The sequence below is a fragment of the Pseudovibrio sp. Ad26 genome (genome assembly GCF_001623285.1).
Taxonomy (GTDB): Bacteria; Pseudomonadota; Alphaproteobacteria; order Rhizobiales; family Stappiaceae; genus Pseudovibrio; species Pseudovibrio ascidiaceicola.
This window is the reverse complement of the sequence record NZ_LMCE01000061.1, coordinates 1-230,686: the sequence shown is the minus strand read 5'-3', so window position 1 is coordinate 230,686 and position 230,686 is coordinate 1. Positions and strand designations below refer to the sequence as shown.

Below are 230,686 nucleotides of genomic sequence, written 5' to 3'. Positions count from 1 at the left end.
TCAGCATGACATCTTTTAGAGTGGTTTCAGAAATGGCCATGGTGCCGGACAGAGAATGAAGAATACCAACCTTGATCGTGTCTTCAGCCTGAGCTGCACTACTTAAAACAGTAGATGCCAAAAATACTGCACTTGTTGCTGAAATAATTTTTTCTGAAACGAACTATTCCCAACTCCAGTTGCTTGAGTGAAAGCGTCACTGATTGTTTCAGCGTGCTCTACGACTTCGAAACGTTTAAGTCAGCATTGTATTTTTGGGTTATTATTTATGCGCCCCTGGATTTTGATCGAAGTTTAATCACAACAACGTATCGAAGGATTTAACAGGCAGGATGGAGGCACTTTTGTTGATTTCTTGTTTACAGAGAAACGTGGAGCTGACAAAACTTGGAGCTAGGTTCAAACTGCATATTTCATTGAGGCCATGATTTACATCTTCATCATTTTTGGGGCTGCATTCGGACTGATTGCTGTTCCTCTAGGGTTTTTCATCGGCCTTCAAGTTTCGCCAGTACTTGCGAATATTCTTCTGTTCCCTTTTATTACGGCCAGTAGGCTGTTGGATGTACCTCTTGGAGAAATGTCCAGCCTACTGCGCATTAGCCTCACAGTGCTGTCGGCAGTGGTCTGGGCTGGGTTGTTTGGCTTTGTTGGTTCGTTGCTCCCGAAGAAGCCTTCTTAAGCGATTAAAGAATTACGATATGCGCTTGCGGTCAGACCAGTGTGTTTCTGGAACACCTTATTAAAGTGAGATGCGTCAAAGAAGCCGGACCTGATGGCGACATCTGTGATGGTTGCCTCTGTTTCTCCCAGTAAGCGTTTGGCTTCTTCTACCCGAATATGACTGAGCGCTTCTGCCGGAGATTTGCCAAGGTCAGCCTTAAACTTCATTTCAAGGCTGCGGCGTCCAACACCCAACATCTTGCAGAGTTGCTCAATACTGCGCAGGTTCTCAGTTTCTTGCTGCATCATCAGCACTGCTCTTTGAACCAAATTATCTTTTGCTTTGAGCGATGTAGGCAGAAACGGCTGGGCTTTGCTATCGTCCTGAGCTTCATCAACCATCAGAATATGAAGGCTCTTGCGGGCTTGCCGCAGTCCGACATGACGCTCAACCAGATGAGCTGCGACATGCACTGCACTTGTGCCTCCTGAGCAGGAAATACGATCCCGGTCGACGACAAAAATGCGATCAGAGACTGGCTCCAGTCCGTCAAATTGCTCCAGGAAATCCGTCCGGTGAAACCAGCTCACACAACATTTGTATCCGTTCATTAATCCGGCACGATGCAAGATAAAGCTGCCAGTACACAGGCCTATCAATGGGACATCATTCGCTACAGCGGATTTCAAATACTCAACATAGCGTCGATCAAGGCGTTCAATGTGATCGATCAAACCTCCAACAACCACCAGGTAATCAAAATGAGCTGGGTCGATCAAGTTGGTATCAGGATGGATGCGGACACCACAACTGGCTCGGATGGGTTCCATATCAGGCGCGATGACACTCCAACTGCATAGGATTGGTCTGCTGCTGTCTCCTTCATCGGCAGAAAGGCGCAACACATCAATGAAGCTGGCGAAGGCAGACAATGTGAACCGGTTGGCCAGAATGAAGCCAACATTGAGCGCAGGACGAGATTGCCGATTGCTCCGTGTTACGTTCTCCACCTATATCTCCTGCGCAAAAATACCTCATAATATTCGCAAGGGTACCATACACAATTTTACATAGTGGGCAAACTCTCTTGAATTCCAAGGAGGTAGCCTTGTCAAAATTTTCCGCAATGACGCTCCTGAAAGGAGCGCTCACAGGCTATAAAAACGTTGAGCCGCAATGGCCTGACGCTGAGTTGAAAAGCGAATACGACGTCATCATCGTGGGTGCCGGTGGGCATGGCCTTGGGGCCGCCTACTATCTGGCAAAAGAACATGGCATCACCAATGTTGCGGTGATTGACAAGGGATGGCTTGGCGGCGGCAACACTGGCCGAAACACGACCATTATTCGCTCGAACTACCTTTATGATGAAAGTGCGCGCCTTTATGACCATGCCGTAGACCTATGGGATGGACTTAGTCAGGACCTGAATTACAACGTCATGTTCTCGCAGCGCGGTGTGATGATGTTGGCGCACAATGTTCATGATGTGCAGAGCTTCAAACGCCATATTCACTCCAATCGTTTGAACGGCGTTGATAATGTCTGGCTCACTCCTGAACAGGTCAAAGAAAAGTGTCCGCCCCTCAATATCGCAGCCAATGCTCGTTATCCTGTGATGGGAGCCGCATTTCAGCAACGTGGCGGCACCGCACGACACGACGCCGTAGCGTGGGGTTATGCACGCGCTGCTGCTGCACGAGGCGTTGATATTATTCAGAACTGTCCGGTTCTATCGATTGAACGAGGACCAGACGGATCTGTTACAGGCCTTCAAACTGAACGCGGTTTTGTGAAGGCTAAAAAGATCGCAGTCTCTGCAGCTGGCGGAACATCTGTGGTGATGGATACTGCCGGTGTGCGCTTGCCCTTGGAAAGTTACCCTCTTCAGGCACTTGTCTCTGAACCTGTCAAACCGATCTTTCCTCAAGTGGTGATGTCCAACAGTGTGCACGCCTACATCAGTCAGTCTGATAAAGGGGAACTGGTGATTGGTTCTGGAACAGATCAGTACGTTTCTTATTCTCAACGCGGTGGGTTGCCGCTGATTGAGCATACACTGGCAGCCATTTGCGAAGTGTTCCCCATTTTCCGCCGCATGCGCATGCTGCGCAAGTGGGGTGGAGTGGTTGATGTTACGCCTGACCGCTCACCAATTCTGGGCAAGACTCCTGTACAAGGCCTCTACCTCAATTGTGGTTGGGGTACAGGCGGCTTCAAAGCGACGCCGGGCTCTGCGCATGTTTTTGCGCACACAATTGCACAAGATGAACCTCATCCTATCAATGCCCCGTTCACGCTCTCGCGTTTTGAAACAGGTCGCTTGATTGACGAAGCAGCAGCTGCTGCCGTGGCGCACTAAGGAGGCGGCCTGATGCTTTTAATCCACTGTCCTTATTGCAAGGAAAAATTGCCTGAGTTGGAATTTGAATATGCCGGTCAAGCACATATTGCACGCCCGGATAACCCAGCTGAGCAAACAGATGCTGAATGGCGTGACTATCTGTTCATTCGCTCCAATGTACGCGGTGATCATGCTGAGCAATGGCGACACTCACACGGGTGCGGGCGTTATTTCAACGCTCTGCGGAACACTGTAAGCGATAAATTCATCGCCACCTATGAGATTGGACAGGCCTGCCCGACTAACCACGCAGAAAGTGAAGAGAACAATGAACAACTGGAGAGTTGACGGCAAAGGCCGCATCAATCGAGACAAGCGTGTTCGCTTCACTTTTGATGGTGTTTCTTATCAAGGATATGAAGGCGATACGGTCACTTCAGCCCTGCTTGCCAATGGCGTTCATCTGATGGGGCGCTCATTTAAATACCATCGTCCCCGCGGTCCTGTGACAGCTGGGTCAGAAGAACCCAACGCGTTGATTGGAACGTCTCGCTCCGGTGCAGGCCGTTTTGAACCAAACACGCGTGCTACCGTTCAGGAGCTTTACGAAGGGCTGACCACTGTCAGTCAGAACAAATGGCCGAGCTTGAATTTCGACATAGGTGCGGTCAACGATAAGCTGCATAAGCTGTTTGCTGCTGGTTTTTATTATAAGACCTTCATGTGGCCTAAGAGCTTCTGGGACAAGGTTTATGAACCAGTTATCCGCGCTTCAGCAGGACTGGGTGTTTCCCCAACAGAACCGGATGCTGACACCTATGCATCGCGCTATCTGCATACAGAGCTGCTCATTGTTGGTGCTGGGCCAGCTGGGCTTGCAGCTGCTTTAACTGCGGCTCGCAATGGAACTGAAGTGGTCCTCGTAGATGAGAACCGGGAGCTCGGCGGCTCTTTGCTCTCTGAGGCTCCATCCGCCATTGATGGGAATAATACCGAGAGCTGGCTTGCGGAAGTTATTACTGAGCTTGAAACTCGCGACAATGTCCGCGTCATGACCCGCGCAACTGCAATTGGCTACTACCATGAGAACATGGTGGGCGTTGCGGAGAAGCTCACAGATCATATGGCGCATCCGCCTGCGAATGCTCCACGAGAACGGATGTGGCGTATTCGTGCGCAAGAGGTCATTCTTGCTCAAGGTGCGTTGGAACGCCCACTGGTGTTTGATGGCAATGATCGCCCCGGCGTGATGATGGCCGGTGCAGCGCAGACCTATCTCAATCGCTATGGCGTAAAGGTTGGCAATGCTGCTGTTGTGGTTACCTCTCACGATTCAGCATGGTATGTCGCCTTTGATCTCGCTGATGCAGGTGTCAATATCCCAGCGATTGTTGATGTTCGCGCCAGTGTGAATGACTATCTACAGTCAGAAGCTCAAAAACGCGGGATCACCGCCAAAGTGGGTCACAGCGTAACGTCAGTCAGTGGCACAAAACGGGTTTCTGGTGTGAAAATCGGCAGGATCTCTGGCGATCAGCAGGTTACAGACATCTCTTCCATCCCTTGCGATGCCGTTTTGATGAGTGGTGGATGGACGCCATCGCTTCACCTTTTCTCTCATACCAAGGGTAGTTTGCATTGGGACGAAGAGAACGAAGTCTTCTTGCCCGGAGAGAAAACTGAACGCTGTCACATCGCTGGTGGCGGGCGTGGGTTATGGAGCCAACAGGCCGCCTTTGACGATGGTGTGCATGCAGCTCAGCAAGCTTTGATTTCATTGGGGCAGAATGCACCGGGTCTTTCCGTTGATGTTGATGGGGATCGCGCTGGCTCTGGTGTTGTTATGGAAGAGCTGCCAAGCAACAATGACAAGCTGGCACGTCGGGCTTTTGTGGACTTTCAAAATGATGTCACGGCAAAAGATATTCGGCTTGCAGTGCGTGAAGGTATGCTCTCCATTGAGCATGTAAAGCGTTTTACAACCAATGGCATGGCGACCGATCAGGGCAAGATGTCAAACATGAATGGCTTGAAGATCGCTGCTAACGAGCTTGGGCGCCCTACTCCCAAGGTTGGCCTGACCACATTCCGTCCACCTTATACACCGACCACGTTCGGAACGTTTGCGGGCTATCATAAAGACGAGCTGTTTGAGGTAACGCGCAAGACCAACATTGATAGTTGGGCGGAAGAGAACGGTGCTGTATTTGAGCCTGTCTCCTTGTGGCGACGTGCCTGGTATTACCCAAAGGCTGGCGAAGATATGCACGCGGCTGTGGCTCGGGAATGCAGAGAAACCCGCGCTTCTGTTGGTATGTTTGATGCCTCTACTCTCGGTAAGATCGAAGTGGTTGGACCGGATGCTGCTGAGTTTATGAACCGGATGTACACCAATCCATGGACCAAACTGGCTGCGGGTCGGTGTCGCTATGGTTTGCTGCTTGGTGAAGATGGTTTCATTCGTGATGATGGCGTTATCGGGCGTATCAGTGAAGATCGTTTCCATGTGACGACCACGACTGGCGGTGCTGCTCGGGTTTTGACCATGATGGAGCACTTTCTGCAGACTGAATGGCCGGATCTGGATGTGTGGCTCACGTCTACGACGGAGCAATGGTCCACTATTGCGCTGAATGGACCAAATGCTCGTAAGGTATTGGAACCCTTCGTGAAAGGTGCTGTCCTATCTGCTGAAGCCTTCCCGCATATGGCGTTGCGTGAGTGCTCTGTGGGTGGTTTTGAGGCGCGTTTGTTCCGTGTGAGCTTTACTGGTGAGCTGGGTTTTGAAGTGAACGTTCCATCTGAGCATGGGCGAGCGCTTTGGGAGATGCTTTATCAGGAAGGCAAAAAGTATGACATGTGTGTCTATGGCACTGAAACCATGCATGTTTTACGGGCAGAAAAAGGCTTTATCATTGTTGGGCAGGACACTGATGGTACTGTTACGCCAGCAGATGCCGGACTGAGCTGGGCTATTGGCAAGAAGAAGCCTGACTTTGTTGGCAAGCGGTCTTTGACGCGTCCTGACATGCTGTTGCCGAACCGAAAGCAACTGGCTGGTCTTTTGACGGAAGATCCGAGTGTTGTGCTGGAGGAAGGCGCGCAGATTGTTGAGACAGGCGATACTGCAATTCCCGCTAAGATGTTGGGACATGTGACGTCTTCCTACTGGAGTGAAGCATTGGGGCGTTCCATTGCTATGGCCTTGATTGAAGGCGGTTTTGAGCGGAATGGCACCTCAATAGATATTCCAATGCCAGGTCAAACCCATCGTGCAACCATCAGCGGGACCGTGTTTTACGATCCTGATGGTGACCGGATTAAGATGTAAGGGAGTGGCACAAATGGCTTTCAATAGTACAGTCGAAACTCTGCCAGAAATGGGCCGTTTTAGTTTGCGTTGTAAGCGTGAAAACACCGTTGCTATGTCAAAAGCACTCGGATTTGAGCTGCCCTCATCCATCAGTGAGATCGCTCAATCCGGAAACCGGTCCGTGCTCAAGTTGGGGCCGGATGAGTGGATGTTGACCTGCCCGATGGAAGAGCGGTCAGCTATCGAAAGATCTTTTGCAGCGATCTATCCAGATGCAGTTCATAGTCTGACGGATATTTCCAGTCGTGAAGTCAGCATCAGGATTTCAGGACCTGAAGCTGAGGAGTTGCTCACGACGTCCTGTCCACGAGACCTTTCGGAGTTGAAGAGCGGTCGTGGAGTGCGTACCATTTTTGATAGTGTGCAAGTGATCCTGACACGGGAAGACAGGGATCAGTTTCGACTGGATGTCTGGCGATCGTTTGTGCCCCATGTGATGGGGCTGCTGACAGTCGCTGTTGCGGAGTTTGAATGCGGCCTTTAGGGCCGCATTTTTTTCATTCAAAACACCAATCTTAGTCAATGACGCAATGCTTCGATCATTGTCATTTTTCATCCCGCATTTGTGCGTTGTCACCTTACGCGGAGGTTAGGCGACGAAGATGTTTTCAGGCGAAAACCCCTCTGAAACGTTGACTTGGACTGGTGTATTTCACCGTGTGGTTGAGGTCATCTTCAAGTCACAGCGTGTGCATCGCAATGGCGTCGCATTTTTACTGTCAATGTGCCTCAAACTTCCTGCCACCATGAGATTAATTCGAACTAGATTTCCTGATTACTCTGGATTTTCGCGGGCTTGACGCGACGAGACCGTCTGTAAAAAATTTAGAGCACTGTCACACTATAAGAGGGAGGCTTAAAGTGTATCAGTCAGTATTTTCCAATGCTTGTGCAAAATACAAGCCTTGCCACAAATCGACGAACTCTTGGCTCGACTGTGCTGAGCCGTCTTCAGTTCATTCCAACCGTTTTGATAGTGTGTGGCTGAATTCCAATCATGCCTCTTTGGCATTTTCTGAATTCACTTTAACAAATCATTCTAAGCCACTTAATAGTAGTGACAATTCCACTTCAACTCATACAGAGATGATTGACGTTCTATCACCTTGTTCTTCACGATCAGGTCTGACACCTGATCATCTCAGCAACCTGCACCCGTCATCTTCCCAGGCATCATTTTAAGCCGAGGTATCTGAACATGAGCGTTCCGTCTTACATTCAAGATCTTATAGCTCACCGCGAAAAGGGCAAAAGCCTCAACGCCCCCTTCTATAGTGCTCCCGACATTCTTGATCTGGACATGGAAGTTTTCTTTCGCAAACACTGGATTTTCGTCGCTGTTGAACCTCAGCTTCCGGAACCGGGCGATTGCATTACTGTTGAAATCGGAAAGACATCCGTCCTGCTGTTGCGCGGTGATGACATGTATATCCGCGGCTTTCACAATATCTGCCGACATCGTGGTGCTAAGCTCATTGATGAGCCTGAGGCCACAATCGGCAACATTGTTTGCCGGTATCATGGGTGGACCTACAATGAGGATGGTGAACTCATTCTAGCCGAGCATATGGGCAAGGACTTCGATAAGACCTGCCATGGTCTGAAGACCGTTCATGTACGCTCAATTGCAGGTCTCATCTTCATTTGTCTTGCGGAGAACCCTCCGGAAGACATTGAAGAGATGGCGCAGATCATGGAGACCTATATTGCGCCTCATGATATTGCCAACTGTAAGGTGGCCTACACGACTGATCTGATTGAAGAAGGCAACTGGAAGCTGACGCTTGAGAACAACCGTGAGTGTTATCACTGCGAAGGTACTCATCCGCAGCTCACCGTTCCACTCTCCGAGTTCGGTTTTGGCTTTTCGCCTGATGAAATGGATGAGCGGCGGACTGCGGACGTTAACAAATATCTGTCTTTGCTTGAGAGCGAGCACAAGCGCTGGGAGGCTGCCGGGTTGCCATCAGCTGAAGTGGACAAGCTGGCCAATGCCACCAGTTTCCGCTGTATTCGCCTGCCTTTGATGGGCGAAGGCGAGTCCCACACTCTGGACACCAAGATCGCCTGTAAGAAGCTGCTTGGGAACTTCAAGGACGCCAAGCTTGGTGGTTTGAGCTTCTGGCATAATCCTAACTCCTGGCACCATTTCATGAGTGATCACATCGTGACCTTTGCAGCTTTCCCGTTGTCGCCGGATCGTACGCTGGTGCGGACCACCTGGTTGGTGCACAAGGATGCAATTGAGGGCGAGGATTATAACCTCGACAATCTGAAGCAGGTTTGGATGATGACCAACCAGCAGGATGCGGATCTGGTGCGTCTGGCACAGCTTGGCAGTGAAGACCCTGCTTATGAGCAAGGCCCATACTCGGAATACACTGAGCCTCATGTGGAAGCCCTTTGTGAGTGGTATATTGAACGCCACAAAGCGCATATGCCTGCCGGTGATGTTGAAATGGCGGACGCATGACTCAGAACGTAACTTTTGATGACCTGAAGACTGTCACGGACTACGAGGAAGAACACTTCACCGAAGCGACCCGGATCCCCATGTGGGATCCGGAAGTGGATGATGTTCTGGTCTGCCGACAAGTGCGACAGGAAACGCATGATGTAAAGACGTTCCTGTTTTCTGCACGTGAGCCTCGGGTTTTCAGGTTTTATCCCGGCCAGCACATGACCTTTGAACTTCCAGTCGAAGGCATGATTATGCGGAGCTACACAATTTCTGCTTCTGCTGCGCGGCCCTATCGTGTTGAGATCACGGTCAAACGGGTGCCGGGCGGTCCTGGCTCTAACTGGCTTTTGGACAACATGCTGCCAGGCAAGGAAGTGAATGTAACCGGCCCGGCTGGTGAGTTCACCACTGACGCCACGCAGGAAGAAAAACTGCTCTTCATTTCAGCAGGCAGTGGCATTACGCCCATGATGTCGATGACCCGCACGGCCTGTGATCTTGCAGAGCCAACAGATCTGCATTTCATTCATGCCGCACGCACACCTGCGGATATCATCTTTAGACATGAACTGGAGTTGCTGGCTGCACAAAATCCAGCCTTCAAGCTCTCTTTTACGTGCAGCACCACGTCTGGATATAACAGCTGGAGCGGGTTTGAAGGGCGCTTGAGCCTTCAGATGCTGTCTCTCATGTCGCCGGACTTTAAGGACAGAAAGATCCTATGTTGCGGCCCTGCCCGTTTCATGGAAGGCGTGCAAAACATGCTGCAGGAATCTGGCTTTGACATGGCAAATTACCATGAAGAAAGCTTCGACTTTGGCGCTGAGACAGCTGGTACCTTTGAGGACCAGATTGCTGCACCGGAAATCAGTGACCAAACCTATCGGGTCACCTTCACCAAGACCGGACACGTGGTTGAGTGTGGACCGGGCATGACAATCCTTTCTGCGGCCCGTGAAGCTGGCATTCTGCCCATGGCATCGTGTCAACGCGGTATTTGCGGAACATGTAAATCTCAACTCGTTTCGGGTGAAACCGACATGCAACATGGCGGCGGCATTCGAAAACGAGAGATAGATCAGGGTAAAATCTTGATTTGCTGCACAACACCTATGTCAGACATTGAAGTGGACCTTTAGTGTTTGGCACTCCCCCATCCATTGCTTAATGACAAGAAAAAAGTGTATCTAAATCAATAAGAACGATAAGAAGGGTCCAGCCCAAGGATCTCTCCTGACCACAAAATAAACGGTCCAACACAGGAGAAGCTTCATGACTGATTTACGTAGTTCCGACCGGCCTCCGGCGGATACTTTAGATAGTCCATCGGACGAATTGGCAGACTCAGATTACAGTCTTGGCCAAGATAATATTGAAGGAAAATTCGGACCAATTGGTTTTGACATTCACAACCCGGTTTTTGCTATCTCAGCTTTAGCGGTCGTTGGATTTGTCGCCTACACCCTGTTTTTGCCGGATCAGGCAAACTCTGTTTTCAGCCTACTCTTTTCAACTGTCACGAAAAGCTTTGACTGGTTCTTCATTGGCGCTGCCGACATCTTCGTGATCCTCTGCCTCGTTATCGTGGTCAGCCCATATGGCAAGGTGCGCTTGGGCGGGAAGGAAGCCACGCCAGATTTCAGCTACGTAAGCTGGTTCTCCATGCTTTTTGCTGCCGGAATGGGCATCGGGTTGATGTTCTACGGCGTTTCTGAGCCGATCAGCCACTTCGCATCCTCTCTGGGTGGTACGACTGTAGGTGCTGATGGCGTGCGTACAGACTGGTCGCCGCTTGGTGCTGCCGCGACACAGGAAGAAGCGATCCGTCTGGGTATGGCTGCGTCGATCTTCCACTGGGGTCTGCACCCATGGGCGATCTATGCTGTTGTTGGATTGAGCCTTGCGTTCTTCAGCTACAACAGAGGTTTGCCACTCACCATTCGTTCTGCCTTTTATCCGATTTTTGGTGAGCGCGTCTGGGGTTGGCCGGGTCATATCATTGATATTCTCGCCGTTTTTGCAACCTTGTTTGGTCTTGCAACCTCTCTTGGTCTTGGTGCTGTTCAGGCGAACTCTGGGTTCAACAAACTGTTCGGCATGCCAATTGACAGCACGTGGCAGGTCATTCTGATTGCTGCGATTACCGCAATTGCGCTTGTATCTGTTGTGCGTGGTCTGGAAGCCGGTGTGAAGCTGCTTTCTGAGATCAACATGGGACTGGCCGCTTTGCTGGTGCTGTTCGTTGTTATTGCTGGTCCGGGCCTTGTGTTATTGCCAGATGCTCTCAACTATCTTGGCGCTTATTTGCAGTATCTGCCAGCTCTTTCCAGCCCAGTTGGCCGTGAAGACGTCAACTTCATGCAGGGTTGGACCTCGTTCTATTGGGCTTGGTGGATTTCCTGGTCACCATTCGTGGGCATGTTCATCGCGCGTGTGAGCCGTGGACGTACTGTTCGTGAGTTCCTGGTCAGCGTTCTGCTCATCCCTTCTCTGGTTTGCGTGCTTTGGATGTCCATCTTTGGCGGCGCTGCGATCAGCCAGATCGTTAATGACGGTTACACCGCTGTTCAGCAAGCTGCTCTGCCGGTGCAGCTGTTCACAATGCTTGATGCTATGCCGTGGGCAACAATCACAAGCTTTGTCGGTATCATGCTTGTGATCGTTTTCTTCGTCACCTCTTCCGATTCCGGTTCTCTGGTGATTGATACGATCGCGGCTGGCGGCAAAGTGGATGCTCCAGTTCCTCAGCGTGTGTTCTGGTGTCTGTTTGAAGGACTGATTGCGATTGTGCTGCTACTTTCTGCAGGCGGGTTGAAGTCTCTGCAATCCATGGTGATCTCCACGGGATTGCCGTTCACAATCGTCTTGCTCATCATGTGCGTTGCGATTTGGAGAGGACTTGCGAGCGAACCTCGCTAAGTTAGCTGACTAAGCTACCTCAAAATCATAGATGCCGTCGCAGCGCTCACGTTGCGGCGGCATTTTTCTTAGGCAACTTGCTCTTCTGTCACTGGAAGACGGCGCAGGACCTGAGGTGTGCAGCCATAGCGGCGGCGGAACATTCTGCTGAGATGGGACGAGTCGCAGAACCCACAATCAACCGCTATTTGCGCGACAGACTTTTGGCTTTTCTCGATCAGATGACGTGCCAGATCCAGGCGAATGTTGAGAAACGCGACTTGTGGTGACGTTTCCAAAGACAGCCGGAAGTACCGCTCTATCTGGCGTTTGCTCTTACCCATGCGTTGCGCGATTTCCTGAATGGAGATCGGTGTATCGATGTTTTGCTGCATGATGTGCAGGGCGCGCTGGACGATCGGGTTTTGGGTTTTCAGATCAAGCGGGATTCCGGGTTGTGGTTTTTCAGCCTGATGTGCATCATCAATGATCATGATGTGCAGGCTTTTGTTGGCATGGGCGCGGCCAACATGCTTATCAACCAGATAAGCTGCCAGATGGGCGGAACTCACACCACCTGCGCAGGTTAAGCGATCCCTATCCACCACGAAGATCTGATCGGTGACCGGATCAAGTCCGTCAAACTGTTCTTTAAAGTCAGAATGACTGAACCAACTGACACAGCTTTTGTAACCATCCAGCAAGCCAGAGCGATGAAGTAAGAAAGCACCGGTACAGACACCGATAAGCGAGATTCCGGCAGCAGCGGCTTCTTTCAGGAAATTTTGATAGGCCGGGCTGAATTCCGTACTCTCATCAATGAGACCGCCCACCACAACGATGTAGTTGAAGCGTCGCGGATCTCCTAGTCGCTCTTTGGGGTGAACGGAGACGGCGCTGCTGGATGGGATCGGGTCCATGGTGTCTGACAGGACGGTCCAATTGCACAGGATCGGGCGACTTCGGTCCCCCTCATCTGCCGCGAGGCGCAGGACATCAACGAAGTTGGCAAATGCGCAAAGGGTGAAGCGTTTGGCGAGAATGAACCCAACAGAAAGACGGGTCTTCTCCTGCTTGGAAACTGGTTTACGCAAAGCGTTGGTCGGATGCGATAGTGCCTGTGTCATACGAGATGCTTCTCTTTACATTCAGACCGACAAACTGCAATGATTACATTGCCTGTCTGCAGCCTGAGCCCATCCAATCCAGGTCAGTTTTAGCGTGTCTTCAGCGGCGTATTTTTCCAGTTGGTCTGACCATGCTGGCCTGCGTCTTTCTCGAATTTCGTCATCATGCCCAGTCTCCTAACCTGCGTCAGGAGGCCGGATTTATGGGCTTTGGCGACCACGCTTAAGCCCATGCAGTATTTATACTTAATTTGAGTCAGCTTGGCTACGCATTCCATCTGCACTCGCATAAAAATTGATCAGACGTGATGTGTTGATGGATGCTCAATTAAATGTCGTAGGGGTAATCCCTATCTGACGCAAATCTCCTATTTCTGAGCGGAAAACCTCTCCAAATTGATAGTTTGAAGACGCAAAGAGTTCAGCGAAACGCTTTGTTTCATTTGGGATTTTGATTGGGAGAGACCTGTTTCAGTGAGTGATACATCCTTCATCCTTCGCTTCACCTGTGTGGATCAGCCGGGCATTGTCTCGACAGTGACGTCAGCTCTGGCTGCTCGCGGTGCAAATATTGTTGAGGCGAACCAGTTTTGTGATCGCAAGACAAACCAGTTCTTCCTGCGGGTTGCCGTGCGTGTGCCTGAGCACATCGACAAAGCAGCTCTTGAGCTGGCCCTGTCACCCGCCGTTGACCGGTTCAAAATGCGGCTGAAGGTGGAAGATTTCTCACGTCGTCCCAAGGTCATCATCATGGTCTCCAGATTTGACCATGCGCTGCTGCATCTACTTTACCAGATCAAAGTGGGCTGGCTTGACGCCGATGTCGTCGCCATTGTGTCCAACCACGCGGACAGCCAAGGCGTTGCCGACCACGAGGGGATCCCGTTTTATCACTGGCCTATCACCAAGGCGAACAAGCTTGAGCAGGAAGCCAAGCTGAGTGATCTCATTGAAAAAACAAATGCGGAACTGGTTATCCTTGCGCGCTACATGCAGGTGCTGAGCGATGAAATGTCCAGCAAGTTCTTTGGCATGATCATCAACATCCACCATTCATTCCTGCCAAGCTTTAAAGGGGCAAAGCCCTATCATCAGGCTCATGATCGCGGAGTGAAGCTGATTGGTGCGACCGCTCATTATGTGACGCCGGATCTGGATGAAGGTCCGATCATCGAGCAGGAAACTGAACGGGTGACGCATGGCATGACGGCTGAAGATTTTGTGGCCGCAGGCCGGGATATTGAATCCCGCGTTCTTGCACGAGCCGTCAAATTTCATCTGGAGGGCCGCGTCATGCTGAACAACAACAGCACGGTGGTCTTTACCTCCTAGCGGCCACTTCCCCACACCCAACACTGCTCTGCGAACGCACCGAGAATTCATAGAAGTAAAGGATCGAAAACATGTCCGCATTTCCTAACAAAGCGAAAGTTGTGATTGTTGGCGCTGGCGGCATTGTTGGAGCTTCCGTCATCCATCATCTCATTGAAAATGGCTGGGACGACATTGTCGGCATCGATAAATCCGGCATTCCGACAGACATCGGATCGACAGCTCACGCCTCTGATTTCTGTTATGCCACCAGCCACGATCTTTTGACCTGCTGGACCACCATGTACTCCATGGATTTTTACGAGAAGATCGGCCATTACGCCCGTATCGGTGGGTTGGAAGTTGCTCGCCTGGGTGATGATGAGCGCATGGGCGAGCTCAAGCGCCGGGTGGATTCAAGCAAAGCCTTTGGCACCAATGTGAGCATCATCAGCGCCGCTGAAGCCAAAGAGAAATTTCCGCTTTTGGAAGAAGATCAAATCCAGGGAGCCTTGTGGGATCCTGATGCCGGTCTTGTTGTTCCGCGCTCTCAAACTGTTGCTGGCAAGCTTATTGATCAGGGTGAAGCGACCGGGAAGCTCAAGATCTTTGCCAACACATCGGCGCTGGAGCTCATCACAGATAATGGCCGTATCACGGGGGTGAAGACAGAGCGCGGGACCATCCATGCTGAGCATGTTGTGGTGTGTGCTGGCCTTTGGGGGCGCCTTATTGCGGAGATGGCTGGCGAGGATTTGCCTGTTATGCCAGTGGACCATCCCCTCACCTTCTTCGGTCCTTACAATGAGTTTGAAGGCACTGGCGCTGAGATCGGCATGCCTTTGCTGCGCGATCAGGGCAACTCTGCCTATATGCGCGATACGGGTGATCCGAAGAGTACTGAAGGCGGTCAGATTGAATGGGGCTACTATTACGAGGAAAATCCTCGCCTTGTGCATCCGCGTGACATTTTGGAAAAAGAGCAGGCTCGCCTTTCCCCCTCCCAGCGAGATCTGGTGCTTGAGGATGTGATTGAGCCGCTGGAAAAGGCGATGGAATTGACGCCGGTACTGGCTGAGCTCGGGTTCAATGAAAGCCATTCCTTCAACGGACTTTTACAAGCCTCCGTTGACGGTGGTCCCTCCATGGGAGAAAGCCGGAAGCTGCGCGGGCTTTGGTATGCGGTCGGCATCTGGATTAAAGACGGTCCTGGCATGGGCAAGTTGATTGCTGACTGGATGACCTATGGCAAAACCCATGTGGATCATAACTCCGTAGATTTTTCCCGCTTCAACGAGTTCCAGCTCAAGGAACAGTACATCCATGACCGGTGCTGGGAGACTGCGAAGAAGATCTACAATCCGCCTGTTCATCCCCGCGAACCTTTCGCCAATGCCCGTGGCATCCGTCGCTCACCGTTTTATGAGCGGGAAGTTGAGCTTGGGGGCTACTTCATGGAGCTTGGAGGCTGGGAACGTGCCCACGGCTATGCCGCGAATGAGCACTTGCTGAACAAGCATGGCAACCGTGTGCCTGAGCGTGAGAACGAATGGGACAAGCGCCATTTCTGGCGTGTTTCCAATGCTGAACATCTGGAGATGAGTGAGGATTGCGGCATCATCAATCTCTCCCATTTTCACATGACTGACATTTCGGGTCCAGATCACGTTAACCTGATGGAATGGCTGTGTGCAGCCAAAATTGGCGGTGACAAGAATATTGGCAAAGGCATTTACACGCATATGCTGGATGATGATGGCCATGTGCGGGCCGACTTCACCGTGTTCCGTATGGAAGACCGTTGCCGACTTGTGAACGGGGCGGATGCAGGGCCACGAGATCTGGTCTACATGCAGCGTGTGGCCGATGATAATGGCTGGGACGTTTCCATCACAGATGTGAGTGAGGATTACACGACCATTGGTATCTGGGGGCCGAACGCTCGTGAAAACCTGCAGAAGGTCGTTGAGGACCCTGACGCCCTTACACCAGAAAACTTCCCGTTTGCAGCTATTCGCGAGATCACCATTGCTGGCAAAACCGTCTCTGCTTTCCGCATCTCTTATGTGGGTGAGCAAGGGTGGGAACTGCATATGCGCTATGAGGATGGTTTGGCTGTCTGGGATGCTTTGCGCGAGATTGGCGTGATTGCCGTGGGTGTCGAGACCTATGCAAACTCGCGGCGACTGGAGAAGTCATTACGCTTGCAAAATGCGGACCTGCACACGCAGTACAATCTTTTTGAAGCCGATCTCTCCCGGCCAAAGGTGAAGGCCGCAGACTTTCGCGGTAAAGACAAGCATGTGGAGTACCGCGCCCGTGAGGCTCAGCCTGCCATGTTGTGTACGCTGGTAATGACCGACAATACCGATAAAGACGGCGTTGCGCGGTACCCCGTTGGCAACCTGCCTATTATGCATCCGGACACAGGTGAGACGCTCATGGATGAACTGGGACGGCGGTCTTACACAACATCCATCGCCTACGGCCCGAGCATCGGGAAAAACATCGCCCTCGCCTATCTGCCGCAGGAATACTGTGAGGAAGGGAAAAAGCTGGAGGTTTCCTACTTCGATGAAATCTATCCGGTTGAAGTCGCCGGAGTGGGATATGCGCCGCTTTACGATCCTGAGAACCTGAAGCCACGCAGTTAGAGCCTGTTAAGTAGACAAGCAATGGCCCCGGACCTGATTAAGGTCCGGGGCCATTTTTTATTCGTGCACAGTGTACTCAGCGTCTGGATCGACGTCGTTTAATTAAGCGTGTTCAGCTTCTGCTGCGCTTACTGCGGCTTTCTTGTTGTGAAAGATGAAGCCGATGAAGTTCAAGAGGAGCTGAGCTGCAAGAATTTGCGTGGATTCAGATGGGTCATAAGCTGGGGCTACTTCTACGAGGTCCATGCCAACCACGTCACCGCGCTTGCTGAGGCCCTGCAGAATTTCAAGCACGTCGTAATACTGGAAGCCACCGTGACTTGGGGTACCCGTACCGGATGCGATGGACGGGCAGAATGCATCGATATCGACTGTCACGTAGTAGCGCGCACCTGCCGGAATGCGCTCCAGCACAGCTTCTGCTCCCAGCTCCCGCACCTGACGGACTGACAGGATGTCTGAGCCTCTTGCGCGTGCATCGTCATACCCTTCCTTAGCGGTGGAGGATACATTGCGAATACCCAGCTGGGTCATTCCTGAGACGTAGTCTTTTTCAATCGCACGGCGCATAGGATTGCCATGCCCCTCTGTCACGCCATGACGTTCATCAACGAAATCAAGGTGTGCGTCGATCTGGATTACATGGATCGGACCTTTTTCAGCACAGTCTTCCTCAAAGGCGCGGATGCATGGGATGTTGATTGAATGGTCACCGCCGATCACCACAGGCAATGCACCTGCATCGAGGATTTTCTTGACCCCAAACTCGATGTTTGCATGGCTCTCAATGGTCTTGGTATGGATGATGTCCGCGTCCCCAATATCGACGATACGAACATCACTGCTCAGATAAGTTGCGTCATCTTCATGATCGTATGCACCAGCATGGCCGAATGAAAACAGTGTGGATGCTTCCCGCACAGAACGCGGTCCAAAACGAGCACCTGAGCGCCATTGTGCGCCGAAGTCAAACGGTGCGCCCAGAACCGCTACATCCGCATCGATTTGATCCCAATCGGACACATACTCTTTTTTTCCAAAGGTTGAGATACCAACGAACGGTAGGTTGAGGCGCCCGGATTTATAGCCGTGATCAGACATATTTCTTCTCCATTATTTCATTATCTGTAGGCGAGTTCTGGCAAGAACAACGCAATTTGTGGGAATGCCATTACAAGCCCTGTTGTCAGCAGCAAGATCAGCAAAAATGGGGGAACTCCGCGGACGACATCCACAAATGGTCGGCGGAAAACAGCAATTGCCGTGAATAGATTGCACCCGAATGGCGGCGTGGCGGCACCAATGGCAACCTGCAGTGTGATGAGCACTCCAACCAGCACCGGATCAAGACCGGTCGATTTGATCAGTGGCGCAAAGATTGGCACCAAAATCAAAATCACCACGATAGAGTCGACAAACATACAGCCGATGAAGAAGGCCAGAATGATCGCTGTCAGCGTCATGATCGGTCCAGCTTCATTGAGCCCGAGCGAACTGATGATTGTCTGAGGCACCTGCGCGAACGAGAGTGTCCATGAAAAGGCTGCACCTGCTGCGATCAGGATGAACACCACGGACGTGATAGCCCCCGTCGACAGAGCGATATCCGGCAGATCGCGAAGGCGGATGGATCTGAAGATCAAAGCTTCCAGAACAACGGCGTAAAGCACACAGATGGCAGCGGCTTCTGTTGGAGAAAAGACACCGCCATAAATCCCACCAACGATGATCAGCGGAAAGCCCATTGGCCAGAGCGCGCGCCTTACCGCATCAAACCGCTCTCCCCAGCCAGATCTTTCCAGCACTGGGATATCGTGTCTATACGCATGCCACATGCAATACGCAGAGAAGAACGCCACGATAATGAGACCTGGGACGATGCCAGCGATGAATAGCTGTGAGATCGACGTGCCGGACACAACGCCATAGATGATCATACCGATTGATGGCGGGATGAGATAAGCCAGATCAGCTGCGTTGACGATCAAGCCAATGGTGAAACTGTCTGAGTAGCCAGATTTCAGCATACGTGGCCGCATCGCGCCGCCAACCGCAACGACGGTTGCCTGCGTGGAGCCGCAAACAGCTCCGAAAAGCGCGCAGGCACTGGTCACCGAGATGGCCAATCCACCCTTGATGTGCCCCATAAAGCGCATCACCACATCAATCAGACGATCAGCAGAATGTCCGCGCGTAATGATATCGGCAGCAAGAATGAACATTGGAACTGCGACCAAGGCGGATGGTTTGACCCCACCAATCATCTGCTGAACCAATATCTGCGGACTAAAGTTTGGGAAGTAGATCAAGAAGCCGATAAACGCTGCCGAGATCAGCGGCATTTTCATCGGAAAGCCGAACAGCAGCAGGACGACCATGACCGTTAGCATGAGCTCTGTCATTTTGCGGTCTCCTCTTCCTTCTCAACAAAGCGTGCAACTGCTGCGGCCGTTTCCGGGTCCTCATAACTGTCGACCTCCAGATAGGAGACGTAGATTTCCTCTTCCGACAGATCGAGGTTTCGCAAAGCTGTTAAGAGATATTGGAGGGTTGCTAGGCCCAACCCGATAACCACCCAGATGTACGTCAGATAAAGCGGCACTTGCAGCGCAGGCGTAACTCGTCCCCGGCTGGCAACTTTCGCCACATACTCAACGGCATACCAGGTCAGCGTCGCCATCATGGTTGCGGTTGTTATGGTGATCAAAATCATCAGTATCTTACGAAGCTTCTGAGGCAGAGCATCATAGATGGCCGACATGCGGATATGGATGCCTTTTCGTGTGGCGTAACCAAGCCCCATGAAGGTGATGATGACGATCAGAAACTCATTGAGCTCTTCGGAGAAATAAATCGACTGGTGAAAGACATAGCGCCCGAACACATTTGCGATGGTGTTGACGGCCATGGCGATGATGCCCCAACTGAGGATGAAAACCTCAATCTTGCAGATCACACCGTCAACTTTCCCGAGGAGCTTAAAGGGGACAGAACGGGGTTCCATCTTTACCCTCCTCCAGTGTACCCACACCCCACCTTCAGAGATGAGATGTGGGGCTTCCTATTATTGATGAGTTGATGCAATCTCAGTTTTCAGGGTCTTCAACAGCTCTTCGCCGCGAGATCCGGCAGAGTCTACATAGGCACTGGCCGTTGCTTCACTGCGAGCGCGGAAGACATTGCGTTCTTCCTCTGAAAGGACCACCAGATTGATCTCAGGCTTGTTTGACTTAATGGTGTCGAGACGTTTCTGGTTGAAGTCGGAGACCACGCCATCGATGAAACCCGACATTCCAGCCATAGTTTCTCTCACAAGCTTCTGACGGTCTGGAGAGAGTGTGTCGAACCAATCCGTTCCGGCAACAACGGTGGTGACGAGTTCCTGTTCACCAGCCCAGATCAGGTAGTCTGTAACCTCATAGAACTTCATCTCTTCAATGGTTGGAACCGGGTTAACCTGACCGTCTACGGCTCCAAGCTGCAGAGCGCCGAAGACCTCACCAAATGGCAGCGGCGTTGGGCTTGCACCCATATTCTTGTAGGTCTCCAGCAGGATCGGAGAGACCATGACGCGCATTTTGAAGTTCGAGAAGTCGTCTGGATTGCGAATTTCTTTGTTGGTGGTCCAGACCTGAGGCCCTTCTGAATACATGGTGAGGACTTCGAGACCGCGCTTGCGGAAGTCCTCGTTCAAATCACTATAAATGGTCTCGGAATTGCTCAGAATGTTCGAGACTGCTTTGGCATCAGATGGAAAGAGATATGGCAGCAGGAAAATCTGACTTTCCGGGACGATGGTGCCCAGATTGCCTATGGATACGTTGGTGAACTGAATGAGGCCATCCGTGGCCTGCTCCACCGTATCAGTTGGTGTGCCGAGCGTTCCCATCGGGTAGATCGTGATGGTCACGTCTCCATCGGTCTTGGTTTCGATGCGCTTCTTAAACTCCTGCGCGTAGGCATCCATGATGGAGCCTGGAATTTCCTCGATGGCGAATTTCCAGTCTTCTGCATAAGCGCTTAGCGGGACTGTGCCCAGAACCATTGCAGCTGTTAGTGTCTTTAGCGATTTAAGAATTGAGTTCATTTCATCCTCCCACAGAACTGGTTCCCAATCTTCCTCGCCGCTAGCACACTAGATGTTGAACCTAGAAAAAATATCAAATAAGTTATGTTTACATGAAATATATCAATGTAATTAAATTAGCCTAGAACAGGAAGATCATTAGATGAAACTTCTCCGAAACAATCTGCTCGAAGCATTTTGTGCTGTCGTGGAATGTGGTGGTTTTTCGGAGGCGCAGTTCAGGCTGGGCATATCTCAATCCGCGATCAGCTGCCGCATTCGGGATCTGGAAATTGCCCTTGGATATCGTGTCTGTGAGCGTGGTCGTAGTGGCTTCCAACTCACTGAGCGGGGCAAGATCGCCTATGAGAAAGCCTGCGAAATCATCCGTCTTGTTGAGGATTTCGACGCCGAACTGCTTGAGTTGCGAGGTACGATCACTGGACAGCTGCGCATAGGTATTGTCGACACGGTGATCAGCCTTCCGGGGTTTCCGCTTGTCCCTGCGTTGCAGCGGTTCTTCTCAAAGGAGAACGACGTCAATCTGGAGCTGGTTGTTGCCTCTCCAAACGACTTGAAGGAAGGCTTGATTACGGGAAGTCTGCATATCGCAATTGCACCGTTTAAACGAAAACGCGATGAGCTTGAGTACATAAAAGTCTGCAGCGAAAATCACTATATGTACTGCGGTCAGGCACATGACTTGTTTGCATGTGGAACCGATGAAATCTCACCAGATATCCTGAATAATCACGCTGTGTGTCAACGCTCCTACGACATGATCGTTGCGCGTGATGCCAAAGCCCCAGAGCCCAAGGCGATTGTTACGAACATGGAAGCAGCTGCGGCTCTCATTTTGAGTGGGAAGTTCCTCGGCGTTTTACCTGATCACTACGCCACTCAATGGGTCAAGACAGGAGAGATGCGTCTTCTGGAACATCCTGACCTGACATGGACATCAGAGTTTTACATCGCGTCCCGCAAGTCCCAAGCACACAGACAGGCTGTCGAGTGGTTCATCAAAGCGTTGCTGCACGGGTTGTAAGTGTTCGCGATCAAACGCTGGACAGCAGGATGCTTGTTTCGCTGTTCATGACGCCTTCGATGAGGCGGACTTCTCGCAGAACGCGGTCGAATTCTGAGAGGTTCTCGACGCGGATGTCCGTGACCAGATCCCATTTGCCGCTTGTGGTGTGGAGGACTTGCAGTTCAGGTAGACCACGCAGTTTGCGGATGACCTGGGTGGTGTTTCGTCCCATCACTTCGATCATCATGACAGCTCTGATTTCACCGCTGTCATAATCTTCACGCACTCGTGCCGTAAAACCAAGCAGCGCCCCTGTTTCCAGCAGGCGGTCCATGCGTGTTTGTACAGTTGCGCGTGAGACGCCCATAATCTGTGAGAGTTTGGAGACTGGAGCACGGCCATCCAAACGCAGAAGGCTGATTAATTGCCTGTCGAGTTCATCATAAATATGTTTCGCTGTATGGTTTTGCTTCATAAGTGCTCTCAACCAATAAGTTTAGCAATAATATAAAATTTGCCTAGCAATCTGTCAAAAACTATCTCTCATACTTAGCAAGATTGATATGTTTTTTGCAATTTGTACAGTTAATACTAGGGAAACTGTAATTACTTGAGGAAAGCTCATGTCAGCCCCTGCCCCGTCAGAACTCGCGTTCGTTCCATTTGTCAGTGTCGACAATATGATGAAGCTGGTCCATCGCATTGGCATTGAGACCATGCTCTCTGGCATCGCCGACTATGTGGAAGAAGATTTTCGCCGGTGGGAGCTGTTTGATAAGACACCCCGGGTGGCTTCTCACTCCAAAGAAGGTGTGATTGAGCTGATGCCGACCTCCGATGGTGAGACATACGGCTTCAAGTACGTCAACGGACACCCAAAGAATACAAAGGAAGGCCTGCAGACTGTTACAGCGTTTGGTCTTCTGGCAGATGTTTATACCGGTTATCCGGTCCTTGTGACTGAAATGACCGTGCTGACCGCCCTGCGTACAGCGGCGACCTCTGCAGTGGTGGCAAAGTATCTTGCTCCTAAAGGCGCCCATACCATGGCGATGATCGGCAATGGGGCTCAGTCAGAATTCCAAGCTCTGGCGATTAAGGAAATCTGTGGGATCAACACGCTGCGGCTTTATGATGTTGATCCTAAAGCGACCGAAAAACTCATGCGCAATCTGGAAGGTCGCGGTTTGACCTTGCAGTCCTGCAAAAGCGCAGAAGAAGCGGCTCTTGGCGCACAGATCATCACCACCTGTACCGCCGACAAGCAGAATGCCACCGTGCTTTCCGACAATATGGTTGGAACTGGCGTACATATCAACGCGATTGGTGGCGACTGCCCGGGCAAGACTGAGCTTGCCAGTGGCATCCTGACCCGCTCTGATGTCTTCGTTGAGTATCCGCCTCAGACACGCATTGAAGGCGAAATTCAGCAGATGCCTGAAGATTTCCCTGTTACTGAGATCTGGAAAGTTATTACGGGTCAGGCTGAGGGCCGTAAGGACGAGCGTCAGATCACCTTGTTTGACGGTGTCGGTTTTGCAACTGAGGACTTCTCCGCACTTCGCTACGTGCGTGACCAGCTTAAGGGCACTGGTTTGTACCATGACCTTGACATGCTGGCTGATCCTGATGACCCACGTGACCTGTTTGGCATGGTGATGCGTGCTGAACCGGAAAGCGGAGACGCTGCATGAACCGCACATCCGTTCAGGCGCCCGGCGCCGTTGTCATGGTTCGCCCGCACCACTTTTCAGTGAATGCAGAGACTGCAGCTGACAACGCGTTTCAGGCTGAGCTCACAACAGATTCAAAGCATGCCAAACAAGCCTATGATGAGCATACCGCAATGGTGGAGCAGCTTGAATCTCATGGTGTGCGCGTTCATGTTTTTGAAGGTGACACTCCGGGTCTTCCCGATTGTGTGTTCCCAAACAACTGGTTCTCTACGCATGCTGGTGGGCACGTTGCGATTTTCCCGATGAAAGCGGAAAATCGGCGTTTGGAGCGTCGTCACGACATCCTTGAAATGCTGAAGTCCGACTATCGTGTTCAGGATGTCATCGACTATTCCGGCCTTGAGCAGGATGGGCTTTATCTTGAAGGAACTGGCGCAATGGTGCTCGATCACATTGATCGTGTTGCCTATGCGGTGGAAAGCGACAGAACCAATCCAATTGCTCTGGAGCGTTTTTGCACACACTTCAACTTTGAGCCAATGGTGTTCGCTGCTGAAGATGACAAAGGCACGTCGATCTACCACACCAACGTGCTGATGTGCGTTGGGACCAACTTTGCACTGATCGGTACGGATATGATCACGGATACGGCGCGACGGTTAGAAGTTGTGGCACGCCTTGAAGCCACAGGTCGGGATGTGATTGAGCTGAGTAATGCTCAAATCTCAGGCTTTGCCGGGAATGCAATTGAGCTGATGGGCAAGGATGGCCCCCTGCTCGCACTTTCGCAAACTGCTTATGATATTCTGACCGAAGAGCAACGTGACAGGATCTCTGCTTCTGCGACACTGGTGCCGCTTGCTATCCCAACGCTTGAGCTGGCTGGCGGTTCTGTACGCTGCACAATTGCAGGTCTTCACCTGTCACCGCGCAGCTAATTCCAGCGAAACGAGATACGCCCGCCAGAGAAGCTCCGGCGGGCGTATTTATATCATTTGTAGAGATTATCTGAAGTCAGATGAGCAACGTTTCTTTCTTCGGGACGTCCTGAGTGTGTTTTACGACGCGCGGATTGCGTTGCCCCCAATCTGTATAGAGATCAGCCATAATGGTTCCTGAGGACGCCTCCGCCATTTGGGTTGTGATTTCAGCGGATTGCTGGCGGCCAAACAAGACCACTTCCTCTCCCAATGCAACGCCAGTCAGATCTGTGACATCCACGACGATGGTGTTCATGGAAATCTTCCCCAGAACTGGCTGTTTTCTGCCCTGAATGAGAACGCTGCTTAGCCCAGCAAAGCGCCGCAGATATCCATTGGCGTATCCCAATGATACTGTCGCAAGCCGCTTGTCTTCATTCAGCACCGTCGCACGGTCATAACCAATCGTGCTGCCAGCGGGGAATTCTCCAAGACTTATGACTCTTGCCTTTAATGTCATGGTGGTTTTGAAGCCAAGCTCTGGCTTTACAATTCCGTATAACACCGCTCCACAGCGCATCATGTCTGAGTAAGGGTTGCATGGTGAGACAAGTGTCAGTGTGCTACCAGCGTGCACCAGCAAGTTTTTACGCTGCAAAGAGGTGTTGGCGACCACCCAATCCACGTCCTTATGAAACCGTGCGATGCTCGTCTCAAGATCCTCAGGCAGATTTGAGGGAAAATGGGTACTCATGCCAATGATGTGCGGCCCCAGCAAATCTACAATACGCTTGCAAACCTCTTTACCCTTCGGGGAGGAAAGCTCCAAGCCATCCCGCGACATTCCCCCTGCATTTAATGAGAGATGGTGGTTTGCAGGTGCACTGTCCTTTCTTCGGACACTTGCGAGTTCCAATGCCCCCTCAAGACTGCCCACTTGCTCCTGGACCTGAAGAGGCAAAGCAGCTTCTGCTTCATCACGAGTTGTTGCCCGCAACCGGAGCAAGTTCTCTTTGTAACCGGTGTCGCGAACAGATTGTGCCTCTGCGTTTGATGTGATGCCGACGTAACGAACATTGTTGCGCTGGATGATTGGCATGACGTTCGCGATACCGTGTCCATAGGCGTCTGCTTTGACAACTGCACAAAACTTGGTTTTGTCGGGTAAGAGCCCGAGCGCAATCTTTAAATTCGCTTCGATTTGGGTGCACGAAATCTCGCACCAAGAGGAATACATTGGTGTTGCCATCTTCATATATGCCGATGTGAAAGTAATATTGGTGAGTTGAGCCTCAGCTCATTAGAGTGAGCTGAGGCTCAACTCTGATCAGCCAAACACCATTTCTGGCAACCATAGAGCAACCTGCGGAATAAAGGTTGTGATTACCAGTGTTGGTAGCCAAGCGAACGCGATCATTATCAGTGTCGGCTTCATCATCTTGTTGACCGGGGCGTCCGTCACGCGAGCACCAAGGTAAAGCAGTGGTGCTGTTGGCGGCGTGATGTTTGCCATGCCCAGATTGACGCCAAGCACCGCTGCAAAATGAACTGGCTCCATACCGACACTTTGTACGATTGGCAGCAAAAGCGGCGCGGACAACAGCAAGCCGGAAATATCATCCATCAACATGCCAATGAGGATCATGACCAGATTGACCATAAGCAAGATGATGATCGGATTGTCAGAAACTGAATAAATCAGATCCTTTGCCATTGCCGGAATGTTCTCAAACACCAGAAACTGACTGACAATGAGCACCATAAGCACCATCATCATGACAACGCCGATGGTTGTGCCGGCATAGCGCAGCGTTGGGAAAAAGTTCTCTCTATCAAGACCGCGATAGATAAAAAAGCCGATTGGAATTGCGTAGATTACAGCAACACCAGCAGCTTCTGTTGGCGTCATAACACCACCATAGATGCCACCTAGGATGATGACTGGCATCAACAGGGCTGGCATGGCTTTGAAGCTTCGGGTGCGCAGCTCAAACGTGAACTTTCCGCCAACGCGCTCGGTCTTCAGATCTTTCACGTTCCGCAACATCACGAAGTTCACGATGCAAAGGAAACCAATGAGGATGACCCCGGGAATAACAGTTGCCAGAAAGCACTTGAGCACGGATTGCTGTGTAGTCCAGGCATAAAGAATTTGTGAGGAGCTTGGCGGAATAAGCAGGCCTAATGGACTTGCGCTCACGATCAGCGCTGCAGCCATGCCTTCCGGATAGTTGGCTTTGCGCAGATGCGGCATCATGATGGAGCCGATGCAGGTCAGTGTAGCAGCAGCGGAACCAGAGATGGCTCCAAAGATACCACTTGCAACAACCGCAGCTGCACTCAGCCCACCCCGGACATTGCCCACCATTAACTCAGCTAGAGACACCAAAGGTGCCGCTATCCGGCCACGCTCCATGATTGCACCAGCCAAGATGAACAAAGGGATTGCGAGCAGGACCAGTGAACTCACCTTCCAGTGCCCGGTTGGCATAAAGCCGCTGACGTCGTGACCGCCAAAGAGCGCGATGAATAGCAGAACAGCGCCAAAGGACATTGGGACACTGACACCAATCACCAGCATGAGGCAGATAAGAATAAGGCTTCCCAGAATGATCATAGTGCTGGCTCTTTTGTTTTTGTTGTCTCTGGCATGACCGGCGAAAGCGACACATCATCTTGCTGTTGCACATTTGGTTGTGCCGCAGATTTGGCTGGGCCGGTTTTGACGAGCACGATCAGATGCAGCAGGCTGTAGAAGGCCATGGTTGCGAAGCCGACCAGCATGGCAAGACGTGGGACAAAGAACGGAATTCGAAGGGCAATTGTTGCCCGCCACCGGGGATAGCTGTCGATCTCATCAATGATCATGAGTGCGGACCAATAGACCAGTGCCATCGCTATGATGAACTCAATCGAACCAATAACGACGGCCCGTACATGTGCTTTGCGTGGATCTTTGATCACATAGGTCAGCAAGTCTGCATTCACATGAGAGCCATCGTAGGTTCCCATTGCAGCGCCTGCGAAATACATCCAGAAACAGATGATCAGCAGCCATTCTTCGTAGGCAAACAGGTCTGAGCCAAATCCATAGCGAAAGATCACCACGAGAAAGAACGTGCCAGCCATGATGATGCAGCCGATGGCAAGCAACCAGGATTTGATCGTTACCAAGCGGTCGACAAATCGAGACCAGCCTGGTGAGAGGTGTTGTGAGAGTTCAGACATGAATGCTCATAGTTCTGGCTTAACTTCGGGAAAAGGAACGGGCAGCAACAGGCCACCCGTTCACATAAGTGTCTTCGTGCTTATTTATCTGCCATCAGAGCATCGATGGTGTCTTTGCCAACGATTTCAGAGATTTGTGGCCATACGTCTGCCCGCACCTTTTCAGCGATTGCAGCACGGTCTTCATCAGAGACAGTCACAACCTGATAACCGCTTTCCTGAAGCTTTGTGACATATTGTGCCTCGTTGTTTCGGCCCCAGGCGGCATAATCACGTGCGGCTTTGTCAAAAGCTGACTGGACAGCTGACTGCTGCTCTTGGGAGAGTTTGTCCCATGTACGGCTGGAGGCGTAATAGGTCGTGTTCTCAACCACAGCGTTGTACGGGATGAAGGCTTTGCCAACATCAGAGGTTGCAAATGCGCTGTAAGCCAACTGCGCTGTACAGCAGATCGCTCCATCAACCGTACCCGCCTGAATGGCAGGAAAGACTTCGCCCCAGTTCATTGTGGTGGCTTTAAACCCGATTGATTCAACTGTCGCTTTGATGACCTGAGAGCTCCAGACACGAATGTTCATGCCTTTGTCGCCTGTGTTGCCTGCATTGTCAGGCACATCATTTGCTACAACACCGATGAACCCTTCTGGTGCGTTGGCCAGAAGCTTGAGACCCAGACCTTCAAGACGCTCCGCAAAGATCTTGTTGAAGGCAGAACCTTTGTTCAGATAAACTTTTTCAGCTTCATCCCAACTGCTCACAAGGTATGGCAGGGAGTTGATTTCCAAGACCGGGTCGCTGTGCGCATATACGACAGAATGCACCAGATCCACGTTTCCACGTGCAGCCGCTTCAAACAGCTCCTCACCCGCGCCAAGCTGGCCTGCCGGGAAGACATTTACCTTCAAATCAACATTGGCTGCTTCAATATCCGTCTTGATTTGCTCCAGCAGTGTGTTGCCGTAATGCTCGACTGGCACAACACCAGCGAGTTTGAGAGTGGTTGCAGCAGAAACGCCGCTTGTCAGGCTGAGTGTCAGCGCAGTCGCTACTGCGAATTTTGTGAAATTGGTCAAGTGTCTCTCCTCCGGAAAATCGTTTTTTGCGCATGCCGAGTGCTGGTTGTGTGCGCTACCCCTTTTTGCTGCAACTAACAACCTACGCATAAATTCATAGGACCAAGAGTGGACGCATTAAGCAAGTTCATATATTTAATGTAGATATAAATTTGAGTAATGCCCCATGAATAGAACCTCTCTTGAACGCTTCTGTCGAAACCTCGATTGGAACCTGCTTTATACCTTTCTCATTATCGTTGAGGAGAAAGGGGTTACTAAAGCTGCTAAACGATTGCTGCTAACCCAGCCAGCAATCACCAACGCATTGAAACGACTGGAAAATCAGTTTGATTGCGTGCTGATAGATCGGAATGCAGGTGAGTTCTCACTGACCAAAGCCGGACAACTTCTCTATGAAGAATGTTTGGAGATTTACAGCGGGGTTTCACGCATCGCAGCGGTGCTGAAAGACGTGCGAGAGGATGTGACCGGACACGTTTCTATCGCAACGGCAACCCACGCCGAGTCACCTGTGATTGACGCTGCCTTTGTGCGGTTTCACAAGACACATCCTAAGGCAACGCTCTCAATTAAGGTTGCGACAAGCGGTGATGTGGTCACGCAAGTTAAGCGCAAAACGGCTTCATGTGGGATCGGCCTCACCACAGCCCGTCAACCTGGCCTGACCTATGAGATTATCTACCGCGAGAGGTTTGCGCTTTATTGTGGCCGTCTTAGCCCATTATTTGGGCGTGATGATATTCGCAAGGAAGAGCTCGCGCACGAACCTTATGTAACCTTTCCCACCGATGAACCCGGCGGAGAAATGAGTGAATTTGCCATGGCGCGCAACAAGCTGGGCATTGAGCATTCACCCGTTGGCCGGTCCTATCATTTGGAAGAGTTGCGCCGATTGATCGAAATTGGTGTGGGTGTCGGACCTTTCCCAGTCCATGTGGCGCGGCCTTATGTTGAGGCGAAGCGATTATGGCGCATTACCGATTTTGCAGACCTGCCGATCTACGACATTGCACTCATTACCAACTCAAAGACCCGGCACAATGCAGCGGAGGCTGCGTTTATTGAGATCCTGCGGGACGAAATTAAAAAGGTGTCTCTGGAAGACAGAAGCTATCTAAACTAGGCTTTATCGCTGGACCAAAACTAACACCCCACCTCAGAGAGAGATGGGGCTACAGGCAATTCAGCGAGCCTTAGTCAGTAAGTCCCAAAAGCTGTTCAATGATCGTTATGAATAGCTCTGCTCCGATTGGTATCAGTGCATCCGGGAAGTCATAGTCTGGATTGTGCAGTTGTGGCTGGGTTTCTCCAGAGCCCAAAAAGAACATCGCAGACTTTGCCCCATCCAATCCAAAACGACCAAAATCCTCGGACCACCGCATCGGATAATCCAGTTCTTTCAATGGAGTGCCGATCCACTTCGCTGCCTGAATAATCTGGTCACGACTTTCTGGGTGATTGACACAGGCGAGGAAAATATCATGCCATGTGATTGCAACATCCAGATCAGGTGTTGCTTGCGCTACGGCCTCTTGCGCTCGGGCAATCATATCTTCCATCAATGCATCACTGATGGACCGCAGTGTGACGCGCAGCTCCCCAAACCCGGGCGCAATCCCAAACGTTGGTTCCCCTAAACGGGCATGAGTTAATGTGCTGAGTGTGAACTGATCATTCATCTCCCCACCAACACCGAGCTTTGCGAGCTGATCCATCAACGCGGAGATCGCCGAGGCCGGAGAAAGGCCATCTTCCGGTGCGGCGGCATGCGAGCTCTTACCACGCAGGTTGATCTGCATTCCACGGGATGCGCAGTTGGCATATTCCTGACAGATGCTGACTTCACCCAAAGGTCGCGCTGGCAAATTGTGCAGCGAAAACGCAAAATCTGGTCGAAACTCTGCGAAGTTCGGATCTTCAATCACAGCCGCAGCCCCTGCTCCAGTTTCTTCGGCTGGCTGGAACATCAACACAACACGCCCTTGCTTCGGGCGTTGTGCGGCAAGTAATTGAGCTACGCCAAGAACCATGGTCATGTGCCCGTCGTGCCCGCACAGATGGCCACGGCCCGGAGTTTGTGAGCGGTACGGAACCTCGGAGATCTCTTCAATCGGCAACCCATCCAGTTCACACCGGATCATCACAGTTGGCCCATCTGCAATACCTCGGAATTCAACGATTACTCCATAACCGCCAAGCCCGGAAACAATACGATCTGCCCCAATTCGCTCGAGTTGCTCAACAATAAAGCGACCAGTTTGCTCTTCTTCACCAGAAGCTTCCGGCGCTTTATGCAGTGTTTGCCGAATATCTGTCAGATGACCAACTTGTTCATCATTCAATTGGAACTGGATCGTATCCAAAATATAAATCTCCACACTTGTAAGCAGATGCACGCACGGAACCAGACTAAGCATCCCAATTCGCTCAGTTCAATCAGCAGGCGCTCTTATCCAACACAATTAGAAATTTGTAAGCACCGCTGATCGGATCTGACTGCATTCGTAACGGTTTACGACTTGAACGCAACTTCAGTTCAAAGTCTTATAAACCGCATCCCCTCTTCACTCGCTAAAGTCGCAGGCAAACAAGAACGTGGCAAATACATATGCTGTATATTGGTATTCGGCGCTGTTATGGCCGTGTTTATTGAAGACCTACATTTTATCTGGATGATCATCTTGGATGAAACATCATCGTTTGTCCCGATGTGAAAATCTGCTTCAGTACGGCATTATGACAAAACCGGACTGCTCCAAGATAGGCCGTTCCCTCACAATTGAGTCATTTTATAGGGCACCCAAAAATCAGCCAGTTCACTCGTGTATAGCCAATAGAACTGTGTCAGAAACAGATAGGCGCAAATAAGAGCTGCTGCAGAAAACCTCAATGCGTATCCGCGTATTTGAGAGATGATTATTGGGTAGAATAGAATTTGAACTGGGAGGAAGTACTTTCCGATTCTATCAACGATTACAGCAGAGGGAAGCATCGGCAATAGTAGAAGTGAAAATACGGCAATCCATGCCATCAAGTTCATAACCTTGTCGAACTTTTGGGGAAGTTTCACGTTTTTTCTGATAAGTAGGAAACCAGCCGCAGGCAAAGCGTTAAATAGTAATCTTATCAGTGCGCCTCGAGATCCGGCAGACGTTTCAACATAACGCAAAACGTAGACACCGATACGATCTGCCAACAAGAACTCCACTAGGAGCGCACAGATGGCCAATATCGCTGGATATAGCAAGATTCGATTTTTTTGCGCGAGTACGAGCCAAAATATCAGGCACATAATCGCGGTTCGATGAAATAATGCTCCCATCAAAATGCAGACTACGAATGTCCACACGCGATCTCGCGCCAGAAATGCAAGTCCAATCAAGATGAATCCGAGCGCAGTGGTTTGACGCACGTGGTCCATTGCCATGATCGTCACGATGTGCGGCATTGCAACTGCAACAGCAAGCCAAGGATAAGGCGTTAGAGCAGCGAACATCACTAGTCCAACAACCAGAACCACAGCGCAAAAGAAAAAGACACCAGTGATGCCCAACCCCATCTGATCGGAGAGCCAGTTCAAAAAACCATAACCGGCATCTGTAAAGGCCATTGCTTGTATAAAAGGTAATTCAGTTATCAATTTGAAGATGTAGTTGTACTGTATCCAGTCTTTTCCAACCTCAAAACGAAAACCTATAAAAACGCTCAAGGCAATCGCAAAGGACGCCAGCAAAGCCCAGCTTACGACAGATGTGCGTCTGTCAAAAACGGACAGCATACTACCTGAATACACAACCCCACTCATGATGACGTATGGCCACATAGGTCTTATGCCTTTCGCTTTTGCATTCCAGCTGTGTGGTCGGCAGAAAAGCCGACTTTCCTGATTTGCCTCCCCAACTGAGCATCTCCTTCTGCTGGAGAAAACCGCTCAGCACCATTTCCAGGGAAGAACGTCATCTCGCCTAGTTTGAGGCCCTTTGGCATGAAATAGAAATCGACGCGAACAAACCCGAAGCCTTTTGACAGCTGACGTGCTGCCTCAAGGGCTTGACCAAGCAAGGCTGGCTTGCGCATTGGGACCGGATTGCGCTCATAGCACATTGAATAAGGGAGAAGTTGCCAACTCGTATCATACAGTTGGCGCGTGTGATGGGTGTACCGGCCATGATCGACCTGAACAGCAAAAGGCTCACCATTTGCACAAAAGAACTTGAAGTCCTTAGGTGGATTGCCTGTTTCATCACGTAGTAAAGGCTCTACGATAATCCGTTTGCTAAGTCCTTTGTAGTTAGGTTCACGGCTTCGCTTGTAATAATCCTCTGAGAACCAACTACGGAAAATCTCCAAGTCTTCCATGGAGAAGGCTCGACCGTTCTGGGCAGTCCTGATTAAAGCTTCACCACTGCCATGGGTGGACTTGGCAATAAGCTCACCTTCGAAATGAAACGCTTCAATATCCCAAGTATTTTTAAATACGCCGAGCGTTGGTACAATCAGATGCTCCATGCCAATCTCAGCGAGCCATTTTTTGACTTCGGCCTTGTCGGTCACCCGACTTGCGAGTGCAAGGTCCCCCCGAAAATCCCATTTTTGCGCAAGGATATGCTCGTTAAAACTGCTTGGTTTCCGCGGGTTCGGAAAATATCCCAAGCGTTTCCGTGCGTTTAAGACAGAAAGTGCGTTATCCCAGAAATGTCCGGTTGGAAGGAAGTTTTGTAGCTTCATGAGCTGTCACTCCTGGTCACGAGGTGAGAGTGTTAGATAAGAAAGTCGCCACACTCCGCAAGCTAACCAGCGAAGGCCCAGTGACCATGAAAGAATGGCTGCAGAGGATGCAATCGCTGCACCGTTGATGCCTAGATACGGGATCAACGTCGCGTTTGCAGCAACGGAGAAAACACCCGATGCAAAGAAGATCCAAGCTGTGCGCTTCTGGTGTCCTTGCATATAAAGCGCTTGCATAGTTGCTCCGTTTGCGGCCACAGCCAGATTAGCAGCGCAAAGGATGAGCATCACCGGATAGGCCGCGAGATACTCAGGACCCGCCAGTAATCTGATGATTACATCTCCCCAGACTGCGAGTGTCACAAGAGCCAGCAATCCAAAAGCAACTGAGAAGATTACGCTTTTGCGTAGGTATCCTGAGATCTTAGATGGTGCAGCTGCTTTATCTGCCGTTGCCAGATATGGTGAATAAAGATGGCCAATCGCTTGCATGCCGAATGTGACAAGTACTGATGCCTGAGCGGCGATGCGGTAGATTCCAGCCTCTTTTTCTCCGGCAAGCACACCCAGAAGTATCGTGTCGATCTGCCGATTGAAGATCAGAAGTCCAGTCACAATCGCAAAGGGAGCGACGAGGTGTAGCCATTCACGGCCACCCATACGGTCTTCTTTTGGGACCGATAGCAGGTTGTGAAGATATGGGCGGGAAAGCAGCAGACTCATAACAGTGATAGCGATCGCGGCTGCGATATAGGCTGCAACAGCCAACATCCAGCCTTGCGCCTGCATTTGCTCCGTCAAAAGAAACGCTGTCGCCAAGACTAACAATGGCACAAGAACGGTTCCAACAAGGATCGCAGCGTTTGGCCGGAAGCTGCCACGCAGGACCCCTTCCATCAAGCCCGTGAGGCACAGGAACGGAAGAGCCAGTGAGAAGAGTGCTACACTTACAACAAAGGCATTCGCGTTTTCACTCAATGCCACAACTGTCCAAAGACAGACGATCGGCACGCCTGCATAAAGGAGAGACAAGCGAAGTCCGGTTGCCAGCAGAGGTCCTGCCTGTTCAGCTCCACTTCGTTCACGAGCAATAGCCACATGCTTCGTGATCAATGTCGATGCGCCGTTTTTGATCGGGATTGCCAGTAACATTATTGTTGCGAGCCCGAACGCAAAGACACCAAAAGCCGAAGGTCCAAGTATTCGTGCCAGATAGATGGTCATGGCAGCACCGGCCAACGCCTCAGTGCCTTTGAGGGCCAGAACCTTGATGCCAGCCTGATGTCTGAGCAGGCGAGCGATCATAGCTGTAGCCCCTTTTCGGAACACCTGCGCCGTACTGACATCGGAGTGAAGTGCTGTATTTTCATTTTGATTAGCACGGGACTAGAAATATCTCTCTGGAATACGAATGCTATCACCAGGGCGCAGATAGAGCCGTGCACCTGTCAGGTTCACTGGCACTTCATAGTTGCTGCCAACTGGCCGAATGAAGATGTTGGATGTATTCGCACGATAAGAGTATCCGCCCGCAACAGCGATGGCGTCCTGAAGGGTTAGTCCGTTCTTATAGGAGTACTCTCCTGGCCGTGCGACTTCCCCCTGAATGAAGAATGGACGTGAACTGATAACCTCCAGGCTCACACGCGGCTCCTTCAGATAGCCATCTTTCAAGGCGGTGACGATGCGGGTTTCCAGCTCTTTTACGCTGCTGTTGCCAGCGGGAATATCACCAATGAGAGGCAGATCGAGTTTCCCTTGATCATCGACAACAAACTCCCCTGAAAGATCAGGCTCTCCAAACACCATGACACGCAGTTTGTCGCTTGGCCCAAGGCGATACACCTCCGGCTGCGAAAAGACGCGACCAGATGCCATCTGGCTTTGCGTGTTATGTTCTGCGAACTCGCCCGAAGCGCAGCCCTGCAGAAGGCCGAGGATAACAAGACCTGTTAAGCCATTGAGCAGTTTTTGCTTCACACCAATTCCCTTTTCTTCTGCCTTACCTCTCTTTCGTCGTGCGCCAGGCGCGGTTGCGAACCAATGCGCGTCAAGAAAGAGTAAGCCGATGATTTTACGTACCAAAGTTGATCTGGACTGGACTTTAAAGGCCCTCTGAAACTCATATGTAACTGAGATTTTGACCTAAGCCGTTGCCTGCAAAATTGAGGTATAGTGATCAACCACTATTCTCTCATCAAAGGTCTGTTCAGCCTTTTTGCGCGAGGCATGCCCCATCTCATTTATCGCGGTCTCACTCATCAAAAGAAATTGCCGCATTGCAGTTTCAATTGATTGCGTGCTTCTTGGCTCACAGAGGAAACCATTTTGGCCTTCATCAACCACATCCTTACATCCTGGAATGGTTGTTGTGATGATCGGGCGGCCCATCGCAGCTGCTTCAAGCAGCGACCTTGGTGTGCCTTCCCGATAGTACGAAGGAAGAACAACACAGTCGGCATCAGCTACAACTGGACGAACATCCTTTACTGATCCTAGGTATTCAACAACGCCGTCGGCCGTAAGCGTCTCCATATCGTCTTCACTTAATGCACCGGCCTTTCCGGAGCCTGACGGCCCTAGTAAGACGAAGCGGGCATCGGGGAAGTTGGGAGATAGCGCACGAGCCGCTTCAACAAACTCCAGAACCCCCTTCTCGCGCAGCATGCGTGCGACGAGTGTAAAAGTGCGGCGATGACTGTTGCCGGGAAGAGCGGTTGAGTGGAAACTCGTAAGATCGACACCTGACCCAGGCAAAAGACAGGCCTGCTCTTTGGAAATCAGGCCTGTTTTGACAAAAAAGGCAAGGTCTTCCGGATTTTGAAGGAAGACCCGTGGGCACCTGCGAAATGCAGATCGATAGAGCCCTTTGATCAAACGGGCAAACAGATCATCACGATCAAAGACGCTGCCCATCCCGGTGATATTCGGGACAAACGGAATACCGAGCAAGCGCGCAGACAAGGCCCCGTAGATGTTGGGCTTGATTGTAAAGCCCAGTGCGGCATCAGGTCGATATCGTCGTGTAATCCCGAAAATTCGCAGGAGCAGCTTTAGTTCAGCAACAACGGAGGTGCCGGTGGCATCCATGGGGAGCTCGATGTATGTCACACCCATTTTCTTGAAATCTGGCGTGTAGTCATCGCGAGGGGCTGCTGCAATGAGGTCATGCCCTTCTCGCAACAACTGCTCAATCAAAGTACGCCGGAAGTTGATTAGTTTAAAGCTGCTGTTGGCAACAAGAAGTATTCGCATTTGTCTTGTTCAATCAAGTAAACTAGGTATAACAACAAACCAACCTGCCCCTGCGCCTCAACCATTCAGAGCGACTGAGTAACTCAAGTAACAAATTGGATTCTGATCCATGCTGGCCTGCGCTGCAGTGCCTATGCACGATTGCTGTAAGATTAAATTTTTACTGAACATTCCCAGTGAACACTTGACACCCAAAGCAACCTAGGACGTAAATATTTTACAAAAAGCAATTAAGTCAATTCAATAAAATGATTTTGTAAAGTATTGTGAGGATTACGCAAATTGAAATCTAACTTAATAAATTGCCATTACTATTTCATTCTAATTGTAGTAAATTAACTACTATATCACAGCGAATTTACTCTTAACATGTCTCACAAAAATTCTGTGAAATTGAGACGGTAGCTTGAGTTTTTAAGGCCTGTAAACGTGCATATGCATTTTAATTCCTATATTATTGAAGCGCAAAAACGTATGTTTCCCGCCAAAAAATACGCAAAATACAACTGTGCGACATTTTACGGAAATTTTATGAAACATACCTCAACCTTATTAAAGTATATATTAGCTAAAACTCTTGTACAATCGTAGATTAAAATAGTTAAACTATTATAAGTATATTTATAAATTAAGTTATGTGACAATCTATATTAATCATATTGACTTTATTACTTGGAATCAAATACCTATCCCAATTGAAATCAGAATAGCATTGGTAAGGATTCTACGAAAATTCTAATCAATGCGATGCGTAGATCTGGTTTTCTGTTGCGTCATTCAGCTAGTGGTTGAGCTTTGCAGGGGATATAGGCAAAGCAAGACTGGTCTGCAGTATCGCTAACAGTTCGTGAGATAGCTCTTCTGAGGGTGTTGGGGGCTTGCTCAAATTGAGACCATGGCGGGATGAAGTATTTATTTCCGTGAGCGATAGTAGTTAGAAGTGCACCATGATTAGAATATTCGATGTAGTCTTTAGTTTTGCTATCTTGCTGATTGTATCACCCATCATGATCTTGGTAGCTATCTTGGTACGCACCAGGCTGGGCAGCCCAATCATTTTCAAACAAGATCGTGCAGGACTGAACGGTGAGGTCTTCCAGATTTACAAGTTCCGGAGCATGACTGAGGAACGTGATGCATCTGGCAAACTTCTTCCGGACGATCGACGATTAACTTTGTTCGGTCGTATCTTACGCGCAACGAGCATTGATGAACTTCCAGGTTTCCTGAATGTTTTGAAGGGTGAAATGTCTGTTGTTGGACCACGTCCTCAACATGCTGGCTTTTTGAAGCACTATTCGAAGCGCCAGATGATGCGTCACTTTGTGAAACCGGGAATTACTGGTTGGGCACAGGTAAACGGACGCAATAGCATCGATTGGGATTCCAGGTTTGAACTGGATGTTTGGTACGTCGAGAACAAGAGTTTTTGGCTCGACATGAAAATCATCTTCATGACCATGATCATCGTTCTGCGTAGAGAAGGTATTAGCGCTGCAGGGCACGCAACCATGCCTGAATTTCGCGGCAGCCAACTTTCAGTTTCGCAGAAAGACTGAGCTTTACGAGGAAAAGAGTGGCTAGAAACCGTTCTTTTCCTCGGTGATGAGGTCAAATTCGTTCAAGCAGCGCCCTAAGCATGCAGGCGCTCAGAACATCACTTTCATCTCATTAAGCACGACATAAACACATCGAACCAATACGAGCCCTTCTCGTCGATCCGGGCCCGTCACAGAACAAAAAACAGCAGCGGAAAATGAGTTCCAATCAAATGTGTAGCGTAAAGATTTATCTGTTGTCCTTGGTGCTTGCATGAATGGCGCGAAATTCACTTTTGCAGCCTGCATGGCCGTCTCAGCTTTTGATGCTGCGGCGGCTTCAGACCTTTCCAACGCTCTATTGCAAAACGGAGGTGGGTATAGCCTCCGCTCGCACCCGGAATACAACGCTCATGGTATTCGGCATGCGAACTGGATTTTCATGCCATCACTGACCTCCGGCCTCTCTTTCGACAGCAATCTCTATAAAACAAAAGATCATCAAGAGAGCAGCATGGTGGGTCTCTTTGCGCCTGCACTTTCGATCAATTCTGAGATGTCGCGTCACCGCATCCACTTCGGCTTCTCCGGGCAACGTAAGCAGGCATTTTCTAATTCGGATGCCTCCACGTTGTCAGGTCGTGCTTCAGCTGGAGCGCAGCTTGAAATCCTAAAAGACTTTGCTTTGGATTTCGGCACCAACATTGAATCAAGACAGTATGGGTTGGGTGATGCGGATGGTTCTTCAGAAGCGAAACACGGCGTAAGACGTGATGCTTATTCCGCTTCCGCCCGGATTTCAAAGGTCTTCAATCGTCTCAGATTCATTGGCGGCGGCTCTGTAAATCATTACAACTACCATGACGTTGAAGCCAAGGATGGCGGGACCATCGATCAAGATGCACGCGATGGCACACGGTATAATCTGCTTGGCAAAGTCAATTATGCCTTTTCTCCCGGGTTCAGTGCTTTTGTCAGCACGGAGTATGATATTCGCGATTGGAAGGCGACTGGCACAGAAAATCGAGACTCACATGGATTTGAATTTCTGACAGGTCTGGAACTGGATAAGCGCGGCAATCTGCACGGTGCTGCAGGTATTGGTTACCTCAGGCAAGATTATGATCTGGGCAGCCGTGGAGACATCTCAACATATTCCTTCAATGTTGATGTGCAATGGATGCCCTCTCCGCTGCTGGTTGTAAACTTCGACGGACGTCAAGCGGTAGAGGAAAGTTCACTTGACGGATATCTTAGCAAGCTCACTTCAACCGCCAAAGTTTCGCTGGATTACGAGCTCCGGCGGAACTTTGTCATTTCACCAATTTTCTCTTTCAAACGTGAAGACTTCGCAGGCACCAGCCGCCGCGATGATACACTGCGTGCGAGACTGGAAACAAAACATCTCATCAACCGCAACCTGAAGTTCGGTGCCTACTATGACTTTGAGCGGCTCAAGTCTACTGAAGCTGCAAGCAGCTACAGCCGGCATCTGATAGGGATCAACGCAAGAGTAGAGTATTGAGATCCATGCAAAATTCCCTAGCATCGAATGCCACACCAGAAGACACGATCAATCTTCGACTGGTTTTTCAGTATTTGCGCAACTATTGGGCGCTGGTCCTAGGTGTCACTGGTGTTGTCACCATCCTTGGCGTCACTCTTGCGTTTTTTGCTGCGCCTAAATACACGGCAGTGACTTCTGTTTATATCGAGACACGCGCGGAAAATGTCGTTGATGTGAAAGCAATTCTCAGTGGGTTTGGCTCTGATAACAAACTTTTGCAAAGTCAGATTGAAATCATCGGGTCAAATGGGGTTGCAAAGCGCGTCATCAATGATCATGACTTGGAAAATTCAGCAGAGTTTCGGCAGGTTCCTTCTTATCTGGCGGAAATTTTAGAAAAAATTACGGGGGAACCTCCTGCAACAACCAGCCTTGAACAAAGGGTTCTCGATGGACTTCATGTTACTTTGAACCGTAATACAACGGTTGTTGACCTCTCCTATCAGGCAGGCACTCCAGAGATGGCAGCTGAGTTGGCAGATGGGTTTGCTGAGGCATATCTGGCTGACAAACTGGCAACCAAATTTGATTCAATTCGCCAGGCAAGTGAGTGGCTGAGCATCCGGTTGGCCGAGCTTGGTGTAAAGGTCCGCAGCTCTGAGCAAGCAGTTGAACAATTCAGGAATGAGTTCAACTTGCAACTCGCAGGTAGCGGAACGATCAACGAAAAGCAGATCGCGACGCTGAACCAGCAACTCGTGTTTGCACGCACTAAAACAGCTGAATCTCAGGCAAGAGTAGATCAGATTGAAAAAGTGCTTGTTCGTGGTGGCTCTACGTCTTCTTTTGCCGATGCAGCTCAATCGGCTGTGATTACCCAGCTGCGCGCTAAAGCTTCTGAAGTGGAACGTAAGGAAGCAGCTCTTACTGTAAAATACAGCCATAAACACCCGGCTGTGGTGAGTGTTCGCTCGCAGTTGACTGATCTTCGGGCGCAAATCGAGAAAGAACTGCAGCGTATTGTGGACACCGCGCAGAATGAGCTGGCCGTCGCGCAACGACGTGAGGCTTCCATCGCAGGTAGTCTTGAAGAACTGCGTGATGTCACCAACACAGAAAATCATGCCCAAGTGTATCTGCGTGAGTTGGTCCGAGAGGCTGCTGCAAACAGAACTCTCTATGAATCTTTCCTTGCACGTCTCAAGGAAACTCAAGAATTTGAGAAGATGAACTCTGTCAGTAGCCGTATTTTGAGTCCTGCAGAGATCCCAAGCAATGCAAGCTTTCCCAACAAGAAACTCTTCCTTCTTGTCTCTGCAGTTTTGGGTTTAATCATTGGCACAGCACTTGCCCTTCTCATTGAGCAGTTCGACAACACGCTGAAGTCAAAAGAAGACGTTGAAAAGCGCATTGGTCTCCCCCTCTTCTCTCAGGTGCCATTGATTGATGGACATGCATCGGCTTCAAGGCTCAAAACTTTCTTCAGTTTTTTTGGAAGCAAACATGCAAGCACTGCACGAGGGGCTAAAAACAACGATGCATTGAGTAATGAGATCACTCATTTTGCATCAGAAAACCCACTGAGCCATTATGCAGAATCCATTCGCGAACTGCGGTCACGGGTCAAATTCTCTCGCTTGGACAACCCAATCAAGACATTGCTGATTACCTCAGCTATTCCGGGAGAAGGCAAATCCACCATCTCACGCAATCTGGCTCACTACACTGCCAAGGCTGGTGAGCGGGTGCTGTTTATTGATGCAGATATGCGACGTCAGATTTCTGCAGATGCACCGGGAGATCAAAAGGAAAAAAGCCTTGCGGATGTCCTGACAGGAAAAGTGACCTTTGCTGAAGCTACCAAACATGAAGAAGGTTCAAACCTTTACTACCTGCCTGCTCCAAGCCACAGGGAACTTTGGGAAACAGCTGAGCTGCTCTCTTCCAAAGCAATGAAAACGCTGCTGGATGGTGCAAGTAAGTCTTTTGATCTGGTCATTATTGATAGCCCGCCGACACTGCCACTGATTGACAGCCGCGTGCTTTCTCATGTTGTTGACGCGACCGTGCTGGTTGCATCATGGAACCACACTGACGGCGGTTTAGTTGAGCAGGCAAAAGAACTCCTAGACCAAACACCAGGAAAAACACTCGGAGTTATTTTGAACAACTTCGATGTGAGTAAAGCCAAACTCAATAAGCATCAGGCTTCTTACGGGTATGGCTACTACAAGTGACTTGAGCTACTGAAGTAGTGAAGCAACGTTGTTCTCCATGGTCTTGCACAACAGATCATGGAGAACGCTCTCGACTCTCTCAAACCGCGATTTATCAGTGCGTTATTAAGCAATCTTCTGCCACGCCAACCTACTACACATTGCGTCATAGCTTATTTGTGATGTAGGAAGCGGCATGCTCGGCTCTTATGATCAGGGGATGCACCTTGTCTGAACAAATCGAAAATGCGGCCAGAAAACTGGCTGATCTCTTTGACACTTCCAGTCCTCTTTTTCCAACAGCCAGCGGTTCGCCAAAAGCGTTTGCAAATGGCTTAGAGGATGCGCAAAAGCGCATTGAAGAGCGTTTTAATGCGTTATGCGAGCTGGTTGCATTGCTTGATCGCGAGACTGAAAAGAGTGACTTGGCACAGGGTGCCGCGATTGATCTGTTCCAGTGCTCCGGCTTTTTCTATCTGGCATTGATGCAATACTCTGAAAACCTGCCAAACTCTCTGCTAATGGCAGGCTATGACATTTCCGTTGGCCGTATGCCTCCGGTTGTCTCAAAGGCTCTCAAGCACGTTTCCTTTACGATGAAGAGTGCTGTTGCAGAAGATATCACCTTTATGTGCCCTCACCTTTCTAACCTCACAGAAACAAGTGAGTTTGAAGGACGTGCGCAGGTGATTTTGGATAAAGTTCTGGCGCAAGCTATTGCTCGCACCGCTCATGCGATTTCTTCGCTGGAAGAAAACGAAAAGCTCGACGGTTATGAAGTCACTGAGGAGGATAATGCTCTGCAGTCACGTTGTCAGGTTTGTGTCGAGTTGCTTGCAAAACTCGTCAAGCATTCTGCCAAACCACGTGAGCATGCGGAACGCCTCAACGAGTTCCAGGCCTTCCTCGGCAACGCGTAAACGAGCTTTCTTAATCAAACCATGGGATTCTTCTACATCCCATGGTCACTATAGTGTTTCTTCTCAGTTTGCAGCTTAATGCACGCTTATTAAAAACGTCGGCTAGTTTTCGGCAGCCACAGTGGCATCGCATATAGCGTTTTCTAGGGCCCAGAGGCGGTCCTGCCCCCATATACCGGTGGTCCCGATGCGAAAGCTGGGCACACCCCAAAGTCCGAGCTTTGTGAGCTCCTTTCGGTTCTTCTCTGTTTTTGCGCGCCAGTCTTCATTATCGACCACCAGACGCGCCTGCTGCCAATCCAGACCGGCCTCTGAGAGGATGCGTGACAAGCCTCTGTCAGTGCTTGCATCAACACCCTTCGCCCATACGTTGGTCATGAAGGAACTGCAAAACTCTCTAAGCTTGCCATTTTTCTCAGCAAAGTTGAGAAGTGAATAGCCTCGCTCGATTGCTGTTCCCAATGGGTCGCAAATTCGGCCAAATGGAATAGCATGCAAGCGGGCTTCGCGCGCGGCATCAGCCAATATGTATTTTCGTTTCATCGGTGGCACTGGTAGGCCACGCATGACCATGGGCAGGACGGGGCGAATGTTCAGCTTTACCCCATGCCGATCAACTAGCGCGCATGTACGATCAAACGCCAGATAGGAGTATGGGCTCCGGAACGAGAGAAAGAAATCAATCGTCATATGCGTTGGAGGTGTATCAGCATACTCTTTTTGCGTAACTGCTGGTGCTAAGTTGGAGGCAGAAGGCCCAAGTCCAAGTTCATGTAAACGATCCTGGAGATAGTGGAGCCGGTCGATGCCCCAGTACCATTCACCGCCATAATAGAAAGTTGCGCCAAGATAGTGCCCGTATTCTGCCAAAAGTGCATCACCACAGGTTTTGGCATGATCAGCCTTTTCACCGCTTCCTGAGGGTTGGATTTTCTCTCCAGACCACAATTTATTGCTTATTTCCAGAAGCTTGCTCACGCTAGTATCGTCGGCGAGCACCGCTGCCATCAATATTTCTGCCTGGGTTATTTGATCCTTATCCGGGGCATCAAAATGCCCGCCTGCAAGTCCGTAGTGTTTAGCAAGGAAGGTTGCGTCTGTTCGTGCGTACGCTTCCAGCGCAGACCTTTCGGGTACTGCCCAATCTGGCGGACCTGAGATCAGATGGATCTTCAGCATGACTGCATAGAGCCTTTGAAAGTCCCCAAGTGCTTGTAGCGTCAGGTGAGCGTATGGATCTGCAACATGATGAAAATAGTGGACTTCATGCCCCTCACCGCGTCGGCTGCGTTGTTTTTCAAAGGAGCTGCGTTTGCGCTGCACTCTGTTTTCACTCGTAATGTATTCTGCAATTCTCGACTTTATTGCTGAGCGAAAAGACATTGAGACAGCTCCTTCATCCAAAAATGAGGTGCAACGTTAACCTGCAATTTCTTTTGCCGCAACGAGACGCTTGATAGATCTCTGCGGTATCAGAGACGTATATTCGCATGTCGTAAGCCGCTGAGATCCGCTCTCACCCTGTCAAATCTTACGGATTGTCGGATAATCTTTTCTCAGAATACGCTTCAAACGTCCATTATGTGAGAATCTCATGCAGGAACGTTTGATACAGCTGCTGGAATCTGTTGCTGGAGCCGCTAAGCCGGTCAGCGCGAACGACCTTGCGCAGATGACTAAGCTGCCTAGAGCCACGATCTATCGAAATCTGTCGTCTTTGCTCCAATGCGGTTTTCTGGATGAGGTGGAGGATGGCAAACGGTATGTTCTGGGTATCCGGTTCATCAAAATTGCCCTCACCGGAAAATCAGAGTCTCATGTCATCAAGGCTGTCTCTGCCATGATCCACCGGCTTGTCATTGAACTTGGGGAGACGGCTTTTCTGGCACGATATCGTGGTGGCCGGGTTGACCTCATCCATGTTGAACCGCCCAGTGATCCATCGATATCTTATATTTATCCGGGCCTTGGGATCAGACCTGCTCATGCATGTTCCTCCGCCAAAGCAATCGCTGCTTTTATATTGCCAGAGCTGCGTGATGAACTGCTGGAAACCGAGCGTGTTCAATTTACGCCTGACACTCTTATGGCCACCTCTGACATTGCAACAGAGCTGCAAAACGTACGGCGTGACGGGTATGCGCTTTGTGATGGCGAGATTGATGATGGTGTCACCAGCGTTGCCGTCCCCATCATGGTTGACCGGCTTGGAGCACTCTTCAGCATGGGTGTTGTCGGTCCCTCAAACCGAATAAAGCCCCGGCTTCACACAGATATTTTACCTCTGCTCAAAAAAGAAAATATACGCGCAGCAGCTGCCATTCAGCACTGCTCAATTGTTGATGCCGAAAGAGCAAATTTAGTGGCTCTTACCGGCGAGTTGGAGGCAATTCGAAATACTCATTAATTGATTTCTATGGGAGGATCTTATGAATAGAAGAGAATTTGGAGCACTGGTTGTTGCTGCTGCGGCTGCTGCCGGACCGTTTAGAGCTTTTGCAGATGAAACCTGTCAATCACCGTATATGCCCAAGATCACCGGACAGGAAGAATTCGTATATGTCTGGACATTAGGCGTTGAGGGCATGGGAGATGAGCAAGACAAGCTTGTTACCATTGATCTACGGCCAGACTCACCCATGCGCGGTCAGGTGATCAACAGTCTCTCCGTCGGCGGTCGAAATGAGGCGCATCATGGCGGCTTCTCAGCAGATCGTCGTTACTTCTGGACGGGTGGTCTGGATACCAATCGCATCTTCATTTTCGACGTGCACACCGATCCCTCAAAGCCATCTCTGCACAAAACTATTGAGAGTTTCGTCAAGGATTCTGGCGGTGTTGTTGGACCTCACACTTTCTTTGCCCTTCCCGGCAGCATGATGATCACCGGGCTTTCCAATGATGACGATCATGGCGGACGCACCGCACTGGTTGAATACAATGATGCCGGCGACTATGTGGCCACTTATTGGATGCCAACCGCCAGTGATATGCAGGGTGCCGTCGCTGTGGGAGATGCTGTTGCGGACGGCTACGGTTATGACATTCGCGCGCTCATTCGCAAGAACATCATGTTGACCTCCTCCTTTACGGGCTGGTCAAACTACATGATGGATTTTGGCCAGATGCTGCAAGATACCGATGCGATGAAACGGTTTGGTAACACGATTGTTCAATGGGATCTGCATACTCGTCAGCCACGCAAGGTCTTCAATGTACCGGGAGCACCGCTAGAGATCCGCTTCCCGTGGGGGCCAAACGCTAACTATGCCTTTTCTACCACTGCACTCACTTCCAAACTCTGGTTGATTTATGAGGATGACAGCGGAGAATGGCAGGCCAAGGATGTGGCCGATATCGGCAATCCTGCGGACATTCCACTTCCGGTCGATATCTCCATTGCGGCGGATGACCAGACGCTTTGGGTCAACAGCTTCATGGATGGCAAAACGCGGCTTTTCGATATTTCTGATCCGCATAACCCCTTTCAAATTTATGAGAAAACCATTGACCGTCAGGTCAACATGGTCAGTCAGAGCTGGGATGGAAAACGGGTCTATTTCAGCTCCTCCTTGCTTGCGAACTGGGACAAGAAGGGTGACGACGATGTGCAATATCTGCGTGCATACACCTGGGATGGGAAAGAGCTGATCGAAGACTTTGATATCGATTTTTACAAGCTTGGCCTTGGCCGAGCGCACATCATGCGTTTTGGCAGTTCTGAGCTCTATACGAGCTAGACCAAACTCGTTTTGGGGCAGCACGCGTGTTGCCCCATGCCTTTCTAATTCATTAGGTCTGATGCATGCGTGTTTTGAAAAAACTCCTCATTTTCAGTGGTGTTGCCGCAACACTTCCAGCACTCTGGTACACCTTGATAGCTGGGCAAGCTGCACCCACTCGCCCATTTGCGGATGTATTTACCCCTCATGAAGAGTTTCAATTTGATCCTCCTAAACCGGGTTCTTACACACTGAACCGGTTCAAGACAGCTCCAGATGGGAACGTTCTGGATGTAAATGGACAGAGGCATTCACTTGCAGCGCTGACCAAAGGCAAGATCAATCTGGTGAGTTTTGTCTATCTGATGTGCGGAGATGAGAATGGGTGTCCGATCGCCATGTCGACGCTCTTTGAAATTCATGATGCCAGCCAAAAGCTCCCTGGATTGAGGGAGGACGTACAGCTCATAACGATCAGTTTTGATCCTGCCCGCGATACTGTGGAGGCCATCAACTCCTTTGCATACCCCTTGCAAATCGACGCAAATGCCGATCAGAAGCTTAAATGGCACGTGCTCACGAGTTCAGACCTGACTGATCTGCAACCTATTCTGGATGGGTTTGGTCAAGTCATTGATCGCTCAAACGATCAGGAGGTCATCAATCACCTTTTACGAATGTATCTGGTTGATCGCGAAGGTATTGTACGTAACGTCTATGGCCTTGGAACCATCGACCCGAGGCTCCTGATCACTGACGTGGAAACGCTTTTACTGGAAGAAAGCAGGTCTTGATGCGCCAGTTGTTTCTACCATATCTAATTGCCAGTTTCCTGAGTTGGGCAGTTAGCGCACACGCGCAATCACAGTGTATCACAGACCCAAAAGATTGGTCTGAGGCCGCTTTGAAACGAAGCCTCTCTGCTCCGCTCGGACTTCCACTTGTCCCTCACCCACACAACAATCCGCCTAGTGTTGCAAAGATTGAACTGGGCCGGAAGTTGTTTTTCGATCGGCGTTTGTCGATCAATCGCACAATGTCTTGCGCCATGTGCCACGTTCCAGAACAAGGGTTCACCAACTGGGAACTGAGCACAGCCATTGGAGTTGAAGGGCGCAGTCTTAAGCGAAACTCATCAAGCATTTTGAATGTTGGCCACCTGAATGTCCTGTTCCACGATGGCCGGGATCATGCGCTGGAGACGCAATTCATCGGTCCATTGACCGCGCGAAACGAGATGGCAAATCCATCTGCGGGGTATGTTGTTACCCTTTTGAGCAAACTTCCAGAATACGCATTGATGTTTGAAGATGCCTTCCGGGCTCAGGCTTCCCTCGACAGAATTGGGATGGCCCTTGGCGCGTACCAAAGGTCAGTGCTCGCGGGGAACAGCCCTTTTGATCAATGGTACTTTGGTGGTGACGAAACTGCAGTCAGTGCCGATGTGAAGCGCGGTTTTCAGATCTTTACAGGCAAAGGCAACTGCAGTGCTTGCCACTTGATTGGAGATGATCACGCCCTTTTTACGGATGAGCGTTTCCATGACACTGGATATGGTCAAATGCGTGAAGCTGAGCGTCAAAATCCCCCGACGAGCATTCCTGTGCAAGTTGCCCCGGGAGTGGTGCATGAAATGGATTTTTCAAAAATCCACTCTGTCAGTGCAAAGCGTGAGGCGGATCTTGGACGTTATGAGGTGACAGAAGACCCAGCAGACCGCTGGAGGTTTCGTACCCCCTCACTGCGCAATCTCACAGTAACGCCCCCTTATATGCACGACGGCTATTTCAGCACGCTTTCCGAGGTCATCGAGTTCTATGACCAAGGAGGCTCTCAGATAAGCAGCCAAGACCCGCGTATCCGTCCGCTTGGTCTTACAGGAGTTGAAAAGCGAGACCTCGAAGCCTTTCTACAGAGCCTTACATCTCCTGATTTGGGCTGTCTGATCAGCGAAGCCAGAGTGTTGCCGCCGGATAATCACTAGGGCGGCAACCTAGGTCGTTTCACTCAAACTTGCGGTGCGCATTGTTAGTCACTCACAAACATTACTTCTTGCGCTTCAGTAGATCCTTCAGTTTCTGGCGCCGGGAGACGTGGCGGCCCAGGATTTTATCCAGATTACCGATGTGTTCGCGCAGGGTTTTCATTTCGTATTTGACTTTGCGGATATTTTTGTCCTTCAGCAAGTTCAACACTTGATATACACATGCACTTGCTGCATTGCGGATTTTATCAAACTCAGCCTGATCCTTCGCATCACCAATCGTGTTGCGCTTCAGATTGAGTAGGATGAGCTGCTGACCAATTTCATCGATCTCTTTTTGATAGCCCGGCACGAGTTGTGAGGTTGCGAGGCCCACGCCATGCGCATCATGTAGGGTATCCAGCACGACCTTCAGGTTGTCGATGCTCTCCTCGCCATTATCGAACTTGCCACTCGAGAGATGTTCTTTTGCTGCTATAGCGTACTCTTCAGCTTTCTTGAGTATCATGCCGTAATACTCAATCTCTGATGTGTCCAACAGGTCCTTCGTATTTGCTTTGGCTGTTTCCAGAAGTTGATCAGTGGCTGCTATTGCGTTCTCAAGACTAGCTTTTTTCTCCTCATCTTCCGGATCAAAGCTACCCTCACGCTCCAGCCCCAATCCAAACTCCTGTTCCAGTTTTTCTGATGGCTTGCGTGTTTCCTCGCCAGTATTGGCTTGGTTTTCATTTTCTGATTTTTTCTTGCCAGACTTGCGTTTAGGGCCTTTAGCACCTTGCTTGTCGAGGATTTCCTCCATCTTATCTAGATAATATTGCAGAGTATTGAGGGCTGCTTGGGCACGCCTTATTTCTCCTTTGAGAAGGAAGTCTTTTGCCTCGAGCGCTGATTTAGTTCCGACATAATGAAACTTGCCGAAGAGTGCAGCATCATCTTCATCCTTGATCGTGCTGCTCAACTTATTGAGATCAGCAAGGTCAGTTGTCACATCATCAATTTCTTGTTCAAGCTCAGGAATTTTGTCTGCAATGGCCACACCGGAATCGTGTCTTGACTGTAGAGCTTCATTGATAACGCGGAGGGCAAACAATTCAAACTCGGCTGTTTCGTAGTCTTCCTCATCCATCAACCTTTGAGCTGCTGCTGCGTGTTCAGCACCACGCACCTGCATTGCTCCGAAAACTTCCCGGTCCATGCCATCCTTGATGTCTTCTTTCATGGCCTCAAATTCTGCCAGACGCTCCTGGCTTTCCTTGATGACAGTGCCAAGTTTTCCCGGATCTTTTGCGAGCGGTACAGCCTCTTTGAGAAGCTGAAGCATCAGATTTTCCTGACTGATTATGTAATCGCCTTCCTTATCAGGACCGAAGCGATCATTCTTTTTGATGAGAGCAATGCCCCGATCAATGGCCTGAAGGGCCGAGCGTTCAGCATCATCAAAGGCGGCAGCAAGGTGTTTGATCTTCTCGAGTTCAGGGCGACGCTCTACGATCTTTGCAATGCGCCCTCGATAGACCTCAAAGCCTTCTGCAAAGCTTGCTTTGGTTTGAGCGTACAAATCAGCATAACGTTGTTGCTCATCTTGAACCACATCAACGGCTGCATCAGCCTGATGAAGAATGTCCAGTCCGTTGACGTAATCGTTTCGCTGCACAGCAGCTCTCAACTGCTCGATTAAACCCTTGGCTTCATTATATTTTACATCGAAATCAGAAAAATCGAGTCCCCATTCATCATAGGGGTTCAAGGATTCACTGACCGTATCAATCTTGTTCTGAAAATACTCAACGCGTTGAGCCATACCTTTTAGTTTAGACGTCGCAATCTGTTTGCTTACATTATGGAGGCCATCCATCGCATTGAAGCAGTCTAGTGCTGATTTGAGCAAGCGCCGCATTTCTTCAATGACTTTTACATGGTCTGGGCGTTCTACAGAACGGGAAATATTGCGTGCCTCTTCCACTCTCTGCTTTAAGTCTTCAAATTGCTGATTGAACACCCCTTCAAAATCACCACGGCAGAACGAAATCCAGTCATTGTAAGAGGTTTGAGCGGTTTCTGAGAGCTTGTCAGCATCTGCCAAAATTTCATCTCTCTTTATTCTGAATACAGTGTTCTCGGCTTCGCTTTGAAGGAGTTCTTCCAGTTCTGCATTAGCGTTCGCGATACCTGCATCGGCGACGATGTCCCGCATCCCAGCTATGGCTTCTTCAACTTTTGAAAGCTCTTTTCCAGCTGCTTTTCCTGCTTCCGAACTCAAGAGATCCTTAGCGCTGTTAAGTCCCTCAAAGATCAAGGTTTCCACGTTGTCATATGCTGCCTTTAACTCAGGAAATTTAGCAACCAGACTCATCTGATTGGAAGCATCCATGTATTCAGACTGAGCACGTGCGTATTGAAGGACGAGGTCAGTATGTTCCTGTTCTCTGATGCTCAAAGCGAGTTCTGCACTCTTGAGCAGTTCCTGGCGATGGACTTCAGCATTGTCAAGTGCGACCCGAGCTGTGGTAGTATCTTGATTTTCAATGGAAATTTTCATCTCTGCAATGTTGTCCATTGCTGTGAGGTAGGCATCATCGAAGGTGGAAAGATCGATATCCCATCCGCGCAGTTTTTCGTGAACCTTGTAGATCCCTTCGATAACTGAGAGGTAATATCTTGCACCTTCTGAGAGACCAGACAGTTCTGACGTCAGGATTTGCTTGCTGACATCAAAGGCGTTTTCCATTTCACGGTATGCTTTTTTGGCTTCTGAGATTGGTGCTCTTGCGCTTGCGAGGAACAGCTCCTGGTTTTCTCTCATTTTTGGACCGGGTGTTGTCATCTTGCCTGCGTTGAGTGTCCAGTCGGTAGCTTCACTGAGGCTGGAGTTTGCTTGTTCGAAGGCCGTTTGGAACCGTTGCAAGTAGTCCCCCTCACAGAAGCGTTCCCAAACTTTATGCCCCTCGTTAACCGCGGTTTTCATCTGTTTGATTTCGTCGAGCAGCAGCTTTAACTCACTGGCAAACAACACCAGATCTTCGTGATCCTGTTTTTCTGCCAGTTGCTCTTCAGTCAAGTTTTCCTCTACGATTTCCCATTCAGAAGCATCAAACTGCATGCCTTCTGGCTGCATTGGTTTTGGTGGATTGGTGAGGAAGCCGTTGAGGTTGGTCATGGCTTGCTTCAAGTCAGCAAGCGCACTCATGGCGTCGGTGATGCGGCTTTGATTGATATAATCGAGCGCTTCGTTTACGTAGTCTGCGGCCACCATCTTGTAGCTCAAGAATTCCCCGCGGAGTTCTTCATTTACGATAGCTTTAGCAACGTTTTCAAAGGACTGAACCCTTTCAGCTGCCTCTTTTACCTCCAACTTGAGCTCTTCAACCTTTGCTGCGGTTTGGGTACCTCGTTCGTAGGCTATTTCCAGACCGCTGAGTGCGATATTGGAATTATCGATTGCGTCGTCGGCTTCATCGTATTTCTTGCGTCTGAAGAGGATTTCGGCCTGATTGGCGTAGGTCGCGGCTCTTTCGTATAAATTATCGAAAATTGCAGCTTCTTCTTTGTCTTTAAAGACATCATCGCGATCATTGAAGTAGGCGATGTCCTCGCGCAACTTATCCAGCGTTTGCGCGAACAGCTCGGCATTTTCTTCCTTGGTGGCTGCGGTTTTGATTGTATTAAGGTATTGAAGTTTCTTCACTTCTCTCTGCAGGCCTGGTACGGCTGCCTGCCCATAAGCGATTTCCTGATTGGCCTCGCTCAGATTTTCTTTAGTTATGGCAGTTTCAACCTGACTGATGTGATTCTCCACTTCGCCAACAACTTCATCAAATCTCTCCAGATGCCGAATGTGTTTATCATCCGTTTTGGAGAGCATCACATACTCCTGACGGCGGGCTATCATTGGTGCCACTTGCCTTTGCAGGAGAGAAAGCTGTTCTGCTGCGATATCAATGGCAGACTGGGCTTCTATGGTAAGGCCGCGCATCGCAGACAGATCATGTTTGGCCCGTATAAGCTTGGTTTCTGCCGCAGTTACATCTCCTGACAGCAGATCATTTTGCGCTTCTGTAATGGCTGCGCGCGCAGACTTATCCGCATCTTTGAACTGCGGCAGAAGACCGCCGTTTCCTTTGATGAGATCTTCCTGAGTGAGCAGTTCATCCGCTTCCTTCGTCAGCTCAATTGCATCGCTTGCAAGCACCTTCAGTTCGCTTTGATTGCCGCCCTCAATCTGAGACGTTTCTGATGAGGATGCCAGATTTTGCAGCATAACTTGCTGGAGCCCGCTGAGGTGGGCCTCTGCGCTTTCAATGGCTTTCACAGCCTCAACACCCTTGCCAGCGGATGCAGAGGCAGAAGCTTGCTTGCAGTCCGCCAATACAGCAGCGTGCTCTTTCTCAAAGTCGCCCAACACTTTGGGATCATTTTCAATTTCAGATTTGCGCGCACTGAGCTCGGTTGTTGCTGCTTCCGTAGCCTGAACCCTGTTTTCGACGTCTTTTTTCGCTGTTTCCGCCTGCGTTTGTGCTTTGGTCTGCACTTCTCTGAGGATTGCGAGATTGTTGGAAGCAGCGAGCATATTTTGCTTAGCCGTCGCGACGCTGCCGCCGTTCAGCGCCTTGTTCAGCTCTGTTAAGCTGTCACCGGTTTGGCCGTAAACATCATCCAGCCGTGACAGGTCGATACCCCAAGATTCTGCTGCTGAACGCTGCTTGTATATGTCATCTGTTTTCTTCTGAAGTTCGGCAGATAATCCCTTCATGCCTTCAAGGCTGATCTCCTGACCTTCCTTGAAGTTGGTTTGCATGATCCGGAGGTATTCTTCTCCGCGATCCATGAAGGGCTGCATTTTATCGAGATCGACGAAGCCTTTCTTGTTCGGCTTGTTCATGATCTCATTGGCTTGCCTGATGTTGGCTTCTGCCAGCTGTTTGGCATCATCAAGCACCTTTTTCGTGACGTCTTCAATGAACACGTCGCGTCGCTTGCCTGCTATATGTACTGCTTTAGCAAGTGACTTTATGTTCCTGCTTGCTTTAGATAATTCTTTTTGATGAAGTGCTTTTTGTGCAGCAATATCTTTTAGATCGGACTGTTCTGGAGCGGCCTCTGGCGGTGTTTCCTGAGCTTCGGAGACAGCTACTTTTTCGTGCTCGTTTTCAACATCTGATACCTGTTCGTCCTCCGCTACATCAAACTCGACACTGTATCCGACTTTGATTGCTTTCAGGACTTCATGTGCCCAGTTCTCGTGCTCTTGAGGGAGGTTATTCTCAGGCATTTGGAAACTCCGAAGTTCGGTGAAACTGCTGTTTCGCACTCTATTCGCGTTACGCATAATTATGCGTTGTCGCACTTCGGATATGGGAAAATTCAAGTCTTTCGCTGAACAATGCGTTGCGGATACTTGATTAAGTTAATGTAAGTTTAGATACAGCGTGAATCTGTATTTAAGGCAAGATTTAAATACGCGATTTGGAGTGCCTTATACGCAGTAAGCAAAGCGATAAGTGGCTTTGCGTTGGTTTGCGTTGAAATGTGGGCACACAGACGCCTGTATGAACTAGCATTCCTGATAAAATGAATCAGGAATGCTAAATAACATATTGTTATAAAACACTATTTAGCTAGTTCATATTCAAGAATTTTTGCCCGACATCTGCAAACAAGGCTAAGTCGTTTGCTGCGTCGGTTAGCGTTGTTTCGTAAAACTCCCCGTCCTTTATCGCTTTATAGAAAGCATCCAGTTCAATCTGGAACGGATCTTCATAGGACGGACCAATCACCTCTTTGGTGATCTGCTCATCGGTTGATCGTGTGATACTAAGTTGTGTCGGTAGATTACGAATGTACGGTGTATCATAAGTCACCTGGTACCGCTCGTGCTGGGTCAACACTTCGATGCCTGCGTCAAACTCAGCAATGTCCGAGATGACAGCTTCGTACAAAGCGGTGAAGTGATCATAATCAAACAGGACCATCACCGTCTCACCGCCATGCTGCTTGGCGTAGCTCACAGCCTTTGGCATGCCGAGCAGATCACGCATGGCAGAGAAGCTGTGCGAGGACAAACCGGTCAGCACCTGGTAGGCGCGCAGCTGATCTTCGCTGGCGTCTTCCCCCATAATCTCTCGGAGCATGGCTGAGGTGCGCTGTTGCCCCTCTCTGATGATCTCCTGCGGTACATCGGCACCGCGAACGACGGGGCGTGTCTGGCGTGTGAAGTATGGTGCTTCGCGGATGATATCGCGGATACGAACGTGGCGGATGTTTGCCAAATCGGGCATACGGTCCTTCAGAGCGAGGAAGCTGCGTGAATATCTGCGCATATACCCGACGAACACGACACTGCTGCAGTGCTTTTGTTCTTCCAACAATGCTGGGATCTGGTGCTTGTTGAGGCAGACCGGCTTTTCGATAAAGACGTGCTTGCCGGCTTTCATCGCCTCTGACAAGAGATCTGCATGCAAATGATCTGGTGTCAGAATAAAGATAGCATCCAGTGAGCGATCTGCAATCAGGTCTGAGGCCGCAGCATACCCCTTTGCAACACCGTAGCGGTCTCCGATGTACTCCATAAGCTCGTTGGAGACATCGCTGATGGCCGAGATGGTGAACCGGGTATCATCTGCAAGGAGTGGCAGGTGCATCAACTGAGCGACTTCGCCCAGCCCAATAATTCCAACGGACAGTGACATTGTTCTTCCTCAAGCTTACGCGAGTTTTGCAATATAGGTGAAGTTGCGGCGGGCGAGTTCCAGAGGTGTTTCACTTGCGTTTTCAGCGATATCTTGCTCAACAACAACTGGTCCCCGGAAGTCCCTTGCCCGCAGGACATCCATAACCGCCGCAATATCAACGGCTCCATCTGCAAGTGGGCACATGACACCTGCAGCCAGAGACGCAGGAACGCTGAGTTCGCCAGACAGAACGCGCGTGCGCACGGCTGGATCAACGTTTTTCAGATGCATGTAGTCAATGCGGTCCCATTTGCGCTGCATATACGCGAGTGGATCCTGCCCCCAAAACGCATGATGGCCTGTATCAAGGCACAGGTTGAGCGGTGTGTTCTGCAGGAGGTCATCAATCTGCGCTTCCAGTTCAACGCATGTGCCGATGTGAGGGTGAAAACTCAGCGCAACACCGTAGGTCTCCGCAAGCATTGCATGTGCCTTTGTGAGGTCCTCATACATGTGATTGCGTGCAGCCGGTGTTATCACACCGAGCTGGTTTGATGGGTAGACGTTGCTTTCATCCATCACCACCAGATGCTTAGCGCCAAGCGATGACAGGAGCTTACCTTGTGCTTGCATGTCTTCATGAAACCGGGCGCTGGTTTCCGGCTGAGAGAACGTGTGCACATGAGTTGCACCGATCAGAGTGAGATCATGCTGGGCCAGCATGGGCTTGATGACCTCTATATCCTTTGGCAGGTAGCCTAGCGGTCCAAGTTCGGTCCCTCGGTAGCCTGCGTCTGCGACCTCTGCCAGATATTCCTCTGGCGCGTATGCGTTGCCTGTTGGATAACAGACGCCCCATGAACACGGTGCATTCCCAATCAACATGCCGTGCTGTCCTATTCCGTTGTTATGTATATTGGATTGGAAAGAGCCCGGATGATGGGCTGTTCCAGTATGTCTTCTTCAGTGAGCCCCAAAGGAAGCTTTTTGCCTTTAAATGCCCCCAGGAATTCTGCAAGCAGCTCTGTGTGGTTTTCGCGCGCAACGATCTCGGTTCGCAGGAATCCTGTGACTGGCTGATTGAAGGAAATCTGCTGTTCGTCTTCGGTGAGGACGTCTTCTTTCCGCAAGCCTGTTGCATCCACCCAGCGCAACACATCCCCTTTGGCGCCTTTGACGTGGACGGAGAAACTGTGGGTACTGGCCGGTAGTTTATCCCCCATTCGCGCCAAGCCGGAGGTGAGCGACAGGTGCGGACCGTCTGGCCCTTCGGTCACATATCCAAGCCCAGCTTTCATAGCGCTCAGCACCGCTTGCTCGCTGAGTTCATCCAGCCAGAGCACTGTTGTCGGGCGGGCGAGCACGAGCGGCCCTTCTGGTAAGAGCCGGTCAGGCTGATGGTAGTCGCTGCCGCCAATCAGGGAAATCTGATGTCCATCGCTCAGGCGCTTCTGATAGCGTGCCAGTGACACCCAATTATACATGAGCCATGCAGATTGCCAGACTTCCATGCAGTCGGTCTCTGGCAGCTCGTAGGTCCAGTCAATCGGCGGTTTGTCGTGATTTATAGAGAACAGACCACCGCGGTCGTGAGCCGCTTTGGCGACGATGTGGGCGTGGTCTGGCTTGGTCATGCGGAAGTCGAGCCAGTCATCGATGCCGAATACATTGGCGTGGCCGACTGCCGTGGTGACTTCCATGCCCCTTACGAAGACCAGATTCTGCGAGGAGTGCGGATGGAAGTATCTGCGCTGGGTGGTGGTGTTGTGATCTGCGATGGCCAGAAAGTCCAATCCTGCCTGTTTCGCAGCTGCGTGGAGCAGTTCAGGCGCGCCGCGTGCATCGGAATGAAAGGTGTGGCAGTGCAGATCTCCCTTGTACCACCCTGCCCCTTGGCGCACCGGATTGGGTGTGACGGGCTGTGGCGCAAGCTTTCTGGGTGCCCGATCGAAGCAGATGGTGAGGTCAACATCTGCGCCGTTTTCCGGCACTTTATAAAGGCCCAGGATGATCTGCCATGTGCCCGGTTCAATCTGGCCGTGCACGTAGCCTGGAGTGGCGTCATCCAGTGCGATGAAGAAGCTGTCGCGGGCGCCCCCGCTCCAGCCACGAAACCCCGAGATTGCCGGAAACGGCGTAATCTCGGGATCAAGGCATCCAAGATCGATGATACAATCCTTAGCCTTGGGGTAATTCAGCGACACGTCGAAACGTGTCGTTCCTTCCGGCACCTCAAATTCCAGATAGAAGTACGGATCTTTGAGCTGATCTGCCTTCGTGATGTGGTGCTGCAATTTGAGGTGATCCAGAGTGTCACTCATTGTCCAGTGCCAATCTGTTTCCGTCTGCATCAAACAGGGAGATGTGCTGGCTGGAGAAGCCGAGAGCCACATCCTCTGACAGGATGATGTCATCATCCGTGAAGATGCGGGCTGTAAAGCGGGCAGCATCCGGGCTCTCAATAGTGACAAGCTTTTCCGCGCCCATGTTTTCATTGGCGAACAGCTTACCACGCACCACGTTTTCAGCTTCTGCTGTTGCACGCAGGTGCTCTGGACGGACACCCAGTGTGATGTTGGGATTGTTGGCAACAGCTTCTGCAAAGGAACGTTGAATCGGGATGTCTGCGACTTCCAGACCGTGAGCTTTGACCTTCAGCCTGTTGTCTTCCACCATTGCTTCCACTGGCAAAAGGTTCATAGGCGGGTTGCCGACGAAATTTGCCACAAAGGTAGTTGCTGGCTTGCGGTAGATTTCCATTGGGGTTGCGAACTGAACGATCCGGCCCTGATCCATAACCGCAACGCGGGTGGCGAGTGCCATGGCTTCGGCCTGATCGTGTGTGACGTAAACCGAGGTCATGCCCATGCTGTGTTGCAGATGATGCAGAAAGCCGCGTGCTTCCAGACGCAGCTTGGCATCAAGGTTGGAGAGCGGTTCATCAAAAAGGTAGACCTGACTGGGGTTTACCAGTGCACGGGCAAGTGACGTGCGCTGTTGCTGGCCGCCAGAGATCTGCGCTGGCAAACGGTCCAGCAAATGGCCAATCTTCAGAACATCAGCGACTTCCTGCGCCCGCTCGCCGCGGGTGGCCTCATTCTCACCGCGTACTTTTAACGGATAAGAGATGTTCTGGCTGATGTTCATGTGCGGATAGAGTGCATAATCCTGAAACACCATGGAGATTTTGCGATCACGCGGATGCAGGCCGGTTACATCTTTATCGCCGATGTAAATGCGGCCACTGGTTGGCGTTTCCAGCCCGGCGATCATGCGCAAACTGGTGGTTTTTCCGCAGCCAGACGGGCCCAACAGGCAGATAAACTCGCCGTCGTTGATCTCAAAACTGGCATTGGAGACTGCATTAAAATCGCCGAAAGACTTGGTGACGTTTTGAAAGGAGATAGAAGCCATTTTTGTTCTTCCGATTATGCTTTAATGCCGCCGAAGAACCGGAAACCAAACTTCCAGTTTACGAACAGATAGAGAGAGATGACAGGGAACGAGTAGATCAGCGCATAGGCTGCAAGCAGCGTGACGATTGGCGTTCCAGCTTCTGAATAGAAGGAGTAGATGGCCACAGAAGCAGGCATCAATTCGTCAGAGCGCAGCAGAATGAACGGGATCAGGAAGCTGCCCCAGATGTTGACGAAGGCCCAGACCACGACGACCACGATCCCTGGACGGATGACTGGCAGTGCCACATCACGGAAGGCCTGCATGGAGGACGCTCCAGCGACCATGGCGCTTTCCTCGTAGGACTTGGGAATGCCGTCGATAAAGTCGCGCAGGATAAACATGGCTGTTGGCAGCAGACCGCCAGCGAAGACGAGGATCACGGCGACATGGGTGTCGATGAGGCCGAGCTTGGAGACGATCAGGAAGATTGGAACCATTGCCGCACTGCCAGACACCACGGAGGAGAAAAGCAGCAGCAGGTATGTGATGCTTTTTTTGCCCGGGATGTCCGAGCGTGACAGAGCATAGGCTGCCAAGGTTGCTGCGAAACCGACAAGAACCACGCCGCCAATGCTTTGGATGAACGAGTTCAGCAATCCGCGCATTGCGAAGGTGTTTTCAAAGACGGTGAAGAAGTTTTTCAGCGTAAACGGACTTGGAATTTCCAGTCCGAGTTCTGCCCGCGCGTTGAAGGGAGCGAACAGGAACCAGATCAAAGGCAAGGCAAAGCAGATGCCGATCAGGGCTGCAAGAACAGAGAAGCTGATACGAGACAGAATTTGCTGGAATGAGAGGGTCATTATTCCGCTCCCTTATGTTTCTGTTTTGCGATGCGCAGATAGAACAGAGCAAAGGCAAGGTTGATCAGCATGATGACCACGCCAACGGCTGCACCCTTGCCGAACTCAAAGTCCTTGAAGGCAACGCGGTATGTGTAGATGGACAGCAATTCGGTGCGGTATGACGGGCCGCCTTGTGTCAGCAGGAACGGTGTAAATACGTTGAACGTCCACATGGTGATGAGGATCAGATCTGTCACCACGTGCCCTTTGATGAGCGGCAAGGCGATGTCTTTGAATTTTTGGAAAGACGTCGCGCCGGCAACATCAGCAGCCTGAAAATAGCTTGGTGGCAGCGAGGAAAATGCGGAGTTGAACAGCATCATGGAGAACGCTGCGCCGCGCCATGTGTTGAAGAACACGATCACCCAGAAGGGGTTGTCCAGCAACCAGTCCCCCGGCTCCAGTCCGAGCGCTGTTGTCAGCATGTTCAAGGTGCCATTGTCGTAATCAAGGAAAGCGAACCAAGCGAAGCCGATTACGACTTCTGGCAGAATCCATGCCACGATGACGGCAGATTCAGAGAAGACCTTCACGTATTTGGGTGTTGATTGCAGCAACCACGCGAGGATCATACCCAGCAGTGCCTGCCCGATAAGAGCGGAGAGCAGCACAAACTGAATTGTAAGAATGAGCGAGAACCCAAACTGGCCTCGTGTGAAGAACGTTTCCATGTTGAACAGGGCGACGTAATTATCAAACCCGACAAACTCGGGGTTGAGAGCTGTTTTACCAAGCAGAGTTCTGTTGGTGAAGGAGACAAAGATCACCCAGAAGAAAGGGACAATCACAAATGCGCCGACAAGAGCCGCAGCGGGCGAGAAAAACAGCGTTCCCGCGCGCACAGACAACAAAGAGAAGTTCTTCAAAATACACCTTCCCAAGAAGGGAGATTACTGGATCGGAAGATCAGGGAGAGGATAAGGGCGCGCAAGATGAGCGCGCCCCGCTCCGGAGTTGGCGTGAGCCCTATTTGCTTACGGTATTTTCTTCACCAACAATGGCGGTGACGTCAGATTTGTACTGCGCCATGGCCTGTTCTGGTGTCTGTTCACCGGAGACAACTGCTTCTGTCATACGCTGAACCGCAACAGAGACTTTGTTGTAGTAGGCGTTGTTTGGACGAGCTGTAGTCAATGGCAGAAGTGTCTGAGAGGTTTCTGTCAGGAAGTCAGAGTTCGGGATCCAGACATCATCACGAATACGAACACGCGGGTTGATCGCCTGGAATGCATCGAGCTGCTCTTTGGAGTTCATGTAGGACAACAGAGCCCAAGACTCTTTTGGAGCTTTGGAGTTTGGATTGATCACAAAACCCGTACCACCGGACATGGTCACGAAGTCCTGACCACGGAAACCTTTGCCTGGCTCCTGAGCTGGCATCTTCTTCCAGGTCATGTTGACGTCGCGGTCTTTTACTTCAAATTCCGCACCCGGCTTGGTGACTGAGCGGTAGAACCAGTCGCCTTCAACCAACATTGCTGTTTTGCCATCACGGAAGTTTGCGAAAGTCCGGTTGCGGCCATCACCAAGCAGCTGAGCGCGTTTGTCGCCAAGCTTTTCATCAACATAGATGGTCTTATAAAGATTCAGCGTATCGAGAATGCCTTGAGAGGAAACGATCCACTTGCCGTTCTCGTCCAGCATGCCTTCACCAGTGCCGAGAATGGCCATCCAGTAGCCCTGCATGGTGGTTGCTTCACCCATGGAAACACCCGCATTCAACTGAAGCGGAACGGATTTAGGCATTGCCTTTTTGATGGTGCGCGCTGCATCCAGAACGTCTTTCCAGGATGTTGGCTGCCATGTGTCAGCGTCAATACCCGCCTGTGCGAAGATATCTTTGCGCACAAAGATCATGCGGCTGTCAGTGCCAAGCGCGATACCGTAGGCTTTGCCGCCGTAGGACATCAGCTCTTTAGAGCCATCAGAAATGTGAGACCAGCCTTCCCACTGGTTCACCTCTGCGCCAGCAACCTCTTCCAATGGCTTCAGCAGGCCTGCGTCAACAAAGTTTGGAATAAGGAAGCCGTCGAACGATGATACGTCCGCGCCTGCACCGGTTGAAAAGTCCAATGCAAGCTGCTGTGCCAGCTGCTCGTCTCTTCCGGCAAACTCTTTAAAAATTACATTTACGTCTTTGCCCGTGGCTTTCATCATGGTTTCAAAGCCAGGAATGACGCTTGTCTTCAGTCAGACGGCAGCTGCACTGTTCACGCCGCCTTCCACACAACGGCAAGTGATTGTGACGTCGGTTGCCATCGCTGGCCCGGCAAGTGCAGTGGCAGCTGCAAGACCTAATGCATAACTACGCAATTTACTCATCTAAATTATCCCCCCAGGGCATCCTGTGTTGGTGTGCCTTGTCACTAATCTTGAGAAATCGATCAGTGAATTTAAAATGAACACGTTTTCACTATCCGTCAATACTGAAGAGAAAATCAAGAGGATTCTAAAATATTACGCCAGCAAATATTTTACATAAACGGCACAAATCTGTCATATTTTCGTCGTGCATAAAGAATGTTCGATTGACATCCTAGGGTTATATACGGCATTATTAGTGAACACGTTTTCATAAATCGAGTGGTTTTGAGTGTCAGAGCATCCAAACATCCAAGAGGCGAAACGCCCCGAGCGCGCGACGGCAGATACAGTTGCCAAACTTGCAGGCGTATCGCGAGTCGCTGTTTCTCGCGCTTTCAACCCACATGCCTCTTTGAAGAAGGAAAAGCGTGATCTGATTCTCAAGATCGCGAAGGAATTGGGTTACACGCCAGACATGGCGGGCCGCGCGCTGGTGACACGCCGATCTCACCTGGTGGGTGTGATTGTGCCGGATGTATGCAGCCCCTGGGAATCGCAGGAGATTGATGCGCTGACCACCGCCCTGCAAGGGGAAGGGTTTGCCACGCTGCTCTTCAAGACCCACACAGACCAGAGCATGGATGAGCGGTTACTGACCTATATGAAGGGCTTCAATCTGGACAGCATCATCGCTTTTGCCGAGAATGTTTCGCCGGATACACTGACCCATTCGCTGGGCCGGGCTGTGCCGATTTACGTGAGCTATTCGGAGGATGGCAGTTTGCCAAACCAGCCGGGCTCTACATCCGTCTTTGATCGCTTGATTGTTGACCAGAAGACCGGGATCGATCAGGCAGTTGCCCTGATGCAGGCTTATGGTTGCAGGAGTTTTGCCTATCTTGGCGGTACGACCACATCCCTTGCAAATACGGAGCGTGAGCGTGCTTTCAAATGCATCATGAAAGAGCGTGGCTTACCAGATCCGCTGGTGCTGCAGGGCGATTATACCTATGAGACCGCCCTCGCCTCCACGCTGGATCTGTTCAAGGTTGGCGAAGGGGTTGATGGCATCTTCTCTGCAAATGATGTGGGTGCCTTTGGTGTGATTGATGCCTTGCGCTTTCAGCTGGGCCTGCGGGTTCCTGAGGATGTGAAAGTGGTTGGCTTTGATGACATCGCTCAGTCCGGATGGCTGAGCTACAACCTCACGACTGTGAAAATCGATCTGGAAGATCGTGTCCGGGCTCTCGTTCGGCTTATCTTGCGGCGCCTTAAAGACCCCAATGCCCCAGCCATGACCGAGACACTGCAGACCCGCCTGATTGTGCGCGGTACTGTCGGCTCATAAGAAGCAAAGAAATATGTCCCCAAATACTATTCACCTGATTTTCAAAACCCATCTGGATATCGGCTTCACTGATCATGCGGAGAAGGTCCGGCAGCGCTATCACGGCCATTTTTTACCGCAAGCGCTTGATACGGCTGAGCATTTCTATTTCGAAAACCCGCAGGACCCTAAGTTTCGCTGGACGACGGGCGCATGGTTGATCTGGGATTATCTGAACGAGGCGCCTGCATCTGACGTAAAGCGTCTGGAAGCTGCCATTGAGATAGGTTTGATCCGCTGGCACGGTTTGCCCTTCACGACGCATTCCGAACTGATGTCACCTGCTCTGTTTGAGGCTGGTCTTTCCTATTCCAAAGAGCTGGATGAGCGGTTTGGAGTGAACACCATTGCTGCAAAGATGACGGATGTTCCTGGGCATACGCTCGGCATTGTGCCGTTGATGGCGAAAGCTGGCATCAAGTTTTTGCATCTGGGGGTCAACACCGCCTCTCCGACACCGAAGCTGCCGGACGTGTTCCGCTGGCAGGCCCCTTCTGGTGAGGAGGTTCTAGTGCTTTACCAAAACTCCTATGGTGCGACGCAGTTTATTCCGGGTGTGGCAGACGGCCTGAGTTTTGCGCATACGGAAGATAATATTGGCCCGCAGAACACCGGGCAAACAGTGAATGTATACCGCGCGATGGAGCGGCAATATCCGGACTATCAGATTAAGGCGGCGACGCTGGATGAGTTCGCTGAAGTGTTGTGGCCGCATCGGGAAAGCTTCCCCGTTGTGAGGCAGGAGATCGGTGACAGCTGGATCCATGGCAGTGCGACAGATCCTGTGAAATCAGCGCAGTATCGCGCGTTACAGCGAGTTTATGATCAGTTTGCAGAAGACAGCCTCACGGCTCAAAGACTTTCCTTTGGTCGCAAGCTTTCCATGGTGGCAGAGCATACGTGCGGGGTAGATATCAAAACTTATCTACGCGACGAACAGGCGTGGGATCGTGGGGACTTTGACGTTGCACGCCAAAACGATCCGCGCTTTCAGTATGCTGAAGCGTCCTGGGCTGAACAGCGGGCTTATTGTAAGGATGCCGTTGCTGCGCTTGATAAGGATGACCAGAAGATTGCCAAGGCTGCGCTTAAAGAGCTGTGCTGCCCGCTTCCTCATGCTGGTCCTTTTGAGATTATCAACGAGGCTGAGTTTGGTGGTTGGTCCATGGAGATCGACAGTGATAACGGCGCGATCAAACGACTTACCACTCCCGAGGGCACTGATCTGTTTGGGCTGGATGACAATCTGCTGTCGTTTACCCATGAAACCTATGATGCCAGCGATGTCAAAGCGCATATGGATGCCTATCTGACCCATGAAGAAGAATGGGCCATTCTGGATCACATCAAGCCGGGTTTGGATAAGGCTGGGACTGCGACATCCAAAAGCCATTGCCCGAAGTTTGAAGGGCTTGCGGTTGCCGATGATCACGTCGTTCTTTCCTATGTCATGGCTTCGGATATTCCCGGCGCGACCTCCAACATTCAGCTGGCACTGAATGGGAGTGGCGACAAGCTGGAGATCACGCTGCGGCTTTACGGTAAGATCGCCAATCGCATGCCAGAGGCCGGGTTCCTGCGGTTTGCGCCAGATGGTGCGGCACGCTGGCAGTTCGATAAGACCGGCTATTGGGTGGATGCCCATGACCTGCCGGATATGAGCGGCGGTCAGTTGCAGGCGATTTTTGGCGCCAAGACGCAAGCTGATCAGGAGATCCGCATTTCCCCGTTGGATACACCGCTTGTAGCGCCTGCTGATTTGCCGTTTATGCCGTTCCAGCATCAGGCACCTGCTTATGATCAGGGGCTGCAGTTCAATATCTACAACAACAAGTGGGGCACCAACTTCCCGATGTGGTGGGAGGGTGACTTCAGCGCTCGGTTTGTTTTGGAGATCGGCGCTTAATTCGTCAAACGACCAACAAAAAAGCCAGCTCACGGCATTGGACGTGAGCTGGCTCTTTGGGAGCGTAGGAATTTCAGCTTATTCGGCTGCAACAGACTCGCTGTCGGAGCCACGGGCATCCCACAGGCCCTGATAGATTTCCATCATCTCAGCAATGGTTGGCGTGACCGGGTTGTTGCCCGGAGAGCCAGAGGCAAGCGCCTGCTCTGCCATGGTTTCACAGCGATCCATGAACTCCTTGCGATCAATACCGAATCCTTCTGGTGTTGGCACGGAGAGTTCATCGTTGAGCGCACGCAGCTCAATCAGGAGCTTGCGGTTGGCCATGGCATCATCATCCTGCTGGGATGCAAAACCCAGTGCACGCGCGGCTTGAGCGTAACGCTCTGGAGCAGCTGGAATTGAGAAGGCTGTCACATCTGGCAGAAGCATTGCGTTGGAAAGGCCATGCGGCACGTGGAAGAATGCACCAATCGGGCGGCTCATGCCGTGAACCAGAGCAACGGATGCGCTTGAGAACGCAACGCCTGCAAGGGTTGAGCCCAGCATCATCTCTTCGCGCGCTTTTTCATTGTTGCCGGTATGATAGACTTCACGCAAGTTCGGGCCGATCAGCTTCAAAGCAGCAAGTGCCTGACTGTCGCTGTATGGATTTGCCTTTTTGCTGACATAGGCTTCTAGCGCATGGGTCATGGCATCAATGCCAGTGTCTGCGGTGATGCGTGGTGGCAGGCTCATAGTGAGTTTGTAGTCCACCAGTGCGGCAACAGGCATGAAGCCGATGCCGACACACAGCATCTTTTCGCCGCGCTCTTCATCCGTGATAATGGTGAAACGGGTTACTTCCGTGCCAGTGCCAGCAGTTGTTGGAACCGCAATAACCGGCAGGCCCTGCTCTGTGACGTCTCTCGGGAAGCGGTAGTCGCGCATTTCCCCGCCGAACTTTGCCAGAATCGCAATGGCCTTTGCGCTGTCAATCGGGCTGCCGCCGCCAAGCGCTACGATGCAGTCATAGCTGTCTTCCCGCGCCTTTTCCACACCCGGAAGGATGGAGGCGACGGTTGGTTCAGGCAAGGTGTCTGCAAAAACTTCGCTTTCAATGCCCTCAGCCTTCAGGCTTTCCTGCATAGATTCGGAATATCCCAGCTGAACCATCATGGGATCTGTGACGATGAGAGGCTTTTTGCAGCCGATTTTTGCCAGAACTGCAGGCAATTGAAGGGCGGCTCCCGCACCAACTTGCATGATGCGCGGCAGAATGATCTGAGATGTCATGAGAATGAACCTTTAGTTATTGTCACCATCTGGGATGCCGGGAACATCCCAGATGGTTCGGGGTGAGAGCGCCTTACTCGGCTGGAGCTGCAGCAGGGGCTGCATTGTCAGCTGAATAGGAATGCTCTTCGTCATCTATGGTGGAGATGATTTCTGAGACCTCGAGGTGGAGTGATTTAAGCAATCCCCACGTGGTCAGGATCAGCACGAAGGAGTACGGCAAAGCCGCCACGATCGAAGCTGTTTGCAAGGCTCGCAAGCCACCGGCGAACAACAGCACTGCAGACACGGCGCCGATGGAAAGGCCCCAGAAGATGCGGTAGCGGTTGGCCGGATTCTCGTCACCCATGGACAAGATGGTGCAGATCACGAGCGTTGCGGAATCTGCAGAGGTTACAAAATACGTCACCAGCAGGACCGTACACATCGCCGCGCCGAGGATGGTGAGCGTGGAGCCCAGATCCATCAGTTCGATTGTGGTGTATAGAGCTGAGGTGATGTCTGCGTTCACCGCTTCTGTCACACCGCCAGCGCCGAACAGTTCCAGGAACATTGCGGTGTTGCCGAAGGTGGTGATCCAGAATGTGGAGAGCAGTGTTGGTGCCAGCAGGACGCCGAGCAGGAATTCCTTGACAGTACGGCCTCTGGAAATACGCGCGATGAAGATGCCAACGAATGGCGCCCATGCAATCCACCAGCCCCAGTAGAAGATGGTCCAGCCACCCTGCCAACTGTTGCCCGGATCCGTTTCAACCCAGAAGCCAAGCGGAATTGCGTTGGTCAGGTAATCGCCCAGATTGGTTGCGAATGACCCGAGAATGTAAACGGTCGGGCCAAAAATGAGGATGAACACAAGCATCACCATGGTGAGGTGCATGTTGAATTCACTCAGGATTTTGATGCCCTTGTTCACGCCGCTCAGCACGGACATGGTTGCCAGTACGGAGATAACCGCGATGATGATGATCTTGTTGGTGATGCTGACTTCGAAGCCGAACAGATAGTTCAGGCCGGTGTTCATCTGCTGGGCTCCCAAACCAAGAGATGTGGCAATACCGAAGACTGTACCAAAAACTGCAAGCAGGTCAGCAGCGTGACCGATTGGACCGTAAATCTTATCACCAAAAATCGGATAGAGCCCTGAACGAACGGACAGCGGCAGGCCCTTACGATAGTGGAAATAAGCTAGTCCAAGACCGGAGAGTGCAAACAGTGCCCAACCATGCAAACCCCAGTGGAAAATACTGATCCGCATTGCAATCTGAGCGGCCTCTGCGGAGTTTTCCTGCCCTTCTGCGATAAACGGATTACTTTGGAAGTGGTAGATTGGCTCTGCAATACTCCAAAACAGAATACCGATGCCGATGCCCGCCCCAAAAAGCATCGAGAACCAGGAAAAGAAGCTGTATTCCGGCTTTTCGTCATCCTTGCCCAAGCGGATGTTGCCGTAACGGCTCATGGTCATCGCGAAGGCTAGAAATAAGAAAAAACTAACCAGACCGATGTAATACCAAGATAGATTATTTGCGATGAAACCTTTGGCAGAATTGTAAAGTGAGCCAGCAGTTTCAGGAACCATTACAGTAAATAAAACAAACGCAATGACGAGTACTGTAGACCCGACAGCCATAACAGGATTAACACCTGTAAACAGGCCCTCCCCCGTCCTTCTTCCAGTATTGCTGTTATTATACATTTGTCCCCCTCAAGCTTTATTTTTGCTGTCCTGATTGAAGGTTGAATTTTTGCCGGAGGGTTAAATTGTTATCAATCAACAAAAAAAGACCCATTGGTATAAAAATATTTATGAATAGTTTTACGTAGAGTATGAAATTCTACCCATACGAATGGGAGAAGTTAATGAAGAAGAATCTACCCCCGCTCAATTGGCTAAGGGCATTTGAAGCGTCGGCGCGTCATCTCAGCTTTACGCATGCATCAACAGAGCTCAACCTTACGCAGGCGGCGATCAGTCACCAGATCAAAGGTCTTGAATGTCAGTTGGGATCTGTCCTGTTTAAGCGATTGCCGCGTGGCCTGGAGCTGACAGATGCGGGGGCGGCATATCTGCCGGCAGTCCATGAATCCGTAGAGCGCCTGAAGGCGGCAACGGAAGAAATCTTCGGTCAGGGGCAGAACAATCTGCTGACTGTGAAGATCAACATGGTGTTCTTCATGCGCTGGCTTGCGCCGCGTATGAAGGAGTTTCGCAAGCTGCATCCAAAGATCAACCTGCGGGTCACCTCCAACATCTGGCTGGACAACAAAGAAACCTCTGGAGACTGCGATCTGGAAGTGCGGTATGGGCGAGGTAAATGGCCGGCCGTTCAATGTGACCGACTGACACGAGACGAGCTATTTCCGGTCTGCAGTCCTTGCTATCTGGAAGAAAACGGACCGTTAGACTCGCCTAAAGACCTTGCAAATCATAGTGTTTTGCATGTGATCGGCTATCAGGAAGGCTGGGGATACTGGCTGAAGCAGACCAAGCACAGTGACGTGGAACTGAGGCAGAGTTATCAGTTTGATACGCTTGTCACGGCTCTGGAAATGGCAGCTTTAGGAGAAGGCGTTGCTTTGGGCAGAACAAGTCTTGTGGAAAATGCACTGAAGTCCGGCCAGCTGGTTGCTCCACTGGAAAATCGCGTTCCGACGGAAGAAGCGTTTTATCTGGTTTACTCCAATACGAGCCTTGAGCACCCCCATGCTGTGACCTTCAGAAACTGGCTGCTGAACGCGATACATGAAGGGTAATCTCCCTTTTTGACAGGACACTGTCCCCGCGGCTCACGCGGCATTAAACAGGTTTGGTGGAAGAAATTTCAGCTTCCACCAGTCCGGCAAAGGCAAAACCAAACAGTTCAGAATTAGACGAGCTACAAATAATTTTATGCCTGCACCGAAATTTAAATTGCTGGTTTCTACGTATGGGCCTGCCTATTGTTTTTCCAATGAAGTGAACCGTTGCTGCGAAGCATTTCACCCATAACAATCTGAAATCAAAGACATAATTATGTCTGGAATAAACTGAGAACTGCCGATGGGCGGTTTCTGAGGATGATGTTGCATGGAAAAAAGACTTCCCCTTGAAGGTGTCAGAGTTGTTGACTTCGGTCAGCAGATTGCAGGTCCAGCTGTTGCTATGATCCTTGCGGATATGGGCGCAACTGTTATTCACGTCGATCCGCCTCAAGGGCCTCAGTGGGATCACCCGGCAAATGCGATTTTAAATCGTAACAAGAAATGCATCCGGCTTGATCTGAAGTCAGAAGCTGGCCTGCAAAAGGCATTTGAGCTGATTGCAGCAGCCGATGTGGTGCTTGAGAGCTTCCGCCCTGGCAAGATGAAAGACCTTGGCGTCGATTTTGCTGCACTTCGTGCTGAACGCCCTGAGCTGGTTACGCTTTCAGTCCCAGGATTTGCCAGCAATGATGAGCTGCGCCGTGAATGGAAAGCAACGGAAGCCATCGTCGCCGCTACATCCGGTGCGTTCACTGACATGGGCTTTAACCGCGTGCTCATGGGTCTGAACCCGAGCTTCTCTCCGCTTCCACTCGGTTCCTCTTATGCCACGACAATGGCGGCCAGCTCTGTTGTGATGGCTCTGCTCGCCTGCGAAAAGACGGGCCGTGGTGATACGATTGAAGTGCCGATTGCAGCTGCTCTCATGGAAGGTCTCTCCTACAATTCCGTAGTGATTGAGGGCATGCCAGAGCGCTACATGACCATGCGCGAGCACGAAATTACCCATCGCCGCGAGAATGACATCGAGATGGATCTTTCCTATGAAGATCTGCAGGAGTACCTCGACCCGTTCTACCGGACCTATGAGTGCGCGGATGGCCGTTATTTCTACGCAGTCTGCCCGTCTCACCGCAACCACGCCCGCCGCTGCTTGCAAGCTCTCGGTATTTACGAGGAGTTGCTTGCTGAAGGTTTGCCGGAAGTGAACAACCTGCATCTGCCTATCGCTGAGTGGGACGGGGAAACCTCCATTGGTGTTTATCCGCTTCCGAAAAAATGGGCCGATATCATTTCAGTGAAAATGAAGAAAGTATTCCTCACCAAAACCTCTGATGAGTGGGGCGTTATCTTTGGTGAAGGCCAGATCCCAGGTGCACCACACCGCACCACACAAGAGTGGGTGAACAGCGAGCACTGCAACACGTCCGGTCTGATTGTTGAAGTGAACGACCCTGAATACGGCCTGATGAAACAGCCCGGTCCTGTTGTGTGGTTTGAGGAGATTGTGGACTACCTGCTCACCCCCAAAGCGCGTGAGAACGTGACCTTTGAGGAGGCTCTGGCAACTCTGAAGGCCGTTGATAACGCCGACACCTTGCCAACTCCAACGGCTCCATCAGCCGACAAAGACGGCTGGCTTAACGACCTGCGTATTCTGGATCTGACCAATGTGATTGCGGGTCCGCATTCCACTGCATTCCTTGGGCGTTTTGGTGCTGAGGTGATCAAACTGGATCCGGTGAAGCCGCTTTACGATCCGCTGATTGGCACGTTGTTTACGTTCCAGACCAACATTGGCAAAAAGAGCGCGCTGGTGGACATTACAACAGGCGAAGGCCGTGAGGCTTTTGAACGTCTGGTGAAGTCCGTTGATCTTGTGGTGATCAATGCTCCTGACCGTCAGATGAAGCCACTTGGCCTTGATCATGACAGCTTACAGGCGATCAATCCGGGCGTTCTGTTCTGCCGTCTGGACTGTCTTGGTGGACCAAAGCCGGGACCGAAGACCAACTACATCGGTTATGATGACATCATTCAGGCGAACAGCGGCATCATGAGCCGGTTTGGCGGCGTTGATACACCGGAAGAGCATGCGCATCTGGGCACTCTGGACGTGAACTGCGGTTTTGCTGCTGGCCTTGGTATGGCGCTGTCGCTTTATCACAAGCACAAAACCGGTCAGACCTCCCGTGCACGGACCTCATTGTCTGCGGTGACCAATCTGGCGCAGATCAAGTTTGCGTTTGATTATGAAGGCCGTGCCCCGTTTGATGAAGCATCCGGACGTGATGCCCTTGGCAACCACGCACTCTCGCACTTCTATAAAGCCTCTGATGGGTGGATCTTTATGGATGCAGAGGACCACGAGCTAATCGACCTTGCACAGGTTGAAGGTTTGAGCGGTGTGGAAGAAGCAAATGATACCGCTGAGTTCCTGCGGGTTGCGTTTGAACAAGACACGGCGGAAAGCTGGTGTGAGAAGCTGAGAGCAGCCGATATTGCAGCGGCTCAGCCACTGGGCATTGAGCATCTGCGCGACACATATACCCGTACGGCTGATGGTGCGGTTGGTATTGATCGTGGCAGTTACGCGTTTTCCACCTATGAGGATCATCCAAGTGGGCACCGCGTGACGTTGATTGACCACTACTCAATCCGCCCAGAGGAAGCCGCTATCCGCGCGTTGCCAAGCACTGAGGCTTACGGAAACTCAACTCGCGAGGTGCTTGCTGGCGTTGGATACAGCGATGAGCAGGTGGACGACATGATTGAACGGCGGATTGCAGGCACTGGTTGGGGCCGAGAGTTCCTGCCGAGCTGATTTGTCTTAAAAACGTATATCCCATTCCCATAAAGGGACCCACACAACAGGGATATGCTTTAATGGAAACCCCTCACAGAGCTTCAGGCTTTGTGAGGGGTTTTTGCTGTTTGGCAATCGTGTTCAGGCTTTTTATTGCGTGCCCCCTGCGGAGACGAATGTGAGCAAAACTGCACAGATCATCGTCAGAGCAAAAATCATTGAGCTGAGCATAGAGAGCCATGCAGGGCATCTGGTCAGGCCAAGGTATCGGGTCAGGATGATCCGTGCCTTAAACAGGATCAGTGCGGCAATGATCAGTGGGCCCACATAGACGAGTAGTTCGCTGCTGAACAGGCTGAGGCCGTAGCCGAGCAATGTAAGCGCGACCAGAACCACCCAGGCTTTAAGCAGATCATTCATCTGGATGCTTTTAGGGGGGGGGTTGTTGGTATTCATGATCACAGCCCCTGCCCCATAAGATAGAAAATGGGGAAAATAATCACCCAGATCAGATCAACCATGTGCCAGAAGGCTGTGCCCGATTCCATGTTGTCCTCGGTGGGCCACAGGGCGATAATGCCAAGTATGATCAGGCCAAAGATCACGTGAGCCAAGTGAAACCCAGTGACCAGATAATAAAGCGTATAGAATGTGTTGGTCTCAACATTAAGGCCAAGGGCTAGCTTTTCCTTGTACTCGTAAATCTTGAGCGCGATGAACACGACGCCGAGGCTTCCAGCTCCCAGCAATGACAGTCTCGTCTTCACTATCTCTTTGATTTTGGCAAAGCGCACTGCGATGGCTGCGAACAGGCCCGAGGTGAGCAGGATGATCGTGTTGAGCGTGGCAAGAGGCACATTGAGGTGGGTGCGTGCCTCGCGGTAAATCTCAGGATTGAGCAGTTCGTTGCCGGCGAAGGCCCACAACGCTCCGCCAAACACGAGGATTTCGCTGACGATCAGGATCCACATCATGGGATCACCGGGCAGGTTCTCTAACGCCCATGGGGAGACAGGCTGGTGATAGACCCGTTCTGAAGTCTCGTTTTCTTTCTGGCAAACCTCGTCCATTACGCCCTTCCAGCCGATATGAGTGTTTGACGCCAGAGTAGATTGGTTTGCCTGCACGATCCTTGTTGGAGCGCTAACTGTGTGTGTTCTTTACTATCTCATTGGCTTGGCAATGGTTTGCTCCACCCAGTTTTGCCAGGAAGATACGAACGAGCTTGCTAACCGGGACAGTGGACGCTGGTGCGGCACGAGAATGGAGTAGCCGAACGGTACTGTCGGCTCGAAAGGTAGGAACGCGATCTTCGAGGCATCCCCCCGGCTGCGCTGATAGCTGACCGCACTCAAAGCATCGACAACTGCGCAGATCTGCCCGGCTTCGACAAAATGGAACAGCGGCAGGAAGTATTGAGTATCGATGCGGATATCAAAATGCGCGCCACTGGATTGAAATGCGGTTTTGGTGGCCTCAAAGGTGGAGTGACTGGGCTGGAGCACGCCCATGGGCACACCATCCAGATCCTTCGCGTGGATCACCTTCTTGTTTGCCAGTGCTGATGTTTTCGGGACAGCGCACAGGCAGGTACATGGGATTGTGGTGTTGTGAGACAGGACATCCTGCTCCGTGCCTACAGCTGCATCACAAAAGCCGATGTCAAAGCTTTGCGCGGCGATCAGGTTGAGGATTTGCGGTGAGCTGCGGGTTGCCAGAGTGACCTTCACCTGTGGTTTGTCCTTGATGAAGTTGCTGATGAACTCTGGCAACAGATAGGAAGATGGACCGGGCATGGCAACAATACTCAACGAGCCTTGCACCTGATCACGCATGTTGCTGAGGTTCTGCTCAACCGTCTTTAAACGGTCTAGAATGCCTGAGGCCTCCGAGAGCAAATAATGGGATTCCGGGACAGGAATCAGTCGGCGGCCTTCACGCAGAAAAAGCGGCATTCCCAAATCATCTTCCAGCGCTTTGAGCGATGCGCTGACGGCGGGCTGGGTGCGGTGCAGGTTTCGCGCAGCATGGCTGACCGAGCCGGTTTTCATAATTTCGCGGAAAACCGCCAGTTGCTGCAGGTTCATGGGCACCTCAATATATAAACAAAATCTATCATAACCATAATATTTCGAATTTGCTTTTATGAATAAGGCTAACCACCATGAGACCAATAATTATAAATACCTATCACCTTGAATTGGGCTTATCTGAATTTATTAGAGGGGGGATACTCATGGGATTATTCAGTAAATGCGCCGGGATTGCGCTTGCTTGCACGATGATCAGTGGTGCAGCGGTTGCGCAGGACATCAAGTTTTTCCGCATTGGTACGGGAGGTGCTGGCGGAACCTACTTCCCGATTGGCGGGATCATTGCCAACGCCATCTCCAACCCACCGGGCTCTCGTCCGTGTGATCAGGGCGGCAACTGTGGTGTTCCAAATCTGGTGGCAATTGCGCAGTCAACCAACGCGTCAGCGCATAATGTGAACGCTATTCAGGCGGGCCAGATGGAAGCGGGCCTGACGGGTGCTGCTACACTTCACTTTGCTTATCACGGCTCTGGCAAGTATGAGGGCAACGCCAAACCAGACCTTCGTGTGATTGCAAACCTTTACCCTGAAGACTTGCATCTTGTTTTACCGAAGGGGGGTGAGCTGGACAGCCTTGCGGACCTGAAAGGCAAGCGTGTTGGTATTGCGCAGGCAGGTTCTGGAACACAGATTGCAGTTGAGCTTATTCTCGGTGACCACGGCGTCAATCGTGACAATATTGATGAAGCTGAACTCAACAACTCTCAAAGTGCTGAGCGGACAGCTGATGGTCAGCTGGATGCCTACTTCTATGCTGCGGGAACCCCGGTTGCTGCCATGATCCAGCTGGATAACACCAAGGGCATGGATCTCTATTCCTTCACTGAAGCAGAAGTTGCTCAGGCGAACAAGACTGTTCCCTACTACATTCCTTCCACCATCCCTGCTGGCACTTATCCGGGCGTGACGCATGACACCAACACGGTGGCAGTGAGCGGCATGTTTGTGACCAATGCTAATATTGATGAGGAACTGGTCTACGAGATCACCAAAGCGCTTTGGTCCAAGACCGCTCGTAAACTGCTGGATAACGGACATCCAAAGGGCAAGGTCATCACCATGAAAAGCGCACTTGATGGCATTGATGGAATTGGCGTGCCGCTGCACCCGGGTGCTGAGCGTTACTACAAAGAAGTTGGTCTGCTCGATTAATCACAGTCTGACTTAAAACGGCAGCGGGAGTGTTCTTCCGCTGCCTTCTGTCGCCACCGGTGGTTCAGCCTTGCCGCATGCTTTTGTTTGCGCAGCTGTTGGTGTTGGGATGAGATAGCCCAACACGCTCTTACCACCGCATGACGCACCCCAGACCCGGGAGGGTTCCATGCCCCTACAATCGCACCTTGATAACAAGGCTCTGGAAGAGCTGGAGAAAAAGTATGACTCCGCTCTCCATACCCGTGACAACGGGCCAATCCTGACAAAAGTGGTTTATTGGGCAACCATAGCCTATGCGCTCTATCACTTCTGGACCGCCGGATTTGGCACACCGGTTGATTATGTTCACATGGGCATCCATCTGGCCGGGTTGTATTTCTTCATTTTTCTGGCGTTTCCCTTTCTCAAATCTGATCGTGCCTTGACCAATACGCCCGGTAAGTTCCTGAGCTTTGGCAATGTCCCGCTCCTTGACTGGGTGATCATGATACTGGCGATGATGGGATCGCTGTATCTGTGGTTCAGCTGGCGCGGGTTTGAATTTTTGGGCTTTCAGGTTTCTGAGCAGGCCTTGCGGCAAGGCAATCCAGCCGGACCGGATATCTTCTTCGGCACCATCATCATTTTGACAGTGCTGGAAATCGCGCGCCGGACCATTGGTATCGTGCTGCCGCTGATCATTCTGGTCTTCATCGGTTATGCGCTTTTGGGGCCATATATTCCAATCCAGATCCTGAAGCATCCGGGCGTTGACTGGCGGCAATTCGTCAACAACATGTACTTCCCGTTTGAAGGCATTTTTGGCGTTACGCTCTGGGTCGTTTCAACTGTTGTGTTTCATTTCGTGCTGTTTGGTGTTGTGGCGCAGCGCATGGGGCTTGGGCAGTTCTTCGTTGATAATGCGATGATCCTAGCCGGACGCTATACAGGCGGACCTGCGAAGGTTTCCGTTGTCTCCTCCGCCTTCTTTGGCACTATTTCCGGCTCTTCCATCGCCAACACGGTTTCCACCGGTTCGCTGACCATTCCCAACATGAAGAAGCTTGGGTATCCGGGGCACTTTGCAGGCGGTGTTGAAGCAGCGGCCAGTGCGGGCGGACAGATAACTCCGCCGATCATGGGGGCTGCGAGCTTCCTGATGGCCGAGTATCTGGAAGTGCCTTACACCACCATCGTGATTGCAGCGATTGTGCCTGCCCTGATGCACTATATCGGCGTCATGTCCATCGTGCACTTCACTGCAAAACGCCTTGGGCTGGAAGCCTACCCTAAGGACCAGATCCCGCAGTTTGTGCAGGTCTGGCGTGAGGGCTGGTTTACGGTGCTGCCGCTGATCGGGCTGCTCGTGGTGCTGTTCTCCGGCTACTCGCCCAACATGGCTGCATTTATCGGCATTTCGCTTTGTGTTGTTGTTGGGTTTTGCGCCATCGATAAGCCGCTGTCTCTGGCTGTGCCACTTGCATTGCTTGGCTTCATTTTCTGGAAGGCCTCGCCTTATTCCGGTGAAGGTTTCTCGCCAACAATGGCCGGGGTGCTTGGCGCACTGACCTTGCTGGGCTGTTTGCATCGCAATGAACGGCAGAGCTTTAAAGACCTGTTCGACAGCTGTCATGTGGGTGTTCAATATGCGCTGGCCGTGGGTGCAGCCTCTGCGGCTGTTGGCATTGTGGTGGGTGTGATCAACACGACCGGTGTTGGCTTCCGTCTTGGCTTTATGGTCACCAACGGCGCTGCGGATATGGCGGCCTCGTTGGCTCCGCTGCTTGACTGGACATCTCTTGAGGTGTTTGGACAAGCGTCCATTCAGCAGTTCCTGTCTCTGGTTCTGATCGCTATTGCCTGTATTTTGATGGGAGCTGGTCTTCCAACAACAGCGCTTTACATCATGCTTGTCGCGGTGGCTCAACCGGCTTTGGCACAACTGGGTGTGCCTGCTTTGGCAACGCATATGTTCGTGCTTTATTACGGTGTTATCTCCGAGATCACTCCGCCGGTTTGCGCCTCGGCCTATGCTGCGGCGGGCATTGCAGGGGCAAACCCGTTCAGGACTGGTGTGAGTGCCTTTACCTTGGGGCTTGGCAAACTCATGGTGCCTATGGTGTTCGTCTATGCGCCAACCATGCTGATTGTTTTGCCGGAGTATTTCACCCTTGTCTCCTTCCTACAGGTCACGCTGACCTGTGCGCTGGGTGTGTTTGCTATTGCAACGGCGGTTTCCGGTTACTTCATGGCTCCGCTCAACGGCCTGTGGCGTGTGCTGATGGCCATTGGTGGGTTGATGCTGGTTGCTCCAAGTCTTGGGTCTGATCTGGCTGCAATCCTTGTCATCGCGCCTGTCTTGTTCCAGCAGGTTTCCAGCCAGCGCAACTTGCAGGCGGCGACACAATGACAGAAGCTGTAACACCTGATGTCACTGTGCTTGGTGCGGGGTTGGTTGGCCTTTGCTGTGCTCTGTCGCTGGCAGAGAAAGGCTTACGCGTGCATATGGTTGACCGGGATGCTCCCGGTCAGGCCACCTCTGCTGGCAATGCGGGTATCATCTCACCGTGGTCTGTGGTGCCGCAATCCATCCCGGGTCTTTGGAAGAAGGTACCCGGCTGGTTGATGGATCCGCAAGGTCCGGTGACGATCAAGCCCAGTTACCTGCCCCGTGTGGCAGTCTGGGGGCTGCGGTTTCTCTATGAGGGACGGCAGGCGCGCATTCAGCCAATTGGCGATGCCATGCATGCCCTCAATCATGACTGTGTTGAGCTTTACCACCATCACCTTTCCGGTACCGGGCACGAGGGCCTGTTGCAAGACAGCTGGTATGTGCATGCGTTTCGGGATGCCTCCCAGATTGATCTGGACAGCCCGGATTATGCCATGCGCCGCGCTGTGGGGGCTGAGATTGAGGAGATCGGTGCTGCAGACTTGCGCGATCTTGAGCCCGCTCTGACCCATGAGTTTGAGGCCGCCGTTCTCATCAAGGGACAGGCACGGGCAGTCTCTCCCGGTAAGATCGGTGAAGTGCTTGCCAACAAACTACGCAATATGGGCGGAACCATAGAGCAAGCTGCGGTGCATTCTATCATGCCGCGCGATGGCGGTGGATGGCATTATGTGACGGATTCTGGTGAGTATTTTGCGCCGAAACTGGTGCTTTCCATGGGCGTGTGGTCGGCCAAACTGCTGAAACCTCTTGGGATCAAAGTGCCGATGGAGGCAGAGCGTGGTTACCATGTCTCCTTCAGTAATCCCGGCGTTTCCCTTACGCATTCCATCATGGATATGGACATGAAGTTTGTCGCCTCTTCTATGGAGAGCGCCATTCGGGTTGCCGGAACGGCTGAGTTCGCCGGGCTTGATGCGCCAATCAACCAGAAGCGGCTGGATGGTTTGGTGAGGCTTGCCAGCAAGCTGCTGCCGGACTTACGGATGGAGGACATTAGCACATGGTCTGGACAACGTCCCAGTTTGCCCGACAGTTTGCCTTGTATTGGTGAAGTTGATGGGTTCCCGGATTTGATTGGCGCGTTTGGCCACAGTCATTACGGCCTGATGATGGCCCCGAAAACCGGCAGGTTGGTTGCTGATTTGGTGACCGGCACCACCCCCAACATAGATATGTCTCCCTACCACGTGACACGGTACTAAAGGATTTCGCATGACCATTCATCCTGGTGGCCAAAACATTTGCGGCGTTTCGGTTGGCGTTCTTTCGCTGGAAAGTTATTTCCCGAAACCTCCCGGCCATATTAAGAACCCGTCAAGCCTACCGTTTACAACGACCTATGAGATCCTGCATGGATTGACGGTACAAAAGCTGCTGGCTGACCCCTCACCTGAGTTACTGGAACCGATCCTGAGTGCTGCCAAGCGACTGGAAGATCAGGGCGTGCATGCAATCACCGGGTCCTGCGGATTTCTGGCGATTTTTCAAAAGGAAATTGCGGCTGCAGTTTCTGTTCCGGTTTTCGTGTCCTCCCTAATTCAGGTTCCCCTTGCCTACCACATGACCAATGCACCCGTTGGTGTCATTACCGCATCCGCTGCCTCGCTAACCGACAAGCATCTGGAAGGTGTGGGTGCTGCCCATGTGCCGATTGTGGTTCAGGGACTGGATGAAGCGCCTGAATTTTCAGCCGTGATCTTGCGCGGTGAACGCACACAGATGGACCTTGGCAAAGTCACCGACGAGCTGTTTGCTGCGGCAGATAACATGATTGAGCGATCACCGGATATTGGGGCCGTTGTCTTGGAGTGCACCGACCTGCCTCCTTATGCGCATCAACTACAAGCGCGTATCAACCGACCAGTGTTTGACATCATCACCCTTGCCAGCATGGCGCACTCAGTGGCCCATCGGCATGCCTTTCCCGGTTTCATCTGAGGGGTTCACACGCCTTCTGTTTCATCTTCGTAAGATGGCAGTGGTGGGACAATATCATCGGTGCATAGGTAGAGGTTTTGCAGGTTGAGCAAGGGCATCGGGTTTTCCGTCAGGTTGGACATGATGTTCATGGCAATGTTCAGCTGAGCGGCATTGCAGGATGGTTTATGTGCCTGCGCCCATGCTGTGATTGAGTTGGCGAGGTTTTCAAGAACATCCCCCTTCGGCGTACCATTCCTCCCGATGGCGACGGGGGTTGGTGGCAAAAGAGCGATTGGCAGGTCGATTGGCTCTTCTGTAAGGCCTTGGGCGAGATGATAGCTGTAGCCGATATTGAGCTGCAGCGTGATATCGCCAACATATTCACCATGAAACAGTAGGTAGAAGAGATGTTCCAGATGCTCCTTCAGGCTTCGCTGATGAGGCTCATTTGTGGGGTTGCCGAGATATGCAATGTTAAGGGGCTGAAAGCTGGACAATGTGGGGTGGTACGGATTTTTGAAGGTAGCCGTTGGCGTTCTGAACACGAAACCATCCGTGATTTTGCCATGGATGTAGCTGTTGCGGATCATGTACATGGAGGCCAATGCATCCTGCCGCGCGAGTACTTGCATGCCCGGCATGACGACTTGACGGTCACTCAAGGGCTGCGCAATATTCTGTGTCAGATAGGTTTGCTTACCCTTTGCTTTCTGAGTGTAATAGTAGGTGTAGGTCAGCTTTCCATCTACACATTCGCAATTGTCCAGGTGGCTTGTCCAATTTGGAATTTCGACCGTGGGGTCTCCGGTTAATCCGGCAGGCTTGGTACAGTCTTCCAGGATCAATTTCACGATCCAACGCTGAGATGTTTGTTCAGTGCCCTCGCTGTAGTCCTGATTTTCTTCCAAAATGCTGAAGCTGATTGTTTCGCTGCCTTCTTTTAGCGAGGCTGCCGCGAACATTGATAGGTTCCCGCTTGCGCTTGCTTTGCAGATGATATCTTCATTGACCTTGATGATCACAGCCAGAGCTTGTGTCGCCTTCTCGATAGCATCAGCTGACTGGTTACCGGCGTTTATGACCGGGACGTACTGATCCAGAACGCTCGTGAGGTTGTTCTGAATAGAAATGAACTGCGCAAGTTCGGCGAAGGCATCCGTGAATCCAGAGAGTTCACCTTGCGGTTTGTCTTTGAGATTGAATTGGATTTGACCATGAGCTTTGTCCTGAAGGTAATGGAAGTTCAGGCCGTACGTGTATTCGTAGTCCCATTTGGTGATCTGGGAGAGTTTCTTGGCCCTTTTGTCATAGGCCGGACCAGCTTGTGAGACCATGCGTGGCGTTTCTGGGAAACTGCGCAGCAGGATGGGCACCTTGAAAGACCCCAACGGCTTTTCAAGTACCGGAGTTCCTTCTGCCTGTATCGGAGAGAGCCAACTTGAGGCTTTGTAGTCTGCTATTCCCTGAACCGCGCTGATCTGGTGTTCGAGAGACGTGACTTTGTAGCTCAGATCCAGAGAGAGGCATTCGGTTGTCTCTCCGAGCTTTTCAGAGGCCTGAAGCAGGAAAGTGAGCGGCTGCTGCGCTCCGTCCTGCAGTTTCAGTTTGGCAGAGGTTAGGGAGAAGAGGCTTGAAAGAGATTTTGTGGGTGTTGGCTGCTGCGCTTCTTCCTGCGTATCTGGCGGGCAATCTGTCACGCTGTTCAGGTTGATGTTGCCGTACAGCTGCGGAGTTTCTTCATCCCCTGCCAGCGGAATACTGGCAGTGATGTCCGCTCCGAACGAGAGGACAGCTTGTGTTGTGTAGAGGTTGGAAAGCTCTTCCAGCAGCGTTTGCTTGAAAGTCTCTTGTGCAGAGGTCATCCGCGTGCTGGTGCCATCCTGATAAATGGGTGCCAGCATGTGTGTTGTGATCTGCGCAAGGCTCTTCTTTTGCTCCGCCAATGCCTCCATAAACCCGCCAACGGCGATTGGGCTCTCACCAGAGCATGAGATGCTGGTCGGTTTACTGGTTGCAAGTTTGTCGATGAACAGGATTGAGGAGGAGTATTTTGGAGACAGCAGCGCGTCAAAGAACTCAAAGTACTGTTTCAGCCAGACGTCCATCTCTACATTCGAGAAGGTGCTCGGAACCGGAGTGCCCGTGAACTTTCCTGTGCTTGCATCAAAGTCATCCAGTCCGGCATAGGAGTAAACCGAGGCACTGCGGGAGATCAGCGTATTGCTGACCGGCAGCGGCGCGAAGATTTCTGGCTGGTTCTCATCTGTGATGTGGAATGAGATTGGGTCTTGTTGCTTGGCGCCGACACGAACACCCCACGTCGCATTGGAAGACACGCCAGCGGATGGTGCGTATCGGTTGATGCCGGAGGCGACCATCATGTTGAAATCCGGACCATGGATAGACTGCGCGACACACTGCGCAAACTCAGCCAGAATATCTGGCTTTGGCTTCGCGGGTTTCTTTGATTTTTGAGTGCCGGTCGCAGGTTTTGGAGCAGTGACAGACGTTTTGATTGCAATGGTGTTGGCAACGGATCGCGTCAACGGATCAGCCACATAGTCGCCAACTGCAATGCCATGGGTTCGGTAGAAAACAAGCTGTGTCGTGAGCTCGATGATCGGTTCCGGCACTAGGCTGTTCATCGGCACAGCCACAGGCAGCGATAACGCTGGTATTGTCTCAAGGGCCTCTGTTTCCTCCGGATTGCTTTGTTGGATCAGGAACTGCTCGATACTTTGCCACCAGCCGATTAACTGCTCAAGTTCGTGCGCTGAAAGCTGATAGGTGTTGAGCGAGAGCGTCGACTTCACCTCTATTGCAAAGCCGTTGGGGTCGTTGAACTGGGCCAGCATGTCTTCAACAATAACCAGCGCCGAGTGTGCTCTTTGCTGGGCGATCTCCGGGGCCTGTCCTTTTTGTGGGATGAAGGGTCCACTATCAAAGCTGAAGGTGATGAGGATTGTGAAGTTTTCCGGATCAGTTTCAGCGTTGTTCTCAGGCTGTACTGTCCAGTTTGTAGAGGTAGAGGGCCATTGAGAGAGCGGGATGATCTGATCTGTGTACCCCTGAAGCGCCGGTTTACGGTTCAGCTTTCCCGCAGGTTTTGCGGGCTCGTCCAGCGTTGAAAGGATCGTATTGCCGTAATAATCATTCCAGCCGAGTTGAGTTTGCAGAAGTAGCCCATTGGCGCTGTATGGGTTGAGCTGCGTGCTTTCTGAGGCGCCCTCGAGCTTGACGAGACTGAGATACGAAATTGCACCGTGATACATTTCAGCATCGCCAGCAGAAGCTTCCAGCACATATCGCACCTTTCCCTCATTGGGCGAAGTTGAACTTCCTGAAACGCCAATGGGTAGGCCCATATTGCTGGGTTTGAAGTCCTGATTTCCCAAGATCTTATAGGCCAGCAGGCTGTAATTGTTGAGCAACAGGGCTGCTGCGTAGTCGTCGCCTGTTCCATTTTTGGGAATTTCAGGAGCCTGCTCACGCTGTGCATTGAGCGCCTGAACGCCGGGGTGCTCTCCGGGTTGGACTGTCAGCGGTCCGGCACGCAGAGTGAGTGTTTGACCAGGGACAAGCAGTTGCTCCATCTCTGCATTTGTGGTCGCAACAACAATGGGTTCTGTGCCAAAGTAATCCGCAATGTCCGACAGGCATGTACAGGTTGATAAGTCATTGCTCAAGGTCTTTGCGCCAATTGTCAGATCAATTACAGGGAGCCGTAGTGGCGTGCCCGAAGGTACGCTTTCTCCTGTCAGACGTGGGTTTATGTGCATTAATGCGTCAATACTTGTCCCGAAGCGCAATGCGATGCTTGCGAAGGATGCATTACTGCTTTGTGGAACCCTATAAGTGCCCTGCTCGATGCTGATGGTTTTGCCCGGCAACAGCTGGATTTTGCCACTCACAGATGCTTCCTGATCAGAAGCCAGAGTATTGGCGATGAGTGAGTTGAGGTTGGAGTGATAGCGCTGCGCAACGCTCGCCAACGTATCATCATCAGTGGTGGTGTGTTCTACCAGCTCGCCTTTTGCAGCAGCGGACAACGATGAGCCTGAGCCTGCAAGCGGCTGTGCAGTTGCAAGCCCGTTAACGTAGGCGTGCATATACTCCTGATCTTCATGGATGATGACCAGAGATAGCGTCGCCTCACCTTTCTCGTCGAAGATATCCGGCGGTAATCCGGTTTGTCCGTCATCAGCAGTGTAGTAGAGATAGAAGCCACCGGAGTTGGTGACGCCAGCTTCCCATAGCAGTTTGACCAGTGACATGGGCGTGTTGAGAAGCGTTGGGCTCTGGCTCTCCTTTGCAGCCTCAAACAACAATTCTCCGGTTGGATTGGTCACCGTTGAGAGATTGGTTTGCGAGAGGCCAAACGTGACGTTGCTGCCGCCCTCACCCACAAAATATGTACCGCTGCTTTGCGAGCCTTTGCTGTAGCCGAGTGTGAGAGATGCAAAGCTATGATCCGCTGAAAGACTTTGCAGCAATCGCTCCAAGATCAGAACACCAGCTGAATTCACCCCATTCAGCTCGTAGGTTGTTTTCAGAGCTGCATCTGTTGCGGCTTTGCCTTCCGCTGCTGGTGCATTCGTGGTCTGAGCTGGTAGTTTTTTGATGGAGAACTCAATCGTTGACGTCCAGCCATAGTTCGTCAGCGGGGTTTTAACTACCTTTCCGGTGGCAGCATCCATGGAGACCTGTTCGACAAGGAGCTGTGGGGGCACAACAGCACTGGTCTGCGCGGTGCTGGCACCCAATGCAGTCAAAGCACCTGAAAGCGTCCATAAACGCAAGTATTGAGTGTTTGACGGCTTTTCGGCATCGGTAGTGGGAACGTTGATTGGCTCTGCACTTTGCCAGTTGATGAAGTGCGGGATTGGGAAGGCGCTTGGTTGTTGCTCTACCTTTGCAAGGAGAGAGAGTTGCTCTGGTCCGGCTGGCAGGTACTCTGTCTTCCCGTAAGCGTTGACGGCTTCAATACGTTGATAGTCCTTGCTTGCAGTCGCCTCGCTGTCGGGTGGTACATCCACCTCGTATTTCAGGGTGGTTTGGTCATTTCCAAGTGAGATCCAGTCTGCATCCTTTGGTTTACTCAACAGCAAGGAGAGACTGCTTGTCAGCGGCGTTGGAATGGCAAGCTGCTGACCGGACAGAGCGAACAGTCCCACCTCATTCGGCAGACTGAGCTTTCCAGCCTCATCCGTTTCAACCCAGATGCCCTCAACAAGTGGTGTAATGCCATCTGTTGGCAGACGCATACCGTGGAAGTAATAGCGTGAGGCCATGCCTGACAGATGGGTGATGCCACCTGTACGCTGTACTTCCTTGATGAGCTCTCCAACAGGGAACTGAGGCAGATGCACGATACTCAGACTGCCAGCATCCGATCCTGCGTCGGAGCCTGATGCACCAGCAAACAGATCGGCAACCTCTCCGTTTGCGTCTACTGCCAGTGCTTCAACATCGGTTTCAAACTTCTGCGCGATGGATGAGAGCGTGTCTGCGTCTGCTGCCTTTTGCGTGAATGCAGGCATCTGCAGTGTAGACCCGACAACCAGAAGGTTCTGTTGTTGCTGTATGGTGTTGCTGTTGGTCAGCTCGTCGATTGTGATCCCAAGAGCAGAGGCCACTGCACACAGTGTTTGCCCTCCAGAGACTATGTGCTTCTTCTCAGTTCCATCTGACGCGATGTAATCGATCTGCGCACCACTTCGTAAAAGACCTGCGACTTTCTTGTTTTTACACATGAGGTCAGAGGCTTCGACAGTTGCCTTGTATGGGTTGTTACTGGACAGCGTCTGGAAGGAGCTGCCCGCCGGTATGACAAGCGGTGCTGTTGGAATTGTGACGTCTGCACCTTCTGTTAGAGGATGACTGTTGTTGGCTTTGAAGAGATCAGTGAGTGTGAATTTCACGCCAGAAAACGCACCTTGTTTGTTGATCCAACTCACAATGGCATTGGGTGTTTCTCCAGCTGTGAGTGGATAATTGAAGTCGCGCAGACCGCTCAAGAGGTTTTGCATCATCTGCCTCATAATAAGCATGAAGTAGTTTTCATAAACGTATGATGCAATTGATATTTTATCGCCAGATACATCTACTTCAGAGGATGGTTTCTTGCTCTCTTTTTCCACCTGAACACTGAGCTGGTTAAAGTAATCTGTTAAGTCCTTCAGATATTTGGTGGTTATCGTATTGTAGTCTGCAAAGGCATAGGAGAGCGCCGTTTTGCTGTCTTGTTCCAGCGCGATACTGAGCGATGGCACCATTGGGAAATAGGTTGCCTGCGCTTCACCCTGGCGTGAGGGCAAACCGATATCAAGTATGAATTGTTGCTGTAGGAATGAAGTGATGTCCTGCTGCGTCGGTGCGTCTGGCGAGGTTTCCAATCCGCTCAGGCTATCCAGTATGGCATTGATCTCAACCGTACTGATTACGTGTTTGTCGACCTGGTCTGCGCTGTGGCTTTCATCGCCCATCGTGGCAGCTATAAGCCAGCGGGTCACCATCTTGGCCAGAGCCTCAAAACCAGTATCAACTTGCTGCCCTGCTGCTTTCTCATAGAGTTCTGTGTCTTCCGGCGTTGCGGGGGCTGGTGCTGTAATGAACAGATTGGCGACGTAGCATGGCAGTTGGGGTGGACGGGCCTGTTCAGAGGAATACCAGTTCTCATCCTTTGCCAGGGTCAAGCCGTAACCCAGATGGATCTCCAGTGGGTTTTGAGAGGGGTCTGCGGCGGGTTGCAGATTTGCCCAGTTGAACTCAACGGGAACCGTCTCATAGGCCCCCGTCAGCATTGGCAAGCGGCTGTAGAGTGCGAGGCGGTCCGCTATCGGTGCTGCCAGCAGGCCCTCATAGGCTTCTGAATGATCCAGCCAAGGCGCGTCTTTCGGGTTCTGGATTGCACCTAGTGTGAACGTGGTGTGGACGTGTGCGGAGAAGCTGAAGCTTACTTTGATGGTGAAGAGGCCTAGATCAATCTTCGCTGATGCACGGACATCCACTTTAGCTGAGATTGTAAGCGGGATCGGCTCATATGAGGCGAGCCGGATCTGGGCGCTGACTTCGATCCTGATGTTGACCGAGGCCTTGATGATTGCAAAATCAATGGAGCCATAAAGCTTGCCGATGATGCCGAAGGTGCCAGTGAGGGAGAAGAAGTATTCTCCCTGCAATGACAATGCGCTTCCACTGCCTGAATGCGTATCATCATAGGCGTTCCACTTGCCTAGAATGCCTTGCAAAATACCAAAAGCCGTCAAACTGAAACCGGCTTTTAGAATGCCCATTTCAATAGACTTGCCAAGCCCCAACTGCGCGCCGAAACCAAAGACCAGATTGGGGTTGAAGAAACCCAGTTTGGATGTGGGTAGTCCCTTTACAGATGCCGCTGGCAACTTGCCAAAATAAAACCCTCCTCCGCCTTTTACCGGGATGCCCGGTGGTACGATGGCCTCAACTGAGAAGGAATGCGAGAAGTTGTTGTTCCAGGGGAAGCCCACATCAATCTGGAAGTCGCCGTTGGTGTAAACTTCGATGCCGAATGTTGGTAGTGTGATTGTGACGGCGCCAACGTCAATGCGGCGCATGATTTCTGGCAGTTCGATTGATGCGGAGAATTTGCCTAGCCCCGGTGATACTTTTTTGTAGATGACCTGAAAATCCAGACCGGAAAAGATCTTTGCCGCTTTGCCGCTGCAAGCAATCCGCAACGCATAAAGGCTGGGGTCTGTGAGGACCACCTGAAGTGTGAAAGTGTACTTTGGGCCGCTCTTTTCCAGCTCGCCTTGATGCTCCTGCCCCAACTCTTTGCTGGAATCGATCCTCAGAACACCGAAGTCAGTTGCAAACAGCCAGTTGATGTTACCAGCAAAGCCGATATCCGGCACTTTACCCACTGAAGGTTTGGGAAGATCCGCCAGTATATCGACAGCCTGCTGTACAGTGGTGACATCTTGCAGGCCTTTGACGTCTACATGCTGCCCGCCAGCAAGCAAGCGCAGGTCAAGATACTTGTTGCCTGCGCCGCCGGGACTAGGCGTCGTAGAGGGTTGGTCTGCACGCCACTTTGGGTTCTTTTTTGCCTCATTACTATCTGAAATCGGCCACAAGAAATGGCCGTCAAGCTCGACAGAGACACCTGCAGTCTTGTTGTAGGTAAGCGTAATCCCCGTCACAGTGGCGATCAGAATATCGATTGGCCCGATGTCGATGGTGAAACTGACCGTTTTATTTTTGAAATTCCATTTGAGTTCAAAATCGGAAAGTTTGACGTCATTCAGCAGGTCAAAAGGTGCAGCGAGACCAAACTTTGCTCCAGTCATCCATTCCACAAAGGTTTCGACCATGGCACCAAGTGTGGTCGTATCTGTGAACTTGATCGTGGCAGTCTGATCATCGTCTACTTCCGCCGAAAACTGACCCCATGTGATGCCGAAGTGAGAATGGGTTTTGGCATACTCATAAAATACCGTGAGTTCGATATTTTCCCAAAGGATGTCGGCAGTCAGCAAGGCATATTTGCCGTTTGCTTTTGCGGTTTCATACCGGACCAATGATCTTTCCGGGGGAATGAAGATAACCTCGTCATGGTCATCAAGTACCGGAATGCGTGCTTTACTGACGGGCAACAGCAGCTCACTTCCGCCCGTATCTCCAATTTTTGCCGTGAAGGTCGCGTCGCTCGGAAGCCAGCTTGGTCCGTCATCTTTGAGATCTACGGTGCCTCCGAACTCATAACTGGCTGCTGACGTCCCGGTCCCGGTTGAGAAGGTCACATTGAGGCCTGAGACGTCGATATCAAGTGCGCTCGTTGCCCAGCCAGTCCCAAGGTAGGCAGAAATGATCTGACTGATCTTGATGGGTATGTCGCCCTGCTCCCCACGGAACGTCCAGAGATGGTTTTGCGTGTTGAATGTGGCTGTCACATTAACCGGGACGGGCTGAACATTTGGCAGACCATCAAACAGAGTTGTTGAGGCTTTGATGGAGCCTACCGAGTTGGTTCCAACGCCTTTGACTTGAATGTAGATGTCGTTGAGCTCGAACTTTGCAGGTGGCAAGGTGATTTGCCAGCCTTCCAGATTTACGCCAGCCTCAACGGAATAGGTACTACTGTTCTTGTTCTGCCCGGGAGAATATTCCAGTGACAGGTTTGCAATATCTGCATCTACGTCAAGGTGATAGCCGCTCGGCAGCAGTGCGTTCACAAAGTCTGAGACAGGTATGTTCGCTCCATCCGAACTGAGCGTTGCCGTGACAGTGGTTTGCGGATAGGTGGCAGAGAGATCGAGAATTGCAGGTTTGTCGCTTGAACCGATTGTAGCATCCGTGGAGGCCACCCAACTTATCTGGCGTTTGCCAGTTGGCTGTGATGCAGTGATCTCAAAGCTCAGGTTGTTCAGCTTCAATCCGCCGAACAAATCCCACTCCTTGCTGTCTTGCAGCGAGACCTGAAAGCTTTCTATGCTCTTGGTTTTTGAATCATAGTTGAAACGCAGACCGTCTACATTCAACTCATTCAGGTCGGCGAACTCAGAAGGGATTGAGTTTGCAAAGTTCATCCCGCCCATGAGCGTGAATATGGAGTTCAGCGAAGGAGCTGCCTCCTCTGCAAATGTGCCCTGCACCACCATCTTGTTTTTGGCAGAGCTTGGGAAATCCATGTGGAATGGAATGAGCGTATCGCCGACCTCAACGGAGGTTTGTAAACCGCCTGTGAGGCGTGCGCCGTTGCTGGAAAACTCAACGGACAGGCCAGTGTCTTCCAGTGCGAACCATTCCACCCCCGGTAGCTCCAGTTTTTCCAATGAAAGCTGGAGTTGGACTTTGTAATTGCTGTGGTTTTTACTCGCTCGTCCTGTGCTGGAGACAGTGAGCACTACTTCCAGTTCCGTGCCGAGAAAGTCCGAGGTCTTTCCCTGCACGATGATCGTGCTGAGCTTTTTGGAGGTGTAAACGGGCTTTATGGTCACTGGGCTTTTTGCAGAGCCAATGGTCAACCCACCTGAACCCAGCACTGTTTGCAGGAAGGTGTGAAACGGCCCTTCTTTCAGCATATTGGGGATTAGAGCGAGCGCCCCTTTTTTTGTGCTCTGTGTCAGCGTGGTTTGCAGTGTTTGCAGATCAGAGAAGATACTGTCCGAGACGCCGCTGGCAACGGAAACGAGAGCAAATCTGGCCGCTAAAAACCCGAGCGCTTGTAAGAGCTTATCGTTTTGAGGGGCGGTGTAATATTGTTTGAGACCGTCAAAGTAGTCGAAATATTCGCCCTTCTCAGAGCGAAACTGGGTCTCAATATCCGCGATGGTTTGCGCCAGTTCATTGGGTGGCATCGTTGCTTTGTAGCCCTCCTGAAACGCAGAGATTCCAAGGGCAATCTGGTTTTTGGAGACATCCAAAAGTGTTGCAGTGGTTGGTGTTGTGCTACTGGCGGCCTTCCCCTTGCCGTTTCCAAATGTGCTCGGGTAAGGATTGGATGTGAAACTGCCGAGTTTAAAAAACGGTTTTCCCAGATTTACAGCCAGATTAACGCTTTGGGTGCCTTCCAGAACACTTGGCAATGTGGCTGCACCATACAGATACTCAATCACAGCTGGTGGCAGGTCAGACAAGGAAGTGACAACAGTCGCGCCCGGTTTCAATTTGCTGAGGAAAGCAGCACCTGCGGAGCCTGACAGATCTTTATTCAGGTAAATGCCAGTGCCTGAGCCAGAGGTATTTCGGAATAGTTGCTGGCTCTTGCAATAAGCGTTGATGTTCTTCGTGAGTTCATCAATAGAGGTGGTTACGCCCTGCTTTGCGGCATTCTTTTGAGGAAAGTATCGCGCAAGCGTTTGCCATGTGGAATTGCTCAGATCATCCAGAACAGCTATGACAACCGGCTTTTTGGTAAAGCCTTTTTGCTTTTGCAGAAGTGCGGATGCGGCGATGAGCTCAAAAGCAATCCCTTCTGCATTGCCGACAAGCGATGTTTTGTCTGTCGATGAACTTGGCAGGCTCGCAACCGGGAAGAACTCGATGCCGGACTGGCTGGATTTTCCAATAGCATTGCTGATGTTCTGTGCTGCGCTCAGTGCCTTGGTGTTGACCGCTGGGATCTTCCTTAGGTTCGCCCAGTTGAGCTTTGGGCTTATGTCCTGCTTGAAACTGCGATAGGCAAACTGTGGGCCTTGCAGGACCAGCTGATCATCAAGATTTATGGTCTGCTTGAGGCCCGGTAGCACCACCATAGAGTTGGCGGAGCAGGTCTTTTCGGCCTGTGTGCAGTTTTCTGCTGTCCAGAGATAGGGCTGGAGCAAAACAAAATAGCTGCATTTCACAGCAGTCGCGATGCTGGTGTTGTCGATGTTGGGAATGCTGCCGCCGCCACACAGGCAGAGCGGCACGGTACCAGACAGACCGGGCACTGAGCGATGGGTTATCTCGCCGACAGTGGTTTCCTGATAGGCGTGGAAGGTGATGGTGACGCTATCCAGCATCATTGGTGCGCGGGTGGTCGGGTCAAAGCCGGGCAACAGCTGTGCCAGTTCCTGTAGGAGTGTTTTCTGGCCGCTGTCGTAGATCAGATCCACATCTACCTGAAACCCAAGGGAAATCATCCGCCGCATAACGTTGATGGTGTTGGCGGCACTGCCTGATCTTGGGTCTTGTGACAGAAAGTAACGCAGTTTTTTGCCGCGCAGAAAATCCATGAGCCGTCCGATGATACCATTGGAGAGCGTTGCATTGAGATCCTGTGCAGCGGAGGCAAACAGTTGCACCAGATTGGAGAGCTCAGCGGACAGGCTCTCCTCATCACGTATAGCAACGCGCTCGAATGGTTCGATTGGACTGTGCTCGTTCATCTTGCTGCACCAGTGCTGATTGAAGGAGTGATTTATTTGCTATCAGCGGGCTCGTTGTTGTAGACCACGTACCAGGCCAGACCTGTGGTTTTGTCAGAGCCCTGACTGCTTTCATCCGGATCTGAAAACAGATAGAAAGATGTGGCACCGCTTGGCGGGATTTTGGCCAATCCCAGAAACTTGATAGCGATCTCATTGAGAACAAACATGTATTGCTTGCTGGCATCAGCCTCTTTGCTATTGGGATTTTCCGTGTAGAGCAGCTGGATCGGGCCGTAGGACATAGAAAGCACGTTCTGCAAGCTGATGAGCGAGGCACCGTTGGAGGAGCCCGGCATATGGATGGCAGTCTTGGATTTGTAGGTTTCGCCGGCCGAGTCTGGTGACCATGCCAGCAGCAGGTCTGCGGTGAGGCCCAGTTTGCCAGCAAGATCTCCGGGGGTACCAAGGCTAACTTCGAACTTAAGGCCGTTCCATGAGCCTGGCAGACCTTGCTGGCGGACGTTGGTCACAACATTCAAGTATCCCATGGAAGCTGGCGTTTTATCTGCGCTGTCGGAGCTGACAAACCCTTTCAGTTGCAATGGCATAGTAGCGACAAGGCTGCCGCTGCGAGGCGTACTGTTTTTGCTGTCGAATGTCAGTTGAGAGCTGTCCCAAGTGATCTTCTGGCTCTCATAGGCGTTTTCTTGTGTGAAGCTCATTTGCAGGCCGAGCTCGTTAAACGCCAGCCCATTTTGGCTGGTTTGTTGGTCTGGCTCATTGCCGAAGGAGAACAAGTCGACCGGCTCGTTCTTGCCTGCACTGAGGATTGCGAAATCGAGGAAGCCAGTGAAGGCGAAGCGGATGAGTGGTTCTGTTTGATTTTCCTGTGCTTTTCCGTGTTTGGAGATCGTGTTCATCCGCGCGGATGTGAACTCTGTCTGCTCCAGGATGTTGTTGTCGACCGTGAACAGATAGGGATGGGTTGCGGCCATGGTGTAGGACGGGTGGTTGTTGTTGTCCTGATAGCTTGCTTTCATAATCAGCGACTTATACTGGCTGCCTTTGGGCTGTGGTTGGCCTGCCGGTAAAACGGGCTTTGAACTGACCGTATCGCTGCCAAAAATCTTGGTCATGGAAAGTTGTGCAAAGGAGGAGAACTTCTTTATTGCCGAGTTCTCAAAAAGCACTTTGAGCGAGAGCAGGATGAAGTCATATGTGCGCGTTGCAGAGGGCACAACCGACTCCGGGCTTGTCGCTCCCTTTGGTACAATGAGGTCATTGTCTTCGTAGTAAATCAGCCCATAGACCGAGCTTTGCTTCTTTATTTCAATTTTTTCACCACTTGCACCTGCCTTGATTTGATTGATGCGGATAGCGAGATGGTGGGCATAAAACTTTGCCGGATCGCGCACACCGGCCACAATACCTGCCAGTTGCTCGGGCGGTGATTTGATACGCGCGCGTAGCATAAGTACACCGGTCCAGTTGGGGTCGGCAGCAGTCTGGTTGAAGCTTTCGAAGTACTCAGTTGCGGGGTTTTCATAGGCTGCTTTGAAGTAATCCTGAAGCCATGAGGAGACGTTGACCAGCTGGGCTTTGTCTGGTTTGTTTTCGCGCTCGGTTGTTGGAGCGGCGAAGATTTCCTTTTGGGTCCATTTTTGTGGATTGGAGATGAGGTTGTCTTTTTCATTGCCCTTCGGATCGTAGAGTGGGCCGCGTATTCCTTTAATAATCAATATGTTGGCGTAGTCACCAAAATCTGGCGAGTTACCGACGTCTGCTTCAATCTGCCAGTCTTCGATATTCAGCGTGTTGAGGAAGGTTGAGCCTGTTTCACCTAATTCTGAAGGGTTTGCAGCAACCAGAAACAGTTGATTGGTCTGGAAGGCCTCTATGAGTTTGGGGGATAAGTCTTTGAAGGTAAAATCGGAAGGTGTTGGTACTTTGATTTGAGCGAGCTTAACCTCCTTCCAATGACTGGCGTCATTGGGTGATTGCAGCGTGGCGATCACACCCAGTGGGGTTGTCAGGGTTGCATCCCCCTCTCCTGTTTGCGCCTTAGCCTCTCTGGCGTTGGACTGAGCGTTGGTCAGAGATGCAATCACCTTACGGCGGGTCGGAGCAATGATGCTTTTTTCAAACAGGGCGACATCGCACTGGGAGTAACTCGGGTCACCCTCATCCGTACCGCTGTAAGGGAACATGGGGAAGGCCTGATCTTCCATTTGCGGCAGTGTGTAAGCGGGGCTGACGGTGCCCAGCAACTCCTTGTTTTCCTGCCATATTTCATCGTCATAACCGTGCAGTGCGCTGCCGTGGGGATGCGCCACATAGGTGATGGATGCCCCACTTTTTTCTACAGCGTTCTCTGGTGGGAATACCTGTACATACGACGTTTTGTAGTTGCCTTTGAGCGGCGCACCTTTGGGTGCAGGGCGTCCAACAGGAGATGACAAAGGCAACGGGAAAACCGGCGCGTAGGCGGGCTGATCGGGCACAAACCGCAGCCGTGCTCCATCAGAGAACGCGTGTTTTGCAACACCTGGGACTTCCAGAAACTCTGTGCCGCCCAGTCCGCACATGAAGCGGGCTTTTGTATCGCCTTTTGCGACTGGTGCGCAGACGAGGAAATCACCGACAGGACTGGCGATAAAACTATGAAGTGATGAGGCATTCTCGTAGCTTGGGGTGAGGATAATACCTGCAGGCAGTGCATCAGTCATATGACTGTCAGCGGTGATACTCTGTAAAACAACAGGAGCGCCGTAGGTGGTTCGGTAGAAACTGTTCAGGGTTGGTCCCTGCCCGCTTTCCTCTTCGGTGCGGAAATAGAAGGCGCAGCGGTTGGGGTTTGTCCGGTTATGCGTCGGGTAGTTGTTCAACGCGTCGGTGACGTCCACAATAAGCGTCATAGGCAGAGGATTACGGCTGCCACCATCGCCTGTACCCAAGGCAAAGCGTTGGCCATTGACGCCGGTTTTGGTCTCCGCATCTTTCGTAACCCATTGAAAACCCAGATTCCATTGATCATGGAGAGCGCCGCGCTCGAACTCAGCATCAAATACGATTGCCCCACGATCCGGACCGGAACAGCGGATGTCTGCTTTGCTCACCGACCCTGTATCCGGGCTGAGATATCCTCCCAGTTGGATGGCAGATTCTGAGAGTTGCAGGTTCTCTTCATCTTCAGAAACACCGATATAAGCGCTTGAATAGAACTCGATGGTGAGCTCGGGCGCCAGAAGGTAAGACAGGCTGCTGGTTGTCTCTGTTCCGGCGGCGTTGATGGAAAAGAAGGCTGGGCGTTGGCCTTTGTAATCCTGCGGGACTGGCAGCGGTGTTAAGTCTCTGGGAAGCCACATGAAACCGCGCAGTACATTCATGCTTTGCAGGTAAGCTTGCAAGCCGGACACCAAGTCCTGTTGACTGCTCTCTTTGCCTCCACATTCCAGCGGGTCCGGGCAGTAGATGAAGGAGCCTGAATAGGTTTTGCTGGTGAGCGCATCTTTGAGCGAAATACGCTTGGGGAGTTTGGCTTTTCGGGCGGCTACCTTGCTGACAACAAACGCAAAACCACCAGCGTTGTCGCCAGAGTTTGGAGCCAGATAAAGGCTTTTGCAGGTTTGTTGCAGGAAATCCATTGCTCAGCTCCCAAAGCCCATTCCATCAACGGGGATAAAGACAGAATTCGGGAGCACTGCTCCGCGTTTTTAAGGGGAACATAGGGTGCAGGCAGGCTTCAATTTGCGACAATTGAAGGTTCACAAAGTGAACTGAAAAGGTTTCATCTGTAAGAAACTGTTTTCGCTTCACAAATCTGAGGCCGCTTGAAATTACTAAGTAACATCAGATCATTAGTGCGCATTGCACACCAAATGCCTTGTGAGCTGAAAAATGATCGTGTTTTTGTGCGTTGGTTTGCGTTTTTTACGTGTGAGCTGCGTTTTTTTGTTAAACGCGCAAACGGCAGACTGATGCATACTCAGCCTGCCGTTTGCTCTGTCAAATCAGTTTAGGCGAAGGTGACGCCAGCCTTTGTCATTGGTAGTTCGGTCACACGTGGTCCTTTCGCGGCGATGGCGTTTGCCAGTGCCGGAGCGGATGGTGGTGTGCCCGGTTCACCGACACCTGTTGGGGCTTCGGTGGAGAGGATAATGTGTGTTTCGATCTCGCCGATATCCCCGATGCGGAGCGGCTCGTAGTCCGGGAAGTTTTGTTGGACAACTTCACCGTTCTCCAGCGTGATCTCATCGCGCATGGCGTGGCCGAGGCCGTAGCCGATGCCACCTTCCATCTGCGCCTTGATCACGTCCGGGTTGACCGGGATACCGCAATCAACCGCGCAGGTGACTTTTTCGATCTTCACGCCGTTTTCTGCATCGCCTGAAATCTCGACGACTTCCGCGACATAACTGCCAAAGGACTTGTGGACCGCGACACCTTGAGAGCGTCCCTCAGCGCCTTTGCCCCAGTTGCCCTTTTCAGCTGCCAGTTTAAGAACGCCCGTCAGTCGTTTTTGATCTGGCGTATCGCCTGCCAGATGTGCCAGACGGAACTCAACCGGATCACGACCCGCTGCTGTTGCAACGGCGTCCATCATGGCTTCCATGACGTAGGCAGTGTGAGTGTGACCAACGGAACGCCACCACAAAACGGTTGTGGCTGGTTTGATGTCCGTCAGGCCTGCAAACATGCCCGGGATGGAGTACGGTGTTGGTGTGACGCCTTCTACAGAAAGGTGATCAACCCCATCATGCACCGAGAACGCCTCAAACGGAGTGCCTTTGGAGATGGACTGGCCTGCAACGCGGTGGTCCCAGCCAGCGATGTTGCCATCCGCATCAAGACCAACACGAACCTTGTGTGCAAATGCCGGACGGTAGTAGCCGCCGGTGATGTCATCTTCGCGGGACCACACCAGTTTGACCGGGCGGCGGCGATCCGTCATCACAAAGGCAAGCGCTGCTTCTACCTGATAATCAACCGTTGGTGTTGCACGGCGACCGAAGGAGCCGCCAGCGAACATGGTGTTGACCTGCACCTTGTCCATAGGCACCTGAAGGATTTGCGCAATCGCTGCATGTGGTGAGGTTGGCATCTGACAGCCGTCATGCAGGATCACGCCGCCATCTTCTGTCGCCTCAATGGTGCAGGTAAGCGGTTCCATTGGCGCATGAGCAAGCAATGGGAAGTAGAAGGTCTCTTCGACCACCTTTTCTGCGTTTTTAATCGCACCTGCAATCTCGGCCTGATCGTTTTTGGTCAGGTTGTATTCCGGTTCCATGTTAACAGCAGCCATCAGCTCCTTATAGACATCCTCGGAACTGCGGCTTTCAGCAGCTGAGTTGTCCCAGGTGACTTCCAGAGCTTCACGTGCCTGCAGAGAGGCCCATGTGTTTTCTGCGTAAACAGCGACACCAGCTTTGTTGGGCAGTGTGGCCGCACGGATGAAGCCTTTGACAGGCTTTGCTGCGCTGTCATCAAAGGACGTGACAGTTGCACCTTTGCGGGTGGCCCGCTTGATGGTGACGACCATCTGATTATCAAGCTGGATGTCCATCGCGTATTTGGCAGTGCCGTTGATCTTCGGCGGTGTGTCCTTGCGGCGCACATTGGCATTGCCGATCAACTTGAACTCGGACGGATCTTTCAGGCGCGGGTTTTCAGGTGCGGTCATCTTGCTGGCAGCTGCTACAAACTCGCCGATTGGCGCTTTGTTGCCGCCACCTGAGATCACACCATCTTCCAGCTTGAGCTGGGCGGCGGGTACATCCCAAGCCAGTGATGCGGCTTGCAAAAGCACTTCACGGGCGGCAGCGCCTGCCTGACGATACTGCTTGAAGCTGTTGAACATGGCGGTGGAGCCGCCGGTGCCCTGAACAGGGCCGAACGCGGTGTTGTTGTAAAGTTTGGGATTGGAAGGGGCGAACTCATACTCTATCGCATCCATGCTGACGCCCAGCTCTTCTGCGATGAGTGTGGTGAGGCCGGTTGATGGACCCTGCCCCATTTCAAAGTGCTTGGCGATGGCGGTGACAGTGCCGTCTGCAGCAATCTTTACAAACGGGTTGAGCATTGTGGTTTCCGCGCTATTTGCAGCGGCCATAACACCTGATGGGGCAACACCAATAACAAGAACTGCAGCGGCAGAGGCTGCGGCACCTTTAAGGAAGCCGCGACGAGAAGAAGATACATTCATATCAAGCCTCCATAATTTCTGATGCACGTACGATGGCGGAGCGAATGCGCTGGTAGGTGGCGCATCGGCAGGCGTTGCCGTCCATGTAATCGTCAATTTCTTCCAGTGTCGGCTTTGCGTTTTCAGAGAGCAAGCCAACGGCGGACATGATCTGGCCGGACTGACAGTAACCGCACTGGACCACGTCCAGCTCTGTCCATGCCTGTTGCACGGCTTGTGCTGGCGAAGACTTCAGGCCTTCAATTGTGGTGATCTCAGAATCTTCCACATCTTCAATAAATGTTTGGCAGGAGCGGACCGGCTCGCCATCCATATGAACGGTGCACGCCCCACACGAGGCGACACCACACCCGAATTTTGTTCCGGTGAGCATGAGTTCATCGCGGATCACCCAAAGAAGCGGGGTTCCTGGTTCGGCATCGACCTTATGCGTCTGGCCGTTCAGCTTTAAAGAAATTGCCATCAAAAAAAATCCCTTTTTTGATCCGTAGCGGTTGGCTGGGTCAGCAATAATCTCAGGCACTGTTTGTATGGGGCAGTGTTGTATGCGGAATGCGCTATTCTGCTTTTTGAGCCTGAAACAGATGATCTGTAGTTATCCCTAGCACTCACCTCTCTCGCATTCAGTGGCAAATCGCGCCAAAGTACTGCCATATCGCGCCACTATGTAAATTGGTACTGGCACACCTAGCAAAAATTCGAGATGAAAGAGTGGCAAGACCAATGAGACCGAGCCGAGCATGACGAAACACGCACACCTTTACCCTGGCGCTGCCATGATGGCGCAAATTATTCAGTACCTTGACCTGCCTGTTGACCGGGTGATGCGCCGTGCGGGAGTTTCAATCGAGCAGTTGGGTCCGACGGCCAAGGGCATCACACAGGCGCAGTATTTCGCCATTTGGCATGCGCTGCATCAGGAATATGGCGGCAACGATCTGGCAATCAAACTTGGGCACACCATCAAGCAAGGCACATTTGTTCCGCACGCCTTTGCGTTTTCCTGTAGCCCAAACATTGAGGAGGGTGTGAAGCGTCTTGCGCTGTTCAAGCCTCTGATTGCGCCTATCCGGCTGGAAGTTGAGCGTACAGACAGTACGGTGTCCATCTTGTTTACCTCCAGCGATCCGAAAGAACCGTTTCCTGAAATTCTGGCTCAGTTCGAGATTGTCTACTTCACTAATTGCAGCCGCACCTTTACCGGAGAGCAGATTGTGCCGCTCAGTGTGGGAGGTCCTGTTGGGGATCTGGACTGGTCTGCTGTTGAAGCGGAATGCGGGGTGAAGGCAACTCCTGCTCCGGTGGCGCACATCACCCTTTCGCTGCAGGACGCGACCCGTCCGCTGATCACACAGATGGAAGGCATGTGGGATACGTTTGAAGACGGGCTGCGCCAGAAACTGCAGAGCACGGGCAGCTCTGATGAGATGTCCCGCCGGGTGAAAAACGCGTTGCTGGAAAGCCTGCCAGCGGGGCAGAATACCATTGACGTAATCAGCCAGAACCTGAATGCCAGCAAGCGGACCTTGCAACGCAAGCTGAAGGAAGAAGGCAAGAGCTTTCAGGATATTTTGAGTGAGACCCGCGCTGAACTCTCCCAGCACTATCTGGTGCGTAGTGAGCTGAGCATTCCGGAAATCTCTTATCTGCTTGGGTACAAGGACACCGGATCGTTCTTTCGCGCATTTCACAGCTGGACAGGCAAGACGCCGATGGAAGTGCGCGGAATTGCTTAAGAGCTATCTAATTTAGCCGTGCATGAAGAAAGCTTCATGAAACCTTGGGCTGATAAGAGCCCGGCATGGCTATTCTATTTGTTCTTTCGGGATTGCCTGGTGTTGGTAAAACGACCTTGGCAAAGGCCCTTTCTCCACACCTGCAGGCCGTTCATTTACGTATTGATTCACTTGAGGCTGCCCTCAAGACCTCCGTTCTTGCGATTTCGCGCGCAGAAGATGCCGGTTATGTTGCAGCAGCAGCTGTTGCCAAAGACAACTTGCTGCTTGGCAACAACGTGATTGCAGATGCGGTGAATCCGATTGAGATCACCCGCAACATTTGGCTGGAAGCGGCGCTGGGCGCCAAGGTGAAAGCGCTTAACATCGAAGTGATCTGCTCTGATGAGGCTGAACACAAGACGCGTGTTGAGACCCGACACAACGATATCTCCGCCATGTCACTCCCCAGTTGGGAGGACGTACAGCGGCGACGCTATGAGCCCTGGAAGAAGCACCGTCTTGTGGTCGACACCTATGAAAAGCCCATTGAAGACAGTGTTGAAGAGGTCATTGAGGCCTTCAGCCAGCTGGTGCGGTACGGGTCTTACTGAGGTTTTGCACCTTTCACAGACCTGATCGCATGCCCCTCTTATTTTCCTTCGTTTCATAATGGCCTAAGAGATTTCTTCAGGCACAATTCAGTTTCATGTTCTTTGTAGATGTGAAAGAGTTGAGGCAAATGTTGGGTGTACTTCGCCCTAGTGGAAGGAACACATGCGCGTATTGTTGGTTGAGGACGAGCGGCTGATCGCCGACGCAATCAAAGCTTTTCTGGAACGTCATGAATTTATAGTGGACTGGGTCGATGATGGTCTTTTGGCAGAAGACGCTCTGAGAACCGGAGAATTCGACCTGGTTATTCTTGATCTGGGTCTACCTGGCCAGGACGGTCTGGAGTTTTTACGGGCCGTTCGCGATGACAAGGCGGATGTGCCTATTCTGATCCTGTCTGCGCGGGAGACTACCAAGAACCGGATTGACGGGCTTAATCTGGGTGCAGATGATTATCTGACCAAACCGTTTGATATGGAAGAACTTCTGGCCCGGTGCCGGGCGCTGGTGCGCCGGTCTGCCGGACGAACCCGGATGTTGCTGCAGCACGGGGCGTTGACGCTTGATCTGGACCAGAAGAAGGCCTGTTACGACAGCGCTGAGGTTGTGTTGCAACCCCTCGCCTTCCGCTTGCTAACAATCCTGCTGGAGCGCCGGGGCCGCGTGGTTTCCAAGTCAGATCTCATGGAAAAACTCTATGGCTGGGAGGAGAACGCGGAAAGCAATGTGCTTGAGGTGTATGTCTCTCAGATCCGCCGCAAGACCACCCCAAAGCTGATCAGAACAATCCGGGGGGTTGGCTACATCGTGGATGAGGACATCCCGGCATGAAACTTTCATCAATCCGTCGCCGAATACTCATCTTTCTGATCCCATTGTTGTTTGTGGTCTGGGGTGTTTTTTCCGCCATTGTCTACAATTTGACCGAGGAAGAGCTCTATGAGACCCATGATGCACAGACCTTTCAGCTTGCCAGCGTAATTGCGCAGCTTCAAGGTGACACCATTTCTCCCGAACACTTGGATGAGCATCATGTGATTGGGGATTACTTCGTCGTTATTCGCGACGCTTCGGGCAATGATATATACAAGTCCTCCGACAAGGTGGTGCTGCCGAAAACACTAAAGCCGGGTGTTCAAGAAATTGAACATGGTCGGGACGATTGGGTTGTCTGGAACTTTCCGGGGCAAAAAACAGGTCAGCACTATATCATCGGTGTCATTTTTGATGAGGCAATCGAGCTGGCAGATCAGACAGTTGCGACCGTCTCTATTCCTTTAGCTCTGGTGCTCGTCTTTTCCATCATTGCGACGATATTCATCGTCAAACGCGGGCTTCGTCCTCTCACAACTCTTTCAGAAACGCTAGCAACGCGGGAGCCGGGAAATCTGGGCAAAGTGACAGTGGAGAAGCAGGCGGATGAGCTGGTTCCTATTGTGGACTCCCTGAACATGCTGTTTGACAAGATTGAAGAGCACCTTGCCCGTGAACAGCGCTTTATTGATGATGCGGCACATGAAATCAGAACACCATTGACTGTGGTGAAGGCGCAGTGTCAGGTGATTGAGCGGGAAACACTGGATGATGCGACACGACTGCGGTTTGACAACATCATTGAAGGTGTTGATCGGGCGACCCATCTGGCCGCCAAGCTTTTAGAGCATGCCCGCGCAGGTCAGGATACCCATAAGGAAATAACAGAGCACGATCTGTTACCTGTGCTTCAGGAAAGCCTCGCCCAACAGGCTCACGCGGCGCTTGATAAAAACGTGGAGCTGCAACTGCTGCAGTCTGAGCATGTGGAAGCTGTTGTTGATCCAGAGGATCTGAGCGCTGTGCTTGGCAACCTGATTGGCAACGCTATCCGGCATACTCCGGTTGATGGACAGGTGATTGTGGTTCTGAACCGGGATGATGATCATATCCAACTGAGCGTTGAAGACAGCGGACCGGGTGTGCCTGAAGAGTTTCGCGAGAAGGTTTTTGAGCGGTTCTTCCGCATGCCGGGGCAATCAAGTTCTGGTGCCGGTCTTGGCCTGTCTATTACGCAAACTCTGTGTCGCCGCAATGGGATCGAGATATCTCTTGGCAAGAGTGAGCGTCTGGGCGGAGCCTGTTTTGTGCTTAAACTGAAAAAGTAGTGTCGCAAACTTCAGGTAGGTTTCAGCTTATGAGTGATTTTAGGGGAAGCACTCAGATTGAAACCTACTCCGAAGCTGCGCTTGCAACTCACACGGAGTTTTCTGATTATGAATGGTGTGCGATGTCCCCCAACGACGTCACTCACCTTTCATAGCCAGAGTTTCATCTGAGTGCGCATCATCAATTCAAATTGAGCGTACCGGAATGAAACCGATTGGCCTGACCTTCATTATCGCCAGCATCCTCCCCCCCCTTTTGATTTTCTCCCAGTTTGGGGGACAAGCAGACTCAGGTGTCTTGCTGAGCCAGTATTTTGGCATGGTTTCCCTGATCTTTATGGGGCTGGTTCAGGTGATGGCCACACGGATGAAAGGCGTTGAGGCTCTATTTGGTCCGCTGGACCGCGTGTATGTCTTACATAAATGGCTGGCGATCTTCGCTATTGCTGCAGCTTTTCTGCATGAAAGCCTTGACGCGGATGCACTTGCTAAAACCGTTGCTGGTGGGGAAACAGACGGGCTGGCGCATAAGCTGGGCGAAATCGGATATAACGGTATTCTGATCCTGGGCCTTGGTTCTCTGGCGACCTTCATCCCCTATAATATCTGGCGCTGGACACATCGTTTGATCGGCATATTCTTCGCGCTTGCTGCGGCGCACTTTCTGATGATCCCCAACGTGTTCTCATGGAGTGATCCGATTGGTCTTTATGTTGCAGCCTTTTGTTTTGCTGGTGTCGCGTCCTTCTTGTATCTGACTTACAAAGGCATGGTTGGACGCACAAAGACCTATGAGGTCGAAGATATTCAGATTTACGGGCGCATCACCAGTGTGACGCTGAAACCTGAAGGCAAGCCTACCTCTCATGATGCCGGTAAGTTTGCTTACGTCTCCTTTGATCAGGATGGCATGGGCGAAGTGCACCCTTACACGATTGCCTCTGCCCCGCGAAAAGATGGCCGGTTACGGTTCTGCATTTCTGCGCTGGGGGATTACACCTCTCGCGTCCACGAGCTTCAGATCGGCACAAAAGCTCAAATCAGCAAGGGATATGGCGGGTTTCGCCCAATTGCTTCCAATCGCGATCAGATCTGGATTGCAGGCGGTGTTGGTATCACGCCTTTCCTGTCGTGGGCGCAGACTTTAACCGGAGAGGAAACCGGGCAGTTCTACCTTTATTACGGCGTTCGCAACCGATTGGAGAACCCATTTGAAGAGGAACTGGAAGCGCTGCAGAGCCGATTACCAAACCTTCATGTGCAGTACTTTGAGTCTGACATGGGTGAGTACATTGATGCACGGTTGCTGAAAATCCTGCAGGGAAAATTCTTTGATGTGATGCCGATTGCATTCTGTGGTCCAGAAGTGATGCGGAAAGCATTGATGCGTGATCTGAAAGCCCTGAAGTACCCGTTGCGTCTGTTTCATTATGAAGAATTCCAGATGCGCTCCGGTCTTGGCTTGCGGAAATTGTTTAAGTTTCTGGTTCAACAAGTTAACCGGCATTCTGGAAAGTTCGCCCCGGCCAAGTAAAGCTTGGCCAATCGGAGGATAGCTGCATGACCTGCTGGTGCAGCTATCCTTTCTCTCAAGCCGGATACCGTTATTACTTGTCTGGTTTAGCGGCCCCTTCGAAAGGCTTAGGGGCGCTAAGATCAATGAAATTAAATCAATATATTAATTGAGATTTGGAGGGTTCAATCAGAACCAATAATTCTGCTTATTTTTAGGATCATTGGCTCATGACAAAAATCGCCTCCCGCTCGATTACGACCGACATCCCTGCTCCTTCCGATGATCGTCGCTCAAAGTCTCCAATCGTTTGTTACGAAGTGGATCACTTGCCGACCTATGACGCTAAGCTTTATCAGCAGGCTAAAGAGAGCTTAGAGAAGATTGACGAGGTCGTGGTGCCCCCGCGTGATGGTAGGCATTTCAAGGTGCCTGCTGGCCATTTCTTCCGGATTGTGAGTGTAGAAGGCCCACAGGTAGGTGATCTCAACTTGTGGAATGCCAATGACCTTAATGAACGGTTTTTCAGCGGCAAGACCCGCCAGCTGCACGCCTCTCACCTTTCGACTGGTGACAGACTATGGAGCACGATGCCTTATCTGCGTCCTATGGCAACGATTACGCAAGATACGCTGGACTGGTACGGCTGGGATGATGATGGCGCGGGTGTGCATGATGTGATTGGTACACGCTGCGACCCTTACACCAACCACATGCTCAAGAACGTGGATTATAACCATTGTTGCCACTCCAACCTGACCCGCGCTCTGGCAGATGCGAAAGGTCTTTCGCTGGATGGAGCTGAACCTCATGTGCACGATGTGATGAACGTTTTCATGTGCACAGGCTTTACCCGCGATACAAACCAGTACTTCATGAAGGCCAGCCCTGTTCGTCCAGGTGATTTTATTGAGTTCTTTGCTGAGATCGACCTTCTGGGGGCGCTTTCTGCTTGCCCGGGCGGCGATTGCGGAAGCAGTCATTCAGACGACAACACGCCTTGCTACCCGCTTCTTGTCGAGATTTTCAAACCGGCAGAGGGCAGTCTGAAAGGCTGGACTGCCGCCAAACGCAGTGGTTATGCAGGTCGGCACCAAGCCTGATCTTGTTTGATTTGGCCAGACGCAGTTGCTCTTCGTGTTACGGCACGAGGACAGCTGCGCCGGATAGCCGTCCCTCACGCAAATCTTCCAGTGCCTGATTGGCCTGTTCCAGCTTGTAGGGAATACAGTGGGTTTTTACGCCTGCTTGTTTGGCGAGGGGAAAGAACTCCAACCCATCTTCGCGGGTCAGGTTGGCAACGGAAACGACCTCCCGCTCCTCCCACAAAAGTGCATAGGGCATTTGCGGGATGTCACTCATATGAATGCCGCCGCACACCACACGCCCGCCTTTGCGCAGAGCACTCAACGCAGCTGGAACGAGTGGACCCACGGGGGCAAAGATGAGGGCTGCATCCAGTTTTTCTGGTGGCTGGTCTTCAGAGCTGCCTGCCCAAATGGCTCCAAGTTCTCTTGCAAAGTCCTGGGCCTGCGTATCGCCTGCTCTGGTGAAGGCATAGACGTCACGACCTTGCCAGATGCAGATCTGCGCGATGATATGGGCGGCGGCACCAAAGCCGTAAATACCTATCTTTCTGCCTTTGCCAGCCTTCTTTAAAGATCGCCAGCCGATTAAGCCGGCACACAGAAGTGGCGCAAGCGATACCGGATCTGCGTCTTCATCCAGCTCAAATGCAAAATGCCGGTCTGCGATGGTGTGGGTCGCAAAGCCGCCATCGCGTGTGTAGCCCGTGAAGATGGGGTGATCACAGAGGTTTTCCTGATGATTTTGGCAAAAGGAACAACAGCCGCACGTGTGTCCAAGCCAAGGGATGCCTACTCTACTGCCGATTTTGAGATCCTGAACACCTGCCCCACATGCACGCACTCTCCCAACAATCTCGTGTCCGGGAATGAGCGGGAGTTTTGGTTTCGTGAGATTACCATCCACGACGTGAAGGTCTGTCCGGCAAACCGCACAGGCCTCAACCTCAACCAGAATCTCACCGGAGCGTGGTGTTGGTGGAGAACCACGTTCCTGCAAGACAAGAGGCTTTCCAATATCGGTCAGAACCATTGCTTTCATGAGGGAGTTCCTTCTCACGGAGGCTACGATTGCGTGCAGATTACACGCCCTTATCCTAAGAAAGTCTGGTGCGTTGAAGGCGGATCTTCATCGGCCATGAGCATCGCAGAATTAGATCAATAATAAGAGAAAACCGAACCATTTATCACAACGCATATTTCATGAAGGTCCGTCATAACGGTCTGGTGCGCGTACGCGTCAAGATTGTTGGAGTGGAGCTTTGCGGAGATGCCAGACGCATCTGACCGGCAATGTTCCTGTTTGAATGTCTCTCATAATTAGGGTGAGTGAACCTTCGATGCCAGAACCCGAAACCAGAACAGCCCCCCCTGAAAGTCAGATGAGTTCCGCCGAGGAATCCTGGGCTCTGCAGATGTATAAGGTGCTCGGCGAAGAGTTCCCGTTGATGTCACAAGCTTTCTCCGTACTTTATGTGGCGGAGAGAGAACGAGAGCGGACAGAACTCGCGGAAGCAACTGCTCAGATGGACGAGCATGACCTTTATCTGGCTGAGCGGGATGCCCGACGCGCTGCTGCTGCTGTAATGACATTTGATGATACTGATCGGGTTTTTGAACTCAAAGATGAGATGAAGTTGCTCGAAGATAATCCACTCGAAATGATCGATATGCCTGATGCACCTGACACGACCTTTGGCAGTGTAATCAGCGATCAAATCGCAGCTTTTAGGTTACAGAAAGAAGAACTTTTTCTCGAAGTTCAGGTCTTTAAGGGCCTGGAAGATGAGAAGATGGCTTTCACAACTGCCAATGAGCTGGTTGGGATGCTTTTGGACAAAGCCTTTATTCAAAGCGGCGTCTACAACTTTGCGGCTTGTGAGGTGACACTGGCTGAGGTGGAACGCAAGCTCAAAGACATGAAAAATCTCCTGCTGGATGCACAAGTACACCCAGCAACTTACGTTAGCAGCGAAGATCAGGTTCTGATTGCTCAGGATGTTAAGAAGGTGAAGGAGATTATCTTCGACATGCAGGACATCGGTTATACCGGTTTGGGAACAATTCTGCTCATTGAGATGAACCAGTATCAGGACGCGGTCTTACGACCAGAGGACCCTCGCTGGAAAGAGCTCTTATCAGATGCGGAGGCCTGCAAAAAAGCTCTGCCCGAGCTACGCAGCTCAGCCAAGTATATTGAGACCTTGTGCGAGAGCATGACCATGGCGCGGCCAACCACAGCCGCAACGGATACACTTGAGGAACTTCGCGACTATCAAAGCGACAGTTCACGCGATCTATCGGCAACCCTGCGCGCTATCGCAACTCTGAAGGGGGTCGCTGCACGCCGTGAACGGTGGATCAAACAAGACGAATGGGCGCAAAATAATCTGGATGGACGCACCCAAGCCTATCGCAAACAACTTGAGAAATTTGTCGTATTTGATGCAGACCATCAGGTCGTCACGAAGGAGAGCAAGACAGAAGCTCGTGCGCGTGCTGTTGACACTGAAGGGCTGGATAAAGATGTCATGGCGACCATCCCGAAACGGCCCGACCGTAAGGACGTTAAGGCTGTTCCCCGTGCAACGATCAACAAGCTTCTGGAATCTCTTGAATTTTTAGATGAACTGCGATCATCAGGCGTAACGGGTATGGAAGCCATTGCGCTTGAAGAGTTCATTAAGACAGAAGACATTCTGGCAGGTATCAACGCCAATCCAACTGGATACGATGACCTACAGACCCGTACTCAAAAGATTCTTGATAAAGTCGCAGACACCAAGACAGGAAAGAAAGCGATTTACTACATTGAAGCCAAGATGAACCTTGAAGAAGATGTTCGTCTTTTACGCGAACAAGCGCCAGATATGAACATCAACAAGGCCTTAGGTCGGTGTAACAAGCTGGACGGAGGGCGTCTGCAGCCTCTGCTCAGACAACTTGATGACGCTGTCAGTTTCAGAGCCGTCTTTGAAATGAAACTTGATCCTATTGAAAAGACTTTCAAGGAGATCCCAAGTTTGCTCGCGAAATTGGGCGCGGCGCGTCCTGAGCTTGCCGATAGATTTAAAAGGATCAGGCAGCCCAAACATGAGAAAGTCTATCATGGTGAGCTAGAGTTGGAGCTGAAACAGGCTCAAGTGACGGCCCATAACGCAGACACTGTTGATGATCTGAAAGAAGCAATCTCACAGGTGAATGCCGTCAAAGTTAAAGCGGACAAGTATGTTGAAGAGCTGAGAGCTCGTGTAGCGCTGCTTGGCGAGGATGTGGATGGACCGGTCACCACCCCTGAGAGGGATGAGTTCTTTGAGAAGATCGAAGAAGACTACAAAGCGGGTGTCCAGCTCGAGATTGACCGCAAGATTGCCAAGGGCAAGTTCAATGAAACCTCTCGTCCTATGAAGGATGAGCTGGAAATGCTCACAGCGAAGGCAAAGAGCTGGAAAGGGGCAAAGGCGCTTCTGACACGGTTCCCACGTATTGATACAGCTAACTATGACCCGACCCGTTTCAAGGATCTCCTGGCAGAAGTGAAGCTGCTGGAACAGGAATGCGCCGTAAACTCTTCCTATGAAGAGAACATGGACCGTTTGAAAGAGCTGAAGGGGATGTATGATGCAATGCGCGGTGAGCTGACCGGTTTCCGCGAAGACATCGCCAAAGATGTTGTCAAAGCCGCTGAGAAGGCCGTCGCTCGTATGGAATCTGCGAAGACCTTTGCTGAAGGCGACTTCATCACCGATGTTGCAAAACAGCAGGAAGCAGGTGAAAATTACGTCGATACCAGCAGTTTGAAGCGGTTCACCACCTGCGTTTCAAAGCCAATTATACCGGGCGAACTGCGGGCTCATGCGCTGATCATTGGAGACAAGAAAAAGACATTAGAAGAGCGCAAGAAGGCTCGCGAAGATGCTTTGCGTATTGTACGACCTTTGTTGGCGCGGCTCGACAGTGACAAGGCGATCAAGCTTTATCGTCGGCATCCGTTCGGTTTAGACAACGACATCAATGTCCTGAGACCCGTTCTGGTACAGCTTGAAGTTAAACTCCTCACCCTCGCCTCCTAATGCGTATGAACCCTGCGGCACCAATGTGGTCGCAGGGAATAACACCTGCAACTTTGAGGTGTTATTTGCATTTATACTCAGCACGTTATCCCTGAGATGTATGCAGAGAGCGAATTAGTCCTTTTCCTTGAGGTTTTAGTCTGGTAGTTACCGATTTGCTCAGCAATGAGTGCCGGTCGCAGCCTACCCGGCAACAGCGAAAACAAGGACTAAACCTTATGAAGACTATCGTAATCTGCTCCGGCGGATTGGATTCGGTCACGCTTGCCTACAAGGTTGCGCGTGAAAACGAATTGCTCGGCCTTGTCTCTTTTGACTACGGCCAACGGCACAAAAAAGAGTTGGACTATGCAGCGCACGCTGCAAAGCAGCTTGGTGTGCCTCATCATATTCTGGACATGATCCAGATAGGAGCGCATTTAAGCGGCTCCGCTTTAACCGATGATGTTGATGTTCCTGACGGCCATTATGCCGAAGAGAACATGAAGGTCACTGTGGTTCCCAACCGAAACGCAATCATGCTGTCCATCGGCTTTGGCATTGCGGCTGCTCAGCAGGCCGATGCTGTGGCTGCTGCTGTTCATGGGGGTGATCACTTCATCTACCCGGACTGTCGCCCTGGCTTTATCAAATGCTTTGAAGCCATGCAGAAGCTGGCTTTGGACGGCTATGCCAATGTGAGCCTTTACACGCCATTTGTAGAAATTTCCAAAGGTGCCATCGTTGAAGAAGGTGCCCGGATCAACGTGCCGTTTGAGGACACGTGGTCTTGCTACAAAGGTGGAGAGAAACATTGCGGGCGGTGCGGCACCTGTGTCGAACGGCGAGAAGCCTTTGATCTGGCAGGTGTTGAGGACCCAACAGAATACGCGGATCCAGACTACTGGAAATCCGTGGTGGAACGAGCGGACCCATAATGTACAAAATCACAAAGGAATTTCACTTCTCGGCTTCGCACCAACTCTGCGAAATGCCGGAGGGACATCCCTGTGCGCGCCTGCATGGCCACAACTACATTGTGGTGATTGAACTTGCCAGTAAGAATCTGGATGAGCATGGCTTTGTGGTGGACTTCACGGAGTTGAAGCCACTCAAGCGTTTCATTGATGACGAACTGGATCATCGCCACCTGAATGAGGTGTTTGGGCATGATCAGGTCACCTCTGAGTTTCTGGCCAAGACCATCTATGAGTTCTGCAAAGGGCACTGGGTGGAGACCTGCGCTGTGCGTGTGAGTGAAACGCCAAAAACATGGGCGGAATACCGGCCATGAGTAAACTCAGTATCAGCGAGATCTTCGGGCCAACCATACAAGGCGAAGGTGCTTTGATTGGTGAACCGACCGTATTTGTACGCGCTGGCGGCTGCGATTATCGTTGCAGCTGGTGTGATACCTTGCATGCGGTGGACAGTGCCTATCGTCATACCTGGGATCAGATGGACAGTGCGGATGTCTGGCACAAGATTGAGGAACTGTCCGGTCATCAGCCGATCACAGTTTCCCTTTCTGGCGGCAATCCTGCCATTCAGGATTTTTCGCAAGTAATCTCACTCGGCAAAGCGAAGGGCTATAAATTCGCCGTGGAGACGCAAGGATCTGTTGCGCGGGACTGGTTTGCAGATCTGGACACGCTGGTGCTGAGCCCGAAACCGCCTTCCTCTGGTGAGACTGTCAATTGGGACAAGTTCGATGCCTGCCTGGACGCGGCCATCAACTCTGCCACCTGTGTGATCAAAGTGGTTGTGTTCGATGATGTCGATTACGACTGGGCCAAGCAGGTTGGCGAGCGCTACCCTTATCTGCCAATGTATCTGCAACCAGGGAACCATACCCCTCCTCCTCCTGAGGATGATGACGCCCAGATCGATATGGACGGCATCATGGATCGCATGCACTGGCTGGTGGACAAAACTGTTTCCGATCAATGGTTCAAACCACGCATTCTGCCGCAGCTGCACGTGCTGCTGTGGGGCAATAAGCGCGGTGTTTAAAGCATATTCCGGCGAGCTGTTGATCAGCCTTTGATGACGGAAATGCATGAGAACGAAGAATTCGAGAGAACAATGAGCAACGACGATATCTATAAGAATCTGACCATGCTGGGCGGTGATACTGTTCAGCCACAATCCCCTGAAGAAGCCGTTCTGGAACGCGTCCCGAACCCACAACAGGGCACGCCGTACGCAGTGCGCTTTACAGCGCCTGAATTTACCTCTTTGTGCCCGATCACCAATCAGCCAGATTTTGCTCATCTGGTGATTGATTATGTGCCGGATGAATGGCTTGTTGAGAGCAAGTCCCTGAAACTGTTCCTGACATCTTTCCGCAACCATGGCGCCTTCCACGAAGACTGCACAGTGTCCATCGGCAAGCGTCTTGTTGACACACTGAACCCGATCTGGCTGCGCATTGGCGGCTACTGGTATCCGCGCGGTGGTATTCCGATTGATGTGTTTTACCAGACCGGTGAAGAGCCAAAAGGCGTCTGGATTCCTGAACAGGGCGTGCCGACCTATCGCGGTCGTGGTTAAACATCTTTTTCGGATGTATTCAGTTGGGGTTGCGAAAAGGCTGCCAACCCCAACTTTGATTTTCTGAAAGGCCTTAGAGCATAGCGAATTCTTGTCATTTGATTGAATTCAATCAAATGGAACGCGCTCTATGCACCCATCAGAGCTTCGACTTCAGCCAGTGTTGGCGCGGATGTGGCTGCACCATGTTTGGTGGTGGAGAGAGCGCCGCACGCTGCTGCGAAACGGACTGCTTCAGCCAACGTTTTGCCGCTGTCCAGCGCATACGCCAGACCACCGTTGAAGCAATCTCCTGCTGCCACAGTGTCGATCGCATTCACCTTGAATGGCTCGACAAAGCCTTCACTTGTCTCATCCTTGAAGTAAACGCCGCGTGCGCCCAGTTTCACGACAGCAGCTGCAACACCCTGTTCACGCAACAGGTTGGCAGCATGGGCTGCTTCTTCTGCATTGGATGGGCGGAAGCCTGTGAGGATTTCGGTTTCTGTCTCGTTCGGCGTTACAACGTCTACGTTTTGCAGGAAACCTTCCGGCAGACCATCGACGGGTGCTGGCGCTGGATCGAAGATCACTTTGCCGCCTGAGGCGCGGACTTTTTTAGCGGCGCTCAGGCACGTTGCGACCGGAATTTCCAGCTGCATCAGCATGATTTTAGCGTTCTTCAGCACATCTGATGTGCGTTCCAGATCGCTTTCATCAACAGCAAGATTTGTGCCACCAATCACGGTGATGCTGTTTTCGGAATTTGCGTCCACACCGATCACCGCGATGCCGGTGCCGTGGTTTTCATCCAAATGCACATGCTCGGTTGAGACGCCCATGTCCGCCAGATGCTGGGCTGCGATGTCGCCAAACCCGTCTTTACCGATGCGGCCTACCAGTTGTGCATCACCACCCAGCTTTGATGCTGCAACGGCCTGATTGCAGCCTTTGCCGCCCAGGTTGATGGCGTAGCTCTGTCCATGCAGCGTTTCGCCCGGCTGTGGCAGCCGGTCAGAACGGGTTGTGATATCAACATTGATGGAACCGACAATGACGATGGACATGAATACTTCCTAGTTAACAACAGAGCTGCGGACGATCAGTTCAGGCACCAGTTGGATGACTGGCGGCATCTCTGTCTTTTCTTCCAGATGATTGATCAGCGCTTCTGCAGCGCTCAACCCAAGCTCGAAGCTGGGTTGTTTGATGGTTGTGAGCGCTGGCGCCATGTAGGAGGCGTACTCAACATCATCGTAGCCGATGACGGAGATATCCTCTGGAATGCGCAGGCCACGTTCGTGAATGGCGCGGTACGCCCCCATTGCCATCAAATCGTTGAAGGCAAAGATGGCTTCGGGCTGGCTATCGGCGTCCAATATCTGCTTCATGCCCTCATACCCGCTGGATGCGGTGAGAAGGCCTGCGGCTTGCCACTTGCTTTCTACCGGCAACCCGGCAGCGTTCATGGCATTTTCAAAGCCTTTGTAGCGTTCAATAGAACGGGGATGGTCTTCCGGCCCCATAAGACAGCCGATTTTGGTCAGGCCGCGCTTGATCAGGTGTTCTGTAGCCAATCTGCCGCCCAGTACGGAGTCATCCTGTAAAGTGCAGGCGTTTGGATGCGGGGCGGAATCCAGAATAGCTTTGGGTAGTTTACCGAGCTTGCTGATTTGCTGGTACAGCGCCGGGTCTGTCTTGGTGGTCATCACCATGAGGGCATCAATGCGGCGCTGAAGCAAGGTGTTGAGGTTTGCCAGCTGCCTGTCGGACTGATGACCTGAATTGCACAGGATGAGACTGAAATTGTGTTGGTAGCACCCCTCTTCCACACCGCGCACAACGTCAGCAAAGAAAGGGTTGGAGCTGCTTGAAACCAGCATGCCGATGATGTTGGTGCGCTTTACCTTGAGCGCGCGCGCCATCATGCTTGGCTGGAAGCCGAGAGCCTGAATAACTTCCTCGACTTTTTGTTTGGTCAGGGGTGCAACGTAGCGCGTCTCGTTGATCACGTGAGACACTGTAGATGCGGATACCCCCGCAGCTTGTGCAACATCCTTGATACTGACCATTTCCGCTCCGGTTTTAAGGGCCGAGTCTGGCGCTTACGCCAAACCCGATCTTATTCAGATTACTTGCACTTACTTGGTAACAAGCTTCAGCGCAACTGGGGTATACGCATCAACTTTTTCACCTTTGAGGACTTTGTCCGCAGTGTCGACGCCGATGGAACCAATCATGCCAGCTTGCTGTGCAACAGTTGCCAGCATTGTACCTTCTTCAACAGCTTTTACGCCGTCATCAGTACCATCAAAGCCAACAACGAGGATGTCGCGGTTTGCCGCTTCAATTGCCTTGATTGCGCCCAGAGCCATTTCATCGTTGTGTGCGAAAACAGCGTTGATTTCTGGCTGTGCCTGCAGGATGTTTTCCATCACGTTCAGGCCTTTAGTGCGGTCGAAGTCTGCTGGCTGAACTGCAACCAGTTCAATACCGGAGGCACCGTGCATTGCTTTTTTGAAGCCTGTGCCACGGTCACGCGCAGCAGATGTTCCAGGAACACCTTCCAGCTCAACAATTTTACCGCTGCCGCGCAGGGTTTCAACAATCAGCTCACCAGCCATTTCGCCGCCGAGGATGTTGTCGGATGCCACGTGGGACTCCACTTTGCCGCGTGCTGCACCACGGTCCAGAGTGACCACTGGTACGTTTTTGCGGTTTGCAGCGCGGATGGAGCTGGAAACAGCGTCAGAGTCAGTTGGGTTGATGAGCAGGATCGAAACGTTCTTGCTCAGCACGTCTTCCACGTTTGCCAGTTCTTTTGCAGGATCGTTCTGGCTGTCGAGAACAACAATCTTGTAGCCGAGCTCATTTGCGCGTGCTTCAGCACCTTCTTTCAAGGTCACAAAGAACGGGTTGTTCAGGGTGGACACGACCAGAGCCAGTGTGTCCTGTGCCATTGATACTGCTGTGGAGCCGAGAAGAAGAGCAGCACCTGCTGCCAAACTTACTAGTTTTTTCATAGAAACCTCCCGAGGTTCAGTTTGATTGCTCACGCGTTTGATTTGCCACGGCTGTCGACGACAACCGCCAGAAGGATAACCGCACCTTTCGCGATCATCTGGTAGTAGGATGAAACATCCATAATATTCAGTGCGTTATTCAATACACCGATAATGAGGGCACCAATGATGGTGCCAAAGATCCGCCCCTTACCGCCAGCAAGGCTTGTGCCGCCGAGAACCACGGCTGCGATTGCATCGAGCTCGTATCCCAGACCAGCTGTTGGCTGAGCAGATTCAAGGCGAGCAGTCAGAATGATGCCTGCCAGAGCTGCGAGCGCTCCGCTGAGGGCGTAGACAAGAATTTTGACTTTTTTGACATTGATACCGGACAGACGGGCCACGTTTTCATTGCCGCCAATGGCGTAAACGTAACGACCGAAACGGGTCTGGCTGAGAACGAACCAGCAGAGCGCGAAGATGACCACCATCAGGATCACCGGGTTCGGAATGCCCAGAATGTAGCCGCCGCCGAACTGGTAGAAGCTTTCAGCCACATCAAAGTAACCGGTGGAGATCGGGCGGCCTTGCGTATAAACCAGCGTCGCGCCGCGGATCATGGTCATGCCAACCAGCGTTGCGATGAACGGCTGAACGTTGAAGTAGCTGATGATCACGCCACTTGTTGCACCAAGGCCCGCGCCAACCATGATGGTGGCAACCAGTGCGATGATGAGCGGTGTGTCCATGCCGATGAGGCTTGCGCAGATGGCACCCGCAAAGGCCAGAATGGAACCGACCGCCAAATCGATACCCGCCGTCAGGATCACGAAGGTCATGCCCATGGCGATGACTGCGTTGATTGATGTCTGACGCAGGATGTTGAGCATGTTGTCGATGCCAAGGAAGTTGGCATTGGCGAAGGACACTGCGACCATCAGGATGATCAGGCCAATCAGAGACTTGTTTTCACTGATAAAGTCGTTGAGCTTCATCTGTTTTACCCGTTTGTTTGGCCAGCAACGGCGCAGCGCATAATGTTTTCTTGAGTGGCTTCGGCTCGTGCGAACGATCCGGTCAGCTTGCCGCTGGACAAGACGTGGATGCGATCAGAGATGCCAAGAAGCTCTGGCATATCGGAGGAGATCAGCAGGATGCAGAGCCCTTCTGCCTTCAGCTTGTTGATCAGCGTGTAGATCTCGCGTTTTGCGCCAACATCCACACCGCGTGTGGGTTCATCAAGAATGAGGACCTTGGGTTCCGGCACCAGTGACTTGGCGATGGAGACCTTCTGCTGGTTACCACCTGACAGATTGGAGATGATGGTGTTTGCATCTCTGGTCTTGATGGCGAACGCTTCGATGTATTCGCTGATGGTGACGGCTTCAGAGGCTTTGTTGACGAACCCGAGCGCATTGCAGAACCGGTTCAGTCCTGTAAGGGACATGTTGGTGCCCAACTCCTGAGACTGGACAAGACCTTCCTGCTTGCGATCTTCTGTGACGTAACCGATTTGCGCTTTCACTCCGTCCTGCGGAGATCTGAGGCGGATTGCCTTGCCATCAATCTTGACCGCGCCGCTTTGGATTGGATTGGCGCCGAAGATTGCCTTTGCAAGCTCGGTGCGCCCTGCTCCAACAAGGCCTGCAAAGCCGACAACTTCACCTGCATGCGCAGCAAAGGAGACATCCTTTGCTCCGTGGGCAGTAAGCTTTTCAACTTCAATACGCACATCACCCGGAACGGCTGGTACGAATGGATATTGATCGGAGAGTTCACGGCCCACCATGTGGCGGATCAGGTCGTCCTCGGTGATTTCAGAGACTGGCCCCTGATGGACCATTTCACCGTCACGCAGGATGGCGATGTCGTCGCACATCTGGAAGATTTCACCCAGACGGTGTGAGATGAAGACGAGACCTTTGCCTTGTGCCCGCAGCTCGTCCACGACTTCAAACAGGATTGCTGTTTCGATGTCGGTGAGCGCGTCGGTTGGCTCATCCATGATGATCACTTCAGCATTCAGCGAGAGCGCTCTTGCGATCTCAACCATTTGCTGCTGCGCGATGGAGAGTTTGCCCAGTGGCGTTTTAGGATCGATATCCTGCTTCAGCTGAGCAAGATACTTCTTGCTTTCCCGCTCAATCACATCCCACTGGATTTTGCCCAGTTTGGTGGGTTCCCGGCCCAGATAGATGTTTTCAGCAACGGACAGCTCAGGCAGCAGATTAAGCTCTTGGTGGATAATACCAATTCCGGCATCCATAGACTGACGAGCCGTGGTGAACCTGACGTCTTTGCCCTTGTAGATCACCGTGCCTGCATCGCGCTGATAGATGCCCGATATAATTTTCATCAGGGTTGATTTACCGGCTCCGTTTTCACCAGCCAGCGCCACAACGCGTCCGGCACGGATCGTCAGATCAACGGATTTGAGCACGTTGATCCCGGAGAAGGATTTTTCAATTCCCTGAAGTTCAAGAAGGGTTGTCACTGGGTGTCCTCTCCCAAAGCCCGAATGGTTCTTAGACTTTCCTCAGAACGTTACGCCTGAATAGAAAATCACATTGGCGTAGGGTGTGCATTCTCCGGTGCGCACCACTGCCCGGCATTTACCCGTTAATGCCTTGAATTCCTCATGAGAGACAGTTGTGGTCTCTACTTTGTTGCCCTGCACCTTGGCGATCTCAGCAATGAGCGAACGCAAGCGCAGGTGATAAGCTGGCTGGTGTTCAATCAGCTCTTCAGCAATGACAACCCGCTCCACCTGCATTTCAGCTGTGATCGCGCTTGCCGTTTCCAGCATGCCCGGCAGGCCTTTTGTAATTGCAAGGTCGATGCGTTCAACATCCTTGGAAATTGGGAGCCCGGCATCTCCGACACACAAGCCATCCCCATGGCCCATGTGAGAGATTATGGTAGAGACCGGAGCGTTTAAAAGTACGCCCTTCTTCATTGCAGCTGTTCCTCCGCTTTGTCTCGATTGAAGAGACGTTAGCAGGCGCGCTTGGGTTACGCAACCGTTTGCGCAAACGTTTGCGCGAGTCAATTTCTGGAATCTTTCCAGTTCAATTCAGGCATACTGAAAGACCGTCATCTCTTCTCTGCGGTGCTGAATCGCAAAAATATCAGAGGTTATATGGATTTATTGCGAGTGCACTCTGGCCCTTTGGGGTGGGCTGACAGAAGGCTCCTGCCCTACAACTGAGACAATTTGCGCCTATTTTTTCTTAATGAGATCTTGGGGATATTAAACCCGAAGTCCTGCTGCCAAACAAAAAGCCCCGCTCCTTTTCAGAGCGAGGCTTGTGTCATTTCAAAGATCAGTGGCTGTTTACTTCAAATCAGGAACCGCGATGTGGTCCATGTCGGTGAACTCCTGATTTTCGCCAGTCATGCCCCAAATGAAGGTGTAGGACTGGGTGCCGACACCGCTATGGATGGACCAGCTTGGGGAGATCACTGCCTGCTCGTTGTGAACGAACAAGTGGCGGGTTTCCTGCGGTTCACCCATCATATGCACCACAGCGGCATCGTCCTTCATATTGAAGTAGAAATACACTTCCATACGGCGATCATGGGTGTGAGCTGGCATGGTGTTCCAGATGGAACCCTGATGCAGTTTGGTCATGCCCATGAGCAACTGACAGGTTGGGAGTACATCCGGCACAAAGTACTTGTTGATGGTGCGCTCATTACAGTTTTCAGCATCGCCCAGAGTAACCGGAGAGGCTTCTGCCAGTGTCACTTTCTTGTTTGGGTAGGTTTTATGTGCAGGGGCACAGTTGTAATAGAGCTTGGCTGGGTTCTGTTTGTCTGCACTTTTGAAGGATACATCCTTTGCACCCATGCCAACGTAGAGCGCCTCTTCCTGCGCAACTTCGTAGGCTTCACCATCGACTGTGATGACAGCCGGGCCACCCACATTGATGAAACCGATCTCACGGCGTTCAAGGAAATAAGAAACACCCAGCTTCTTACCATAGTCAGCTTCCAGAACGACTTCTGTGTCCACCGGCATCACACCGCCAACGATGATGCGGTCTACGTGGCTGTAGGTCATGGTGATTTCATCAGCAGCGAAGACGCTTTCAATGAGGAACTCGCGGCGCAGACCTTCGGTGTCCAGTGTTTTGGCGTGCTCGCTGTGAATTGCTTGTCTGACTTCCATGGTGATCTCCTAAAATTCGGCAATTGAGCGCAGGTCTCCAGTCGCTCAATTTTTCAACTGCGCGTTATCTGCTTTTGGTTTTGTGTTTCAGTTAGCGGGCGAGCCAGCCGCCATCTACTGCGATGGTGAAGCCGTTGACATACGAGGCTGCCTCAGAGGCGAGGAAGACGCATGGTCCTGCAACATCTGTCGGTTCGCCCCAGCGTTCTGCCGGGATGCGTTCAAGGATCGCTTGATTTCTGTCTGGATCAGCCCGCAAGGCGGTGGTGTTGTTGGTCGCCATGTAACCCGGCGCGATTGCGTTGACGTTGATGCCGTGCTTTGCCCACTCGTTTGCCAGCGCGCGGGTCAAGCCCAGAACGGCGCTTTTGGAGGCGGTGTAAGACGGGACACGAATACCGCCCTGATAGGACAGCATGGACGCCACGTTGATAATTTTGCCACCGTGGCCCTGCTTAACAAACTGCTTTGCGACCAACTGAGAGAGGAAGAAGAGCGAGCGGATGTTGAGGTTCATCACCGCATCCCAGTCCTCCTCGGAGAAATCCAGCGCCTCTTCGCGGCGGATAATGCCTGCGTTGTTGACGAGAATATCGACTTTACCTGTGGCAGAAATCGCCTTTTCGACGATGCTAGGCAGAGCTTCTTTATTACTCAGGTCTGCACGTAGATCGAAGAACTTTCGACCGGTTTCAGCAATCAGGCCTACGGTCTCTTTTGGCTCAACCACGTTGACGCCGACCACATCACAACCTGCTTTTGCCAGCCCTACGGCCATGGCCTGACCGAGGCCTGTATCACAACCGGTGACGATTGCGGTTTTTCCATTCAAATCAAACTGATTCAGCATATGTTTTTTCCTAAACAGCACTTTGAGAACTTGCAGGTTTGCTGAAGCAAACGTTGGTGACGTGGCCGAGTTCGGTCTCTTCCACTGCCCAGCCTTTCGGCAGTGGTGCGGGTCTGTGGATCACAACATCATTGCATCGGACGTTGTTGGCATGATCCAGCCAGAGCCCCGGCAATCCGTTGGGATATGGCTCAAGCCCAAGGATCTCTCCTGCTTCGTTCTTGACCCATGCATTGCGACGCCCCTGCTCCGGGTTATCAAGCAGGTTCACATCATGCGGGCTTGGTCGCAGATCCAGATAGTACGCATCCGAGAACTTGCCCGGTTCCAGTGAGAGCCGCACATTGCTGAGCGAGACATTCTCGATCTTCTGGGTTTCGTGCCCCACAATGTTGATTGCCCCTTGTGCCCGGCCCGTGATGCCATCAGCAGATACATCGCGCACATAGCCAGGGACATCACCCGCCACACGTGGCAGCGCGTTGATGGTGATGGCCTCGCCACTGCCCCAGAACCCGTCCGGCGTTTGCTCACACTGGACTGTACAATTGGAGAACCGAATACGTTCGATATCACCGCCATCCCGCGAGAAGATGCCAAAGGCGCGATTGGATTCTGTGATGGTGCACGTGGTGAACAGCACGTCACGCACATCCTGATAGGTCTCCGTGCCGATCTTCAGAGCGCAAGACTTTGAGGAGAGGATGGAGTTGCTGACGATGATCCGCTCTGCCGGCCCATTGAGGCTTTCATCTTCCTTGCGGCAGGTTTTCACGCAGACGGCATCATCTGCTGCGCGGATCACGCAGTTGAAGATGGTCGCGTCTGTGCAGCTGTCGAAGTTGATGCCATCGGTGTTTGGCATGCGCATATCATTAAGAATACTCAGGCCCTCTGCCTTCACCTGATGGCAGGCGATCAGGTGAATGGTCCACATGGGCGCTTCAACGATAGAAATGCCGGTGAGGCTGATATCCTTGCAGTTTTCGAAGACGACGATACGCGGGCGTAGCATCTTCGGCCAGAACGTGCCTTCAAAAAGACCTTCGCGACCACACCACTTTTCGCTGTGGCCGTGGATCGTACCGTTGCCGGAAATAGATAGGCCCTGCTGATCGCGGGCGGTGATGAAGGCCCGGTCTGAGTCTTCTGCGATGACAGAGACTTTACCTGCTTCATAATCCGCATAATCCGTGGAACAGGACAGTTCACATCCGTTTGGCAGGTGCAGATCCACGAATGACTTGAGTTTCAACGCCTTTGAGACCCACTGCCCTCTTGGCAGTACGACCTGCCCACCACCTGCAGTGTGAGCCGCGTCAATCGCGTACTGGACAGCATCTGTTATGTCTTTTTCGCCGTCTGTGACAGTGACATGGTGTGTATTAAGCGACATCTTGCAATAATTCCTCAGCGGCAAGAAGTTCAATCAAAAGAAGGCTTGCCAGAGCCTGCCCATATGGTGTGGGAGTGTTGGGAATGTTCCGATAGAACTCGAAATCATGCCCCATGGCCGTTCCGTCAGAGACCTCCTGAACGATCCCGGCGGCGTCGATCCGCTTCAGCACAGCCGACGCCGCTTTAAGAGCTGGCTGCAGGTAGCTTGCTGGCAGAATTCCGGTTCGCACGCCCCTCAGCAGGCCATAAGCAAAGCCTGCTGTCGCAGAGGTTTCTGATGGGGAGTCCGGCTGATCCAGTAGGGTTGGCCACATGCCGTCTTCCAGCTGAAGCGGCAGTAAAGCTTCTACCTGACGGCGATAGAGCGCCTTAATCTGGCGGGCTGCCGGGCCATAACGTTCACCAACAAGTTCGAACAATTCCGGCACTGCAATAGTGATCCAAGCATTGCCTCGCGCCCAGAACGCATCAGCGTAGTTGTGATGCCCGTTGAACGTCCAACCGTGATACCAGAGGCCACTTGCCGGATCTGACAGATACCGGCCATGGACGAGAAACTGGTAGTAGGCCTCCTCCACCCAATCCGGACGATCCAGCCAGTCGCCAGCCACGCCCATGAACAAACCTGCCATGAAGAGTGTGTCATCCCAGAGCTGGCCGTCATTTTCGCGTTCCTTGACCAGATGCTGGAAGCCATCATCGACAGTCTTAGGCATGTCGTTGATCAGCCATTCCGCCCAATCTGTCACGATCTGCTTCCAACGCTCGTTGTTGGTTTCGCGCGCCAGCAGAGCAAGGCACAGCATCGGGGCTGTGGAGTTGATCTGGCGTGGAGGCAAGCCGCGAGCGATCTGCATGTCGTACCAGTTGGCAAGGTTGCGCTTCATGCGCTCATCACTGGTTTTGCAGGCATGCTTGTAAAAGCCGTAGAGGCCAACGCCGACTTCCCAATCCCATTCATCAAAATGGATGGAACCGTCATTGTCGAGTTCTGATGGGGTATCGTTGATGCCCTTCAGACTGCGGAAGCCATCTGCTGTCAGAGCCAGCGCTTCTTCGAGCCTTGATGTCTCAAACATAAGCTGTCTCCTGAGTTGAGCGTGTCTGATCTAATCGCCTCATGCCAATACGTGGAACCGGACTGAGATTTTCGAAACTGACAAGTTGCCCATCCGCTTTCAGCTTCCCTTCCCAAGTGAGCGAGAGAGAGCCTTGGCCTTCAATCTCTGCGTTCAAGGTCAAAGTCTCTGCATTCCAGCTGATATTGCTAGTGAGCAGACGCGCTTTGAACGCGGTGAAGGTTTCTGTTTGCGCCGAGCCTGTTACGGTCAGCCACGCGTTGCGGCGGCCTGGACTGCGGAACTCAACACCAGCGAAGCAACCTGTTTGCAGCTGCTCTATGCCGTTTGCAGCGTAGAAGGCTGTGAAGCCGTCTTTGACGCGTGCAAAGAGCCAATTGCCGGAGAACTCATGCTCATCACACACGTGTAATGGCCCGTTGAGGTGGGTGAAGTCCGCCTCTTCCTCGGCACTGTTGAAGATCATCAAGCCAGCTGGACCTGATTGGTCAGCCCGCGGGAGTGTGCCGTTGCCAGACCAGTAGGACGGACGCCCGCTGCCCCAGACTTGCGTTTCACCCGGATGGTTGATCCAGAACCGTGCATAAGGATTGCCTGTAAGCATGACATCCTGCACGTGTTGCTGATGACCGTGCTGACCGGTTTTGTGGTCCGCCACGGTTGAAAGCTGCGCATCAGCAGTTTTGTAGAGCTTCAGTTTGCCTGCGTGTTCATGACCCTGCGTGTAGCTGGTTTCCAACGCACGGCCTTGAGCAACCAATGCATATGCGCTGGTTTCTTCCGGCGGGGTGTAGTCGCTCAATGCGATCATGGTTGAGGCAAAGTTGCCCGAGGACACAAAGCCGTTGCCCCATGCGAAATGGCAGAGTGTCGCCAGCTCACTTGCCGGACCGGCGAAGATGTCTTTGTCGTAACACCGTCCCATGGTGCCTGCTGGCAGGCCGGATTGGGTGTGCAGTGCCATCATTTGAAAGATGGAGTGCATGAGTGCTTCGGAGCGATCACGGATGTCGGCATCCGGAGCAAGATGATACAGTGCTGTCAGACCGATGAAGTCGATCGGGTAGTAAGGAATGGAGTTCCATTCTGCCAGACCATCTCGCTCGACAGTCTCAAACCATTTCAACAAGCGCTCATAACCGATCTGCTTTTGCAGCTGCCCTTGTCTCCCAGAGCAGAGGAAGAGATCGTCCGGGAACATGGTTCCAGCCAGATACTGAGAGGCGTGGAAGCAGAGCGTGTGGTTTTCACTCCAGAACCACATGGCATCGTTGCCCGGCTCGTCAAACCAGTAACGGAAGCCGAGGATTGTGGAGCGGACGCGGCGCCATGTTTGCTCTGAAAGCTTTGTCCATGCGTGATCTTTCCAGATCCAAAGGAGCGGCAAGAAGGCAAAGTCTGCGCAATCTTCACGGCGACTGATCTTGCTTAGCGCTTCCAGAAGCAGCTTTTCAGCACTTTCCAGCTCGGTACCCATATGCAGCTTTGCCAAAGCATGAGACAGATGGCTCTCACCTGTCTGAGCGCTGGATGCCAAAAGCTCTGCACGGCGTTCTTCCAGTGTTGTACCTGAGCCTTGCTGCAGATCTTTCAAGCAGACGACACCGACCTCACGGGAAACGCCAAGCCCTTGCGTGGTTAGTGTCACCCGCACAAGGTTGGTGGCTGGTGCGAGTTCATCTACACGTGGGCCGACCAGACGATTTACGCCTTTGGGTAAGGTGTAGGTGCCCTTGCTACCTGCCAATGTTGGTTTTAGGAGCGGCAAGGTTTCAACGTGGATCTGAGCATCTTCCGGTAAAGTGCCTTCGAACTGGAGCTCCACGTTTCCTTCAGAATAGTAGAGCTTATCCGGCTGAACACTGGAGATAAACGCTTCTGCTGCTCTTAGCGCCACAGCATCATAAGTAGCACTGAGGCCAACTTGCAGATCAACCTCTGTTTGCTCTGAGCCCTCATAGATAAGCTCGAGAGAATAGACAGTATCGCGCTCTGCGATGTCTTCCAGATGCACGATGATTTCGTTGGTACCTTCAGCCAGCTCAAGCGTTTCAATGCTCTCTTGTGGCTTGTTTCGTACCAATGGCTCAAATGCAAAACCAAGTTCGCCATTAGCCCAGACCCGCACGGCTCCTGATGTGCGAACACGGAACCGATACTTGCCAGCTGCCGGCGCGTTGACCACACAGCGCAGAACACGTTGCAGATGGGTTGGACAGAACCAGAAGCCGCTGAAATCCAGCATAGACTGCAACGGTTGAATGCGGGATTCGTTGAAGTCTGCATTGCTTGGGCATGGGATGTCCCTGCCCTTCTTATCATTCCAGAAAGCTATACGGCATGGCAGGTCGCCGACGTCGGTGAAGCCGTTGATGTAAGTGTAGTTGACCTTATCTGGCAGCGTATCGGCCTCACCAGCAAAGGGCGTCTCCGTTAGTCCAGAGACTTCCCAGTAGCTTAGGGGCTCACCCTTTTTGATCTGCCAGGGGAATTGTGTCTTTGGCACAAAACCACTCCTTGTAAATGGGGTATCTTTTGAAGGACTTTAGGTGAGCGAAAGCTCAATTTGCTCTATGCAACTAACCAGTTCACGCAGAGAAGTGATGGTACGCGTCGGCTCTTCACTGACGTCTTGGGGCACAACATTTCTGCGCTGCGTCCACTTATGGAAGATGCTTTGATGGCCCGCCCCGTTTGCGCCTTTGATGTCTCGCTCAAGATTGTTTCCAACCATGACAACGCTAGCTGCATCTGCTTCATTTAAGCCGAGTGAAGACATGGCACATTCAAACATTCTGTAGTCGGGCTTCAAAACACCGACATCACCTGAGATGGTGTGTGTTTCAAAATGACCCCATAGATCGTGTTGGCCCAGAATGTTCTCGAAGGTCGCACGAGGACCATCAGCGACAAGCGCCAAACGATACCCACGATCTACCAATGTGTTCAGCGCTTCACGGGCATGTGGCAAAAGCTCCGCGCCATAAGCGACATCGCTGCCTTCTCTTTTGATTTCAGTGCCTTCGTCTATGAGTGTGTCACCACAATCCAGGAAGATGGCTTTGAAATGCGGAAGGTTTTCACGCAGATCGTTGATGAGTTGCTTCACACGCTCCGGGATCCAGCTTTCCGCGCGAGTCCATGGCACCAGATCGCCTTCAGCACAATCCCAGCGCAGAGTTTCGCCGTAAGATGGTTCCATCACCAAACGCTGCATTTGCAGGCGTGCGAGGCGGTGTTCATATGGAGTGACCTCACCAAACTCTTGCGAGAACGGGTTCCCCATATGAACACCATGTAACCCCGCCCCCAACGAGCACTCGTAACGGGTGTGAGCTTCGCGTTCCTTCATGGCATCACGGGATGCAAAGTGAGCGTGTTTGCCAGGTTCTGCCCAGAGCGTAACACGGCCATTTTCCAGCGGCAGAGCCTCACCGTTTTTCATTTCAATGCGTTTGCCGTGCTGAGATGCTTCGACAGCAACGACCTGCTCATCAGCGTCCAGATGAATCCAGACGTGCTCCAGATCGTAAAGATGCTGGATGTCATAGTCCCAGAAGATCGCATACTCGATGACGTGATCGGCTTTGGGCACAATCTCAAACTTGCTACTTGGGGATTTGCCAGCCTCAGAAAAGACAGTGAAGCCAATGGCCGTAGGACGCCATGGCTCGGACCTGTCCAGACGCAGTACAGGTGCACATTTGCGAGCAAGGTGAAGTTCGTCAGTTTCCTGAAGGCCCTGCCTCAAGGCGATGAGGCTTCCGTTGTTATTGGTCATAGTTTGCCCCTTGTAGCTTCAGGTCAGCAGAGTGGTGACAGCGCACAAACCGTCCGCCTGCTGTTTCGGTCAGTTCTGGATTGGACATGTGGCAGAGTTCTGATGCGTGCGGACAACGGCTTGCGAATGCACAGCCTGCTGGCAGGTTTGCAGGATCGGCCACTTCGCCTTTCACAATACCGCGTTTTTTAGCACGGGCGCGTTTGGGATCCGGGATCGGGATCGCAGCGAGCAATGCCTCAGAATATGGATGTAGTGGCTGTTCAAAGAAGCTCGCTGTATCAGCGACTTCCACCAGTCGACCTGCGTACATCACGCCGATGCGATCACTGATGTGCTCCACCATACTCAAATCATGCGTAATGAAGAGATAGGTCAGCCCCATCTGCTCCTGCAGGTCTTGAAGCAAATTGATAGTCTGCGCTGCGATCGATACATCCAGCGCGGACACGGATTCATCAGCTGCTATGAAGGTTGGGTTGAGAGCCAGAGCACGAGCTATGCCGATACGCTGGCGCTGTCCGCCACTGAATGCGTGCGGGTAGCGGCTCATGTTCTCGGGACGCAGACCCACTTTGCTCAACAGATCAGCAACCCGGTCTTCCAGCTCACTCTTGTTGGTAACGCCGATGTTGACGAGCGGTTCGCTGACAAGCTGCAATAGCGTCATGCGTGGGTTGAGCGATGCATACGGATCCTGAAAGATCATCTGCATATGCTGCCGCAACTTGCGCATTTCAGCTTCGGATTTGTGGGTCAAGTCATGCCAGACACCATCTGGATCTTTGAAGCGAATTTTCCCGCCGGTCGGCTCATAAGCGCGCAACAAGGCCCGAGCCGTGGTAGATTTGCCCGATCCACTTTCGCCTACGATGCCCAGAGTTTCGCCTTTTCTGATATAAAAAGATACATCATCAACGGCTTTAACTGCGCCCTGTTCTCTGCCCAGAAATCCCTTTTTAATCGGGAAGTGCATCTGCAGTTTTTCAACGCTGATCAGCGCATCATCAGGGATATGAATAGTCGTCATAGGAGTTCGCCCTTATGCCTGATGGAGATGGCAGCGCGCCATCTGATCGTTTTCAAAATGCGTTAGCTCCGGGATCTGACTGGTGCATTTGCCTGCCATCTTTTCAGCACAGCGTGTGTGGAACACGCACCCAGTTGGCAGGTTGAACGGATCTGGCACCATGCCCTCAATGGTTTGAAGGCGACGACGTTTTTGACCATCCAACCGCGGAATGGATTGCAGCAGCGCACGTGTGTATGGGTGTTTTGGATTGTAAAAGATGTCATCCACGGCTGCCGTTTCCACAGCATTGCCCAGATACATGACTGAGACACGATCCGCGATTTCTGCCACCACACCGAAGTTATGGGTGATGAAGATCACCGCCATGTTCAACTCGTCCTGCAGGGACATAATGAGATCGAGAATCTGCGCTTCGGTTGTTACATCCAGCGCCGTTGTTGGCTCATCTGCCAGCAGCAGGCTCGGGTTACAGGAAAGCGCCATGGCAATCATGGCACGCTGACGCATGCCGCCAGAGAGCTGGTGCGGGTACTTCTTCAACATTTCCATCGGTTTTGGCATCTGCACCATTGCCAAAAGATCTGCCGCCCGTTCCACCTGTGCTTTCTTGGAAAGATCAGTATGCAAGCTCAGTGTGGTCATGATCTGCTTGCCGATGGAGTGCACCGGGCTAAGAGCCGTCATCGGCTCCTGAAAAATCATTCCCACATGACCGCCGCGTAGTTCACGCATTTTACGGCTTTCCCGCTTTTCAGCGAGGATGTCGATAACTTCTCCGTCCGTCTTTCTGAACTTTACGGAACCGTTGGTGACGGTGGCGTTGCGTGGCAGCAGGTTCATGATAGAGCGCGCACTCAAGGATTTGCCGCTGCCGCTTTCTCCGACAATACCAAGCACCTCGCCCGGTTTGACTGAGAAATTCACGCCATTTACGGCATTGACGGTGCCTTCACGCATCTCAAAGCAAATATTGAGATCTTTGATTTCGAGAATGGTTTCATCCTGCATGATCCGTTCTCCTTATTTCTGGTAGGGATCGGCAGCGTCACGCAAGCCATCGCCGAGGAAGTTGAAAGCAAGGATTGTCACGACAATCGCCACGCCAGGAATGAGGAGCCACGGAGCCAGAGCAATCGAGCGCAGATTCTGTGCATCCTGTAGCAATACGCCCCAACTGATGACCGGAGGACGCAAGCCCAGACCGAGGAAGCTCAACGCTGTTTCACCAAGGATCATTTCCGGGATGGCCAGTGAGATAGCTGCGATCACATAGGACGTCATGGATGGCAGCATGTGGCGGGTCACGATGCGGGTTTTGGTTGCGCCAGACAGCCGAGCTGCCAGGACGAAATCCTGATTGCGGATGGTCATGAAGTGGCCGCGCACCACGCGGGCAAGGTTGGTCCAGCCGATCAATGCCAGAATGACCGTGATGAGCAGGTAAACGAGGATCGGATCCCAATTCACCGGAAGGGCTGCGGCCAAACCAAGCCAGAGCGGGATGGTTGGAATGGAGCGGACAAGTTCGGCCATACGCTGGATGACGGTATCAATCGTACCGCCGATTAGACCTGCCAGACTGCCGAGTGTAATGCCGATTACGAAGGAGAAGAACACACCGATCAGACCAACGGAGAGCGTGACACGAGCACCGTAGACCAGACGAGAGAATAGATCACGACCGAGTTTGTCTGTCCCCAGGATGTAGATCCGGTTGCGACGACCTTCGACGCCGAACAAGCGCAGTTTGGTTGGGACGAGCCCCCAGAACTTGTATTTGTCACCTTCGACGAAGAACCGAATGCGATTGATCTTGCTGGTATCTTCCTCAAAAGACAGACGCGCGGTTTCTGGGTCACGCTGACGTTTCAGGCTATAAACGAATGGGCCCTGAAATGTGCCATCCTCACTAAACAGGTGGATGGACTGCGGCGGAACGAACGGATGAAGTCTGTTGTGTTTGAACGGATCATACGGCGCCAGAAAACCAGCGAATGCGGCAACCAGATAGAGCAGGATGATCACGCCCAGAGACCACAGGGCTAGTTTATGTTTTTTGAAACGCCACCACATCAAGGTCAGTGGTTTGGCGATGTAGGAGGAGTTTTCCTTCACCTCTGCTGCAGGTTCAACAGCAGTATCACTTAGAGTTTGCTCTGACATAGTGCCCTCACGAATGACGAATGCGCGGATCGGTCAGCACCAGCAGGATGTCTGAAAGCAACGTGCCGATGATGGTGAAGACGCTCAATATGAGAATGAAGCCACCAGCCAGATACATGTCCTGGTTCTGCAAGGAGCGCAGAAGCAGTGGGCCGGTTGTTGGTAGGTTCAGCACCACTGCTGTGATGACATCGCCAGAGATGAGTGCAGGCAAAGCCCAGCCAACGGTGGAAATGAACGGGTTGAGAGCGACGCGCACCGGGTAGCGCCAGACGACCTGTCGCTCGCTTAAGCCTTGTGCGTAGGCGGTCTCAACATACGGCTTGCCCAGCTCTTCCAGCATATTGGCGCGCATGATGCGCAGCAGGCCAGCAGCACCCCCGGTAGACAGTACAAGGACCGGTACCCAAAGGTGGGAGAGAAGATCAATGAATTTGGCAAAAGACCACTGGGCGTTTTCATAGGCTGGAGAGAACAATCCGCCAACATGGAAATTGAAGTAAAGGAACCCCATCCACATCAGCACCAAAGCCAACAAGAAGTCCGGAATACCGCGACCGAGGAAGCCCAAGACGGTGAACAGATGATCGAGGAATGAATACTGACGCGTGGCAGAATATACGCCGATTGGAATAGCGATCACCCATGTCATCAACAATGAAAGCATGGAGATCAGCAGGGTGAGACCGATACGATCCCAGATCAACTCAGATACCGGAAGTTTCCAGTCGAGAGACAGCCCGAAGTCACCGTGGAGCAGAATTCCGCCGATCCATGTGAGGAACTGCTCGTACATTGGGCGGTCTAAACCAAACTCATGACGAATGTGAGCTGCTGTTTCCGCATCAATGACTTCGCCAGTTTCTACCAGTTCTGCAATGTATGCTGTTACATAATCACCCGGTGGAAGCTGAATGATAACGAATGTGGCAATCGTAATAACGATCAGTGTCGGGATCGACCACAGTAGGCGATGCGCAATATAACCTGCCATATCCCTTTTCCGTTTTATTGTACTTGTAAGGAAGCATTGAAGTTGTGAACTGGCGGCGGCATCGGGATCGCCGCCGCCAGTTCAACCGCAAGGCAGATTAATCTTGGGAGAAATAGAGCTGCTGCGGATATGCGAGGCCAACGCCGCGTAACGCGTCGTCGTGGACGAACCCCGCAGGGAAGTTTTTCAGGCTGTTTTTACGCACGTAGACCGCAGGCGTTTCTCCAACGAACCCCACATGCCAACCATATTGCTTGTGCAAGGTCACCATCTGCTGCGCATAGGTATTTGCTTCTTCAAGGCTATGTGCAGTCTGGGCCCCTTCCCACGCCTTCCAGACATCTCTGATTGGATGATCTTTGGGGGGCTCTTCACCAGACTTGCCGTTTGAGCTCCACCAGTTGAAGTAGCTTTGCGCGAAACCGTAACGGCCCAGGAAGCGCAGTGGGTCAGCTGTAATGACGGAGGACCGATCAAACGTATCGAGGACCATGTCAAAATCAGCCGTATCAACGTGCTGCTGATACAGGGTCCGGTCGATGATGCGGACCAGAACTTCGATACCAACATCCTGCCAGTAGGTGCGAACGACTTCGAGTAGTTCGCCCTGGATATCCCATCGGGTTTCAAGTACGAGACTGAGACGGCGACCATCGGACATCAAACGATAACCATCCCCGTCTTGTTCGGTCAGACCGATAGCATCCAAAAGTTCTGCTGCTTTGTCTGGATCGTACTCTGTCCAACGTGCTTCAGCTTCTTCATCGTAGAACGGAGAGCCGGAGATTGGGGAAGCCTGACGCGCCTCACCTAAGCCAGAGAATGCGAGCTCATTGATGGTTTCGCGGTCCACGGAGATGTTGAGAGCTTCACGGAAGCGAATGTCCTCAAACAGCGCCTGCTTGATTTTGTCTTTGGAATTCAGGTTCGGAATGATCGACCATGTGAGTGCCTTGGTCCATTTTTCAATGGTGTAGTCACCCTTGGCTTCGTTTTCCTTCAACAGCGTGAAGTCGGCCACGTTGATGTGCCGGTTTTGGAGGTCGATCTCGCCCTGAATGGCCATGAAGTTGATGGCTTGAGGGTCCTGAAACAGGCGGTGCTCAATCTGGTCGATGTAAGGGAGCTGATTACCTTCGGCATCCACGCCGTAATAGTAGGGATTGCGTTCCATCACGACAGTGTCGGAAGGCGGTGGTGTTTTCACACGCCATGCGGTGAGAACTGGCATATTCGGGTTAAACCACCACGCCTGAATTTGGCCTTTGGAATCCCAGAGGTCCGTCCATTTCTTGGCACCATACTTGGCAATGGCCGCCTCTAGCTTGGCCGGGTCAGCGTAGGCTGGGTGGTAGTCCTTGAGGTAGTGGAATGGCTCGATGAAGCCGGGACGATCCAGACCCGGACGGCCTGTGCTTTCCTTGGCCAGCACGGTCAGGAACAGCGGGTAAGGCTTTTCGAAAGAAACGGTGAAGGTGTAATCATCCGCAAAAGACAGCTTCATTGGCACACCGTTGGAGGTGTAAAGTGCCTTGATGGATGGCATCAGGTCTTCGTTGAGGAAGACGTCCTCATACCAGAACCGCACGTCACGGGTGGTGACAGGCGCACCATCGGACCAACGCAGGCCTTCGCGGATTGTGAAGGTAAACTCGCGGGCATCTTCACTCACAGAATATTCGCCAACCCAGCCGGGAACCAGAGACAGGTTCTTGTCACCGTCCATGTAGGTTTCAACCACACGCTCTTCCATGAGCTTGGTTGGCCCCCAGCGGTCGCTTGGGCCTTTGAATGCACGCTTCATGACGCCGCCATAGGTGCCGATGCTGTCGTAGACCGGAATGACGCGTGGATTTTTCGGCAGGCGCTCTTCAACCGGCGGCAATTGACCGGCTTCAACCAGCTGCTTAAGCATGGGCGCTTCGTTATAAGCCCAGCCATTGGCGGCCAGAAACGGCAGCGTCAAAGCAGCAATCGACGTGAGTGTAACGCTCTTCATCAAATTTTCCCCCAACACGTTTTGCCAGATCCTCCCCGCCAAAACGCATTACTTCTATTTATGCAACAAGTCCGCGTCACTGCACCTGGCAGCCCAAATACGGCCTTATTGACAATCAGTTACCGGGCAAAGATGACAGGGGCACCGTTTGACAACAAGGCAGCTTTATGAAAAATTTTTCATGATTAGTTCTTCAACTTACTTCAAGGTCATCACTCAATCTCGCTCATTCGTCATCACATGTTGAGCAATGCAAAATTTGTTGAATTTATTCATTAGCTTAGATCATATTCACGAATTCCAATGCGAAGTTGTCTGAGCATCAAGAGGATTTTGGATAAGCTGGTTTCACTAATCAGTTCCTCTCAGTGATACACAACGGCACGCACGTAAGCGTTGCACATGAAAAGATTTTCATTCAATAATTGCCTGTCCTATTGATGAATGGTGGAAGTCGCGTGGCAACGGGTATCAAGCAGATCGCAAAGCTTGCGAACGTTTCAATCAGCACTGTTTCTCACGTTTTAAACGCTTCTGCTCCCATCGGCAGTGAAGTACAAGAACGTGTGTTAGGCATCGCGCGTGAGACAGGTTATCTTGCCAAGCGGCGACGCAAAGCTTCGATCTCCCTGCTCTCTACAGTGCTGCTGGTTGGCACCAAGAAAGCCTTCCCTAAGTCTGATCGCAATTTCGTGGCCTGGACCATGCTGAACGCTTTCAGGAAAGAATGCCAAAGCCGTGGCATTCGCCTCATTCCTCAGATTGAGGAAGAGAATGAAATCAATCCGGACAATATTGTGGAGGCCGTTGCAAAACACCGCCCCCAAGGCATCGCAGTGATGCAGGATGACAGGCAATGTCTGATTGATATGCTTTACAATCTACCGTCTGCCTCCGTTATTCTGAGTGGTCAGGATCAATCTATGAGGGTGGATACAGTTGCCCCCAGTAACCGCTTTGGAGCAAAGCTGGCCACGGATCATCTGCTGGATTTAGGTCACAAAAAGATTGCATTGCTCACCTGGGGCAATCGACGCGTCGCGAAGCAAAGGACTGAAGGATTTCTGGATGCCTTTAGACAAGCAGGGCTCGACGTTCCTGTCTCCGACATTATTGATGTTGGCGACTATCAGCAGGATGTGGTGGAGACCAACTTCAGCAAATGGCTGAACAAACACAATGGTCCTTCCCCTTACTCTGCGTTCTTTTGCTCAGCTGACAACGTTGCGCTTGGTGCGATGAAAGCCCTACAAAACCACGGTTACTCCGTCCCCAACGACGTTTCAATTATGGGTTTTGACAATGCATTGTTTGGCGAACTGTCCAGCCCTTCCCTCTCTACCATCCATGTTCCCATGGAAGAGATCGGTCACGTCGCACTTAATCTGCTGGAAGAAGCTTTGACATTGCCTGATGGCGAGCGCAGCGCCCGTCGTGTGGAGCTTGGATGCCGCTTGATCTTGCGCAACAGTACGGGCGTTCCAAACTCATCTTTTTCCAAGTCATAACACGTCAACACCTCCCCTAAGGGGATCTCTTTTAGATTCAAGTAAGGTTAGAAGACGTTTTCTGCAACCATATTTTGGTGACTTTGCCTTGCTTTCTATTGTCACCATATCAGGCCTAAAGCCCTATAATTCTTACTTTTACCGCTGTGTCTGATGAGACCAAAACCATTGGTTACTCAGAGTATTTTCTCTTGATTAGCAATCAAACAAAATTTGCGACGTCCCGAAAGCAAATCTCTAAGAGGGCTGTTCTATATTCCCGCAAAGCACTATTGCGCATGGGTTCTCACCTACTTCTCCTATCGGCTTGCGCTGATGATGTTGGGAAATGTGCGGAAGTATTCTACTTTCCGCCGCAACATGAATGTAGATAATGGAAAACAAGATTTCATTATATCGACCGCCAGCACCCTATCCGGGAGAAGCCGCAGAAGGCTGGAGAAACTTCAGTAATTATTTGAGCTCTGACCCTCTTGGCGTCATCCCAAAGGAGCTCTACGAGTGCGCGATTTTTCAGTTTGACGATGATGACCCGCGTAAGTTCCTCGTAAACGAGCCTAAATTGTTGTCCAGAGTTCTGGAAGAACAACAAGCGATATTCCCAAAAGGTGGTGGAATTGCAGAGCTGTTGAAGCCGATCCTGCATAATGGTCTGGTTTCTGCAGAAGGTGTTGACTGGCAAGACCAGCATGAAATGGTTGCACCGATTTTTTCCAACACGAGTGTCCGTATCTCTTTTGGTTATCTGCAAGAAGCGCTCAGTTCCTTTGTTGAACGCTTTGTGCAACATGCTGAGACTGGCCAGACAGTTAAGCTTGCAGAAGAGATCAACTTTCTAGTTGCTGATGTCAATTTCCGCTGCGTGTTCTCAAAGCCCATTGAGATTCAGCTGGAGCACCAATGCTTCGACTCCATTATGAAATACGAAGAGCAAGTTGCGGGGACTGCACTGGATCTGAAGCGTTTTTCTGGTGCTGGTCCACCAGTCTTTACAGAGGCAGCTTTGAAGACTGCAGAAGACGTGCGTGCCGTCATTTCGCAGATCATTGACGAGCACATGCATAACAAGCCTCCGAACTCTCAAAACTTCTTTCAAGTGTTTCAGGATGCCCGTGTTCCATCAACTGGAAAGCGTTTTACGAAGTCACAACTTGTTGACCAAGTCGCGAGCATTTTCCTTTCCAGCCATGAAACAACGTCTGCTGCGCTGTGTTGGTCTGTCTATATTCTCGCCCAATGCCCCGAGATTGTTGAGCGCATTCGAACAGAAGTGCAGTTGGTGACGGCTTGTGGTCGCATCTCTTATGAGCACCTGCCCCGTCTTCGTTTTACGCGTGACGTCTTTAAAGAGGTCCTGCGCCTTTATCCACCTGTCCTTTATCTCTCCCGTGTTGCACGTGAGGACACCACCCTTGGTGACACTCTAATCCCTAAGGAATCCATGGTGATCATCAGTCCATGGGTTGTGCATCGTCACCGGTCATTCTGGGAAAATCCAGACATGTTCGATCCTGATCGCTTTTCGCGCGGAGAAGCAAAGGCAACGCTTGGGAGTTATTTTCCCTTTGGTCTGGGACCAAGAATGTGTACGGGCGCCAGCTACGTCACTTTTCTTGGAATTAAAGTGATCGCGCGATTGTGTACCATGTTTGATTTTGAAACGATCAATACTGATGAGGTTCGTCCAGACAGTACTCTTTATTTAAAACCGTCAAGACCAGTTTTATGTAAAGTACACAAAAGGAAGTTTAGTAAGTAGTCGGAAGATCAAACGTCGAGGTTACCCAATGGACCCTAAAGAACTACAACAGCTAAAAGCAGGCATTCAAAAGGCACGTAAGCAAGAAGTCAACTTTGCGTATTCGCCAAACAAGAATCCAAAGGAAGACGACGCTTTGATAATTCACCCGCGGAAAAAGCCAAAGATGCTTTTGGTCGCGGTGAAGAAGGAGACCCAGAACCCTAAGAGCATGTGCGGGGTTGTAACCATCAAAAGTAAGGAAATGACCATCGAATGCGTTGGTAAGCCACCTACCCAAGGGCTTATCAAGATGATGCGTAAGTTCCTAATCAGCCAAAAGCTAAATTTCAAGATCCATGTGAAAGATGAAGAGGGCAACACCGTTCACTCTGATCACGCAGAGGAAGAAGGTGCAGAGACTCCAGATCATATGCTGGATACGTTCTCTCATGAGACTGATGAAGTCTCAGATACCGGCAGTGATGAAGCCTTTACTGATGAAGAGCTGGCCGCCAGTGGAGAGAATCTTGAAGACATTGAAGCTGACGAAGATACGTCTGCAGAAGACGCCGCAGCAGCTGCAGCTGAAGATGCAGCTCAAGAGGAAATTCTTCGCGACAAACTGACGTCAATCCTAGCCGCGATCACCCATAAAGTTGAGAAAGCACTTGGCAAAGATGACGAGTATGACGTTGCCCTAAAACAGCAGCTTAGCCTCATCGAAACTGCCGTGAACGCGCTTGATGACACCGGAACACAGGTTGGCGTAAAGGCAATTTTAGCACTCATCGCACAACAACCAGCAGCCAAAAAAGTCGATCAACAAGAAGTTGCTGCGGCAATCAAAGAGCTGACAATCCAACGAACAACGGCTGAGTCTAATATCAGCAGCCTTATGTCAAGCTTAAAGAACCATTCAGACCCACGCATGCGGCTCATCGCTGCAAAAGGACCAAGCGCAGCCTTGCTAGGCAACGCAAGCTTACTCCAGGGAAATCTGGATTTGGTTCTTAGAGATCTGAAAGCTTGGGGGGGAGCCCCAGCGGATAAGCGCCCTGCTGTTGCGAAGAAGCTTTCCGCTAGCATCGCTACTCTCAACAGCCATATGGAATCAGATAATTTGATTAACCTGCTCGAGAAAAATCCACTAGGTGTGTCTGTTTCAATCAAGAAACCAATCGCTTCAGCTTTGAAAGATCTCGAACAGAAGATTTCTGTCTGATCTAAACGCCCCGTGCTGCCGTCTTCGTAGCATGGGGCGACCTTTGTTTACGGGAACAAGCCGAAGGAGCACCCCGCATTGCCCTGCTTCTGTTTTTGCCCAGATATCATTCCCGACATCAACCTCAATTTGCTTGTCCCTCTCGTATTGAAAGCAGGGGAAGCTACGGCTTTGCCACGCATCAAAGGGCCCTCCCTTCGTGTGACATCCCCCCATCTTTTCATGCGGTTTCGCCCGTTTAACTTCCTGAGCCTTGCGCAGCTTTTAGCGCTAAACGCCAGCATCAATCATCGACTAACTGCGGCGGCAGACCTAGCTCTTCGTGTGACAGAGTCTGCGACACTTCCGGCAGCCAAGCTCAAGCTGAAAAAACTTGCTCAAACCTCGGCAAAATTCGCACTTCCCCTCGCTCTAAAATTGGGTTCCCTTCCCGGTCATATTCTTGCAAGGCTTGGACTGGCCGCACAACTTATCCTTCAAATTAAAGGACTGGGATTGAACCCATTTAATCTCAATCTCGGCAGGTTAAACCTCATTCTCCCGAAAGCGAAAATTAATTTACCCCTACTTGGACTCGTCGATTTGGGTCTGAAGCAGAACTTGAACATGAACGCTCAGGCTGACCTAAAAGCTCTTGCGAAAATGCTGGCTGATTTTGGCAACTGGAACCTTGGTTTTAAGTTCGATCTGAAAGCAGCATTCAAGATTTTAGCTGCCCTGAACATTATTGGCCTTTTACAGCTGGCATTTGGCGAAAGTCTTTTCTCAGGAAACGTCAAAGCCTGGGCCCGCATCACTGCAAAATTGAGCCTCTTTTCCAGATTGCTGCCACAACTGAACCTGAAACTGCCGACAGCTAAGGTGGATTTGAGTGATCTCGACCTGAACATTGGTCAAGCCGACTGGCTTCGTAATGCAAACCGCATTTCCATGAGAGCATCTGCAAGGGCATCGCTCCGGGCATCTGCACGCCTCAATGCAGGTCTATTCGCCCGAACGGAGGCTGCCATCGGGCTCGCCTATGCCCTTTCCGCAGCTCTTAACATCAAGCCGACGTCTAAGTGCTGTAGTCGGTGTGCGTTAATATTCTGACGCGTTCTTCGGGCACAAATTTCAGCAGTTGAGTAACCATTTGCCGCCAGTCTGGCGGTAACTTATTGAGGTCCGGATCGCTCTGACGAAACGCGATAGCAGCTTCATAGGTGTCCATTATATGGTCCCGATATCCGAACATCTCGCGTATAATCAGGCCAAGTGCGTACAGGTCTGTTTTCTCGGTGATTTGATCCGTGCCTAATCCAAGCTGTTCTGGTGCAGCATAGTTCAAGTGCCCGGCAAAACTGCTATGTGGCCGCATAAACGGCAGCTCATCAGCAAAGGCACAATAGCCAAAGTCCAAAATGACTACCCCATGCACTCCCTGGTTGCTTAGCATGATGTTGTTAGGAGCGAGATCTAAGTGGGCAATCCCAACGCTATGGAGATGATTGACCGTCAGAACCAATTGCTTACAGAGTTGGGCACATTCTTTTAAGGAAAGCGACGCCTTACTAATCCTATCGGCAAGTGTTTCCCCTTTCACCAACTCCATGACCAGCTTGATGTTTCCGCCTTCGGTTTTCAGCTCCACAAAGTTCGGTGCGATGGCGCCAGACAAACGCTGCAGGGCTTTCGCTTCTCTAAATAAAAGTTGCTGCGGGGTTGATGATGAAATGAGCGCCTTCTCCGCCAACATGCGATTTGACGACGGGCACCTGTAAAACCTGACAATGCTTGTTGATGTGCTCTTTGCAGGTTCCAACACAATATCCTTATATCTGTCAGAGTGTTCTGGTTGCAGAGATATTTTTCCCTATCAAGTCAACGAGTTAATAACGATATTACCAGTTCCTCTTATACTGTACACACAATGAAATGATCTTGCGGAATATTATAGGCCTATCTCGAGTGGTCGCCCCACTCATTTGGCAACCTCTACCAATACTATGCGCAAATACTTGGTAGTGATCGGACTTCCAGTCCCAATAAGCAGTAGCAGAGCGGGATAGATTTCGAATGGATCCAACGGCTTCCCTTCAACCTATTGAGGAGAATGCACCTTGCGGGCCGGATCTTGAATACGATCCTGACTTCCTGACGATGGAGACTGCTGCCAGTGGCACCCAAGATCATCAGATCGGGGAAGCCATTATCAAAGGGGAAGAGCCTGACTGGAAGGAGGCACTGCGCCTCTCCACCCAACTGCTTACACGAACCTACGATCTTCGCGTTGCCATCATTCACGCACAATCTCTAATTGCAATTGAAGGCTATCCAGGCTTCACCAAAGGCATGGATTTCATTGCACAAATGCTGGATTCCTTCTGGGATACGCTACATCCAGAGCTTGATCCTGCAGAGGGGCATGACCCTATCATGCGTGCGAATGTCCTTTCCGCTCTCAATGACAGACGCACCACGCTTGCCCTGATCAGAAATGCCTCTCTCGTCCAGTCTCGCATCTTCGGAGCATGGTCTCTCAACGAGATCGCCATCGCTCGCGGGGAGACTGAACTGCCAGAAGGCCGTGACAGACCCGACATTGCTTCCTACGATGCAGCTCTCAGAGAGACAGATCGCGAAAACATTGCAGAGGTTGTTAATGCAATCGAAACCGCGATCAAAACATCCGAGCATATCCGGGATTTTTTCGCGCAACACGGTGGCCTGATCCTTGACGACCTCCTGCGAGAGCTGCGTCAAGCGCAGTTTTTATTGGCTCCAGCACTGGAAATCGAAGAGGAAGAGGAGGAGGAAGAAGGAGAACCTGACTCTGAGGCAGATGGACCGGTTAAAGCTCGATCAGGCAAGAAAAGCGCAAGTTTTACCGGAACAGTTATAAACCGAACTGACGTGTTAAGAGCTCTTGATGAGGTTTGTGCGTATTACAAGCGTAGCGAACCTTCAAGTCCGGTTCCACTTCTACTGGGTCGGGCCCGACGTCTTGTTGATCTCGACTTTTATTCCATCATCAAGGACCTCGCTCCAGATGGGGAAGCACAAGTTTTGAACATCAAAGGGGTAAGCCCCGACGACGACGAACATTCTGGTTCAATCGAATAACCCAGGTCTGAATAAGAACAAAAGTACCGGGAACCCGATCACATGGCAAAACAAAGTAGTCAGAAATTTATAGCGAGGAACAGAGCCCCTCGAGTGCAAATTGAGTACGATGTTGAATTGTACGGCGCAGAGAAGACCATTCAGCTGCCTTTCGTAGCTGGTGTAATGGCTGATCTTTCTGGCAAGCCCGAAGATCCACTTCCTCCTGTAGGGGATCGAAAAGCCCTTGAGATCGACGTCGACAACTTCGATGAACGCATGAAGTCGATGAAGCCACGCGTGGCATTCCGGGTTCCCAACACCCTCACAGGCGAAGGCAATCTCAGTGTTGATCTGACCTTCGAGAGTATGGACGACTTTTCTCCGGCAGCAGTTGCGCGCAAAGTTGATTCTTTGCGTACTTTGCTGGAGGCCCGTACTCAGCTTGCAAACCTGATGACATACATGGACGGCAAGTCCGGTGCCGAGGAACTGATCGGTAAGGTTTTGAATGATCCTGCCCTTTTGCAAACACTAGCTGCCGCTCCGAAGGAAGATGATGCAGCTGCTGAAGAGAAGGATGAGAGTAATGGCTGAAGCTGAAAAACAACCCGAAGTCGAAGCCGAAGAGGCGCAAGTTGAAGCTATTGATCCCAATAACTTTGAATCTCTCCTCAATCAAGAATTCAAGCCCAAATCAGATAGTGCAAAAGAAGCTGTGGAAGGCGCGGTGGCAACACTGGCCGAACAGGCTTTGGCAAACACCGCTCTGATTTCGGATGACACGCTGAAGTCCATTGAAGGCATTGTCGCCGAAATTGACCGCAAGCTCTCCGAGCAAATTCAAACAATTCTTCACCACGAAGATTTCCAGAGCCTTGAGGGTACCTGGCGCGGACTTCACTATCTCGTCAATAACACTGAGACTGACGAAATGCTGAAGATCCGGGTGATGAACATCTCCAAAAAAGAACTGAGCAAGACCCTGAAAAAATACAAGGGTACTGCTTGGGATCAGAGCCCAGTCTTCAAGAAAATCTATGAAGAAGAATATGGCCAATTCGGTGGTGAGCCTTATGGCGTGCTTATCGGTGATTACTACTTCGACCACACACCGCCAGACGTGGCACTTCTGAACGAGATGGCTGAGATTGCTGCGGCGGCTCATGCTCCGTTCATTGCGGGAGCGAGCCCTAGCCTCTTCCAAATGGAATCCTGGCAAGAACTCTCAAACCCCCGCGATCTCACCAAAATTTTCCAGACACCAGAATATGCTGCATGGCGATCTCTACGTGAATCTGAAGATTCCCGTTATATCGGTCTTGCAATGCCACGTTTTCTGGCCCGGTTGCCTTATGGTCCGCTTACTGAGCCAGTGGATGAGTTTGATTTTGAAGAGGACACATCAGGTGCCTCCTCCTCAAAATACGTCTGGTCCAACTCTGCTTTTGCAATGGCAACCAATATCACCCGTTCATTCAAGATGTACGGCTGGTGCTCCCGCATCAGAGGTGTGGAATCTGGCGGCGCTGTTGAAGGTCTGCCTTCACATACGTTCCCAACGGATGATGGCGGCGTGGACATGAAGTGTCCAACTGAGATTGCTATCACTGACCGCCGTGAAGCTGAACTTGCGAAGAATGGCATGATGCCATTGTTACATCGCAAGAATTCGGATTTGGCGGCCTTCATTGGTGCACAGTCTTTGCAGAAGCCAGCAGAGTATACGGACCCTGATGCGACAGCAAATGCTAACCTTGCAGCTAGGTTACCTTACTTATTTGCAAGTTGTCGGTTCGCTCACTATCTAAAATGTATTGTTCGAGACAAGATTGGCTCGTTCAAAGAACGTCAGGATCTTCAGAACTGGCTGCAAGATTGGATTATGCGTTACGTAGATGGCGATCCTGCAGGTTCCAGCGAGCAGACAAAGGCGGAAAAGCCTCTGGCGTCAGCCGAAGTGGTCGTCGAAGCCGATGATTCAAACCCAGGCTACTACAGCGCAAAGTTCTTCCTACGTCCTCATTACCAGTTAGAAGGTCTGACGGTTTCCTTGCGACTGGTTTCAAAGCTTCCGTCAGCCAAGGGAGGATAAACCTTAGGCTGACGCGGAAGACGGCAGCGTTTTTATCAAACCCATTCAAAACGCTGTTAATCGGCACTACGCCTCATGCGGCAAGCCGTTTAGTGCCACAACAAAGTAAGCAACAAAAAGTGGAGCAAGCGTCATGTCAATTGATGCATATGTAATCTTTGAGGGGCCCGGTGCCGGTGCTATCGCCATTGAAGGCGAAACACAAGATGATGAAATGGCCAAAAAAAAGGCCTTCGAGATCGCCACTTTCAGCATGGGTGCTGAAAACACTATGGACATCGGTTCCATGCGTGGCGGTTCTGGCGCTGGTCGCGTGAAGTTTAAAGAATTCCAGATTGAAAAGAAAAGTGACCGCGGTTCGCCAGGCCTTTTCCTTGCTTGCTGTAACGGTGGTATTTACGAGACAGTGACACTTTTGCTTCGCCGTTCTGGTGGTGCATCCGGTAAAGCTGGTGTGATCTTCCTTACCTTCACAATGAAGCTGGTTGCCATCAAGGAAATCAGTTGGGAAGGTAACGACGAAGAGTGTAAAGAATCCATCCAGATGGAATATGGTGCTGTTCAGATTGATTACACCATGATGGATACCACTGGTGCGATGGGCAAGACACTTACCGAAAAGTGGAGCCGCATCAAGAATACTCGCGATCTCGTCGTCAAATAATCGAGTATTTTCCCTACTTTATCTGTTTGCCGGGGTTTCCCCGGCAAACCTTCCTCATCGCAATAGTCTGGAGTGATCCCGTATGCCTGCGAAGGAACATCTAGCCACAGGTAATTTACAAGAAGCGCTCAAGATCACTCAGGAGCAAGTGCGAAAAAAGCCTGAGGACGTCAAAGAACGCATCCTCCTTTTCCAGCTCTATTGCGTCAATGGAGACTGGCTCAAAGCCAAAAAACAGCTTCCAATCATCCGCCAATTTGATGAGAGCGCGGTGCCTATGGTGGAGACCTATTCTCGCTTGCTGGACATGGAGCAACTGCGCGAAGAAGTCTTTTCAGGTGACAAGACCCCCCTGCTCTTTGGTGAACCTAAAGAATGGCTTTCCTTTCTGGTTCAAGCCCTCAAGTTCGACACTGAGAAAAACGAGCAAGCGGCAAGCGACCTTCGAGATCAAGCCTTTGAAGAAGCAGACGCCATTTCCGGAACCATAAATGGTGAAAAGTTCGAGTGGCTGGCAGATGCCGACCCGCGGCTTGGCCCCGTTCTTGAGCTTATGATGAGCAACGCCTATTACTGGGTTCCGTTCTCCGCAATCAAATCTATCAGAATTCCAGAACCTCGTGACCTACGAGATATGTGCTGGACACCTGTGAACCTTCTTTGGGTCAACGGTGGCCCTGCAAATGGTTTCATTCCAACACGTTACGTTGAAACTGTTCACTCAGACGACCCCAACCTCAAGCTTTCCCGTTTAACTACCTGGGACGGTGACAGACCGATCGGACAACGTATGTTTGCGCATGAAAGCTCAGAGATCCCTTTGCTTGAGGTGCGAGCGATCAATTTTGACACTGAACTGGATATTCATAAGGACATCGGCCCCGTAACAGGCGCGGATGATGCCGCATCTTCAACGGAGGGAGGCCATGGCTGAACGCCCTCTTGCTGATCGGTTGGTCCCGTCTTTGTTGGACCGTCTTACAGATGACAACCCGTTTCAGCAGGTGGAGCCTCGTGAAGCCCGTGTCACCAGTTCGGTTAATCTTCGGTATTCCATTCAACGTGATTTGGAGTGGCTTTTTAACACAACCCGCTTGGCATCAGACATTGATCTGACGCCTTATCCCGAAGTCCAGTCCTCCGTCTTAAATTTTGGGATTCCAGACCTAGGCGCGATGACAAGTAAAAGTGCAGAAGAGATTGAAGACATTTTGCATGAGGCAATCGTTCATTTTGAACCTCGCCTTATAGCAGATAGCCTTTTGGTTTCTATCGTTGAACCTAATAAACCACGCCGTTCCAATCGTCTGGACTTCCAGATTGAAGGGCAGTTGTGGTCCCAACCTTTGCCACAAGCCTTGTACCTGCGCACTGAGTTCGACCTTGATGTGCATGCGGTGCAAATAGCTAAACCGCGCCAGCGAGGTTCTTGACATGAAGCCTTGGCTGCTTCCGTATTACAACAGAGAATTACAGCATATTCGCGAAAGTGCCTCTGAATTTGCAGAGGCTTACCCCAAAGTCGCAGGGCGTCTTGGGTTGAGTGGTTTTGACTGTGCTGATCCGTACGTTGAACGTCTTTTGGAAGGCTTCGCCTTTCTAACTGCACGTGTTCAATACAAGCTAGACGCCCAGTTCCCTCAGTTTACGCAGCACCTTCTGGAAATGGTGTATCCGCACTTCCTAGCGCCAGTTCCATCCATGCTTATTGCAAGTTTAGAGCCGGATATGACGCAGGGTTCCCTGAAGGACGGGTATGTTATTCCTCGCGGCACACAGTTGCGCAGCCGCAAGAGTGCCCGCGGAGCAACGCCTTGTATTTATAACACCGCTCATGAAACAACCCTTTGGCCAATTACGATAGAGGCCATCGATTATCTGGCGAGCCCGAGTGAATTGGCTGCCCAGAAGGTTGAGGTAAAAAATGGAGCTAAAGCCGGACTTCGTATTCGGCTGAAAACGGTTGGCAACATTCCGTTTAATGAGCTCGCGCTGGACGAACTTCCGCTTTATTTACGGGGAGGAGGATCACAACCGGTGAAGCTTTATGAGCAAATCATCGGTAATTGCACTGGCGTTGCAATCCGCCCAACAAGTTTGCCTACGCCTTGGGAAATCAGCCTTTCCTCCGAGATCGTGAACACGCGTGGATACGGAGATGAGGACGCACTTCTCCCTTATGGGCCGCAATCGTTCAGCGGTTATCGTCTGTTGCAGGAGTACTTCGCGTTTCCGCACCGTTTCCTGTTTGTCGAACTGACCAATCTGCAACCTGCCGTTCGTCAATGCGAAACGGATGAAATGGATGTCTTTCTGCTCTTTGATCGTATTGACAAAGATCTGGAACGCGCCGTTGATCGTGCCAATATCTCCTTGTTCTGCACCCCTGCAATCAATCTGTTCTCTACACGACTGGACCGCCTGCATATCAACGACAAGCGCAGCGATCACCATGTGGTGCCAGACAGATCTAAACCACTGGACTACGAAATTTATCAGCTGCAAGAGGTTGAAGGGTTTAGCTCGCAAGGCGATGCGCCGCAGATCTTCAAGCCATTCTACAGCCTATCAAGCACGCAAGATTTACAAAGTGAAGGTGCCTATTACACGGTGAACCGCAAGCAACGGCTTGCAACAGCCAAACGACAGATGACGGGTGGACGCAGCAATTATCTTGGCACTGAGATTTTTATTAGTCTCGTAGATGCGAAGGACGCACCCTATAATCTTGCACTCAATCAGCTCGGCATTCGAGCACTTTGCACGAACCGAGATCTACCATTGATGATGCCGATTGGAGCGGGAAAGTCGGACTTTTCCCTTCCAGAAGGTGGGCCAGTTGAAGCAGTGAAATGCATCGATGGCCCCAGTCGGCCACGTCCCTCAAACATCTTTGGTGAAACCGCATGGCGCTTCATCAATCATTTATCACTGAATTACCTTAGCATCGCGGACAATAACGATACTGATGGCGCACAAGCTCTGCGTTCCATTCTGCATCTGTACGCTCCGCTTGGTGACAGCTCGACAACACAGCAAATTGATGGCGTTCGCTCAATCAAATCCACTCGGGCTGTTCGTCGTCTCCCTGGACAAGGTCTTTCATCTGTCGCACGTGGCCTTGAGCTAAATATTACGCTTGATGAAGCCGCCTTTGAAGGCACAGGCGTGTTTCTGCTTGGTGCTGTGCTCAATGAGTTCTTTGCCCGTTACGTTTCGATCAACAGCTTCACCGAGACGGTGATCAGATCCAACGTACGCGGTGAAGTGATGCGCTGGCCTTGTCAGATCGGGAGGCGTCACAGATTATGACTGGTTCGCAAACACCACCTCCCCCAAGTTCGTCTGGTCCACCCAAACCTCCCAATGGGCAAGGCAAACCACCCGTGCCAGTTCAGCAAGAGATTACGCCTGAAGTTCGTTGGAAACAGCGCTTGCGTTCAGCTGAGAAAGATTACCTCAGCTATGAGTTTTTGCCTCTGGTGCGGCTTATTGAGTGCTCCAACCCGGATATGCCTCGGATTGGAACGTCACGGCGCTGTCAGGATGATCCTGTCCGGTTTTCTCATGAACCCCATTTGCAGTTTGAAGCATCAACGATCACGGCGTTCAAGCAAGGTGTTGGAACAAAGCCCAGCCGGTTAACCAGTCGGTTTTTGGGACTCTTTGGGCCCAATGGCCCAATGCCGCTTCATCTGACTGAGTATGCCTTTAAGCGGGAACATCAACACCGCGATACCACAATGCGCGCATTCGCGGATATCTTTCATCACCGTATCCTGAGCTTGTTTTACCGCGCTGCGATCACCGGTGAGCCCGCCTTCAGCTTTGATCGACCTGAACAAGACAGGTATTCGATCTATACCGGAGCGCTTGCAGGATTTGGACCGACCGAGTTTCGGCACCGGGATGATTTACCGGATGTAGTGAAGTACCATTTCGCTGGCCGTCTCGCCTTGCAAACGCGCGGGGCTGATGGGTTACTGGCAATTTTGAGCTGTTACTTCAACCTCCCTGTCGCTCTGGAAGAGTTCATTGGAGAGTGGCTGTATCTACCCAAAAATCAAGTGACTGCCCTCAACGGTTTTCGCAATGCCGGGCTTCTGGGTGTTGGAGCCGCACTGGGGGGCCGAGTTTGGTCCAGTGACACAAAATTCCGCGTGGCGTTCGGTCCATTGAGCCTACGCGACTATGAAGGGCTGCTTCCTGACGGTGTTTCCATGCCGCGATTGCTTTCAGCGGTCAGAGCCTATTGCGGGGATGAGCTGGAGTGGGACGTGGCTCTTGTCCTTAAGCGCAATCAGGTGCCGACTACCCGGCTTGGACAATATGGAAAGCTGGGATGGACGACTTGGTTGTCACCTAAAAAACAAGGTGATCCGGTTCGAGATCTCAATTTGCGCCCACGACAAGTCACTGAAAAATCGAAAGCGTCTATTCATAACAACAATCGCGCGAAGGCTGCCTAGGAGTTCCCATGAGTGATATCAAACGAGCGTCCCTCTTCGGTAAATTAAATCCGACCTGCTATCAGGCAATCGACAGCGCTACGACCTTTTGTAAGATGCGCGGCAATCCTTATGTGGAGTTGGAGCACTGGTTCCAGCAGTTGTTGAGCGGGCAAGATTCAGATCTGCATCGCATTTTGCGGGATGCAGAGATCGATGAGGCCCGGCTCGCAAGTGATCTCACTAAGGCCTTGGACAAGTTGCCCCGAGGGGCCAGTTCAGTCAGCGATCTTTCTCAGCACGTGGAAGAGGCCGTTGAACGCGGTTGGGTTTATGCCACTTTGATGTTTGGTGATAATGCCATCCGCAGCGGTTACCTTTTGATTGGTATCCTAAAGACACCGGGCCTTCGCAATACGCTCTTTGGCATTTCGCGTCTGTTTGAGAACATTTCAGCTGATGATGTTGCGACACGATACAAGAAAATCACAGAGGGCTCTCCTGAAGAAGGCAAAGCCAAGGATGGTACGCAACTCGATGCTGGTGAACAGCATGCCGCAGCCCCGGGCCTAAAGTCTGCAGATGAGGCATTGGACGCCTATTGCACAGACATCACGGCAAAAGCAAAAGCTGGGCAGCTGGATCCGGTTATTGGCCGTGAAGAAGAAATTCGCCAGATCATCGATACACTGATGCGTCGTCGTCAAAACAATCCAATCCTGACGGGTGAAGCGGGAGTTGGTAAAACGGCTGTGGTTGAAGGTTTGGCTATCCGCATTGCAGAGGGCGACGTGCCGCCTTCCATCAAGGATGTGCGCGTTCTCCTGCTTGATGTCGGGCTGTTACAAGCTGGCGCTGGCGTGAAAGGTGAGTTCGAAGATCGCCTACGCAAGATATTGGATGCAGTTCGCTCTTCTGTACAGCCCATCATCCTGTTCATTGATGAAGCCCACACGCTCATTGGTGCTGGTGGGGCTGCTGGGACCGGTGATGCAGCTAACCTCTTAAAGCCAGCACTTGCCCGTGGTGAACTGCGGACAATCGCAGCAACAACATGGTCTGAGTACAAGAAGCACATTGAGAAGGACCCTGCGCTCGCTCGTCGCTTCCAGAACATTTTGGTTGAAGAACCTGATCCGGATAAAGCCGTTGCAATCATGCGCGGTGTGGCAGCAATGCTTGAAGAGCATCATCAGGTGCAAATTTTGGATGAAGCACTTGAAGCTGCTGTACATTTGTCGATGCGCTTTATTCCTGCAAGGCAGCTGCCAGACAAGGCAATCAGCCTGATTGATACTGCCTGTGCCCGTGTTGCTCTTTCCCAACATGCAACACCAGCTGCTGTCGATGATTGCCGCAAACGACTTGTCATGATTGAAACGGAACGAGATATCCTTGAACGAGAGGTGCAGTCCGGTTTCGATGTCGGTGACAAGCTCACTGACGTGCACAAGAAGCTTGCTGAGCTTGAGAAAGAACGTGAAGCTCTTGAAGCTGAATGGTTGAAAGAGCAATCGCTTGTTACAGAAATTCTGAAACTGCGTGAGGTGTTCCGCCAAACCAATGGAGATGAGAACGCAGATACGGCTCCAATCAAGAAGGAGCTGGACCAGAAACTTGAAGAACTAACCGAATTACAAGGTGAGCACCCTCTCATTCTTCCTGAAGTGGATGGCCAAGCGGTTGCAACAATTGTTTCTGACTGGACGGGCATCCCAACTGGGCGCATGGTCTCTAACGAGATTAAGACGGTGCTGCACCTGAGCGATATCCTGAGGAAGCGGATCATCGGTCAGGATCATGCTATGGAGGTGATCGCTCGCCGCGTAAAAACCTCTCGTGCGAACCTTGATAATCCAAGTCGCCCAATCGGTGTGTTCCTTCTGGTCGGACCAAGTGGTGTTGGTAAAACCGAGACAGCCTTAGCACTTGCAGAGACCCTTTATGGCGGTGAGCAGAACCTTATCACCATCAACATGAGTGAGTTTCAGGAATCCCACACGGTCTCCACGCTAAAAGGCTCTCCTCCAGGGTATGTGGGTTACGGTGAAGGCGGTGTTTTGACAGAAGCCGTACGTCGCAGACCTTACAGCATTGTGTTGCTGGATGAGGTTGAGAAAGCCCACCCGGATGTGCATGAACTCTTCTTCCAGGTCTTTGACAAAGGCATGATGGAAGATGGCGAAGGCCGGAAGATCAATTTCAAAAACACTTTGATCTTATTGACTGCCAATGTGGGCAGTGATCTCATTTTGGATATGTGTGCAGACGAAGATCTGACACCAGATCCGGAGGGTATTGCCAAAGCTTTGAGACCTCCCTTGCTGAAGGCTTTCCCGGCAGCACTTTTGGGCCGACTTGTAACCGTGCCCTACTACCCGCTGAGTTCCCCTGTCATTCACAAAATCATCAATCTACAACTTGGCCGGATTGGCGATCGTATCCTCGAGAACCACAATGTGAAGTTCACATGGGACGTTTCAGTTGTTGCCTTGATTGAGAGCAGATGTGCGGAAATTGAGAGTGGAGGTCGCATGATCGATGCGATCCTGACCAACACCCTTCTCCCGGATATCAGCACAGAATTCCTGAAGAACATGAGTGAAGACAAGAAGATCACAGAACTTAAGGTTCTGACTGATGGTGATGCATTTGACTACAAGTTCAAGAAATCACCCGTAGCCAAAAAAGACAAGCACAAGAAGAAATAGATCCATCACAGGAAATTCAGATAAACCTGAAAGCAAAATCAAAACATATGCTTATTACTTTTTTTACCACAGAAACTAACTGAAACAAAACACGTCGGAACTACTTTTCCAAGTGACGAGGAGTCCAACGATGCAGAAAGTTAAGCAATCGGCGAGGAGACGGTCGACACGCATTCCTGCGTGGCGTCTTACTTTGCGCCGTATTGTTCGCTCTGATATCTTTCAGTACACCTTTCTCATCTTGATTGTTGTCAACGCAATCAGCCTGGGTCTGGCGACATCCCCTTCCGTACGACGCTTGACTGGTGATGGACAGATCATTTTCGACGACGTGATTATCGGACTTTTCATTTTGGAATTTGTCTTGAAAATCACGGCGTTTGGCACACGCTTTTTCAAAAGCTGGTGGAACATCTTCGACATTTCAGTGGTTAGCTTTTCCCTGCTCCCGCAGTCAGGTTATCTCAGCGTCTTGCGTGCCCTTCGGGTTATGCGAGCCATGCGTGTCCTATCTTTCCTGCCACAGTACCGGCAAGTGATGCAGGCGCTATTGGATGCGCTGCCTGGCATGTTCTCCGTAATGATCGTTCTGGCGCTGATTTATTATGTGTTTGCGGTGATGGCGACCGGCTTGTTTGGTGCAAGCTTTCCAGACTGGTTCGGAGACATTGGTCGATCTTTGTACTCGCTGTTCCAGATCATGACGCTGGAGAGCTGGTCCATGGGGATCGTGCGTCCCGTTATGAAGATCTATCCCTACGCCTGGGCCCTTTTCATCCCCTTTATCTTCCTGACCGCATTTGCCGTGCTCAACCTGTTTATCGGTCTGATCGTCAGCTCCATGCAGGGCATTTATCAGGAAGAACACAGTGAAGACGTCGAACGCCTTCGCCTCCTCGTATCCGCAGAAAACCGTGCAATCGCCGCTCAATTGGAAGCTGCACAATTGCAGGTAATCAAAACCCTCGAACGTCTTGAGGACCAGATAGAAACCAATAAGAGAGATTCTGATGAGTGACTCTGACAAGGACGATGATCTTGACGCACTGCTCAATGACATCATCGAGGAAAGTGATGCTCCCACAGAAGGTGAAACCGCTGAAGGTGCATCTGCAAGTGTTTTTGAGCCCGATTTTGGCGAGGTCACATGTGAAGCCCCAAAGCTCAACATTACGCTGGATAGTCCGTTTCATCTTGCCGTGATCGGTGATTTTTCTGGTCGTGCCAACCGCATGGCTCTTTACGATGCTGATGAGCTTGCTGTGCTCAAAGGGCATAACGTTGATGTCGATACCGCAGAAGACCTTCCTGCCCGCTTCAAGATCAACATCGAACTTGACCTTGCTGGTGATGAAAAAGTCATTCGGTTTGAACCGAGCTGCATTGAAGACTTCCATCCTGACGAAATAATTGATGAGTTCGAGATATTTGATGAGCTGAAGGCGCTGCGTTCCTCCCTCAAAAACCCAGGGACATTCAGCAATGCGGCAGCAACCATTGATGAATGGTTGGAAGACAAAGGTGAAAAGCCTATCTCGCAGCGCAACTCGCGTGGTTCTGTTATTCCAGTCGACAAGAAGCTGAGTGACTTCTCCGCTCTCATTGATCGCCCTGTTGAGGAGCATGAAGAAGCCGATGACTTCACAGACCTGATTGGAAAGATCGTTTCGCCTCACATAACCCCTGCCGACAATCCGCAACTCGATGATTATCTCGAGATTGTCGAGACTGTGATGACTACGACACTGCGCAAGATCCTTCAAAACGCTGATTTTCAGGCTCTGGAAAGCGTGTGGCGGGTCATTGATATGTTGTCACGCAGAATTGAGACTTCCACCGCACTCAAAATAACGCTCTACGACATCTCTGCGGAGGATTTTGCAAGAGACCTCAGTGCCACCAACAAGCTTGAAGAAACAGGTTTATATCGTCTCTTCGTGGAAAATGCGCTGCAGGATGAAGGTGTTGGCACGCCGAGTGCAATTGTTGGTCTTTACACATTCGATATGACGCCCCCCCATGCAGAGCTTCTGGGGCGTATGTCAAAGATCTGCGCGCATGCGCATGCACCTTTCCTGACATCCCTAGACCGCAACAATGCCACCAGAAAATTTGCTGATCTTCCTAAGATTACCGAAAAGACGTGGCAGAGTCTGCGTGCCATGCCAGAAAGCAATTACATTGGTCTGAGTTTGCCACGCTTCATGCTTCGAATGCCTTATGGCGCAAAAACCGATCCGATTGATGCATTCAGCTTTGAAGAGTTTGACGAGCAAGTTGGCCTGAAAGCCATGTTGTGGGGCAATCCAGCAGCCCTGATAGGTCTTGTGCTAGCAAAAGACTACGAGACCAATGGCGGTGGCATGAGGCCAGGATCCATCCTGACACTCAACGAAATGCCGTTCCATTACGTGCACGACCAATATGGTGATCAGCTTGCCCTGCCATGTACTGATCGCATGATTAGTCATCGCAGCGTCGAGCCACTCATGAGACAGAGCTGGATGCCCATTGTTTCTATGAAGGGCCAGCCGGAAGTTCGCATTGCCTCTCTTAACGGCCTGGCCGGTGACACTATCTCTGGACGCTGGTGCGATCAGATTGCCGTGACCAAAGCTGCAGAGACACCGAGCGCAAGCGCCGGAGCGCGTGTCAGCATCAGCGGCGGCGATGGCTCTACCCCAGGCATTCAGGCAACAAAAGGTGCAGTGGTTGTTGAGACAATCCTTGATCCTAAGAAAACACCAGAAACCATCTTCAGAATTGAAGCTGAACCGCCAGAACCTCAGGAGAGTGAACCTGAGGTAGCTGAGGAAGAAGACGAGATTGAAGAGGCACCAGCTCCTGCGCCAGCCGCAGCAGCTGCTCCGCCTGCACCTGCCCATGACACGACAGAGTTGGACAACCTCTTAGCCGACCTTTCAGCAGACGATGAAGAAGAAGCGGACGAAGAAGGAATGGATCCGGAACTCGAAGCACTGCTTGCCGACCTGTAACAATTGATAATGGAGTTTCAAATGGCAGAACTCATTGAAATAGAAGAAGTACCTGAGATCTACGTCATGGAGTACGGCGGCAATTATTACCTTGTTCGCGGTGCAGCTTACCTTGATCAGATCCTATTTGGCAAAGAGCCACTTAGCTTCCCCGTGCTCATCAAATCCGTCAAGACCTGGGATGAGGTTCTCGTGAACTGGGAGAACACCGGAGGTTCCATGCCCTGGATTCTCAACCCCAGCATCGTTGAACGGATGGAACGAGACAATCGCAAACTGACCTCAGACAGCTTTAACGCCTGAGACCGATCAAAACAGCAGTTTTAGAAATAGGCAGGTCCTGGAATGTGTGCGAGCAAAATAACTGAGAACCGGCTGTTTACGATCAGCTTCGATGGTGGAGATGACAGCTTCCACCTTTGGAAGATGAAGATGACCAGCGAAATGAGTGAGCTCTACGAAATGGTCGTTGATTGCCGATCATTCGAGCATGACCTGAGCCTTGATAAGATGCTTGGGCAGACACTCACGGTTGAAATGAAAAAAGTATCCGGCACAAGCCTGTCCTCTGACCAGTATCTGAATGGATTTGTGACCAAGGCCATCTATACGGGACAAGATCATGGGTATTCAACTTACCGGCTTATTGTACGCCCGTGGCTTTGGTTTTTGACCCTTACCAGCAACTGCCGGATTTTTCAGGAAAAGTCGACGCCGGACATCTTGAAAGAAGTCTTTCAGGAAGCTGGTTTTACTGACTTTAAAAACAAGCTGAGTGACAGTTATGATCCTCGGCCCTATTGTGCTCAGTTTCAAGAAACCGACTTCAACTTTATCTGCCGCCTGATGGAGCAGGAAGGGATCTATTATTACTTTGAGCATGAGGACGGCCAACACACCATGGTATTGGCAGATTCCTATAGCGCTCATGAAAACATCAAAGGCGAGTCCAGCCTTCCCTTCTATTCTGAGGAAGACCATTTCCGTCGCGGAGCAGATCACTTTTGGGATTGGCGACACAATGAAGAGATCCAGACGGATGAAGTTGAAATCAATGACTATGATTTCACTAAGCCCACGAGTGATCTGAAAGCTAATGCTAGCGAAAAGAAGTCCCACCAGCTTTCTGGCCGCACACGTTACATGTATCCCGGCCATTACGAGGAAGTCAGTGTAGGTGAAAAGCGAGCCAAGGTGCGCGTTGAAGAAGCCAGTGCGGCTTACGCTAAGGTATATGCGCGCGGCAACGTCCGTGGATTGCGCCCCGGATACCTTTTCAAATTGGATCAGTTTTCAGACGACCCAAGTCAGGAAAAAGAATACCTGATCACGAAGGCGATCTGTGAGGTCTCAATCGAGTTTGCGCGCGATGAAGAGCAGGAATTTTATGACGCAATCACCTATGAGATTGAGGCGGTCGATTCCAGCGTTCAATACCGTAAAGCCTCTACTTCACCCTGGCCTAATATGAACGGGTTGCAGTCCGCAGTTGTTACTGGCGCGGATGGTGAAGAGATCTGGACCGATGAGTATGGCCGGATCAAGGTGCAGTTCCATTGGGATCGTGACGGACAGAACGATGACAAATCTTCTTGCTGGGTGCGTGTAGCGCAAATGTGGGCTGGTAAAGGTTGGGGTGGTCTCCACATTCCCCGTGTTGGGCAGGAAGTCCTCGTTGATTTCTTAGACGGAGACCCTGACCGACCTATTGTTGTGGGCAGTGTTTACAATGGTGAGCAAACCGTTCCTTACGATCTGCCCGGTGAAGCCACGAAATCAACGCTCAAGAGTGAAACTTCCAAGGAAGGTGGCGGTAACAACGAGTTTCTGTTTGAAGACAAAAAAGACGAGGAACTCGTTCAGCTCACCGCTGAGAAGGACTATGAGCGCACCGTCAAAAACAATGAAACCGTCAAGATTGGCTTCGACAAGCAAGAAGATGGTGATCAGACAATCGAGGTCTACAACAACCGCAGTCTGACCGTTGACCAGGGTGATGAGACCTACACCATCAAGACTGGTGGCCGTACGACAACCGTCGAGAAAGACGACGCGCTTTCGGTCAAATCTGGCAATCACACCATCACTGTCGAAAGTGGCGACCAAAGCATCTCCATGAAGCAAGGTGCGCAGACCGTTGAAGCCATGAAAGACATCGGTGTGACCTCACAAACCGGTGATGTGAAAGTGGATGCATCCGCTGGATCTGTGAAGGTCTCCGGAACTCAAGCTATCGAGCTTACCTGCGGTGGCAGCTCCATCAAAATGGATCCTATGTCGATCACCCTTACGGCTGGTCCTAGCTCCCTCAAGCTTGAGGCAGCTCAAGCTGAGTTGAAAGGCTTAATGGTGACCGTAAAGGGTGATGTTCAGGCGACCGTCGACGGGACCTTGACCACCTTGAAAGGCGCCGGCATCACAACGGTACAAGGTGCTCTCGTCAAGATTAACTGAGGTGTATTATGGAAAATAGCGTGACAAATACTACACTGCTCCTCAACTCCTACAAGGATCTACTTGAAAAGAGACCTTTAGAACTTGGAGATGAGGCAGTACCACTGATAGAGGGACAGAAACCGTCTATCGAAGTTGTGGATACCTTGGCAGAAGCGGAGCTCATGTCTGACGCCATTAAGGTTCTCGCTCACGCCCTGAGTAAACCACGCGCAGTGTGGTGGGCCAGTCAAGTCAGCAGAGCTACCTTTCCGGAAGGCAGTCAACCACCCGATGAAGACGAAATAGCGCTGAAAGCCGCCGAAGACTGGGTCCGCAAACCCGAAGAAGACCTGCGCCGTGCAGCAATGAAAATTGCTGATGACGGAGGATATAAAAGCGCCGCTTCTCTTGCCGCGGCAGCGGCTGGTTGGAGTGGCGGTAGTATGGGATCTCCCGAATTTGACCCTGCACCTCCCCCAGAAAACCTAACTAGTATTGCTGTAGGGTCATCTATAGTTTTGTCTGTATACGACAGTAACGTGGAGGACCCTGAAGAGTTCTTAGTCAAAGCTTACAAGTTGGGACGAGCACTCGCAGATAATGAAATAGAGGCCCTATGAGTTTCCCAGCAGCACGCATGACAGACATGCACGTCTGTCCAATGGTGACCGGTATCGTTCCTCACGTGGGAGGCCCGATATCTCTTGGAGCACCGACGGTTTTGATCGGAAACTTACCAGCGGCGCGTATGACTGACATGTGCGTGTGTGTTGGGCCTCCAGATACAATTATGAAAGGCAGTGTCACCACTTTGATCGCCGGATTGCCGGCGGCGCGTATGCTGGATGTCACTGCTCACGGCGGCACCATCATCCTTGGCTGGCCCACAGTTTTAATCGGGGGCTGAGGATATGACTGATAACACGAGCATCGTTTTAGTACTCATTTTGACCAAGGGGCATGAGTTGGTCGACACAGGAAAATGCACGCGCATACTGCGACAGGAACGCTGCGTCATTGGACGTGGAAGCAGTGCGGATTGGATTCTACCCGATCCTGCAAACCAACTTTCGCGCCGTCATTGTGTCGTTGAGTGGAACGACGGGGTCTACCGCGTCGTCGATACCAGCTCTAATGGAACCTTTGTTAATGATTGGGACGAACCAATTCCCAATGGTGAGGCCTGTGGCCTTCAGGATGGTGATGTTATCAGAGTCGGAAACTATTACATCAGCGCACAAATGTTGCCAGAAGATGCTGATGCACGTCTGAAAGTGGATGATTTTCTTACAGAACCTGAGAACCCAGATCCACTTGCAAATCTTCTTCCTAAAGAACTCGACATGGAGGATGACGACTGGGTCGATAACCAGATCGTTACCCCTGAAGACGAACTTTCCGAGGTTCTGAATGACCCACTCGAGTCTCCAGAATCTATTCTCAGAAAGGCGACTGAAACACTGGATTCCTACCCTGCGAGTGCTGGGAAAGAGCCTATTCCACCAGTTAGTTATGGATTTGAAGGATACAAATATTCCAGCTCAGTGCCGTTTGAAAGTGAAAGCGGTATCTCGAGCGAAGAAGGTGCGAGTGCGTGGGATCACAACCGCACGGAATCCGATGCCTTTAAATTGCCCAGAACGCATCACCAGACCATTCCTGAGGACTGGGATGTAGCCCCGAAAAAAGACATTCAGAACAAAGCTCGTAAACCAAATGACGATTAGCCACATCAAATGCATTGCGTACATTTTGCTTTTGAGTATCGGTCTGGCCTCCTGCTCCGCCGAGATGCCGATGCCTGTCATGATCACGACGACAGTCATCGCGGACAAGGAGTTGAACCAGAACGCAGATGGAATGTCGACGCCTGTTCAGGTGAAGATCTTTTACCTTACGTCTGATGCCGAGTTTAAAACTCATGACTTTTTCACTTTGTTTGAAAAAGGAGACCAGGTTCTCGGTAAAAACCTGCTTGCTATGAAGGAAGTTTTCATAGCTCCCGACAAGATCATGAAGGTAGCAGTCAAGGTTGACCCCAGTGTGGCGTTTGTCGCCGTGCTCGGTGCCTTTCGGAAAGTGGACACAGGAACGTGGAGTTCGGTGATTATGGTTCCAAACAATCAACCATCGAGCCTCATTGCGTATTTGAGCAAGCTTGAAATTACTCTGCAGCCCGACAAGACAGTAAAAGAAGGATGGTTCTATTAATGACCACTCATAACAAAGTTGTCTGGTCAGAAGGTCTGTTTCTACAGCCGCAGCACTTTCAGCAGCATGATCGCTATCTGGAACAGCTGGTCAGTGACACTATCTCAAGCATACGTCCTCACCCCTGGGGCCATACAGAGCTGAAGATCAATCAGGAAGCCCTGAAACTGGGCCAGTTTGCACTCAATTTTGCCAGCGGTCTGATGCCGGATGGTACACCTTTCAAGATGCCACAGGAATGTGACGCACCTGCGTCTATTCCAGTTCCTGAAAGCGTAAAAAACTCGGTCGTCTATCTTGCACTACCCATTCGACAACCTGGTGCCTACGAATATGAATATCCAGGTGTACAGGAAACAGCTGCACGCTATGTGGTGCATGAATCTGAGGCACGAGATGCAATCACTGGCAGTGATGCCAGCGTTCAAATGGAAACTGGTCGGCTGCGGTTTTCTTTTAAATTCGATTTTGAAGATCTGGAAGGCTGGATCTGCTTACCAATAGCTCGCGTGATTGAAGTACGGGCAGATAAGCAAGTTATTTTAGATGACGAGTACATCTCCACCTGCCTCGCCTCACATTCCTCCTCGGTACTCTACGGGTACATTCGCGAGATCTGGGGCATGCTGAGCCATCGCGCGGACGCGCTTGCAGGGCGCGTTTCAAACTCCGGTAGCAAGGGTGTTGCTGAGATTTCGGACTTTCTGCTTTTGCAAACTGTCAATCGCTATGAACCACTCTACGCCCACTTTGCACAAACGCCGTCGCTTCATCCTGAGGCGTTGTACCGAATTTCGATCCAGCTGGTTGGTGAACTTGCGACGTTTACGGCAGCAGCCCGGCGACCTTCAACGCTTCAACCTTATCGACACGAAGCACTCACGGAAACATTCGCTCCTGTGATTGCCCATTTGCGGCAGCATCTTTCTGCTGTTCTGGAGCAGACTGCTGTGCCGATACCACTGGAAGAACGCAAGTACGGCGTTCGTGTTGGCATGTTGCTTGACCGCAGCCTGATCAAGTCGGCTCGGTTTGTGCTTGCTGTTAGTGCTGACCTGCCATCGGAAGTGATCAATCGACACTTCCCAGGGCAGATTACGATTGGGTCTGTTGAACAGATCCGAGACTTTGTGAATTCCGCTTTGGCCGGCATAGCAGTGAAACAACTGCCAGTCGCACCAAGGCAGATCCCGTACCACACCGGCACAGCATATTTTGAACTGGATCCGGCCTCATCACATTGGGACGAAATCCGCGTTTCTGGCGGATTGGCGATGCATGTCGCGGGTGATTTCCCGAAACTTGTGATGGAACTCTGGGCGATCAGAGAGCAATAAGCGGCTAACGGACTGAGGAGTTGAGATTATGGCAAAGAAGGACTTCACTGCCCTTTCGGTGGATTCAGTCGACACTGTCATCTCGACTGATGCGCCCAATCCTGATCATCCTGATAGCGGTAGTACCAACCTTCCAGCACAAACGCCAGCGGGCTATTGGTTCCTTGGCGCTGATGATATTCAGTTTGTCCCACTTGGGAACAATCCTCTTATCAAAGCAGCCTCCAGCTTACTGGCTCTAGCTGCCCGCTTACGAAATCACGCTCAGCACCGTGATGTAAACGCCCTGCGCTCTCATGTTATTTCCGAGATCCGCGCTTTCGAACACAACGCTATGCTGAACGGCCTTTCTTCTAAGACCATTCGCATTGCCAGATATGTGGTCTGTGCAACCCTCGATGATATCATTCTCAATACTCCGTGGGGCAGTCGCAGTATTTGGGCAACGCAAAGCCTTGTCAGCAACTTCCACAAAGACGTGTCCGGTGGCGATCGTTTTTATGATCTATTGAGGAAGACGCAGGCCAACCCAAGTCGTGACAAAGATCTTCTGGAATTACTGTATCTTTGTATTTCTTTAGGGTTTGAAGGCCGCTTGCGGATCATGCCGCAGGGCACGAATACGATGTCGCGCCTGCGTTATGGCATATCACGCCTCATTCGCTCGTTGCGAGGAGATCAGGAAACCGACCTTTCTCCTCACTGGCGAGGCGTTGAAGATGCATACCGACCTTTAAAATGGTCTATTCCGGTTTGGGGCATCTTCTTTGGTGCAGCTCTCCTCGCTTTGCTGATTTATGCTGTGCTCGCGCTTTGGCTAGGCGAGAAAAGTGAGCGCATTGCGTTCCAGTATGAATCTTTAGTCAACACAAGCCCAATCGACCTGACGCACCAACCTGCACCACCACGGGCAGCTCTACCGAACTTGCCACAACAACAGGCAACACCCGGCACTCCTTCCTCACCTCAAGTCGTTCGTAACAGCACGTTGCCCGCTTTTTTGCAAGTTAGCAGGTTCCTTGCGCCTGAGATCCGGCAGGGTCTTGTCGTCGTGATGGATGTGCAAGGCAACGTGGTTATACGCCTGACAGGTTCTGGCATGTTCGCTACTGCAAGAGATACGCTCACTGCCCGCTTTATCCCAGTCGTAAATCGTGTCGCTGAAGCGGTAAACACGCAGCCCGGCACAATCAACGTGGTTGGTTTTTCAGACAATATTCCAATTCGAAATGCCCGTTATCCGAACAACGTCGCTCTTTCCAAGGCACGTGCCCAAACAGTTGCGGACCTCATCAAGGTCAGACTGACCGACAAGACCCGCGTCAAAGCCATCGGCAGAGGATCTGCTGATCCGATTGCGACCAATGCAACAGCTGAAGGGCGTGCTCAGAACAGACGCATTGATATTACGCTTGTTCCGCCTCCTGGCCAGGGAGGCCAGCAATGAAGAAACTCAAACGCTTTTTCCCCTTTTGGTTTGTTACGCTCCTCATCACACTAATCTTGTGTGTGGTCATCTGGATTTATGGCCCAAGTCTATCGATCTTCGGCGCAAAACCTTTTGCGATGGCTGTCGTTCGTATGCTGATCGTCATGGGTCTTTTGATGATCTGGGCAGCAATCAATATTGCACGCCTTTCCCGGCGAGCAAGAGAAGCAGAAGCAAAGAACGAAGAAGAAGAGGAAGAAGAAGAGCCTGAAGTCGATCTTGATGAGTTGGCGAAGAATGAAGCAGCGCTGGTCTCTGGAAAGGTTGAAAAGAGTCTGAACATTCTCAAGACTGCGAGTGTCGACGGTAAACTTGGCCGTAAGGTGATTTATCAGCTGCCCTGGTATTTGATGATTGGGCCAGAGGAATCTGGCAAGACCACTGCTCTTTTACGTTCTGGAATGAAGTTTCCACTGGCTCACAAGCTGGGCCAGAAAGTGGATGCAGCAACGATTGAGCCCACTGCAGAATGCGAATACTGGTTCAGCAACAATGCGATCATCGTTGACAGTGCCGGCCGTTATACCATGCAGGACCAAGATGAGGTCATCGATGCTTCTGGCTGGAGCACACTGCTTTCATTGATTAAGAAAAACCGCCGCCGTCAGCCACTTAACGGAATGATCATTGCGATCAATCTTGCAAAGCTTGCAACGATGCGGTCGGATCAGCGTTTGGATATGGCACGAACGGTCAAACAACGCTTCAAAGAAGCTGAGAAGCAACTGGGCCTGCGTTTCCCAATCTACGTCATGTTCACCAAGATTGATTTGATTGCCGGTTTTGCGGACTATTTCCAAATCCTTGGCCGAGATGAGCGGCACCAAGCTTGGGGCATGACCTTCCCCGTTGATGATGGCAAATCCTCAGAGAATGCGATCAGTCATTTCGATGAGGAGTATGAGTTGCTCATGGAGCAGCTCAACTCGCGCGTCTACGACTACCTGAACAAAGAAACGGACATTCAGCACCGAAGTCTGATCTTCAGCTTCCCGCAACAAATGGCCTCACTGCAAACCGTGTTGAACGATTTCCTAACAGAGATGTTCCGCCCCAATCGTTACGAGGACCGCAGCTTTCTGCGCGGGGTATACTTCACCTCTGCGACCCAGGAAGGTCAGCCTGTTGATTTACTCGCAGGCTCGATTGCACATGCCTATGGAATTGGCCGGCAAGCTCTTCCCTCTGCTCCCTACGAGAAACACGCTTACTTCCTTGAGCGTTTATTCTTTGACCTGATTTTTGGCGAAGGCAACCTTGCGGGCGAGAGCAAGCAAGTGATGCGCAAACAGAAAATCCGCAAGCGTCTTTCGTTTGCGGCTTGTGTGGTCGTCCTTGCATTTCTGACAACAGTTTGGGTCATCAGCTATGAGATGAACCAGGAAAACATCATTAATCGAGCTCAAGCTGACCTGAAAGAATACCCCAAATTTGCGGATCGAATTGACGCTGTCCGTGTCAATGACGCCAACTATCTATCCGTGTTGCCGTTGCTGAACTACCTTCGAGATCTGCCGGGTGGGTTTGCGGATCAACAACAGAAACCGCCTCAAAATGAGCGTTGGGGCCTTAACCAGATTCCGAATGTTTCAGAGGATGCGGATGCGCTTTATCACAACGGTCTGGAGCGCTATTTGCGACCGCGCATGATGCTCCGCCTTGAGCAGCAGATGGTTGCAAACATTGATAATCCAGAATTCCTGTTTGAAGCCTTGCGGATTTATCTGGAACTGGCAGACAAAGGTCCGCTCGAACCAGAAGTTATTCAGCGTTGGGAAGAAACTGACTGGCAGTCCCTTTACAGTGACCCTCGGCAAGTGACAGAGCGCGACCAACTCTCAAATCATCTTACAGCATTGCTGGCTCAGCCCTTTAAGGTGCGGATTGATGTGAATACAGAGTTGGTTAGTCAGGTTCGAGAGATTCTGAATGCAACTCCAATCGCGGAGCTGGCTTATTCCTTCATCAAAGCCGGGCAAGCCGCTCAAAGCCTGCCGGAGTGGCGTCCTGACGAAGCTGCTGGGTCTGCCGCAACACGCGTTTTCACACGATCCTCAGGCAAACCTTTGAGCGAAGGGATTCCTGGCCTTTACACTTATGAAGGCTTCCGTGGTGTGTTTCTCCCTCAGTTGGTTGATAGTATTCAGAGCTTCGTTCGAGAAAGCTGGGTGTTGGGTCCTAATGGTCAGTTGGAAAACAAGGAAGAAACCGTCACCCGTATTGAGCGTGGTGTTCTGGGGCTTTATCTGGATGACTACGCTCGCATGTGGGATGCGATGCTGGCTGACCTGCGCATAGTTAAGTTCACAAGCCTGTCGCAGGCGACAGACGTCATTAACACGGCTTCCGGTCCAAACTCACCTATCCGCAATCTTCTCGTCTCAGTGGCTGAGCAAACACAGCTTACACGGACTGAAGCTCCATCCAGTGCTACCGGTGTTGCTCAAAACGTTGCAGGCGGTGCAGCTCGGATTGCACAGGAAGAAGCCCGCGCGACAACCAATCTGAGACAGCAACAGCTTGTTGAAGTGCTTGGTGAAGCTGTTCCAACGAGCGAGGGTGGCCCTAAACCGGTTCCACCGGGGACTTCTGTTCAGGCGCGCTTTGAGCCTCTTGACAGTTTCACGTTAGGATCAGGCAGCGGTACCACTCCGCTTGACGCATTACTGATGAAGGTCACTGACCTTTACCGCGAACTCAATCGGATATTACTGGCTAACAACACTCAGCAAGATGCATTGAGTTACATTCTTGGTGGCGGAAGTGACGCGGTTAAAACACTGAAGGATGAAGCGCCTAACGTTCCAATGCCGTTGCAAAGCTGGATATTAGAAATGCTTCAATTCTCCTCTCAAGTTACTGTAAACGACGCTCAAAAAGCCATCAATGCAGCCTGGGATTCTGAGGTTTTACCTTTGTGCAGCAACGCACTTTCTGGCCGCTATCCGGTGGTAAATGGCCAGCAAGCATCGGTGATGCTGGACGACTTTTCGACCCTGTTTAAACCGGGCGGCAAGATTGAAGCGTTTTTCAATACCAACATCAAATCATTCGTCGATACCTCCTCTACACCCTGGAAATGGAGAGAGAGCGATAACGCCAAAATTGGTGTCTCAAAAGACAGCCTTCAAGTCTTCGAAAAAGCTAACGATATTCGCAACGCATATTTCGCAAATGGGGGGGATAAACCATCTGTTGCATTTACGATGACACCCTTGGATCTGGACGTCGGATCAACCAGAGTTGCGCTCACCGTGGATGGGACAACAGTGAGCTATGCGCATGGTCCAACACGCCCGATCGAGTTGAATTGGCCTGGCGAAGGTGTACCAGCTGCAAGTCTCGCATTTTTTCCTGCGATTGCCGGAGAACCTAACTCCATCAATCTCAGCGGACCATGGTCCCTCTTTCGTTTATTGGAAAAGGCAAGCGTGACAAAAACTGAGCTACCCGATCAATACAAGGTGAGATTTACGCTTGGAAATCGGTTTGCCACCTTCAACCTCATGGCCAACAGCGTGAACAATCCATTCTCAGCCAGGCTGCTTCAGAATTTCACCTGTCCTAAGGAGCTCGATACCTAAAATACAGGTTTAGTGGTTCTCGATAATAATAAAACCAATTGGAGCCTCGAATGTCTGACGATCAACTCACACCCCAACAACTTGAATGGGTGAAATCAGTTTATAAAGCACTCGGCTGGGCCTTTAAGGAACAGGATGAGGCTGAGCGTGAGACAGCCGCAGCAATCAAAGAAAAAGAAGAGAAAGAGATTGCGCAGGCAACAGCTAAAACAAAAGCTGAAGACGATAAAAAGGTCGGAGCGGCTGTTACAGAAGCAACCGCAGAACGCATAAAAGCTGAGAGCGATGAAAAGCTCAAAGACGTCACCGCACAACTCTCTGAACTGAAAGCGGACGTTAAAGATCATTTTGTTCATGAGAACGAGGACACCGATGCAGACGCTATGGCAGCGCTTGCAAGTCAGAGTAAGCAACTTCTGGAGCGTCTCAACTCTGTTTACGGACACAAGAAAGATTTTGAGAATTATCCAAGCGAAGCAATTGCTTTTGACAAGAGCTATGAAAACGCAAAAGCGCTCATTCAAACCGCAGCTTTAGAGATCAAAACCAAGGACACTGATGGCGCTCATAACAGCCTTCTGGATGCTGAATCCACCATCGATGATATGCAGACGCTTTGGCAGGGTGTTGTTGCAGCAGCTAAAAGCAAACCTGCAGAACCTCCTGTTCCAGCTGAGTTGAAGCCATATGTCATGGAAGTTGGTCAGGGTATCAAATCAATGACTGCCATTGGTTTTTCTGGCCTTGCAACGCGTCTTGGGAGAACCCTGAAGGACATTAGAACAGCTAAATTGTCTAAAGACGACCCTGCTTGGGAAATTCTGCTTTATGACAACGAGATGGCGGTGGCGGCCGTTGGAGAATTTAGTCAACTCAAGAGCCATATTCAAAAACTCGCTACCAGCTTGCGTAACTCAGGTGTCACGGATGCCGCAGGCGCAGTTGAAACAGATCTAGATAGCTACATGTCGGACGATTCCAAGACAGTTCCGACCATTCGCAGTCTGCTTGCCCAACTCAAGGCCTCTGCATCTCATAAAAACAGCATGAGAAAAGAAGAAAAGTGGGACACCGCTAAGCTTGGCGAGCGTACAGAGCGCTTCCGTGATGATTTGAAGAAATTGGTTCTGTACGACAAGCAAGGCAATCTGGTCACCAAACCTGATGAACGCCGTGCGATCAAACGCGCCGGTGATGTCCCCGGCCTGAACCAGGATGTCATGATCCAAATCCCACGTCGCCCGAAAGATGCGAAGGAAATACCACGCAAAACAATCGATAGCCTTCTTCAAACCTTTGACTTTCTTGATGAGTTGAAAGCCTCCGGTGTTACTGGAGTTGAAGATATTGCCGTTGAAGAGTTCCTGAAAGCTGAAGCAATCCTCTCTGGCATCCAAAAGGATCCCGGCGCTTACAAGAAGCTGACTAAGAACCTGGATAAACTACGAGAGAAAATTGACAAGATCTCGAAGGGCAAAGAAGGCGCTTACTACATAGAAGAACGTTTGCGTCTCAGAGATGACATCGACGAGTTGGAAGATGAGGCTCTTTCCATCAACATCGAAAAGGCGTTGGCTTCGTGTACGGAGATGGAAGCCAAGCAACTGCACCCTCTTGAAGAAGGTGTCCGCAAGGCGGTCAAAAACCGCGAATTGTTCGATACCAAAGTCAAGATCATCGAGAACCAGTTTACAGAGATCCCAAAACTGCTTTCGCAAATGGGTAAGGCAGACCCTAGTCTTGCAAAGATGGTTGGCTCGCTGTTCGCTCCAGATGAGATCAAGCAATATCATGGTGATCTAGACGTGTTTTTCGATCAAGCGAAAGACCTTGCGTACAATGCAACAACGAACGACGAGCTAGCTCATTCGCTTGATCTGGCGAACCGTTTAATCTTCCGTGTTGACCGCTTCGTACTGGAACTAGAAGGCCAGTTAAGCCATCTGCACAAGCTTGCTGAGATGGAGAAGAAGGGCGAGAAAATTACCGATGCGGATCGCTTCAGCAAAGAAGAGTTGAAATACTTCAAAAAGCTGGAAAATGATTACAAGAAGGGTGTTGCTCGGCAGAAAGACCAGAAAGAAGCCAAGAATGCCTTCCTCACCAAGTCTGGCCCACTTAAGGATGAGCTGGATATGATGACATCGAAAGACATCTCCATCAAACGTATCCTCGCTTACTACAAGGGTGTTGACCGCGTTGATCCAAGTAAGTTCGATACGTCACGGTTGAAAGAACTTCGCATGGAGATTGCCGAACTGGAAGAGCAGTCTGACGCTTCTCATACGCACAAAGAGAACCTTGCTAAACTGAAAGAGCTGGAAGGTGCTCTGGATGCAATGCGTGGTGAAATCACAGGATTCCGCGAAGACATTGCAAAAGACATTTCCAAGTTTTCCGACAACTGTCTCAAACGCCTGACTGACGCCAAGAAGTATATCGATAGCTCATTTGTCAATGCAGTGAAAGACAAGCAGGACACAGGTGAAGAGGCCGTGGACGTCGCTGCTTTGCGGAAATTCTCATCGAGTATTTCTCAACCGCTGGCCCTAGCAGAGTTGCCTAAGGAAGTTGGGATTATTGCTGACAAGTCAAAAGACCTAAGAGAGCGCAAAAAAGCCCGAGAAAATGCCTTGCGGCAAGTGCGGCCACTGATTGCACAGCTCGACAACAGTCAGGCTATTCAGCTGTATATGCGACACCCCTTCAGTGATTTACCGAATGAGTTGAATATTCTTCGACCTGAGCTTGTTCAACTGGAAGTGAAGCTACTCTCGCTCGGCGGCTAAAGTGACAAACAAGAAGGATCGAGAACGATCCCATACTGGAGTTTCTCATGACGTTAACTCCCTCCCAAATTGAATGGCTCTCCCAGGCCCAAGGAGGCGTGGAGAACTTCGAAGTAGATAGTGAAAACGAAGAAAAGAAATCTGCAGAACTGACCGATATTTTAGCAAAATTGGATTCAGATAAAGCGGTTATTCACAAAGCTCAGGGTTTTCAGATTGAGCTTGCCCGAAGTCCAAATGTGTTTAAGCGCAAGCTGCAAAAAAGCAAAATGGACTTTATGACAGGCGACATGAAAACCGAGGTCGATTCCTATGCGGATGTGACTTCTGAAACGCCTCTCATCGATTCTGACAATGTCGATGCACTCAATGCAGCCTTCGGCAAGATCCTAGAGCGGCAGGCGGAGATGATTGCCGCTAAGAAGAAGGATGGGAAGACACGACTTTTCAGTGATGCAGACATCACGCGGGAGCTTTGGACACCTCTGGTTCGTGAAGGGATCATTCCGTCAAACATCGTGCCGGATAAATACAGTCAGTTTGTGCAGATGTTTCAAGGTGCCTCTGAGATCTATGAGGGTAAACTAGAGCAGCATAGTGAAACGGCCTCAAAATACGAGAACACGCTTGAAGCCATCGGTTTTGCGCGTGATGTCGTCTCCCTAGCGGGTAGTCTTGGTAGTAGTGCGCTGACTATTGCTAATTTTGAAGACCAGTCCCGCTCACTGGCAGAAAAACGCGAAATTGCAGCCAAACGCCAGATTCTGAAGGGCAAGCAGGACCAGATTGCTGGTGACCTGCGGACTGAGCTCAAATTGGGTGAAAATACCTCGGATGCGCAAGTTCTGGAGGCCGCGGCCCAAAATGGCGAATATGGCAACCAGATCAAAAGCTATCAGAACGTTGAAGCTGCACAGTCACAGCTCGTTGAGCAACTGATGGGGCAAAATAAACTTTTCGAAGAAGAAAAAGCTTTGCTGACGATGTCTACGTCGCTGCTGGATGGCGGCCTTGCCATGGCAGAAAAGGGTATTCAATTTTCAGAACGGCAAAAGAATGCCAGAAACACACTCGCGTTTGCGCAGGATGCTGCTGATATCGTTGCAGGCCAACTTAAGCTTGCTTTGGAGGCAACTGGTAAGACCTATGAGCACGAAGAACACCAAACCACCGATCAGATTGAATTTGCAGGTGCTGCAGATAAAGATACACTTCAGAACATTTCTTATGCTGCAGGTGCTGTGAGTGTCGCTATTGAAGCCAACCAAGTTGCGCGGAAGATTGCCTTAGCAACGCAAGCAAAAACGAACAAAGAGCGGGAGAATGCAGTTTTGCAAATTGCTGGCTCTATCGCTGACTCTCTTGCTGAGGCTTTTTTTGCTGCGGGTGACGTTCAAGGCCATGTCGATACAGGTAAGCAAGATTCTGCACTGACTCTCAAGGACGAAAGCAAAGCATATGCCTACGGTGATCCTGGGCCTGGACCTGGAAATGAAAATGACCAGACAGAACTGATTGGTGTTTCCATCAAGGCTTTTTTTGTCTTAGGCGTCAACACCGGTACTGCTGTTAAAGCACTCAAAGATAAGGATTACAAAGCCTTTTCTGAATCCCTTGTTCTAGGTTTAACGCAGCTAGCTTCTTCTGCTACCACAGGCCCCCTCGCCGCTATGGCTAAGCCTGACCTTGCTCTCAATACTGACGAGGAAAAGAAAGAACTGAGTGAGCTCTCCGCTCGCGAACTCATGGATCAGAAGCTTGAGCGATCCGGTTGCACCTTTAAGCGAACAGAACGCGAAGAATTTCTGGATGGTTTTCAAGATCCGCAATACTTGCTCAAGATCACGAACAATATGCGTGAGATGCAGGATGCCTTCCGCGAGGCAAACGATAAGAAGAAGATGGATGCTGAAACGGTAAAGCGTACGAACGCTGCCATTCAGAAGATGGAAGCGAAGAAATCCTGGGACGCGCTTGCGGACTTTAAAAAGAAACAATCCAACAAGAAAGAACGCGAAGAGTTTATGCAAAAGCTCGAAGCGGACGTTGAAGCAGAAACAAAGGCGCTGAAAAACCTGATCGAGGAAGCCTCTCCGCCTCCCGATCCTGAAGACACGAAGGCTCTTCAGAAATCAATGGAAGCAGTCGAAAGGCTGATTGCTGACATCAAAGCATCTGAAATGAAGTACAAGTTGATTGAAAAGATCGCCAAGGGTGGTGTGCAGGTTTTGGTGCGGGTTGTTCCAGCAACCGGAATGGTGGAGGCTTGCAGAAAACTAGCCTTTGACGCCATCGCGTTGGGCAAGAAAGCCGCTGAGGTTGAGAAGTGGCGCAAAAATGTGAAGATGGCGCAGACAGCAAACTCGCCATATTACCACGCTTGTAAAGAACGCCATACGCAGGCAGCAGTTCAAGTCAGCCAGAAAACGATTAACACCTTCTTGTCTATCATCGGTGTGGCCTCAGAGGCAGCACGCTTAGCGGATTCAACGCAAGCCTCTACTGGACTTTCTCTTGCAAAGAACATGGGGCAGGCACTTTCTGATTTTGGCTACAAAACTTACGGACGCGCCAAGGTTGTTTTCGGATGGCGGAAATATCTTGATGCCCGCAGAAATCCAGAGAACCGCAAGAAAGCTCGTGAATCGATTGCCTGGAACTCGACACTTGCCAAGTGTGTGCTTGCCTACGGCATTGTTGAGGAACGTGATCCAATCGCTCAGCAAGTTGGCCGCAACTGCGGTCTAACACCTGAAGTACTGGTCTCAAACAGTGACGTTTGTGCTGCGGTGGTGCGGTATTTCGAGACGCTTTATAGCGAAGATCCTGTCGTATTGAGGCGTGTTCCAAAGGTCGCAAACTGGCACCCTGGAACACCCGATCTGACACTCAAGAGTTGGTTCAGCTTTAAGCGTGCAGCCTCTACAAAAGCCTATCCTTTGATGGCCAAGGAAAGCTGTAAGACACCAACTATCGAGCAATCCCTTAAAGCATTGCACACTTTGTGTGGCGGAGATCCGTTCAATTATCCCTCTGTTCGGGATGATATGATCTCTGATGACAATTGGCAGGAAAAGATTTTGGCCTACGCAAAAGATGTTCAGAAGCATCTTGAAACTCTTGAACGGGAGTTCAAGGGGTATCGGCCAGTTAATGCCGAACCAACCGACAAGAAAAAGCAGGCTTGGACGGGTGGCCGATTGCATGTCGAAATGGTGGAAGTCGCGGACTCCTTGCGCGCGCAAGCGACATTGATCCTCCGCGATGCCAGAGCAGATGTGAAAACCTATAGTTCTTAACCCGCTCTCCTGTACAGGTTGGAGTTTGTCATGCCCTTTACCGCAAAACAGCTTACTTGGCTCAAAACAGCGCAACAAGGCGCTGGCCATTTTGAACAGAATTCCGAACGTGTTGCAGCCAAGGCTGGACGATTGAATGACATTATGACCAAGCTGGATGGGGACAAGGAAACCATTCGCGAGGCCCAGAACTTTGAAGTAACGCTGGCGCGGAATGAAAAGTGGTTCAAACTCCCCGGATCCGGTACAAAGATGCCCTGGATGACCGGGGATATGCAGACAGAGATTGACACCCGCGCGGATATTCGCGCCGATAGCGGGGCAATCAATGCTGAGACACTGAAGAAACTTAACGCTTCTTTCGAACGCATTCTGGCCCGGCAAGCCGAGATGATTGCAGCCAAAGATAAAGATGGCAAAGAGATGTTTTCCGAAGAGGACATCACACGAGAACTCTGGACACCGCTGGTTCGTGAAGGGATTATTCCCTCAAACCTAGTCCCTTCCCGCTACAGCCAGTTTGAGAAGATGTTCAAAGGCGGAGCTAAGATCTATGAGCAAAAACTCGAAGAGCATAGCGAGACCGCTTCTAAGCACGAAAATACGTTAGAAGCCATCGGTTTTGCACGTGATGTGGTGACACTCGCCACCTCTATCGGCTCCAATGCGATTACCCTAGCCAATCTAAACACGGTTGCTGGTGACGCCCCAGACAAAGACCAGATCTCCGCCAAGCAAGAAGTCCTGAACAACCAGAAAGGCCAGGTGACGGGTGAATTGCGTACTTCTCTTGGCATGGATGCGAATGCCAGCTCGGAAGACGTCATCAAAGCTGCAAAAGATGCAGGGCAATATGGAGATCAACTTCAAAAAGTCACCAACATCGATTCAGCTTTGAATTCACTGGGCGATAATCTCTCGAAAGATGCCAACTGGGTGGCTGAGCAACGTGCGTTGTTTACCGCAACCACCACATTGCTTGATACCGGTCTTGCAGCTGCTGAGAAAGGGATTGTCTTCTCAGAGCAGAAAGGCAAAACAGCGGCCGATAAGCTGAGCTTTGCGAATGAAGCAGGTGAGATGATCGGTGAGGAAATCAAAAAAGTCCTCTCCGCTGGTGCTGCTTTTGACAAATCCGCCTCTGATCGCAAAGGGGACGATGACCACGGCAATATTTTTGAGGGTGTTTCTGGCCTGATTGATGTTGCGATGGCAGGTGGGCGCGTCTCAGAGAAAATTCTGCAGGCTACACAAGCTCCCGACAAAGACGCCAAGCAAGAAGCGGTGATGTCCATTATTGGGACTCTAGCAGATTCCCTCTCTACGGCAATTTCGTCAGGCTCGCAGTTGAGCGGCACGGAATCCGCGACTCCTGAAATTGTTGGTGAAGCACTTAAGGCTGCAATGATTGCTACGACTGACGCTGGTACCGCAACGAAAGCGCTGATTGATGGTGATTATCAAGCCTTTGCGGAAGCCCTCACAGGAGGCTTGGCAAACCTTGCCAGTGCTACTGGTTCTGATGCCATTGGTGATGCCATTACGGGTAAGATTCAGCCAGACCAAGGTGAGTTGACTGAAGAAGGCGAAGCTGAAACTGAAGGCCTGACACCGCAGCAAATTCTTGAGAAGAAACTGAAACTTGCTGGTCCAAGTGCTGGAGTTCAGAGCGTTGAGAAGAGCATGGAGCTTCTTTCTGACGATGACATCATGGCAAATGTCAACGCACTGCTGACTGGCGGTCTTGATAAGCTCAAGAAGCCAGGCCGCGATGAAAAAGACGCTGAGATCGTCAAAAAGAATACAGCGGCGGCACTGAAAAAAATCGAAGAAGAAAAAACAGGCAATGCGCTTGCTAGTTTGAAGGAGAAGCTTGCTGATCCTAAAGAGCGCAAAGCTTATATGGATGAGATTGAGAAGGCAGCGGATGAAGAACACAAGGCTCTGCAAGACCTCATCGCAGAAGCTTCTTCGCCAGATGATCCCAATGATGAAAAGGCCGTCGAGAAGTCGGTGAAGGCCATCGACACTTTGCTTGCAGATATCAAAGCCTCTCAAATGAAGATCAAGATGATCGAGACCATTGCAAGTGGTGGTGTAAAGGCAGTCACTACGATCTTCCCTGCAACGGGCCTTGCTGAAGCGATCCGAAAATTGACCATGGACGCCATCGCGCTGGCGAAGAAATCTGCCGAGGTCGAGAAATGGCGTAAGAACGTCAACATGGCTGAAGCAAGTAACTCGGTCTATTACCATGCTATCAAAGAGCGGCACACGCAGGCTGCCATTCAGGTGAGCCAGAAGACACTGAACACCTTCTTCTCAGTTGTCGGTGTTGCGGCTGAAATTGCACGCCTGGCTGATGCAACACAGGCCTCTGCCGGTATTTCCGCAGGCATGAACATGGGCCGTGCACTTTCTGACTTCGGTTATAAGACCTATGGCCGTGCGAAGATTATTTATGGCTGGAAGAAGTATCAGGAAGCCCGGATGGATCCTGCAAACCGTAAGGCCGCGCGGGCTGCGATTGCGGGCAACTCCACGCTTGCCAAGTGTGTGCTCGCTTACGGTATCGTCGAGGAAAAAGATCCAATTGCCCGTCAGGTTGGCCGTAACAGCGGTTTGACACCGGAAGTGTTGGTTTCCAGCACAGATGTATGTTCTGCAGTTGTGCGGTATTTTGAGACGCTTTACAGCGATGATCCTGTTGTGCTGCGCCGTGTTCCAAAGGTAGAGAACTGGCACCCTTGTACGCCTGATCTGACTTTGAAATCCTGGTTCTTGTTTAAGAAGGCAGCGACCACGCGAGCCTATCCGAGGATGGCTCGAGACAGTTGTCTGACACCAAATATCGACCGTTCTATCAAGGAGTTGCATAAGCTTTGCAATGGTGATCCATTCAAGTACCCAGAAGTTCGCGATGAGCAATTGAGCAAGCCGGATGGTATGAAAGCAGTGTTTGATTATGCCACACAGGTTGGCACTGAACTGGACAACCTGAAGAAGGGCTTAGATGCTTATGCGCCGGTGACAGACAAGCCTGAAAATCCAAAGATCGAGAAGTGGACCGCTGGTCAACGCCATTCTGAAATGGAGGCTGTTGTTGATGCGATGTCAGCTCAGATCGAGCTTGTACATCGTGAGATCACAGCTGATCTGAAGCTCTATAAAGTCTGAGCTTAGCCTGTAACACAAACAGCAAAAAACCGGCCTGAACATTCAGGCCGGTTCTTTTATTTTGGAGTATTGTATGCGGTTGTCAGAAACGTTTCAGGAACCGCATCAAGACTGGCCAGTGATCGCTAGCGCCCTGATTGTTGTCGGGATTAAAACGCTTCGGGCGCACTCTGTTTCTTGCATCCTGCGCGTACTGGCTTGGGTGCGTGACGACTGTATGGAAACTGCCCAGATCAGCAAACCATGTGCTGTTGCTGTCCTGATCCGGACGCAAAGCTTTGGATACAAGGATCATATCAAGGAACGACCAGCTCTGATCCTTGTAGTAGAAGGCACTGCCCGGGGCAGCACAACCGACGATCTCCGGCGGATAACTCCAGTGCCCTTCCCTCGCTAAAGCCTGAAACTCGCCATTTTGAACATCCGTACAGTTGAAGTTGAAGTCACCGGCTGCAACAACATTTGCATCATCAGGAAGCTTTGCGCGTTCTTTATTCAGCACTTCCATTGCATCCTTGCGGCATTGATAGGCAGCACCTGATGGAAAATGAACACCGAAGACATACATTGTTTCGCCATCTGGCATCTCAAACTGCGCTTTCACGATATCGCGCGTTGGTTTGCAATCATGAGGGTTATCACCATCCTCACCAAACATCTTGATCGTCTCAGGTTCACCCTTCAGCGGCAAGCGTGAGATGATGCCAACATCGATACCGCGATTGTGCACGTTGTCAGAGCTATCCAGTTGAACAATTGAGGTATAGTCCAGACCTGCCAGCGCTTTGCCAACAAGATCATCCAGAACCTGTTTGTTTTCCGTTTCAGGTAAAATCAATATATCTGGCGTTTCCGGGAAAGAACGAATGACAGCCCCCAGTGTCATCAGTTTTTGCGTGTAGCTTTCCTCACCCCAGTTCAGTTCAATACATTGTTTGTAATAGTGAGAGCCTTTATCATTGTAACTTTCACAGGCATCTTCGTGGTCTTTACCGCGGGCTTCTTTCGCTTCCTTTGAAAGGTATGTGTCGTCTTGCGGGTTGTTCTTATCATCAATGGTGTCAAAGAGATTTTGAACGTTGTAACTGACGATCGTAACCGGCTTGTCTTGAGCGAAGGCCGCTGGCATCGCCAAACCAATGATCGTTGCGCCCAGTAACAAGGATTTCATGGGTTTCTCCCTTTTTTCTTTTGGGAGTACCAAACATGGGTTAGTGCCCCGTTCCGAGTGCTCTTGCAGTTTTAAGTGTTTCTGCAAAATGGCGAAGTAAAACAAAAAAGCTGACCCGAAGGCCAGCTTTCATATTTCAAGCACGTTAGTTGTTGCTTACTCCGCCGCAACTGGCACCACTTTAAGCGCAAGGCCACCTTGTGAGGTTTCTCTGTATTTTGCCAGCATATCCTTGCCGGTCTCATACATGGTCGCGATGACTTTATCGAGCGAAACGCATGGATCCGAGTTTCTGCGCATAGCCATGCGTGTTGCGTTGATCGCTTTAACAGAAGCTATTGCATTGCGCTCGATGCAGGGCACCTGAACCTGTCCGAGAACAGGGTCGCATGTGAGGCCCAGATTGTGTTCCATGCCAATTTCAGCTGCAATGCAGACCTGAGCTGGGCTCGCGCCCAAAAGTTCAGCAAGACCAGCTGCTGCCATTGAGCAAGCAACACCAACTTCGCCCTGACAACCAACTTCTGCTCCGGAGATGGATGCATTGGTCTTATACAGCGCTCCAATGGCGCCTGAAGCGAGGAAGAACTTTGTGTAGTGCTCTGGCTCAAGACGTTCGATAAACTTGTCATAGTACGCGAGAACCGCAGGAATGATGCCTGCTGCACCGTTGGTTGGTGCTGTCACAACGCGGCCACCTGCTGCATTTTCTTCTGATATGGCCAGCGCGAACATGTTGACCCAGTCAACCGTCGCCATAGGATCGTTACTGCTGCGCTCTGTTGCCGTCAGCTGACGGCGTAGTGCTGCTGCACGGCGTGGGACTTTGAGCGGGCCTGCCAGCAGACCTTCCGTGTTGCTGCCACGCTCTATGCCATCGCGCATCACATTCCAGACACGACCAAAGCTCTCACGCAGTTCTGTTTCACTACGGAATGCTTTTTCGTTTTCCAGAACAAGCGCGGAAATGCTCATACCGTTTTGGCGGCAATGCTCCAGCAACTCTGAAGCGTATTTGTATGGATAAGGCACCGAAACTTCGTTTTCTGAAGCCTTACCGAAATTCTCTTCATCCACGATGAAACCACCGCCGATGGAATAGTAGGTTTTGGAGAAGATCTTTTCTCCACCTGCAAAGGCATGGATGGACATGCCGTTTTCGTGCAACTCAAGTGCTGGACGATTGAATGTGATCGCATCATTCGGGAAGTCAACTACATGGCAATGCATGCCAACCGGGAGGCGTCCGGTTTGTTCTACGCGCTGAATGAACTCTGGAATGCTGTCAATATCAACGGTTTCCGGAGAGTTGCCACCAAGCCCCATAATAATTGCTGTGTCTGTGTGGTGGCCTTTGCCTGTCAGAGACAGAGAACCATAAATGTCGACTGCAATACGCGTCACATCACGCAGTTTATCCTGAGCACGCAGACTATCAATGAACTGCTTTGCCGCTTTCATAGGCCCGACTGTGTGGGAGCTGGATGGACCTACACCGATTTTGAAGATGTCAAAAACGCTGAACATAACGTGAACCTCAGTGGGAGAGAAAAACCGGTGTCCGAAGACACCGGTTCATTTTTGTTGGTTGGCCCTCTTAGAAGAGGCCTTTTACGATCGCAGAGATTGCGACAATGCCCATGATGGTGATGAAGATGTTGGACAGCGCACCGTCGTATTTCTTCATGCTTGGGACTTTTTTGATTGCGTACATTGGCATCAGGAACAGGATTGCTGCGATGAACGGAGCACCCAGGCCTTCAATCATGCCAAGAACGGATGGGTTGATGATCGCAACACCCCAGACGGAGAAGAAGAAGAATGCAACAAGCAGTGTGTTGAATTTCTTTTCACCCAAGCCTTCGACAGCTTTTGGAGCAGCTTTCTTAGCAATGCCTGCAAGACCTTCTTTTGCGCCAAGGTAATGACCGAAGAAGGAAGAGAAGATTGCAAGGAACGCAACCAGTGGACCCATGAAGGAGATCAGTGGGCTGTCAAACACGTTTGCAAGGTAAGACAGGACTGGCAGGTTCTGCTGTTTTGCTTCCATCAGCTGTTCAGGTGTCAGTGCGAGAACGCAGCTGAATACGAAGAACATAACGAAGCCGAGGAGCATCACAGATGCGCGTTTCAAGATGATGTCGGACTTTGCAACTGCGTTATCGCCATGTGCTTCGCGCTGAGCCAGAGCCATGGAGGAGACGGCTGGGCTGTGGTTGAAGGAGAAGATAAGCATTGGAATGGTGAGGTACACCACTGTCAGCAAAGTGCCGGTTTCTGGGATCATGTCGAAGCTCATCGCTTCAAACGACCAGGATGGGATCAGGTATACAGACATACCGAACAGGATGATCACCAACGGGTACACCAGAAGCTCAGTTGCGACGAGCATCAGGCGGCGACCAAGGATCATCACGCCCATCATCATTGCAACGAGAAGACCAGAGAGGAGCCAGCGTGGAACCGCAGGCATTGCCAGCTGGTTGACGATGAAGCTGTCGATGGTGTTGGTAATCGCGTTACCGTAGATCAACACGATTGGGTAAATCGCGAAGAAATAGAAGAAGGTAATCAGCAGGCCAGCTGCTTTACCAAAGTGTTCTTCAACCACGTCTGTGATGTCTGCGTCTTTGTTCTTGGAGGAAAGAACAAAGCGAGCCAATGCGCGGTGAGAGAAGTAGGTCATTGGACCTACGAGAGCTGCGATCAGGATCAGCGGCCAGAAGCCTTCAAGACCTGCACGGATTGGAAGAAACAGAACACCGGCACCGACGGCGGTACCGAACATGGACAAAGACCAAGTAAGATCTTCTTTTGTATATTTAACCGTTTCTTTCGGGGCGACTTCGACTTCGGTCGCATTGATGCTTGACATTTCTTTTATTTCCCCATGTGCCACTCATGTGCCCTAGGAGAATTTCCCAATCTCTCTAGGACGGGGACCTGATATACTTATGTTAAAATTTTAAGACCATACGTTTTAATACACATCCTGCGCGCCATAATAACGCAGCGATACTGAATGCGACTTCAGTTTAATAGCGCAAGACCCCAGTGAGCGTGCAACAATCTGCCGCGGCACTGTAAATAACTATATTAAATAGGATTTTTCACTGAACCCCTATTAATCAGCTTTGGCTCTTCGTCAGACCAGCAGCTCGCGCAATATACGCGCATTCTAATATATGCAGCCAACACACTGTTTCCCAAGCGTATATCACTGACCTAGAGGTACTTTGGCGTCATCTGAGTAATTCTCATAAGTAAAATTGCATTCAGGTGTATGCCTGAATCTAATGCGTTCACCTGTCGTCAAATGATGACAATATGCCCCTTGCGCACGCATTTTGTGCGCCCAGAAAAACACCGTAATTTCGCTAAGGCACACAAATGCATACATTAATTATAATCGGAGGAAAAATTTCAAATGCGACATTCTTTCCCCCTGATTTCAATCAGAGAGTTTGAATTGTCTTCAATGCACCTTCCAAAGCTTCGCCTTTTTCATCCAAAAGCGCCGCTTCTCTGAGACGTCTGAGCCAATCTGAGGCGTCTTTTCTGTCTTTCAGGAATGTAAGAGATGAGAGAACCTGGTCAAATTTGGAGTGGCCTCGTTTGTGAGTGTCCGAATATCCTTTGATAAGCCGGCGGCAGTTGAGGATCTCTACGGCGAGGTGATAGTCTGAATGCACAGTCTTAATCGCAAGATCCCGCCAGTTTCGGAGATGCTCTGCCTCAATTTCATGGCGCAGGAAACTGCGGCGCCAGGGTTTCAGGCTACTGATGAGCCAGAGGCTGAGAAAGCCTCGAACGGAGTGCGTTCTTATGCGTCGCCCCTTGTTCACCCTTCTATCCAGCCAGTTAAACACCTTGGGGCGGGATTCAATCCACTTACCGAGCCGAACTGGCAGAGTTCCGCAGATTTCTTCCATACGCGGATGGAGATACTCGGTCAGTTCCAGCTGATTTTCTGCTCCTAACTGGATTTCCCTTTCAACGCGTTGAAAGCGCGTCTTTTGCGTTTTTATGTCGGCAACGCGGATTGTGTCGTCATAACACATGGCATTCGCCAGATGCTTGGCTGCAACTCTGGTGAACTCCCAGTTCTCATTTTCAGTATCACTGGCGAGTACAATTTCGAGGTGATTGAGATACTCCTCACCGTATTCGAGATCCTGAAACTCAACGGTCCTGCGCAGACCTGCCAGCGCCATGTCGCGAACCTGTTTGGGAAGCGCTTCAATGCGGGATAAGAGCAGTTGCCAGGCTGCGCGTTTCTTCTCAGACCCGCGGACTGTGAGTACCTTTTCGGGCTTGGGTTGTTCTGGTCGCCTGGTACCAGCGCTTCCAGCTGCAGCTGATGACTGGGCGTGGTCGAAGCTGGCATTAAAGGATGCGAGGCTTGCTTTAACGCCCTTACCACCTTTGCGGATGGTTTCTTCATAGGTGCCTTTGGCGAATGGCAGTGCACCTGAGCCTGCGAGTGCTCCGAACAGGCTGGAGGAGATGACGCTGCCATTTTCAGCTGCAACATCTTCCATGTTAAAGGCGACCAGCTTTTGGGAGGCCGTACCAAGACGGGAAAGGACGACATCGCTGTCTTGCTCCCCTTTGCCCGGCACGATTTTTTCTGAGACCGCCAGAATGCGGTGAGATGAAGCGACCAGCGTTGTCTTATCTGCAGTAACGAAACCACGGATAACAGCGCGGCCTGCTTCCATGAGTTCGGCGCAAATGACGATGTCGACATCGCCTTGCGCTGGGCTGAGGGAGAAGACGGGTGCTTTGCCGGTGTCAGGTGCCATTTCAACGTAATAGATCGTTGCCCCTGTGCGCTGGGCGACGCCTGCGACGGAGGTGGACTGGGCTTTGTATCCGTTGGCTTCAGCTAAATTGACAATCCAGTCTGTGAGGACGCCGCCGCCCTGCCCGCCAACGGCGAAAATGGCGATTTTCGTGATGGTGCGGGTTTCGTCTTCACCTGTTCCCAAGGCCTGCCATTGAGTGTCTATATCCATGATTATACCTCCTCAATGATCAGAGACCGGCGCTCGCGCCAGTTTTGCAGCGCGGTAATGATGCGGCCGCTTATCTTGCGGATGAAACGTTCGGATTTGCTTGGGTTGTGAATGGTGTCGGCCTGATAGAAGGATGGACAGAGGATGGCGGCGTCCGCAACCTCCCCGCAATTGCCGCAGCCAACACAGTTCTGGTCGATATGAGCGACAGGATCATCCCGTAACGGGTCATCCAGTTCCTTGACTGTCAGAGATGGACAGCCTGACAAGCGCATACAGGCGTGGTCGCCAGTGCAGACATCTTCATCAACACCGAAGCGGGTCTTCACGACGCGTTTTTGCTCTTTGACTGCTTGATTGATGATCGGCTTCTCGCGGCGCTGCTTATTAAGCATGCACTCAGAGGACGCGATGATGACCTTTGGACCTTTGACATCGGTGGTCAGCGCTTCCTTCAGGACCGACTGCATCTGGGTGACGTCATATGTGCGATCAAGTTGACGGACCCATTTCACACCAACGCCTTTCACCGCTTCGGTGATTGGGTGTTTAGTGGACTTGCTCTTGTTGTTTGCCCTTGAGGACAGGATGTCCTGCCCGCCTGTGGCCGCTGAGTAATAATTGTCGACAATGACGATCACACCGTCATTTTGATTGAAGACCGCATTGCCGATGGAAGTGGTCAGGCCGTTGTGCCAGAAGCCGCCATCTCCCATAAATGAGATGGACCTTCGATCCGTTTCCGTTGTGTTGAACGCAGAGGCCGAGGCCGGTCCTAATCCATACCCCATGGTGGTGGAGCCGATACCAAAGGGTGGCATGATGGAGAACAGGTGGCAGCCGATATCTGAGGCGATGTGATGCGGGCCCAGCTCATCTTCTACCAGTTTGGTGGCGGCGAATATGGGGCGTTCCGGACAGCCCACGCAGAAACCGGGCGGGCGCATAGGAACAACCTCTTGCAGCTCCTTTATATCTGGTAGTGGACCTGGTGTATTTGGTGCACGTCCTTTGCCGGGTAATGCATCGGAATGCGTTGCAAGGAAAGTTTGGATGCTGTCCAGCATCACTTGTCCGGTATACTCACCAGCTTCCGGGAATGGTCCTTTCCCTTCCAGTTTGGTGCTGAGGCCTTCCTTTTGCAGCATGGCGCCAACGGCTTGCTCCAGATAATCAGGATAGCCTTCTTCCACCACCAGCACCGCCTCTTTGGTGCGGCAGAACTCGGTGATTTCAGCTGGAACAAGCGGATAGGTTACATTCATGACGTAGAGCGGGATTTGTGTCTCGCCGTTGATGTCAGCAAGCCCCAAACGCTGCAATGCGCGGATGACGCCATTATACATACCGCCTTGCAGGATAATCCCAACGTTACGACCCTGTGGTCCAAACAACTCATTCAATTTATGCGTTTGAATATAATCCAGCGCGGCAGGCAGACGCTTTGTCACTTTCTCCTGCTCATGGAGGAATGAGGCTGGTGGCAAGACAATGCGGTTCAAGTCACGCCTGGGGTTCTCCAGAGCATCAGCCACGCTCATGGATGGGCGCTGGTTGTCTTTGGTAGCGAACTCACCATGCACATGACAGCTGCGGATGCGCACCTGAAGCATGACCGGCGTGTTGGAGGCTTCTGACAGTTCAAAGCCATCACCAACAGCCTTTACGATGGACGGCAGATTGGGACGCGGATCGAGCAGCCAGATCTGGCTTTTCATTGCAAAGGCGTGGCTGCGCTCCTGCATGATGGAAGAGCCTTCACCGTAGTCTTCCCCGACAATAACAAGGGAGCCACCAGTGACGCCACCAGATGATAGATTTGCCAAGGCATCAGAAGCGACATTGGTGCCGACAGTTGATTTGAAGGTGACTGCGCCGCGAATGGGATAGTGAACGGATGCGGCCAGCATGGCAGCAGCAGCAGCTTCGCTGGCGCTGGCTTCAAAATGCACGCCCAACTCACCAAGAATATCCTGTGCATCAGCCAGAACATCCATTAGGTGACTGATGGGCGAGCCCTGATAGCCGCCAACATAGCCAACACCATTTTCCAGCAGTGCTTTGGTGATGGCCAGAATGCCTTCACCGCGGAACACTTCGCCCTCACCTGCGCGAAGTTTTTCGACCTCTTTGACAAAAGATCTTTCTGCCATACTCTCTCCCCAGAAAGCATGACAGATCCAGTTGGTGCGAGCTCAATGAAGAGAAACGCGCCCTAGAAGTCGTGCTTTCGTATGTTTGCCAGCACCTTGCGCAGTGTCACCAAAAAGGCGTCATGCTCGGCTTGCGAGACGCCAGTGAACATTGTGCTGTATTCATCGCGCATATGCGGCCACATTTCAGCAAAGGCAAACCGTCCAGCCTCAGTCAGAAAAATATGGCGCACGCGGTTGTCCTGCTCGCTGGCTTTGCGGTGGATCAGGCCTTCCTTTTCCATCGCGTCCAGCGTGCGGCTCAAAGTCGATTGTTCGATCACCGAATAAACCGAGAGTTCGTTGATCATCAGCCCGTCCACGACTGACAGCACAGCGAGTGCTCTCATTTTGGCGACCGACAACCCTGATCTGCTCAGTTTTTCGCGCAGACTCTCGTTGTATCTGCCCATGATCCGGTTCATCAGATAGGGCGCAAAATGGCCCAGCCCGACCTCTCCCAGAGTTCTTGGCGTGGATACAGGTTTTGAGTGTTGTCCGTCCTGTTCAGTTTCGGGAGCTTGATCACCGAGAATCTCGTTCATGTGGTGCACTCTTTCTTTTTTGAACAAGCCCCACCTCTCTCGTAGGGCCTGAAATTGATTATATGCATTTACATATTTATATCAACTGCAATCCTGTAGATTACAGCGTAAATATGTGATCATTCATTGTTTTCGAGAGTCTCAATCATACGCGAAAGAAAACTTTTCACCTGCACAATGTCACTCATGCCAAGCTGGCGGATCAACCGTTCTTCATGAGCGCTGGCCTGCGTTACAAGCTGGACGGCAAGTTCCCTGCCCTTATCACTCAAGAAGATACGAACACGGCGGCGATCTGCTTCATCGGACCGGCGTGTGACCAGTCCTCGTTCTGTCATCTGATCGATGGTTTTGGTGAGGTGAGATTGCTCCATAAGAGCAAAGCGGGCCAACTGTGTGACCATCTGGCCATCATTGTCTCTGAGACAAGCCAATACGCGCCATTCCGGGACGCGCACGCCAGCGCCCCGGATTTCTTCGTGGAACTGCCCGCTTGCCAGATGGCTTGCCGATGCCAGCAGATACAAAAGGTAACCGTCTACAAAGCCGGTTTCCTTTTCATGAGTGTCGATTTCTTTCAGGTCTGCGTCCACCGGCCAGCCTCTTCTTTTGTTTTTGCCGTGCTACATTGAGTACGGAATAATAAGTGCGAGTCCCGGAACTGCAATTAGCAGGATCAAGCGCACAACATCCATAGCAACAAATGGAACTACACCGACAAATATCTTTTCGACCGGCACCTCAGGGGCAACTGAGCGCATAACAAATACGTTCATGCCAATTGGAGGCGTGATGAAGCTCATTTCCGTGACGATAATGACGAAGATGCCGAACCAGATTGGATCGAACCCAAGACCGGTCACGATTGGAAAGAGAATCGGCACCGTGAGTGTGACCATAGACAGGCTTTCCAGCAGGCACCCCAGCACCAGATAGATCAGCACGATCATGGTGATAATGGCATAGGGCCCAACTCCGAGGGCGTTTACCCATGTGCGAAGGTCCGTTGTCAGACCGGAAATGTTCACGTAGTTCAGGAAATAGAGCGCCCCAAACAAAATGAAGAACATCACAGCGGTGGTTTTGGCTGTCTCAAACAGCGTGTTGAGCGTCTCCCGATATGTCAGTTTGCCCCGCATTGCGGTCAGAACCAGCGCTCCGCCTGCTCCGATGCCAGCCGCTTCTGTAGCCGTGAAGACGCCGAGATAGATGCCGCCAAGCACACAGACAAACAGAAGCAATGCCCATGACACGCCACGCAGAGCTTTGATGCGTTCAATCAGCGGCAGTTTGCTCTGAACTTCCAGATCTTCCTTAAACATGAAGAGTGACAAGCGCACGGCGAGCATATAGCCAATGACACCGACAAGGCCGGGCAGAATGCCAGCCAGGAACAGTGCGCCGATGTTTTGCTGAGTGAGAATGCCGTAGATGACAAGAATGACGGAGGGCGGGATCAAAATACCCAGCGTTCCGCCTGCTGCGATTGACGATGTTGCCAAACGGTCTGAATACCCAAACCGGCGCATGGCTGGCAGAGACACACGTGCCATGGTTGCTGTGGTTGCCAGAGATGATCCGCAAACCGATGAAAAACCACCACAAGCAACAATAGTTGCCATGGCCAGACCGCCTTTGCGGTGTCTCAGCCAGGCGTTTGCCGCCGTATACATGTCACTGGCGATGCCCGATTGGACGATGAGATTGCCCATGAGCAGGAACAGCGGCACCACAGACAAGGTGTAGCTTCTACCGCTGTCGAAATAGACCTGCCCAACAAGGTGAAATGCAGGTGGCAATCCAATGATGGAGGCCACTCCAAAGAAACCAACGGCTGCCATTGCAAAAGCAATTGGCACGCCTACAAAAATCAATGCCATCAGGATGGCAAGACCCAGATACCATTCCATCAGGAACCGCCCCCAACACCTCTAGGAATTCTCAAAACGGCAAGCACGAATGTGATGAATGCGCAAAACGCACAAATGACACCGGCTGCTTTTGCAAATGGAGCAAGAGGGATGCGTAAATACACCGTCACTTCCTGATAACTCGCAAGCTGCGTTCCGTGTTGCCAGAGCTCCCAGGCCACAACGGACAGGACCACAGCTACAAACATGCGTGAAAAGAACATTTGCAGGGCGGCTACTCCGCCTTTGAACTTGGAGGTGAACAGGTCTACCGTGATGTGCCCATCATCCAGGCACACCGCTGGAAGGCCTGTAAAAATCACCGCCATGAGCAGCAGTTCTGTATATTCCGGCGCTCCGGGCAATGGGCTTGCAAACAGGTAACGGCCAATCACATCAATGACCGTTACTGCGACCAGCGCCAGAAGCAGTATTCCGCAGAGAACAGAGGCGCCCGAACGAAGCTTTCGTCGGGCGCGCGCTGCTAGATCAACCAGATTCCCACTCATTTTTCAGAGGCAACCGCTGCAACTTCTTTTTGGAGCATGTCCATGGCAACTTCAAAGTCGATGCCTTTTTCGCCGTAGGATTTGGCAACACCGTCAAACATTGGACGGGTGGCTTCTTCCAGTTGAGCACGCTCTTCTGCGGTGGCATCGTGAATGGTCACTTTACCTTCCATCTGCTCCAGACCCCATGCATCCGCAGCATTCCATGCGGCGCCCGCAAGACGGGAGAAGGCTTCGCCAGAGATGGCCTCAATGGCTTTCTGATCCGCTTCTGACAAGCTGGAGAACTTGGCGTTGTTGGCGATGAAGAAGAAGGAGACGTTGTACAGACCACCTTCTACGCGCAGGCCGTTGCTAAGCAGGCCATCCAGCTTGAAGAACGGGATGGATTCAGTCGGGAACACGATGCCGTCAGCAATGCCGCCGGACAGGATCTCATAGGACTGCGGTGCTGGTGCCTGGATGGCCACCATGTCCATAGCCTGAACCAGCTGGTTGGTAATGCTACCAGCAACGCGGATCTTTGCGCCTTTCAGCTCGCTCAAAGGTGAGACGGCACGGTCGGTTGTGTAAAGCAGGCCGGGACCGTGGGTGAAGACACCCAGAACCTTTGAGCCGCGGTGCTCGTTGGCTTTTGCCAGCGTGCTTTCATAGAGACGCCAGTAGGCAACGGACAGGCTGGTGGCGTCCGTTGCAAGGAAAGGCAATTCCGCGATCTGAGTGAGTTTAAAGCGGCCCGGTGTGTAACCGTGCACGCCGTATGTGAGATCCGCAATGCCGTTTGCGGCGAGGTCAAAGTGCGCTGGTGGTGGGCCGAGCGGTGCGTCGAGGATTTGTACAGAGACGCGTCCCTCTGTGACTTCCTTTACCTTGGCCGCCCAGGGCACCATCATACCTTTTACGATCGGGTGTGCCGGTGGCAGCCAGCTGGACATGCGCAATACGGTTTCCTGCGCCATGGCAGATGCGCTGACAGAGAGCGCGGTAATAGTTGCAGCTGCAAATATCTTGAGTTTCTTATTCATGTTCTCCCTCCCCAGAGAATACAGGATGAATGAGAAAAATGTGCACACATACCGTGGGTTAATCAAGCGCAAATATGAAATGGAAACTATTTCCAGTTCATGCATTGACATTGTTTTATATGATATCGCATATTATATTTCTCATTTATGCGAGAGGAGACTCTCCTTGTTTTGGCTCTGAGGGAGGACGCCAAAAAGCATGAAAACACTTATTATTGAGGGGGTTCGGACGGCCGCCCCAAAAATCAAACAGTTTGTTCTCAAAGCCGAAGATAATGCGCAGCTTCCGCAATTTGAAGCTGGTGCACATATCGCAGTTCAACTTAAGGATGGCTCTTCTCGTCAATATTCTCTGATCGATTTTGGTGAAAACTTACCCTACGAGAATCAGCGATACACGCTCGGTATACTTTTGGAGCAAGACGGAAGTGGCGGTTCGGCTTACATGCACTCTTTGCAGGTGGGCGACGCTGTTCAGGTTGACGTACCAAAGAACGATTTTCCGCTGATTGAAGACGACAGACCGGTTGTTCTGATTGCAGGCGGCATTGGTGTGACGCCGATCATCAGCATGGCTGCTGCGTTGAAGCGCGCAGACAAAGCCTATGCCCTGCACTACTCTGGCCGCACGCTGGAGGGGATGGCATTCAAGGATGAGCTTGCAGACCTCTGCGGTGATGCTTTGAACATCCATAGTGATGACAATCCTGAGCGCTGTCTGGATCTTGGCGCTCTCATTCCAACGCTCGATACTCGCAGCCATATCTATGTATGTGGCCCGAAGGGAATGATTGAAGCCGTGCGCGAGACGGCGCTGACTGCTGGCTTTGGCAAAGAGCAGATCCACTTTGAACTGTTTGCAAGCGCTGCGTCTTCAGGCGATGATGTCAGCGGCGGGTTTGAGGTGGAGGTTAAATCCTCTGGCGAGGTGTTTTGGGTGCCGCAGGATAAATCCATCGTGGATGTGCTGGAAGACGGCGGCGTAGACCTTGTTTACGATTGCCAGCGCGGGGACTGCGGGATTTGTCAGGTGGATGTGCTTGAGGGTGAGCCAGACCACCGGGATGTAGTGCTGAGTGATGATGAGAAAGCGGCTGGTGACGTGATGCATATTTGCGTATCGCGTGCCAAGTCCAAACGACTGGTGCTGGATTTGTAAAAGATAATTTCGCGTATTTTCCGGAGGGACGCATTTTTAGCTCCGGTCAGTATGCGCTCTAAGCTTTTTGGGAGGGGAGCTTATGACCATGAAATACAAAGATAACCCGCAGGCGGTGGCCAACCTTGTGCGCCCCGCTGAGGTTCATCGTGATCTTTACATCGACGATGAAGTGTTTGCCCTGGAGATGAAGCATCTGTTTGCCTCCACATGGGTTTATGTGGGGCATGAAAGTCAGGTGCCCAATGCTGGTGATTATTTCGCGACCGATGTTGCTGCTCAGCCTATTTTGCTGGCACGGCATACGGATGGCGAAGTGTATGTGCTGCACAATCGCTGCCCGCATAAAGGCACCAAGATCGTCATTGATCGCTCTGGCAACACGGGCAAGTTTTTCCGCTGTCCTTACCATGCGTGGTCGTTCCGCACCAATGGCAAGCTGCTCGCGATCCCGCTGAAGAAGGGGTACAAAGACACCGGTTTTGAGCAGAGCGAGGCTGGGCAAAGCGGTCTGCCTCCAGTGGGCGCGGTGAAGAACTATCGCGGCTTTATCTTTGTGCGCATGAACCAAGAGGGCATCAGCTTTGAGGAGTACTTCGGCGGCTCCCTCTCCTCTCTCGACAATATGGTGGACCGCTCTCCGATTGGTAAGCTGGAGGTAGCTGGCCCGCCGCTGCGCTACATGCACAATTGCAACTGGAAGATGCTGGTCGATAACCAGACAGACACCTGTCACCCGATGGTTGCTCATGAAAGTTCCGCTGGCACCGCGGTTGAGATCTGGGAGAGCATAGACAAGGACGAGAACACCAAAACGCCTATGGCGATGGAGGTGATTGCGCCATTCATGTCGCCCTACGAGTTCTTTGAGGATATGGGTATTCGCACCTGGCCGAATGGTCATGGTCATACAGGTGTGCATCATTCCATTCACTCGGATTACTCTGCTATTCCGGGTTATCTGGAGATGATGGTGGAGGCCTACGGCGAAGAACGTGCCAAGGTCATTTTGGGTGAGAACCGGCATAACACGGTCTATTTTCCGAACATCATGATCAAAGGCCCTATCCAGCAGTTGCGTGTGTTCATTCCACTGGCCGCCAATAAGACGCTGGTTGAAAGCTATATCTTCCGCCTTGTTGATGCACCGGACATGCTGCTTGAGCGCACGGCCATGTACAACCGCCTGATCAACGCGCCAACCTCCATTGTGGGGCACGATGATCTGGAGATGTATGAGCGCGCTCAGGAAGGCTTGCATTCTCAGGAGCTTGAGTGGGTGAATGTGCAGCGCCTTTATGATGCTGACGAAGACCTGGATGAAGAAGCCGTTGAGAACGGGACAACGGAACGCCAGATGCGCAATCAGTTCCATGCCTGGAAGAAGTTTGTTGTTGCAAGCATGGAGGCCGAAGCTCGTGACCTTACCGACGCGTGATGACCTGACCGACTTTGTCTACCATGAAGCCCGGGTGATTGATGAAGGCCGCTTTGATGAGTGGCTGGAGCTTTGGGGCGCTGACAGCTACTACTGGATGCCGCTGGATTATCAGCAGGACAACCCGAAAAACATGACCTCGCTTATGTATGAGGATGCATTTTTGCGGAAGCTTCGTGTTGAGCGCCTCAATGGCCTGCGCACCTTTTCGCAAAAACCCAAGAGCCGCTGCTCTCATGTTTTGAACCGCCCAAGCATCGAGGCTTTTGATCCGAAGGCGGGCCAGTTTATCACCCGCACTGCTGTTCATTATGTGGAGACGCGGCTCGATGACCAGTTCTTGCTGGCGGCTACGGTTCATCATCATTTTGAGATGGCCGAGGATGAGCTGAAAATTAAGCTGAAGCGGGTTGATCTGCTCAACTGTGATGCTGCCTTTGGCAACATCCAGCTGTTCATTTGAGAAAACAGGTTGTTTGAATGATTGAGCATAAATCTGTTTTCGATGCATTTTGCGCCACTGCTGAAAAGTGGCCAGATCGTCCGTTTGTGAATGCGTTGCCTGAGACTGCCGAGCTTTACAGCATTGAGGCTGGAGAGACCTTCTACGCAGAAGCATTGGTTCAGGCGCAGGGTGCGGTGGCGCGCTATCGGCAAGCTGGCCTTCAAGCTGGAGACCGTGTTCTGGTTCTGCTTGAAAATCGTCCCGCCTTCTTTCTGCACTGGTTGTCCCTGAATGCGCTTGGTGTGGTGATTGTTCCGATCAATCCTGACTTGCAAAGCTCTGAGCTTGAATACATCGGCAGACATGCAGAGCCTGTTCTAGCGATCTCAACACGTGAGCGCAAAGCAGATATGGAACAGGCAGCGCGTGACAGCGGGCAAGGCTTTGCCTGTGCCACACTGGATGATGCCCTGCCCGTTGTGCGCACGCCTTCAGATGAGATCTATTCGCCTGCGCAAGAAGACCCTGCGGCGATGCTCTACACCTCTGGCACCACCGGGAGCCCGAAAGGCTGTGTGCTGGCTAACCGCTACTTTCTGGAAGCGGGGCATTGGTACGCCAATGCAGGCGGCACGTGTGCGCTGTATGAGGATGGCGAGCGGATGATTACTCCCCTGCCCATCTTCCATATGAATGCGATGGCATATTCTGCCATGGCGATGATTGCTGTTGGCGGGTGCCTGACAGTTCTGGACCGCTTCCACCCGCGTTCCTGGTGGCAGAATGTGCGGGATAGTGGTGCAACCTGCCTGCATTATCTGGGCGTTATGCCATCGATCCTGATGAGCCTACCAGAAGCGCTGGAAGACAAAGCCCATTCTGTTCGCTTTGGCTTTGGGGCGGGTATTGATGCCAAGTTGCATGTTCCGTTTGAGGAGCGCTTTGGAATTCCTCTGGTGGAAGCGTGGGCCATGACGGAAACCGGTGCAGGATCTGTGATTGCGGCCAACCAGGAACCTCGTAAGCGCGGCATGAACTGCCTTGGTAAGCCCGGACCTGAGATGGATGTGTGCATCATGGGTGATGACGGTGTGCCTGTTACAGGAACCGAGCCCGGAGAATTGCTGGTACGGCGCAAGGGCGATGATCCGCGTGTCGGGTTCTTCTCCCATTACTTCAAGGACGAAGCAGCGACCAATGAGGCATGGAAAGCCAACTGGTTTCATACGGGCGATATTGTTCGGCGGGATGAGGATGGTGACTTCTTCTTCGTGGACCGCAAGAAGAACGTGATCCGGCGCAGCGGCGAGAACATTGCCGCAGTGGATGTGGAATCCGTTTTGATGCAACACCCGGATATTGAGGCGGTTGCTGTTTGTCCGGTACCAGACGCCATTCGCGGGGATGAGGTGTTTGCCTCTATCGTCTGGCGCGGCGAGCAAACGAAGGACGCCGCAGAAGCGATTGTGCGCTGGGGGTTGGAACGCATGGCCTACTACAAGGTGCCTGGCTACATCGCATTTTGCAGCTCGCTAAAACTGACCGGCACGCAGAAGATCCAGCGGGTGGCCCAAAAGCAGATGGCACTTGAACTGCTTGAAACATCAGAGGCATTCGACACCATCCACCTGAAGCGGAGGCAGTTGGTTTCATGATCAAGCCACGCAAACGCATGGGGTATGACGGGGTTGTCGTGGCAGCACCTGCCAGCACGCCCTATGAACGTTATTCAACAGAGACCGCGCATTGGTGGATTGCCAAAGCGCTGCGGCAATCGATCAAATCTGCCGGTCTTACACCGCGCGATATTGATGGTTTTTCTGTCGCCAGTTTCTCGCTGTTTCCTGATACGGCTGTTGGCCTGACCCAGCATCTGGGGCTGGTTCCGCGTTGGCTGGATCATATTCCGCAGGGCGGCGCCAGTGGCCCAAGCGCGCTACGCCGGGCTGCGCGGGCGGTGCAATGCGGGGATGCCTCTGTGGTGGCGTGCGTGGCGGGGGACACCAACCACGTGGACAGTTTCCGGCGCATGCTTTCCAGCTTTTCACGGTTTGCGCAGGATGCCTCTTACCCTTATGGCGCTGGCGGGCCGAATGCCTGTTTTGCGCTGTTGACTGACTATTACATGCGTGAGTTTGGCGTGGGCCGCGAAGATTTTGGCCGGATCTGCGTTTCTCAGCGGGACAATGCGTTGCGTAATGAGAACGCGGTCATGAAGAAGCCACTTAGCATGGAGGCTTATCTGGCGGGACGTGAGATCAGTGATCCAATTACCCTGTTTGACTGCGTGATGCCTGTGGCTGGCGCTGAAGCGTTTCTGGTGATGCGCGAAGAAGATGCGGTCGCCTCTGGGATTCCGCATGCGCATATCAGCGCGACCATTGAGCGGCACAATGCTTTTGCTGAAGACCCAATCCAGATGCGTGGTGGCTGGGAGATGGATATTGACGAGCTTTACGGCATGGCCGGGCATGGGCCAGAGAGCGTGGATCTGTTGCAGACCTATGATGATTATCCGGTCATCGTGATGATGCAGCTGGAGGACCTGGGCTTTTGCGCGAAAGGCGAAGCAGCTCGGTTTATTGCAGATAAGGACCTAACGGTTTCCGGAGACTTCCCGCACAACACCTCCGGCGGGCAACTGTCTGCTGGTCAGGCTGGGGCTGCTGGTGGGTTTATTGGACTTGCTGAGGCCATCCGGCAGGTGACGGGCACGGCTGGGGCAACGCAGGTGGCGGATGCCAAGCGGGCTTTGGTTTCCGGCTTTGGGGTGATCAACTACGACCGCGGCGTGTGCACCAGTGCGGCGATTTTGGAAGGGGCGCGTTGATGGTCACACCGCTTCAAAAACCACCCAAAAAGAACCCGCAGGTACGCACCCGCGTACCCACATTGCCTTCTCATTATCGTAGCCGTTCTGCACTATTTATGGCCGCAGCTGCCGCTGAGGGGCGATTTATGCTGCAGGTCTGCGCAGAGCCGGATTGTAGGTCTGTTCAATACCCTGCGCGGGATGCTTGCAGTTGTTGTCTGTCTGATCGGCTCGTTTGGCAGGATGTGTCTTCGCGCGGAAAGCTGATTGCGACGTCAACTGTACGCACGAGCACGAACACTTATTTCCGTGAGCGGACACCATGGCGGCTTGGGACGGTGCATCTTGAGATTGGCCCCTCCGTTATGTGTCACCTTCACAGTGAGGTAGCAGTGGGGGATGAGGTGCAGCTGATCAACCGGCTCGATAAATCCGGACAGAGCGTTTTGCTGGCGTTGCCCATGGAAAGAGCCCAGTTGCAGGAGGATGATATGCAGCTTCGTGAATTGACGTGTGATCCGAAGTTCCGACGCGTTCTGATCACAGATGCACGCAATCCGAATGCCCATGCGCTGGCAAAGAGCCTGCTGGAGGCTGGAGCTTCTGCGGTGTTTGTTGGAGAGGCTGAGAGTTGGCGTCCCTACCCTGATCGCGCCAAACTTGAGTCTCTTCAAGGTGTTGAACTGGTTTCTTTAGATGTGACTGACACTTCCTCTGTTCAGGAGCTTGCCGGCGAGTTTGGTGGCAAGGTCGATATTTTGATCAACAATGCCCGCTTTGTGCGGCCCGGTGGTATTCAGGGCCGTGGTGATGTGGGCTTTGCTATGGATGAGATGCAGGTCAACTATTTCGGCATGATGCGGCTTGCGCAGGCCTTTGCCCCTGCCATGGCCGGACGCAGTGCGGATGGAGTGAACAGTGCTGTGGCGTGGGTGAATATGCTCTCCGCCTATTCGTTGGTGAGCAACCCCGGCTTTGGCAGCTTCTCAGCTTCCAATGCAGCAGCGCATTCGCTCTCACAGTGTTTGCGGGCGGAGATGGCATCCTCTGGTGTGCGGGTGGTGAATGTTTATTGCGGACCGACCGAGGATGAATGGCATCAGCCACTGCCTCCTCCCAAGGTGCCAGCTTCGACGCTGGCAAGGGAGCTGGTGAAGGCGCTGCAAGCGGGACTGGAGGATGTGTATGTGGGCGACATTGCCAAGGACATCCGCCGCAAGTTCATGGAGAGCCCGAAGGTGCTTGAAAAAGAAATGACAAGTCTGGAGGCGCTTTGAGCATGGAAGCCTTGAAAGAAAAACTGGTGAACCCGGTTGAGCTGCTGAGCTCTGCTCTGCTTTCCGGTGATGTGGAAGTGGTGGACCTGACGCATACGCTTGATCCGGATTTTCCCGTGATCGTGCTGCCACCCGAGTTTGGGCAGTGCGCACGCTTTCGCATGGAAGAGATCTCCGCCTATGACCATCGCGGTCCGGCATGGAAGTGGAACACATTCACCTGCTCTGAACACACAGGTACGCATTTTGATGCGCCGATCCATTGGATTTCCGGCAAGGATTTGCCCAATAACACGGTGGACTCCATTCCCCCTGAGCACTTTGTTGGGCCAGTGGTGGTGATTGATTGTTCTGAAGGGTCTGCGCAGGATGAAAACTTTGAGCTGACACCAGAGATCATCGCCGGGTGGGAAGCTGAACATGGGCGAATTCCAGCAGACAGCTGGGTGTTTATGCGCACGGACTGGAGCAAGCGCCGTGGTGCGGCTTATCTGAATATGCGCGATGATGGGCCACATTCACCCGGACCGACACCGGATGCAATTCGGTTTCTGATTGAGGAACGCGGTATTCGCGGGTTTGGGACGGAAACTGTGGGGACGGATGCGGGCCAAGGTGTGCACTATACGCCGCCCTATCCGGCGCATTTTTATCTGCACGGAGCTGGCAAGTATGGCTTGCAGTGTATGTGCAATCTGGATCAGTTGCCTGCCACGGGAGCTATGATCTTATGTGCACCATTGAAGATCAAAAATGGAACAGGCAGCCCTTTGCGCGTTCTGGCGCTGGTGCCGAAGGGAGGCCGTTGATGTCTGGTAAATTCACAGCAGTTATTACAGGCGGCAACAAGGGCATTGGGGCTGCGCTTGCCAAGGAAATGCTGGAGGCTGGTTACACGGTCATTTGCCTTTCTCGCCGGGAACCGGAGTTTACGCATCCCAAACTGCATTTCCATCAGACGGACTTGCTGGATCAGGCGCAAGTGAGCGCTGCTGCTGAGGCGATTGCGACTGAGCATGAGGTGACGCATCTCATTCACAATGCGGGGCTTATCTTCCCCAACCTGATTGAGGATGCCGAGGCTGAGGATATTGCCGGACTTGCCCAACTTCATCTGGGATCAGCGCTGACGCTGCTCAAAGCCTTTTTGCCAAGCATGAAGGCGAAGCAGTTCGGACGGGTGTTGTTTAACGGTTCCCGTGCTGCTTTGGGAGCGAAGACACGAACGGCCTACAGTGCATCCAAGGCTGGTATGATCGGGATGGCGCGGACGTGGGCGCTGGAGTTGGCGCAGCATCAGATTACGGTGAATGTGGTGGCGCCTGGTCCGGTGAAAACAGATAACTTCTGGGGCATCATTCCCAAGGGCAGTGAGCAAGAGCAGAAACTGGCAGATGGCATTCCTGTTGGGCGCATTGGCACGGTAGAAGACATCACCAATGCCTTCCTATTCTTTGCGGACCCGAAGTCCAGCTTCATCACCGGACAAACGCTGTTTGTCTGTGGTGGGATGAGTGTGGGAACTGCTCTGCTGTAATTGCGTGCAGTTAAAGTTCTGAATCAGTTTCAGGTCATGACTGCATGTGATTGATGCCGCTGAGTCAGTGTTCTTCTGCGGACATTTTTCGACGCCACCCAAGCAAGTGGGCCCCTGCTCCATCACTGCTGAGTTTGTCTTCAGGATTAAGGAGATGACAATCGGTCAGGGAGAGACAACCGCAGCCGATGCATTCGTTAAGGCCCGCTCTCAGGTCCTGAAGCTCTGCAATGCGGTTGTCCAGATCCCGTTGCCACCACGTGGAGAGTTTGGCCCAATCTGCTGCTGAGATCTTCTTCTCGTTGGGCAGTTGATCCATGGCCGCTTTGATTTCCTTTAGAGACACGCCCAGCTTTTGCGCGGCCTTGATTACGGCTATCTTCCGCAGGACCGCGGCGGAGTATCTTCTGTGGTTTGCATTGTTGCGCCAGGAGCTGATGAGCCCCTTTTCTTCATAGAAGTGAACGGCAGAGACTGCGATGCCACTGCGTTCTGCGACCTGCCCGACGGTTAGTCCTTGCAAGGAGACCATTGTCATTCCTTTATTTTTCGCCTTGACCTCAACATTACTTGAGGAATTAGAAGAGATCATGGCAGTAATCAAGACCCAATAAGGAATGGCAGATGAACAAGATTTATGCGGACCTGTGGCAAGTCCCAATGGAAAAGCGGTTTGGAACACTGCTCTCGCATGCATATTTTCTGAAAACACCAGATCGAAACATCCTTATCTCAGCCTTTGAAAACTTGAGTGAGGCGGCGCAATTACGCGAGCTTGGAGGGATCGATGAGCATTACCTCACACATAATCACGAGATCACTGAGGGTTTGAGCGAGCTGAAGTTCGTTCTTGGTGCAACGCTGATCGGACAGGAAAACATTCAGAAGTTCTTTAGTGGTGATGTCCAGCCAGATTTACTTTTAAGGGGTTCAGGGCCATTTGTGGACTCTGACGGATTTCAGGCGATTTACACTCCGGGGCATACGGACAACAACCTTTGCTTCTATTACCCCTCACCCACTGGCAAGAATTATCTGTTTACCGGTGACACGATCTATCTGGACAATGGTTGTTTCAAAACACTGATCATGTCCAGTGATGGCGGCAACAAGCAAGAGCTCGCCACTTCACTGCGCAACCTGCGGGATCTACCGGTGGACGTGATCTTTTGCAGTGTCGCCATGGGGAACTATGAGATTGTTGAGGTCACCCAGCCTGAATGGCACGCTCTGATGGATGAGAAGATTGCAGAGCTGGAACGCTGATGCAAAAAAGCCGGAGTGTTTCCACCCCGGCTTTCAAAATTCTGCATTCCTGAGATTTACGCGATGCGCAATTCTGAGGAAGGATCAAACGGGATGGCTTTGTCCATATTGATCGCGAATGGCACGTCCTGTCCGGCAACGACCTGCGCATCCGCACGCATGCGTGCATTGCAGTCTTTGCCGCCGAGAGATGACATCACGTAGGTATCAGAACCAGCTGGCTCCGTTACGATGACGCGATTTGTAATCTGTTCGATGTGGTTTGCCTTGCGGTCAGCCCCTTCAGGGTCGGTGATCGCTTCTGGACGGATGCCCAGCACGATTTCCTTCTGATCAAAGCTTTTCAGAGCTTCGGTCGGATTGGAGAACTTAAGGTTCACCTGATCACTGAGGCCCGTCGGAAGCTGCGCGAAGATGCCATCACCACTAGCAACAACCTTAGCTGGAACAAGGTTCATGCTTGGAGAGCCCATGAAGCTGGCGACAAACAGGTTTGCCGGGTTGTCATAGATCTCTTTTGGCGTGCCCAACTGCTGCACGTACCCACCGTTCATGACAGCAATGCGCGTGGACAGCGTCATTGCCTCAATCTGATCGTGGGTCACGTAAACAATGGTTGTTCCAAGCTTTTGGTGCAGCTTCTTGATCTCTGTGCGCATATCAACGCGCAGTTTCGCATCAAGGTTGGAGAGCGGCTCATCAAACAGGAACACATCCGGATCACGCACCAATGCACGGCCCATGGCCACACGCTGGCGCTGACCGCCGGAGAGCTGGCCCGGCTTGCGATCCAACAGCGGTTTGATCTGCAGCATCTCGGCAACGTCACTCATTGCCTTTTCGCGCGCAGGCTTGGCAACACCATGCATTTCCAGACCGAACGTGATGTTTTGACCGACCGTCATGTTCGGGTACAAAGCATAGGACTGGAACACCATTGCGATGTTACGCTTGGACGGGTGAACCCCGTTCATGGTCTGCCCTTTGATGGCGATGGTGCCGGAGGTGATATCCTCCAGACCAGCAATCATGTTGAGCAGAGTGGATTTTCCGCAACCGGACGGCCCGACGAGCACGAGGAATTCCCCTTCCTGCACGTCGATATCGATGTTGTGAAGCACCTTGGTTGAGCCGTAAGACTTGGTCGCATTGTTGATTTTCAGAAAGCTCATAGGTCTTATCCCTTCACCGATCCGGCCATCAGGCCTCTTACGAAGTAGCGGCCAGCCACGATGTACACGAGCAGTGTCGGCAATGCGGCGAGGATCGCTCCGGCAAAATGAACGTTATATTCTTTGACGCCCGTTGACGAACTGACGAGGTTGTTCAGCGCAACCGTCATTGGCTGGCTATCCAGATCAGCAAACGAGGCACCGAACAGGAAGTCGTTCCAGATGTTGGTGAACTGCCAGATGACAGAGACAACAATGATTGGACCGGAACTTGGCAGCATGATGCGCCAGAAGATGCGGAAGAACCCTGCCCCATCAATCTGAGCTGCGCGGATCAGCTCTGTCGGGAACACCTGATAGTAGTTCCTGAAATACAGAGTGGTGAAGCCGAGGCCGTAAACCACATGTACCAGCACCAGACCCGGTGTTGACCCTGCGATACCGAGGAAGCCAAGCACACGTGCCATTGGGATCAAAACGATCTGGAATGGAATGAAGCAGGCAAACAACATCAGACCGAACAGGATGGTATCACCCTTAAAGCGCCACTTGGTCAGCACATAACCATTCAAAGCACCCAGAACGGTTGAAATCGTGACTGCCGGGAACACCATTTTGAGGGAGTTCCAGAAGTACGGCTTCAGACCTGTTGGCTCTACGCCAATCTGTGCGCTGTTCCAGGCTTTAAACCAGGGCTCCAGCGTAAAGACCTGAGGCAGTGACATCATATTTCCGCCAGTGATCTCTGAAAGAGGCTTAACGGAGTTGAGTACCATAATGCCAAACGGCAACAGGTAGAATGTCGCGAACAGGATCAGCATCAGGTAAATGAATGCGCGGGTGATGCGCCCTGTGCTTATGGCATTATCTGTCGAGGCTACGGACATTATTTTTTCTCCCGCAGTTCGGCATAAAGGTAAGGCACCATAATCGCAGCGATGGTCATGAGCATGATAACAGCGGAGCTGGCGCCGATGCCCATCTGGTTGCGGGTAAAGGTGTAGGAATACATGAAGGTTGCCGGTACTTCCGTCGCTCTACCCGGTCCACCGCCCGTCAATGCCACGACAAGGTCGTAGGACTTAATCGCAAGGTGAGACAAGATCACGAACGCTGACAGGAAGGCTGGACGCAGTTGCGGGATAATGATCCGGCGATACATGTTCCAGTTGGATGCCCCGTCAATTTGAGCGGCCTTCAGGATTTCGTTGTCGATGCCACGCAGTCCGGCCAGGAACATGGCCATAACGAAGCCACTTGTTTGCCAGACAGCTGCAATCACAACCGTGTAGATGGCGAAGTTACGGTCCTTGATCCAATTGAACTCAAAGCTCTCCCAGCCCCACAAATGCATTGTGTGTTCAAGGCCGATGCCCGGATCGAGAAACCACTTCCATGCCGTTCCCGTTACGATGAAGCTAAGCGCCATCGGATACAGGAAGATTGGACGCAAAAAGCCTTCGCCGCGGATCTTCTGGTCCAGAAAAATCGCAAGACTCAAACCAATGGCTGTACAGATTGCGATATACAGACCTGCAAAAATGCCAAGGTTTTTGATGGCAATGGACCAATGCCGTAGCCGGAACAGCTTTTCATAGTTCTCCAGCCCGACCCAGTCATAGACTGGCAGAATACGGCTTCCTGTGAAGGAAAGGTATACGGAGAAAATGATAAATCCATAGACAAAGACCAAGATCAAAGCCAACGAGGGTGATAACACCAGTTTGGGAATGAGATTTTGGAGTCTTGTCCGCAGGTCCGGTTTTACTGCCGTTGGCATCGCATAGTCAGCGGCCATGGCAACGGATGAGTTGGTCTGGTCGACCATGATCCCTGCCCCCAGATTTTATGTTGTTTTGGGAAAAATGGGGCCAACACATCGTCGGCCCCACTTAAAATTACTTAGCGATGGAGACAGCGTCTACCAGCTCTTCAACAGCGGTAGCGGAATCGTACTCACCGTTAAAGTGTGCTGTTACAACGTCATAAATGGCGTTTTTAACAGATGCTGGTGCAGAGTGGCCGTGTGCCATGGAACCGTAAAGGTTGCCGCTTGCAGCAGCTGCAGCCAGATCTTTCATGCCCTGTTTTGCACATGCATCAAACGCTTCGTCGGAAACATCGGTGCGTGCAGGAACGGAGCCCTTCACCACGTTGAAGGCAGACTGGAAGGCAGGAGACAGGATTGCGCTTGCAAGAGCTGCCTGCTCTTTAGACACTTCACCGCCCTGATCGAACATAGCGAACTGGTCAGCGTTGAAGGTTACCTTGTCCTGAGTGCCTGGGAAACGGAAGCAGAGGAAGTCTTCGCCTGGCTTTTTGCCAGCACCGAGGAACTCACCTTTTGCCCAGTCACCCATCATCTGGAAGCCAGCTTCACCGTTGATGACCATTGCAGTTGCAAGGTTCCAGTCACGACCAGAGAAGTTGTCGTCTACGTTTGCGCGCAGAACAGACATGCGATCAAACGCTTCCTTCATGGTGTCAGAACCAAGAGCTTCTTCGTCCAGATCGATGAATGCAGCTTTATAGAAGTCTGCGCCACCGGTGGCCATGACGATTGCATCAAACAGAGTTGCATCCTGCCAAGCCTGACCGCCGTGTGCCAGCGGCGTTACGCCTGCTGCTTTCAGCTTATCAAGTGCTGCGGTGAACTCTTCCCAAGTGGTTGGAGTTGCAATGCCGTTTGCGTCCAACACTGCTTTGTTTGCCCATACCCAGTTGGTGGAGTGTACGTTTACCGGCGCAGCAATCCACTTGCCATCGTACTTTGCAAAGCGCTGAAGCGCAGCAGGTACAACTTCATCCCAGCCTTCTTTAGCTGCAACAGCGTTGAGGTCTGCCAGAGCGCCTTCTTTTGCCCAGTCCTGAATGTCGAACCCAAGCATCTGAACGGCTGTTGGTGCGTTACCAGCGGTTACGCGTGCACGCAAAACAGTCATTGCGCTTTCGCCGCCGCCACCAGCTACAGGCATATCTGCCCAGCCAATGCCCTGAGTTTCCAGATCCTGCTTAAGAACGTTAAGTGCAGCTGCCTCGCCGCCTGCTGTCCACCAATGCAGGACTTCCACGTCTGCTGCCAAAGATGGAGCAGCTGTTGCTGCCAACAGAGCCAGAGCCGATGTGGTTTTTACTAGTAGTTTGTGCATGTGTTGCCTCCCGATCACAACTTAAAATTTCTACACAAAAATACGACTAACATAGTACTTATAACGTTACAAATATCGGATCTGTCAATGCAAAAAGTGAACCCATTGACTTGAATGATCTTTTTTGTATCAAATGATACTCACCTATTTTGTTGTATCGTTATAACGAAGATCTAACTGATTTACGGGAGGTAACTGGCTTCACATGTCGACACAAAAACCGCCAAATTCCTCCACTCATACCACCTCGAAACCTACGCAGAAGACGATTGCGGAGATCACCGGCCTTGCGGTGACAACTGTCTCGCGAGCACTTCAAGGTGATGAAAAGATTGCACAGGCAACCCGGCTGCGCGTAAGTAAAGTTGCTGAAGAAATCGGCTATGTTCCGGACCGCGCGGCACAAAGATTACGCACCGGAAAGACTAAAGTAATCTCACTGATTCTTGACCCCCATAACGAGATTCTGGGGTTTGGGAACTCGCTGATCACAGGTGTGGCTCATGCATTGGCTGGTACGGACTACCATCTTAATGTGACACCACAGTTCCTTGGCGGTGATCCGATTGAGCCTGTTGAATACATTGTTCGCAACAAGCTGGCTGACGGAATCATCTTTTCGCGGACGAGGCCTTTTGATGAGCGGGTGCGTTTTTTGAGGGAGCGCAGCTTTCCGTTCACCACACATGGACGCACTGAATTCGGCTATCAACACTCATATGTGGATTATGACAACGAGAAATTCGCCTACGAATCTGTTTTGCGGTTGATGCAAAAAGGACGGCGCAGAATTTGCGTTATTCTACCGCCCAACCATTTCACGTTCTATCAACATCTGAATTACGGGTATATGCGGGCTATTCGGCAAGAAGGTTTGCAGTGCTACATTCCTGAGGGCATCAATCTTGATTCAGATATGCCGGAGATCTTTGAATGGGCACAGACGATTGCTGGAACCAGCGATGCACCGGATGGATTTATCTGCCCCGGTGAGACCTCTTTCCTCGCGATTGCGAACGGGTATCGGCAGGCAGGTAAAGAGCGTGGGCGGGATTTTGATGCAGTTGTGAAATCAAGTTCACAAACGCTGCATCAGATTGATCCACAGATCGACAATATCAGCGAGGATATTCGGCAGGCCGGTGCTTTGCTGGGAGCAAATCTGCTGAAGACGATGTTGCACCCGGACGGCCCGTTTGAGCAGACCATCCAGGATCCAGACATCACATTCCCAGCTCTCAAATCCTATCAGGACTGAGTTCTCAAGACGCAACTTTCGGCGCTTCCTCTTCGATCCAGAGGTCATCGCCTTCCGGATAGGTAAAGCCCGTTTCTGCGGCCAGCTGCTTCAGGAAGCCGATCATGTAGTCGGTGCGTTCGCGCGCGACTTCACGGCCTTCCTTGGTCTGCATGGTTTTGTGCAGTTTGAGCAGTTTGAGCGCGAAATGATCGACGCCGAATGTCTTGTCGTCGAGGTCGCGGTCCCTGGCGAAAAGATCGCCACCATGGAACAGGTTGGAGTTCATGGTTTTGGCGATATAGAAGGTGCGGGCAATGCCGATTGCGCCGAGGGATTCCAGGCGATCCGCGTCCTGCAGGATCTTGGCCTCAATCGTTTGCGGCTCGATTTCAGCTGAAAAGCTATGTGCTTCAATGGCATGCTTGATCTTCTCGATTTTTGCTGCCGAAACTCCCAGCTCAATCAGGATTGGTTCAGCGGCATCGGCTGACAGTTTGGAAGCCTTTGCACGGTCCGGTGAATTCTTGGGAACATTGACCAGATCATGCAAGTAGGCAGCTGCGATCAGCACTTCCTCATCGCCCTCACCGCGACGCTGAGCGATGTCCAGCGCTGCCAGTTTTACGCGGCGCGCATGGTAGAGGTCGTGGCTGGCATCGTCACTCTGATCATGCGCTTTCAGCGCTGCTTCCAAATTCTCTTCAAACTCAATCATCGGAACTCACAGTTATCAAATGAGCCCGAAACCTACGTCAGGTCAGTGTGCATTTCGAGGCAAAACTGGTCTGAACCCCCGATAAAATTGCAAGGCCTTTGGGCAAGGTCGTGGCTCGCTGCACGCATGATACAAACAAGCATCACAGCGAGGCCACTGTACCAAATTAGCGCTCTTTCGCACTTGCTGCGTAGTTCATGACATTGAAGATGTAATTTTGCTCAACTGTGCCGTCAAACAGGTGTGCCCATGGACCTCTTGCATAGACAGCAACATCCTCTCCTGAATGCGTTTCTGACGGGGTTGGAAGCAAGGATTGTTGTTTGAAATCAGGATCTGTTGCCTCTTCCTGTGACAGCACTGAACGGGTACCGAACCAGTTGTTTTCTTCGGTCAGGATTGAGCCCGGACCGTTCAAATAACTGGCGACAGAATATGGTTTTCCATCCAGCATCAGGTGCATTTTATCGGTGTGTTTGACGCCGTTGTTGTCGATAGCCATGCACAGCCCGTTGATCGGCGTACCACGTCCGCAATAGCCGTTGAACGACAGGGTGTGGGCGTGATCTGCAGTGACGATGATCAGGGTGTCCTGATCGCTTGTCATCTCTTTGGCCACGGCGACAGCTTCCGCAAACGCAACACCGTCAGTCAGGGCGCGATAGAGGTTTCCGGCGTGATTGGCGTGATCGACACGACCGCCTTCAACCGTGAGATAATAACCGTTTTCATTATCTTGAAGTGCTTCAATGGTCCATTTCACCATATCAGCCAAGGAGGGTTGGTCTTTTCTATCATACTCATACTGCATATGACCCGCTGCAAAAACACCAAGAACAAGCTTGTCAGCAGAGGGATCAAGGTTATTGAAGGAGGCCTCATTCCAAGCGTAAGACACGCCAAGCGCCTTGGCTTCTTCGATCAGGTTGCGCCCATCTTTGCGATTGCCAGCGGTGCCCTCGATGGTTTTTCTGCTTTCAGGCAGCATATGACGTTGCCCGCCCCCAAAGGCGACATCAATAGTGCCATTCTTGATCTGCTCAATCAGCTGTGCAGCGATGTCTGGTACATCGCACCCCTCAGGTAGATCGGAGTCGTCTTCGAACCTGCGACTGGCGACGTGGGCATAGGCTGAGGCTGGTGTTGCATCCGTGAGGCTTGCCGTTGAGATGATGCCGACCGCCTTGCCTTCTGCGGCCATCACTTCTGCAATGCTCGCGATACTAGCGCTTTCAACGGCTGAGCAGTCGCCAACATTCAATGTTTCATCCACCCCGAGGACACCAGCTTTGGTCTTCACGCCTGAATGGAATGCTGTTCCGGTGCCTGCGGAGTCTGGTGTTTGCGCATTTACATTGTAGGTTTTGACCAAGGCGCTGTGAGGAAATGTTTCTTGTGGCAACACATTTTCTTCACCCAGCAATCCATTCTGTTGGCCTTGGAATATCCGCGTTGCATAGTTTGTCGAAATTCCGTTGCCATCCGCAATCATCAAAATGATGTTTTTGGCCGGTTTCGTGATTGGCTGCTGAGCAAGTTTGCTCTCAATTTCCGCCTCTGCGGCCTCAAACCATCTGTTGTTTTTTTGAGGAAAATCAGTCTCTGCCCAAGCATAGGATGCGGAACAGGCCAGCAGGAGCGCAACAAGTGGCGTTTTCATTTCAAATCCTCAAAAGGTGATGTTTCGGGCGCAGTGTGTACTTTACAATTCTTAGGGTTCGATATGCTGAACAGGAAGAATTCGAGTTATTTTTCTTCTTGATTGCAATGGCCCAAGCTTCCGCTGCGACAATCCAGCGCAATACGTATTTTTATGTAGATCAGCAGAGTTGTCTGCTTCACACTTGGCCTTTCTGGTTTGAAGACCAAGAGGGGCACACTTTGGGTAAGGTTGACGATATGTTGGTAGAGGCATGCGCTGTGCAGCAACTTCCGGAACATCCACTACGCCAAGCCATTCTTGCGGAAGTTCATGCGCGTCCCTTCGTCCCCATGCACGGTGAATGGCAAATTCTGCAATACGCCTTCATGGTCGACCAAGATAAGAAGCAAGCAGAACAGCAAGCTCTGCTTAGGTTTACATCAGAGGAAATAAACCCGGCATCAAGGGCCTCAGAGCACTATCTCCATCAGACTTTCGAAGATTATTCTTTACGTTGGGAGCAACACAGCGAGTTTTCTACCTATGCCGTGGAACGGCCTCTTCCTTCTAGCTTCCACACACAAGATATAACTCTCTTTACCAAGGGCCTGATTGATCCTCCTGGGGAGTTGATTGCAGCTGTTCAGCTAACGATAAAAGTCGCAACTGAGCCGGAGGCTGGCGATCTGTCTGAAAAATTTGACCTTGCGAGCTTGAGTGTTTCCCAAATCATTGAAGGACGCGCGACGTTGGTCACCGACTTCAAAGCCGGTGATCTCTTACTACGTCATCAGCCTGATCGGTTACGCTTTGAAAGGCGCGAAGGCCGTTGGCTCCCCACTTGATCCGGCTGTTGGTATGGCCGCGTCTGTTCCGCTGGTGGTTGGTGTGCTCTGGTACGCCCTGAGAAGGCTGAAAACAGCACATTAAAGCGTGATGGCGACGGCTATCGCCGCCATCCTAATCACTTACAAATAAGCAGCAGAGACGAGCCGTTGTGTGTATTCGGTCTGAGGTCGATGCAGAACGTCCAGCGTGTTGCCAGCTTCGACAACGTTTCCGTGCTGCATGACCATGACGTTGTGACAGAGTGTTTTGACTACCTTCAAATCATGACTGATGAAGAGATAACTCAACTTCAGTTTCTCTCGTAGATCTTTCAGCAGCTCGATGATCTGTGCCTGAATGGAGAGGTCCAAAGCAGACGTTGGCTCATCCAGTAAAATGAACTTCGGCTTTAAAACGATGGAGCGTGCGATCGCGATCCTCTGACGCTGCCCACCTGAGAACTCATGAGGAAAGCGATCCATAGTGCTGCGTGGCATCTGCACAGCGTCCAGCGCATCAGCCACCATGGCCTGCCGTTCTTTATGGCTTCCACCAATGCCGTTGACCTTGAGCCCCTCACCCACAATCTCGCCTACAACCATGCGAGGATTAAGCGAGGAGAACGGGTCTTGAAAAACAACCTGCAGGTCAGTCCTTAGAGGCTTCAATTCTTTTCTGGTGAGATTATCGATCCGGTTTCCATCAAAGGTGATTGCTCCTGAATCTGCTTTCAAAAGCTGCAGAATAGACATGCCCAATGTGGATTTTCCGGAGCCGGACTCTCCAACGATACCAAGCGTTTCGCCAGACCTGATGTTGAGGGAGATATCGTTGACCGCCACCAACTCTTTGGTTTTGCGTCTGAACAAGCCACCATGTTTTGAGGTGAACGTGACACGGACCTTATCTGCATCCAACAGCTCGTAAAGGCCCTCCTCCAGTTTATCTGGCACACCGGACGGTTCACTTTCAATCAAGTGCCGGGTGTATGGATGAGATGGTGTCTCGAAGACCTCTTTTGTGCTTCCGGTTTCAACAATCTTTCCTGCGCGCATCACACAGACACGGTCACTCACCTGCCGCACCACATTCAGATCATGTGTGATGAGAATGATCGCCATTCGGTGACGTTCTTGCAGCTCTCGCATGAGCTTGAGGATTTCGGCCTGGACGGTTACGTCCAGCGCTGTGGTTGGCTCATCCGCAATGAGCAGGTCAGGTTCATTTGCCAGTGCCATCGCGATCATGACACGCTGGCGCTGACCACCGGAAAGCTGATGCGGATACTGGCTGAATCTGGCTTCAGGGTCTGGGATCTTCACCTCTGCCAACAGCCGGAGCGTTTCTTTTTTAGCGTCTGCCTTGGAGATCTTGCGGTGTGAGCGAATCATCTCAATGATCTGGTCTCCAATCCGATACACCGGATTGAGGCTTGTCAGAGGCTCCTGGAAAATCATGGAGATGCGGTTGCCGCGGATCTTTTGCAGCTCCAGCTCACTCATGGCCGTCAGGTCACGATCCTCAAAGCGGATCTGCGAGCTGTTGGCCAGCGTTGCGTTTTCGGCGAGCATTCCCATGATTGCGCGGGCGGTGACCGATTTGCCGGAACCGGACTCTCCAACAATGGCCAGGGTTTCGCCTTTTGCCACCGCGTAACTCACCCCTTTCACTGCTTCCACAGTTCCGGTCACCGTTTTGAAGGTGACGGCCACATCGCGGATGGTGAGCAGGTCTTTGTGTTGTGATTGGTCGATACTAGGCATTGCTGTAGGGATCCATTGCATCACGAAGGCCATCGCCAGCAGCGTTGAAGGCGAGTACAGAAACGATGATCATTGCGACTGGCGCCATCATCCACGGTGCGGCGCTGAATGACTGGAAGTCGAGGATCTGGTTGAGCATGCTGCCCCAGGAGACCATCGGCTGCTGAATGCCCACGCCCAGGAACGACAGAAAACTCTCCAATAGAATGATCTCCGGCAGCTGATACGTTGCCCAGACAATGATGTGTGAGGATGTGTTAGGGACGATATGCGCACTGATAATGCGGCTGCTTGAGGCGCCAACAGCTTCTGCTGCGCGGACATATTCCAGATTGCGCATGGAGAAGACCTTCCCGCGCAGCTCGCGGCAGAGATCTGCCCATCTGAGCAAGACGAGGATGCAGGCGAACATGATAAAGATCGTCACCGGCTCCGCACGGCGTGGCAACAAGGCGACCAATGCCAGATAAAGTGGGAGGTCCGGGAAGGCCTTGATGAACTCGACCATTCTCTGAACAATGAGATCATACAGGCCGCCGAAATACCCGGAACTCACCCCAAGGATAATCCCGATCACGCAGGCAGCCCCCATCACCATGAGTGCCATGAGCAATGTTATGCGTGTGCCAAAGATCATGCGTGAGTAGACGTCACGACCCAGATTATCGGTGCCGAGGATATGGAACTTGCTGCCATCTGTTGTGCCAAACAGATGCGTTGTGAACGTGAGACCCAGAAACTGCCAGGGCTCTCCTTCCACGAATAGGGCGACATGCGAGATTTTATCAAGATCAGGTACAAACGTGATCTCAAAGGTCTGCATGTTCATTTCTTCTTTGAAACCCGTGACATACGGTGTCGTTAGGCTGCCATCCGGGGTGAATATATGCAGAGCTTGTGGGGGCGAGTATAATGCCGCCCGATTTGCTGTTTGCGCTCCGTATGGAGCGATGAAGCCAGCAAAGATTGCGGTCAGAAAGATCAGCATACAGGCGACAAAGCCAACCATGCCGTACTTGTTTCGCACAAAGCGGCGAACCACGAGCCCCCAGTAAGAAATGGAGGGGCGGTCTTCTGCCAGTTGCTGCGCGTCTACGCTGCCGTGTTCGATTGCGTCAGTGTCGATCTGGGTCATCACGCATTTCCTTCCATTGCAGCTTGGCGGACACGCGGGTCGATGAGAGCGAGCAGCAGGTCGGCAACCAGATTTCCGACAACCATGATGGTGGCGACCAGCATGAAGATCGCAGCAACCACATACATATCGCGCTCGGCAACTGAGGAGAGGATCAGCGGGCCAATGGTTGGAACGCCTAGTACGATCGCGATCTCAATCTCACCTTTGACCATGTACTCAAAGCGACTGCCGATGTTCATGATGACAGGGTGCAGAGCATTTGGAATGGCATGCACCAGAATGATGCGGCTGCGAGACAGGCCTTTGGCGCGAGCTGTTTCGATGTATTGAGATTTCATCACATCCAGCAGGTTGCCGCGCATCATACGCAAGGTATAGGCCTGCCCGGCCCAGATGGAGATGAGCAAGATTGGCCAGACGTGTTTGAAGAAATCCCAGAGCTTATCGAGCGACCAGTAGTCTTGCAGCAAATACTCAGGTGATTGCAGTGCTCCGATGTAAGGAGAATGCCAGACGAAGGCCAGATAATACAGGATGATCAGCGAGATAACGAATTTCGGAATAACAATGCCGAGGAAGGCAACGATTGTCGAAATGGTGTCACCGAGTTTGTACTGGTTCATGGCTGCGTAAACACCAAGAGCACCGCCAATGAATTGAGCCAGCACCATTGCAGTGAAGGCCAGAGCGAGTGTGCGTGGCAGACGCAGGCCGATGACTTCTGTAACCGGCTTGGAGAAGAAGAACGAGTCTCCGAAATCGCCAGCGGTGACGATGCCAACAATCCATCGCCAATATTGCACGACAACGGGCTGATCTAACCCTAGCTGTGTGCGTAGCATTTCTGCCTGAGGTTCCAAAACTGCACGCGATTGTCCGGTTTGGGCGGCTGTTGTCGACATCCACATATCAACATAATCGCCCGGAACGGCTTGTATGATCGCGAAGGAAACTATGGAGATCCCAATCAACAAGACCAGTGTTGCAGCTGCACGTTGCGCCAAAAAGCGTAACAAGCCCATTTATCTAGCCCTCCCAGCTATTGAGCATTTATTGCTTATTGTGTTGGAAGGCGGGCCAGAATTGACCCGCCTTGCCTGCCTTAGTACTCAGCGATCGTTCCTGGGAGGAGTTCTTTCAACTGCTGATCTTTTGGTGTCCAAAGACGCTCACGCACGACACCATCTTCTGCCCACTCGAACATGTTGACGGGTGTGCCCGGATGCGCGTTCCTGATGCGTTTGTTGACGAGAAGCGCAGCAGGAGCCTGAACGGTGCCAATGGTATAGGCATTTTCAGTCCACAGACGTTGGATGGTTTTGGCTGCTTCAGCTGCTTCAACCGCATCCCATGTGGACAGAATGGTCTGATAGGCCTCGACCATCTCGACCTCAAAATCCATCAGGTTTCGCGTACCATCTGAACCTGGAAGATGCCGGTCAGGACAGCTGTTCGCGATTGGGAGGTGGAAACAGGTTTCGCGTGTTGGAAGCGCCCATTCTTTCCGGCGGATCAACATGTTGAAGTCGCCGTTCTTCGACGCAGTATCAATTGTATCCACGTTGCGGATCAGCACACGAATGCCTGCTTCTGCCAGCATCAGAATGATGGCATCTGCTTGTTTTTTCTCAGTGACCTGCCTGCGATCTGTCATCATGTCGATTTCCAGATCAGCCCCTGTGCCCGGCATATTGCGAATGCCGTTGCCATCAGTGTCTTTGATGCCCAAAGCATCCAGCATGGCGTTGGCTTTTACCAAGTCGTACGGATAGTAGACCGTGCTGTCGTAATCATAATACGGCGATCCGCTGGAGAAGCCGCCAGAATATGGGTACATGAACGGTCCGCGAGCCACTGATTGGCCGATCGCCTGACGGTCAAGCGCATGGCTGAGAGCGACGCGGAAGTCCTTTTGCCGGAAGAACTTGCGAAGTTCAGCATCCACTTCGTCCTGAACACCGTTTGTTTCCGAGAAGTTCAATTCCAGACGCCATGACAGAACGCGCGGGCCAAAGTTGGCTTTCACCGGCGCATCTGCGGAGAGTGTTTGCTTGAGCGCTTCCACGAAGTTGCCCGGGTTCTCCATGTTGGAGAAGTCAGCCGTCCCGGCGACAGCTTGCGTGGTGCGGTCTGACCAAGTGGACAGTTTGAAGTGCATCTCGTTCAGATATGGCAGCTGATTGCCGGCTTCATCTGTTTTCCAATAATATGGATTGCGGCGCAAAATCACCAGTTCATCGGCTTTATGGCGCACTGGCACCCAGCCTCCGAGGACAACTGGTGGAACCGCATCTGCTGGCATTGCATTGCGGTAGTCTTCGTAACTTGCATCCTTATTGTACTTTAGGATGTTTGGCTTTCAGTGTGTGTGCCGGACCGGGGCAGCCTTGGATATATGCCAAGGATTTCAGGATTTCAGGCCCTTGTGCCTTAGCGAAAATGAACTTGAATGTGTAATTATCAATCACTTCAAGCTTTGTGCCATCACCAAGACCACCTTTTGGCAGGCGAGATGCAATGTTCTCATCCTGAACATTGTCTTCCCACCAGAAGCGGATGTCTTCGGTATCAAAGGGATCGCCATCAGACCATTTGATGCCTTCAACCAAATGCATGGTCAGCTCGGTTTTGTCGTCGCTCCATTCCCAGCTTTTGGCAAGGTTTGGTAGCGGGCCAGACTGTTCCTCTGCCTTCACTTGCCAGAGCGGGCCGTTGCGCACCAGACACTCCTGAATGGCCATGTTGATGCCACCCCAGCCTTGATGTTGGCCAGCGAGCCAGTTCCAGCCTTCTGGACGACCACCGATGACATGGCGAAACACACCGCCATAAACGCCGATGCCTTCTGACATGGCTTTGGTTGACATAACCAGCGGCTCTGCCGGCAGTCGCTCGCCAACAGGTGGCAACTTGCCTGCCTTGACCAGTTCGCTCAGGAACGGGGCTTCGCTATAGCCATCCAGTTTCTGATAGGTCCACAAATCACTGCGAGACAGCAGATCATATTCCAATGTGGACATGGACTGCTCAACCGGCATTTTGTCGGCCAGTGCTGAACTTGCCGCTAGAGCGCAGGCACTTACGCCTGCTGCTAAGCAAAGTTTAGACACAAGGTTTGTAGAAGACATCAATTCCTCCCCCATTTCATTACTCCCAACACCATCATGGCCACCCGCGCCGCTCATTTTCCTCCGGCTTTCTATTCATAAATTCCGATTTTCTTTGTAGATGCTTTTAAACTGCGTATTTCTCTATACTATACACATGGGAGAATATTGAGAGCCGAACTCTCGTATTAACATCGATTCATTCGGCTTTTTGAATATTGACGTAAGAGGAGGATGTATAATTGAGCATTAGTGATGACTTATATCGCCAATATTTGGATCAGAGTGTCATACCAACGACAGATAATTTTCTGATAATGCGCCATAAGCCTCACGTATTCTCAAAAAGACCATACCACCATCACGCCTCTATTGAAGTGAACTTCCTGATTAACTGTGAAATGGATTATTCCTTCTCAGGAAGTCATGTGACTGTTCATCCAGGCTACATGATTTGCTTCTGGGGTGCTGCGCCACACGGCGTTGTGGACGTGCGCGGTGATGGCGATATGGTCAATCTCTACATCTCCTTTGCACAAATATTGCAATGGGGCTTGCCTACACGCATCACTGATGCGCTCATTTCAGGAGATGTGATTTGCAACAAAGTGCCCTGCCCGATTGATGCGGTGCGCTTTGGCCATTGGGCGAGCGAGTTCAAAAGAGATGACATCAACTGGCGCAAACTGGTGCTGAGTGAGATTTCATCCCGCTTCACGCGTTTGGCACTGGATGGCTGGAACACGCTACATCACGACTACCGTCAATCCAGTACTGTGGTTGGTCGCGGAAAATCCATGTTGCATGTGGAAGAGATGTTGCGATTCATTTCCGAAAACCACACCTCGGACATTTCCGTCACTGATGTTGCTGAATGTGTTGGCTTATCGCCAAGCCACGCGATGACTTTGTTCAAGCGTATTGTGGGTCTGCCGATCAAGGAGCATTTGACGCGTGTCCGGCTTTCTCATGCACGCATGTTGCTTGCAGAATCTGAGATGAAGATCTTGTCTATCGCAATGGATGCCGGGTTCCGGTCGCTTTCCAGCTTTTATGAGGCGTTTCAGAACCACTTCAGCACCTCTCCTGCAGCGTTTCGCAAGCAGGCCCGCAACATCGGGAAGATATAGCGGGCAGCTGCCTACCCGCTATTTTAGCTTTAGCCTGTTACGACTACGCCGCCATCAATAACGAGCGCCTGACTTGTCATCATACGGCTGGCTTTGGATGCCAAAAACAATGTTGCATCAATGATATCGTCTGGATCCAGATGCTCTTTCAGGCACTGACGCCCTAAGTGAGCCTTTAGGTCTTCCGGTGTTGCCCAGAGGTCTTTCTGGCGCTGAGTGAGGACCCAACCCGGCATCAGGGCGTTGACGCGAATGTTGTCTGGTCCCAGCTCACGTGCCAGTGCTCTGGTTAAGCCAGTGATGGCTGCTTTGGACGTTTCATAAGCCGGATAGCCTGCATTGCCCATCATGTAGGAAATGGAGGAGAAGTTGATGATAGATCCTCCGCCAGCTGCTTTCATGCCTGCTGCGGCGGCCTGCGCGGTGAAGAAATGCGGGCGCAAGTTAACGTCCATGGACGCATCCCATTGATCTACCGTGAACTCCTCAAGGGTGTGACGGGTATCATTGGCTGCGTTGTTTACCAGAACTGTGACAGGTCCGTGCACCTTTTCAGCTTGTTTGATTGCGCCTTGCAAAGCTTCAACATCGGTGACATCGCATTTGATGAACAGAGGTGCTACACCATGCTTTTTCTTCATCTGCTCAGCAAATTCCGAAGCATCAGAGCGCTGCACAAAAGCGACTTTAGCACCTTGTTGCATAAAGCCATCAGTGAGACTTGCGCCGATCCCTGCCCCGCCGCCAGTGATGAACACACTTGCGTCTTTCAAATCATGAAAGGTGACGTTCCCAGACATTTATTCCCCCAAGGAGTGCTTAGCACCCATCTTTGATATATCAGAACATACATAAGCGGCAGCCTCGTTTCAGGCAACCGCTTATGTCATCGCATTTTTCTAATTGGCAGCGCTCTTGTTACGCAGTTTCAAGCACTTGCTTCTGCGTCCAGGCTGGCAACCAGTCTTTATGCGCTTCCAAAAGCTCATCTACCATGGCCCAGATTTGCTCCAGATCCAGCTCTGCTGCAGTGTGAGGATCAAGCATTGCAGCGTGGTAGATATGCTCACGGTTTTCGGTCATAAGCGCTTCAACAGTCAGTTCCTGAGGACCGATGTTTGTGCGCATAAGTGCCGCCAATTGCGCTGGCAGTTTACCGATGTGCGTTGGTTGGATGCCGTTGCGATCAACCAGACAAGGCACTTCAACTGCACAATCACTTGGCAGTGAGGTGATGTAGCCTTTGTTTTGAACGTTGCCATAAATAACAGCAGGCTCACCTGTCCAGACAGAGTTCATGATGGTGGACGCATATTCCTGGCTGCGCTCCACTTCGATGCTCTCTGCATTTTTGTAGTCTTCCACCTGAGACTTCCAGCGTTCAATCTGCTCCACGCAGCGCACTGGATACTCATCAAGCGGAATGGAGAACCTTTCCAACAAGTCCGGGCGATCACGTTTGATAAACCACGGAACATACTCAGCAAAATGCTCTGAGCTCTCAGTTACAAAATGGCCGAGACGAGTCAACATCTCGTAGCGCACCACGTTTTGACAGCGAGGGTTCCATGTGGACGGCTTTGGATAGCGGCCTTCGCGGTAGCCTTCTATCAGTCTTGGATAGAGATCTTCGAATGTGCCGTCTTCCTTGACCTCTTCCAGGTACTGGTAGAATGCTATGTGATTGATGCCCGCACATTTAAAGCGAATATTTGCAGGATCGATATCAAGGTCGTGAGCGAGCTCTTTGACAGTGCCCTGAACAGAATGGCAGAGGCCTACCTGTTTGATTTGTGGATACTTTTGCGCAATGGCCCAAGTATTGATCGCCATTGGGTTCACGTACTGAAGCATGACCGCATCCGGGCATACTTTGAGTATATCTTCGCAGATGCTCCAGAGGTGTGGAACAGTGCGCAGACCGCGCATGATGCCGCCGATACCGAGAGTGTCGGCGATGGTCTGGCGGAGGCCATATTTCTTCGGAATTTCGAAGTCGGTGACGGTGCAAGGCTCAAAGCCGCCGATCTGGAACGCGACAACTACAAAGTCAGTGGTATCAAGCGCTTCCATCTGATTGGTGTGCGTTGAAACCGTTGCGCTCACTCCCAGCGTCGAAATCAGTTTACGCGCCACAATCTCAGATTCACCAAGACGTTCTTCGTTGATATCCATCAGAGCGACATGGGCGCCGGAGAGTGCTGGACGCTGCAGAATATCGCCGATGATGTTCTTCATGAACGTGGTGGAACCGGCGCCAATGAAGGTGATTTTGGGGTTTCGGGCCATGCTTTTCTCCCATTTTCTGAAGAGCTCGCCAGCGCTTCAGATTGCATAGTTCTTGAGGGGATAACCGGAAAGCCTTGAGACGGGCGTCTCTGAGCTATCCTTTGATGAAAAACTATGGATCAGCGCCTCAATTTTCTTCCCGTTTTCTATTCTAAATTTCCGGAAACCACGGCAATTCAGGCCCTGATTTGCATCATTGGCCTCCAGATCACAGGCAACGACTACATCATAGCGTTTGGTGCCGGAGCGAGCTGGGAAGAGATAAATCCGTTGTCCTCCAGCACTTTAGCCGTTCTGAAGAGGTGCTCTTCACCATAACGCGGGCCGATGAACTGGATGCCAACAGGAATACCGTCGTGAGTATCAATAATGGGAATGCTCATAGCCGGGAGGTCAAGAAAGTTTATAGCACCGAGATAGGTGTTTGTTTTTGCTATCTCTTTAAGGCACTCCACCGATTTGATATCTGCGCCTGCCGCGAATGCGTTTTTTGTACAAACTGGTGAAAGGATCACGGGATATTTGCGTTGAAATTGGTCAATCAGGCGATGATAGTGCGATCTGGAAGCCAAAGCCTGCGCGTAGCCATGGTAATCCATCGGCGGTACCAACTTCGTGTAGTACTCAAAAATAGTCTGCAGTTGCTCAGATCCAAAACGCTCGATTACGCTCTCCTTCTGGAGTGCGACTTCGGTGATGAGGAGAGATGTGTAGCGTGTATAGACTTCTTCGATAAAATCAATGCTGGTGTTATCCACCATGTATCCCTGCTGCGCCAGCACCTCGCCTGCTTGCCTCAGAGCTTCATTGATTTTCGGGTCAGCATCCGGTGGTGTGATGAGTGCGACCCTGTTTGGGAAGATCTTATCCTCATTCATATCTGGTAGTGACCATGTATCCAGATCGGAATAGCCTTTCATCACATCGTAAGCGAGTTTGAGCTCATTAAGCGAGCGTGCGAGTGGTCCTTGTGCTGAGGACAGCTGGATGGTGATTGAGCGTTCTGCAGCTCCGGTGGCATTATAAAACGGTATGCGCCCATGAGAGGGGCGCAAGCCGAGCACACCGCAGCAAAAGGCTGGCAGGCGTATGGAACCACTGAGGTCGGACCCATGGGCGATGTATCCGACTCCAGCTGCCAGTGAGCTCCCTGCTCCGCCGCTTGAACCGCCCGGTGTTCGGGACGCATTCCACGGGTTGAGGGTCTGGCCGAACAAGGTGTTGTCCGTATGAAAGCGCCATGACATTTCCGGAGTGTTTGTGCGCCCAATCGGAATGGCCCCTGCCCGTTTCAATCTCTGGACAAGGGGAGCATCCTGCTTAGCAATCAAGCCAGCAAATGCTTTCACACCGTTGTTTGTGGATGCGCCGACCTGATCGATGTTTTCTTTGATGGTGATGGGGATGCCGTGGAGTGGACCTAACGGCTCACCGCGCTGCACCGCCTGGTCTGCCTGGTCTGCTGCCTGACGGGCCTGATCATCAAAGCGTGTGGTGATGGCATTCAGATGCGCGGTTTCATCAATGCGTGCCAGATGCTGCTCTATCACCTCACTGCATGTGATCCGCTTGTCACGGATTGCTTGAGAAACTTCGATTGCCGTCATTTTGAAGATGTTTTCAATCATTTACGGGTTCCTCAGCTTACAAGAAAGAGTGAGAGATCAGGCAGGAAGGTGACGAGCAGCAGCACGCAGAGCATGATCAGGACAAATGGAATGACTGACCTTGTGACAGTCCAGAAGCTTTCCCTGAACGCCTGAGAAGCAACCACGAGATTGATGCCGACAGGTGGTGTCAGCAGGCCAATCTCCAGATTGATGATCATGATCACACCAAGATGCACTGGATTGATGCCGTAGATTGTTGCGACGGGAAGCAGAATGGGTGCCATAATCAGCAGTGCAGAGATGATCTCCATAAAGAACCCAACCATCAGCAGAAGGATGTTGAGGCCGATCAGGAACATCCATTTTTCTTCCACGTGGGAGGATAACCATTCAGCCAGCTGGCTTGGAACTTGTTCTGTGGTCAGCACCATGTTCAAGGTCGCGGCGATCGCAAGAATTGGGAGCAAGCCGCCAAGCATCTGGGTTGTGTGAATGACAGCCTCCCAGAGCTGGGCCAGTGTGAGCTCTTTATAGATGAACAGCTCAACAACAAGCGCATACGCCAAGGCGATGGCCGCACTCTCCGTTGCAGTAAAGTACCCGGAATAGATACCACCTAGCAGAATGACCGGCATGAGCAAGGACCAGATGCCATTGGCGATTGCGCCGCCAACGGCACCGACGTCAAAACCTGTGCGCGGCATCGTTTTATTGGCCCATGCAGAATAGATCGCCAAAGCGATGGTCAACAAAAGGCCCGGAATGACGCCTGCCAGAAACATATCGGTGATAGAGGTTTCGGTGACCAGACCGTAGATGATCATCGGAATGCTGGGCGGGATGACAACACCGAGCGTTCCTGCACTCGATAACGCTCCCAGAGAATAACTGGTGGAATATCCCTGCTCTCGCAGTGCCGGGTACAGCACAGATCCAACCGCGAGCAGCGTAACCATGGAGGAGCCCGAAATTGCAGCAAAGAAGGCGCAAGAGAGGATTGTTGCTACGCCGAGACCACCTGACAAAGACCCGGTCAATGCTTTGAGGACAGCAACGAGACGCTCAGCAATCGCACCGCGGCTCATGATGGAGCCACACAGCAAAAAGACGGGAATGGACAGGAGTGCTTCACGATCCAACGCGGCCCAGAAATCCTCAGCCATGAATATCAGTTCGCCATCGCTATAAAGCAGCTGGACCGCCCCACCAAGCACCATCAGGATCACGATGAGGTTCTGCCGCAATATCAGCATCACCAAAACGGCGAGTATGAGAAGGAGCGCATAGGTCATTCCGCGTCTGCCTCCTCTGGCCTCAACGAGGGCAACAGCATGAAGCCGAAATATCTGAGGGCGTTGGAGCAGAAGGCGTAGGGCATGATGGTCTGAAACCACCAGAGCGGCCAGTCCACCACGGGCACGAGGAATCCGATCTCGTAGGACGAGCGTACCAACTCAAACGAGACATAGGCCGCGAGCAGGAAAAATGCGCCGCTCAGGCCATCTCCCAGTCGCAGCAGAAGGTTTTTCCAGGCTTCTGGCAACAAATGGTCTGTGACCTTGGGGCGGATGTGGGTGCCGGAGGATGTTGCAAGGCCAAGGCCGAGCATGCCAGCAAAAATGGCGGCAAACAGAGTAATTTTGCTGCTGTGCATCAAGGAGAGATCGAAAAACTCTCGCGCAACGACATCTGCCAACATGGCCAACACCACGATGATGTAGGCCAGAGCAGCAAATGTCGCTTCAAATCGGTACAGCAGCTGGAAAAATCGCTTCATGCAAATTGAAAAGAGTCCTCAAAATACGGTGGGCTCTTCCTTTCACGTGTCATGGAATCAAAGCATACAGGCTTTCTTTGCCTCTAGAATCTTAGGCCAGACTTCTTGCGCCTGCCCGCCGATTGAGCTCACCAACTGCTCACGCAATGGCAGGACAGCTGTTTTCCATTCTTCGCGTTGCTCCGCTGAAAGCTTATGGACGTGCCCGCCCTTTTCCTGAAAGCCGGCAAGCATGTCTTTAGCCATGGAGCGCACTTCATCTCGCAGGCCCTGGACAGACACCAGAGCATTGGTGATGCTGTCCTGTTCGTTTTTACTCAGCTTCTTCCATGTGCGCATGCTCATGACCAATGCTCCAGACTGGTGAAGATGCGCGGAGAGCGTGAGGTGAGGTGCGAGTTTGCCCATGCCCATGGCCACATAGGTCATGGCTGGCAGTGTTCCACCCTCAACCATTCCGGTTTGCAGTGCTGACGGTGTCTCAGCAAGGGGCAGAACAACACCGTTTGCACCCATCCCCTGCCAGAAGTTGACTGAGTATTTTGCAGGTGCTGCGCGCACTTTCACGCCCTTCACATCACCTGGCGCAAGAAATGGTTTTTTGCCGAAGGTATGGATCCAGCCCAGCTCGTTCCACTGCAGGAACTTGAAGCCCTTTTTCTCAAAAAGAGGTTCAAAAACAGGTGTGAGATGTTTGTCCATTGCGCAATCAATTTGCGCGTAACTGTCCCATAAAAAAGGCACTCCCATCAGTGCCATTTCCGGCACGACAGTGGAGAACGCAGTCATGGAACTGCCAAGAATATCAATGCGTCCGCGAATGGTTTTCTGCACCATCACCGGTTCTGTACCGAGTTGGCCTGCATGAAATAATTTCGCGCTTATTGCTCCATTGGAATTGAGAGAAATCTTATGCGCAATGGCTTCTACATGGTTTACCCATGGGGTACCCAAAGGCGCACTGGTTGCAAGTTTCAGCTCTCTGGCAGCCTGTGCACCACTCATAGATAATGTGAAAGATAGTGCCGCCCCAAGCAATAATTCGCGTAATTCCATAGCCCCCCCAATATGTTCCCAAATCACACATGCATTCTGCTATTATCAGTGGCCCCAAGCCAAGAGATGTTATAGTTTGGCAACACAATTATCATTATCAAAAACAGAACTTATCGTCTAGTTTGAGTGTAAAATGAAATCTTATAAGCCAAAACAAAAACGAGGCTATGAGGCGGAGCAGAATTTCCTGCAAGCTGCAAAAACGATTTTTGCCAAAGAGGGTGTGGCGCGGGCGCGGGTTTCAGACATAGTTCAACTTGCGGGTTCGTCTACGGGTAATTTCTACTTTCGCTTCAAGAACAAGGAAATGTTGTTCGAGCGCCTTTTTGAGATTTACGAGGAGCATGCTCAACGCCTTATTCAGGATCTGCAGGATCCCCTCGGCTCGCTTGAGAGCACCATCTATTTTGTGACAGCTCTGAACCACAAGCTGTTGCAGGAGAATGTTGGCCTGTATCGCGCCGCTCATGAGATCTCAGCGAAAGAGCCTGAGACCTGGAAGCGCTTCCAGCAGCTAACTGTGATGACAGCAGAGCGTATTCTTGAACTGAGCACCCCTTATAAGGACCAGATTCCGTTTGAGGACTGGGAGATGCAGGTGCGTCAGACGGTTCAGCTGATTACCGGGTTCACTGCCAATCAAGCTATTCGCAATGCCGGCCCTGCCCGTTTTGGGTCGCAGGCGATGGTTGATATGCTTTTCATGGCAGCTATGGGCTCACTTGGCCTTGCTCCCCCTAAGGATTTTGAAGAGGAAAAGGGAAAAATCCATAAGATATTGAATGATGAACGATATTCCTAAAGCGTAAGCTGAAAGAATACTCTAATATACGCGTATAAGTTTTAATTTTGGGAGGAATTATGACTGATACACTTAGTGCTCCAGCGTGGACACCTACTGTATTTACCAAGCCAATTGACGTGAACGGTTACAGGTCTGTAATCGAGATCTTTGACGAGGCCAATGGCCGGTTTGCAGATAACGTCGCTTTCACCAATTTTGGCCAGTCACTTACATTTAAAGATGTTGATGAAAAGTCTCGCGCAGTTGCTGCCTATTTGCAGAATGAGCTGGGCCTGAAGAAAGGCGACCGCGTCGCCATTATGCTGCCAAATATTCTGGCGTTCCCAGTCATCATGTTTGGCATCTTGCGGGCCGGACTGGTTCAAGTGAATGTCAATCCTCTGTACACTCCGCGTGAGCTGAAGCATCAGCTGAATGATGCAGACACCGAAACAATCTTCGTTTTCTCAGGCTCTAGCCCTACCTTGGCAGAGGTGGTTGCTGATACGCCGGTGAAAAACGTAGTGATTGCTAATGTGGGCGATGCATCTGGCGTCAACATGCCCTCACCGCCTGCACACGAGATGTTTGCGGATTGTTTGACGGTCAATGACGTGCTTGCAAAAGGGGAGCAGCTGGAGTTCACGCCGCCGCAGATCAACCCGAGCGATTTGATTTACCTGCAATATACAGGCGGCACCACGGGCCTCTCCAAAGGCGCATCGCTGAGCCATGGCAATCTGGTTGCCAATATCGCTCAGTTTGATGCAGCTACCGACGGGTTCATGCGTGCTGGGCAGGAAATCGTCATCACGGCTCTGCCGCTCTATCACATCTTTGCGTTGATGGTGAACTGTGTGTCATTTTATTGGCTGGGTTCCAGAAACGTGCTGATCACGAATCCACGCGATATGCCGGGATTTGTGGAAGAGCTGAAGAAGTGGAAGTTCAGCGTGATTACCGGGGTCAACACGCTGTTTAACGGCCTGCTGCATACACCGGGTTTTGATGAGCTGGACTTCAGCAACTACAAATTTGCCATGGGTGGCGGCTCAGCTATTCAGCGTGCGATTTCGGATAAGTGGAAACAGGTGACCGGCCACCACATTATTGAAGGCTATGGCCTGAGTGAGACCTCACCAATCCTTTCTGTGAACCCGTTTGACAGTAAGGAATTTACTGAAACCGTTGGACAATCCATGCCAATGACGGAGATTAAACTGCTGGATGCAGAGGACAATGAGGTTCCTCTTGGCCAACCCGGAGAGCTGTGTGCACGTGGACCGCAGATTATGCAGGGGTACTGGCGCAAACCGGAGGCAACTGCTGCAGTGATGACGCCGGACGGGTTCTTCCGCACTGGTGACATTGCGATCATGGACAAGCGCAACAACTTCAAGATTGTAGACCGCAAGAAAGACATGGTGCTTGTGTCCGGCTTCAACGTTTACCCCGCAGAGGTCGAGGCTGTGATTGCTGAGATCAAGGGTGTGGTTGAGGTTGCTGTTGCAGGTACCTCTGACGAGCGGACTGGCGAGGCAGTGAAAGCGTTTGTTGTGCGCAACAACGAGGACGTTACGCCAGAAGCTGTGCAGGATTACTGCCATAACGCGATGGCGGCTTATAAGGTGCCGAAATACGTGGAGTTTCTGGAAGAGCTTCCAAAGTCTACCGTGGGTAAGATCTTGCGCCGGGAATTGCGAGAGAAATAAGTTTCTCACCAGAAGACATAAAAAGAGCCGCAGTTTGATCGCTGCGGCTTTTTTCGTTTCATCCGATGCAGATGCGCGTTAGGCGCCTTCCACGATGATGATGTTGGCAATGCCAGCGTTTTCTCGGTGTTTCTTGGCCGCCTGATACTCTTCGCTGTTGTAGCACGCCATCGCGGTTTCCATGTCGGCAAACTCGATCACCACGTTGCGGGGATGGTTTGTGCCTTCCAGATCCTCAAACTTGCCGCCGCGGGCCAGAACGTTGGCATTGTACTTTTTGAAGGCGGCAGAAGCTCCGTCTGCGTAGAGCTTGTAGGGCTCAGGATCTGTGACTGTGACGTGAGCGACCCAATAGGCTTTTGGCATTTTCTCTTCCTTTGAAACAGGAAGAAGCGGCGCATGATACGCCGCCCCTTCTTCTCGTTATTTAGTGTGTGTCTGCCTGTTACTTGTTCAGGATTTTCGCCAGAATTAGGTAGGCGATACCTGCCACGAACAGACCAACGAACCATGCATAGGTGTAGATGGTTGCGAACAGTGGTGAGGCTGGACCGGATAGACCTACGCCTGCCAGGAAGCCTGGAAGGTTTGGCAGGATACCGATGATCAGCGCGAGCACGCCCGCCCAGTTCCAGCCGTTTGAGCCGGAATAGATGCCGTTGTGCTTGAACAGATCTTCCACGTTGAGCTTGGTTTTGCGCAGCAGGTAGTAGTCCGCCAGCATAATTCCCGCGATTGGGCCCAGCAGTGCTGAGTATGCAATCAACCAGCCGATGATGTGGTTCACGAGGATCCACGGGAACATCACCAAACCGATAGCTGCTGTGATGTAGCCACCGGTGCGCAGGTTGATGGATTTTGGTGCCAGGTTGGAGAACCCGTGTGCCGGAGCCACAACATTTGCTGCCAGGTTGGTGGTGAGCGTTGCAACGATGAGCGCGAACAGGGCGATGATAATGCTCATGCCACCCATTTTTTCAGCCAGGACAATTGGATCCCAGATTGGCTCACCGAAGATCACCACAGTTGCGGAGGTTACCGCAGAAGCGATGAACGCAAACAGCGCCATTGGGATTGGAAGGCCAACAGCCTGCCCCATGAACTGGTCTTTCTGGCTCTTTGCATAGCGCGTAAAGTCAGGAATGTTCAGTGCAAGGGTTGCCCAGAAGCCGACCATGCCTGTGAGGCTTGGCCAGAAGACGGACCAGAACTGGCCTTCTTTAGGTTGACCTTCAGCAAACTGGCTTGGAGTGGAAAGCATTGCGCCGAACCCACCTGCATTGACATAAGCCCATGCCAGCAGAGCCAGACCCATTGCAAGCAGGAATGGTGCTGCATAGGTTTCCAGCCAACGGATGGATTCTGTACCGTTTTTGATGAAGTACAGGTGCAGTGCCCAAAACGCCATAAAACAGGCAAACTGGCCTGCATTGATACCCAGAATTGGGAGCGGATCACCTGCCAGTGCTCCACTCATGAGCGTGTTCAGGATCACGTAGATCGCAGAACCGCCGACCCAGGTCTGAATACCAAACCAACCACATGCTACGATACCACGCGCAACAGCTGGAAATTTAGCACCCGCTGGACCGAAGGACGAGCGCAGCAGAACCGGGAACGGAATGCCGTACTTGGTGCCTGCATGGCCGATCAGAACCATTGGAATAAGAACGATCGCGTTGGCGAGCAGGATCGTCATGACTGCCTGATCCCAGCTCATGCCTGCGCCAATCAGATAGGACGCGAGCAGATAAGTTGGGATACAGACCACCATCCCGACCCAGAGCGCGGAGATGGAAACCCAGTTCCATGTACGAGCTACAGCAGCGGTTGGCAGCTGATCTTCGTTGTAAAGATCACCGTCGATTCCGACGAGTTCCTGATGGATAATACCAAACTCGTCCGGGACGACATTCCCGGTTGAGCCTAGAGTTGAGTCCGACATCGAGTAATTCCCCTCAGATTAAAGGCAGCAGATCCCCTCTATAAAAACTACTGCGTTTAATGACCAGCCCGCGTACCCCACGCGGACCTGATGGCATATCGCAGTGCTTTTTAGCTCTGCGACATGCTCTAAATTGTTGTTTTCAGGCGCCTCTTGTTCCGAAAGCCAGTGTCCTCTTTTCGGAGATGCACCTTTTGCTCTGTGTGCAGACTTATACGCCTGCTGGCATCAATTCTGGCCGGCGCTCAACTTTGCGAGGCGCTGTGATTTCCTTCCACTTGGACAGAGCGGCGCCGACCGGAGCATTTGGCTCGCGACCAACGAATTCACCGTGACCTGGCTCGGTTTTAACCGTACTTTCCTCAATCGCGACTTTGCCACGGGTGAGTGTGAAGCGTGGCAGACCGACCACTTCCCTGCCTTCAAACACGTTGTATTCGACGCAGGACTGCTGATTTGCAGCAGTGATTGTTTTTGAGCGGTTAGGATCCCAGACAACAATGTCGGCATCCGCTCCTTCAAGAATTGCACCTTTTTTAGGATACATATTCAGGATCTTGGCGATATTGGTGGAAGTGACAGCTACGAACTCGTTCATGGTCAGGCGGCCTGTGCGCACACCGGTTGACCAGAGCATTGGCATGCGGTCTTCCAAACCGCCTGTACCGTTCGGGATCTTGGTAAAGTCGCCAACACCAAAGCGTTTCTGCTCCAATGTAAAGGCGCAGTGGTCAGTTGCGACCACCTGCAATGAGCCGGACTGCAAGCCTGCCCAAAGGCTATCCTGATGCTGTTTGTTGCGGAACGGAGGCGACATGACGCGCTGTGCGGCGTGGTCCCAATTCGGGTTGGCATACTCGCTGTCATCCAGTGTCAGGTGCTGGATGAGCGGTTCCCCATACACACGCATGCCTTTTTGACGGGCGCGGCGGATGGCTTCATGGGCCTGCTCACAGCTTGTGTGCACGATGTAGAGCGGTACACAAGCCATATCCGCGATCATGATTGCACGGTTGGCTGCCTCACCTTCCACTTCCGGCGGGCGAGAATAAGAATGCGCTTCCGGACCGTTGTTGCCTTCTGCCAGCAGTTTTTGCTGCATGGTGGCGACTACATCACCGTTCTCGGCATGGACGAGCGGCATTGCACCAAGCGCGGCACAACGTTGGAAAGATGCGAACATTTCGTCATCATCCACCATCAACGCACCTTTATAGGCCATGAAATGTTTGAAGGTGTTGATGCCGCGATCAACTACCTCCTGCATTTCGTTAAAGACCTGCTCGCCCCACCACGTGACAGCCATGTGGTAGGAGTAATCCGAGCATGCTGCGCCGGACTTCTGCTGCCAGATGGCAAGCGCTTCCATCATGGACTGGCCGGGAGATGGCAGACAAAAGTCCACCACCATGGTTGTGCCGCCAGCAAGGCCTGCCCTTGTGCCAATCTCGAAGTTGTCTGCAGAATGCGTTCCCATGAACGGCATTTCCAGATGCACGTGCGGGTCAATCCCGCCCGGCATAACATAACAACCAGTAGCATCCAACGTTTCATCACCGGAGAGGTTCTCACCGATCTCGATGATCTTGCCACCGTCAACCAGCACATCAGACTTGTAGGTTCTATCGGCAGTTACAATCGTGCCGCCTTTGATAACTTTAGACATATTGCAGTCCTCAACTCTTTCAAATCTTTGGGTTATTCGGCTGGCTCGGTGGTATCTTGCTCAATTTCCGCGTACTCAAGCACTGCATGGAACAGCACGTCAGCACCTGCAGTTGCCCACTCTCTTGAAATCTCTTCGTCTTCGTTGTGGCTCAAACCATCCACGCATGGGCACATGATCATGGCTGTTGGCGCTACACGGTTTATCCAGCAAGCATCGTGGCCTGCGCCGGAAATGATGTTGCGGTGAGAATAGCTCAGGCGCTCTGCTGCATTGCGCACGGCAGAGACGCAGCCTTCATCGAAGGTGACCGGATCAAAGTGACCGACGGCTTCGATCTCGATGCCCAGACCAAGTTCTTCTGCGATTTTCGGTGCTTCAGCTTCCAGTTTGGCTTTCATGCCATCCAGAACGTCCTGATGCGGGGAGCGGAAATCAATGGTGAAGACGGTTTTACCCGGAATCACATTGCGGCTGTTTGGATAGACGTCGCAATGTCCAATGGCGCCAACGGCTTCTGGCTGGTTCTCCATGGCAATCTGGTGCACCAACTCTGTGATGCGCGCCATGCCAAGACCTGCATTTTTGCGCATTGGCATTGGGGTTGAACCGGTGTGGCTGTCTTTTCCTGTGAGGGTGACCTGCAGCCACCAGAGCCCCTGACCGTGGGTGACAACACCGATGTCTTTTTCCTCGATTTCGAGGATTGGTCCCTGCTCAATGTGGAGTTCAAACATGGCATGGAGTTTGCGCGCGCCGACTGGCTCCTCGCCCACATAGCCGATGCGCTTCAGCTCATCGCCAAACTTTTTGCCTTCTGCATCTTCGCGATCATAGGCCCAGTCCTGCGTGTGCATACCAGCAAACACACCAGAGGCCAGCATAGCCGGTGCGAAACGGGCGCCCTCTTCGTTGGTCCAGTTGACCACCTCAATTGGGCGTTTGGTTTTTATGCCACGCTCACGAATGGAGCGGATCACTTCCAGACCTGCAAGTACACCAAGCACACCATCATACTTGCCACCAGTTGGCTGCGTATCCAAATGAGAGCCGATCATGATCGGATCAAGGCTCGGATCTTCCCCTTCCAGCCGGGCAAACATATTGCCCATGGTATCGATGTGCATTGACATGCCTTCAGCCTCACACCAGATGGTGAAAAGCTTGCGGCCCTCGGCATCTTCGTCTGTGAGCGTCTGCCTGTTGTTGCCGCCACGAACACCGGGTCCGATTTGGGCCATATCCATAAGGCTACGCCACAGTCTGTCACCATTAATACGATGATTTGAGCCAAGTTTACTCATAAGTCTCTCCGATAACGCTTTTACAACGTCGTTTTTTCAACTCACCCGCGCTTTATTCTTTGTAATCACAACGGGCTCGCCATAGTTATCTGGTCTCCCGAAGGAGTATAAAACTGATAAAACCGATGAGGACTTTCGCAGGATTCAAGCTGTATCTCTTTTTTTGACAGGACGGACGGATTGCAACCGCACATAAACAAGCTGCAGGCAAAATATGTCAAAAATTCAATCTACTAGATTTCCCGCAGGGTTATTTTTCCCATTTGGAACAGAGTAGGTATCGTATGCAGAGGTGGCCCCCTCATACAATAGCTTAGTTCAGCTTAAATCTTGGATATTCCCCTCCCAAAACTTTGGGTAAATTGGACCAAACAGTCAATTATCTGTCAACCCACCTTCAAAATTTGTTTCAGGCTTCTGATACTAGTAAGAAATATCTCTAACATTACAAGGGGTAAGCCGATAAATTAGCCGACCTCTCTCTCAGCATACCGCTATCTCACACAAGAAAGCTCCACAACTTAGTTTATTTTTCGCACCTAATTATAAAAGTGTAACAAATAGAACAGACAAAGCCTCAGCGGATAAATATGCGAGTAAAGTTCACTATCTATTCTGCCAAGATAAGCTTTAACAAGAAAAAACTAACTTAGAGACCTCTAATGCTGCACTGCAAACTTACCCAAAAAGCTCTGCATCACTCCAAATTTATATTTTGGAGGACAGGTTATATTTGCATTGCAAAACAGATATTCTGCCTTAGAGATAATTCTTGCTTGACTAACTGGTAGTTGCCGATATTTTTTGACCGAGAGGTAAAAAATTATGTTGACTGCTGACCAAGCGCGATACCTGGGGGAAGTGCAAGGCTCAGATCTTCGGGATCTGATGCAACAGGCTGCTACAGTAAAGCTTCAGTATTGGGGCAACACTGTCACCTACTCCCGTAAAGTTTTTGCACCACTGACAAACATGTGCAGGGATACATGTACGTATTGCACATTTGTCAAACACCCCAGCTCGCCCGAAGCCAACATCATGACACCGGAGCAAGTGATGCGTACGGCGCGTCAGGGTGAAGAGACCGGATGTAAGGAACTGCTGTTCAGTCTGGGTGAGAAGCCCGAACTGCGCTACGAGCAGGCGAAAGCGGCTCTGGCAACGCTTGGCTACAGTTCCATGGTAAGCTATCTGGCGGATGCCTGTGAGATGGTGCTGGGGGAAACAACTCTCCTGCCCCACGTGAATGCGGGTACGCTGAGCGATGAAGAGATTGATCAGCTTCGCCCCTTTGCCGCCTCTATGGGCATGATGCTGGAGACAACCAGTCGTCGATTGATGAAAGAAGGCCAACCGCATTACGGCTGTCCGGATAAGGCTCCTGTCCAGCGCCTGCGGACTTTGGAACGTGCTGGACAAAAGAAGATCCCGTTTACCACCGGACTGCTGATCGGCATTGGCGAGACGTGGGAAGAGCGCATTGAAGCACTCGAGGCTATCAATGAAAGCCATGCTCGGCACGGCCATATCCAGGAAGTGATTATCCAGAATTTCCAGCGCAAGCCAGGGATCGGAATGGAAAACCATCCGGAACCTTCGCTGGATGACATGCTGCGCACGCTGGCCGTGGCCCGGTTGATCCTTTCACCAAAAATCAGTCTTCAGGCACCGCCAAATCTGAGTGAGCGACATATGGAATACCTGAGTGCGGGTATCAACGACTGGGGCGGCATTTCGCCGGTTACCATTGATTTCATCAACCCACAGCACCGCTGGCCAGTGATTGATGAGCTTGCACAATCTACTCAGCTGGCAGGGCAGAAGCTGGAAGAGCGCCTGACCGTTTATCCGAGTTATCTGCGCGATAAAACCGAGTTTGTTGACCCTGCTGTGCTTTCAAAATCACAAGGGCTTTGGGAACAGATGGGTTCCTCTGCCTCGCTTCAGTCAGGAGGCACCCTATGACCCTTCACAATTTCCCGCAGCGCGCCGGTGATACGCCAGAGTTTCGCAGTGTTAGCGCTCCCGTTCGTGATATTTTGAGCAAGGCGCTGGCTGGTAATGAGGTTTCTCAAGCTGAAGGCGAATGCCTGTTCCGTGCCTCAGCAGAAGAATTTCCAGCTATTGCCTATGTGGCGGATACGCTTCGTCAGCGGTGCAATGGTGATCGGGTGGGCTTTGTAGTTAACCGGAACATCAACTTCACCAATGTCTGCTACATGGGCTGCAAGTTTTGTGGATTTGCCAAGCGAACCGAAGACCCTGGCGCCGAATGGCTGGTGCCTGAGCAAGTTGTGGCACGGGCGCAGGAAGCTTGGGACCGCGGAGCGACTGAGGTCTGCATTCAGGGTGGACTGCACCCGAAAATGGAAGGTACTTATTACCGTGAGCTCGTGCTGGCGATTAAAAAAGCGTTGCCGGATATGCACATTCACGCATTCTCGCCATTTGAAGTTTGGTATGGCGCGGCCAAAACCAAGCAATCTTACACGGAGTTTTTGCAGGATCTGAAGGATTGCGGACTGGGTTCTCTACCCGGCACAGCGGCTGAAATTCTGGATACGGATATTCGCCAACAGCTGACCCGCAACAAGCTGAGCACTGAGAAGTGGGTGGAAATCATCAAAGCGGCCCATGAGGTTGGAATTCCCACCACCGCAACGATCATGTACGGCCATATTGACGGGCCGGAGCACTGGGCAGCTCACATCGCCTTGCTGCGCGATATTCAGAAAGAAACCGGAGGCTTTACCGAACTGGTACCTTTGAGCTTCGTGCATTCTGAGAGCCCACTTTACACGGCAGATCCGAAGAACGTGCGGCCTGGCCCGACTGATCTGGAAGTACGCAAGATGCATGCCGTTTCGCGGATTATGTTGCATGGCTGGATCGACAATATTCAGGTCTCCTGGACCAAGCTTGGAGCTGAGTTTGCCTCTGATCTTTTACAATGCGGCGTGAATGATCTGGGCGGCACTTTGATGAACGAGAGCATTTCCCGTTCTGCTGGCGCGGCCCATGGGCAGGAGATCACAGCCTATGAGATGTGCCAGATCATTCAGGAGGCAGACCGAATGCCTGTTCAGCGCAACACCATTTATGGCGTTATCAATGACTTTGCGGATGGATTACCGGACCAACAAGCGCCACTGGTTGCACGCGCAAACTCTGGATTATTGAACTTCCTGACTGAGGCTGATGGTGCACCTGTACAAGCAGCTGGAGGTGCTGGATGACGCAAAATGCACCTACCAAAGTGACGCTGATCGCCGGGGGGGTCGGCGGCGCCAAAATGGCAGAAGGCCTCTATCATCTGGAGAATGTAGAACTTTCCATCATCGGCAATATTGCAGATGATGAAGCGTTCCACGGCCTTTGGGTTTCGCCGGACATCGATACCCTCACCTACACGCTTGCCGATGTGATTGATCGGCAGCAAGGTTGGGGTGTGGCGGATGAAGGCCACCGCGCGTTAGACACGCTCTCTAAACTGGGTGATGATACATGGATGTCACTGGGAGACCGAGATTTCGGCCTGCACATCTACCGCACACATCGACGCCGCCAGGGGGATCGCCCGACGCATATTGCACGTGATATCGCCAAGAGTTTTGGTCTTGAATGTGAGATGATCCTGCCGACGGACGACACGGTTCAAACGCGTGTGAGGACGGAGGCTGGTTGGCTGAGTTTTCAGGAATATTTCGTCAAAGAGCGCTGTGCACCAGAGGTTCGGGAGCTGCATTACGATCATATCGAGGATGCGCATGCCACAGAGGAGGCCTTGAACGCACTTACTGAGGCAGACTTGATTGTGGTTGCGCCGAGCAATCCTCTCGTGAGCATTCTGCCAATCCTGAAAGTTCCCGGTATTCTGGAAGCGGTGAAGGCCTCCAAGGCTCCGAAGATTGGTGTTTCGCCGATCATCAATGGCGGCGTCGTGAAAGGCCCTGCGGACCGGATGCTGTCTTCTCTTGGTTATGAAGCATCAGCCTTCGGCGTAGCCCAGATCTATGCGGACTTTCTGGATTTCTTTGTGATTGACCACGCAGATGAGCAGCATGTGACTGCCATCAACGGTCTTGGTTTGCGTACCTCTTTGGACACGATCCTTATGAAGACCCGCGATGACAAAGTTCGTCTGGCAGCGGCGCTACTCGCAGTTTCTGGTGTTGGGAGCAAAAAAGCTTCCGAGGCTCAGGAGCTGAGTGCATGACGGAAACCACTTTCAAAACGCTTGTTGTTGTTCCGGTAAAGGATTTTGCGAGAGCCAAATCGCGTCTTGGGCCGGATCTTGATGCCAGAGGACGGGCCACCGTGGCCGCGAACTTGTTTGCGCAGACCGTTGCCTTCCTGCAGGATGCCCAGGCACGCAGCAGCACGCCCTTTGAGATTGCAGTGGTCACAAGTTCAGCGGATGTCGCAAAAACCGTGACTGATCATCGCCTTCACTTGATCCTGGAGGGGAAGGAAGACGGATTAAACTCTGCGCTGGCGACCGCTGCCCTTTGGGCAAAAGCGCATGATTACGAGACACTTTGCGTTTTGCCTGCCGATATCGCAGCTCCTGACTTTGGTGAGTTTGAGCGGCTTCTGGGGCTTGCTGGTTCGCCGAATTCACTGGTTTTGTGCCCGGCGCATGACTACGGCACCAATGTGCTGATTGTAACGCCGTCGGATGCCATTTCGTTCACTTATGGCAGTTCATCCTTTTTGAAGCATCAGGCCCAAGCGGCAGAGCGTGGTTTGAACTGCGTGATCGCCCCGTCCTCCTCCTTTTCCAGAGATATCGACTATATGGAAGATTTGAGCGCACATCAGCCGCGGCTTCTTGCAAAACGTTCTGACCGGAGAGCTGTTTGATGCATACACTTTCCCTACATGCGATCCCGAACATTCCCGAGATCAATCCCGGTGATGATCTCGCTGCTATTTTGGGTGATGCCATTGAGGCGGCAGGGCTTTCTTTACAAAACGGAGACGTCCTGACATCTGCGCATAAGATCTTCTCCAAAGCGGAAGGCCGCATTGTGAGCCTGGCAGATGTCACGCCTTCTGAAGACGCCCAGACCTATGCAGAAGAGCTGAACAAAGACCCGCGCAAGGTTGAGGTGATCCTGCAGGAAAGCACCCGCGTGGTTCGCTATTTCAAGCGTCCTACACAGAATGAAGGAACGATGATTTGTGAGCACCGTCTGGGCTTCATTTCCGCCAATGCTGCGGTGGATGAATCCAACAGCGGCACAGATGAGACACTCATTTTGCTGCCTGAAGACCCGGATGCCAGTGCAGCGCGGATGCAGGCGGCGCTTTCCAAACGCTTTAATGCTGAGATCGGCTTTGCCATTACGGACACATTTGGACGGCCCTGGCGACTTGGTCAGGTGAACGTGGCCGTGGGCCTTGCCGGTGTTCCGGCAACAATCAAAGAACAAGGCAACTCGGATGCACATGGGCGTTTGCTCAGCGTGACCGAACCTGCCTTTGCAGATGAGTTAGCCGCAGCTTCCGGCCTGGTGATCAGCAAAGCCGGGCAGACACCTGTTGTGCTGTTCCGCGGACTGAACTGGACGCAGGAAGCGAGCTCGGCACAGGATTTACTAAGATCTAAGAAGGAGGACATGTTCCGATGACATTAGCAATTATCGGAGGAACCGGGCCGCAGGGTCAGGGGCTTGCACTCAGGTTTGCTCGCGCGGGCGTTGCCGTCGCGCTTGGCT

At 51.6% G+C, this 230,686-nt stretch carries 177 protein-coding genes and 1 pseudogene (1 of these 178 cut by a window edge); 88 read left to right on the top strand and 90 right to left on the bottom strand.

The window, feature by feature from the left end:
• Positions 1 to 148 (bottom strand): annotated as a pseudogene (locus PsAD26_RS14785) (transporter substrate-binding protein) (its annotated part extends 551 nt beyond the left edge of the window); the annotation flags it as partial.
• 276 nt (positions 149 to 424) lie between these two features.
• Between PsAD26_RS14785 and PsAD26_RS29710 the strand changes: the two are divergent.
• A complete protein-coding gene (locus PsAD26_RS29710; RefSeq protein WP_063311058.1) occupies positions 425 to 682 on the top strand; it encodes a hypothetical protein in 258 nt (85 codons plus the stop codon).
• Here PsAD26_RS29710 and PsAD26_RS14775 read toward each other — a convergent pair.
• Positions 679 to 1,674, bottom strand: coding sequence for a GlxA family transcriptional regulator (locus tag PsAD26_RS14775; protein ID WP_063311057.1), 996 nt, complete (start codon positions 1,672 to 1,674; stop codon positions 679 to 681). The genes PsAD26_RS29710 and PsAD26_RS14775 overlap by 4 nt on opposite strands.
• A gap of 98 nt (positions 1,675 to 1,772) precedes the next feature.
• Here PsAD26_RS14775 and PsAD26_RS14770 point away from each other — a divergent pair, with 98 nt between their 5' ends.
• The 7 genes from PsAD26_RS14770 to PsAD26_RS14740 all read left to right on the top strand — a co-directional run bounded on the left by PsAD26_RS14770 (position 1,773) and on the right by PsAD26_RS14740 (position 11,761).
• Positions 1,773 to 3,026 (top strand): sarcosine oxidase subunit beta family protein, encoded by a 1,254-nt coding sequence (locus PsAD26_RS14770; RefSeq protein ID WP_063311056.1) that lies wholly within the window; start codon positions 1,773 to 1,775, stop codon positions 3,024 to 3,026.
• Positions 3,027 to 3,038: 12 nt separating this feature from the next.
• The gene (locus tag PsAD26_RS14765) at positions 3,039 to 3,356 is read left to right on the top strand and encodes a sarcosine oxidase subunit delta (protein ID WP_063311055.1); all 318 of its coding nucleotides are present in this window, start codon (positions 3,039 to 3,041) and stop codon (positions 3,354 to 3,356) included.
• On the top strand, positions 3,337 to 6,339 hold the full coding sequence (locus tag PsAD26_RS14760) for a sarcosine oxidase subunit alpha (protein ID WP_063311054.1): 3,003 nt from the start codon (positions 3,337 to 3,339) through the stop codon (positions 6,337 to 6,339). The genes PsAD26_RS14765 and PsAD26_RS14760 overlap by 20 nt, the downstream gene beginning before the upstream one ends.
• 13 nt (positions 6,340 to 6,352) lie before the next feature.
• Positions 6,353 to 6,865 (top strand): sarcosine oxidase subunit gamma family protein, encoded by a 513-nt coding sequence (locus PsAD26_RS14755; RefSeq protein ID WP_063311053.1) that lies wholly within the window; start codon positions 6,353 to 6,355, stop codon positions 6,863 to 6,865.
• Between the two features lie 714 nt (positions 6,866 to 7,579).
• The gene (locus PsAD26_RS14750; RefSeq protein WP_063299313.1) at positions 7,580 to 8,854 is read left to right on the top strand and encodes an aromatic ring-hydroxylating dioxygenase subunit alpha; all 1,275 of its coding nucleotides are present in this window, start codon (positions 7,580 to 7,582) and stop codon (positions 8,852 to 8,854) included.
• Positions 8,851 to 9,981 carry a hybrid-cluster NAD(P)-dependent oxidoreductase gene (locus PsAD26_RS14745; protein ID WP_063311052.1) on the top strand — a complete coding sequence of 377 codons (1,131 nt, stop codon included), beginning with the start codon at positions 8,851 to 8,853 and terminating at the stop codon, positions 9,979 to 9,981. The genes PsAD26_RS14750 and PsAD26_RS14745 overlap by 4 nt, the downstream gene beginning before the upstream one ends.
• A 133-nt stretch (positions 9,982 to 10,114) precedes the next feature.
• The gene (locus tag PsAD26_RS14740; protein WP_063311051.1) at positions 10,115 to 11,761 is read left to right on the top strand and encodes a BCCT family transporter; all 1,647 of its coding nucleotides are present in this window, start codon (positions 10,115 to 10,117) and stop codon (positions 11,759 to 11,761) included.
• Positions 11,762 to 11,829: 68 nt separating this feature from the next.
• Here PsAD26_RS14740 and PsAD26_RS14735 read toward each other — a convergent pair whose 3' ends face one another.
• Both PsAD26_RS14735 and PsAD26_RS29705 read right to left on the bottom strand, forming a co-directional pair.
• Positions 11,830 to 12,867 carry a GlxA family transcriptional regulator gene (locus PsAD26_RS14735; RefSeq protein WP_063311050.1) on the bottom strand — a complete coding sequence of 346 codons (1,038 nt, stop codon included), beginning with the start codon at positions 12,865 to 12,867 and terminating at the stop codon, positions 11,830 to 11,832.
• A gap of 89 nt (positions 12,868 to 12,956) precedes the next feature.
• On the bottom strand, positions 12,957 to 13,100 hold the full coding sequence (locus PsAD26_RS29705; RefSeq protein WP_193758293.1) for a hypothetical protein: 144 nt from the start codon (positions 13,098 to 13,100) through the stop codon (positions 12,957 to 12,959).
• Between the two features lie 241 nt (positions 13,101 to 13,341).
• Between PsAD26_RS29705 and purU the strand changes: the two genes are divergently transcribed.
• Both purU and PsAD26_RS14720 read left to right on the top strand, forming a co-directional pair.
• The gene (gene purU / locus PsAD26_RS14725) at positions 13,342 to 14,199 is read left to right on the top strand and encodes a formyltetrahydrofolate deformylase (RefSeq protein ID WP_063292011.1); all 858 of its coding nucleotides are present in this window, start codon (positions 13,342 to 13,344) and stop codon (positions 14,197 to 14,199) included.
• Positions 14,200 to 14,270: 71 nt separating this feature from the next.
• The gene (locus PsAD26_RS14720) at positions 14,271 to 16,832 is read left to right on the top strand and encodes an FAD-dependent oxidoreductase (protein WP_063311049.1); all 2,562 of its coding nucleotides are present in this window, start codon (positions 14,271 to 14,273) and stop codon (positions 16,830 to 16,832) included.
• Between the two features lie 102 nt (positions 16,833 to 16,934).
• Here PsAD26_RS14720 and speB read toward each other — a convergent pair whose 3' ends face one another.
• The 4 genes from speB to dctP (PsAD26_RS14700) are packed head-to-tail and all read right to left on the bottom strand — an operon-like array spanning position 16,935 to position 20,919.
• Complete coding sequence (gene speB, locus PsAD26_RS14715) at positions 16,935 to 17,933, bottom strand: agmatinase (protein WP_063311048.1); 999 nt, start codon at positions 17,931 to 17,933, stop codon at positions 16,935 to 16,937.
• Positions 17,934 to 17,953: 20 nt separating this feature from the next.
• Positions 17,954 to 19,234 (bottom strand): TRAP transporter large permease, encoded by a 1,281-nt coding sequence (locus PsAD26_RS14710; protein WP_063311047.1) that lies wholly within the window; start codon positions 19,232 to 19,234, stop codon positions 17,954 to 17,956.
• Positions 19,231 to 19,836 (bottom strand): TRAP transporter small permease, encoded by a 606-nt coding sequence (locus tag PsAD26_RS14705; protein WP_063311046.1) that lies wholly within the window; start codon positions 19,834 to 19,836, stop codon positions 19,231 to 19,233. Before PsAD26_RS14705 ends, PsAD26_RS14710 begins: the two co-directional genes overlap by 4 nt.
• Before the next feature lie 60 nt (positions 19,837 to 19,896).
• Complete coding sequence (gene dctP / locus PsAD26_RS14700) at positions 19,897 to 20,919, bottom strand: TRAP transporter substrate-binding protein DctP (RefSeq protein ID WP_063311045.1); 1,023 nt, start codon at positions 20,917 to 20,919, stop codon at positions 19,897 to 19,899.
• 142 nt (positions 20,920 to 21,061) lie between these two features.
• Between dctP (PsAD26_RS14700) and PsAD26_RS14695 the strand changes: the two genes are divergently transcribed.
• Complete coding sequence (locus tag PsAD26_RS14695) at positions 21,062 to 21,943, top strand: LysR family transcriptional regulator (RefSeq protein ID WP_063311044.1); 882 nt, start codon at positions 21,062 to 21,064, stop codon at positions 21,941 to 21,943.
• Positions 21,944 to 21,953: 10 nt separating this feature from the next.
• On the opposite strand, the gene PsAD26_RS14690 is transcribed toward PsAD26_RS14695, so the two are convergent.
• Positions 21,954 to 22,400 (bottom strand): Lrp/AsnC family transcriptional regulator, encoded by a 447-nt coding sequence (locus PsAD26_RS14690; protein WP_057465180.1) that lies wholly within the window; start codon positions 22,398 to 22,400, stop codon positions 21,954 to 21,956.
• Between the two features lie 148 nt (positions 22,401 to 22,548).
• On the opposite strand from PsAD26_RS14690, the gene PsAD26_RS14685 reads away from it, so the two are divergent.
• Together PsAD26_RS14685 and PsAD26_RS14680 are read left to right on the top strand one after the other, a co-directional pair.
• On the top strand, positions 22,549 to 23,619 hold the full coding sequence (locus PsAD26_RS14685; RefSeq protein ID WP_063311043.1) for an ornithine cyclodeaminase: 1,071 nt from the start codon (positions 22,549 to 22,551) through the stop codon (positions 23,617 to 23,619).
• Positions 23,616 to 24,539: an arginine deiminase-related protein gene (locus tag PsAD26_RS14680; protein WP_063311042.1), complete on the top strand. Its 924-nt coding sequence runs from the start codon at positions 23,616 to 23,618 to the stop codon at positions 24,537 to 24,539. Before PsAD26_RS14685 ends, PsAD26_RS14680 begins: the two co-directional genes overlap by 4 nt.
• Before the next feature lie 76 nt (positions 24,540 to 24,615).
• On the opposite strand, the gene alr is transcribed toward PsAD26_RS14680, so the two are convergent.
• From alr to dctP (PsAD26_RS14660), 4 genes are all read right to left on the bottom strand, one after another.
• Positions 24,616 to 25,770 (bottom strand): alanine racemase, encoded by a 1,155-nt coding sequence (gene alr / locus PsAD26_RS14675; protein WP_208985705.1) that lies wholly within the window; start codon positions 25,768 to 25,770, stop codon positions 24,616 to 24,618.
• A gap of 78 nt (positions 25,771 to 25,848) precedes the next feature.
• A complete protein-coding gene (locus PsAD26_RS14670; protein ID WP_063311040.1) occupies positions 25,849 to 27,138 on the bottom strand; it encodes a TRAP transporter large permease in 1,290 nt (429 codons plus the stop codon).
• Positions 27,135 to 27,749, bottom strand: coding sequence for a TRAP transporter small permease subunit (locus PsAD26_RS14665; protein ID WP_063311039.1), 615 nt, complete (start codon positions 27,747 to 27,749; stop codon positions 27,135 to 27,137). The genes PsAD26_RS14670 and PsAD26_RS14665 overlap by 4 nt, the downstream gene beginning before the upstream one ends.
• A gap of 80 nt (positions 27,750 to 27,829) precedes the next feature.
• Positions 27,830 to 28,822 (bottom strand): TRAP transporter substrate-binding protein DctP, encoded by a 993-nt coding sequence (dctP, locus tag PsAD26_RS14660; protein WP_063311038.1) that lies wholly within the window; start codon positions 28,820 to 28,822, stop codon positions 27,830 to 27,832.
• A gap of 166 nt (positions 28,823 to 28,988) precedes the next feature.
• Between dctP (PsAD26_RS14660) and PsAD26_RS14655 the strand changes: the two genes are divergently transcribed.
• Entirely contained in the window at positions 28,989 to 29,948 is a 960-nt protein-coding gene (locus PsAD26_RS14655; RefSeq protein ID WP_063311037.1) for a LysR family transcriptional regulator, read from the top strand.
• A gap of 70 nt (positions 29,949 to 30,018) precedes the next feature.
• Here PsAD26_RS14655 and PsAD26_RS14650 read toward each other — a convergent pair whose 3' ends face one another.
• From PsAD26_RS14650 to PsAD26_RS14625, 6 genes are all read right to left on the bottom strand, one after another.
• Positions 30,019 to 31,188, bottom strand: a complete 1,170-nt coding sequence (locus PsAD26_RS14650) for an amidohydrolase (protein WP_244278233.1) — start codon at positions 31,186 to 31,188, stop codon at positions 30,019 to 30,021.
• 410 nt (positions 31,189 to 31,598) lie between these two features.
• The gene (locus tag PsAD26_RS14645) at positions 31,599 to 32,618 is read right to left on the bottom strand and encodes an EpsG family protein (RefSeq protein ID WP_208985704.1); all 1,020 of its coding nucleotides are present in this window, start codon (positions 32,616 to 32,618) and stop codon (positions 31,599 to 31,601) included.
• A gap of 35 nt (positions 32,619 to 32,653) precedes the next feature.
• Positions 32,654 to 33,553, bottom strand: a complete 900-nt coding sequence (locus PsAD26_RS14640; RefSeq protein WP_063311035.1) for an ATP-grasp fold amidoligase family protein — start codon at positions 33,551 to 33,553, stop codon at positions 32,654 to 32,656.
• A gap of 6 nt (positions 33,554 to 33,559) precedes the next feature.
• Positions 33,560 to 34,858, bottom strand: a complete 1,299-nt coding sequence (locus PsAD26_RS14635) for an oligosaccharide flippase family protein (RefSeq protein ID WP_063311034.1) — start codon at positions 34,856 to 34,858, stop codon at positions 33,560 to 33,562.
• A gap of 81 nt (positions 34,859 to 34,939) precedes the next feature.
• Positions 34,940 to 35,533 carry a polysaccharide biosynthesis/export family protein gene (locus PsAD26_RS14630; RefSeq protein WP_208985703.1) on the bottom strand — a complete coding sequence of 198 codons (594 nt, stop codon included), beginning with the start codon at positions 35,531 to 35,533 and terminating at the stop codon, positions 34,940 to 34,942.
• 165 nt (positions 35,534 to 35,698) lie between these two features.
• Positions 35,699 to 36,808, bottom strand: coding sequence for a glycosyltransferase family 4 protein (locus tag PsAD26_RS14625; protein WP_084403680.1), 1,110 nt, complete (start codon positions 36,806 to 36,808; stop codon positions 35,699 to 35,701).
• Between the two features lie 947 nt (positions 36,809 to 37,755).
• Here PsAD26_RS14625 and PsAD26_RS14620 point away from each other — a divergent pair.
• The 4 genes from PsAD26_RS14620 to PsAD26_RS14605 all read left to right on the top strand — a co-directional run bounded on the left by PsAD26_RS14620 (position 37,756) and on the right by PsAD26_RS14605 (position 42,989).
• Positions 37,756 to 38,367 (top strand): sugar transferase, encoded by a 612-nt coding sequence (locus PsAD26_RS14620; RefSeq protein ID WP_063311033.1) that lies wholly within the window; start codon positions 37,756 to 37,758, stop codon positions 38,365 to 38,367.
• Positions 38,368 to 38,620: 253 nt separating this feature from the next.
• Entirely contained in the window at positions 38,621 to 39,871 is a 1,251-nt protein-coding gene (locus PsAD26_RS14615) for an outer membrane beta-barrel protein (protein ID WP_063311032.1), read from the top strand.
• 5 nt (positions 39,872 to 39,876) lie between these two features.
• Positions 39,877 to 42,090 carry a polysaccharide biosynthesis tyrosine autokinase gene (locus PsAD26_RS14610; protein WP_063311031.1) on the top strand — a complete coding sequence of 738 codons (2,214 nt, stop codon included), beginning with the start codon at positions 39,877 to 39,879 and terminating at the stop codon, positions 42,088 to 42,090.
• A 206-nt stretch (positions 42,091 to 42,296) separates the two neighbouring features.
• The gene (locus PsAD26_RS14605) at positions 42,297 to 42,989 is read left to right on the top strand and encodes a hypothetical protein (protein ID WP_208985702.1); all 693 of its coding nucleotides are present in this window, start codon (positions 42,297 to 42,299) and stop codon (positions 42,987 to 42,989) included.
• A gap of 102 nt (positions 42,990 to 43,091) precedes the next feature.
• Here the strand turns inward: PsAD26_RS14605 and PsAD26_RS14600 are convergent, their stop codons facing one another.
• A complete protein-coding gene (locus PsAD26_RS14600) occupies positions 43,092 to 44,372 on the bottom strand; it encodes a DsbA family protein (RefSeq protein WP_063311029.1) in 1,281 nt (426 codons plus the stop codon).
• A 211-nt stretch (positions 44,373 to 44,583) separates the two neighbouring features.
• Between PsAD26_RS14600 and PsAD26_RS14595 the strand changes: the two genes are divergently transcribed.
• The 4 genes from PsAD26_RS14595 (at position 44,584) to PsAD26_RS14580 (ending at position 48,695) form a co-directional block, all read left to right on the top strand.
• On the top strand, positions 44,584 to 45,396 hold the full coding sequence (locus PsAD26_RS14595; protein ID WP_063311028.1) for an IclR family transcriptional regulator: 813 nt from the start codon (positions 44,584 to 44,586) through the stop codon (positions 45,394 to 45,396).
• A gap of 22 nt (positions 45,397 to 45,418) precedes the next feature.
• Positions 45,419 to 46,729 carry a selenium-binding protein SBP56-related protein gene (locus PsAD26_RS14590; RefSeq protein ID WP_063311027.1) on the top strand — a complete coding sequence of 437 codons (1,311 nt, stop codon included), beginning with the start codon at positions 45,419 to 45,421 and terminating at the stop codon, positions 46,727 to 46,729.
• A gap of 65 nt (positions 46,730 to 46,794) precedes the next feature.
• Positions 46,795 to 47,505 (top strand): SCO family protein, encoded by a 711-nt coding sequence (locus tag PsAD26_RS14585; protein WP_063311026.1) that lies wholly within the window; start codon positions 46,795 to 46,797, stop codon positions 47,503 to 47,505.
• A 110-nt stretch (positions 47,506 to 47,615) separates the two neighbouring features.
• Positions 47,616 to 48,695: a cytochrome c peroxidase gene (locus tag PsAD26_RS14580; protein WP_208985701.1), complete on the top strand. Its 1,080-nt coding sequence runs from the start codon at positions 47,616 to 47,618 to the stop codon at positions 48,693 to 48,695.
• Positions 48,696 to 48,756: 61 nt separating this feature from the next.
• Here PsAD26_RS14580 and PsAD26_RS14575 read toward each other — a convergent pair whose 3' ends face one another.
• The 9 genes from PsAD26_RS14575 to PsAD26_RS30355 form a co-directional block, all read right to left on the bottom strand.
• Positions 48,757 to 53,964, bottom strand: a complete 5,208-nt coding sequence (locus tag PsAD26_RS14575) for a hypothetical protein (protein WP_063311024.1) — start codon at positions 53,962 to 53,964, stop codon at positions 48,757 to 48,759.
• Positions 53,965 to 54,310: 346 nt separating this feature from the next.
• A complete protein-coding gene (locus tag PsAD26_RS14570; protein WP_063311023.1) occupies positions 54,311 to 55,381 on the bottom strand; it encodes a Gfo/Idh/MocA family oxidoreductase in 1,071 nt (356 codons plus the stop codon).
• Positions 55,382 to 55,396: 15 nt separating this feature from the next.
• On the bottom strand, positions 55,397 to 56,248 hold the full coding sequence (locus PsAD26_RS14565; protein WP_084403679.1) for a sugar phosphate isomerase/epimerase: 852 nt from the start codon (positions 56,246 to 56,248) through the stop codon (positions 55,397 to 55,399).
• An 11-nt stretch (positions 56,249 to 56,259) separates the two neighbouring features.
• Positions 56,260 to 57,684, bottom strand: a complete 1,425-nt coding sequence (locus tag PsAD26_RS14560) for a CehA/McbA family metallohydrolase (protein WP_063311022.1) — start codon at positions 57,682 to 57,684, stop codon at positions 56,260 to 56,262.
• Positions 57,677 to 58,777, bottom strand: coding sequence for an ABC transporter ATP-binding protein (locus PsAD26_RS14555; RefSeq protein ID WP_063311021.1), 1,101 nt, complete (start codon positions 58,775 to 58,777; stop codon positions 57,677 to 57,679). Before PsAD26_RS14555 ends, PsAD26_RS14560 begins: the two co-directional genes overlap by 8 nt.
• A 14-nt stretch (positions 58,778 to 58,791) precedes the next feature.
• The gene (locus tag PsAD26_RS14550; protein ID WP_063291991.1) at positions 58,792 to 59,622 is read right to left on the bottom strand and encodes a carbohydrate ABC transporter permease; all 831 of its coding nucleotides are present in this window, start codon (positions 59,620 to 59,622) and stop codon (positions 58,792 to 58,794) included.
• Positions 59,622 to 60,530: a sugar ABC transporter permease gene (locus PsAD26_RS14545; RefSeq protein WP_063311020.1), complete on the bottom strand. Its 909-nt coding sequence runs from the start codon at positions 60,528 to 60,530 to the stop codon at positions 59,622 to 59,624. Before PsAD26_RS14545 ends, PsAD26_RS14550 begins: the two co-directional genes overlap by 1 nt.
• Before the next feature lie 100 nt (positions 60,531 to 60,630).
• Entirely contained in the window at positions 60,631 to 61,821 is a 1,191-nt protein-coding gene (locus PsAD26_RS14540; RefSeq protein ID WP_244278231.1) for an extracellular solute-binding protein, read from the bottom strand.
• Positions 61,822 to 61,854: 33 nt separating this feature from the next.
• Positions 61,855 to 61,986 carry a hypothetical protein gene (locus tag PsAD26_RS30355; RefSeq protein WP_275507202.1) on the bottom strand — a complete coding sequence of 44 codons (132 nt, stop codon included), beginning with the start codon at positions 61,984 to 61,986 and terminating at the stop codon, positions 61,855 to 61,857.
• A gap of 271 nt (positions 61,987 to 62,257) precedes the next feature.
• Between PsAD26_RS30355 and PsAD26_RS14535 the strand changes: the two genes are divergently transcribed.
• Together PsAD26_RS14535 and PsAD26_RS14530 are read left to right on the top strand one after the other, a co-directional pair.
• Positions 62,258 to 63,316, top strand: coding sequence for a LacI family DNA-binding transcriptional regulator (locus PsAD26_RS14535; RefSeq protein WP_063311019.1), 1,059 nt, complete (start codon positions 62,258 to 62,260; stop codon positions 63,314 to 63,316).
• 13 nt (positions 63,317 to 63,329) lie between these two features.
• The gene (locus PsAD26_RS14530; protein ID WP_063311018.1) at positions 63,330 to 65,261 is read left to right on the top strand and encodes a DUF5054 domain-containing protein; all 1,932 of its coding nucleotides are present in this window, start codon (positions 63,330 to 63,332) and stop codon (positions 65,259 to 65,261) included.
• A 78-nt stretch (positions 65,262 to 65,339) separates the two neighbouring features.
• Here PsAD26_RS14530 and PsAD26_RS14525 read toward each other — a convergent pair whose 3' ends face one another.
• Entirely contained in the window at positions 65,340 to 66,536 is a 1,197-nt protein-coding gene (locus PsAD26_RS14525; RefSeq protein WP_063311017.1) for an iron-containing alcohol dehydrogenase, read from the bottom strand.
• A 73-nt stretch (positions 66,537 to 66,609) separates the two neighbouring features.
• A complete protein-coding gene (locus PsAD26_RS14520) occupies positions 66,610 to 68,232 on the bottom strand; it encodes a BCCT family transporter (RefSeq protein WP_208985700.1) in 1,623 nt (540 codons plus the stop codon).
• A gap of 164 nt (positions 68,233 to 68,396) precedes the next feature.
• On the opposite strand from PsAD26_RS14520, the gene gcvA reads away from it, so the two are divergent.
• Together gcvA and PsAD26_RS14510 are read left to right on the top strand one after the other, a co-directional pair.
• Positions 68,397 to 69,290 (top strand): transcriptional regulator GcvA, encoded by an 894-nt coding sequence (gene gcvA, locus PsAD26_RS14515; protein ID WP_063311015.1) that lies wholly within the window; start codon positions 68,397 to 68,399, stop codon positions 69,288 to 69,290.
• A gap of 313 nt (positions 69,291 to 69,603) precedes the next feature.
• Positions 69,604 to 72,102 (top strand): CoA transferase, encoded by a 2,499-nt coding sequence (locus tag PsAD26_RS14510; RefSeq protein ID WP_063311014.1) that lies wholly within the window; start codon positions 69,604 to 69,606, stop codon positions 72,100 to 72,102.
• A gap of 132 nt (positions 72,103 to 72,234) precedes the next feature.
• Here PsAD26_RS14510 and PsAD26_RS14505 read toward each other — a convergent pair whose 3' ends face one another.
• From PsAD26_RS14505 to PsAD26_RS14495, 3 genes are all read right to left on the bottom strand, one after another.
• Positions 72,235 to 72,540, bottom strand: a complete 306-nt coding sequence (locus tag PsAD26_RS14505) for a hypothetical protein (protein ID WP_063311013.1) — start codon at positions 72,538 to 72,540, stop codon at positions 72,235 to 72,237.
• Positions 72,541 to 72,542: 2 nt separating this feature from the next.
• On the bottom strand, positions 72,543 to 73,154 hold the full coding sequence (locus PsAD26_RS14500; protein WP_063311012.1) for a cytochrome c oxidase subunit 3: 612 nt from the start codon (positions 73,152 to 73,154) through the stop codon (positions 72,543 to 72,545).
• A 93-nt stretch (positions 73,155 to 73,247) separates the two neighbouring features.
• The gene (locus PsAD26_RS14495; protein WP_063311011.1) at positions 73,248 to 74,171 is read right to left on the bottom strand and encodes a LysR family transcriptional regulator; all 924 of its coding nucleotides are present in this window, start codon (positions 74,169 to 74,171) and stop codon (positions 73,248 to 73,250) included.
• A 149-nt stretch (positions 74,172 to 74,320) separates the two neighbouring features.
• On the opposite strand from PsAD26_RS14495, the gene PsAD26_RS14490 reads away from it, so the two are divergent.
• Positions 74,321 to 75,331: a TAXI family TRAP transporter solute-binding subunit gene (locus PsAD26_RS14490; RefSeq protein WP_063299238.1), complete on the top strand. Its 1,011-nt coding sequence runs from the start codon at positions 74,321 to 74,323 to the stop codon at positions 75,329 to 75,331.
• A 12-nt stretch (positions 75,332 to 75,343) separates the two neighbouring features.
• Here PsAD26_RS14490 and PsAD26_RS29835 read toward each other — a convergent pair whose 3' ends face one another.
• On the bottom strand, positions 75,344 to 75,502 hold the full coding sequence (locus tag PsAD26_RS29835; RefSeq protein ID WP_193757833.1) for a hypothetical protein: 159 nt from the start codon (positions 75,500 to 75,502) through the stop codon (positions 75,344 to 75,346).
• Between PsAD26_RS29835 and PsAD26_RS14485 the strand changes: the two genes are divergently transcribed.
• From PsAD26_RS14485 to PsAD26_RS14475, 3 genes are read left to right on the top strand one after another with little or no spacing between them, the layout of a single operon-like run.
• On the top strand, positions 75,501 to 77,723 hold the full coding sequence (locus PsAD26_RS14485; RefSeq protein WP_063311010.1) for a TRAP transporter fused permease subunit: 2,223 nt from the start codon (positions 75,501 to 75,503) through the stop codon (positions 77,721 to 77,723). The two genes, PsAD26_RS29835 and PsAD26_RS14485, sit on opposite strands and share 2 nt — an antisense overlap.
• Positions 77,720 to 78,970, top strand: a complete 1,251-nt coding sequence (locus PsAD26_RS14480) for an FAD-dependent oxidoreductase (protein ID WP_063311009.1) — start codon at positions 77,720 to 77,722, stop codon at positions 78,968 to 78,970. Before PsAD26_RS14485 ends, PsAD26_RS14480 begins: the two co-directional genes overlap by 4 nt.
• Positions 78,971 to 78,980: 10 nt before the next feature.
• Positions 78,981 to 79,706: an aspartate/glutamate racemase family protein gene (locus PsAD26_RS14475; protein WP_063311008.1), complete on the top strand. Its 726-nt coding sequence runs from the start codon at positions 78,981 to 78,983 to the stop codon at positions 79,704 to 79,706.
• 5 nt (positions 79,707 to 79,711) lie between these two features.
• Here the strand turns inward: PsAD26_RS14475 and PsAD26_RS14470 are convergent, their stop codons facing one another.
• The 4 genes from PsAD26_RS14470 to PsAD26_RS14455 form a co-directional block, all read right to left on the bottom strand.
• Positions 79,712 to 91,540, bottom strand: a complete 11,829-nt coding sequence (locus PsAD26_RS14470) for a LysM peptidoglycan-binding domain-containing protein (RefSeq protein WP_063311007.1) — start codon at positions 91,538 to 91,540, stop codon at positions 79,712 to 79,714.
• A 32-nt stretch (positions 91,541 to 91,572) separates the two neighbouring features.
• On the bottom strand, positions 91,573 to 95,166 hold the full coding sequence (locus tag PsAD26_RS14465) for a hypothetical protein (protein WP_063311006.1): 3,594 nt from the start codon (positions 95,164 to 95,166) through the stop codon (positions 91,573 to 91,575).
• Between the two features lie 371 nt (positions 95,167 to 95,537).
• The gene (locus tag PsAD26_RS14460; protein ID WP_063311005.1) at positions 95,538 to 97,724 is read right to left on the bottom strand and encodes a molybdopterin cofactor-binding domain-containing protein; all 2,187 of its coding nucleotides are present in this window, start codon (positions 97,722 to 97,724) and stop codon (positions 95,538 to 95,540) included.
• 1 nt (position 97,725) lies between these two features.
• Positions 97,726 to 98,187: a (2Fe-2S)-binding protein gene (locus PsAD26_RS14455; protein ID WP_063311073.1), complete on the bottom strand. Its 462-nt coding sequence runs from the start codon at positions 98,185 to 98,187 to the stop codon at positions 97,726 to 97,728.
• Positions 98,188 to 98,464: 277 nt separating this feature from the next.
• Here PsAD26_RS14455 and PsAD26_RS14450 point away from each other — a divergent pair, with 277 nt between their 5' ends.
• The 6 genes from PsAD26_RS14450 to PsAD26_RS14425 all read left to right on the top strand — a co-directional run bounded on the left by PsAD26_RS14450 (position 98,465) and on the right by PsAD26_RS14425 (position 104,811).
• Positions 98,465 to 99,460 carry an AraC family transcriptional regulator gene (locus PsAD26_RS14450; RefSeq protein WP_063311004.1) on the top strand — a complete coding sequence of 332 codons (996 nt, stop codon included), beginning with the start codon at positions 98,465 to 98,467 and terminating at the stop codon, positions 99,458 to 99,460.
• A gap of 65 nt (positions 99,461 to 99,525) precedes the next feature.
• Positions 99,526 to 100,053: an AAA family ATPase gene (locus PsAD26_RS14445; RefSeq protein ID WP_063311003.1), complete on the top strand. Its 528-nt coding sequence runs from the start codon at positions 99,526 to 99,528 to the stop codon at positions 100,051 to 100,053.
• 163 nt (positions 100,054 to 100,216) lie between these two features.
• Positions 100,217 to 100,885: a response regulator transcription factor gene (locus PsAD26_RS14440; RefSeq protein ID WP_063311002.1), complete on the top strand. Its 669-nt coding sequence runs from the start codon at positions 100,217 to 100,219 to the stop codon at positions 100,883 to 100,885.
• Positions 100,882 to 102,195: an ATP-binding protein gene (locus PsAD26_RS14435; RefSeq protein ID WP_063311001.1), complete on the top strand. Its 1,314-nt coding sequence runs from the start codon at positions 100,882 to 100,884 to the stop codon at positions 102,193 to 102,195. Before PsAD26_RS14440 ends, PsAD26_RS14435 begins: the two co-directional genes overlap by 4 nt.
• 205 nt (positions 102,196 to 102,400) lie before the next feature.
• Positions 102,401 to 103,729 (top strand): ferredoxin reductase family protein, encoded by a 1,329-nt coding sequence (locus tag PsAD26_RS14430; RefSeq protein ID WP_063311000.1) that lies wholly within the window; start codon positions 102,401 to 102,403, stop codon positions 103,727 to 103,729.
• Positions 103,730 to 103,938: 209 nt separating this feature from the next.
• On the top strand, positions 103,939 to 104,811 hold the full coding sequence (locus PsAD26_RS14425) for a DUF1989 domain-containing protein (protein WP_063310999.1): 873 nt from the start codon (positions 103,939 to 103,941) through the stop codon (positions 104,809 to 104,811).
• Positions 104,812 to 104,848: 37 nt separating this feature from the next.
• On the opposite strand, the gene PsAD26_RS14420 is transcribed toward PsAD26_RS14425, so the two are convergent.
• The gene (locus tag PsAD26_RS14420) at positions 104,849 to 105,835 is read right to left on the bottom strand and encodes a zinc-dependent alcohol dehydrogenase family protein (protein WP_063310998.1); all 987 of its coding nucleotides are present in this window, start codon (positions 105,833 to 105,835) and stop codon (positions 104,849 to 104,851) included.
• Positions 105,836 to 106,175: 340 nt separating this feature from the next.
• Between PsAD26_RS14420 and PsAD26_RS14415 the strand changes: the two genes are divergently transcribed.
• The 5 genes from PsAD26_RS14415 (at position 106,176) to queF (ending at position 111,398) form a co-directional block, all read left to right on the top strand.
• Positions 106,176 to 108,866, top strand: coding sequence for a hypothetical protein (locus PsAD26_RS14415; RefSeq protein WP_208985699.1), 2,691 nt, complete (start codon positions 106,176 to 106,178; stop codon positions 108,864 to 108,866).
• A gap of 218 nt (positions 108,867 to 109,084) precedes the next feature.
• Positions 109,085 to 109,783, top strand: a complete 699-nt coding sequence (gene queC / locus PsAD26_RS14410; protein WP_063310996.1) for a 7-cyano-7-deazaguanine synthase QueC — start codon at positions 109,085 to 109,087, stop codon at positions 109,781 to 109,783.
• A complete protein-coding gene (queD, locus tag PsAD26_RS14405) occupies positions 109,783 to 110,139 on the top strand; it encodes a 6-carboxytetrahydropterin synthase QueD (protein ID WP_063310995.1) in 357 nt (118 codons plus the stop codon). Before queC ends, queD begins: the two co-directional genes overlap by 1 nt.
• Entirely contained in the window at positions 110,118 to 110,858 is a 741-nt protein-coding gene (gene queE, locus PsAD26_RS14400) for a 7-carboxy-7-deazaguanine synthase QueE (protein ID WP_063310994.1), read from the top strand. Before queD ends, queE begins: the two co-directional genes overlap by 22 nt.
• Positions 110,859 to 110,930: 72 nt before the next feature.
• A complete protein-coding gene (gene queF / locus PsAD26_RS14395; protein ID WP_063310993.1) occupies positions 110,931 to 111,398 on the top strand; it encodes a preQ(1) synthase in 468 nt (155 codons plus the stop codon).
• A 128-nt stretch (positions 111,399 to 111,526) separates the two neighbouring features.
• On the opposite strand, the gene rbsK is transcribed toward queF, so the two are convergent.
• The 17 genes from rbsK to PsAD26_RS14310 form a co-directional block, all read right to left on the bottom strand.
• Positions 111,527 to 112,444: a ribokinase gene (gene rbsK / locus PsAD26_RS14390; protein WP_063310992.1), complete on the bottom strand. Its 918-nt coding sequence runs from the start codon at positions 112,442 to 112,444 to the stop codon at positions 111,527 to 111,529.
• 9 nt (positions 112,445 to 112,453) lie between these two features.
• Positions 112,454 to 113,449: a substrate-binding domain-containing protein gene (locus tag PsAD26_RS14385; RefSeq protein WP_057465237.1), complete on the bottom strand. Its 996-nt coding sequence runs from the start codon at positions 113,447 to 113,449 to the stop codon at positions 112,454 to 112,456.
• 69 nt (positions 113,450 to 113,518) lie between these two features.
• A complete protein-coding gene (rbsB, locus tag PsAD26_RS14380) occupies positions 113,519 to 114,400 on the bottom strand; it encodes a ribose ABC transporter substrate-binding protein RbsB (protein ID WP_057465238.1) in 882 nt (293 codons plus the stop codon).
• Positions 114,401 to 114,429: 29 nt separating this feature from the next.
• Positions 114,430 to 115,374 carry a ribose ABC transporter permease gene (gene rbsC / locus PsAD26_RS14375; RefSeq protein WP_063310991.1) on the bottom strand — a complete coding sequence of 315 codons (945 nt, stop codon included), beginning with the start codon at positions 115,372 to 115,374 and terminating at the stop codon, positions 114,430 to 114,432.
• Between the two features lie 5 nt (positions 115,375 to 115,379).
• The gene (locus PsAD26_RS14370; RefSeq protein ID WP_063310990.1) at positions 115,380 to 116,873 is read right to left on the bottom strand and encodes an ATP-binding cassette domain-containing protein; all 1,494 of its coding nucleotides are present in this window, start codon (positions 116,871 to 116,873) and stop codon (positions 115,380 to 115,382) included.
• A gap of 42 nt (positions 116,874 to 116,915) precedes the next feature.
• Positions 116,916 to 117,335, bottom strand: coding sequence for a D-ribose pyranase (rbsD, locus tag PsAD26_RS14365; RefSeq protein WP_063310989.1), 420 nt, complete (start codon positions 117,333 to 117,335; stop codon positions 116,916 to 116,918).
• Positions 117,336 to 117,713: 378 nt separating this feature from the next.
• The gene (kduI, locus tag PsAD26_RS14360; protein WP_063310988.1) at positions 117,714 to 118,550 is read right to left on the bottom strand and encodes a 5-dehydro-4-deoxy-D-glucuronate isomerase; all 837 of its coding nucleotides are present in this window, start codon (positions 118,548 to 118,550) and stop codon (positions 117,714 to 117,716) included.
• A gap of 91 nt (positions 118,551 to 118,641) precedes the next feature.
• The gene (kduD, locus tag PsAD26_RS14355) at positions 118,642 to 119,400 is read right to left on the bottom strand and encodes a 2-dehydro-3-deoxy-D-gluconate 5-dehydrogenase KduD (protein WP_063310987.1); all 759 of its coding nucleotides are present in this window, start codon (positions 119,398 to 119,400) and stop codon (positions 118,642 to 118,644) included.
• Between the two features lie 10 nt (positions 119,401 to 119,410).
• Entirely contained in the window at positions 119,411 to 120,796 is a 1,386-nt protein-coding gene (locus PsAD26_RS14350; protein WP_063310986.1) for a glycosyl hydrolase family 28 protein, read from the bottom strand.
• Positions 120,786 to 121,877: a glycoside hydrolase family 88 protein gene (locus tag PsAD26_RS14345; protein ID WP_063310985.1), complete on the bottom strand. Its 1,092-nt coding sequence runs from the start codon at positions 121,875 to 121,877 to the stop codon at positions 120,786 to 120,788. The genes PsAD26_RS14350 and PsAD26_RS14345 overlap by 11 nt, the downstream gene beginning before the upstream one ends.
• Entirely contained in the window at positions 121,870 to 124,383 is a 2,514-nt protein-coding gene (locus PsAD26_RS14340; RefSeq protein WP_063310984.1) for a hypothetical protein, read from the bottom strand. Before PsAD26_RS14340 ends, PsAD26_RS14345 begins: the two co-directional genes overlap by 8 nt.
• A gap of 39 nt (positions 124,384 to 124,422) precedes the next feature.
• Positions 124,423 to 125,658 carry an HAD family hydrolase gene (locus tag PsAD26_RS14335; RefSeq protein ID WP_063310983.1) on the bottom strand — a complete coding sequence of 412 codons (1,236 nt, stop codon included), beginning with the start codon at positions 125,656 to 125,658 and terminating at the stop codon, positions 124,423 to 124,425.
• Positions 125,648 to 126,688 (bottom strand): oligopeptide/dipeptide ABC transporter ATP-binding protein, encoded by a 1,041-nt coding sequence (locus PsAD26_RS14330; protein WP_063310982.1) that lies wholly within the window; start codon positions 126,686 to 126,688, stop codon positions 125,648 to 125,650. The genes PsAD26_RS14335 and PsAD26_RS14330 overlap by 11 nt, the downstream gene beginning before the upstream one ends.
• A gap of 12 nt (positions 126,689 to 126,700) precedes the next feature.
• Positions 126,701 to 127,699 carry an ABC transporter ATP-binding protein gene (locus tag PsAD26_RS14325; protein ID WP_063310981.1) on the bottom strand — a complete coding sequence of 333 codons (999 nt, stop codon included), beginning with the start codon at positions 127,697 to 127,699 and terminating at the stop codon, positions 126,701 to 126,703.
• Positions 127,700 to 127,711: 12 nt separating this feature from the next.
• On the bottom strand, positions 127,712 to 128,854 hold the full coding sequence (locus PsAD26_RS14320; protein WP_063310980.1) for an ABC transporter permease: 1,143 nt from the start codon (positions 128,852 to 128,854) through the stop codon (positions 127,712 to 127,714).
• Between the two features lie 7 nt (positions 128,855 to 128,861).
• Positions 128,862 to 129,848, bottom strand: coding sequence for an ABC transporter permease (locus PsAD26_RS14315; RefSeq protein ID WP_063310979.1), 987 nt, complete (start codon positions 129,846 to 129,848; stop codon positions 128,862 to 128,864).
• Positions 129,849 to 129,945: 97 nt separating this feature from the next.
• Entirely contained in the window at positions 129,946 to 131,847 is a 1,902-nt protein-coding gene (locus PsAD26_RS14310) for an ABC transporter substrate-binding protein (RefSeq protein WP_063310978.1), read from the bottom strand.
• Between the two features lie 458 nt (positions 131,848 to 132,305).
• Here PsAD26_RS14310 and PsAD26_RS14305 point away from each other — a divergent pair, with 458 nt between their 5' ends.
• From PsAD26_RS14305 to PsAD26_RS14290, 4 genes are all read left to right on the top strand, one after another.
• The gene (locus PsAD26_RS14305) at positions 132,306 to 133,355 is read left to right on the top strand and encodes a LacI family DNA-binding transcriptional regulator (RefSeq protein ID WP_208985697.1); all 1,050 of its coding nucleotides are present in this window, start codon (positions 132,306 to 132,308) and stop codon (positions 133,353 to 133,355) included.
• A 373-nt stretch (positions 133,356 to 133,728) separates the two neighbouring features.
• Positions 133,729 to 135,114 (top strand): cytochrome P450, encoded by a 1,386-nt coding sequence (locus PsAD26_RS14300; RefSeq protein WP_063310976.1) that lies wholly within the window; start codon positions 133,729 to 133,731, stop codon positions 135,112 to 135,114.
• Between the two features lie 28 nt (positions 135,115 to 135,142).
• On the top strand, positions 135,143 to 136,318 hold the full coding sequence (locus PsAD26_RS14295; RefSeq protein ID WP_063310975.1) for a hypothetical protein: 1,176 nt from the start codon (positions 135,143 to 135,145) through the stop codon (positions 136,316 to 136,318).
• 171 nt (positions 136,319 to 136,489) lie between these two features.
• Positions 136,490 to 137,410, top strand: a complete 921-nt coding sequence (locus PsAD26_RS14290; protein ID WP_208985696.1) for a hypothetical protein — start codon at positions 136,490 to 136,492, stop codon at positions 137,408 to 137,410.
• On the opposite strand, the gene PsAD26_RS14285 is transcribed toward PsAD26_RS14290, so the two are convergent.
• Entirely contained in the window at positions 137,376 to 138,053 is a 678-nt protein-coding gene (locus PsAD26_RS14285) for a protein kinase (protein ID WP_063310973.1), read from the bottom strand. The genes PsAD26_RS14290 and PsAD26_RS14285 overlap by 35 nt on opposite strands.
• Before the next feature lie 320 nt (positions 138,054 to 138,373).
• On the opposite strand from PsAD26_RS14285, the gene tssA reads away from it, so the two are divergent.
• The 23 genes from tssA (at position 138,374) to PsAD26_RS14170 (ending at position 172,635) form a co-directional block, all read left to right on the top strand.
• The gene (gene tssA / locus PsAD26_RS14280) at positions 138,374 to 139,420 is read left to right on the top strand and encodes a type VI secretion system protein TssA (protein WP_063310972.1); all 1,047 of its coding nucleotides are present in this window, start codon (positions 138,374 to 138,376) and stop codon (positions 139,418 to 139,420) included.
• A gap of 42 nt (positions 139,421 to 139,462) precedes the next feature.
• Complete coding sequence (gene tssB, locus PsAD26_RS14275) at positions 139,463 to 139,996, top strand: type VI secretion system contractile sheath small subunit (RefSeq protein ID WP_063310971.1); 534 nt, start codon at positions 139,463 to 139,465, stop codon at positions 139,994 to 139,996.
• Complete coding sequence (gene tssC, locus PsAD26_RS14270; protein ID WP_063310970.1) at positions 139,989 to 141,494, top strand: type VI secretion system contractile sheath large subunit; 1,506 nt, start codon at positions 139,989 to 139,991, stop codon at positions 141,492 to 141,494. The genes tssB and tssC overlap by 8 nt, the downstream gene beginning before the upstream one ends.
• A 133-nt stretch (positions 141,495 to 141,627) precedes the next feature.
• Entirely contained in the window at positions 141,628 to 142,158 is a 531-nt protein-coding gene (locus PsAD26_RS14265) for a type VI secretion system tube protein Hcp (protein WP_057465257.1), read from the top strand.
• An 82-nt stretch (positions 142,159 to 142,240) separates the two neighbouring features.
• Positions 142,241 to 143,092 (top strand): type VI secretion system accessory protein TagJ, encoded by an 852-nt coding sequence (locus PsAD26_RS14260; RefSeq protein ID WP_063310969.1) that lies wholly within the window; start codon positions 142,241 to 142,243, stop codon positions 143,090 to 143,092.
• A complete protein-coding gene (gene tssE, locus PsAD26_RS14255; RefSeq protein ID WP_063291944.1) occupies positions 143,085 to 143,591 on the top strand; it encodes a type VI secretion system baseplate subunit TssE in 507 nt (168 codons plus the stop codon). The genes PsAD26_RS14260 and tssE overlap by 8 nt, the downstream gene beginning before the upstream one ends.
• 1 nt (position 143,592) lies before the next feature.
• The gene (gene tssF / locus PsAD26_RS14250) at positions 143,593 to 145,470 is read left to right on the top strand and encodes a type VI secretion system baseplate subunit TssF (protein WP_063310968.1); all 1,878 of its coding nucleotides are present in this window, start codon (positions 143,593 to 143,595) and stop codon (positions 145,468 to 145,470) included.
• Positions 145,467 to 146,627 carry a type VI secretion system baseplate subunit TssG gene (gene tssG / locus PsAD26_RS14245; protein ID WP_063310967.1) on the top strand — a complete coding sequence of 387 codons (1,161 nt, stop codon included), beginning with the start codon at positions 145,467 to 145,469 and terminating at the stop codon, positions 146,625 to 146,627. The genes tssF and tssG overlap by 4 nt, the downstream gene beginning before the upstream one ends.
• Positions 146,628 to 146,635: 8 nt before the next feature.
• Entirely contained in the window at positions 146,636 to 149,317 is a 2,682-nt protein-coding gene (gene tssH / locus PsAD26_RS14240; RefSeq protein WP_063310966.1) for a type VI secretion system ATPase TssH, read from the top strand.
• A gap of 130 nt (positions 149,318 to 149,447) precedes the next feature.
• The gene (locus PsAD26_RS14235) at positions 149,448 to 150,335 is read left to right on the top strand and encodes an ion transporter (protein WP_063310965.1); all 888 of its coding nucleotides are present in this window, start codon (positions 149,448 to 149,450) and stop codon (positions 150,333 to 150,335) included.
• Positions 150,328 to 152,313, top strand: a complete 1,986-nt coding sequence (locus PsAD26_RS14230; protein ID WP_063310964.1) for a type VI secretion system contractile sheath large subunit — start codon at positions 150,328 to 150,330, stop codon at positions 152,311 to 152,313. Before PsAD26_RS14235 ends, PsAD26_RS14230 begins: the two co-directional genes overlap by 8 nt.
• 21 nt (positions 152,314 to 152,334) lie before the next feature.
• Entirely contained in the window at positions 152,335 to 152,616 is a 282-nt protein-coding gene (locus PsAD26_RS14225) for a hypothetical protein (RefSeq protein ID WP_063291939.1), read from the top strand.
• 42 nt (positions 152,617 to 152,658) lie between these two features.
• Entirely contained in the window at positions 152,659 to 154,767 is a 2,109-nt protein-coding gene (gene tssI / locus PsAD26_RS14220) for a type VI secretion system tip protein TssI/VgrG (RefSeq protein WP_063310963.1), read from the top strand.
• A 20-nt stretch (positions 154,768 to 154,787) separates the two neighbouring features.
• Entirely contained in the window at positions 154,788 to 155,369 is a 582-nt protein-coding gene (locus tag PsAD26_RS14215; protein WP_208985695.1) for a hypothetical protein, read from the top strand.
• The gene (locus tag PsAD26_RS14210; RefSeq protein ID WP_057465268.1) at positions 155,366 to 155,656 is read left to right on the top strand and encodes a PAAR domain-containing protein; all 291 of its coding nucleotides are present in this window, start codon (positions 155,366 to 155,368) and stop codon (positions 155,654 to 155,656) included. Before PsAD26_RS14215 ends, PsAD26_RS14210 begins: the two co-directional genes overlap by 4 nt.
• 4 nt (positions 155,657 to 155,660) lie before the next feature.
• Entirely contained in the window at positions 155,661 to 156,476 is an 816-nt protein-coding gene (locus PsAD26_RS14205; RefSeq protein WP_084403678.1) for an FHA domain-containing protein, read from the top strand.
• Positions 156,466 to 156,960, top strand: coding sequence for a type VI secretion system lipoprotein TssJ (tssJ, locus tag PsAD26_RS14200; RefSeq protein ID WP_084403677.1), 495 nt, complete (start codon positions 156,466 to 156,468; stop codon positions 156,958 to 156,960). The genes PsAD26_RS14205 and tssJ overlap by 11 nt, the downstream gene beginning before the upstream one ends.
• Complete coding sequence (gene tssK, locus PsAD26_RS14195; RefSeq protein WP_063291937.1) at positions 156,960 to 158,297, top strand: type VI secretion system baseplate subunit TssK; 1,338 nt, start codon at positions 156,960 to 156,962, stop codon at positions 158,295 to 158,297. Before tssJ ends, tssK begins: the two co-directional genes overlap by 1 nt.
• Before the next feature lie 28 nt (positions 158,298 to 158,325).
• On the top strand, positions 158,326 to 159,744 hold the full coding sequence (icmH, locus tag PsAD26_RS14190) for a type IVB secretion system protein IcmH/DotU (RefSeq protein WP_063310961.1): 1,419 nt from the start codon (positions 158,326 to 158,328) through the stop codon (positions 159,742 to 159,744).
• Positions 159,741 to 163,370 (top strand): type VI secretion system membrane subunit TssM, encoded by a 3,630-nt coding sequence (tssM, locus tag PsAD26_RS14185; protein ID WP_063310960.1) that lies wholly within the window; start codon positions 159,741 to 159,743, stop codon positions 163,368 to 163,370. The genes icmH and tssM overlap by 4 nt, the downstream gene beginning before the upstream one ends.
• Positions 163,371 to 163,420: 50 nt before the next feature.
• On the top strand, positions 163,421 to 166,159 hold the full coding sequence (locus tag PsAD26_RS14180; RefSeq protein WP_063310959.1) for a hypothetical protein: 2,739 nt from the start codon (positions 163,421 to 163,423) through the stop codon (positions 166,157 to 166,159).
• A 47-nt stretch (positions 166,160 to 166,206) separates the two neighbouring features.
• Positions 166,207 to 169,458 carry a hypothetical protein gene (locus PsAD26_RS14175; protein WP_063310958.1) on the top strand — a complete coding sequence of 1,084 codons (3,252 nt, stop codon included), beginning with the start codon at positions 166,207 to 166,209 and terminating at the stop codon, positions 169,456 to 169,458.
• A gap of 30 nt (positions 169,459 to 169,488) precedes the next feature.
• A complete protein-coding gene (locus tag PsAD26_RS14170; RefSeq protein ID WP_063311071.1) occupies positions 169,489 to 172,635 on the top strand; it encodes a hypothetical protein in 3,147 nt (1,048 codons plus the stop codon).
• Between the two features lie 82 nt (positions 172,636 to 172,717).
• On the opposite strand, the gene PsAD26_RS14165 is transcribed toward PsAD26_RS14170, so the two are convergent.
• From PsAD26_RS14165 to PsAD26_RS14120, 10 genes are all read right to left on the bottom strand, one after another.
• Positions 172,718 to 173,806: an endonuclease/exonuclease/phosphatase family protein gene (locus PsAD26_RS14165; RefSeq protein WP_063310957.1), complete on the bottom strand. Its 1,089-nt coding sequence runs from the start codon at positions 173,804 to 173,806 to the stop codon at positions 172,718 to 172,720.
• Positions 173,807 to 173,962: 156 nt separating this feature from the next.
• Positions 173,963 to 175,333, bottom strand: coding sequence for an L-serine ammonia-lyase (locus tag PsAD26_RS14160; RefSeq protein WP_063310956.1), 1,371 nt, complete (start codon positions 175,331 to 175,333; stop codon positions 173,963 to 173,965).
• A gap of 70 nt (positions 175,334 to 175,403) precedes the next feature.
• Positions 175,404 to 176,681, bottom strand: a complete 1,278-nt coding sequence (locus tag PsAD26_RS14155; RefSeq protein ID WP_063310955.1) for an aromatic amino acid transport family protein — start codon at positions 176,679 to 176,681, stop codon at positions 175,404 to 175,406.
• Positions 176,682 to 177,261: 580 nt separating this feature from the next.
• Entirely contained in the window at positions 177,262 to 178,824 is a 1,563-nt protein-coding gene (locus tag PsAD26_RS14150) for an indolepyruvate oxidoreductase subunit beta family protein (protein WP_063310954.1), read from the bottom strand.
• Positions 178,825 to 178,826: 2 nt separating this feature from the next.
• Positions 178,827 to 180,977, bottom strand: coding sequence for an indolepyruvate ferredoxin oxidoreductase subunit alpha (locus tag PsAD26_RS14145; RefSeq protein ID WP_063310953.1), 2,151 nt, complete (start codon positions 180,975 to 180,977; stop codon positions 178,827 to 178,829).
• Positions 180,978 to 181,039: 62 nt separating this feature from the next.
• The gene (locus PsAD26_RS14140; RefSeq protein ID WP_084403676.1) at positions 181,040 to 181,561 is read right to left on the bottom strand and encodes a MarR family winged helix-turn-helix transcriptional regulator; all 522 of its coding nucleotides are present in this window, start codon (positions 181,559 to 181,561) and stop codon (positions 181,040 to 181,042) included.
• A gap of 119 nt (positions 181,562 to 181,680) precedes the next feature.
• Positions 181,681 to 182,154: a MarR family transcriptional regulator gene (locus PsAD26_RS14135; RefSeq protein ID WP_063310952.1), complete on the bottom strand. Its 474-nt coding sequence runs from the start codon at positions 182,152 to 182,154 to the stop codon at positions 181,681 to 181,683.
• 30 nt (positions 182,155 to 182,184) lie between these two features.
• Entirely contained in the window at positions 182,185 to 183,471 is a 1,287-nt protein-coding gene (locus PsAD26_RS14130) for a TRAP transporter large permease (RefSeq protein WP_063310951.1), read from the bottom strand.
• Positions 183,471 to 183,980 carry a TRAP transporter small permease gene (locus tag PsAD26_RS14125; RefSeq protein ID WP_063296609.1) on the bottom strand — a complete coding sequence of 170 codons (510 nt, stop codon included), beginning with the start codon at positions 183,978 to 183,980 and terminating at the stop codon, positions 183,471 to 183,473. The genes PsAD26_RS14130 and PsAD26_RS14125 overlap by 1 nt, the downstream gene beginning before the upstream one ends.
• Entirely contained in the window at positions 183,977 to 185,005 is a 1,029-nt protein-coding gene (locus PsAD26_RS14120; protein WP_057465278.1) for a TRAP transporter substrate-binding protein, read from the bottom strand. The genes PsAD26_RS14125 and PsAD26_RS14120 overlap by 4 nt, the downstream gene beginning before the upstream one ends.
• Positions 185,006 to 185,204: 199 nt before the next feature.
• Between PsAD26_RS14120 and PsAD26_RS14115 the strand changes: the two genes are divergently transcribed.
• The 8 genes from PsAD26_RS14115 to PsAD26_RS14080 all read left to right on the top strand — a co-directional run bounded on the left by PsAD26_RS14115 (position 185,205) and on the right by PsAD26_RS14080 (position 193,673).
• Positions 185,205 to 186,164, top strand: coding sequence for a PDR/VanB family oxidoreductase (locus tag PsAD26_RS14115; RefSeq protein ID WP_063307283.1), 960 nt, complete (start codon positions 185,205 to 185,207; stop codon positions 186,162 to 186,164).
• 82 nt (positions 186,165 to 186,246) lie between these two features.
• Positions 186,247 to 187,602 (top strand): aromatic ring-hydroxylating dioxygenase subunit alpha, encoded by a 1,356-nt coding sequence (locus tag PsAD26_RS14110; protein ID WP_063310950.1) that lies wholly within the window; start codon positions 186,247 to 186,249, stop codon positions 187,600 to 187,602.
• Positions 187,583 to 188,065 carry an aromatic-ring-hydroxylating dioxygenase subunit beta gene (locus PsAD26_RS14105; protein ID WP_063310949.1) on the top strand — a complete coding sequence of 161 codons (483 nt, stop codon included), beginning with the start codon at positions 187,583 to 187,585 and terminating at the stop codon, positions 188,063 to 188,065. Before PsAD26_RS14110 ends, PsAD26_RS14105 begins: the two co-directional genes overlap by 20 nt.
• Positions 188,066 to 188,082: 17 nt before the next feature.
• Positions 188,083 to 189,702, top strand: coding sequence for an AMP-binding protein (locus PsAD26_RS14100; protein ID WP_063310948.1), 1,620 nt, complete (start codon positions 188,083 to 188,085; stop codon positions 189,700 to 189,702).
• Positions 189,699 to 190,877, top strand: coding sequence for a thiolase family protein (locus tag PsAD26_RS14095; RefSeq protein WP_063310947.1), 1,179 nt, complete (start codon positions 189,699 to 189,701; stop codon positions 190,875 to 190,877). Before PsAD26_RS14100 ends, PsAD26_RS14095 begins: the two co-directional genes overlap by 4 nt.
• Positions 190,877 to 192,136 carry an SDR family NAD(P)-dependent oxidoreductase gene (locus tag PsAD26_RS14090; protein WP_063310946.1) on the top strand — a complete coding sequence of 420 codons (1,260 nt, stop codon included), beginning with the start codon at positions 190,877 to 190,879 and terminating at the stop codon, positions 192,134 to 192,136. The genes PsAD26_RS14095 and PsAD26_RS14090 overlap by 1 nt, the downstream gene beginning before the upstream one ends.
• Positions 192,137 to 192,138: 2 nt before the next feature.
• The gene (locus tag PsAD26_RS14085) at positions 192,139 to 192,945 is read left to right on the top strand and encodes a cyclase family protein (protein WP_063310945.1); all 807 of its coding nucleotides are present in this window, start codon (positions 192,139 to 192,141) and stop codon (positions 192,943 to 192,945) included.
• Positions 192,945 to 193,673 (top strand): SDR family oxidoreductase, encoded by a 729-nt coding sequence (locus PsAD26_RS14080; protein WP_063310944.1) that lies wholly within the window; start codon positions 192,945 to 192,947, stop codon positions 193,671 to 193,673. The genes PsAD26_RS14085 and PsAD26_RS14080 overlap by 1 nt, the downstream gene beginning before the upstream one ends.
• Before the next feature lie 64 nt (positions 193,674 to 193,737).
• Here PsAD26_RS14080 and soxR read toward each other — a convergent pair whose 3' ends face one another.
• Positions 193,738 to 194,205, bottom strand: coding sequence for a redox-sensitive transcriptional activator SoxR (soxR, locus tag PsAD26_RS14075; RefSeq protein WP_084403682.1), 468 nt, complete (start codon positions 194,203 to 194,205; stop codon positions 193,738 to 193,740).
• A 92-nt stretch (positions 194,206 to 194,297) separates the two neighbouring features.
• On the opposite strand from soxR, the gene PsAD26_RS14070 reads away from it, so the two are divergent.
• Positions 194,298 to 194,939: an MBL fold metallo-hydrolase gene (locus PsAD26_RS14070; protein ID WP_063310942.1), complete on the top strand. Its 642-nt coding sequence runs from the start codon at positions 194,298 to 194,300 to the stop codon at positions 194,937 to 194,939.
• Between the two features lie 56 nt (positions 194,940 to 194,995).
• Here PsAD26_RS14070 and ugpC read toward each other — a convergent pair whose 3' ends face one another.
• From ugpC to PsAD26_RS14050, 4 genes are all read right to left on the bottom strand, one after another.
• On the bottom strand, positions 194,996 to 196,111 hold the full coding sequence (gene ugpC, locus PsAD26_RS14065) for a sn-glycerol-3-phosphate ABC transporter ATP-binding protein UgpC (RefSeq protein WP_063310941.1): 1,116 nt from the start codon (positions 196,109 to 196,111) through the stop codon (positions 194,996 to 194,998).
• 5 nt (positions 196,112 to 196,116) lie between these two features.
• On the bottom strand, positions 196,117 to 196,998 hold the full coding sequence (locus PsAD26_RS14060; RefSeq protein WP_057465290.1) for a carbohydrate ABC transporter permease: 882 nt from the start codon (positions 196,996 to 196,998) through the stop codon (positions 196,117 to 196,119).
• The gene (locus PsAD26_RS14055; protein ID WP_208860403.1) at positions 196,998 to 197,909 is read right to left on the bottom strand and encodes a sugar ABC transporter permease; all 912 of its coding nucleotides are present in this window, start codon (positions 197,907 to 197,909) and stop codon (positions 196,998 to 197,000) included. The genes PsAD26_RS14060 and PsAD26_RS14055 overlap by 1 nt, the downstream gene beginning before the upstream one ends.
• Positions 197,910 to 198,009: 100 nt before the next feature.
• Positions 198,010 to 199,260 carry an ABC transporter substrate-binding protein gene (locus PsAD26_RS14050; RefSeq protein WP_063310940.1) on the bottom strand — a complete coding sequence of 417 codons (1,251 nt, stop codon included), beginning with the start codon at positions 199,258 to 199,260 and terminating at the stop codon, positions 198,010 to 198,012.
• A 205-nt stretch (positions 199,261 to 199,465) separates the two neighbouring features.
• Between PsAD26_RS14050 and PsAD26_RS14045 the strand changes: the two genes are divergently transcribed.
• Entirely contained in the window at positions 199,466 to 200,518 is a 1,053-nt protein-coding gene (locus PsAD26_RS14045; RefSeq protein WP_063288510.1) for a LacI family transcriptional regulator, read from the top strand.
• 4 nt (positions 200,519 to 200,522) lie between these two features.
• Here the strand turns inward: PsAD26_RS14045 and PsAD26_RS14040 are convergent, their stop codons facing one another.
• Both PsAD26_RS14040 and PsAD26_RS14035 read right to left on the bottom strand, forming a co-directional pair.
• Entirely contained in the window at positions 200,523 to 201,215 is a 693-nt protein-coding gene (locus tag PsAD26_RS14040) for an HD domain-containing protein (protein WP_063310939.1), read from the bottom strand.
• Positions 201,216 to 201,381: 166 nt separating this feature from the next.
• Complete coding sequence (locus PsAD26_RS14035) at positions 201,382 to 202,875, bottom strand: alkaline phosphatase (RefSeq protein ID WP_063310938.1); 1,494 nt, start codon at positions 202,873 to 202,875, stop codon at positions 201,382 to 201,384.
• A gap of 35 nt (positions 202,876 to 202,910) precedes the next feature.
• Here PsAD26_RS14035 and PsAD26_RS14030 point away from each other — a divergent pair, with 35 nt between their 5' ends.
• Both PsAD26_RS14030 and PsAD26_RS29980 read left to right on the top strand, forming a co-directional pair.
• On the top strand, positions 202,911 to 203,702 hold the full coding sequence (locus PsAD26_RS14030; RefSeq protein ID WP_063310937.1) for a DUF3422 family protein: 792 nt from the start codon (positions 202,911 to 202,913) through the stop codon (positions 203,700 to 203,702).
• Complete coding sequence (locus PsAD26_RS29980; protein WP_244278228.1) at positions 203,629 to 203,787, top strand: DUF3422 family protein; 159 nt, start codon at positions 203,629 to 203,631, stop codon at positions 203,785 to 203,787. Before PsAD26_RS14030 ends, PsAD26_RS29980 begins: the two co-directional genes overlap by 74 nt.
• A gap of 38 nt (positions 203,788 to 203,825) precedes the next feature.
• On the opposite strand, the gene PsAD26_RS14025 is transcribed toward PsAD26_RS29980, so the two are convergent.
• From PsAD26_RS14025 to PsAD26_RS30350, 5 genes are all read right to left on the bottom strand, one after another.
• Positions 203,826 to 205,448 carry an ABC transporter ATP-binding protein gene (locus PsAD26_RS14025; protein WP_063310936.1) on the bottom strand — a complete coding sequence of 541 codons (1,623 nt, stop codon included), beginning with the start codon at positions 205,446 to 205,448 and terminating at the stop codon, positions 203,826 to 203,828.
• Positions 205,441 to 206,583: an ABC transporter permease gene (locus tag PsAD26_RS14020; protein WP_063310935.1), complete on the bottom strand. Its 1,143-nt coding sequence runs from the start codon at positions 206,581 to 206,583 to the stop codon at positions 205,441 to 205,443. The genes PsAD26_RS14025 and PsAD26_RS14020 overlap by 8 nt, the downstream gene beginning before the upstream one ends.
• Positions 206,583 to 207,608 (bottom strand): ABC transporter permease, encoded by a 1,026-nt coding sequence (locus tag PsAD26_RS14015; RefSeq protein WP_063310934.1) that lies wholly within the window; start codon positions 207,606 to 207,608, stop codon positions 206,583 to 206,585. Before PsAD26_RS14015 ends, PsAD26_RS14020 begins: the two co-directional genes overlap by 1 nt.
• An 80-nt stretch (positions 207,609 to 207,688) precedes the next feature.
• On the bottom strand, positions 207,689 to 208,888 hold the full coding sequence (locus tag PsAD26_RS29975) for an ABC transporter substrate-binding protein (RefSeq protein ID WP_208985692.1): 1,200 nt from the start codon (positions 208,886 to 208,888) through the stop codon (positions 207,689 to 207,691).
• Positions 208,889 to 208,919: 31 nt separating this feature from the next.
• A complete protein-coding gene (locus tag PsAD26_RS30350; protein WP_208985691.1) occupies positions 208,920 to 209,714 on the bottom strand; it encodes an ABC transporter substrate-binding protein in 795 nt (264 codons plus the stop codon).
• 407 nt (positions 209,715 to 210,121) lie between these two features.
• Here PsAD26_RS30350 and PsAD26_RS14005 point away from each other — a divergent pair, with 407 nt between their 5' ends.
• The gene (locus PsAD26_RS14005; protein ID WP_208985690.1) at positions 210,122 to 210,823 is read left to right on the top strand and encodes a helix-turn-helix domain-containing protein; all 702 of its coding nucleotides are present in this window, start codon (positions 210,122 to 210,124) and stop codon (positions 210,821 to 210,823) included.
• 29 nt (positions 210,824 to 210,852) lie between these two features.
• On the opposite strand, the gene PsAD26_RS14000 is transcribed toward PsAD26_RS14005, so the two are convergent.
• From PsAD26_RS14000 to dctP (PsAD26_RS13975), 6 genes are all read right to left on the bottom strand, one after another.
• Positions 210,853 to 211,623 (bottom strand): SDR family oxidoreductase, encoded by a 771-nt coding sequence (locus PsAD26_RS14000; protein ID WP_063310932.1) that lies wholly within the window; start codon positions 211,621 to 211,623, stop codon positions 210,853 to 210,855.
• 118 nt (positions 211,624 to 211,741) lie between these two features.
• Complete coding sequence (locus tag PsAD26_RS13995) at positions 211,742 to 213,112, bottom strand: alpha-glucosidase/alpha-galactosidase (protein WP_063310931.1); 1,371 nt, start codon at positions 213,110 to 213,112, stop codon at positions 211,742 to 211,744.
• A 221-nt stretch (positions 213,113 to 213,333) separates the two neighbouring features.
• Positions 213,334 to 214,740, bottom strand: coding sequence for an amidase (locus PsAD26_RS13990; RefSeq protein ID WP_063310930.1), 1,407 nt, complete (start codon positions 214,738 to 214,740; stop codon positions 213,334 to 213,336).
• Between the two features lie 11 nt (positions 214,741 to 214,751).
• The gene (locus PsAD26_RS13985; RefSeq protein WP_063310929.1) at positions 214,752 to 216,014 is read right to left on the bottom strand and encodes a TRAP transporter large permease; all 1,263 of its coding nucleotides are present in this window, start codon (positions 216,012 to 216,014) and stop codon (positions 214,752 to 214,754) included.
• A complete protein-coding gene (locus PsAD26_RS13980; RefSeq protein ID WP_063310928.1) occupies positions 216,011 to 216,499 on the bottom strand; it encodes a TRAP transporter small permease subunit in 489 nt (162 codons plus the stop codon). The genes PsAD26_RS13985 and PsAD26_RS13980 overlap by 4 nt, the downstream gene beginning before the upstream one ends.
• A gap of 57 nt (positions 216,500 to 216,556) precedes the next feature.
• Positions 216,557 to 217,555, bottom strand: a complete 999-nt coding sequence (dctP, locus tag PsAD26_RS13975; RefSeq protein WP_063310927.1) for a TRAP transporter substrate-binding protein DctP — start codon at positions 217,553 to 217,555, stop codon at positions 216,557 to 216,559.
• A 133-nt stretch (positions 217,556 to 217,688) separates the two neighbouring features.
• On the opposite strand from dctP (PsAD26_RS13975), the gene PsAD26_RS13970 reads away from it, so the two are divergent.
• Positions 217,689 to 218,357, top strand: a complete 669-nt coding sequence (locus tag PsAD26_RS13970; protein ID WP_063310926.1) for a TetR/AcrR family transcriptional regulator — start codon at positions 217,689 to 217,691, stop codon at positions 218,355 to 218,357.
• A gap of 59 nt (positions 218,358 to 218,416) precedes the next feature.
• Positions 218,417 to 220,051, top strand: a complete 1,635-nt coding sequence (locus PsAD26_RS13965; protein WP_063310925.1) for an AMP-binding protein — start codon at positions 218,417 to 218,419, stop codon at positions 220,049 to 220,051.
• A gap of 78 nt (positions 220,052 to 220,129) precedes the next feature.
• Here the strand turns inward: PsAD26_RS13965 and PsAD26_RS13960 are convergent, their stop codons facing one another.
• The 4 genes from PsAD26_RS13960 to PsAD26_RS13945 form a co-directional block, all read right to left on the bottom strand.
• On the bottom strand, positions 220,130 to 220,417 hold the full coding sequence (locus PsAD26_RS13960; protein ID WP_008546710.1) for a DUF1330 domain-containing protein: 288 nt from the start codon (positions 220,415 to 220,417) through the stop codon (positions 220,130 to 220,132).
• A gap of 79 nt (positions 220,418 to 220,496) precedes the next feature.
• The gene (locus PsAD26_RS13955) at positions 220,497 to 221,996 is read right to left on the bottom strand and encodes an NCS1 family nucleobase:cation symporter-1 (protein WP_063288494.1); all 1,500 of its coding nucleotides are present in this window, start codon (positions 221,994 to 221,996) and stop codon (positions 220,497 to 220,499) included.
• Positions 221,997 to 222,207: 211 nt separating this feature from the next.
• On the bottom strand, positions 222,208 to 223,662 hold the full coding sequence (gene hydA, locus PsAD26_RS13950; protein WP_063310924.1) for a dihydropyrimidinase: 1,455 nt from the start codon (positions 223,660 to 223,662) through the stop codon (positions 222,208 to 222,210).
• Between the two features lie 32 nt (positions 223,663 to 223,694).
• Positions 223,695 to 224,966, bottom strand: a complete 1,272-nt coding sequence (locus PsAD26_RS13945; protein WP_063299583.1) for a Zn-dependent hydrolase — start codon at positions 224,964 to 224,966, stop codon at positions 223,695 to 223,697.
• An 825-nt stretch (positions 224,967 to 225,791) separates the two neighbouring features.
• Here PsAD26_RS13945 and cofG point away from each other — a divergent pair.
• The 5 genes from cofG to cofE are packed head-to-tail and all read left to right on the top strand — an operon-like array spanning position 225,792 to position 230,599.
• Positions 225,792 to 226,931, top strand: coding sequence for a 7,8-didemethyl-8-hydroxy-5-deazariboflavin synthase CofG (cofG, locus tag PsAD26_RS13940; RefSeq protein ID WP_193758292.1), 1,140 nt, complete (start codon positions 225,792 to 225,794; stop codon positions 226,929 to 226,931).
• Positions 226,928 to 228,202: a 5-amino-6-(D-ribitylamino)uracil--L-tyrosine 4-hydroxyphenyl transferase CofH gene (gene cofH, locus PsAD26_RS13935; RefSeq protein WP_063310923.1), complete on the top strand. Its 1,275-nt coding sequence runs from the start codon at positions 226,928 to 226,930 to the stop codon at positions 228,200 to 228,202. The genes cofG and cofH overlap by 4 nt, the downstream gene beginning before the upstream one ends.
• Positions 228,199 to 229,182, top strand: coding sequence for a 2-phospho-L-lactate transferase (gene cofD / locus PsAD26_RS13930; RefSeq protein WP_063310922.1), 984 nt, complete (start codon positions 228,199 to 228,201; stop codon positions 229,180 to 229,182). The genes cofH and cofD overlap by 4 nt, the downstream gene beginning before the upstream one ends.
• Positions 229,179 to 229,829 carry a 2-phospho-L-lactate guanylyltransferase gene (cofC, locus tag PsAD26_RS13925; RefSeq protein WP_063310921.1) on the top strand — a complete coding sequence of 217 codons (651 nt, stop codon included), beginning with the start codon at positions 229,179 to 229,181 and terminating at the stop codon, positions 229,827 to 229,829. The genes cofD and cofC overlap by 4 nt, the downstream gene beginning before the upstream one ends.
• Positions 229,829 to 230,599, top strand: a complete 771-nt coding sequence (cofE, locus tag PsAD26_RS13920; RefSeq protein WP_063310920.1) for a coenzyme F420-0:L-glutamate ligase — start codon at positions 229,829 to 229,831, stop codon at positions 230,597 to 230,599. Before cofC ends, cofE begins: the two co-directional genes overlap by 1 nt.
• The last annotated feature ends 87 nt before the right edge of the window (positions 230,600 to 230,686 follow it).

What these genes read in the sequence shown, in the direction of transcription:
- PsAD26_RS29710 (WP_063311058.1), top strand. Translation starts at nt 425, where the DNA reads ATGATTTACATCTTCATCATTTTTGGGGCTGCATTCGGACTGATTGCT.
- PsAD26_RS14765 (WP_063311055.1), top strand. Translation starts at nt 3,039, where the DNA reads ATGCTTTTAATCCACTGTCCTTATTGCAAGGAAAAATTGCCTGAGTTG.
- PsAD26_RS14760 (WP_063311054.1), top strand. Translation starts at nt 3,337, where the DNA reads ATGAACAACTGGAGAGTTGACGGCAAAGGCCGCATCAATCGAGACAAG.
- PsAD26_RS14755 (WP_063311053.1), top strand. Translation starts at nt 6,353, where the DNA reads ATGGCTTTCAATAGTACAGTCGAAACTCTGCCAGAAATGGGCCGTTTT.
- PsAD26_RS14750 (WP_063299313.1), top strand. Translation starts at nt 7,580, where the DNA reads ATGAGCGTTCCGTCTTACATTCAAGATCTTATAGCTCACCGCGAAAAG.
- PsAD26_RS14745 (WP_063311052.1), top strand. Translation starts at nt 8,851, where the DNA reads ATGACTCAGAACGTAACTTTTGATGACCTGAAGACTGTCACGGACTAC.
- PsAD26_RS14740 (WP_063311051.1), top strand. Translation starts at nt 10,115, where the DNA reads ATGACTGATTTACGTAGTTCCGACCGGCCTCCGGCGGATACTTTAGAT.
- PsAD26_RS14735 (WP_063311050.1), bottom strand. Translation starts at nt 12,867, where the DNA reads ATGACACAGGCACTATCGCATCCGACCAACGCTTTGCGTAAACCAGTT.
- PsAD26_RS29705 (WP_193758293.1), bottom strand. Translation starts at nt 13,100, where the DNA reads ATGGGCTTAAGCGTGGTCGCCAAAGCCCATAAATCCGGCCTCCTGACG.
- PsAD26_RS14720 (WP_063311049.1), top strand. Translation starts at nt 14,271, where the DNA reads ATGTCCGCATTTCCTAACAAAGCGAAAGTTGTGATTGTTGGCGCTGGC.
- speB (WP_063311048.1), bottom strand. Translation starts at nt 17,933, where the DNA reads ATGTCTGATCACGGCTATAAATCCGGGCGCCTCAACCTACCGTTCGTT.
- PsAD26_RS14710 (WP_063311047.1), bottom strand. Translation starts at nt 19,234, where the DNA reads ATGACAGAGCTCATGCTAACGGTCATGGTCGTCCTGCTGCTGTTCGGC.
- PsAD26_RS14705 (WP_063311046.1), bottom strand. Translation starts at nt 19,836, where the DNA reads ATGGAACCCCGTTCTGTCCCCTTTAAGCTCCTCGGGAAAGTTGACGGT.
- dctP (WP_063311045.1), bottom strand. Translation starts at nt 20,919, where the DNA reads ATGAACTCAATTCTTAAATCGCTAAAGACACTAACAGCTGCAATGGTT.
- PsAD26_RS14695 (WP_063311044.1), top strand. Translation starts at nt 21,062, where the DNA reads ATGAAACTTCTCCGAAACAATCTGCTCGAAGCATTTTGTGCTGTCGTG.
- PsAD26_RS14690 (WP_057465180.1), bottom strand. Translation starts at nt 22,400, where the DNA reads ATGAAGCAAAACCATACAGCGAAACATATTTATGATGAACTCGACAGG.
- PsAD26_RS14685 (WP_063311043.1), top strand. Translation starts at nt 22,549, where the DNA reads ATGTCAGCCCCTGCCCCGTCAGAACTCGCGTTCGTTCCATTTGTCAGT.
- PsAD26_RS14680 (WP_063311042.1), top strand. Translation starts at nt 23,616, where the DNA reads ATGAACCGCACATCCGTTCAGGCGCCCGGCGCCGTTGTCATGGTTCGC.
- alr (WP_208985705.1), bottom strand. Translation starts at nt 25,770, where the DNA reads ATGGCAACACCAATGTATTCCTCTTGGTGCGAGATTTCGTGCACCCAA.
- PsAD26_RS14670 (WP_063311040.1), bottom strand. Translation starts at nt 27,138, where the DNA reads ATGATCATTCTGGGAAGCCTTATTCTTATCTGCCTCATGCTGGTGATT.
- PsAD26_RS14665 (WP_063311039.1), bottom strand. Translation starts at nt 27,749, where the DNA reads ATGTCTGAACTCTCACAACACCTCTCACCAGGCTGGTCTCGATTTGTC.
- PsAD26_RS14655 (WP_063311037.1), top strand. Translation starts at nt 28,989, where the DNA reads ATGAATAGAACCTCTCTTGAACGCTTCTGTCGAAACCTCGATTGGAAC.
- PsAD26_RS14640 (WP_063311035.1), bottom strand. Translation starts at nt 33,553, where the DNA reads ATGAAGCTACAAAACTTCCTTCCAACCGGACATTTCTGGGATAACGCA.
- PsAD26_RS14635 (WP_063311034.1), bottom strand. Translation starts at nt 34,858, where the DNA reads ATGATCGCTCGCCTGCTCAGACATCAGGCTGGCATCAAGGTTCTGGCC.
- PsAD26_RS14625 (WP_084403680.1), bottom strand. Translation starts at nt 36,808, where the DNA reads ATGCGAATACTTCTTGTTGCCAACAGCAGCTTTAAACTAATCAACTTC.
- PsAD26_RS14620 (WP_063311033.1), top strand. Translation starts at nt 37,756, where the DNA reads ATGATTAGAATATTCGATGTAGTCTTTAGTTTTGCTATCTTGCTGATT.
- PsAD26_RS14615 (WP_063311032.1), top strand. Translation starts at nt 38,621, where the DNA reads ATGAATGGCGCGAAATTCACTTTTGCAGCCTGCATGGCCGTCTCAGCT.
- PsAD26_RS14610 (WP_063311031.1), top strand. Translation starts at nt 39,877, where the DNA reads ATGCAAAATTCCCTAGCATCGAATGCCACACCAGAAGACACGATCAAT.
- PsAD26_RS14600 (WP_063311029.1), bottom strand. Translation starts at nt 44,372, where the DNA reads ATGTCTTTTCGCTCAGCAATAAAGTCGAGAATTGCAGAATACATTACG.
- PsAD26_RS14595 (WP_063311028.1), top strand. Translation starts at nt 44,584, where the DNA reads ATGCAGGAACGTTTGATACAGCTGCTGGAATCTGTTGCTGGAGCCGCT.
- PsAD26_RS14590 (WP_063311027.1), top strand. Translation starts at nt 45,419, where the DNA reads ATGAATAGAAGAGAATTTGGAGCACTGGTTGTTGCTGCTGCGGCTGCT.
- PsAD26_RS14585 (WP_063311026.1), top strand. Translation starts at nt 46,795, where the DNA reads ATGCGTGTTTTGAAAAAACTCCTCATTTTCAGTGGTGTTGCCGCAACA.
- PsAD26_RS14575 (WP_063311024.1), bottom strand. Translation starts at nt 53,964, where the DNA reads ATGCCTGAGAATAACCTCCCTCAAGAGCACGAGAACTGGGCACATGAA.
- PsAD26_RS14570 (WP_063311023.1), bottom strand. Translation starts at nt 55,381, where the DNA reads ATGTCACTGTCCGTTGGAATTATTGGGCTGGGCGAAGTCGCTCAGTTG.
- PsAD26_RS14565 (WP_084403679.1), bottom strand. Translation starts at nt 56,248, where the DNA reads ATGTTGATTGGGAATGCACCGTGTTCATGGGGCGTCTGTTATCCAACA.
- PsAD26_RS14560 (WP_063311022.1), bottom strand. Translation starts at nt 57,684, where the DNA reads ATGAGTGACACTCTGGATCACCTCAAATTGCAGCACCACATCACGAAG.
- PsAD26_RS14555 (WP_063311021.1), bottom strand. Translation starts at nt 58,777, where the DNA reads ATGGCTTCTATCTCCTTTCAAAACGTCACCAAGTCTTTCGGCGATTTT.
- PsAD26_RS14550 (WP_063291991.1), bottom strand. Translation starts at nt 59,622, where the DNA reads ATGACCCTCTCATTCCAGCAAATTCTGTCTCGTATCAGCTTCTCTGTT.
- PsAD26_RS14540 (WP_244278231.1), bottom strand. Translation starts at nt 61,821, where the DNA reads ATGATGAAAGCCACGGGCAAAGACGTAAATGTAATTTTTAAAGAGTTT.
- PsAD26_RS30355 (WP_275507202.1), bottom strand. Translation starts at nt 61,986, where the DNA reads ATGAGTAAATTGCGTAGTTATGCATTAGGTCTTGCAGCTGCCACTGCA.
- PsAD26_RS14530 (WP_063311018.1), top strand. Translation starts at nt 63,330, where the DNA reads ATGTCCCCAAATACTATTCACCTGATTTTCAAAACCCATCTGGATATC.
- PsAD26_RS14525 (WP_063311017.1), bottom strand. Translation starts at nt 66,536, where the DNA reads ATGACATCTCAGATCATTCTGCCGCGCATCATGCAAGTTGGTGCGGGA.
- PsAD26_RS14520 (WP_208985700.1), bottom strand. Translation starts at nt 68,232, where the DNA reads ATGTATAATAACAGCAATACTGGAAGAAGGACGGGGGAGGGCCTGTTT.
- gcvA (WP_063311015.1), top strand. Translation starts at nt 68,397, where the DNA reads ATGAAGAAGAATCTACCCCCGCTCAATTGGCTAAGGGCATTTGAAGCG.
- PsAD26_RS14510 (WP_063311014.1), top strand. Translation starts at nt 69,604, where the DNA reads ATGGAAAAAAGACTTCCCCTTGAAGGTGTCAGAGTTGTTGACTTCGGT.
- PsAD26_RS14505 (WP_063311013.1), bottom strand. Translation starts at nt 72,540, where the DNA reads ATGAATACCAACAACCCCCCCCCTAAAAGCATCCAGATGAATGATCTG.
- PsAD26_RS14500 (WP_063311012.1), bottom strand. Translation starts at nt 73,154, where the DNA reads ATGGACGAGGTTTGCCAGAAAGAAAACGAGACTTCAGAACGGGTCTAT.
- PsAD26_RS14495 (WP_063311011.1), bottom strand. Translation starts at nt 74,171, where the DNA reads ATGAACCTGCAGCAACTGGCGGTTTTCCGCGAAATTATGAAAACCGGC.
- PsAD26_RS14490 (WP_063299238.1), top strand. Translation starts at nt 74,321, where the DNA reads ATGGGATTATTCAGTAAATGCGCCGGGATTGCGCTTGCTTGCACGATG.
- PsAD26_RS14485 (WP_063311010.1), top strand. Translation starts at nt 75,501, where the DNA reads ATGCCCCTACAATCGCACCTTGATAACAAGGCTCTGGAAGAGCTGGAG.
- PsAD26_RS29835 (WP_193757833.1), bottom strand. Translation starts at nt 75,502, where the DNA reads ATGGAACCCTCCCGGGTCTGGGGTGCGTCATGCGGTGGTAAGAGCGTG.
- PsAD26_RS14480 (WP_063311009.1), top strand. Translation starts at nt 77,720, where the DNA reads ATGACAGAAGCTGTAACACCTGATGTCACTGTGCTTGGTGCGGGGTTG.
- PsAD26_RS14475 (WP_063311008.1), top strand. Translation starts at nt 78,981, where the DNA reads ATGACCATTCATCCTGGTGGCCAAAACATTTGCGGCGTTTCGGTTGGC.
- PsAD26_RS14470 (WP_063311007.1), bottom strand. Translation starts at nt 91,540, where the DNA reads ATGAACGAGCACAGTCCAATCGAACCATTCGAGCGCGTTGCTATACGT.
- PsAD26_RS14465 (WP_063311006.1), bottom strand. Translation starts at nt 95,166, where the DNA reads ATGGATTTCCTGCAACAAACCTGCAAAAGCCTTTATCTGGCTCCAAAC.
- PsAD26_RS14460 (WP_063311005.1), bottom strand. Translation starts at nt 97,724, where the DNA reads ATGAATGTATCTTCTTCTCGTCGCGGCTTCCTTAAAGGTGCCGCAGCC.
- PsAD26_RS14455 (WP_063311073.1), bottom strand. Translation starts at nt 98,187, where the DNA reads ATGGCAATTTCTTTAAAGCTGAACGGCCAGACGCATAAGGTCGATGCC.
- PsAD26_RS14450 (WP_063311004.1), top strand. Translation starts at nt 98,465, where the DNA reads ATGACGAAACACGCACACCTTTACCCTGGCGCTGCCATGATGGCGCAA.
- PsAD26_RS14445 (WP_063311003.1), top strand. Translation starts at nt 99,526, where the DNA reads ATGGCTATTCTATTTGTTCTTTCGGGATTGCCTGGTGTTGGTAAAACG.
- PsAD26_RS14440 (WP_063311002.1), top strand. Translation starts at nt 100,217, where the DNA reads ATGCGCGTATTGTTGGTTGAGGACGAGCGGCTGATCGCCGACGCAATC.
- PsAD26_RS14435 (WP_063311001.1), top strand. Translation starts at nt 100,882, where the DNA reads ATGAAACTTTCATCAATCCGTCGCCGAATACTCATCTTTCTGATCCCA.
- PsAD26_RS14430 (WP_063311000.1), top strand. Translation starts at nt 102,401, where the DNA reads ATGAAACCGATTGGCCTGACCTTCATTATCGCCAGCATCCTCCCCCCC.
- PsAD26_RS14425 (WP_063310999.1), top strand. Translation starts at nt 103,939, where the DNA reads ATGACAAAAATCGCCTCCCGCTCGATTACGACCGACATCCCTGCTCCT.
- PsAD26_RS14420 (WP_063310998.1), bottom strand. Translation starts at nt 105,835, where the DNA reads ATGAAAGCAATGGTTCTGACCGATATTGGAAAGCCTCTTGTCTTGCAG.
- PsAD26_RS14415 (WP_208985699.1), top strand. Translation starts at nt 106,176, where the DNA reads ATGAGTTCCGCCGAGGAATCCTGGGCTCTGCAGATGTATAAGGTGCTC.
- queC (WP_063310996.1), top strand. Translation starts at nt 109,085, where the DNA reads ATGAAGACTATCGTAATCTGCTCCGGCGGATTGGATTCGGTCACGCTT.
- queD (WP_063310995.1), top strand. Translation starts at nt 109,783, where the DNA reads ATGTACAAAATCACAAAGGAATTTCACTTCTCGGCTTCGCACCAACTC.
- queE (WP_063310994.1), top strand. Translation starts at nt 110,118, where the DNA reads ATGGGCGGAATACCGGCCATGAGTAAACTCAGTATCAGCGAGATCTTC.
- queF (WP_063310993.1), top strand. Translation starts at nt 110,931, where the DNA reads ATGAGCAACGACGATATCTATAAGAATCTGACCATGCTGGGCGGTGAT.
- rbsK (WP_063310992.1), bottom strand. Translation starts at nt 112,444, where the DNA reads ATGTCCATCGTCATTGTCGGTTCCATCAATGTTGATATCACAACCCGT.
- PsAD26_RS14385 (WP_057465237.1), bottom strand. Translation starts at nt 113,449, where the DNA reads ATGGTCAGTATCAAGGATGTTGCACAAGCTGCGGGGGTATCCGCATCT.
- rbsB (WP_057465238.1), bottom strand. Translation starts at nt 114,400, where the DNA reads ATGAAAAAACTAGTAAGTTTGGCAGCAGGTGCTGCTCTTCTTCTCGGC.
- rbsC (WP_063310991.1), bottom strand. Translation starts at nt 115,374, where the DNA reads ATGAAGCTCAACGACTTTATCAGTGAAAACAAGTCTCTGATTGGCCTG.
- rbsD (WP_063310989.1), bottom strand. Translation starts at nt 117,335, where the DNA reads ATGAAGAAGGGCGTACTTTTAAACGCTCCGGTCTCTACCATAATCTCT.
- kduI (WP_063310988.1), bottom strand. Translation starts at nt 118,550, where the DNA reads ATGGAAGTCAGACAAGCAATTCACAGCGAGCACGCCAAAACACTGGAC.
- kduD (WP_063310987.1), bottom strand. Translation starts at nt 119,400, where the DNA reads ATGCTGAATCAGTTTGATTTGAATGGAAAAACCGCAATCGTCACCGGT.
- PsAD26_RS14350 (WP_063310986.1), bottom strand. Translation starts at nt 120,796, where the DNA reads ATGTCGCTTAATACACACCATGTCACTGTCACAGACGGCGAAAAAGAC.
- PsAD26_RS14345 (WP_063310985.1), bottom strand. Translation starts at nt 121,877, where the DNA reads ATGTTTGAGACATCAAGGCTCGAAGAAGCGCTGGCTCTGACAGCAGAT.
- PsAD26_RS14335 (WP_063310983.1), bottom strand. Translation starts at nt 125,658, where the DNA reads ATGACCAATAACAACGGAAGCCTCATCGCCTTGAGGCAGGGCCTTCAG.
- PsAD26_RS14330 (WP_063310982.1), bottom strand. Translation starts at nt 126,688, where the DNA reads ATGACGACTATTCATATCCCTGATGATGCGCTGATCAGCGTTGAAAAA.
- PsAD26_RS14325 (WP_063310981.1), bottom strand. Translation starts at nt 127,699, where the DNA reads ATGCAGGATGAAACCATTCTCGAAATCAAAGATCTCAATATTTGCTTT.
- PsAD26_RS14320 (WP_063310980.1), bottom strand. Translation starts at nt 128,854, where the DNA reads ATGTCAGAGCAAACTCTAAGTGATACTGCTGTTGAACCTGCAGCAGAG.
- PsAD26_RS14315 (WP_063310979.1), bottom strand. Translation starts at nt 129,848, where the DNA reads ATGGCAGGTTATATTGCGCATCGCCTACTGTGGTCGATCCCGACACTG.
- PsAD26_RS14310 (WP_063310978.1), bottom strand. Translation starts at nt 131,847, where the DNA reads ATGAAGAGCGTTACACTCACGTCGATTGCTGCTTTGACGCTGCCGTTT.
- PsAD26_RS14300 (WP_063310976.1), top strand. Translation starts at nt 133,729, where the DNA reads ATGGAAAACAAGATTTCATTATATCGACCGCCAGCACCCTATCCGGGA.
- PsAD26_RS14295 (WP_063310975.1), top strand. Translation starts at nt 135,143, where the DNA reads ATGGACCCTAAAGAACTACAACAGCTAAAAGCAGGCATTCAAAAGGCA.
- PsAD26_RS14285 (WP_063310973.1), bottom strand. Translation starts at nt 138,053, where the DNA reads ATGTTGGCGGAGAAGGCGCTCATTTCATCATCAACCCCGCAGCAACTT.
- tssA (WP_063310972.1), top strand. Translation starts at nt 138,374, where the DNA reads ATGGATCCAACGGCTTCCCTTCAACCTATTGAGGAGAATGCACCTTGC.
- tssB (WP_063310971.1), top strand. Translation starts at nt 139,463, where the DNA reads ATGGCAAAACAAAGTAGTCAGAAATTTATAGCGAGGAACAGAGCCCCT.
- tssC (WP_063310970.1), top strand. Translation starts at nt 139,989, where the DNA reads ATGGCTGAAGCTGAAAAACAACCCGAAGTCGAAGCCGAAGAGGCGCAA.
- PsAD26_RS14265 (WP_057465257.1), top strand. Translation starts at nt 141,628, where the DNA reads ATGTCAATTGATGCATATGTAATCTTTGAGGGGCCCGGTGCCGGTGCT.
- PsAD26_RS14260 (WP_063310969.1), top strand. Translation starts at nt 142,241, where the DNA reads ATGCCTGCGAAGGAACATCTAGCCACAGGTAATTTACAAGAAGCGCTC.
- tssE (WP_063291944.1), top strand. Translation starts at nt 143,085, where the DNA reads ATGGCTGAACGCCCTCTTGCTGATCGGTTGGTCCCGTCTTTGTTGGAC.
- tssF (WP_063310968.1), top strand. Translation starts at nt 143,593, where the DNA reads ATGAAGCCTTGGCTGCTTCCGTATTACAACAGAGAATTACAGCATATT.
- tssG (WP_063310967.1), top strand. Translation starts at nt 145,467, where the DNA reads ATGACTGGTTCGCAAACACCACCTCCCCCAAGTTCGTCTGGTCCACCC.
- tssH (WP_063310966.1), top strand. Translation starts at nt 146,636, where the DNA reads ATGAGTGATATCAAACGAGCGTCCCTCTTCGGTAAATTAAATCCGACC.
- PsAD26_RS14235 (WP_063310965.1), top strand. Translation starts at nt 149,448, where the DNA reads ATGCAGAAAGTTAAGCAATCGGCGAGGAGACGGTCGACACGCATTCCT.
- PsAD26_RS14230 (WP_063310964.1), top strand. Translation starts at nt 150,328, where the DNA reads ATGAGTGACTCTGACAAGGACGATGATCTTGACGCACTGCTCAATGAC.
- PsAD26_RS14225 (WP_063291939.1), top strand. Translation starts at nt 152,335, where the DNA reads ATGGCAGAACTCATTGAAATAGAAGAAGTACCTGAGATCTACGTCATG.
- tssI (WP_063310963.1), top strand. Translation starts at nt 152,659, where the DNA reads ATGTGTGCGAGCAAAATAACTGAGAACCGGCTGTTTACGATCAGCTTC.
- PsAD26_RS14210 (WP_057465268.1), top strand. Translation starts at nt 155,366, where the DNA reads ATGAGTTTCCCAGCAGCACGCATGACAGACATGCACGTCTGTCCAATG.
- PsAD26_RS14205 (WP_084403678.1), top strand. Translation starts at nt 155,661, where the DNA reads ATGACTGATAACACGAGCATCGTTTTAGTACTCATTTTGACCAAGGGG.
- tssJ (WP_084403677.1), top strand. Translation starts at nt 156,466, where the DNA reads ATGACGATTAGCCACATCAAATGCATTGCGTACATTTTGCTTTTGAGT.
- tssK (WP_063291937.1), top strand. Translation starts at nt 156,960, where the DNA reads ATGACCACTCATAACAAAGTTGTCTGGTCAGAAGGTCTGTTTCTACAG.
- icmH (WP_063310961.1), top strand. Translation starts at nt 158,326, where the DNA reads ATGGCAAAGAAGGACTTCACTGCCCTTTCGGTGGATTCAGTCGACACT.
- tssM (WP_063310960.1), top strand. Translation starts at nt 159,741, where the DNA reads ATGAAGAAACTCAAACGCTTTTTCCCCTTTTGGTTTGTTACGCTCCTC.
- PsAD26_RS14180 (WP_063310959.1), top strand. Translation starts at nt 163,421, where the DNA reads ATGTCTGACGATCAACTCACACCCCAACAACTTGAATGGGTGAAATCA.
- PsAD26_RS14175 (WP_063310958.1), top strand. Translation starts at nt 166,207, where the DNA reads ATGACGTTAACTCCCTCCCAAATTGAATGGCTCTCCCAGGCCCAAGGA.
- PsAD26_RS14170 (WP_063311071.1), top strand. Translation starts at nt 169,489, where the DNA reads ATGCCCTTTACCGCAAAACAGCTTACTTGGCTCAAAACAGCGCAACAA.
- PsAD26_RS14165 (WP_063310957.1), bottom strand. Translation starts at nt 173,806, where the DNA reads ATGAAATCCTTGTTACTGGGCGCAACGATCATTGGTTTGGCGATGCCA.
- PsAD26_RS14160 (WP_063310956.1), bottom strand. Translation starts at nt 175,333, where the DNA reads ATGTTCAGCGTTTTTGACATCTTCAAAATCGGTGTAGGTCCATCCAGC.
- PsAD26_RS14155 (WP_063310955.1), bottom strand. Translation starts at nt 176,681, where the DNA reads ATGTCAAGCATCAATGCGACCGAAGTCGAAGTCGCCCCGAAAGAAACG.
- PsAD26_RS14150 (WP_063310954.1), bottom strand. Translation starts at nt 178,824, where the DNA reads ATGGATATAGACACTCAATGGCAGGCCTTGGGAACAGGTGAAGACGAA.
- PsAD26_RS14145 (WP_063310953.1), bottom strand. Translation starts at nt 180,977, where the DNA reads ATGGCAGAAAGATCTTTTGTCAAAGAGGTCGAAAAACTTCGCGCAGGT.
- PsAD26_RS14140 (WP_084403676.1), bottom strand. Translation starts at nt 181,561, where the DNA reads ATGAACGAGATTCTCGGTGATCAAGCTCCCGAAACTGAACAGGACGGA.
- PsAD26_RS14130 (WP_063310951.1), bottom strand. Translation starts at nt 183,471, where the DNA reads ATGGAATGGTATCTGGGTCTTGCCATCCTGATGGCATTGATTTTTGTA.
- PsAD26_RS14125 (WP_063296609.1), bottom strand. Translation starts at nt 183,980, where the DNA reads ATGAGTGGGAATCTGGTTGATCTAGCAGCGCGCGCCCGACGAAAGCTT.
- PsAD26_RS14120 (WP_057465278.1), bottom strand. Translation starts at nt 185,005, where the DNA reads ATGAATAAGAAACTCAAGATATTTGCAGCTGCAACTATTACCGCGCTC.
- PsAD26_RS14115 (WP_063307283.1), top strand. Translation starts at nt 185,205, where the DNA reads ATGAAAACACTTATTATTGAGGGGGTTCGGACGGCCGCCCCAAAAATC.
- PsAD26_RS14110 (WP_063310950.1), top strand. Translation starts at nt 186,247, where the DNA reads ATGACCATGAAATACAAAGATAACCCGCAGGCGGTGGCCAACCTTGTG.
- PsAD26_RS14100 (WP_063310948.1), top strand. Translation starts at nt 188,083, where the DNA reads ATGATTGAGCATAAATCTGTTTTCGATGCATTTTGCGCCACTGCTGAA.
- PsAD26_RS14095 (WP_063310947.1), top strand. Translation starts at nt 189,699, where the DNA reads ATGATCAAGCCACGCAAACGCATGGGGTATGACGGGGTTGTCGTGGCA.
- PsAD26_RS14090 (WP_063310946.1), top strand. Translation starts at nt 190,877, where the DNA reads ATGGTCACACCGCTTCAAAAACCACCCAAAAAGAACCCGCAGGTACGC.
- PsAD26_RS14085 (WP_063310945.1), top strand. Translation starts at nt 192,139, where the DNA reads ATGGAAGCCTTGAAAGAAAAACTGGTGAACCCGGTTGAGCTGCTGAGC.
- PsAD26_RS14080 (WP_063310944.1), top strand. Translation starts at nt 192,945, where the DNA reads ATGTCTGGTAAATTCACAGCAGTTATTACAGGCGGCAACAAGGGCATT.
- soxR (WP_084403682.1), bottom strand. Translation starts at nt 194,205, where the DNA reads ATGGTCTCCTTGCAAGGACTAACCGTCGGGCAGGTCGCAGAACGCAGT.
- PsAD26_RS14070 (WP_063310942.1), top strand. Translation starts at nt 194,298, where the DNA reads ATGAACAAGATTTATGCGGACCTGTGGCAAGTCCCAATGGAAAAGCGG.
- ugpC (WP_063310941.1), bottom strand. Translation starts at nt 196,111, where the DNA reads ATGAGCTTTCTGAAAATCAACAATGCGACCAAGTCTTACGGCTCAACC.
- PsAD26_RS14060 (WP_057465290.1), bottom strand. Translation starts at nt 196,998, where the DNA reads ATGTCCGTAGCCTCGACAGATAATGCCATAAGCACAGGGCGCATCACC.
- PsAD26_RS14055 (WP_208860403.1), bottom strand. Translation starts at nt 197,909, where the DNA reads ATGGCCGCTGACTATGCGATGCCAACGGCAGTAAAACCGGACCTGCGG.
- PsAD26_RS14050 (WP_063310940.1), bottom strand. Translation starts at nt 199,260, where the DNA reads ATGCACAAACTACTAGTAAAAACCACATCGGCTCTGGCTCTGTTGGCA.
- PsAD26_RS14045 (WP_063288510.1), top strand. Translation starts at nt 199,466, where the DNA reads ATGTCGACACAAAAACCGCCAAATTCCTCCACTCATACCACCTCGAAA.
- PsAD26_RS14040 (WP_063310939.1), bottom strand. Translation starts at nt 201,215, where the DNA reads ATGATTGAGTTTGAAGAGAATTTGGAAGCAGCGCTGAAAGCGCATGAT.
- PsAD26_RS14035 (WP_063310938.1), bottom strand. Translation starts at nt 202,875, where the DNA reads ATGAAAACGCCACTTGTTGCGCTCCTGCTGGCCTGTTCCGCATCCTAT.
- PsAD26_RS14025 (WP_063310936.1), bottom strand. Translation starts at nt 205,448, where the DNA reads ATGCCTAGTATCGACCAATCACAACACAAAGACCTGCTCACCATCCGC.
- PsAD26_RS14020 (WP_063310935.1), bottom strand. Translation starts at nt 206,583, where the DNA reads ATGACCCAGATCGACACTGACGCAATCGAACACGGCAGCGTAGACGCG.
- PsAD26_RS14015 (WP_063310934.1), bottom strand. Translation starts at nt 207,608, where the DNA reads ATGGGCTTGTTACGCTTTTTGGCGCAACGTGCAGCTGCAACACTGGTC.
- PsAD26_RS29975 (WP_208985692.1), bottom strand. Translation starts at nt 208,888, where the DNA reads ATGCCAGCAGATGCGGTTCCACCAGTTGTCCTCGGAGGCTGGGTGCCA.
- PsAD26_RS30350 (WP_208985691.1), bottom strand. Translation starts at nt 209,714, where the DNA reads ATGTCTTCTACAAACCTTGTGTCTAAACTTTGCTTAGCAGCAGGCGTA.
- PsAD26_RS14000 (WP_063310932.1), bottom strand. Translation starts at nt 211,623, where the DNA reads ATGTCTGGGAACGTCACCTTTCATGATTTGAAAGACGCAAGTGTGTTC.
- PsAD26_RS13995 (WP_063310931.1), bottom strand. Translation starts at nt 213,112, where the DNA reads ATGGCCCGAAACCCCAAAATCACCTTCATTGGCGCCGGTTCCACCACG.
- PsAD26_RS13990 (WP_063310930.1), bottom strand. Translation starts at nt 214,740, where the DNA reads ATGATTGAAAACATCTTCAAAATGACGGCAATCGAAGTTTCTCAAGCA.
- PsAD26_RS13985 (WP_063310929.1), bottom strand. Translation starts at nt 216,014, where the DNA reads ATGACCTATGCGCTCCTTCTCATACTCGCCGTTTTGGTGATGCTGATA.
- PsAD26_RS13980 (WP_063310928.1), bottom strand. Translation starts at nt 216,499, where the DNA reads ATGAAGCGATTTTTCCAGCTGCTGTACCGATTTGAAGCGACATTTGCT.
- dctP (WP_063310927.1), bottom strand. Translation starts at nt 217,555, where the DNA reads ATGGAATTACGCGAATTATTGCTTGGGGCGGCACTATCTTTCACATTA.
- PsAD26_RS13970 (WP_063310926.1), top strand. Translation starts at nt 217,689, where the DNA reads ATGAAATCTTATAAGCCAAAACAAAAACGAGGCTATGAGGCGGAGCAG.
- PsAD26_RS13965 (WP_063310925.1), top strand. Translation starts at nt 218,417, where the DNA reads ATGACTGATACACTTAGTGCTCCAGCGTGGACACCTACTGTATTTACC.
- PsAD26_RS13960 (WP_008546710.1), bottom strand. Translation starts at nt 220,417, where the DNA reads ATGCCAAAAGCCTATTGGGTCGCTCACGTCACAGTCACAGATCCTGAG.
- PsAD26_RS13955 (WP_063288494.1), bottom strand. Translation starts at nt 221,996, where the DNA reads ATGTCGGACTCAACTCTAGGCTCAACCGGGAATGTCGTCCCGGACGAG.
- hydA (WP_063310924.1), bottom strand. Translation starts at nt 223,662, where the DNA reads ATGTCTAAAGTTATCAAAGGCGGCACGATTGTAACTGCCGATAGAACC.
- PsAD26_RS13945 (WP_063299583.1), bottom strand. Translation starts at nt 224,966, where the DNA reads ATGAGTAAACTTGGCTCAAATCATCGTATTAATGGTGACAGACTGTGG.
- cofG (WP_193758292.1), top strand. Translation starts at nt 225,792, where the DNA reads ATGTTGACTGCTGACCAAGCGCGATACCTGGGGGAAGTGCAAGGCTCA.
- cofH (WP_063310923.1), top strand. Translation starts at nt 226,928, where the DNA reads ATGACCCTTCACAATTTCCCGCAGCGCGCCGGTGATACGCCAGAGTTT.
- cofD (WP_063310922.1), top strand. Translation starts at nt 228,199, where the DNA reads ATGACGCAAAATGCACCTACCAAAGTGACGCTGATCGCCGGGGGGGTC.
- cofC (WP_063310921.1), top strand. Translation starts at nt 229,179, where the DNA reads ATGACGGAAACCACTTTCAAAACGCTTGTTGTTGTTCCGGTAAAGGAT.
- cofE (WP_063310920.1), top strand. Translation starts at nt 229,829, where the DNA reads ATGCATACACTTTCCCTACATGCGATCCCGAACATTCCCGAGATCAAT.